This window comes from Streptomyces sp. NPDC087787 (assembly GCF_044743035.1).
GTDB lineage: Bacteria > Actinomycetota > Actinomycetes > Streptomycetales > Streptomycetaceae > Streptomyces.
This window is the reverse complement of sequence record NZ_JBIUVQ010000008.1, coordinates 57,209-219,445: the sequence shown is the minus strand read 5'-3', so window position 1 is coordinate 219,445 and position 162,237 is coordinate 57,209. Positions and strand designations below refer to the sequence as shown.

General features: G+C 71.3%; 145 protein-coding genes and 6 pseudogenes. 76 read left to right on the top strand and 75 right to left on the bottom strand.

The window, feature by feature from the left end; translation table 11 throughout:
- Positions 1 to 436 precede the first annotated feature (436 nt).
- Entirely contained in the window at positions 437 to 1,276 is an 840-nt protein-coding gene (locus ACIOWN_RS15625; RefSeq protein WP_401982469.1) for an ABC transporter ATP-binding protein, read from the bottom strand.
- Between the two features lie 262 nt (positions 1,277 to 1,538).
- Here ACIOWN_RS15625 and ACIOWN_RS15620 point away from each other — a divergent pair, with 262 nt between their 5' ends.
- A complete protein-coding gene (locus tag ACIOWN_RS15620; protein ID WP_401982468.1) occupies positions 1,539 to 1,994 on the top strand; it encodes an ATP-binding protein in 456 nt (151 codons plus the stop codon).
- A 34-nt stretch (positions 1,995 to 2,028) separates the two neighbouring features.
- Here the strand turns inward: ACIOWN_RS15620 and ACIOWN_RS15615 are convergent, their stop codons facing one another.
- Positions 2,029 to 2,760, bottom strand: coding sequence for a L,D-transpeptidase family protein (locus tag ACIOWN_RS15615; protein ID WP_362351534.1), 732 nt, complete (start codon positions 2,758 to 2,760; stop codon positions 2,029 to 2,031).
- A gap of 135 nt (positions 2,761 to 2,895) precedes the next feature.
- On the opposite strand from ACIOWN_RS15615, the gene ACIOWN_RS15610 reads away from it, so the two are divergent.
- Both ACIOWN_RS15610 and ACIOWN_RS15605 read left to right on the top strand, forming a co-directional pair.
- Positions 2,896 to 3,108, top strand: coding sequence for a hypothetical protein (locus tag ACIOWN_RS15610; protein ID WP_234375816.1), 213 nt, complete (start codon positions 2,896 to 2,898; stop codon positions 3,106 to 3,108).
- 263 nt (positions 3,109 to 3,371) lie between these two features.
- Complete coding sequence (locus tag ACIOWN_RS15605) at positions 3,372 to 4,658, top strand: FAD-dependent oxidoreductase (RefSeq protein ID WP_401982466.1); 1,287 nt, start codon at positions 3,372 to 3,374, stop codon at positions 4,656 to 4,658.
- A gap of 62 nt (positions 4,659 to 4,720) precedes the next feature.
- On the opposite strand, the gene ACIOWN_RS15600 is transcribed toward ACIOWN_RS15605, so the two are convergent.
- Positions 4,721 to 5,872, bottom strand: a complete 1,152-nt coding sequence (locus ACIOWN_RS15600; protein WP_401982465.1) for a S1 family peptidase — start codon at positions 5,870 to 5,872, stop codon at positions 4,721 to 4,723.
- 231 nt (positions 5,873 to 6,103) lie between these two features.
- Here ACIOWN_RS15600 and ACIOWN_RS15595 point away from each other — a divergent pair, with 231 nt between their 5' ends.
- A complete protein-coding gene (locus ACIOWN_RS15595; RefSeq protein WP_362351543.1) occupies positions 6,104 to 6,673 on the top strand; it encodes a TetR/AcrR family transcriptional regulator in 570 nt (189 codons plus the stop codon).
- A 734-nt stretch (positions 6,674 to 7,407) separates the two neighbouring features.
- Positions 7,408 to 10,203, top strand: coding sequence for a SpoIIE family protein phosphatase (locus tag ACIOWN_RS15590; protein WP_401982463.1), 2,796 nt, complete (start codon positions 7,408 to 7,410; stop codon positions 10,201 to 10,203).
- Between the two features lie 106 nt (positions 10,204 to 10,309).
- Here ACIOWN_RS15590 and ACIOWN_RS15585 read toward each other — a convergent pair whose 3' ends face one another.
- The 3 genes from ACIOWN_RS15585 to mdlC form a co-directional block, all read right to left on the bottom strand.
- Positions 10,310 to 11,551, bottom strand: coding sequence for an aromatic acid/H+ symport family MFS transporter (locus tag ACIOWN_RS15585; protein WP_362351549.1), 1,242 nt, complete (start codon positions 11,549 to 11,551; stop codon positions 10,310 to 10,312).
- Between the two features lie 71 nt (positions 11,552 to 11,622).
- The gene (locus ACIOWN_RS15580) at positions 11,623 to 13,077 is read right to left on the bottom strand and encodes a benzaldehyde dehydrogenase (protein WP_362351552.1); all 1,455 of its coding nucleotides are present in this window, start codon (positions 13,075 to 13,077) and stop codon (positions 11,623 to 11,625) included.
- A gap of 29 nt (positions 13,078 to 13,106) precedes the next feature.
- Positions 13,107 to 14,687, bottom strand: coding sequence for a benzoylformate decarboxylase (gene mdlC / locus ACIOWN_RS15575; protein WP_401982462.1), 1,581 nt, complete (start codon positions 14,685 to 14,687; stop codon positions 13,107 to 13,109).
- Between the two features lie 94 nt (positions 14,688 to 14,781).
- On the opposite strand from mdlC, the gene ACIOWN_RS15570 reads away from it, so the two are divergent.
- The 3 genes from ACIOWN_RS15570 to ACIOWN_RS15560 all read left to right on the top strand — a co-directional run bounded on the left by ACIOWN_RS15570 (position 14,782) and on the right by ACIOWN_RS15560 (position 17,976).
- The gene (locus tag ACIOWN_RS15570) at positions 14,782 to 15,717 is read left to right on the top strand and encodes a LysR family transcriptional regulator (RefSeq protein ID WP_362351558.1); all 936 of its coding nucleotides are present in this window, start codon (positions 14,782 to 14,784) and stop codon (positions 15,715 to 15,717) included.
- A 214-nt stretch (positions 15,718 to 15,931) separates the two neighbouring features.
- Entirely contained in the window at positions 15,932 to 17,611 is a 1,680-nt protein-coding gene (gene ctaD / locus ACIOWN_RS15565; protein WP_362351561.1) for a cytochrome c oxidase subunit I, read from the top strand.
- On the top strand, positions 17,608 to 17,976 hold the full coding sequence (locus ACIOWN_RS15560; RefSeq protein WP_362351564.1) for a cytochrome C oxidase subunit I: 369 nt from the start codon (positions 17,608 to 17,610) through the stop codon (positions 17,974 to 17,976). The genes ctaD and ACIOWN_RS15560 overlap by 4 nt, the downstream gene beginning before the upstream one ends.
- Before the next feature lie 117 nt (positions 17,977 to 18,093).
- Here the strand turns inward: ACIOWN_RS15560 and ACIOWN_RS15555 are convergent, their stop codons facing one another.
- The 3 genes from ACIOWN_RS15555 to ACIOWN_RS15545 all read right to left on the bottom strand — a co-directional run bounded on the left by ACIOWN_RS15555 (position 18,094) and on the right by ACIOWN_RS15545 (position 20,450).
- Positions 18,094 to 18,288 (bottom strand): antitoxin, encoded by a 195-nt coding sequence (locus ACIOWN_RS15555; RefSeq protein WP_100571811.1) that lies wholly within the window; start codon positions 18,286 to 18,288, stop codon positions 18,094 to 18,096.
- A 106-nt stretch (positions 18,289 to 18,394) separates the two neighbouring features.
- Positions 18,395 to 18,823 carry a hypothetical protein gene (locus ACIOWN_RS15550; protein WP_362351570.1) on the bottom strand — a complete coding sequence of 143 codons (429 nt, stop codon included), beginning with the start codon at positions 18,821 to 18,823 and terminating at the stop codon, positions 18,395 to 18,397.
- A gap of 91 nt (positions 18,824 to 18,914) precedes the next feature.
- Positions 18,915 to 20,450 carry an MFS transporter gene (locus tag ACIOWN_RS15545; protein WP_401982459.1) on the bottom strand — a complete coding sequence of 512 codons (1,536 nt, stop codon included), beginning with the start codon at positions 20,448 to 20,450 and terminating at the stop codon, positions 18,915 to 18,917.
- A gap of 270 nt (positions 20,451 to 20,720) precedes the next feature.
- Between ACIOWN_RS15545 and pgm the strand changes: the two genes are divergently transcribed.
- Together pgm and ACIOWN_RS15535 are read left to right on the top strand one after the other, a co-directional pair.
- On the top strand, positions 20,721 to 22,361 hold the full coding sequence (gene pgm / locus ACIOWN_RS15540) for a phosphoglucomutase (alpha-D-glucose-1,6-bisphosphate-dependent) (RefSeq protein ID WP_362351575.1): 1,641 nt from the start codon (positions 20,721 to 20,723) through the stop codon (positions 22,359 to 22,361).
- Between the two features lie 124 nt (positions 22,362 to 22,485).
- Positions 22,486 to 25,860 (top strand): pyruvate carboxylase, encoded by a 3,375-nt coding sequence (locus tag ACIOWN_RS15535; RefSeq protein ID WP_401982457.1) that lies wholly within the window; start codon positions 22,486 to 22,488, stop codon positions 25,858 to 25,860.
- Between the two features lie 69 nt (positions 25,861 to 25,929).
- On the opposite strand, the gene ACIOWN_RS15530 is transcribed toward ACIOWN_RS15535, so the two are convergent.
- Entirely contained in the window at positions 25,930 to 26,964 is a 1,035-nt protein-coding gene (locus ACIOWN_RS15530) for a LysR family transcriptional regulator (RefSeq protein ID WP_362351580.1), read from the bottom strand.
- A 195-nt stretch (positions 26,965 to 27,159) separates the two neighbouring features.
- Here ACIOWN_RS15530 and snpA point away from each other — a divergent pair, with 195 nt between their 5' ends.
- From snpA to ACIOWN_RS15515, 3 genes are all read left to right on the top strand, one after another.
- Positions 27,160 to 27,858, top strand: coding sequence for a snapalysin (gene snpA, locus ACIOWN_RS15525; RefSeq protein WP_401982455.1), 699 nt, complete (start codon positions 27,160 to 27,162; stop codon positions 27,856 to 27,858).
- A 310-nt stretch (positions 27,859 to 28,168) separates the two neighbouring features.
- A complete protein-coding gene (locus ACIOWN_RS15520) occupies positions 28,169 to 28,573 on the top strand; it encodes a hypothetical protein (protein ID WP_362351586.1) in 405 nt (134 codons plus the stop codon).
- A gap of 119 nt (positions 28,574 to 28,692) precedes the next feature.
- The gene (locus tag ACIOWN_RS15515; protein WP_362351588.1) at positions 28,693 to 29,073 is read left to right on the top strand and encodes a DUF2511 domain-containing protein; all 381 of its coding nucleotides are present in this window, start codon (positions 28,693 to 28,695) and stop codon (positions 29,071 to 29,073) included.
- A 105-nt stretch (positions 29,074 to 29,178) separates the two neighbouring features.
- Here ACIOWN_RS15515 and ACIOWN_RS15510 read toward each other — a convergent pair whose 3' ends face one another.
- Positions 29,179 to 29,940, bottom strand: coding sequence for a DeoR/GlpR family DNA-binding transcription regulator (locus ACIOWN_RS15510; protein ID WP_362351590.1), 762 nt, complete (start codon positions 29,938 to 29,940; stop codon positions 29,179 to 29,181).
- A 387-nt stretch (positions 29,941 to 30,327) separates the two neighbouring features.
- Between ACIOWN_RS15510 and ACIOWN_RS15505 the strand changes: the two genes are divergently transcribed.
- From ACIOWN_RS15505 to ACIOWN_RS15480, 6 genes are all read left to right on the top strand, one after another.
- Positions 30,328 to 31,860, top strand: coding sequence for an APC family permease (locus ACIOWN_RS15505; RefSeq protein WP_401982453.1), 1,533 nt, complete (start codon positions 30,328 to 30,330; stop codon positions 31,858 to 31,860).
- A complete protein-coding gene (locus tag ACIOWN_RS15500; protein WP_401982452.1) occupies positions 31,857 to 33,290 on the top strand; it encodes an FGGY family carbohydrate kinase in 1,434 nt (477 codons plus the stop codon). Before ACIOWN_RS15505 ends, ACIOWN_RS15500 begins: the two co-directional genes overlap by 4 nt.
- On the top strand, positions 33,287 to 34,723 hold the full coding sequence (locus ACIOWN_RS15495; RefSeq protein ID WP_401982450.1) for an NAD(P)/FAD-dependent oxidoreductase: 1,437 nt from the start codon (positions 33,287 to 33,289) through the stop codon (positions 34,721 to 34,723). Before ACIOWN_RS15500 ends, ACIOWN_RS15495 begins: the two co-directional genes overlap by 4 nt.
- A complete protein-coding gene (locus ACIOWN_RS15490) occupies positions 34,720 to 35,973 on the top strand; it encodes an NAD(P)/FAD-dependent oxidoreductase (protein ID WP_401982449.1) in 1,254 nt (417 codons plus the stop codon). The genes ACIOWN_RS15495 and ACIOWN_RS15490 overlap by 4 nt, the downstream gene beginning before the upstream one ends.
- A 146-nt stretch (positions 35,974 to 36,119) precedes the next feature.
- Positions 36,120 to 37,628 carry a glycine betaine/L-proline transporter ProP gene (gene proP, locus ACIOWN_RS15485; protein ID WP_362351601.1) on the top strand — a complete coding sequence of 503 codons (1,509 nt, stop codon included), beginning with the start codon at positions 36,120 to 36,122 and terminating at the stop codon, positions 37,626 to 37,628.
- 123 nt (positions 37,629 to 37,751) lie between these two features.
- The gene (locus ACIOWN_RS15480) at positions 37,752 to 38,435 is read left to right on the top strand and encodes an adenosylcobinamide amidohydrolase (RefSeq protein ID WP_362351604.1); all 684 of its coding nucleotides are present in this window, start codon (positions 37,752 to 37,754) and stop codon (positions 38,433 to 38,435) included.
- A 43-nt stretch (positions 38,436 to 38,478) separates the two neighbouring features.
- Here the strand turns inward: ACIOWN_RS15480 and ACIOWN_RS15475 are convergent, their stop codons facing one another.
- Entirely contained in the window at positions 38,479 to 39,066 is a 588-nt protein-coding gene (locus ACIOWN_RS15475; protein WP_362351607.1) for a hypothetical protein, read from the bottom strand.
- A gap of 164 nt (positions 39,067 to 39,230) precedes the next feature.
- Between ACIOWN_RS15475 and ACIOWN_RS15470 the strand changes: the two genes are divergently transcribed.
- Positions 39,231 to 40,271, top strand: a complete 1,041-nt coding sequence (locus ACIOWN_RS15470) for a helix-turn-helix domain-containing protein (protein WP_401982448.1) — start codon at positions 39,231 to 39,233, stop codon at positions 40,269 to 40,271.
- A gap of 315 nt (positions 40,272 to 40,586) precedes the next feature.
- Here the strand turns inward: ACIOWN_RS15470 and ACIOWN_RS15465 are convergent, their stop codons facing one another.
- The 11 genes from ACIOWN_RS15465 to paaN all read right to left on the bottom strand — a co-directional run bounded on the left by ACIOWN_RS15465 (position 40,587) and on the right by paaN (position 50,936).
- Positions 40,587 to 40,973, bottom strand: a complete 387-nt coding sequence (locus tag ACIOWN_RS15465; protein ID WP_362351612.1) for a hypothetical protein — start codon at positions 40,971 to 40,973, stop codon at positions 40,587 to 40,589.
- A gap of 589 nt (positions 40,974 to 41,562) precedes the next feature.
- On the bottom strand, positions 41,563 to 42,678 hold the full coding sequence (paaE, locus tag ACIOWN_RS15460; RefSeq protein WP_362351615.1) for a 1,2-phenylacetyl-CoA epoxidase subunit PaaE: 1,116 nt from the start codon (positions 42,676 to 42,678) through the stop codon (positions 41,563 to 41,565).
- A complete protein-coding gene (gene paaD, locus ACIOWN_RS15455; protein ID WP_362351618.1) occupies positions 42,678 to 43,190 on the bottom strand; it encodes a 1,2-phenylacetyl-CoA epoxidase subunit PaaD in 513 nt (170 codons plus the stop codon). The genes paaE and paaD overlap by 1 nt, the downstream gene beginning before the upstream one ends.
- A complete protein-coding gene (gene paaC, locus ACIOWN_RS15450; protein ID WP_401982445.1) occupies positions 43,184 to 44,050 on the bottom strand; it encodes a 1,2-phenylacetyl-CoA epoxidase subunit PaaC in 867 nt (288 codons plus the stop codon). The genes paaD and paaC overlap by 7 nt, the downstream gene beginning before the upstream one ends.
- A 13-nt stretch (positions 44,051 to 44,063) precedes the next feature.
- Positions 44,064 to 44,366 carry a 1,2-phenylacetyl-CoA epoxidase subunit PaaB gene (gene paaB / locus ACIOWN_RS15445; RefSeq protein ID WP_112469290.1) on the bottom strand — a complete coding sequence of 101 codons (303 nt, stop codon included), beginning with the start codon at positions 44,364 to 44,366 and terminating at the stop codon, positions 44,064 to 44,066.
- On the bottom strand, positions 44,363 to 45,376 hold the full coding sequence (gene paaA, locus ACIOWN_RS15440; protein WP_401982443.1) for a 1,2-phenylacetyl-CoA epoxidase subunit PaaA: 1,014 nt from the start codon (positions 45,374 to 45,376) through the stop codon (positions 44,363 to 44,365). The genes paaB and paaA overlap by 4 nt, the downstream gene beginning before the upstream one ends.
- A 192-nt stretch (positions 45,377 to 45,568) precedes the next feature.
- On the bottom strand, positions 45,569 to 46,408 hold the full coding sequence (locus ACIOWN_RS15435; RefSeq protein WP_362351626.1) for an enoyl-CoA hydratase-related protein: 840 nt from the start codon (positions 46,406 to 46,408) through the stop codon (positions 45,569 to 45,571).
- Positions 46,399 to 47,259, bottom strand: coding sequence for a 3-hydroxyacyl-CoA dehydrogenase family protein (locus ACIOWN_RS15430; protein ID WP_362351629.1), 861 nt, complete (start codon positions 47,257 to 47,259; stop codon positions 46,399 to 46,401). Before ACIOWN_RS15430 ends, ACIOWN_RS15435 begins: the two co-directional genes overlap by 10 nt.
- Positions 47,256 to 48,011, bottom strand: a complete 756-nt coding sequence (locus tag ACIOWN_RS15425; RefSeq protein WP_362351632.1) for an enoyl-CoA hydratase/isomerase family protein — start codon at positions 48,009 to 48,011, stop codon at positions 47,256 to 47,258. Before ACIOWN_RS15425 ends, ACIOWN_RS15430 begins: the two co-directional genes overlap by 4 nt.
- Entirely contained in the window at positions 48,008 to 49,231 is a 1,224-nt protein-coding gene (locus ACIOWN_RS15420) for a thiolase family protein (RefSeq protein ID WP_401982441.1), read from the bottom strand. The genes ACIOWN_RS15425 and ACIOWN_RS15420 overlap by 4 nt, the downstream gene beginning before the upstream one ends.
- The gene (gene paaN / locus ACIOWN_RS15415; RefSeq protein WP_401982439.1) at positions 49,224 to 50,936 is read right to left on the bottom strand and encodes a phenylacetic acid degradation protein PaaN; all 1,713 of its coding nucleotides are present in this window, start codon (positions 50,934 to 50,936) and stop codon (positions 49,224 to 49,226) included. The genes ACIOWN_RS15420 and paaN overlap by 8 nt, the downstream gene beginning before the upstream one ends.
- A gap of 95 nt (positions 50,937 to 51,031) precedes the next feature.
- Between paaN and paaI the strand changes: the two genes are divergently transcribed.
- Both paaI and paaK read left to right on the top strand, forming a co-directional pair.
- Positions 51,032 to 51,520: a hydroxyphenylacetyl-CoA thioesterase PaaI gene (gene paaI, locus ACIOWN_RS15410; RefSeq protein WP_362351641.1), complete on the top strand. Its 489-nt coding sequence runs from the start codon at positions 51,032 to 51,034 to the stop codon at positions 51,518 to 51,520.
- Positions 51,517 to 52,863, top strand: coding sequence for a phenylacetate--CoA ligase PaaK (gene paaK, locus ACIOWN_RS15405; RefSeq protein ID WP_362351644.1), 1,347 nt, complete (start codon positions 51,517 to 51,519; stop codon positions 52,861 to 52,863). Before paaI ends, paaK begins: the two co-directional genes overlap by 4 nt.
- 239 nt (positions 52,864 to 53,102) lie before the next feature.
- On the opposite strand, the gene ACIOWN_RS15400 is transcribed toward paaK, so the two are convergent.
- Positions 53,103 to 53,300 carry an antitoxin gene (locus tag ACIOWN_RS15400; RefSeq protein WP_362351647.1) on the bottom strand — a complete coding sequence of 66 codons (198 nt, stop codon included), beginning with the start codon at positions 53,298 to 53,300 and terminating at the stop codon, positions 53,103 to 53,105.
- Between the two features lie 225 nt (positions 53,301 to 53,525).
- Here ACIOWN_RS15400 and ACIOWN_RS15395 point away from each other — a divergent pair, with 225 nt between their 5' ends.
- Positions 53,526 to 54,083, top strand: coding sequence for a DoxX family protein (locus ACIOWN_RS15395; protein WP_362351650.1), 558 nt, complete (start codon positions 53,526 to 53,528; stop codon positions 54,081 to 54,083).
- A 41-nt stretch (positions 54,084 to 54,124) separates the two neighbouring features.
- Here the strand turns inward: ACIOWN_RS15395 and ACIOWN_RS15390 are convergent, their stop codons facing one another.
- Positions 54,125 to 54,697, bottom strand: coding sequence for a DUF6529 family protein (locus tag ACIOWN_RS15390; protein ID WP_401982438.1), 573 nt, complete (start codon positions 54,695 to 54,697; stop codon positions 54,125 to 54,127).
- A gap of 290 nt (positions 54,698 to 54,987) precedes the next feature.
- Here ACIOWN_RS15390 and ACIOWN_RS15385 point away from each other — a divergent pair, with 290 nt between their 5' ends.
- The 3 genes from ACIOWN_RS15385 to ACIOWN_RS15375 all read left to right on the top strand — a co-directional run bounded on the left by ACIOWN_RS15385 (position 54,988) and on the right by ACIOWN_RS15375 (position 58,426).
- Entirely contained in the window at positions 54,988 to 55,872 is an 885-nt protein-coding gene (locus ACIOWN_RS15385) for a neutral zinc metallopeptidase (RefSeq protein ID WP_362351655.1), read from the top strand.
- 188 nt (positions 55,873 to 56,060) lie between these two features.
- Positions 56,061 to 57,788: a PHP domain-containing protein gene (locus ACIOWN_RS15380; RefSeq protein ID WP_362351658.1), complete on the top strand. Its 1,728-nt coding sequence runs from the start codon at positions 56,061 to 56,063 to the stop codon at positions 57,786 to 57,788.
- Positions 57,785 to 58,426, top strand: coding sequence for a hypothetical protein (locus tag ACIOWN_RS15375; RefSeq protein WP_401982437.1), 642 nt, complete (start codon positions 57,785 to 57,787; stop codon positions 58,424 to 58,426). Before ACIOWN_RS15380 ends, ACIOWN_RS15375 begins: the two co-directional genes overlap by 4 nt.
- A gap of 850 nt (positions 58,427 to 59,276) precedes the next feature.
- Here the strand turns inward: ACIOWN_RS15375 and ACIOWN_RS15370 are convergent.
- Positions 59,277 to 60,482, bottom strand: coding sequence for a cytochrome P450 (locus tag ACIOWN_RS15370; RefSeq protein ID WP_401982436.1), 1,206 nt, complete (start codon positions 60,480 to 60,482; stop codon positions 59,277 to 59,279).
- 391 nt (positions 60,483 to 60,873) lie between these two features.
- Here ACIOWN_RS15370 and ACIOWN_RS15365 point away from each other — a divergent pair, with 391 nt between their 5' ends.
- Positions 60,874 to 61,608, top strand: coding sequence for a GntR family transcriptional regulator (locus ACIOWN_RS15365; RefSeq protein WP_362351669.1), 735 nt, complete (start codon positions 60,874 to 60,876; stop codon positions 61,606 to 61,608).
- A gap of 67 nt (positions 61,609 to 61,675) precedes the next feature.
- Positions 61,676 to 62,683: a 1-aminocyclopropane-1-carboxylate deaminase gene (locus tag ACIOWN_RS15360; RefSeq protein WP_401982434.1), complete on the top strand. Its 1,008-nt coding sequence runs from the start codon at positions 61,676 to 61,678 to the stop codon at positions 62,681 to 62,683.
- Here ACIOWN_RS15360 and ACIOWN_RS15355 read toward each other — a convergent pair.
- From ACIOWN_RS15355 to ACIOWN_RS15340, 4 genes are all read right to left on the bottom strand, one after another.
- Positions 62,655 to 62,846 carry a hypothetical protein gene (locus ACIOWN_RS15355; RefSeq protein ID WP_362351674.1) on the bottom strand — a complete coding sequence of 64 codons (192 nt, stop codon included), beginning with the start codon at positions 62,844 to 62,846 and terminating at the stop codon, positions 62,655 to 62,657. The genes ACIOWN_RS15360 and ACIOWN_RS15355 overlap by 29 nt on opposite strands.
- Positions 62,847 to 62,919: 73 nt before the next feature.
- Positions 62,920 to 64,047, bottom strand: coding sequence for a CapA family protein (locus tag ACIOWN_RS15350; RefSeq protein WP_401982433.1), 1,128 nt, complete (start codon positions 64,045 to 64,047; stop codon positions 62,920 to 62,922).
- A gap of 69 nt (positions 64,048 to 64,116) precedes the next feature.
- Complete coding sequence (locus tag ACIOWN_RS15345; protein WP_100568832.1) at positions 64,117 to 64,350, bottom strand: hypothetical protein; 234 nt, start codon at positions 64,348 to 64,350, stop codon at positions 64,117 to 64,119.
- A 183-nt stretch (positions 64,351 to 64,533) separates the two neighbouring features.
- On the bottom strand, positions 64,534 to 65,229 hold the full coding sequence (locus tag ACIOWN_RS15340) for an NAD-binding protein (RefSeq protein ID WP_362351678.1): 696 nt from the start codon (positions 65,227 to 65,229) through the stop codon (positions 64,534 to 64,536).
- A gap of 403 nt (positions 65,230 to 65,632) precedes the next feature.
- Between ACIOWN_RS15340 and ACIOWN_RS15335 the strand changes: the two genes are divergently transcribed.
- Positions 65,633 to 66,004, top strand: coding sequence for a hypothetical protein (locus ACIOWN_RS15335; protein WP_362351681.1), 372 nt, complete (start codon positions 65,633 to 65,635; stop codon positions 66,002 to 66,004).
- Between the two features lie 267 nt (positions 66,005 to 66,271).
- Here the strand turns inward: ACIOWN_RS15335 and ACIOWN_RS15330 are convergent, their stop codons facing one another.
- From ACIOWN_RS15330 to ACIOWN_RS15320, 3 genes are all read right to left on the bottom strand, one after another.
- Positions 66,272 to 68,656, bottom strand: a complete 2,385-nt coding sequence (locus ACIOWN_RS15330) for an ATP-binding cassette domain-containing protein (protein ID WP_401982432.1) — start codon at positions 68,654 to 68,656, stop codon at positions 66,272 to 66,274.
- Between the two features lie 323 nt (positions 68,657 to 68,979).
- Positions 68,980 to 69,354: a VOC family protein gene (locus ACIOWN_RS15325; protein WP_362351686.1), complete on the bottom strand. Its 375-nt coding sequence runs from the start codon at positions 69,352 to 69,354 to the stop codon at positions 68,980 to 68,982.
- A gap of 206 nt (positions 69,355 to 69,560) precedes the next feature.
- Positions 69,561 to 70,817, bottom strand: a complete 1,257-nt coding sequence (locus tag ACIOWN_RS15320; protein WP_401982431.1) for an amidohydrolase — start codon at positions 70,815 to 70,817, stop codon at positions 69,561 to 69,563.
- 206 nt (positions 70,818 to 71,023) lie between these two features.
- On the opposite strand from ACIOWN_RS15320, the gene ACIOWN_RS15315 reads away from it, so the two are divergent.
- The 7 genes from ACIOWN_RS15315 (at position 71,024) to ACIOWN_RS15285 (ending at position 77,439) form a co-directional block, all read left to right on the top strand.
- Positions 71,024 to 71,575, top strand: a complete 552-nt coding sequence (locus ACIOWN_RS15315; RefSeq protein ID WP_401982429.1) for a DoxX family protein — start codon at positions 71,024 to 71,026, stop codon at positions 71,573 to 71,575.
- A gap of 171 nt (positions 71,576 to 71,746) precedes the next feature.
- Positions 71,747 to 72,475, top strand: a complete 729-nt coding sequence (locus tag ACIOWN_RS15310; protein WP_362351695.1) for a DUF1684 domain-containing protein — start codon at positions 71,747 to 71,749, stop codon at positions 72,473 to 72,475.
- Between the two features lie 45 nt (positions 72,476 to 72,520).
- The gene (locus tag ACIOWN_RS15305; protein WP_401982428.1) at positions 72,521 to 74,041 is read left to right on the top strand and encodes an ABC transporter substrate-binding protein; all 1,521 of its coding nucleotides are present in this window, start codon (positions 72,521 to 72,523) and stop codon (positions 74,039 to 74,041) included.
- On the top strand, positions 74,041 to 75,006 hold the full coding sequence (locus tag ACIOWN_RS15300) for an ABC transporter permease (protein WP_401982427.1): 966 nt from the start codon (positions 74,041 to 74,043) through the stop codon (positions 75,004 to 75,006). The genes ACIOWN_RS15305 and ACIOWN_RS15300 overlap by 1 nt, the downstream gene beginning before the upstream one ends.
- A complete protein-coding gene (locus ACIOWN_RS15295) occupies positions 75,003 to 75,881 on the top strand; it encodes an ABC transporter permease (RefSeq protein ID WP_362351701.1) in 879 nt (292 codons plus the stop codon). Before ACIOWN_RS15300 ends, ACIOWN_RS15295 begins: the two co-directional genes overlap by 4 nt.
- Positions 75,878 to 76,678, top strand: coding sequence for an ABC transporter ATP-binding protein (locus ACIOWN_RS15290; protein ID WP_362351704.1), 801 nt, complete (start codon positions 75,878 to 75,880; stop codon positions 76,676 to 76,678). The genes ACIOWN_RS15295 and ACIOWN_RS15290 overlap by 4 nt, the downstream gene beginning before the upstream one ends.
- Positions 76,675 to 77,439 (top strand): ABC transporter ATP-binding protein, encoded by a 765-nt coding sequence (locus ACIOWN_RS15285; protein ID WP_362351706.1) that lies wholly within the window; start codon positions 76,675 to 76,677, stop codon positions 77,437 to 77,439. The genes ACIOWN_RS15290 and ACIOWN_RS15285 overlap by 4 nt, the downstream gene beginning before the upstream one ends.
- Positions 77,440 to 77,841: 402 nt before the next feature.
- Here ACIOWN_RS15285 and pepE read toward each other — a convergent pair whose 3' ends face one another.
- Together pepE and ACIOWN_RS15275 are read right to left on the bottom strand one after the other, a co-directional pair.
- Entirely contained in the window at positions 77,842 to 78,570 is a 729-nt protein-coding gene (pepE, locus tag ACIOWN_RS15280) for a dipeptidase PepE (protein ID WP_401982424.1), read from the bottom strand.
- 29 nt (positions 78,571 to 78,599) lie between these two features.
- Complete coding sequence (locus ACIOWN_RS15275; protein WP_326800827.1) at positions 78,600 to 79,439, bottom strand: IclR family transcriptional regulator; 840 nt, start codon at positions 79,437 to 79,439, stop codon at positions 78,600 to 78,602.
- Between the two features lie 145 nt (positions 79,440 to 79,584).
- On the opposite strand from ACIOWN_RS15275, the gene ACIOWN_RS15270 reads away from it, so the two are divergent.
- Genes ACIOWN_RS15270 through ACIOWN_RS15260 form a run of 3 tightly spaced genes read left to right on the top strand, consistent with a single transcriptional unit; the run spans position 79,585 to position 83,269 of the window.
- A complete protein-coding gene (locus ACIOWN_RS15270; protein WP_401982422.1) occupies positions 79,585 to 80,538 on the top strand; it encodes a DUF1177 domain-containing protein in 954 nt (317 codons plus the stop codon).
- A gap of 2 nt (positions 80,539 to 80,540) precedes the next feature.
- Positions 80,541 to 81,947: a cytosine permease gene (locus ACIOWN_RS15265; protein ID WP_401982421.1), complete on the top strand. Its 1,407-nt coding sequence runs from the start codon at positions 80,541 to 80,543 to the stop codon at positions 81,945 to 81,947.
- Positions 81,944 to 83,269, top strand: a complete 1,326-nt coding sequence (locus tag ACIOWN_RS15260; RefSeq protein ID WP_401982419.1) for a M20/M25/M40 family metallo-hydrolase — start codon at positions 81,944 to 81,946, stop codon at positions 83,267 to 83,269. The genes ACIOWN_RS15265 and ACIOWN_RS15260 overlap by 4 nt, the downstream gene beginning before the upstream one ends.
- A gap of 87 nt (positions 83,270 to 83,356) precedes the next feature.
- Here the strand turns inward: ACIOWN_RS15260 and ACIOWN_RS15255 are convergent.
- A pseudogene (locus tag ACIOWN_RS15255) lies at positions 83,357 to 84,016 on the bottom strand (TetR/AcrR family transcriptional regulator C-terminal domain-containing protein).
- Here ACIOWN_RS15255 and ACIOWN_RS15250 point away from each other — a divergent pair.
- Positions 84,003 to 84,209, top strand: a pseudogene (locus ACIOWN_RS15250) (CocE/NonD family hydrolase C-terminal non-catalytic domain-containing protein); the annotation flags it as partial. The pseudogenes ACIOWN_RS15255 and ACIOWN_RS15250 overlap by 14 nt on opposite strands.
- Before the next feature lie 99 nt (positions 84,210 to 84,308).
- On the opposite strand, the gene ACIOWN_RS15245 reads toward ACIOWN_RS15250, so the two are convergent.
- Together ACIOWN_RS15245 and ACIOWN_RS15240 are read right to left on the bottom strand one after the other, a co-directional pair.
- Positions 84,309 to 85,751 (bottom strand): MFS transporter, encoded by a 1,443-nt coding sequence (locus ACIOWN_RS15245; RefSeq protein ID WP_362351719.1) that lies wholly within the window; start codon positions 85,749 to 85,751, stop codon positions 84,309 to 84,311.
- The gene (locus ACIOWN_RS15240; protein ID WP_362351722.1) at positions 85,748 to 86,695 is read right to left on the bottom strand and encodes a nucleoside hydrolase; all 948 of its coding nucleotides are present in this window, start codon (positions 86,693 to 86,695) and stop codon (positions 85,748 to 85,750) included. Before ACIOWN_RS15240 ends, ACIOWN_RS15245 begins: the two co-directional genes overlap by 4 nt.
- Positions 86,696 to 87,026: 331 nt before the next feature.
- Here ACIOWN_RS15240 and ACIOWN_RS15235 point away from each other — a divergent pair, with 331 nt between their 5' ends.
- The 4 genes from ACIOWN_RS15235 (at position 87,027) to ACIOWN_RS15220 (ending at position 92,988) form a co-directional block, all read left to right on the top strand.
- Positions 87,027 to 88,055 (top strand): LacI family DNA-binding transcriptional regulator, encoded by a 1,029-nt coding sequence (locus ACIOWN_RS15235; RefSeq protein ID WP_401982417.1) that lies wholly within the window; start codon positions 87,027 to 87,029, stop codon positions 88,053 to 88,055.
- Positions 88,052 to 88,945, top strand: coding sequence for a ribokinase (rbsK, locus tag ACIOWN_RS15230; protein WP_362351728.1), 894 nt, complete (start codon positions 88,052 to 88,054; stop codon positions 88,943 to 88,945). The genes ACIOWN_RS15235 and rbsK overlap by 4 nt, the downstream gene beginning before the upstream one ends.
- Positions 88,946 to 89,629: 684 nt before the next feature.
- The gene (locus ACIOWN_RS15225) at positions 89,630 to 91,315 is read left to right on the top strand and encodes an IPT/TIG domain-containing protein (RefSeq protein ID WP_401982415.1); all 1,686 of its coding nucleotides are present in this window, start codon (positions 89,630 to 89,632) and stop codon (positions 91,313 to 91,315) included.
- 464 nt (positions 91,316 to 91,779) lie between these two features.
- Positions 91,780 to 92,988, top strand: coding sequence for an acyltransferase family protein (locus tag ACIOWN_RS15220; protein WP_401982414.1), 1,209 nt, complete (start codon positions 91,780 to 91,782; stop codon positions 92,986 to 92,988).
- A gap of 7 nt (positions 92,989 to 92,995) precedes the next feature.
- Here ACIOWN_RS15220 and ACIOWN_RS15215 read toward each other — a convergent pair whose 3' ends face one another.
- The 3 genes from ACIOWN_RS15215 to ACIOWN_RS15205 form a co-directional block, all read right to left on the bottom strand.
- Entirely contained in the window at positions 92,996 to 93,427 is a 432-nt protein-coding gene (locus tag ACIOWN_RS15215) for a metalloregulator ArsR/SmtB family transcription factor (protein ID WP_362351736.1), read from the bottom strand.
- A gap of 197 nt (positions 93,428 to 93,624) precedes the next feature.
- A complete protein-coding gene (locus ACIOWN_RS15210) occupies positions 93,625 to 93,999 on the bottom strand; it encodes a hypothetical protein (protein WP_100568801.1) in 375 nt (124 codons plus the stop codon).
- 193 nt (positions 94,000 to 94,192) lie between these two features.
- The gene (locus ACIOWN_RS15205; protein WP_362351739.1) at positions 94,193 to 95,485 is read right to left on the bottom strand and encodes a GAF domain-containing SpoIIE family protein phosphatase; all 1,293 of its coding nucleotides are present in this window, start codon (positions 95,483 to 95,485) and stop codon (positions 94,193 to 94,195) included.
- Between the two features lie 413 nt (positions 95,486 to 95,898).
- Between ACIOWN_RS15205 and ACIOWN_RS15200 the strand changes: the two genes are divergently transcribed.
- From ACIOWN_RS15200 to ACIOWN_RS15175, 6 genes and pseudogenes are all read left to right on the top strand, one after another.
- A complete protein-coding gene (locus ACIOWN_RS15200; protein ID WP_362351742.1) occupies positions 95,899 to 97,539 on the top strand; it encodes a cellulose binding domain-containing protein in 1,641 nt (546 codons plus the stop codon).
- 883 nt (positions 97,540 to 98,422) lie between these two features.
- Positions 98,423 to 99,169, top strand: coding sequence for an IPT/TIG domain-containing protein (locus tag ACIOWN_RS15195; RefSeq protein ID WP_362351745.1), 747 nt, complete (start codon positions 98,423 to 98,425; stop codon positions 99,167 to 99,169).
- 145 nt (positions 99,170 to 99,314) lie between these two features.
- Positions 99,315 to 100,337, top strand: coding sequence for an IPT/TIG domain-containing protein (locus tag ACIOWN_RS15190; protein ID WP_362351748.1), 1,023 nt, complete (start codon positions 99,315 to 99,317; stop codon positions 100,335 to 100,337).
- Positions 100,338 to 100,340: 3 nt separating this feature from the next.
- Positions 100,341 to 100,880, top strand: a pseudogene (locus tag ACIOWN_RS15185) (hypothetical protein); the annotation flags it as partial.
- A 561-nt stretch (positions 100,881 to 101,441) separates the two neighbouring features.
- Entirely contained in the window at positions 101,442 to 101,954 is a 513-nt protein-coding gene (locus tag ACIOWN_RS15180) for a hypothetical protein (RefSeq protein WP_401982521.1), read from the top strand.
- 213 nt (positions 101,955 to 102,167) lie between these two features.
- Positions 102,168 to 102,572: a hypothetical protein gene (locus ACIOWN_RS15175; RefSeq protein WP_362351751.1), complete on the top strand. Its 405-nt coding sequence runs from the start codon at positions 102,168 to 102,170 to the stop codon at positions 102,570 to 102,572.
- A 51-nt stretch (positions 102,573 to 102,623) separates the two neighbouring features.
- On the opposite strand, the gene helR is transcribed toward ACIOWN_RS15175, so the two are convergent.
- On the bottom strand, positions 102,624 to 104,807 hold the full coding sequence (gene helR / locus ACIOWN_RS15170; protein ID WP_362351754.1) for an RNA polymerase recycling motor ATPase HelR: 2,184 nt from the start codon (positions 104,805 to 104,807) through the stop codon (positions 102,624 to 102,626).
- Positions 104,808 to 105,283: 476 nt separating this feature from the next.
- Between helR and ACIOWN_RS15165 the strand changes: the two genes are divergently transcribed.
- Positions 105,284 to 105,559 carry a hypothetical protein gene (locus ACIOWN_RS15165; RefSeq protein WP_362351756.1) on the top strand — a complete coding sequence of 92 codons (276 nt, stop codon included), beginning with the start codon at positions 105,284 to 105,286 and terminating at the stop codon, positions 105,557 to 105,559.
- A 9-nt stretch (positions 105,560 to 105,568) separates the two neighbouring features.
- Here ACIOWN_RS15165 and ACIOWN_RS15160 read toward each other — a convergent pair whose 3' ends face one another.
- The gene (locus ACIOWN_RS15160; RefSeq protein WP_401982519.1) at positions 105,569 to 105,781 is read right to left on the bottom strand and encodes a transposase; all 213 of its coding nucleotides are present in this window, start codon (positions 105,779 to 105,781) and stop codon (positions 105,569 to 105,571) included.
- A gap of 1,012 nt (positions 105,782 to 106,793) precedes the next feature.
- Here ACIOWN_RS15160 and ACIOWN_RS15155 point away from each other — a divergent pair.
- Entirely contained in the window at positions 106,794 to 107,228 is a 435-nt protein-coding gene (locus ACIOWN_RS15155) for a VOC family protein (protein WP_362351759.1), read from the top strand.
- A gap of 605 nt (positions 107,229 to 107,833) precedes the next feature.
- On the opposite strand, the gene ACIOWN_RS15150 is transcribed toward ACIOWN_RS15155, so the two are convergent.
- The 5 genes from ACIOWN_RS15150 to ACIOWN_RS15130 all read right to left on the bottom strand — a co-directional run bounded on the left by ACIOWN_RS15150 (position 107,834) and on the right by ACIOWN_RS15130 (position 113,135).
- The gene (locus tag ACIOWN_RS15150) at positions 107,834 to 108,409 is read right to left on the bottom strand and encodes a TetR/AcrR family transcriptional regulator (protein WP_401982411.1); all 576 of its coding nucleotides are present in this window, start codon (positions 108,407 to 108,409) and stop codon (positions 107,834 to 107,836) included.
- A gap of 149 nt (positions 108,410 to 108,558) precedes the next feature.
- On the bottom strand, positions 108,559 to 109,530 hold the full coding sequence (locus ACIOWN_RS15145) for an MASE1 domain-containing protein (protein ID WP_362351765.1): 972 nt from the start codon (positions 109,528 to 109,530) through the stop codon (positions 108,559 to 108,561).
- A 201-nt stretch (positions 109,531 to 109,731) separates the two neighbouring features.
- Entirely contained in the window at positions 109,732 to 111,087 is a 1,356-nt protein-coding gene (locus ACIOWN_RS15140; protein ID WP_401982410.1) for a PP2C family protein-serine/threonine phosphatase, read from the bottom strand.
- 154 nt (positions 111,088 to 111,241) lie between these two features.
- On the bottom strand, positions 111,242 to 111,499 hold the full coding sequence (locus tag ACIOWN_RS15135) for a hypothetical protein (RefSeq protein WP_362351768.1): 258 nt from the start codon (positions 111,497 to 111,499) through the stop codon (positions 111,242 to 111,244).
- Between the two features lie 493 nt (positions 111,500 to 111,992).
- On the bottom strand, positions 111,993 to 113,135 hold the full coding sequence (locus ACIOWN_RS15130) for a glycoside hydrolase family 19 protein (protein WP_362351771.1): 1,143 nt from the start codon (positions 113,133 to 113,135) through the stop codon (positions 111,993 to 111,995).
- A 390-nt stretch (positions 113,136 to 113,525) separates the two neighbouring features.
- Here ACIOWN_RS15130 and ACIOWN_RS15125 point away from each other — a divergent pair, with 390 nt between their 5' ends.
- The 6 genes from ACIOWN_RS15125 to ACIOWN_RS15100 all read left to right on the top strand — a co-directional run bounded on the left by ACIOWN_RS15125 (position 113,526) and on the right by ACIOWN_RS15100 (position 119,993).
- Positions 113,526 to 113,873 carry a DUF1330 domain-containing protein gene (locus ACIOWN_RS15125; protein WP_362351774.1) on the top strand — a complete coding sequence of 116 codons (348 nt, stop codon included), beginning with the start codon at positions 113,526 to 113,528 and terminating at the stop codon, positions 113,871 to 113,873.
- A gap of 67 nt (positions 113,874 to 113,940) precedes the next feature.
- Positions 113,941 to 114,672 carry a FadR/GntR family transcriptional regulator gene (locus ACIOWN_RS15120; protein ID WP_362351777.1) on the top strand — a complete coding sequence of 244 codons (732 nt, stop codon included), beginning with the start codon at positions 113,941 to 113,943 and terminating at the stop codon, positions 114,670 to 114,672.
- Between the two features lie 11 nt (positions 114,673 to 114,683).
- Positions 114,684 to 115,739, top strand: coding sequence for an asparaginase (locus ACIOWN_RS15115; RefSeq protein WP_362352038.1), 1,056 nt, complete (start codon positions 114,684 to 114,686; stop codon positions 115,737 to 115,739).
- A 37-nt stretch (positions 115,740 to 115,776) separates the two neighbouring features.
- A complete protein-coding gene (aspA, locus tag ACIOWN_RS15110) occupies positions 115,777 to 117,189 on the top strand; it encodes an aspartate ammonia-lyase (protein ID WP_362351780.1) in 1,413 nt (470 codons plus the stop codon).
- A gap of 222 nt (positions 117,190 to 117,411) precedes the next feature.
- Positions 117,412 to 118,800, top strand: a complete 1,389-nt coding sequence (mptB, locus tag ACIOWN_RS15105) for a polyprenol phosphomannose-dependent alpha 1,6 mannosyltransferase MptB (RefSeq protein WP_362351783.1) — start codon at positions 117,412 to 117,414, stop codon at positions 118,798 to 118,800.
- On the top strand, positions 118,797 to 119,993 hold the full coding sequence (locus ACIOWN_RS15100; protein WP_362351786.1) for a glycosyltransferase 87 family protein: 1,197 nt from the start codon (positions 118,797 to 118,799) through the stop codon (positions 119,991 to 119,993). The genes mptB and ACIOWN_RS15100 overlap by 4 nt, the downstream gene beginning before the upstream one ends.
- A gap of 50 nt (positions 119,994 to 120,043) precedes the next feature.
- Here the strand turns inward: ACIOWN_RS15100 and ACIOWN_RS15095 are convergent, their stop codons facing one another.
- From ACIOWN_RS15095 to ACIOWN_RS15085, 3 genes are all read right to left on the bottom strand, one after another.
- Positions 120,044 to 121,186, bottom strand: coding sequence for a site-2 protease family protein (locus ACIOWN_RS15095; protein ID WP_362351789.1), 1,143 nt, complete (start codon positions 121,184 to 121,186; stop codon positions 120,044 to 120,046).
- A 137-nt stretch (positions 121,187 to 121,323) separates the two neighbouring features.
- On the bottom strand, positions 121,324 to 121,431 hold the full coding sequence (locus tag ACIOWN_RS15090; protein WP_362351792.1) for a multicopper oxidase domain-containing protein: 108 nt from the start codon (positions 121,429 to 121,431) through the stop codon (positions 121,324 to 121,326).
- 19 nt (positions 121,432 to 121,450) lie between these two features.
- Positions 121,451 to 121,924 (bottom strand): MarR family transcriptional regulator, encoded by a 474-nt coding sequence (locus tag ACIOWN_RS15085; protein WP_362351795.1) that lies wholly within the window; start codon positions 121,922 to 121,924, stop codon positions 121,451 to 121,453.
- 73 nt (positions 121,925 to 121,997) lie between these two features.
- On the opposite strand from ACIOWN_RS15085, the gene ACIOWN_RS15080 reads away from it, so the two are divergent.
- A complete protein-coding gene (locus ACIOWN_RS15080) occupies positions 121,998 to 122,372 on the top strand; it encodes a cupin domain-containing protein (RefSeq protein ID WP_362351798.1) in 375 nt (124 codons plus the stop codon).
- 4 nt (positions 122,373 to 122,376) lie between these two features.
- Here the strand turns inward: ACIOWN_RS15080 and ACIOWN_RS15075 are convergent, their stop codons facing one another.
- The 5 genes from ACIOWN_RS15075 to ACIOWN_RS15055 all read right to left on the bottom strand — a co-directional run bounded on the left by ACIOWN_RS15075 (position 122,377) and on the right by ACIOWN_RS15055 (position 127,825).
- Positions 122,377 to 123,357 (bottom strand): endonuclease/exonuclease/phosphatase family protein, encoded by a 981-nt coding sequence (locus ACIOWN_RS15075; protein WP_362352041.1) that lies wholly within the window; start codon positions 123,355 to 123,357, stop codon positions 122,377 to 122,379.
- Positions 123,358 to 123,555: 198 nt separating this feature from the next.
- A complete protein-coding gene (locus ACIOWN_RS15070) occupies positions 123,556 to 124,632 on the bottom strand; it encodes a HAMP domain-containing sensor histidine kinase (RefSeq protein WP_362351801.1) in 1,077 nt (358 codons plus the stop codon).
- Positions 124,625 to 125,320: a response regulator transcription factor gene (locus ACIOWN_RS15065; RefSeq protein WP_362351804.1), complete on the bottom strand. Its 696-nt coding sequence runs from the start codon at positions 125,318 to 125,320 to the stop codon at positions 124,625 to 124,627. Before ACIOWN_RS15065 ends, ACIOWN_RS15070 begins: the two co-directional genes overlap by 8 nt.
- A 458-nt stretch (positions 125,321 to 125,778) precedes the next feature.
- A complete protein-coding gene (locus tag ACIOWN_RS15060) occupies positions 125,779 to 126,846 on the bottom strand; it encodes a Gfo/Idh/MocA family oxidoreductase (RefSeq protein ID WP_362351807.1) in 1,068 nt (355 codons plus the stop codon).
- 1 nt (position 126,847) lies between these two features.
- Positions 126,848 to 127,825: a Gfo/Idh/MocA family oxidoreductase gene (locus ACIOWN_RS15055; protein ID WP_362351810.1), complete on the bottom strand. Its 978-nt coding sequence runs from the start codon at positions 127,823 to 127,825 to the stop codon at positions 126,848 to 126,850.
- Positions 127,826 to 128,071: 246 nt separating this feature from the next.
- Here ACIOWN_RS15055 and ACIOWN_RS15050 point away from each other — a divergent pair, with 246 nt between their 5' ends.
- Positions 128,072 to 128,728, top strand: coding sequence for a hypothetical protein (locus ACIOWN_RS15050; protein WP_401982407.1), 657 nt, complete (start codon positions 128,072 to 128,074; stop codon positions 128,726 to 128,728).
- 185 nt (positions 128,729 to 128,913) lie between these two features.
- On the opposite strand, the gene ACIOWN_RS15045 is transcribed toward ACIOWN_RS15050, so the two are convergent.
- Positions 128,914 to 129,552 (bottom strand): hypothetical protein, encoded by a 639-nt coding sequence (locus ACIOWN_RS15045; RefSeq protein ID WP_401982406.1) that lies wholly within the window; start codon positions 129,550 to 129,552, stop codon positions 128,914 to 128,916.
- A 295-nt stretch (positions 129,553 to 129,847) separates the two neighbouring features.
- On the opposite strand from ACIOWN_RS15045, the gene ACIOWN_RS15040 reads away from it, so the two are divergent.
- Together ACIOWN_RS15040 and ACIOWN_RS15035 are read left to right on the top strand one after the other, a co-directional pair.
- Entirely contained in the window at positions 129,848 to 130,735 is an 888-nt protein-coding gene (locus ACIOWN_RS15040) for an amidohydrolase family protein (RefSeq protein ID WP_362351819.1), read from the top strand.
- 139 nt (positions 130,736 to 130,874) lie between these two features.
- The gene (locus ACIOWN_RS15035) at positions 130,875 to 131,366 is read left to right on the top strand and encodes a hypothetical protein (protein ID WP_362351822.1); all 492 of its coding nucleotides are present in this window, start codon (positions 130,875 to 130,877) and stop codon (positions 131,364 to 131,366) included.
- 57 nt (positions 131,367 to 131,423) lie between these two features.
- Here ACIOWN_RS15035 and ACIOWN_RS15030 read toward each other — a convergent pair whose 3' ends face one another.
- Together ACIOWN_RS15030 and ACIOWN_RS15025 are read right to left on the bottom strand one after the other, a co-directional pair.
- Positions 131,424 to 131,777 (bottom strand): metalloregulator ArsR/SmtB family transcription factor, encoded by a 354-nt coding sequence (locus tag ACIOWN_RS15030; protein WP_361418486.1) that lies wholly within the window; start codon positions 131,775 to 131,777, stop codon positions 131,424 to 131,426.
- A 108-nt stretch (positions 131,778 to 131,885) separates the two neighbouring features.
- The gene (locus ACIOWN_RS15025; RefSeq protein ID WP_362352042.1) at positions 131,886 to 133,514 is read right to left on the bottom strand and encodes a SulP family inorganic anion transporter; all 1,629 of its coding nucleotides are present in this window, start codon (positions 133,512 to 133,514) and stop codon (positions 131,886 to 131,888) included.
- Between the two features lie 330 nt (positions 133,515 to 133,844).
- Here ACIOWN_RS15025 and ACIOWN_RS15020 point away from each other — a divergent pair, with 330 nt between their 5' ends.
- From ACIOWN_RS15020 to ACIOWN_RS15010, 3 genes are all read left to right on the top strand, one after another.
- The gene (locus ACIOWN_RS15020) at positions 133,845 to 135,062 is read left to right on the top strand and encodes an MFS transporter (protein WP_362351825.1); all 1,218 of its coding nucleotides are present in this window, start codon (positions 133,845 to 133,847) and stop codon (positions 135,060 to 135,062) included.
- A 78-nt stretch (positions 135,063 to 135,140) separates the two neighbouring features.
- On the top strand, positions 135,141 to 135,425 hold the full coding sequence (locus tag ACIOWN_RS15015) for a hypothetical protein (RefSeq protein WP_362351828.1): 285 nt from the start codon (positions 135,141 to 135,143) through the stop codon (positions 135,423 to 135,425).
- Positions 135,426 to 135,606: 181 nt separating this feature from the next.
- Complete coding sequence (locus tag ACIOWN_RS15010; protein WP_362351831.1) at positions 135,607 to 136,458, top strand: SpoIIE family protein phosphatase; 852 nt, start codon at positions 135,607 to 135,609, stop codon at positions 136,456 to 136,458.
- Between the two features lie 28 nt (positions 136,459 to 136,486).
- On the opposite strand, the gene ACIOWN_RS15005 is transcribed toward ACIOWN_RS15010, so the two are convergent.
- The 4 genes from ACIOWN_RS15005 to ACIOWN_RS14990 all read right to left on the bottom strand — a co-directional run bounded on the left by ACIOWN_RS15005 (position 136,487) and on the right by ACIOWN_RS14990 (position 140,498).
- Positions 136,487 to 137,521, bottom strand: a complete 1,035-nt coding sequence (locus tag ACIOWN_RS15005; protein WP_362351833.1) for a LacI family DNA-binding transcriptional regulator — start codon at positions 137,519 to 137,521, stop codon at positions 136,487 to 136,489.
- Between the two features lie 203 nt (positions 137,522 to 137,724).
- Positions 137,725 to 137,919 (bottom strand): ferredoxin, encoded by a 195-nt coding sequence (locus tag ACIOWN_RS15000; protein ID WP_100568766.1) that lies wholly within the window; start codon positions 137,917 to 137,919, stop codon positions 137,725 to 137,727.
- 49 nt (positions 137,920 to 137,968) lie between these two features.
- Positions 137,969 to 139,204 (bottom strand): cytochrome P450, encoded by a 1,236-nt coding sequence (locus ACIOWN_RS14995; protein ID WP_362351836.1) that lies wholly within the window; start codon positions 139,202 to 139,204, stop codon positions 137,969 to 137,971.
- Positions 139,205 to 139,292: 88 nt separating this feature from the next.
- Positions 139,293 to 140,498 (bottom strand): FAD-dependent oxidoreductase, encoded by a 1,206-nt coding sequence (locus ACIOWN_RS14990; RefSeq protein WP_362351839.1) that lies wholly within the window; start codon positions 140,496 to 140,498, stop codon positions 139,293 to 139,295.
- A gap of 295 nt (positions 140,499 to 140,793) precedes the next feature.
- Between ACIOWN_RS14990 and ACIOWN_RS14985 the strand changes: the two genes are divergently transcribed.
- Complete coding sequence (locus ACIOWN_RS14985) at positions 140,794 to 142,023, top strand: MFS transporter (protein WP_362351842.1); 1,230 nt, start codon at positions 140,794 to 140,796, stop codon at positions 142,021 to 142,023.
- Positions 142,024 to 142,280: 257 nt separating this feature from the next.
- Here the strand turns inward: ACIOWN_RS14985 and ACIOWN_RS14980 are convergent, their stop codons facing one another.
- Positions 142,281 to 143,267: an EamA family transporter gene (locus ACIOWN_RS14980; RefSeq protein WP_362351845.1), complete on the bottom strand. Its 987-nt coding sequence runs from the start codon at positions 143,265 to 143,267 to the stop codon at positions 142,281 to 142,283.
- Positions 143,268 to 143,307: 40 nt separating this feature from the next.
- On the opposite strand from ACIOWN_RS14980, the gene ACIOWN_RS14975 reads away from it, so the two are divergent.
- The 7 genes and pseudogenes from ACIOWN_RS14975 (at position 143,308) to ACIOWN_RS14945 (ending at position 148,665) form a co-directional block, all read left to right on the top strand.
- A complete protein-coding gene (locus ACIOWN_RS14975) occupies positions 143,308 to 143,835 on the top strand; it encodes a MarR family transcriptional regulator (RefSeq protein WP_362351847.1) in 528 nt (175 codons plus the stop codon).
- Positions 143,836 to 143,947: 112 nt separating this feature from the next.
- On the top strand, positions 143,948 to 144,385 hold the full coding sequence (locus ACIOWN_RS14970; RefSeq protein WP_362351850.1) for a DUF6174 domain-containing protein: 438 nt from the start codon (positions 143,948 to 143,950) through the stop codon (positions 144,383 to 144,385).
- A 253-nt stretch (positions 144,386 to 144,638) separates the two neighbouring features.
- Complete coding sequence (locus tag ACIOWN_RS14965) at positions 144,639 to 145,910, top strand: MFS transporter (RefSeq protein ID WP_362351853.1); 1,272 nt, start codon at positions 144,639 to 144,641, stop codon at positions 145,908 to 145,910.
- Between the two features lie 37 nt (positions 145,911 to 145,947).
- Positions 145,948 to 146,745: pseudogene (locus ACIOWN_RS14960) on the top strand (aldo/keto reductase); the annotation flags it as partial.
- Positions 146,746 to 146,754: 9 nt separating this feature from the next.
- Positions 146,755 to 147,186 carry an SDR family oxidoreductase gene (locus tag ACIOWN_RS14955; RefSeq protein ID WP_401982518.1) on the top strand — a complete coding sequence of 144 codons (432 nt, stop codon included), beginning with the start codon at positions 146,755 to 146,757 and terminating at the stop codon, positions 147,184 to 147,186.
- A 189-nt stretch (positions 147,187 to 147,375) separates the two neighbouring features.
- Positions 147,376 to 147,768 (top strand): hypothetical protein, encoded by a 393-nt coding sequence (locus tag ACIOWN_RS14950; RefSeq protein WP_362351856.1) that lies wholly within the window; start codon positions 147,376 to 147,378, stop codon positions 147,766 to 147,768.
- Positions 147,769 to 147,795: 27 nt separating this feature from the next.
- Positions 147,796 to 148,665 carry an alpha/beta hydrolase gene (locus ACIOWN_RS14945; protein ID WP_362351858.1) on the top strand — a complete coding sequence of 290 codons (870 nt, stop codon included), beginning with the start codon at positions 147,796 to 147,798 and terminating at the stop codon, positions 148,663 to 148,665.
- 49 nt (positions 148,666 to 148,714) lie between these two features.
- Here the strand turns inward: ACIOWN_RS14945 and ACIOWN_RS14940 are convergent, their stop codons facing one another.
- Together ACIOWN_RS14940 and ACIOWN_RS14935 are read right to left on the bottom strand one after the other, a co-directional pair.
- Positions 148,715 to 148,990, bottom strand: a complete 276-nt coding sequence (locus ACIOWN_RS14940; protein ID WP_362351861.1) for a hypothetical protein — start codon at positions 148,988 to 148,990, stop codon at positions 148,715 to 148,717.
- Positions 148,987 to 149,448, bottom strand: coding sequence for a GNAT family N-acetyltransferase (locus ACIOWN_RS14935; RefSeq protein ID WP_362352052.1), 462 nt, complete (start codon positions 149,446 to 149,448; stop codon positions 148,987 to 148,989). The genes ACIOWN_RS14940 and ACIOWN_RS14935 overlap by 4 nt, the downstream gene beginning before the upstream one ends.
- A 159-nt stretch (positions 149,449 to 149,607) precedes the next feature.
- On the opposite strand from ACIOWN_RS14935, the pseudogene ACIOWN_RS14930 reads away from it, so the two are divergent.
- Positions 149,608 to 150,090 (top strand): annotated as a pseudogene (locus ACIOWN_RS14930) (M55 family metallopeptidase); the annotation flags it as partial.
- A 44-nt stretch (positions 150,091 to 150,134) separates the two neighbouring features.
- Here ACIOWN_RS14930 and ACIOWN_RS14925 read toward each other — a convergent pair.
- From ACIOWN_RS14925 to ACIOWN_RS14895, 7 genes and pseudogenes are all read right to left on the bottom strand, one after another.
- Positions 150,135 to 150,740 carry an ATP/GTP-binding protein gene (locus ACIOWN_RS14925; RefSeq protein WP_362351864.1) on the bottom strand — a complete coding sequence of 202 codons (606 nt, stop codon included), beginning with the start codon at positions 150,738 to 150,740 and terminating at the stop codon, positions 150,135 to 150,137.
- A complete protein-coding gene (locus ACIOWN_RS14920) occupies positions 150,727 to 151,083 on the bottom strand; it encodes a DUF742 domain-containing protein (protein WP_362351867.1) in 357 nt (118 codons plus the stop codon). Before ACIOWN_RS14920 ends, ACIOWN_RS14925 begins: the two co-directional genes overlap by 14 nt.
- Before the next feature lies 1 nt (position 151,084).
- Positions 151,085 to 151,513, bottom strand: a complete 429-nt coding sequence (locus ACIOWN_RS14915; protein WP_100568747.1) for a roadblock/LC7 domain-containing protein — start codon at positions 151,511 to 151,513, stop codon at positions 151,085 to 151,087.
- Positions 151,514 to 151,524: 11 nt separating this feature from the next.
- Entirely contained in the window at positions 151,525 to 153,969 is a 2,445-nt protein-coding gene (locus ACIOWN_RS14910; RefSeq protein WP_362351870.1) for a nitrate- and nitrite sensing domain-containing protein, read from the bottom strand.
- Positions 153,970 to 154,141: 172 nt separating this feature from the next.
- Complete coding sequence (locus tag ACIOWN_RS14905; RefSeq protein WP_362351873.1) at positions 154,142 to 155,149, bottom strand: substrate-binding domain-containing protein; 1,008 nt, start codon at positions 155,147 to 155,149, stop codon at positions 154,142 to 154,144.
- Between the two features lie 903 nt (positions 155,150 to 156,052).
- Positions 156,053 to 157,621, bottom strand: coding sequence for a hypothetical protein (locus tag ACIOWN_RS14900; RefSeq protein WP_401982403.1), 1,569 nt, complete (start codon positions 157,619 to 157,621; stop codon positions 156,053 to 156,055).
- A 231-nt stretch (positions 157,622 to 157,852) separates the two neighbouring features.
- Positions 157,853 to 158,017 (bottom strand): annotated as a pseudogene (locus ACIOWN_RS14895) (DUF5713 family protein); the annotation flags it as partial.
- Between the two features lie 144 nt (positions 158,018 to 158,161).
- Between ACIOWN_RS14895 and ACIOWN_RS14890 the strand changes: the two are divergent.
- Both ACIOWN_RS14890 and ACIOWN_RS14885 read left to right on the top strand, forming a co-directional pair.
- Positions 158,162 to 158,977 (top strand): SAM-dependent methyltransferase, encoded by an 816-nt coding sequence (locus ACIOWN_RS14890; RefSeq protein WP_401982402.1) that lies wholly within the window; start codon positions 158,162 to 158,164, stop codon positions 158,975 to 158,977.
- Positions 158,978 to 159,068: 91 nt separating this feature from the next.
- Positions 159,069 to 160,040, top strand: coding sequence for a nitrilase-related carbon-nitrogen hydrolase (locus tag ACIOWN_RS14885; RefSeq protein WP_362351879.1), 972 nt, complete (start codon positions 159,069 to 159,071; stop codon positions 160,038 to 160,040).
- Between the two features lie 212 nt (positions 160,041 to 160,252).
- On the opposite strand, the gene ACIOWN_RS14880 is transcribed toward ACIOWN_RS14885, so the two are convergent.
- Entirely contained in the window at positions 160,253 to 161,128 is an 876-nt protein-coding gene (locus tag ACIOWN_RS14880) for a PhzF family phenazine biosynthesis isomerase (RefSeq protein ID WP_362351882.1), read from the bottom strand.
- Positions 161,129 to 161,173: 45 nt separating this feature from the next.
- Positions 161,174 to 162,112 (bottom strand): helix-turn-helix domain-containing protein, encoded by a 939-nt coding sequence (locus ACIOWN_RS14875; protein WP_362351885.1) that lies wholly within the window; start codon positions 162,110 to 162,112, stop codon positions 161,174 to 161,176.
- Positions 162,113 to 162,237 lie beyond the last annotated feature (125 nt).

Genomic DNA, 162,237 nt, shown 5'->3' with positions numbered 1-162,237 from the left:
GGGGGGCGGCGCGGGCGGCGGCGCGCCCCCGCCCCCGGGCGCCGCGGGGGGCGGCGCGGGGGGGGGGGGGGCGCCCGCGCCCCCCCCCCCCCCCCGCCGCCCCCTTCGGTTTCACCCGGCCGCGGTTTCACTCGGCGCGGGCGAGGCCTCTTCGGGCGTTGTTGTAGATGCGCATCAGGTGCTTGGCCACGGCGCATGGAATGGCATGCGCCTGACATTGACGGCAGGTCTGCCTGTGCTGTTCGTAGTCGGAATGCGCTTGCTGCAGAGCAGCGTCCGGAGACGGCATGGGGATCCTTCGCACGGGGGGCTCGGACAGCACGGATGCGCCCGAGGTGACTGGGGAAAAAAGCCCGGAGCCAAAGTGGATCATGTTACTTCGGGTAGAGGGAAGCGGCGCCGGACCGCTGTGTGCGGAGGATCGACGGGCCCCGCCTCACGCGCTTTTGGGGCTCCGCCGTACGGAATGGGCCCACCAGCGGCCCTCGTGCCGGCTGACCGCGATGGGGCGGCTGAAGCACGTGGTCAGCCACGGCCCGGTCAGTACGTCCTCGACGGGTCCCTGGGCCAGGATCCGGCCCTCGCGCAGCAGCAGGGCGTGGGTGACGGCGGCGGAGAGTTCCTCGAGGTGGTGGGTGACCGTCACGGTGGCGAGCCGCGGCCGTCCCTCCGCGAGCCCGTGCACGGCCTCGACCAGATCCTCGCGGGACGGCAGGTCCAGGGCGTTGAAGGGCTCGTCGAGGAGCAGCAGCGCGGGTTCGGCCATGAGGGCCCGGGCGATGAGGACGCGCGCCCGCTGCCCGCCCGAGCAGACTCCGTACGGCCGGGCGGCCAGGTCCTTGATGTCCAGCTCGGCCAGCAGTTCGTGGGCCCGCTGCCGGACCTCCTCGTCGTACATCCGCCACAGTGGCTGCACCGTGCCCGTGTGACCGGTCAGTACGACGGTGTGGGCGTCGAGTTCACCGGGAACGCGCTGCGCGGTGGTGACGTGCCCGATGCGCGCGCGCAGTTCCCGTACGTCGACGCGGCCGAGGAGTTCGCCGAGGACCTCGACGCGGCCGGTCGTGGGGTGCATCAGGGCGCCGAGCAGCCGCAGCAGTGTGGTCTTCCCGGCGCCGTTGGCACCCAGCAGTGCCCAGTGCTCTCCCGCGCGCACCGTCCAGTCGACGTCGTCGAGGATCACCTGGCCGGTCGTGCAGCGGCGGACGCCCACCTCGCGGAGGGCGACGACGGTCCCGTGTTCCCGCGTTGTCCGCTCCGCGGTGTCCTCGGCCATGCTGGACTCCCCTCGACCGTCGAGGCCGTCGCTCGACGGGCACCACGAACGGTAGATGCATCCGGCACCTTGTCGCCGTTTCGTCCGGCTCGTGGACGCGGCGAGGTCGCGGTGAGGTCGCGGTGACGGCGCCGCCGTCGCCGGCTCGGCGCCCCGCGGCGGTCGGTCGCCCGTGTGACGGAGCAGACACGGCGGCCGGAGGCGTGCCCGGCCGGAAGAGGGGTATGTGCACGCCGTGAACAGGGTGGTGAAGGCGGTTGGGATGGAATCCGTCCTCCTCGGCGGCGCGGAGCCGGCGCCGGATACCGGCGTGATACGCATGGCGGCGGCCCTCGACGGCGACGGTGCGTGCATCGCCGAGGCCCGCCATCTCGCGGCCGCGTTCCTTAGCCGGGCCAGGGCCGGCCACGGACTGACGGTGTCGGACCGGGCCATGGACCTGACGCAGCTGGTGGTCAGCGAACTGGTCACCAACGCCCGCAAGTACGCCTCCGGCCCCATCCTGATGGATCTGCGGATCGCCGGAGACGCCGTGGACATCGCGGTCTGGGACAGCGATCCGGTGCTGCCCGTGGCACGGGCAGCCGATCCTGGACGGGTGGGCCAGCACGGTCTGGAGATCGTGATGGCCGTGGTCGAGCGGTTCGAGGTGCGGCGCGAACCGGTGGGCAAGCGTGTCGTCGTCCGCATAGCGCTGCTCGACGCCGCGCGGCCATGAGGCGACTGCGGCCGGCGGCCCCCGCCGGACGGGGTCAGGCCCGGAGGTCCGCGTTGTCCCCCATGACCACGACCGGGTGCTGACGCGGGTCGAGGGAGCGCAGCAGGTACCGCATCGCCGACTCGGACAGGGTCACGCACGCGGAGGTGCCGCTGCCGTGGTCCATGTGCAGCCAGATACCGCCACCGCGTGACTGCCCTTGAGGCCGGGTGGGGTCGTCGGGCGGTGTGCCCTTGACGCGGTTGAAGTCGATGGCGATGACGTAGTCGAAGTCGTGCCAGGCGTTCTTCGTCCAGGACCGGGGCGCCCGGAAGGCGGCGGACCGGGTGTACGGCAGCTTCGCCCCGGGGTCCTCGAGCACGCCGCCGGCGTCGCTCAGCGTGAACACCCCCACAGGGGTGCGCTGGTCGCCCTCGTGATGGTCCGTCGTCCAGCCATTCCTGCCGTTGTGGGCCGGCCAGGAACCCGCCCGCTCCCAGTGCGAGCCGTGCTTGGTGAAGAACTCGACCGTCGCGGCGGGGGAGTCGGGCCCCGCTCCGCGGACGGCGACCACCTGGCGGGACTCGGACGGCACCCGATGCCACATGCGGTCACCGATGCCCGGCACCCGGCTCGGAAGGGCCCCGCGGCCCGGCGTGTGCTCCGCCGGCCCGCCGTGACCGGCCGGGCGCCGGTGGTCCGTACCGCCGCAGGCCGTCAGCGACATCGCCAGCGCCCCACCGACGGCCACCACGGCCGCTGTCCGCAGCGCTCCGCCTTTTCGCATGCGCGCCATGATGGCACCACCCGGGGCGCGTGTTTCACCTGAATGGCCGTCCGTGGCTGCGTGCAGATGGCCCACTCGGTGTCTCCTTGAGTGAGAGAGGCGTCCATCGAGGGAGTGGAGCCGATCATGTATGAGATGTGTGCAGGAGCAGAGAAGCCCGGTGGGGCTCTGGTCTGGCACGTCATGGCCAAGCACACGACCACCACCCTGTGCGGACAGAAACTGGGTCAGCACGTCGACGGCGCGAGCGCACAGCGGGCTGGACACTGTTCCACCTGCATGGCGTTGTTCGGGAAGCTGATGACCGCACCACCCGCGGTCGGCTCTCCCGCCGCCACGGACCATTAGGTCCTGGCACCCGGCTCCCGTCCTCCGCCACGAGGACGGGAGCCGGGTGTTCGCGTTCTGTCCCCCTGAGGCGCGCGGGCCCGGCCGGTCAACACTCGGACCAATTTTTGGCAAGGTGTCCCCATATCGCATTCCGGCGGCGGTCGGTGGGTAACACTGAGCGGCGGAGGGGGGAGACGTGCGGCGGCGCTAGGCCGGCGCGCACATCCCGGAGTGTCACGCCCGCCTTGGGGAAGGCGGCGAGGGGACCAGCGGGGGGATGCATGACGCAGTCGCTTCCGGGGCCGTGGCCTGCCCACGGGGGAGCGCGGCCGGGGCGCCCGGCGCTGCCGGTCGTGGTGGTCGGCGCCGGGCCGTACGGGCTGTCGGTCGCCGCGCACCTGCGCGGGGCGGGAGTTCCGGTGCGGGTCTTCGGTGAGGTCATGGGCAGTTGGCGGCACGCCATGGCGACCGGGATGTTCCTGAAGTCGACGCCGGACGCCGTCGACCTGTCGGCGCCGGAGCCGGGCGGGCGGCTGGCGGACTTCCTCCGGGTGCACGGTGAGCCGGAGCTGACCGAACTGACGCCCATCCCGTGCGAGGTGTTCGTGCGGTACGGCCAGTGGTTCCAGAAGCAGTACGTCGGCGAGGTGGAGCCGGCCCGGGTCGCGGCCGTCGACCTGGCCGCGTCCGGTGCGGGGTTCGCCGTACGGCTGGACGACGGACAGGAGCTCGCGGCCGCCGCCGTGGTCGTGGCCACCGGCCTGAACGGACTGGCCCACATCCCCGGCGAGTTGCGCGGCCTCGCGCCCGAAGGGCCGGGGCCCGGCGCGCCGGTGTCGCACACCAGTCAGCACACCGACCTGTCCCGGTACGCGGGCCGCCGGGTCGCCGTGGTCGGCGGCGGACAGTCCGCCCTGGAGAGCGCCGCGCTGCTCCACGAGTCCGGTGCCCGGGCGCAGGTGCTGGTCCGTGAGAACGGCGTGCTGTGGGGGACGACCCCGGAGCAGGCCCGGTCCTGGACGCGGCGGATCGGCAGGCCCGCCTCACCGCTGGGCACGGGCTGGATCCTGGCCGCGGTCTGCCGGGCCCCCGGCGGGGTACGGCATCTGCCGGCCGCGGCCCGACTGCTGCTGTTCCGGCGCGCGTTGCGTCCCTCGGGCGGATGGTGGCTGCGGGACCGGGTCGAGGGCGTGGTGCCGGTGCGCACCTCGTGCCGGGTCGTACGGGCCGGGACCGACGGGTCCGTCGTGCGGCTGGACCTGGCCGGGCCGGGCGGCGTGGCGGAGGCGCTCGACGTCGACCATGTGCTGGCCGCCACCGGTTACCGTCTGGACCTGGAGGCCGTTCCGTTCCTGTCACCGGCGGTGCGCGGTGCGCTCAGGCAGGTGCCGGGTTCGAGGGCGCCGCGGCTGAGCCCGGGGTTCGAGTCGTCGGTGCCGGGTCTGTACTTCACCGGGTCGCTGGCCGCCCCGATGTTCGGGCCGATGATGCGCTTCGTCGCGGGGACCGGGTACGCGGCGGCCCGGGTCGCCCGGGACAGGGTCCGCAGGACGCACGCCACCGGTTGACCACGCGAGCCGTCGAAGGGGGCCCCGGCCGAGCCTTGCCGGAGCCCCCTGGTCGGTGCGAGTCAGGCGGTGTGCAGGGTCAGTCCGTAGCGGTTGAGGATCTCGTTGACCGGCTGGAACCAGGTCTCGCCGCCGCTGGAGCAGTTGCCCCAGCCTCCGGAGGTGACGCCCTGGGCCTGGTCACCGCTGATGAAGGAGCCGCCGGAGTCGCCCGGTTCGGCGCACACGCTGGTCTTCGTCAGCTCGTGCACCGCGCCCTGGCTGTAGTTGACGGTCTCGTTGTGCGCCAGCACGGTGCCGCAGTGCCAGTGCGTCGTCGAGCCGGAGCGGCAGACCGAGGCGCCGACGGGAGCCACGGCGGAGCCGCGCACCAGCTGGTCCGGGACGGTGCCCCAGCCGAGGACGACCGGGACCGTCCACCAGCCGCTGCCGACGCTGACCCAGGCGTAGTCGTTGTCGGGGAACGAGGACCCCCGGAAGTTGCCGATGTACGAGCCGTCCCAGCCGCTCACCCCGGCGCCGGCCTGGCCGCAGTGTCCGGCGGTCACGAAGCCGCCGTACACCGAGAAGCCGATGGAGCAGCGGGCGTTGCCGGTGTAGTATGGGTCGCCGCCGACCGTGCCCGCGGCGAAGGTCTGCGGCGCCGCGGAGACCGTGCGGACGGTGACGGGACCGGCCGCGCGGGCCTGGGAGAGGAAGCGTCGGACATCGTTGTCGGAGCGCGCGGCGCCGACGACGTCCACGACCACCGTGTTGGCCTTCGGGTCCACCCGCCAGCCGCTCACGCCCTGGGGTGCGGTCGTGCTGTCGAGGCGGGCCTTGGCCGTGTCGAGCTGCCGTGCGCTGTGCTGGACGGTGCGGATCTCGGCGCCGGTGGTCCGGACGGCGCGCAGGGTCGAGTCGGAGGCGTCGGAGGTGACGGCCACGGTGAGGCGGCCCGTCCTGCCGTCGAACCAGGAGCCGCCGAAGGCGGAGCCGGCGGCCGCGCGGGCCTTCGGTTCCACGGCCGTGGCGGTGCGTTCCGCCGACAGGCGCGCCTCGGCCTGCTGCGGGGAGAGTCCCAGCTCACGCTGCATCGCCTGGAGCAGACCGGGGGAGGCGGAGGGTGCGGCGGCGGGGGTCGCCGCACCGGCCGGAGTGGTGCCTGCCACGGCCCAGCTGCCGAGCAGGACGAGCGCGGCCACTGCCACGCGGTGGAGTTTGGTGCGTCTCACAGGGGGTGCCCTTCGTCGTTCCAACGAGGTGGGGGTGGAACACGGAGTGGAACTACCGCGACCTGAGAGCGCTCTCAATCGGGTCGGGGAGCAGCTTAGCGGGACCGGCTGAGCAGGTCCATGCCAATGCTCGTATTCACCGCCGAGCCAGGCGTCCTTCCGTTGCCTAATGGACTTAGGCATATATTCAATGGCTTCAGGTTTTTGGTGGGCTCGGGTGGGAGGAGCGGCATGGCGCGTGCGGGGTTGACCACGGAACGCCTGGTCAGGGCGGGAGCGGAACTGGCGGACGAAGTCGGCTTCGAGCATGTGACCGTCTCGGCGCTTGCCCGGCGGTTCGACGTCAAGGCCGCGAGCCTGTACTCGCACCTGAAGAACTCCCAGGACCTCAAGACGCGGATCGCCCTGCTCGCCCTGGAGGAACTCGCGGACCGGGCCGCCGACGCGCTGGCCGGGCGGGCCGGGAAGGACGCCCTCGCCGCCTTCGCGAACGTCTACCGCGACTACGCCCGGGAGCACCCCGGCCGTTACGCGGCCGCGCGCCTCCGGCTGGACCCGGAGACCGCCGCGGCGAGCGCCGGGGGCAGACACGCGCAGATGACCCGCGCGATCCTGCGCGGCTACGACCTGACCGAGCCGGACGAGACCCACGCCGTCCGGCTGCTCGGCAGCGTGTTCCACGGCTACGTCAGCCTCGAACTGGCCGGCGGCTTCGCCCACAGCGCCCCGGCCCCCCAGGAAACCTGGACCTGGATCCTCGACCGCCTCGACACGATGCTGCGCACCTGGCCCGCGGCGTAGCGTCCACGCGCGTGCGCCCGCGCGTGGCAAGCACGCGTTCGCCTGCGGTGCCCCTGTGCCGGTCGTTCGTGCACGAGACCCGTGCGGGTCCGAGGCTCGCGCCCGCACGGTGGGTCACGGCGTCCGCGTGGCTGCGTATGGATGGGCGATCGGCCGGCGGCTCTCCCCTTGCGCCGCTGCGGCGCCCGCGCCCCCCGTTGTGCCTCCGGGTCGGCCATGGGTGCGTTGCGGCGGGCGCAGCCCTGCGCGCCGGGCCCGTCCATGCTGTGCGGCGGGCTGTCCGCCTGCGATGCCACGCTCGGTGCTCGCCTGTGGCCCGGACCGCAGCCGTCGGCGGGCTTGGACCGGGGCCGCGCCCACACGGCCGTCGGCCGCCCCGCGGCGCCCCCGGGGTGGTCCGTGTTCCGGTCCCGCGTCCGGCCTCCGGTCCCGGTGCGCCTCTGTCGGCGTCGGCCCGGCGGACCGCTCGCCGCCAGGCGCGGCCGGCCGCGCGGCCGGCGCCGACCCGTCGGGCGCGGCCGACTGCGTTCCGTTGTTGTCCGCGGGCGATTCGTAGTCGAGTTGCCGTGAGTCGTCGATGCTTCGCGGAAATTCTCCGCGCCGCGGGGGACAGCGCTTTCACCCGCCGGAATCTCCCGGATCCGAGGATTCCCCTGTGGCCCGGACCGGCCCCTGCCGAACGATCAATCGTGAAAGTCGTGACGATACGGGAGGGCGGATGTTACAAATGCCGGATGGCAGCCCGTTTTACCCGTCTTCGACGTATATCGCTGCGCTCGCTGCTGGGAAAGAGCCCGCGAAGCGTCGCCGGACAGGTGTTCGTTCTACAGGTGGCGCTGGTCGCGCTGCTTGTGGCCTTCGCCGTCTTCTCCCTCGTCCTCCAGTCGCAGCGCGACATCAACGCCGAGGCCAAGCGCCGTTCCGTGGCAGTGGCGCAGACCTTCGCGCACTCCCCGGGCGTCGTGAGCGCACTGCGCACGTCCGCCCCGTCGCAGGTGCTGCAACCCCTCACGGAGGCGGGACGCAGGTCGGCGGGGGTCGACTTCATCGTCGTCATGGACACGAAGGGCATCCGCTACACCCACCCACTGCCGGGCCGCATCGGTCAGCGATTCGTCGGCACCATCGGGCCGTCGCTGGCCGGGAACGTCTACACCGAGAGCGTCCACGGGCCGCTCGGCGAAGAGGTACAGGCCACCGTTCCCATCAGGGACGGCGGCCGCGTCGTGGCGCTGGTCTCCGCAGGTCTGCAGGTCGAGCACGTGACCAGCCAGGTGAACCGGCAGATCCCGATCATCCTGGGCGCCGGGGCGGCGGCGCTGGGCCTGGCCACCGGCGTGACGGCCCTCGTCGGCAGGCGGCTGCGGCGGCAGACCCACAGCCTCGCCCCGGACGAGATGACCCGCATGTACGAGCACCACGACGCGGTGCTGCACTCCGTGCGGGAAGGCGTGCTCATCATCGGTGACGACGGGCGGCTGCTGCTGGCGAACGACGAGGCCAAGCGGCTGCTGGACCTGCCGTCGGACGCCGAGGGCAGGCAGGTGACGCACCTCCGGACGCTGGAGCCCGAGACGGTCGAACTGCTCACCTCCGGCCGCAGGGCCACCGACGAGGTGTACCTCGCCGGATCCCGCCTGCTGGCCGTCAACCAGCGGCCCACCCACCGCGACGGATGCGGCCGGCGCACGGTGGTGACACTGCGCGACTCCACCGAACTCCAGGCCATCTCCGGCCGCGCCCAGGTCGCCAGGGAACGGCTCGAACTGCTCTACGACGCCGGACTGGGCATCGGCACCACCCTCGACGTGGCCCGCACGGCCGACGAACTCGCCCAGGTCGCCGTCCCCCGCTTCGCCGACTACGTCTCCGTGGACCTCGCCGAGGGCGTACTCCAGGGCGAGGAGCCCGCCCCCACCGCGACGGGCCTGCGCCGTATCGCCGTACGCGGTGTGCAGGACGACTCGCCGCTCTACGAGAAGGGCCGGCTGATCGACTTCCTGCCGTCCACGCCCCAGGCACGCAGCTACGGCACCGGCCATCTGGAACTGGTGACGGACCTGGCGTCGGCGCACGGCTGGCAGGCGCAGGACCCGGCACGCGCCGAGGCGATCGTCGACCACGGCATCAACTCGCTGATCTCGGCCCCCATCCAGGCCCGCGGTGTCGTCCTGGGCATGGCCAACTTCTGGCGCTGCAAGGAGCGCGGCCCATTCGACGAGGAGGAGCTGTCCCTGGCCGAGGAACTGGTCGCCCGGGCCGCCGTCAGTATCGACAACGCCCGCCGCTACGCCCGCGAGCACGCCCTCGCGGTCACCCTGCAGCGCAGCCTGCTGCCGCGGGCCCTGCCCGAGCTGACCGCGCTGGAGGTCGGCTACCGCTATCTGCCCGCCCAGTCGGGTGTCAGCGGTGACTGGTTCGACGTGATCCCGCTGCCCGGCGGACGGGTCGCCCTGGTCGTCGGGGACGTGGTCGGGCACGGCCTGCACGCCGCCGCCACCATGGGACGGCTGCGGACCGCGGTGCACAACTTCTCCACGCTCGACCTGCCCCCCGACGAGCTGCTGAGCCACCTCGACGACCTCGTCGGACGCATCGACCAGGACGAGGCCTCCACCGGTGCCGCCGCGGCCGTCGTCGGAGCCACCTGCCTGTACGCGATCTACGATCCCGTGACCCGCCGCTGCGCCATGGCGCGCGCCGGTCATCTCGCGCCCGCGCTGATCAGCCCGGACGGTGATGTCACCTTCCCGGACCTGCCGCACGGCCCGCCGCTCGGCCTGGGCGGCATGCCGTTCCGCACGGCCGAGCTGGAGCTCTCCGAGGGCACCCAGCTCGCCCTGTACACCGACGGGCTCGTCGAGGACCGCAGGCGGGACCTCGACGTCGGCATGGAGATGCTGCGCCAGGCCCTCGCGGGCCACCCCGACCGCTCGCCGGAGCAGAGCTGCCAGGCCGTCCTCGAGGCGCTGCTGCCCGCACGCCCCAAGGACGACGTCGCCCTGCTCATCGCCCGCACCCGGGCGCTGCCGTGCGACCGGGTCGCCGAGTGGGACGTGCCGCCCGACCCCGCCGCCGTCGCCCGGGTCCGCGTCGCGGCCGCCCGCACCCTCGACGAGTGGGGCCTGTCCGAGCTCGGCTTCGGCATGGAACTGGTGCTGAGCGAGCTCGTCACCAACGCCATCCGCTACGGAGGCGAGCCGATCCACGTCCGGCTGATCCGCGACCGCACGCTGATCTGCGAGGTGTCCGACGGCACCAGCACCTCGCCGCACCTGCGCTACGCGGCGACGACCGAGGAGGGCGGCCGGGGTCTGTTCCTGGTGTCGCAGATGACCGAGCACTGGGGCACCCGCTACTCCCCGCACGGAAAGGTGATCTGGGCGGAGTTCGCCCTGCCCGAGAGCGTCGAGCACCCGGGGACGGCCCTGTCCGGGGCGGTCGCGCCCTCCACCGACGACTGGCCCGTCGCACCACGGACACCGGTGCTCCCCGGCCAGGTGACGGCGACCGCGCCGGCTGACGGTTGACCCCGGCCATCGGTGCACAGCCCGTCGGCGGGTCTCCGAGCGGCGACGGCGCGGGACCGACCCCTGGTGGGCGGTCCCGCGCCGTCGCAGGAGACGGACGGACGCGTCAGGCGGCGGCCTCCACCTGCGGGGCGTGCCGCGGCAGCGTCAGCACGGCCAGGAAGCCGAGGACCGCGACCGCGGCGAAGAAGTAGAAGCCCCATGGATGGCCGATGCCCGCCGTGACCAGGGCCCCGGTGATCGTCGGGCCGACGATGGAGCCGATCCGGCCGATGCCGGAGGCCGAGCCGAGGGCGGTCCCGCGCACCGAGGCCGGATAGAAGTGCGTCACGTAGGCGTACACGAGCACCATGGCGGAGAAGACGAACACGCCGGTGAGGAAGACGACGACGTTGAGCAGGACGTCGCTGTTCATCCTGATGCTCAGGCAGCCGAGCATGACCACGGACACCGCGAACCAGCCGAGTATGGTCCCCTTGATGCCCCGCCGGTCGGCCACGAAGCCGCCGACGATCAGGCCGACGACTCCGCCGACGTTGAGTATGAGGAGCTGGGTGACGGCCGTGGGGACGGGGTAGCCGGCGTCGTTCATGAGCTTGGGCAGCCAGGTGTTCAGGCCGTAGACCAGCAGCAGACCCATGAACGAGGCGACCCAGATGCCGATGCCCGCGCGCAGGTAGGCCGGCTTGAGCAGCTCGGTGAGCGGAACCCGCTGCGCCCCCGTCGCCTGCTTGGCCTGCGTGAACGCCTCCGACTCCGGCAGCCGGAACCACTGGATGGCGGCGACGGCGAGGCCGGCCACGCCGAGGACGTAGAACAGGATCTGCCAGTTGTCGGTCACCTGGAGGGCCAGCAGGGATGTGATCACGGCACCGGTGTGGTAGCCGGTCATGGTCAGGGTGCTGGCCCGGGCACGACGGCTGGCCGGCATGTGCTCGGCCATCATCGTCAGCGACACCGGCATGCAGGCGCCGAGGCCCAGACCGGCGACGAGCCGGAGGACGGCGAACATCTCCACGGAGCCGGCCAGCGGCACCACGATGGTGAACACCGAGAACACCACCACCGAGGCGATGAGCAGCAGGCGGCGGCCCAGCCGGTCGGCCAGCGGGCCGACGCAGACGGCGCCGATGGCGACGCCGACGAGCGACAGCGTCGCGATCATGGTGGCGTCGCCCGCGGTCATGCCGAGGTGGCGGGTCTTGAGCAGGGTCGGGATGATGGCGCCGAGGACGACGAGGTCGTAGCCCTCGAGCATGACGGTGATCCAGCACAGGACCACCGTCCACGTGCCGCGCCCGGCGGTGCCGGACTGCACGGTCGTCTGGGACGAGACGGCGGATGTCATTGCGGACGTTCCCCCTGGGGACGGGAGCGGACGGGCGGGGACGAGCAGGGTCGGAACAGGGGCGGGCAGGGTCAGAACGGGTAGTCGGCGATGTCGGGCCGGACGGTGAGCCACTGGGTCTCGGTGAAGGCCTCGACGTTGGCGGCGGCGCCGCCGAACCGGGACCCGGTGCCCGAGGCCTTGACCCCGCCGAAGGGGGCGTTGGGCTCGTCGCTGACGGTCTGCTCGTTGATGTGGACCTTGCCGGAGTCGATCCGGTCGGCGAGCTTCATCGCCGTCCCCACGTCGCCGAGGATCCCCACGGACAGCCCGTACTCGCAGTCGTTGACGATCCGCGCCGCCTCCTCCGGCGTCGAGAAGCCGATGACGGGCGCGACGGGCCCGAAGATCTCCTCGCGCCAGGCCGGCATGTCGGTCGTCAGCCCGCTCAGCACCGTGGCCCGGTAGCCCGCGCCGACGATCTCGCCGCCCGCGGCGAGGGTCGCGCCCGCGGCGACGCTGTCGGTGACGATCCGGTGCACCCGCTCCAGCTGGCGCCGGTCGATGAGCGGGCCGAGCGCGACGTCCTCACGGGCCGGGTCGCCGACCGGCAGGGCCGCGGCCTTCGCGGCCAACGCCGCCGTGTACTCCTCCAGGAGCGACTCGTGGACGATGTGCCGGCCGGTCGTCATGCAGATCTGGCCCTGGTGCAGATAGGAGCCGAACGCGCCCGCGGAGGCAGCCTTCCGCACGTCCGCCCCCGGCAGTACGACCAGCGCGTTGTTCCCGCCCAGCTCCAGGTGGGCCCGCTTGAGCAGCCGTCCGGCCTGCTCGCCGATCGCCCGTCCGACCGGGGTCGAGCCGGTGAAGGAGACCACCCGCACCTCGGGCGCCTCGACGACCGCCCGGCCGACCGGGCCGTCGCCCGGCAGCAGGTGCAGCACGCCGTCCGGCAGCCCCGCCTCCTCGAAGACGCGCGCGATGACGACACCGCCGCTCACCGCGGTGCGCGGGTCCGGCTTGAGCAGCACCGCGTTGCCCAGGGCCAGCGCCGGCGCCACCGAGCGCAGACCCAGGACGAGAGGGAAGTTGAAGGGCGCGATGACACTGACGACACCCGCGGGACGGCGCCGGGAGAAGGACCAGCGGGCGTCCTCGGAGGTGAGCACCTCACCCTGCGGATGCGTCGGCAGGCCCGCGCACTCGAAGCACTCGCCCACGGCGAGCCGCGCCTCGAAGGCCGCCTTGGCCCGTACGGACCCGGCCTCGCGCACCAGCCAGTCCTCGATCTCGGCGGAGTGCTCGGCCAGCAGCTCACCTGCCCGGCGAAGCACGGCGGCCCGCCGCTGCGGGGAGGCCGCCGCCCAGTCGCGCTGCGCCTCCGCCGCGCGGGCGGACGCTCGCCGTACGTCCTCGGCGGTGGCCAGGCCCGCCGTCGCGAGCTGTTCACCGGTCGCGGGCTCGACGACCGGCTGCCCGGCGGACGCGTCCCTCCAGCCGTCGCTGAAGAACTTCTTGCCCCAGACGTCGCTGTCCAGGAGTGCCATCGCGTTTCCTCGCTTCTTCTCGGGGCGGATCAGGACGGGGTGGTGAGCGCCGTGTCCACCTGGATCAGGCGCGGGTGGTCCGGGCGCTCGGCGAGGGCGGCCCGCAGCTCCTCGGCGTCGCCGACGTGCCGGGCCGGGACGCCGTATCCCTCGGCGATGCGGGTGAAGTCCAGACCGGGGATGTCCAGACCGGGGGCGTCCGGCACGCCCAGCAGGCCGCCGAACCAGCGCAGTGCCCCGTACGTGCCGTTGCGCAGCAGTACGACGGTCAGCGGTACACGGTGCTGTGCGGCCGTCCACAGGGCGGTGATGCCGTAGTTGGCCGAGCCGTCCCCGATGACGCCGACCACCGGCCGGTCCGGCCGGCCCATGGCGACCCCTACCGCGCCGGGCAGCCCGAACCCGAGTCCGCCGGCCGCGGGAAAGTAGTAGGAGCCGGGCCGGCGCAGGTCCATCTGGCGCCACCAGGAGGAGTTCGTCGACGTCGACTCGACCACGTACGCGGTGTCCTCGGGCAGTTCGTCGCGCAGCGCGGCGAAGACCTGCTCCGGGTGCAGCCGGGAGCCGTCACCGTCCGGCGGCCCGGGCGCGGGACGGAAGGAGCCGGCGGGCGCCTCGGGTTCGTCGAGCAGCTTCAGGAGCAGGCCGATGACGGCTCCGGGGTCGGCGACCAGCGCCTCGCCCATCGGCGCCCGCGCGGCGGCCGAGGCGTCCTCGGTCACCTGGATCAGCCGGGTGCCCTCGGGCAGGTACCGGCCGGGCAGGTGCTCGTGGTAGCGGAACACCGGCGCGCCGAGCACCAGGACCAGGTCGTGGCCCTCGAACGCCTCGCAGACCGGCGCGATCCCGGCGGGCAGCACACCGCGGAACAGGGGGTGCCGGTTGGGGAAGGGCAGCCGGAACTGCGAGGGGGCCGCCCACACCGGGCCGCCCAGGCGCTCGGCCAGCCGGACGGCGTCGTCGAACAGTCCCGCCGAGTCGATGTCCCCGCCCAGCACCAGCGCGGGCCGCCGGGCGGAGGCGATCTGCCCGGCCAGCCGGCGGCACTGTTCCCCGTCCGGGACGGAAGCACGGGCGACCCGCCGGTCGAGGACCGCGAGGGCGTTGTCACCGGCGTCGGCCGCCCAGTCGTCGTAGGGGACGGACAGGTACGTCGGACGCCGCTGGAGCTCCGCCTCGAAGACGGCCTGAGCGAGGGCGCGCGGCACGTCCTGGGCACACGTCGGCTCGGCCGCCCAGCCGACGAGCGGCCGCATCAGCGCCGGGGCGTCCACGTTGGACAGGTTGGCCTCCGGCCCGACGGCGGAGCGCACCTGCTGGCCCGCGACCATCACGAGCGGGGTGCGGGAGGCCACGGAGTTCGTCAGCGCGCCCATCGCGTTCCCGGAGCCCGAGGCCGCGTGCAGGTTGACCAGGACGGGCCGGCCGGTCGCCTGTGCGTACCCGTCGGCCATGCCGACGACGGCACCCTCGTGCAGGCCGAGGACGTAGCGGAAGCTGTCGGGGAGCCCGGCGAGGAAGGGCAGTTCGTTGGAGCCGGGGTTGCCGAACACGGTGGTGAGGCCCTGGCGCTCCAGGAACTCGTGGCAGAGGCGGCGTACGGAAGGCACGGGCGTTCCTTTCGGAGTGACGCACGCCACGCTAGGCAAGCGCTGACATGAGCACCAATAAATCTTTTACCGTCGCGATATAGACTGCTTCGATATGAGGACCTTCGACCTCAACCTCGCCCGCGTCTTCGTACTGCTGTACGAGACCGGCAGCGTCACGGTCACCGCCGACACGCTCCACGTCACCCAGCCCACCGTCAGCTACAGCCTGGGCAAGCTGCGCCGTCACTTCGGCGACGAACTGTTCCGGCGCACGGGACGCGGACTGACGCCGACCGCGGGCGCCCGCAGGCTGTACGAGCCCTTGCAGCGCGCCCTCGCCGACATCGACGGCACGGTCCGCCAGGCCGACGTCTTCGACCCGCGGGCCATGTCCGGCCGCTTCACGGTGGCCCTGTCCGACCTGGGCGAGGTGACCCTGCTGCCGCGCCTGATGGCCGCGGCCCGCGAGCGGGCTCCCGGGGTGTCCTTCACGGTGCGGCCGCTGGACGTGGACGAGGCGGAGCACCAGCTGCGCCGCGGCGACATCGACGCGTTCGTGGCCACCCCCGTGCTGACCTCCCACCGGACCGTGCGGATTCCGCTCTTCCACGAGCGCTATGTCGGCATGGTCGCCGCCGGCCACCCCCGCGTGCGGGGCGAGTCGGTCACCCTGGCCGAGCTCGCGGCCGAGTCCCACGCCACCGTCTTCGGCCCCAGCGGCCACGTCGTCCCGCGTGCCGTGCTCGCCGCGCACGGTCTGCTCGACCGGGTGGTGGTGGACGCCACCCGTTTCTCGATGCTCCCCTACCTGCTGGAGCAGACCGACCTGATCGCCATCGTCCCCGAGTACGTCGGCGAGGTCTTCGCCTCCTCCCACCAACTGCGCCTGGTACGGCTCCCGTTCCACACCGAGCCGATCGAGGTGGCGCTGTACGCGCGCCACGAGTCCTCGCGCAGCCCGTCCCAGCGGTGGCTGGTGCGGTTCATGGCCGAGGTCCTGGGGGAGCGGGTGAGCCCGGCCCAACTGCCGCCGTCCGCCACCGGGTAGGCCCGCGCCGCGCGCCGCGGCGACCGCGCCGTGCCCGCCATGAGCGTGAGACACGTAGGCCAACCGGGTGGAATCCGCCGGGTGTTACTCCGTCCAGGCGACGGCTGCCTCCGGTTCGTCGGCGTGAGGCGGAAGGATGGAAGGCGGGCCCTGCGGGAGAACCGCGTGGACCTTCGTGTTCCCATCTCCCGAGAGAAAGCGTGTCACGGGCCGCATGACAGACGTCCAGCACACCACGCGGGAAACCGCCGCTCCCCGTCGTCACCTGAGGCCCGGCGCCGTGGTGGTGAACTGGGTGACGACGACCGATCACAAGACGATCGGCTCGCTGTATCTGATCACCTCCTTCGTGTTCTTCCTGCTCGGCGGCATCATGGCGCTGGTCATGCGCGCCGAACTGGCCCGCCCGGGTCTGCAAATGCTGTCGAACGACCAGTACAACCAGATGTTCACGATGCACGGCACGATCATGCTGCTGATGTTCGCGACGCCGCTGTTCGCGGGCTTCACGAACTGGATCATGCCGCTGCAGATCGGCGCCCCGGACGTGGCCTTCCCGCGGCTGAACATGTTCGCCTACTGGCTCTACCTGTTCGGCTCGCTGATCGCGGTGGCCGGCTTCCTCACCCCGCAGGGCGCCGCCGACTTCGGCTGGTTCGCGTACGCCCCGCTGAACGACGTCATCCACACACCGGGCCTGGGCGGGGACCTGTGGATCCTCGGCCTGGGCATGTCCGGCTTCGGCACCATCCTCGGCGCCGTCAACTTCATCACCACGATCATCTGCATGCGCGCGCCGGGCATGACCATGTTCCGCATGCCGATCTTCACCTGGAACGTGCTGCTGACCGCGGTGCTGGTCCTGCTGGCCTTCCCGGTCCTGGCGGCCGCTCTGCTCAGCCTGGAGGTGGACCGCAAGTGGGGCGCCCATGTCTTCGAGGCGGCCAACGGCGGCTCGCTGCTGTGGCAGCACCTGTTCTGGTTCTTCGGGCATCCCGAGGTGTACATCATCGCGCTGCCGTTCTTCGGCATCGTCAGTGAGATCATCCCGGTCTTCTCCCGCAAGCCGATCTTCGGCTACATGGGCCTGATCGGCGCCACCATCTCCATCGCCGGCCTGTCGGTGACGGTGTGGGCACACCACATGTTCGTCACCGGCGGTGTGCTGCTGCCGTTCTTCTCCTTCATGAGCTTCCTGATCGCGGTCCCCACCGGGGTGAAGTTCTTCAACTGGACCGGCACCATGTGGAAGGGGTCCCTGAGTTTCGAGACGCCGATGCTGTGGTCGACCGGCTTCCTGGTGACGTTCCTCTTCGGCGGTCTGACCGGAGTCCTGCTGGCCTCGCCGCCGCTGGACTTCCACGTCTCGGACTCGTACTTCGTGGTGGCGCACTTCCACTACGTCGTCTTCGGCACGGTGGTGTTCGCCATGTTCGCCGGCTTCCACTTCTGGTGGCCGAAGTGGACCGGCAAGATGCTCGACGAACGCCTGGGGAAGGTGACCTTCTGGACGCTCTTCGTCGGCTTCCACACCACGTTCCTGGTGCAGCACTGGCTGGGCGCCGAGGGCATGCCGCGCCGGTACGCCGACTACCTGGCGAGCGACGGCTTCACCACGCTCAACGAGATCTCCACCATCGGCTCGTTCCTGCTGGGGCTGTCGATGCTGCCGTTCTTCTACAACATCTGGAAGACGGCCAAGTACGGCGAGAAGGTCGACACCGACGACCCGTGGGGCTACGGCCGCTCCCTGGAGTGGGCCACCTCCTGCCCACCGCCCCGGCACAACTTCGTCACCCTGCCCGTGATCCGCAGCGAGTCCCCGGCCTTCGACCTGCACCACCCGGAGGTCTCGGTCACGGACAAGCGGGAGAATCTGGGCCTGCCAGGATGACCGACGCGGCGGAGCGCCCGGACGGGCAGCCGAGCGGGCCCACCGGACTGGTCGAGCAGGTCGAGGGCTATCTGCTCTGGCAGACCCGCGTCGCCGAGGCCGAGCAGCGGGCCCGTGCCTTCACGGAGCCCATGCAGTGGCTGACCACGGCGCAGCGCGAGGAGATCGAGGAGTGCTACGTCTCCGACTGCCTGCTGCGGGCCCGGGCGGACCTCCAGCGGATCGCCGAACGGTGCCGGGCGCTGCGCGGCGAGTACGAACAGCGCTACCGCCAGTTGCGGGCGCGGTGCTTCGCGTTCGTCCTCATGGCCCTCGCGGTGCTCGCCGGGGCGGCCGTCCTGGCGCTGGCCCTCGCGCGGCCCTGAGACCGCGGATCCGTCCCGCCCCACCTGTGCCGAACGCACTCGGGCCGCCCTCCTCGCGGGGGCGGCCCGAGCCCGTCGTACCGGCCCACCGGGCCGGCGCTCCTGATCACGGAGGTGTCACTGCGGCGGCTGGTCCTGACCCGGGTCCGGCCGGCCGAGCTGCTCCTTGAGTTTGTCCTGACCCGTGTCGACCTGGCTCCGGTACTTACCCTGAGTCCGCTCGTCGACGTAGTCACCGCCTTTGTCGATGCCCTTGCCGGCCTGCTCCTCGTGACCTTTCAGCAGTCCCTTGAGCTTGTCCAGCATGCTCATCGCATACTCCTTAACGCCGGGGTTCCTCCCAGCATGGCCGACGGCGGCAGGGGATGCATCCGCAGCCGGGAAGGCGGGGATCACCTGCGAAAACACCGGTCCGCCGTCAGGGTGCGCACAGGTTCTCGGCCGGCGGCACACCGTCGAGCAGCCGGCGGCCGTCCCGCTGGGTGATGTGCCAGGCCGTGCACACGGAGTCGACCTTCGCGGAGCGCAGCAGCAGGAAGTCGTGTCCGTCGCGGTGCTCCACCCGGGCCTGCAACGCAGGGGCGTGCTCGCCCAGCCGGTCCAGGTAGTCGGCGGCGTAGTCGTCGGAGACGGTGTCCTCGTCGAACAGCGTCTGGAGGCCGTCCGCGTCCCGGTCGGTGGCCGCCTTCTGGGCCATGTCGGCCAGCGCGGCCATGCTCGGCGCGCCGGGCGGGGCTTCTGTCGCGATCGAGTAGCACACGAAGCCCAGCCAGGTCCCCAGACCGACGATCAGCGCGATCACCGCGAGACGCGACTTGCTCGAACGCTTCGGGCGCCTTTCCGGCACTGCTCCTCCTTCCGACCTGCCCTGTGTCAGGGGACCACTCTCCCATGGCGGAGGAGCCGCACGCGCACGAGGCCGGGGCATGGACCAGTCCCTAGGCTCCCGGCGTCCAGTCGGCGGCCTTGTACAGGGCCCGCGACGTGGTGATCAGTTCCCGCCGCTCCCGCGCGGAGCCCACCATCGGCTGGGAGCCGTTGAGCGGCACCTGGGCGCTCTCCGGCAGGAACCTCACGGTCACCAGGCCGACCGCGCCGGCCAGCATGAGGTAGTAGGCGGGCATCATGTCGTTGCCCGTGACGTTGACCAGGGCCTCGGTCACCAGAGGGGTGGTGCCGCCGAACGCGGCGACGGCGAAGTCGAAGCCGATGCCCATGGCCGCGTAACGCACCGCGGTCGGGAAGAGCGCGGGCAGGGTGGCGGCGCTCGGCGCGGCGAAGCAGGCCAGCAGCGTGGACAGGATCAGCACGCCGCAGACCGGCGCCCAGGTCCCCCGCATCTTGATCAGCAGGAACGCGGGGGCCGCGAGGACGATCATCGCGGCGGCCGCGACCCCGTAGACCGGGCGCCGTCCGACGTGGTCGCTGAGCCGGCCGATGAAGGTGATCAGCAGCACGATCCACACCATGCCCAGCAGCACCAGCAGGTCGGCGGAGCCGCTGGAGCGGTGCAGGGTCTCCGTCTGGTAGGTGGGCAGGAAGCCGGTGACCATGTAGTTGGTGACGTTGTAGAGCAGCACCAGACCCATGCAGATCAGCAGGGCGCCCCAGTGGTTCCTGACGATGGACCGCAGCTCGCTGCCCGCCGACTTCTGGGCCAGGCTCCGCTCGTGCTCGTCGAGCTGCTGCTGGAAGGCGGGCGACTCCTCCAGCCGCAGCCGCATGTACAGGCCGATAACACCGAGCGGTCCGGCGATCAGGAACGGGACCCGCCAGCCCCAGGCGATCATCTGGGCGTCCGTGAGGAGCAGGTTCAGCGCGGTGACCAGGGCGGAGCCCAGCGCGTAGCCGACGAAGGTGCCGAAGTCGAGCCAGCTGGAGAGGAAGCCGCGGCGGCGGTCGGGGGAGTACTCGGCGACGAAGGTGGTGGCGCCGCCGTACTCGCCGCCCGTGGAGAAGCCCTGGACCATCCGGGCGAGCAGCAGGAGGATCGGGGCGGCGATGCCGAGGGTCGTGTAGCCGGGGATCAGGCCGATGGCGAACGTGCCCACCGCCATCATGATCATCGTGGTGGCGAGCACCTTCTGCCGGCCGATCCGGTCCCCGAGCGGGCCGAACACGAGGCCGCCGAGGGGACGCGCCACGAAGGCCGCGGCGAACGTCGCGAAGGAGGAGATCACCTGGGCGCCGGGGGAGGCGCCGGGGAAGAAGACCTTCCCGATGGTGGCGGCGAGGTAGCTGTAGACGCCGAAGTCGAACCACTCCATGCAGTTGCCGAGGGCGGAGGCGCCCACCGCGCGCCTGAGCAGCGGCGGCTCGACGATCTGCACGTCCTCCTCGCGCAGGGCGCGCCTGCTGCGCCGCAGCCGGCGGGACAGCTCCTGGCGGACCTGCCGCGGCAGTCGCGTGGCGGCCGCCGACGGCCCGGTCGCGCCGGAGGGACCGGCCTGCCCGTCGGGTGTCACGTTCACCACCACGTCACCTTGCCCTTTGGTGCTGTGCGCTCCGTGCGCCTGTGCGAGGTACTGGCATTCCGTGCGGTTCCGGCCCTCGGTGCGTGTTGGAGCGGCTGCCCAGAGCGCCGTTCTTCACGCGTGCGACGACCGGCCCGCCGACCCGGGACCGGCGCCGACGCGGCCTGCGACCGGGATCCGCACCGGCACGACTCGCTTCCCGCGCACAGGGGAAGATGAGACCGCGAGCGGACAGCGGACGCACGAGCGACGCGGAGGAGCGTGGGTGCCATGCAGCACGAGCGAGCGGGCAAGCCGGCCGGACCCGAGGACCTGATCGACGTCGCCCGCCTGGTGACGGCGTACTACGCGCTGCACCCCGACCCGGCCGAGGCCGGACAGCGCGTGGCGTTCGGGACCTCCGGACACCGCGGATCGTCCCTGACGACGGCGTTCAACGAGGACCACATCGCCGCGACCAGCCAGGCCATCTGCGAGTACCGAGCACGGCAGGGCACCGACGGCCCCCTCTTCCTGGGCGCGGACACCCACGCCCTGTCCGAACCCGCGCGGGTCACCGCGCTGGAGGTCTTCGCCGCCAACGACGTCACCGTCCTCATCGACACGGCGGACGGCTACACCCCCACCCCCGCCGTCTCCCACGCGATCCTGACCCACAACCGCTCCCGCACCTCGGGACTCGCCGACGGTGTCGTGGTGACCCCGTCGCACAACCCGCCCGGCGACGGCGGCTTCAAGTACAACCCGCCCGGCGGTGGCCCCGCGGGCTCGGAGGCGACCTCCTGGATCCAGGACCGCGCCAACGAGATCATCGCGGGCGGCCTGAAGGACGTACGGCGCCTCCCGTACCCCCGCGCGCTCACCGCGCCCCGCACCGGCCGCTACGACTTCCTCGGCGCCTACGTCACCGATCTGCCGAGCGTGCTCGACCTCGACGCGGTCCGGGACGCCGGCGTGCGGATCGGCGCCGACCCGCTGGGCGGAGCCTCCGTCGCCTACTGGGGCCGCATCGCCGAGCAGCACCGCCTCGACCTGACCGTCGTCAATCCGCTCACCGACCCCACCTGGCGCTTCATGACGCTGGACTGGGACGGCAAGATCCGTATGGACTGCTCCTCGCCGTACGCGATGGCGTCGCTCATCGGGCAGCGCGACCGCTTCCGGATCGCCACGGGAAACGACGCCGACGCCGACCGGCACGGCATCGTCACCCCGGACGCCGGACTGATGAACCCCAACCACTACCTCGCCGTGGCCATCTCCTACCTCTACGCCCATCGCACCCGATGGCCCGCCGAGGCGGGTGTGGGCAAGACCCTGGTCTCCTCCGGCATGATCGACCGGGTCGCCGCGGACCTCGGCCGCCGGCTGGTCGAAGTGCCCGTGGGCTTCAAGTGGTTCGTGGACGGACTGATCGACTCCTCGCTCGGCTTCGGCGGCGAGGAGTCCGCCGGGGCGTCGTTCCTGCGCCGGGACGGCTCGGTGTGGACCACCGACAAGGACGGCATCGTCCTGGCCCTGCTCGCCTCCGAGATCACCGCCGTCACCGACCGGACGCCGTCCCAGCACTACGCGGAGCTCACCGCCCGCTTCGGCGAACCCGCCTACGCCCGCCTCGACGCACCGGCCACCCGAGAGGAGAAGGCCCGCCTGGCGAAGCTGTCCCCGGCCCAGGTCACCGCCGACACCCTCGCCGGCGAACCCGTCACCGCCGTCCTCACCGAGGCGCCCGGCAACGGCGCGCCCATCGGCGGCATCAAGGTGACCACCGAGAACGCCTGGTTCGCGGCCCGCCCCTCGGGCACCGAGGACGTCTACAAGATCTACGCCGAGTCGTTCCGGGGCCCCGGCCACCTCTCCCAGGTCCAGGACGAGGCCGAACGCGTCGTCCACGCGGCACTCGGCGGGTGACGACGGCACCACGACAGCGGCGGAAGCGCGGGAGAGAATCGGGATGAGTGGCCCGGCTCACATGGCATGGTGAGGGCATGGCCGACACCATGGTCCTTTCACCGGCAGGCCGAAGGGATAGAGCATGTTCCGCAAGGTGCTGGTCGCCAACCGCGGCGAGATCGCGATCCGCGCGTTCCGCGCCGGCTACGAACTGGGCGCGCGAACCGTCGCCGTCTTCCCCCACGAGGACCGCAATTCGCTGCACCGGCTGAAAGCCGACGAGGCCTACCAGATCGGCCAGCCGGGCCACCCGGTCCGCGCCTATCTCTCCGTCGAGGAGATCGTCCGCGCGGCCCGCCGGGCGGGCGCGGACGCCGTCTACCCCGGCTACGGGTTCCTGTCCGAGAACCCCGAACTCGCCCGCGCCTGCCAGGAGTCGGGCATCACCTTCGTCGGACCGGACGCCCACACGCTGGAACTGACGGGGAACAAGGCCCGCGCGGTCGCGGCCGCCCGCGCGGCCGGCGTGCCCGTGCTCGGCTCCTGCGCGCCCTCCACCGACGTCGACGAACTCGTCCGCGCCGCCGAGGACATCGGCTTCCCCGTGTTCGTCAAGGCGGTCGCGGGCGGGGGCGGGCGCGGCATGCGCCGGGTGGAGGACCCCGCCGCGCTGCGGGAGTCCATCGAGGCGGCGTCCCGGGAGGCGGCGTCCGCGTTCGGCGACCCCACCGTCTTCCTGGAGAAGGCCGTCGTCGAGCCGCGCCACATCGAGGTGCAGATCCTCGCCGACGGCCAGGGTGACGTCATCCACCTGTTCGAGCGCGACTGCTCGCTCCAGCGCCGCCATCAGAAGGTCATCGAGATCGCGCCCGCGCCGAACCTCGACCCGGCGCTGCGCGAGCGGATCTGCGCCGACGCCGTGCGCTTCGCCCGGGAGATCGGCTACCGCAACGCGGGCACCGTGGAGTTCCTGCTCGACCGCGAGGGCAACCACGTCTTCATCGAGATGAACCCGCGCATCCAGGTCGAGCACACGGTCACCGAGGAGGTCACCGACGTCGACCTGGTCCAGGCCCAGATCCGCATCGCCGCCGGCGAGACCCTCGCCGACCTCGGGCTCTCCCAGGACACCGTCACCCTGCGCGGCGCCGCCCTGCAGTGCCGCATCACCACCGAGGACCCGGCCAACGGCTTCCGCCCGGACACCGGACGCATCAGCGCCTACCGCTCCCCGGGCGGCTCGGGCATCCGCCTGGACGGCGGAACCACCCACGCCGGTACCGAGATCAGCGCGCACTTCGACTCCATGCTCGTCAAACTCACCTGCCGCGGACGGGACTTCAAGGCCGCGATCGGCCGGGCCCGGCGCGCCGTGGCCGAGTTCCGCATCCGCGGCGTCGCCACGAACATCCCGTTCCTCCAGGCCGTACTCGACGACCCCGACTTCCAGGCCGGGCGGGTCACCACGTCGTTCATCGAGCAGCGCCCGCACCTGCTGACCGCGCGCTCCTCCGCCGACCGCGGCACCAAGCTGCTCACCTACCTCGCCGACGTCACCGTGAACAAGCCGCACGGAGAACGGCCCGAGGTGATCGACCCGGTCACCAAGCTGCCGCCGCTGCCCGCGGGCGAGCCGCCCGCCGGCTCCCGGCAGAAGCTCGTCGAACTCGGCCCCGACGGCTTCGCCCGCCTCCTGCGCGAGTCGCCGACCATCGGCGTCACCGACACCACGTTCCGCGACGCGCACCAGTCGCTGCTCGCCACCCGCGTGCGCACCAAGGACCTGCTCGCCGCCGCCCCGGTCGTGGCGCGCACCCTGCCCCAGCTGCTGTCCCTGGAGTGCTGGGGCGGCGCCACCTACGACGTCGCCCTGCGCTTCCTCGCCGAGGACCCCTGGGAGCGTCTGGCCGCCCTGCGCGAGGCGGTGCCCAACATCTGTCTCCAGATGCTGCTGCGCGGCCGCAACACCGTGGGCTACACGCCGTACCCGACCGAGGTGACCGACGCCTTCGTCGAGGAGGCCGCCGCCACCGGCATCGACATCTTCCGCGTCTTCGACGCCCTCAACGACGTGGGCCAGATGCGGCCGGCCATCGACGCCGTACGCGAGACCGGGACGGCGGTCGCCGAGGTCGCCCTGTGCTACACCGGGGACCTGTCCGACCCCTCCGAGCGCCTGTACACCCTGGACTACTACCTGCGCCTGGCCGAGCAGATCGTGGCCGCCGGAGCGCACGTCCTGGCCGTGAAGGACATGGCCGGGCTGCTGCGGGCGCCCGCCGCCGCGAGGCTCGTGTCCGCGCTGCGCCGCGAGTTCGACCTGCCGGTCCACCTGCACACCCACGACACCGCGGGCGGTCAGCTCGCCACCTACCTCGCCGCCGTCCAGGCGGGCGCCGACGCCGTGGACGGCGCGGTCGCCTCCATGGCCGGCACCACCTCCCAGCCGTCGCTGTCGGCGATCGTCGCCGCCACCGACCACTCCGACCGGCCCACCGGCCTCGACCTGAAGGCGGTCAGCGACCTGGAGCCGTACTGGGAGAGCGTCCGCAAGATCTACGCCCCGTTCGAGGCGGGACTGGCCTCGCCGACCGGACGCGTCTACCTCCACGAGATCCCCGGCGGTCAGCTGTCCAACCTGCGCACCCAGGCGGTCGCGCTGGGCCTCGGCGACCGCTTCGAGGACATCGAGGCGATGTACGCCGCCGCCGACCGCATCCTGGGCCGCCTGGTCAAGGTCACGCCCTCGTCCAAGGTGGTCGGCGACCTCGCCCTGCACCTGGTCGGCGCCGGTGTGGCGCCGGAGGACTTCGAGGAGGCGCCGGACCGGTTCGACATCCCCGACTCCGTGATCGGCTTCCTGCGCGGTGAGCTGGGCACGCCGCCCGGCGGCTGGCCGGAGCCGTTCCGCACCAAGGCGCTCAACGGCCGCGCGCAGGCCAAGCCGGTCACCGAGCTCACCGACGAGGACCGCTCCGGCCTGGAGAAGTCCCGCCGCTCCACCCTCAACCGGCTGCTGTTCCCCGGACCGACCCGGGAGTTCGAGGCCCACCGCCAGGCCTACGGCGACACCAGCGTGCTGGACAGCAAGGACTTCTTCTACGGGCTGCGCCCCGCCGACGAGTACGCCGTCGACCTGGAGCCCGGTGTGCGGCTCCTCATCGAACTCCAGGCCATCGGCGAGGCGGACGAACGCGGTATGCGCACCGTGATGTCCACGCTGAACGGCCAGCTCCGCCCGATCCAGGTACGCGACGCCACGGCGGCCTCCGACGTCCCCGTGACGGAGAAGGCCGACCGGGCCAACCCCGGCCATGTGGCCGCACCGTTCGCCGGCGTGGTGACCCTCGCGGTCGCCGAGGGCGACGAGGTGGCGGCCGGCGCGACCGTGGCCACCATCGAGGCCATGAAGATGGAGGCCGCCATCACCGCCCCCAGGTCCGGCCGAGTGACCAGGCTGGCCATCAACCACATCCAGCAGGTGGAGGGCGGCGACCTCCTCGTCGAGGTGAGCTGAGCCGACCCCTGCACGGCGCACCACCGGCCCGGCGGGTGGTGCGCCGTCCGCTGCCGTGGCTGACCTCGCCTACGGGCCGACCGGTATCGGGCGTCTGCGCCGGGGAGTGTCCGTGTGGGGGTCCGTATGGGACGTCTGGGCGACGCGGGCGGGGCGGGGCGCGGGGCGCGGGTGGGTGCCGGCGCGGTTCAGCCAGGTCTGGTAGGCCGGGGACTGGTGGGCCGCCTCCCAGTAGGACTCCTCCAACTCGGAGTAGGCCAGGTCGAGTTCCGACTCGGTGCGGGCCGCGAGGAGGAGTCGTACTCCGATGGGGTCGCCCTGCAAGGGGCGGATGGCGAGTTCGGCGCGGGGGCGTGCGGTGGGCTGACTGACCGTCACCACCTCGCCGGTGGCCGCCAGGGAGTACGCGGTGAGGTAGTCGCCGTGCAGCATGTCGGAGTCGAGACCCGCCTCGCGCAGCACGCGGCACAGGGCGTCCCATTCGCCGTCGACCGTGGAGTCCACCATCCAGCGGTCGCCCGCGAGGTCGGCGAGCCGCACCTCGGGCAGCGCGGCGGCCGGATGGTCGGCGGCGAGGGAGACGAACTGCGGTTCACGTTCGATCAGTACGCGCACGCAGAGCCCGGCCGGGATCCGCAGTGGGCTGCCCTCGACCTCGTGCACGAAGGCCATGTCCAGCCGCCCCGCGGCGACCAGGCGCAGCAGGCAGTTCGCCGAGGCGTCCATCTGGAGGGTGGGTTCGGTCCGCGGCACGCGGGTGCGCAGCCGGCGTAGCCAGCCCGGCAGGGCCCGGCTCGCGGTGGCGCCGATGCGCAGCCGCGTACCGCCGGCGGCCCGCGCCGCCGCCGCCCGCGCCTCGGTGACGAGGGAGGCGAGTTCGGCGACGAGGGGTCTGGCCCGGCTCAGTACCGCGTGTCCCAGCGGTGTGGGGCGGCAGCCCGTACGGGTGCGCAGGAAGAGCTGACCGCCGAGCGCGTGCTCGATACGGCGTAATTGGGTGCTCAACGAGGGCTGAGCCAAACCGAGTTGCCGAGCCGCCCGGTGCAGGCTGCCGTGGTCGGCGATGGCGCACAGCACCCGCAGGTGCCTCACCTCGAGCTCCATGGGAGGGAGCGTAGGGGCGCGTGTGACGCCGCACCAGACGTTCAAATGCCAACGGAACCAGCGGAATCGTACGAGTCGGCGCCGATAGCCCCGCGCTATCCCCGGTTGCCATCATCCGCCGGCCCGTTGGTGTGCCCGAAACTCCTGCGTGACCGGTCGTTCACCACCCCACACGAACGAGTAGGAGCCCCCCACATGAAGGCGTCCCGTACGTCCTCCACGTCCGCGAAGACCTCCCGGCGGCTGCTGGCCCTCGCGCTCGGCCTCGGCCTGGCCTCCGCCGCCCTGGGCACCGCGACTCCGGCGAGCGCCGAGACCGCCCGCTCCGCGCCGTCCGCCTCCGCCGCGTACGCCCGGTACGCCGGCTCCGCGGAGAGCGCCGCCAACAACAAGGCGTTCTTCGAAGCGGTGCTGAAGTCCGTCGCCGAGAAGCAGGCCGCCCACCCGACCCTCCAGTCGGTGACCGTCTACTACAACGCCTCCCAGGCGCCGAGCTTCGCCTCGCAGATATCCAACGCGGCCTCCATATGGAACAGCTCGGTGTCCAACGTCAAGCTTCAGGCGACCTCGGGCAGCGCCGACTTCGCGTACTACGAGGGCAACGACTCGCGGGGCTCCTACGCCTCCACGAACGGCCACGGCAAGGGCTACGTCTTCCTCGACTACGCGCAGAACCGGCAGTACGACTCGATCCGTGTCACCGCCCACGAGACCGGCCACGTGCTGGGCCTGCCGGACCACTACAGCGGCCCGTGCAGCGAGCTGATGTCGGGCGGCGGACCCGGCACTTCCTGCACCAACCGCTACCCCGACGCCAACGAGCGCGCCCGCGTCAACCAGCTGTGGGCCAACGGTCTCGCGAAGGCCCTGAAGGAGCTGGACAAGGCCAACTGACGTCCCGCCCCCCACTGGTGCGGGCCGCCCACCCCACAGGGCGGCCCGCACCGCCGCGTTCGGCGGCCCGGGGCGGGCGGACCGAGCGCACTCTCGAAACCTTTCGGTCGCAGCTGGGCTTCGACTGGCTGAAAATCGCCGCTGACCCTCCCTTTTCCGTGGAGACCCTGTGATCATCCCGCTTGATGCAGGCGCAGGAGCCGCACCAATCACCAGGGATGTATCCATGCGTAGACGCCGCCGTGACCAGCCCGGAGGCTCATCGGAGTCACCGACCGCCTCGTCTGCGATCGCCATCAGCGTTCGAGAAATGGCCACCCTCGTGGAGATTTTCGAGTACGCCCATGCTCAAATTGCCGAATTGAGCTCCGCGGACGAAAAAACAATAGCCAGTGCCAGCGGATCCGCGTTGATACCGGCACTGTACGCACGAGCCGGACTGGCCTCCAGTCAACTTCGCGACGATCTCCCCTTGCTTACCGGTGAGCTTCGCCTGCTCGAGGCCGCGGTGATCAACCTCGAATCATATGAGGGAAGCGAAGTGATGCTGTGCACCGGCTACGAACTGCTGGACAGCTTCACGCAGCGCAGGAGAAACGTCCATCCTCTGCGCCTCGTGCACGGAATCCTGTCGTTCGTTCACGAGGCACGGGGAGCCGTGGACGGGACCGGATCGACGATCCTGGGCGATGACGGCCCGGTCCCGTGCACGTAGGACGCCTCCACTGACCGTCACGATCCCATCACAGAGCCGACACAGTACCCGCCATTTTCGGTCACCGGGCAGATGATGTTGCTTTCGATCTCATCCTCATCACTTGTCCAAGGGGGATCATGCGCATCCGTGTCACCGCCGCCGCGGCCGCAGTCTTCGGTTGTCTCGCCCTGACCGGCTGCCTCGGCGGCTCCGGCACCGCCGACCGCGACAGCACCGACAACGCCGAGCCCGCCGCCACCCCGGGCGACCCCGACTCGACGGGCTACATCACCGAACGGACCACCACCCCCTGGCCGTTCACGGTCGCCTCCGGCAACCTCGCCTGCGCCGACCAGGCCGTCACCTTCATCACCGCCGAAGGTACCTACGGTCTCAACAGCCGCGCCCGGCAGAAGCACCCCGGGCCCGACCCCATCTGGGCCGGCGACCCCAACAACCCCGGCAAGAACATCTCCCTGGAGGCGGTCATCGACCGCGGCCTGGAGCTCTGCAAGTAGTCCGGCCCCGCCTCCCGCCCCGGGCGCCCCACCCCTGGCGCCCGTGGCGGTGGCCCCGGTCTCGCTCCGGCCCGCACGGTGCGGGTCGGCCGGACTCCAGGCGGATCACCCCACGACGACCGTGGCCCCGGCCCGGGTGAGCGCGGTGCGCAGGTCCGCCGGGCAGGGCTGGTCCGTGACGAGGGTGTCGAAGCCGTCCAGCTCGCACACGCGGTGGGCGGCCGTGCGGCCGAACTTGCTGGAGTCGGCCAGTACATAGCGGTGCGAGGCGCCGGCGAGCATGGCCCGCTTGGTGGCGACCTCGTCGAGATGGAAGTCGGTGAGCCCGTAGGGGGCTATCCCGCCGGACCCGAGGAAGACGGCGTCCGCGCGCAGGTTGCCGAAGAACTCCACCGCCTGGGCGTTGGAGCAGGCGAGGTCGCCCGCCCTCAGCCGTCCGCCGCTGACCAGGACCTCCACCCGGGGCCGTGTGCTGACCTCCGCGGCCACGAGCAGGGACGGGGTGGCGATGACGCCGGCGTGGTCGGCGGGCAGTGCGCGGGCCACCTCCAGGGCCGTGGTGCCCACGTCGATGACGACGGTCTGGTTCGGCTCGATCAGCGCCGCCGCCGCCCGGCCGATGGTCTCCTTCTCCGCGGCGAGGCTGCCGCTGCGTTCGCTGAAGGGCGCCTCCTCGCCCACCGGCGCCTGGGCGCTGGTGGCGCCGCCGTGCACCCGGGACAGCTCGCCGTGCCGTTCGAGCAGGGCGAGGTCCCTGCGGACCGTTTCGTGGGAGACGCCGAGCAGCGTGGTCAGGTCGTCGGTGGTGACGAACTTCAGCCGGGCGATCTCGGCGACGATTCTGCGGTGACGCTCGGCGGCGAGCACGTCCCACCTCCCTGGGTGATGACCGTTTCTGTGGATCTGTGACTGCATTCTACGGTCGGCCGGTGCCAGGCCGGACCGGCTTCCTCGCCCCAGAACCGGCGTCCTCGGTGTCGCGCACGGTGAACGACTCTTGACGGGAGACGGGCAAGGCTCCACACTTTCAGCAACGCGCGGTCAACAATCCACAGAAACGGTCAGGTGGGTGGGTTGGCGAGACCGCTTCGGCCACGGCCCTGCGCACCCTCGCAGGCCCCGCCGCACCCCTCGGCGGACAGGCCCCGGCAGACCCCGCGCGGGGCGTCCCCGCACAGCCGACCGAGTTCGGTTGCTCACGTTCACTGGCTCTCGCACTCCACGGCGGGGCACTGTTAAACAGGGAAAAGAGTCATGGCACACGCAGAATCAGCTCCCCAGAGATCAGGAACAGGCGCTCCGGGTGCGGGTGAGCCCAAGCAGATGGCGCGGGAACTCGGCTGGTACGCCTCGTTCTCCGTGGCCTTCGGGTTCGTCTCCATCGCCACCGGCATCTTCACCACCTACGGCTCGGTGCTCGCGACCTCCGGCCCGCGCGGCATCTGGGCCTGGCCGATCTCCGTGATCGGCCAGCTCTCCATCGCCCTGGTCTTCGGCGCCCTCGCCGCGCGCATCCCGATCAGCGGCTACTCGTACCAATGGGTGTCACGGATCGTGGGCCCGGTATGGGGCTGGATCATGGGATGGATCTCGTTCGCCTTCCTGGGCGTGGTCCTGATCGCCGTCGACTACACGATCGCCTCCACCATCCTTCCGGAGCTGTTCCGCTACGTCGGCACCACACAGAACGCCTGGGTGATCACCGCCGGCGTCGTACTGCTCCAGGCACTCCTCGTCGCCGCCTCCACCCGCACCACCCACCGGGTCAACAACGTGGCCGTCACCGTGCAGCTCGTCGGCATGATCGCGCTGACCGTGCTGCTGTTCGCGGTGGGCGCCTTCACCGGCAAGCTCGACTTCGGGCACCTCTTCGACACCGGGACCGTCCCCGCGAGCGGCTACTACGGCCTGGGTGGCGGCACCACGGCCGGACCGTTCGCCCTGGCGTTCCTGCTCGGCGCGTTCACCATCGTCGGCTTCGAGTCGGCGGCCAACCTGGCCGAGGAGACCAAGAACCCGGCCCGGGTCATCCCCAAGGCCATGGTCCAGGCGGTCCTCTCGCTGGGCGTGCTCGGCTTCCTGTTCCTGGTAGCGGTCACCGCGGCGGCCGGCCGGATCGACGGTGTCGCCGCCTCGGCGACTCCCGTGGCCACCGTCATCACCGCCGTGCTCGGCTCGGTCGTCGGCAAGATCCTGCTGGTCCTGGTCGTCGTGTCGATCTTCTCCTGCGGACTGGTGATCACCCTGAGCGGCACCCGCCTGGTCTACGCGATGTCCCGCGACGAGCGCTTCCCCGGCTGGCGGCTGCTCAAGCGCCTGGACCGGCGCACCGCCACGCCCCTGAACGCCTCGGTGTTCATGATGCTCATCGCGCAGATCATCCTCGCGGTCTTCTCCCGCTCCACCGACGCGCTCTTCCAGCTGTTCTCCGCCGGAACCCTGCTGCCCGCCCTCATCTACGCCGGCACCGTCGCGATGTACGCCATCAAGCGCCGCTCCCTGCCCGCGTCACAGGGCTTCTCGCTGGGCCGCTGGGAAGTGCCGGTGCTGGTCGTCGCGGGCGTCTGGCTGGTGTACGAGCTGCTGATCTTCCGGGATGCCTCCTTCCGTGCCCCGTGGACCTACGTTCTCGTGCTGTTCGCGATCGGTGCCGTCTACTTCACCGGTCTGCTGATCCGGCGCGGCAGGGACGGGCTGACCATGCCGGACATGGCCGACGTCGACCGGGCCCTGGATGCCGCCGACGGCACGTCCGCGGACACCGTCGCGGAAGGGAGCGCACGGTGACCGCGATCCTCGCCATCGACCAGGGCACCTCGGGCACGAAGGCCATCGTCGTCGACCCCGAGGAAGGCACCGTCGCCATCGCCGAGGAGACCGTCCGCCCCACCTACCTCGACGGCGGAGGGGTCGAGCAGAACCCGCACGAACTGCTCGACTCCGTCCTCGACGCCGGCCGCCGCGCGGTGAGCGCGGCCGGCCGTCCGATCGCCTGCGTGGCCCTCGCCAACCAGGGCGAGACGGTCCTGGCCTGGGACCCGGCCACCGGAACCCCCCTGACCCAGGCGCTCGTATGGCAGGACCGGCGCGCGGAAAGCGTCTGTGGCGAACTGGCCGAGCACGCCGAGAGCATTGCCCGGCGCACCGGCCTCGTCCTCGACCCGTACTTCTCCGCACCCAAGATGGCCTGGCTGCGGCGCAACCTCACCCGCGAGGGCGTGGTGACGACCACCGACACCTGGCTGGTGCACCACCTCACGGGGGAGTTCGTCACCGATGCCTCCACCGCCAGCCGCTCACTCGTCCTCGACCTGGACACCGCCGCCTGGGACCAGGAACTCCTGGACCTGTTCGGCCTCGGCGACGAGCGGCTGCCCCGCATCGCCGCCTGCGACGAGGTCGTCGGCACCACCAGGGCCTTCGGCCAGGAGATGCCGGTGGCCGGGCTGATCGTCGACCAGCAGGCGGCTCTGGTCGCGGAGCGCTGCCTGGAGCCGGGCACCGCGAAATGCACGTACGGCACCGGCGCCTTCCTGCTGGCGAACACCGGCCTCGACCCGGTGCGCTCCAGCGCCGGACTGACCACCTCGGTGGCCTGGCGGGCGGCCGGACGGACGCCGTACTGCGTGGACGGGCAGGTCTACACCGTCGCCTCGGCGGTGCGCTGGCTCCAGGACCTCGGCCTCATCCAGTCCGCGACCGACCTGGACACCCTGGCGGCGGCCGACGCCGGGAACGTGCTGTGCGTGCCCGCGTTCGCCGGCCTAGCCGCGCCCTGGTGGGCCCCGGAGGCCACCGCGTCCTTCACCGGCATGACCCTGGCCACCCGGCGCGAACACCTCGTCCTCGCCCTGCTCCAGGGCATCGCCGCGCAGGTCGCCGAGCTGGGCACCCTGGTCGCCAAGGATCTCGGCCGTCCCCTGACCCGGCTGCGCGCGGACGGCGGACTGACCAACTCCGCCGTCCTCATGCAGGCCCAGGCCGACATCGCGCAGATGCCGGTCGACATCTACCCCCACGCCCACGCCACCCCCCTGGGGGCGGCCGCCCTGGCCCGCTGCGCCCTCGATCCGGCGCTCGGGCTCGAAGAAGCCGTCGGCGACTGGCAGCCGACCACCGTCTACGAACCCCGCTGGTCCGCCGACCGGGCCGAGGAGTTCCGTACCGCATGGGCGCGGGCCGCGACGGCCCGTGCCACCGAGGGAGACCATTCATGACCGCCACCCCGCACCGCCCCCACGACGGCGTCTTCGACGTCGCGGTGATCGGCGGAGGCATCGTCGGCGCGGCGATCGCACGCGAACTGTCCGGCCACGACGTCCGTGTCGCGCTGCTCGACGCCCGCGACGACGTCGGCGACGCCACCAGCAAGGCGAACACCGCGATCCTGCACACCGGCTTCGACGCCAAGCCCGGCACGCTCGAATCCCGCCTGGTCGCCCGCGGCTACCACCTGCTGAGCGCCTACGCCGAAGCCACCGGCATCCCCGTCGAACACACCGGTGCCGTCCTGGTGGCCTGGACCGACGAGGAACTCCGGGCGCTGCCCGGCCTGAAGGAGAAGGCCGAGGCCAACGGCTACACGCACTGCCGGATCATCGACGCCGACGAGGTCCACGGACTGGTCCCCGACCTCGGTGAGGGGGCGCTGGGCGGGCTGACCGTGCCCGACGAGTCCATCATCTGCACCTGGACCACCAACCTCGCCCTGGCCACCGACGCCCGGCAGCGCGGCACCACGATCCTGCTCCAGCACGCCGTGACCGGCGTCGACGAAGGCGACGAGGTCACCACCCTGCACACGCCCGCCGGCGACGTACGGGCCCGCTGGGTGGTGAACGCCGCCGGTCTCGGCGCCGACCACATCGACCGCCTCTTCGGCCACGACCGCTTCACCGTCACCCCCCGCCGCGGCGAGCTGTTCGTCTTCGACAAGCTCGCCCGCCCCATGGTGAACAAGATCGTCCTCCCGGTACCGACCTCACGCGGCAAGGGGGTACTGATCTCCCCGACCATCTACGGCAACGTCATGCTCGGCCCCACCGCCGAGGACCTCACCGACCGCACCGACACCGCCACCTCCGAGGACGGCTTCGACTTCCTGCTCACCAAGGGCGAACGCCTCATGCCGCGCCTGCTGGCCGAAGAGGTCACCGCCAGCTACGCCGGGCTGCGCGCCGCCATCGACCACTCCGACTACCTCATCGAGGCCGCCCCGGCGCAGCGCTACCTCCTCGTCGGCGGGATCCGCTCCACCGGCCTGACCGCCGGCATCGCCATCGCCGAACACGCCCGCACCCTCCTGGAGGAGGCCGGCCTGGACCTGCGCCCGCGCGCCGAACTGCCCGAGCCGCCGCGCATGCCCAACATCGGCGAAGCCGGCACGCGCCCCTACCAGGACGCCGACCTCATCGCCCGCGACCCCGCCTACGGCACCGTCGTCTGTTTCTGCGAACGGGTCACCGAGGGCGAGATCCGCGACGCCTGCCACGCCCCGGTACCCGCCCGCAACCTGGAGGGACTGCGCCGCCGCACCCGCGCGATGAACGGCCGCTGCCAGGGCTTCTTCTGCGGCGCGGCCGTCGCCGCACTGCGCGAGAAGCACCACACCCACGACGGCTGCCGCAGCCAGCACAAGGACAACCGATGACCCACCAGCCGCCCCTGACCACGCCCGACGTCCTCATCATCGGCGGCGGCCCAGCGGGCCTGACCGCGGCGGCCGAACTGGCCGGCCGCCAGGCGGGCAGCGTCCTCGTCGTCGACCGGGAGCAGGACGCCGGCGGCATCCCCCGGCACAGCGACCACACCGGCTACGGCCTGCGCGACCTGCGCCGCGTGATGACCGGCCCCGCCTACGCCCGCCACCTCGTGCGGCAGGCCACCGGGGCCGGAGCGGAGATCCGCACCCGCACCATGGTCACCGGCTGGGCCGACGAGGACACCGTCGACGTCACCAGCCCCGACGGCCGCTACCGGATCCGGCCGCGCGCCATCGTGCTGGCCACCGGCGCCCGCGAACGGCCCCGCACGGCACGCCGCATCCCCGGCGACCGCCCCCACGGCGTCTACACCACGGGCCACTTGCAGAACCTCGTCCACCTGCACCACCAGCCCGTCGGCAAGCGGGCCGTCATCGTCGGCGGCGAACTCGTCAGCTGGTCCGCGGCCGTCACTCTGCGCGAGGCCGGCTGCACCCCCGCCCTCATGGTCAGCCAGTACCCGAAGGCGGAGTCCTACGCCGCCTTCAACGCGGCCGGACGCACCGTGCTGCGCGTCCCCGTCGCCACCCGCACCCGCGTCACCCGCGTCATCGGCAAGGGACGCTGCCAGGCCGTGGAGATCGAGCACCTCGACACCGGCCGGCGCCGCACCGTCGCCTGCGACACCGTCGTCTTCACCGGCGACTGGATCCCCGACCACGAACTCGCCCGCTCCGCCGGCATCACCCTCGACGAAGGCACCCTCGGCCCGCTCACCGACACCGCGCTGCGCACCAGCCGCCCCGGTGTCTTCGCCGCGGGAAATCTGCTGCACCCCGTCGACACCGCCGACGTCGCCGCCCTCGACGGCAGGCACGTCGCCCGGCAGGTCGTCCACCACCTCAGCGGCGAGGACCGGCCGGCCGAGGGCGTCCGCCTGATCGCCGACGCCCCCTTCCGCTGGGTCGCCCCGCAACTCCTGCGGCCGGGCGACCCCGCACCCGCCCGGGGGCGCCTGCTGCTGTGGACCGACGAGTTCGTCCGCCTCCCCAAGGTGACCGTCCGCCAGGACGGACGGACCCTCGCCCGCCGGACCCTCGCCTGGCCGGCCGCTCCCGGCCGCGTCTTCCGGGTCCCGGCCGGTCTGCTCGACGGCGTCTCGCCCGCCGGCGGCCCGGTCCGCATCGGTCTCGGCTGATCCCGGCACGGCAGGTCGCGGGCACCGAGGCGCCCGTGTGGGGAATGTCGCTCTCTCCCGGGTGAACCGTTTGCTGCTGACAAGAGTGAGCAAGCGGTCCCATGGACGTCCGCGTGCCCGGGACGCCCGGGAGAGAGGAGACCCAGATGGTGGACAAGGAAGACGGCGCCGCCCCGGCGGATGCCGATCCCGAGGCCCTCAAACGCCACCGGACGCTGTTCAGGGCCGTCAGACGGCGCCGGAACCCTCCTCTGCGGCGCACGGACATCACCGTCACCGATGAGGCGGCCGTGCAGCGGGCGGTGAAGGCCGCCTCGCTCGGCAACGCCATGGAGTGGTTCGACTTCGGTATCTACAGCTACCTGGCGGTCACCATCGGGCACGTGTTCTTCCCGTCCGGGAACGGAACCGTCCAGCTGCTGTCGTCGTTCGCGACCTTCGCGGTGTCCTTCCTCGTACGTCCCCTGGGCGGCATGGTCTTCGGCCCCATGGGGGACAAGATCGGCCGCAAGAAGGTCCTCGCCCTGACCATGATCATGATGGCGATCGGCACGTTCGCCATCGGCCTGATCCCCTCCTACGCCTCGATCGGCTTCTGGGCCCCCTTCCTGCTGATCCTCTTCCGGCTGGTGCAGGGCTTCTCCACGGGCGGTGAGTACGGAGGCGCGTCCACCTTCATCGCCGAATACGCGCCCGACCGGCGGCGAGGCTTCTTCGGCAGCTTCCTCGAACTCGGCACGCTGGCGGGCTACGTCGGCGCGGCCGGCCTGGTGACGCTCCTGACCGCGCTGCTCGGCAACGCCGGCATGGACTCCTGGGGGTGGCGCGTCCCGTTCCTCGTCGCCGGCCCGATCGGGCTGATCGGCCTGTACCTGCGGCTGCGACTGGACGAGACGCCCGCGTTCCGGAAGCTGGAGGACGACTTCGTGCACCGGGCGTCCGAGGCCGCCTCCACAGTGGAGGCGACCGCCAGGGGAGACCTGGCGAAGATCTTCCGGAACCACTGGCCGGCGCTCGTCCTGTGCGTCTGCCTGGTCGGCGCGTACAACATCACCGACTACATGCTGCTCTCGTACATGCCCACCTACCTCTCGGACCGGATGGGGTACTCCGAGACGCACGGCCTGCTGATCCTGATCGCCACCATGGTGGTGCTGATGCTGCTGATCAACCAGGTCGGCAAGCTGTCCGACCGGCTCGGCCGGAAGCCGGTCCTGATGACCGGCATGCTCGGCTTCCTGCTCCTCTCCGCCCCGGCCTTCCTGCTGGTCGAGCAGGGCAGCCTGGCCGCCGTGTCCGCGGGGATGCTGATGCTGGGACTGTCGCTGGTATGCCTGCTCGGGACGATGTCCGCGGCGCTGCCCGCCCTGTTCCCCACCCAGGTGCGCTACGGCTCCCTTTCCATCGGCTACAACCTCTCCGCCTCCCTCTTCGGCGGGACGACCCCCCTGGTGATCACCGCCCTGATCTCGGTCACCGGCAGCGACCTGATGCCCGCCTACTACGCCATGGCGGCGGCACTCGTCGGCGTGATCTCGGTGGCCTGCATGAAGGAGACGGCACGCCGGCCGCTGGAGGGCTCCCCACCGGCCGTCGCGACGCCGGAGGAGGCCGCGGAGCTGGTGGAGGGCCAGGCCCCGCTGCCCAGGTTCTGACGCTGCCCAGCTTCTGACGGGCCGTCGCGAGAGCGCGAGCGGGCGGCGGGACCCGGCCCGACGGGTCCGGGCCCCTCCACGTACGATCAGCGGGCCCGTCCCGTCGCAAGGAGCGCCCAGCCCGTGACCTCCGTCGTCGCACCGTCCACGGCTGCCGGACTGCCGGCCCCGCGGCGGCTGACCCGCACCGAGGACGGGCTGCGGCTGCCCGCGCTGGTGTGGCGCGCCGGCCCGGGATGGCGGATGGTCAGCAACGCCGTGCTCGGCGGCGGCATCGGAGAGCGAGGCTGGGTCCTCAACGCGCAGGTGGCCCACGGCTACCGGCGCACCGACCCCGAACGCCACCTCGCCGAGCTGGCCGAGGCCGCCGGCCTCGACGGCGCGGGAGTGGGCCTGATGACCGCCGCCGATGTCACGGCTCACGGCAGCGCGGAGGACGGCGGGGCCACCGCGGTCGCCACCGCCGGCGTCCGGGTGCGCGGATGGGCCGCCTCCCCTGAACCGGGGGCTGACGGCCGTGGCGCGCCCGGCACGATCAACGTCGTCGCCGCGCTCCCGGTCACCTTGTCGGACGCCGCACTGGTCAACGCCGTGGTCACCGCGACCGAGGCCAAGGTGCAGGCGCTGCTGGAGGCGGGCTACGACTGCTCAGGCACCCCCACCGACGCCGTGTGCGTGGCCGCCCGCACCCCGAGCGACGACGAAGAACTCCACACCTTCGCCGGACCGCGCTCGCTCTGGGGCGCCCGCCTGGCCCGCGCCGTTCACGGGGCGGTGCGCGCGGCCCTGCCCGTTCCCGGGGACTGAGGGACGCCCGGACGGCGCCGGTGGTCACCGAGGCGCACTGTGATCACAGTCGGTGCGACACCTCCCAGTGGGCCGCGGGAAGAACCTTGGTGTAGTACCCGTTCGGGGTGTTTCCCGTAGCGCTGCCGAGCCGCGGGTCCTTGCGGAGGATTTCGCTGTAGCCCTTGAAGACCGCCATCGACATGTGGAGGCAGTTGTTGGTGGCGACGTCGTAGCCGCGCTTCTTCACCGCGCCATACCAGGACTGGGCCCTCTTCGCGTCACCGTCCTTGGTGTTCACGCACCGATAGCGCGTGTAGTACCGCGCGTTCTCGTGGTCCTTGTCACGCACGGACGTGAAGTACGCGTGGGCCTTCTCCCACGTGCCGCCCTTGATCCAGCCGGCGACCGGTGCGTCGTTGGTGCTGCCGAACGAGCCGTAGACCCAGTGGTTCGCTTCCCCGCGAACCTTGACGGCGAAGGCGGCGTGCCCCGCTCCGTAGGCCCCCTCGGGGGCCTCGAACATGCACGCGCGCCCCAGCGGGGCGGCCTGCGCCCGCACCGGGGCGGTCACCGCGCCCACGGTCAGAAGAGTGAGCGCGCCGGCCACCGGCGCCGCGATCCGGGCCATCGACTTCCTGACGATCCTCATGTCACTGTCCTTTCGTGCAAGTGACGAACCTGTCCCCGAACGCCCTCTCGAAGCGGGCGAACGGTTCGATACCCGCACTTTTGCCGCTGGCTTGATGACCCGCCACACTTCTGCCTGCCGGTCAATGACCGGTCATCAAGAAAGCGAGATCGAGGAGCGATTGAGTGGCCAGTAACCAAGGCCGGCAGGAGAGTCCGATCGACCCCGAGGGCGGCCCCCTGGCGCTGTTCGCCCTCGAACTCCGTCAACTGCGAGAGCGGTGCGGCCGTCCGACCTACCGGCAGTTGGCGACCTGGTCGGCGAAGGTGGGCAGCCCGTACTCGGACACCACTTTCTCCACCGCGGCCAGGGGCCACACCCCTCCCTCCCGCGAGGTCGTTCTGGCGTTCGTGCGGGCATGTCTGGCCTATGCCAGGACCGGCCGGCAGCAGACGGCACGCGCGGTCGGTGAATGGACCGCGCGCTGGGAGGCATTGGAGGCCGAACTCAACGCTGGAGATGCTGCCCAGCCGTCTTCGGCCCTTTTCACCTCATCCGAGCCGGCCCCTTCGCCCGCTCCGCCGCTCAGGCCGGTGGCAAGGGAAGACCGAACGGCGGAACCGCTCGAACCGCCGTCGGCCACGCCTGCCGTCTCCCGGGCCCCGAGCCGCCGTGGGAAGCAGGTGCTGGCTACCGTCCTCGGCCTCGTGGCTCTCTGCGGGCTTGTGCTCGTCGCACGTCACATCGCCGCGCCCGGATCGGCGGTCGCGGACTCGGACTACATGGTCGAGGCATCCGTCGCCACTCCGCCGACTTCCGCCGGCCTGGGCGGCAACAACCGGTGCGGCCGGCCCCGCTACGTCGACGGTGTGGCATGGACTCCATGCACCCGTGCCGACGGCGCCAAGCTCGTCTTCGCCGTGCAGATGACCAACACCGGGCCGGACCCGGTCACCGTCAAGGCCAAGCTCGCCTACGTCCGAGCCGCGGTCGCCCACAACTGTCCGGGTGTCTGGGGCAGGGGAGTGGAACTCACCGTGGCACCTGGCAAGACAGTGACCAGTCCCCTGGCGGAGTGCACTGTGGACAAATTGCCGGCCACCGCGTTCCAGGCCAAAGCCTGGGTGATCGCGTCCAACGACTACTCCTGGGGATACCGGGAGATGTCCCAGACCGTCCATGTCCAACCAGACGGCCGGACAGTGCTCTGGGCCGACGAGTCCTGATCGCCGTGCGATCAGGACTGCGCTGCCCGAGCGGTCCGGTCTGCCCCTCTCCCTCGGCGTCTCCGCTGCGAAACCCATGACAGCCACGGACCGAAACCCCTGGTACGGGGTATCCCGCCGATCCGATCTCGCCGTGGCCCACGTCGGCGACGGCCTGCCGAGCTCCACGCCGGCAGGGGATACGGCTACGACTTCCTGCGACGGTGGCTCCGCAGCCGGAACATCGTCCCGCGCGTCGCGCGCAAGGGGATCGAGTGGGCGCTGGCCGGTCGACAGTTGGGGGGCCTCGCTGTCAGCCGGTCATCTGCACGTCCGTCAGTTACGGGTCCAGCCCCCGGGGCCGATCCAGACGGTCTGCTTGTTGCGCGTCGGGACAACGTCGTAGCGCGCCACGGCCTGGTAGTAGCCGCCGATGCGCCGCTTGCAGAGCAGGTTGCCGATGATGGTGTTCCGCTGGCCGAGCGCCACCTTCCCGTAGACCAGGTCATCACCCATGTCCCAGTTGGTGCTCCAGTAGTTCGTGTAGGCCTGGATCCCCTTGACGGTGGCGTTCGGGCAGTTACCGAGCCACTTCGGGAAGGAGATGTACACCCAGCCGTAGCTTGCTGCCTGCGCAGTTCCCTGAGTTGTGGCTACTCCGCTGATGGCCAGCCCGAGCACCGACAGCGCCACGGAGAGCTTCTTGAGCCTCGTCTTGAGCACGTACCCACCCCATCTTGTCCTTGTCCGTCATCCAGGAACCGCGAACCGGGCGGATCACGAACCCCCACGCCTGATCATGTGAGCCTGCGGGGCCGCTGAGGGAAGTACACAGTATTCAATGACTTTTCGTGACAATAAGTTCTATTTACAGTCGCATCAGCAGGTTTCTTTGGTTCTCACGTTCGCATGGGATTCGAAAGGTTCGTAGCGCAACCCACTCGGTTGGCCTTCACGACGGCTGGGTCAAGAACACCTGCTGGCCAGTGGGCAACCGCGCTGCTCCCAGCCCACGAGGGGACGAATACGTACTCCGTCTTCAACGCCCAGTACACGTACAGCATTGGCCGCAACTCTTTCTGGCTCCTGCTGGCCGTGGCCCCCACAGCTGCCATCCCGGCGCGTGCTCGTGGCACAACGGCGACGACCGCGCGAGGATCGGGACGGGCGTTCCTTCCGGCCCGATGGGCGGACCGAGGCGGGCCTTCGCCCCGAGGGCGCGTCGTACCCGTCATGCATCGCGCGCACCCGCCCGGCCAGGGCGAGAACGACTCGGTCGGCGTGGTCCGGGCAGGTCCCGCCCGGGTGGGCGTCAGCTGTCGAAGTCGACGGTCAGGGTGTCGGACACCGGGAACGTCTGGCAGGTCAGCACATAGCCGGCGTCGACCTCGGAGGGCTCCAGCGCGTAGTTGCGGCGCATGTCGGCCTCGCCGTCGGTGACCAGGGCGCGGCAGGTGCCGCATACGCCGCCCTTGCAGGCGAAGGGCATGTCCGGGCGAACCCGCGTCGCCCCGTCCAGGATCGTCGTCTCGCGGGAGAGCGGGGACGTGGTGGAGCGGCCGTCGAGGGTGATGGTGACCTGGCTGACCGGGCCGTCACCGGTGGCGTCCACGTGGCGGACCGTCCGGATCGGCTCGTCGTCGGCGAAGAACAGCTCCTGGTGGACGCGGTCCGCCGGGACACCGAGGTCCCCGAGCAGCTTCTGCGCGTCGCGGACCATGCCGTGCGGGCCGCACAGCCACCAGTGGTCCGCGCCCTTCACGTCGACGAGCCCGTCGATGAGCGCGGCCAGGCGCTCGGAGTCCAGGCGTCCCGAGAGGAGTTCGGCCTCGCGCGGTTCGCGGGACAGGACGTGCCCGAGCTGGAAGCGGGTGGGGTAGAGGTCCTTCAGGTCGGCGAGCTCGTCGGCGAACATCACCGTGTCGGTACGGCGGTTGCCGTAGAAGAGGGTGACCCGGGAGCGGGAGTCGGCGGCCAGCACGGACTCGGCGATGGACATCATCGGGGTGATGCCGGAGCCGGCGGCGATCAGGACGTGGTGGCCCGGTTCGGCGAGGTCGGGGGTGAAGGCGCCGGTGGGGGCCATCACCTCGACGGTGTCGCCGGGGCGGACGTCCTCCACCAGCCAGGAGGAGAACAGGCCGCCGGGCACCACACGTACGCCGATGCGGGGGCGGGCGCCGACGGGCGAGCAGATGGAGTACGAGCGGCGCTCGTCGCGCCCGTCGACCTCGCGGCGCAGCGTGAGCGACTGGCCGGGACGGTAGGCGAACTCCTGCGCCAGTTCCTCGGGCACGTCGAAGCTGATGGCGGCCGCGTCCGCGCACAGCGGCTGCACCGCGGCGACCCGCAGCGGGTGGAAGGCCGGACGGCGGCGCCGCGGGGGAGCGGCGGACACGTCGGTCTCCGTCGTGGTGGTCGGGGCCATCAGATCTCCTTGACGTACTCGAACGGCTCCAGACAGCTGCGGCAGCGCCACAGTGCCTTGCAGGAGGTGGCGGCGAAGCGGGACGTCTCCTCGGTGTCGGACGAACCGCAGCGCGGGCACGCCACCGCGCGCCGGGTGGCGGACAGCTCCAGCGGCACGGCTCCGCCGGTGCGCCGGGGCGCGCTGCCGGGAGGGGCGATGCCCGCCTCGGTGAGCTTGCGCCGGCCCTCCGCGGTGATCCAGTCCGTCGTCCACGGCGGGTCCAGGACGGTACGGATCTCCACCTGCGCGAAACCGGCCGAACGCAACCGCGCGGCGACGTCGGCACGCATCTCCGCCATCGCGGGACAGCCGGAGTAGGTGGGGGTCAGCCCGGCGACGACCGTGCCGTCCGGCCGCAACTCGACGGTGCGCAGCACGCCGAGGTCGGCCAGGGTGAGCATGGGCAGCTCCGGGTCCGGGACCTGCTCGGCCACGTGCCGCGCGCGCCGCTCGTCCAGTGCGCTCACCATGTCGCCTCCGGATGGGCGCGGGCCAGGCCCTGCAACTCCTCCAGCAGCGGGGCCAGATGCTCGGTGTGGTCGCCCTCCCGGCCCTGACCGGGCAGCGCCTCGGCCTCGGCCGGCTCAAGACCGGCGGCGTCGAGGACCTGCCCGAGCACGGCCGTCGTCTCCTCCCGCACCTCCGCCGGGTCGACGCCGAACCCCGGTCGCGGCGCGAAGAGTTCGTCCGTGTACGGGGCGACGGCGGTCAGGGCGGCCCGCATCCGCCGGTGGGACTCCTCCGTGCCGTCCCCCAGGCGCACCGCCCAGTCCGCCGCGAACTGCCGGTGGTAGGCGAGCTCGTTGACGCCCTTGGCGGCGATCGCCCTCAGGACCGGGTCCTGCGTGGTGGCGGCGAGCCGCTGGAAGACGGCCAGGCGCCAGCAGGACAGCACCAGCAGCCGGGTGACGGAGAACGCGAAGTCGCCGTTGGGAAGTTCGGCGAGCCGGACGTTGCGGAAGTCCGCCGCGTCCCGGAAGTAGGCGTAGGCGTCCTCGTCCCGGCCGCTGCCGTCGGCCTGGCCGGCGCGTGCGTACAGCAGCCGTGCCTGACCGAGCAGGTCGAGGCCGATGTTGGCCAGGGCGACCTCCTCCTCCAGCTCCGGGGCCCGCGTGCACCACTCGGCCAGGCGCTGCGCGCCGACCAGGGCGTCGTCCCCGAGGGCGAGGCAGTACGCGGCCAGCTCGGCGGGCTCGACCGAGTCCGGCACGGTGGTGTCGACGCCGTGCAGCGGGTCCTCGAAACCGGTGCCGAAGGCCCAGCGGGCGTCCGACTCCCCGTGGTCCGCGGCCAGGGACAGGTAGACGTGGTCGTCGGTGACGTCGCTCATGTCCGTCCTGCTCCTAGATGTGGGGGACATCGTCGGGGATGTCGTAGAAGGTGGGGTGCCGGTAGACCTTGTCGGCGCTGGGCGCGAAGAAGGGGTCCTTCTCGTCGCGGGTGGAGGCGGCTATGTGCTCCGAGCGCACCACCCAGATGCTCACGCCCTCGTTGCGCCGGGTGTACAGGTCGCGGGCGTGGCTGAGCGCCATGGCGTCGTCGGCCGCGTGCAGCGAGCCGACGTGCACGTGGTTGAGGCCGCGCTTGCCGCGGACGAACACCTCGTACAGCGGCCAGCTGTCCTTCGTGCCGTCGGTGTTGCTCATGCCGCCGTTCCTTCCTCGTTGTTCCGGGCGTCCTCGGTGGCCCCGGTCGTGGCGGCCCGCTTGGCCGCGTGGGCGGAGGCCGCCTCACGCACCCAGGCACCGTCCTCGTGCGCGGCCCTCCGCCGTGTCACGCGTTCCTCGTTGCACGGCCCGTCGCCGCTGATCACGCGCTTGAGGTCGGACCAGTCGGGGGTGCCGAAGTCGTGCCGGCCGCGCTCCTCGTTCCAGCGCAGCTCGGGGTCGGGCAGGGTGACACCCAGCTTCTCGGCCTGCGGGACGGTCATGTCGACGAATCGCTGCCGCAGTTCGTCGTTGCTGTGCCGCTTGATCTTCCAGGCCATCGAGGCGGCCGAGTTGGGGGAGTCGCCGTCGGGCGGGCCGAACATCATCAGGGACGGCCACCACCAGCGGTTCACCGCGTCCTGCACCATCTCACGCTGGGCGTCGGTGCCGCGCATCATCGTCATCAGCAGCTCGTAGCCCTGCCGCTGGTGGAACGACTCCTCCTTGCAGATCCGCACCATGGAGCGGGCGTAGGGGCCGTACGAACTGCGGCACAGCGGCACCTGGTTGCAGATCGCCGCGCCGTCGACGAACCAGCCGATCACGCCGACGTCCGCGAAGGTCGGAGTCGGGTAGTTGAAGATCGAGGAGTACTTCTGCCGGCCCTCGATGAGGCGCTCGGTGAGGTCCGCGCGGTCGGCGCCCAGGGTCTCGGCCGCCGAGTACAGGTACAGGCCGTGCCCGGCCTCGTCCTGGACCTTCGCGAAGAGGATGGCCTTGCGGCGCAGCGAGGGGGCCCGGGTGATCCATTCGCCCTCGGGCTGCATCCCGATGATCTCCGAGTGGGCGTGCTGCGCGATCTGGCGGATCAGCGTCTTCCGGTAGCCCTCGGGCATCCAGTCCCGGGGCTCGATCCGCTGGTCCTTCGCGATCGTCGCGTCGAACTGCTCCTGGAGCCGCTGCTCCGCGCTGTCGCCGCTCGACACTGCGCCGTGTGACGTGGTCATCGATACCAGCTTCCCTACCGACCATTCGTTCGGGTAATAGTCTGTCGAATTTTCCCGGCCCCGGCAACCCCTGGATCCGGGATCGCCCGGCCGCACGCGGCCGCGGGTCGGTGCGAGGGCCGCCGCCGTGTACGACGGGCGGCCCTCGCTCCGGCCTCTTTGCTCAGCGGCCCTCGGTTCGGCGGCTCTGTCTCAGCGGCCCTCGAAGGACGGCTTCTCCTTGGCGAGGAAGGCCCGCACGGCGCCGCGGTGGTCCTCGGTGGCGCCGAGCCGCTCCTGGGCCGCCGCCTCACGCTCCAGTACCGCGCTGAGCCCCGCCCCGGTCGCCACGTGCCGCAGCAACGCCTTGACCTCGCCGTACGCGGCCGTGGGACCCGCCGCCAGCCGCCGGGCCAGCGCCAGCCCCTCGGCCGCCGCCTGCCCGTCGGGCACGACCCGGTGCACCAGCCCGAGCAGCCGCGCGTCCTCCGCGTCCAGCCGGTCGCCGAGCAGCATGAGGGCGGCGGCGCGCGACGGGCCGACCGCCCGGGACAGCGAAAGACTCAGACCGCTGTCGGCGGCCAGCCCGATCCCGGTGAACGCGGTCGCGAACCGCGCGCCTTCCGACGCCACCCGCACATCGGCGCACAGCGCGAGCCCCAGCCCGGCCCCGACGCACGCGCCCTCGACCGCCGCGACCACCGGCACGGGCAGCGCGTGCAGCGCCTCCACCAGCGGGTTGTACTCGGCCCGCACCACGGCGAACGCCGACTCCGGGTCGCGCTCGAGCGCCTCGGCGTGCTCCTTGAGGTCCTGCCCGACGCAGAAGTTCCGGCCCTGGGCGGTCAGCAGCACCGCGCGCACCCGCTCGCCGTCCGCGTCACCGGCCACCCGGCGGACGGCGGCCAGCAGCCCGGACCGCAGGGCCGCGTCGAGCGCGTTTCCGGCGGAAGGCCTGCGCAGTTCGATGACCGCGACGCCGTCCTCGACGCGGTAGCCGACACCCTGCCCCGGCGCGTCGGGTGAGGTCGCCTCCGGCGGGGTCACTGCCATGTGTAGAACCCCTGTCCCGACTTGCGGCCGAGTTCGCCCCGGGCGACCTTGTCGCGGAGCAGCTGCGGCGGGGCGAACCGCTCCCCGAGCGTGGCGTGCAGGTACTCGGCGATGGCCAGGCGGACGTCGAGACCGACCAGGTCGGTCAGGCGCAGCGGGCCCATGGGGTGCTTGTAGCCGAGGCTCATCGCGTCGTCGATCGCCTCCGGCTCGGCCACGCCCTCCTCGACCATGCGGATCGCCTCCAGGCCGAGCGCCAGGCCGAGACGGCTGCTGGCGAAGCCGGGGGAGTCCTTGACGACGACGTCCTTCTTGCCCAGCGCGTGGGTCCAGCCGAGCGCCGCCTGCACGACCTCGGGCGAGGTCTCCGGCGCCACGACGATCTCGATCAGCTCGGAGGCGGGCACGGGGTTGAAGAAGTGCATGCCCAGGAAGCGGCCCGGCGCCTTGAGCGCCGAGGCCAGCTCGGTGACCGACAGGGAGCTGGTGTTGGTGGCCAGCACGGCCGTGTCGTCCACCGCCGCCTCGGCCGCGGCGAGCAGCCCGGCCTTCAGTGCCGCGTTCTCGGGCACGGCCTCGACGACCAGTTCGGTGCCCGGCGCGAGACCGTCCACGGACTCCACGGCCGTGACCCGGGCGAGCACCTGCTCCGCGGGCTCGGCCAGCCGGCCGCGCTCGGCGGCCCGGCGCAGCCCGGTGGCGACGCGCTCCACGGCGGCGGACGCGGCCTGCGCACCGCTCTCCACGACGGTCACCGACGAGCCGGCGGCCGCGAACGACTGCGCGATTCCGGCCCCCATCCGGCCACCGCCGATCACACCGACGACGGCGGGCACGGTCGGACTGCTCATGCCTTGCTCCTGTTCCTCTTCTCCAGGAAACGCGTCATGCGGTCCTGCTTGTCCTGTCCCTCGAAGAGCACCGCCTGCGCCAGGTCGTCGGCGACCGGGTGCGCGCCCGGCGCGTCGACGACGAGCTTCGTCAGCCGCAGCGCGGTGGCCGAGGACCGCGCCATGCGGTCCAGCAGCGCGTGCGCCTCGTCGAGCAGCTTCTCCGCGGGTACGACGTCGATGACCAGACCCGCGGCCAGCGCCGCCCGGGCGTCCAGGTTCCGCCCGGCGAGCAGCACCTGCTTGGCGACCGACTCGCCGACCAGCTCAGGAAGGCGCCAGCACGCCCCGGCCGCCGCCAGGATGCCTAGCCCCGGCTCCGGGTTGCCGAAGACGGCGTCGGGTCCCGCGATACGGATGTCGCAGGCGTAGGACAGCTCCGCCCCGCCGCCCAGCGCCCAGCCGTCGACGGCGGCCACGGTCGGCATGGGCAGCCTGCGCACCCGCTCGAACAGGCGGCTGTTGATCCCCTGGAGCGCCTCGTCCCGGCCCCGCCGCAGCAGTTCCGCGATGTCCGCGCCGCCCGCGAACACGTTGCCGTGGCCGGTGAGCAGCAGCAGCTTCGGGTCGTCCTCCAAGAGGTCGCACACCGCGTGCAGTTCGCGGATCATGAGCCCGCTGATCGCGTTGCGTGCCTCGGGGCGGTGCAGGGTCACCACGACCCGGTCCTCGCGCTCCTCGACCAGCAGCGTCTCGTACACGTCCCGGCTCACACGCGCTCCACCAGCATCGCCACGCCCTGGCCCACGCCCACGCACAGGGTCGCCAGGCCCCGGCGGGCTTCCTCGCGCTCCAGGCGGCCGAGCAGCGTGAGCAGGATGCGGGCGCCCGAGCAGCCCAGCGGATGGCCGAGCGCGATGGCGCCGCCGTCGGCGTTGACGCGGTCCTCGTCGAGCTTGAGCCGGCGTACGACGGCCAGCGCCTGCGCGGCGAACGCCTCGTTGAGCTCGACGGCGTCCAGGTCGGCGGTCTGCCAGCCGGCGCGGGCCAGCGCCTTCTGCGTGGCGGGAACCGGGCCGAGGCCCATGAGGTTGGGCTGCACCCCGGCCGAGGCGGAGGTGACGACGCGGGCGCGCGGGGTGAGTCCGTACCGCTCCACGGCCGCCGCGCTCGCCACGACCAGCGCCGCCGCCCCGTCGGACAGCGGGGAGGACGAGCCCGCGGTGACGATGCCGTCCTTGCGGAAGATGGTGCGCAGGGAGCCCAGCTTCTCGAGCGTCGTCGACGGGCGCGGGCCCTCGTCGCGCTCCACCAGGCCGTCCTTCACCGGGACGGGGACGATCTCGCGGTCGAAGTGCCCGGCCTCCTGCGCGGCGACGGCCCGCTGGTGGCTGCGCAGCGCGAAGGCGTCGGAGTCGGCGCGGGTGATGCCGTCGAGGGCGGCGACCTCCTCGGCCGTCTCACCCATCGACAGAGTCGTCCGCACCGTGTCCGGATCGGCCCCGGCGGGCACCGCGCGGTCGGCGGCTGCGAAGCGCGGATTGGTGAAGCGCCAGCCCAGGGACGTGTCGTGCACCTGGCCCGGCTTGGCCCACGGGGTGCCCGGCTTCTCCATCACCCACGGGGCGCGGGTCATCGACTCCACACCGCCCGCGACGACCAGGTCGGCCTCGCCGGACCGGATCGCCTGGGCCGCCGAGGCGACCGCGGTCAGGCCCGAGGCGCACAGCCGGTTGACGGTGTAGCCGGGCACGGTGTGCGGGAGCCCGGCGAGCAGCACTGCCATGCGTGCCACGTCGCGGTTGTCCTCGCCCGCCTGGTTGGCGGCGCCCAGGATCACCTCGTCCACCGCTTCGGCCGGGATCGCGGCTCGGCGCACGGCCTCACCCACCACCAGCGCCGCAAGGTCGTCGGGGCGGACGGAGGCCAGGGCTCCGCCGTAGCGGCCCTGCGGGGTACGGGCCCCGTCGATCAGGTAGACCTCGTCAGGCATGGGTGCTCTCCTCGATGGCGGCGGGGCGGCGCGACTGGAGCGTCGCGAAGCGGCCGGTGACGAACGCGGGGTCGGACAGGGTGGCGCTGGCCGCGGGGTTGGCGGCGCTGCCGTGGAAGTCGCTGAAGGCCGCGGACTGGTTGACGAAGACGCCGCCGGTGAGGTTCTCCGACAGGTGCACCCCGGCGTCCAGGGCCGCCGACTCGGCGGCGGCCAGGACCTCCTCGTTCGTGGAGTGCACGGCGGCGGTCAGCGCGCCGTGGGCGCGCACCGTCTCACGGAGGATCCGCAGGCTGTGCTCGGTGGAGTCGGTGGCGATGACGAAGGAGACGGGCCCGAACCACTCGCGGGTGTACGTCTCCTCGTCCGCCGCCGCGTTCAGGCGCGCCACCAGCGGCGTGCGGATGGTGGCTTTCGGGAACTCGGGGTGCTCCACCGGCTGCGAGGCGTGCGCCGTGGTGCCCAGCGCCGCCGCCTTCTCCAGCCGGTCGAGCACGCCGTCGTTGACGACGGCGCCGAGCGTGCCGGCCGCGCGTGCCGGGTCGCCGAGGAGCTTGTCCAGCGCCGCCCCCAGATCGGCGGCGAACTCGTCGGCGGTCCTGACGCCCTGGTCGGTGGCGATGCCGGCGCGGGGGATCAGCAGGTTCTGCGGGGTGGTGCACATCTGGCCGCTGTACAGGGACAGCGAGAAGGCGAGATTGCCCAGCAGCCCGCGGTAGTCGTCGGTGGAGTCCAGGACGACCGTGTTCAGGCCCGCCTTCTCGGTGTACACGGCGGCCTGGCGGGCGTTGGTCTCCAGCCAGTCGCCGAACTCCGTGGAGCCGGTGAAGTCGATGATGCGCACGTCCGGGTGGAGCGCGAGAGCGCCCGCGGTCCGCTCGCCGGGCTCCTCGGCGGCCAGGATCACGAGATTGGGGTCGAAGCCGGCCTCGGCCAGGACCTCGCGGGCGGTGCGCACGGTGAACGCCAGCGGCAGTACGGCGCCCGGGTGCGGCTTGATCACCACGGGGTTGCCGGTGACCAGGCTGGCGAACAGGCCCGGATAACTGTTCCAGGTGGGGAAGGTGTTGCAGGCGATCAGCAGCGAGACACCGCGTCCGACCGGCGTGAACTTCTTGTCCATCACCAGGTCCCCGCCCTTGCGCTGGGGCTTGGTCCAGCGCGCGGAGCGCGGGTGCCGCTTCTGCTCCGCCCAGGCGTAGGCGACGGCCTCCAGGCCCCGGTCCTGCGCGTGCGGGCCGCCCGCCTGGAACGCCATGACGAAGGCCTGTCCGGTGGTGTGCTGCACGGCGTGCGCGTTCTCGAAGCTGGCCGCGTTGAGCCGGGCCAGGATCTCGGCGGCGACACCGGCGCGGACATCCGGGCCCGCGTCCCGCCAGGGGCCCGTGGCGGCCTTGGCGGCGGCCACCGCCTCCTCGGGCCGGACGCGGGGGTAGCCGATGCCGAGGCCGAATCCGTAGGGGGAGGTCTCGGTGGCCCGCACGGTCCCCTCGCCGGGGTGTCCGGGCAGCGCGAACGGCTTGCCCAACTGGTCCCGGAAAGCGGCCTCACCGAGCTTCGGGGCCTCCTCGCCGTACACCGACTTGCTGGGCGACTCCGGGTACGGGGTCCAGTGGTCCCGGCTCTCGGTGGCCGCGACCGCCGTCTCCAGCAGCTCTCGGTGGCGGGCGAAGAAGTCGACGGGCTCGGGAGTGGTGTGGGGCATGCGGTCCACCTCTTGACAGGCAGCGGTGATGCTTGATTACTTGGCTTTGCCGACGCTAACCGAATGTTCGGTCGGTACACAAGGTGGTGGAAAACGTGACGCAGGCCACTGACGTCGATCCCGGACCGGTCGAGACGATGTTCGCCGCGGACCTGGCCTCCCGGAATCTCGGCATCGAGCTGACGCACCACGGCGAAGGAACCGCCGAGGTGCGGATGACCGTGACGCCGGCGATGGTCAACGGGCATGGGATCGCCCACGGCGGCTACGTCTTCCTGCTCGCCGACACCGCGTTCGCCTGCGCCTGCAACAGCCACGGGCCCGTGACGGTCGCGGCGGCGGCCGACATCGACTTCATCGCCCCGGCCCGCGAGGGCGACGTCCTCGTGGCGACGGCCTGCGAGCGCACCCGGTACGGGCGCAGCGGGATCTACGACGTGAGTGTCCGGCGTATCAACGACAGCCCGCGCGAAGCGCGGTCCGTTGAGGGTGGTGGCGGGAGACGGGCGGGCGACGAGGTGATCGCGGAGTTCCGCGGGCGCAGCCGCAGCCTGCGAAGCGAGAAGACGAAGGAGTCGCAATGAGCAGCGAAGTCACGGCCCCGGCGGATCAGGGGCCCCGGCTGGGGCAGCCCCTCCCGGACGAGCTGCTGGACAGCGGCGAGCGCCTGACCCGCGAGCAGCTCCGCGATGTGCAGCTCAGCCGGCTTCGCGCGACCCTCCGCCACGCCTACGACAATGTCGAGCTGTACCGCAGGAAGTTCGACGCGGCCGGCGTGACGCCCGACGACTGCCGCTCCCTCGAGGACCTGGCCCGCTTCCCCTTCACCACCAAGGCCGACCTGCGCGAGACGTACCCCTTCGGGATGTTCGCCGTCCCCATGTCCGAGGTCCGGCGCATCCACGCCTCCAGTGGCACCACCGGCCGCCCCACCGTGGTCGGCTACACCGAGAACGACCTGTCGACCTGGGCAGACCTCATCGCCCGCTCCATCCGCGCCGCCGGCGGCCGGCGCGGCCACAAGGTCCACATCTCCTACGGCTACGGCCTGTTCACCGGCGGCCTCGGCGCGCACTACGGGGCCGAGCGCGCCGGATGCACCGTGATCCCCGCCTCCGGCGGCATGACCGCGCGCCAGGTGCAGATCATCCGGGACTTCGAACCCGAGATCATCATGGTCACGCCCTCCTACATGCTGACCCTGCTCGACGAGTTCGAGCGGCAGGGCGTGGACCCGCGCACCAGCTCCCTGAAGGTCGGCATCTTCGGCGCCGAGCCCTGGACGGAGGCGATGCGGCGCGAGATCGAGGAGCGCATGGACATCCACGCCGTCGACATCTACGGCCTGTCGGAGGTCATGGGCCCGGGTGTGGCGCAGGAGTGCGTGGACACCAAGGACGGACTGCACATCTGGGAGGACCACTTCTGTCCCGAGGTCGTGGACCCGATCACGGGCGAGGTGCTGCCCGACGGCGAGAGCGGCGAGCTGGTGTTCACCTCGCTGACGAAGGAAGCCCTGCCGATCATCCGCTACCGCACGCGTGACCTCACCCGCCTGCTGCCGGGCACCGCGCGGCCCGCCTTCCGCCGTATGGAGAAGATCACCGGTCGCAGCGACGACATGATCATCCTGCGGGGTGTGAACGTCTTCCCGAGCCAGATCGAGGAGGTCGTGCTGCGGGTGCCCGGCGTCGCGCCGCACTTCCAGATCCAGTTGACCCAGCGCGGCCGCATGGATCACATGACGGTCCACATCGAGGCCCGCCCCGGTGTCGGCCCGGAGCAGCGCGAGACGGCGGCCAGGGTCATCACCAAGGGTGTGAAGGACTCGGTCGGCATCAGCGTCGAGGTGTGCGTGGTCGAACCGGAGACCCTGGAGCGCTCGGTGGGCAAGATCCGCCGGGTCCGGGACCTGCGCAAGGGATGAGCCCCGGCCACGGCCGGTGCGGGCCGGTGCGCGCCGGTCGTGGCGTGACGGTCGGGGCGCCGGCTTCCGTCCGAGACGGGCACCGGCCGGGGTGGCCGGCCCCAGGCCTCCCGCGCAGCCCGACGCGGCTTTGCGATGGCGAAGTCGCTGATGGGGTGGCGGTTCGGCGAGGGGGCGGAGGCGGACACGTTCCAGGACCCAGGCCCGCCTGAGGCCCGGGTCGCCCTCGGCCGGTCGGTTCAGCCCTTGTGCTTGCCCAGCTTGTCCACGGCGTCCTGGGCCTTGTCGACGACGGTGTCGATCGTGCTGCTGTGCTTGCCGCCGGTCTTGCCGTCGACGAACTCGCCGACCTTCTCCAGGCCGTCGGAGATCTTGTCGCCGTGGGCTTCGGCGATGCCCTCGACCTTGCCCTTCAGGCTCTTCAGCTGGTCGAACATGCGTGTGCCGCTCCTCTACGGGGCTGTAGTAGTCCGGGCCCTCATGATCTCATGACGCGACGAACGGACGGGCGCGGACCGGCCCGGATGCGCGACTGCGCCCGCTGCGGAAGGATCGGCACGGGGGCACGGGGAAGAGGCGCGTCGTGCGTGGCCCCGTGACCGGTGTCTCGGCGTGTCCGAGCGGGGGGCAACGCCCGTCCTGGCGTTCTCAGCGGAGCTCCCATGTTGACGAATCGCATTCTGTACCGCCCCTCCCGTGCCACGGAGCCGGTGGCACCGCACACCGGCGCGGTCACGGGGACCGCCGCCGACTGCGGTCTGCTGCTCATCAGGCTCACCTTCGGCCTGCTGATGGCCGGGCACGGGGCGCAGAAACTCTTCGGGCTCTTCGGGGGGAGCGGCCTGACCGGGACCGGTCAGGGGTTCGCCGCCCTCGGCTACCGCCCGGGAAAGCTGTTCGCCGCGATCGCCGGTCTGTCGGAGTTCCTGGGCGGTCTCGGCCTCGCCCTCGGGCTGCTGACCCCGCTCGCGGCCGCCGCCCTGATCGGCGTCATGATCAACGCGATGGTGACCGTCACCGGCGCCCACGGCCTCTGGGAGACGGACGGCGGTGTGGAATACAACGTCGGCATCGCCGTCGTCGCCCTGGGGATCGCCGCGATCGGACCGGGCCGGCTGGCCCTCGACCGGTTCTTCCGATGGGGCTTCGGCGGCTGGCGGGAGGCGGCCGTCGCCCTGGGCCTGGGCGGCGCGGGCGCCGCGGTCGCGCTCGCTCTCTAGTGCCGCGGCAGGTGACGTCTGGACGTGCAACGTCCGCACGGTCAGAAGCCGGGGGCGGAGCCGGCGAGGAACCACAAGGCGGCTGTGTACCACATCAGTGCGACAGCGGTGACCAGGACGCCGCCCGCGGCCGGAAGCGCCCAACCGGGCAGTCGGCGGCTGTGTACCACCAGCACCTTGGCGACGAACGCGCCGTACAGGACACAGCCCGTGATGGAGTGCACCGCCACCCGGCTGCTCGTGAACTTGACTCCGTAGGCGGTGATGCAGTGGTAGGCGACGGGCAGCGAGAGCAGAAAGGCGAGGAGGCCGATGAGCCGGTGTGTGGGGGGCACCCGATGCGGCGCGGCTCCCGCTCCCGGCAGGCGCCGGTACATCCACAGCCCGAGCAGCAGTTGTACGAGCGCGAGTGCCATCAGGGCGCTGCCCAGGCGCGCCTTGAGATCGTAGACACCGACGCCGTGCCGCCCGAACAGACCGCTGGTGTAGTCGGGTGTGTGCGTGCGGCCGAACGCGTACAGCCCCACCGCGACCGCGAGCGGCAGCAAAGCGGCGAGCAAGCCCGCCACCGTTCGTGCGGGACGCCGCGTCCGCGCGCCCGTCCGCTCGGTCATCAGTGACCGATCAATCGAGTTCGACCTCGCGGCACGGCGCAAACCGCCGGCACTGTCGCCGCGGCCGTTCCTTTCATGAGCGCTCCATTGGTGTCGGACGGCGCATCCGGGCCGCCGCGGGAAACGACCCCAGCGGACCTCTTCTCCCAGTTGGCCCCGGGTGGTCGGGTCCTGTCCACTCCAACTGGTCCGCCCGGGCAATCGCTGCTCCATTGCCCGCCTTCGCACGACCGGTCCACGACACCGGGCAGAATGGGGGTGATCACCAACCCCCAGGAGACGAACGACCCATGGAATTCCGCGATGACGTGGATCTTGATGCTTCTCAGGTCGATGACCTCGGCAGCAGCGGCGGTGGCATTCCCGGAGGCGGGCTCACCATCGGCGGCGGCGTCATCGGCGTCGTCGTCCTGGTCGCCGCGCTGTTCCTGGGCGTCAACCCGGCGAATCTCCTGAACGGCGGCGGCTCGAACTCCGCCGCCTCGCAGCCGGGCGAGAACCTGAAGGAGAAGTGCCGCAAGGGCAGTGACGCCAACCAGTTGGAGAAGTGCCGCGTGGTGGGCGTGGTCAACAGCATCCAGCGCTACTGGCAGGGCGCTCTTCCCGAGCACTTCCAGCAGACGTACAGCAAGGCCGGAACCACACTGGTCTCCGGCACCTGGAACACGGGGTGCGGCCGGGCCTCGTCCGCCATGGGGCCGTTCTACTGCCCGGCCGACCGCGGCGTCTACCTCGACCTCGGCTTCTTCCGTGAACTGGAGGACCGGTTCGGCGCCAAGGGCGGCCCCCTCGCGCAGGCGTACGTCATCGGCCACGAGTACGGGCACCACGTACAGAACCTGCTGGGCACCATGAACCGCGCCGGCCGGGACCGCACGGGAGCCGACAGCGGCTCGGTCCGCCTGGAGCTCCAGGCCGACTGCTACGCCGGGGCCTGGGCCAAGAACGCCGTCACCACCGGCTTCTTCGAAAAGCCGTTCACCGACTCCGAGATCCGCGAGGCCCTCGACGCCGCGGAGGCCGTCGGTGACGACCGCATCCAGGAGCGCACCCAGGGCCGCGTCGACCCGGAGGGCTGGACCCACGGCAGCTCGCAGCAGCGGGTCCACTGGTTCACCACCGGGTACACCACCGGCTCCCCGGCCCGGTGCGACACCTTCACCGGCGCCATCTGACCATATGACGAAGGCCCCGACCGGGTTTCCCGGCCGGGGCCTTCGCCGTGCCCACGGGTCTGCCGTGCGTCCGGGTGCCACCGGCCGTACCTGTCGATGTCACCGGCCGTTCCCACCGTGTTGGCGGCAGGGGCCCAGCATGGGCGCCGCTCGAACACGCTTTGCATACCGACGGCAGGAGTTGGGACATGGGCCACGGCCACAGTCACGCCCACGGGCATCACCACCACCACGACCACACGCACGGGACGGGCGGCGGATCCCTGCCGCCGGCGCTCGACCTCGACGTCCCCGACGCCGAACTGACGCCCGACCAGCTCTCCCGCCGGTCCATGCTGCGCCGCACCGGTCTGCTCGGCGCCGGACTGGCGGCGGGCAGCGTGCTCGCCGGGGCCGGACAGGCGGCCGCGTCCCAGTCCCAGGGCGACCAGGGCCAGAACCAGCGGTCCTCCCAGCCCGCCCGCTCGGGCGGCTACCTGTGGCTGGCCGGTGACCACCACATCCACACCCAGTACAGCTCCGACGGCAAGTACCGGGTCGTCGACCACGTGCGCCAGGCCAACGCGCACGGCCTGGACTGGATGGTCATCACCGACCACGGCAGCGAGCAGCACGCCAAGATCGGCGTGGAGAAGGTCAACCCGGACATCGTCGCCGCCCGCGGGAAGATCAGCGACACGCTCGTCTTCCAGGGCCTGGAGTGGAACATCCCGGCCGCCGAGCACGGCACCGTCTTCGTCCACCCCGGCAGCAACGAGGTGGCCGTGCTGAAGGAGTTCGAGAACTCCTTCGACGGGGCCGTGAAGAAGGCCACGGCCTCCACCCCCGCGAACGAGGCGCTCGCCATCGCGGGTGTCGACTTCCTCGCCGAGCAGGTCAAGCGCCGCAAGGTCAAGGACGCCCTGTTCCTGGCCAACCACCCCGCCCGCAAGGGCATCGACTCCCCGCACGAGATCCGTGCCTGGCGCGACGCGCAGCCGACGATCGCCGTCGGCATGGAGGGCGCCCCCGGTCACCAGGCCGCCGGCCTGCCCGCGCCGAACGGACCCGGCTCGGGCCGGGGCTACTACGACAACAGCCCCGGCGCAGACTCCTTCTCCGGCTACCCGCTGGAGAGCTACCGCACCTGGGGCGGCTTCGACTGGATGACCGCGACCGTCGGCGGCCTCTGGGACAGCCTGCTGGCCGAGGGCAAGCCGTGGTGGATCACCGCCAACTCCGACTCCCACAGCGTCTACGCCGACTCCTCCGTCCGCGGGCCGGGCAGCGACTTCGACGCCAGGGGCCGCTACGAGGACCCGGTCCACGGCGGCGGACTGAACCTGAGCGACGGCGACTTCTGGCCCGGCCAGTACTCCCGCACCCACGTCGGTGCCGCCTCCTTCTCCTACCAGGCGGTCATGGACGGCATCCGGGCCGGCCGCGTCTGGGTCGACCACGGCGGGCTGATCAGCGGACTCAACGCCCAGCTGCGCTCCGGCGGCAAGGCCGTCACCCTCGGCGACGCGCTGCACGTGCGCCGTGGCAGCCAGGTCGACCTGGTCGTCGAGATCAGCCTCGCGGGCGGCCCCAACTGGGCGCAGTTCGTGCCGAAGCTGGCCCGCGTCGACGTGATCCAGGGTGCCGTCACGGGCCGGGTCTCCGACAAGGACGTGTTCATCACCCCGGACACGAAGGTCGTCAAGTCCTTCGAGGTGAACAAGTCCACCGGCTCGGTGCGACTGACGTACTCCCTCGGCCGCGTGGACAAGCCGGTGTACGTACGGCTGCGCGGCACCGACGGGAACCGCTCGGCGGTCGGTCTGCGCGGTGCCGCCGTGGACCCGGCCGGACCGGCGATGGACGTGGTCGGCGACGCCGACCCATGGAAGGACCTGTGGTTCTACTCCAACCCGATGTGGGTCCTGCCCGCATGACCGGTACACCCGGCGGACCCGGCGCCCCCACCGTGATCGGTGTGGACGCCGGGTCGGCGGACCTGCGCGGCGCCGATCACCTCGCCCACCACCTGGTGACGCGGCTCGGCCTGCCGGACACCACCGTCGCGTGCACCCACCCGGTCCGAAGCGGCGACCGCCCGCACATCGCCCTCTCCCTGGCACTGCCGGACGCGGACACCGCGGCCTCGGTGTGGCACCGGCTGGTCGCCCTTCTCACGGAGACGGACGACGGCCGGCCGTCCTCTGGAGCGGCCCTCGGCGCGCTGCGGCACGGTCCGGAGTCGTACGCGGACGGCGCCGCGCTGGCGGCCGCCGAGCAGCACAGCCGCGCGCGGGGACGCGCCGTCGTCTACCCCGGTGCCGGGCGTCTCGTCGGCACGGTCCCGCTCAGCTTCCTCCTTCAGCACACCGCCATCGAACGGGTCACGGTCGTCGGAGCGCCGTCCGGCCCCGGCGGCGGCCCGGCACCGGCCACCTCGGTCACGACTCGCGATCATGTCCGTCCCCTGTGGCAGGACGGACAGCTCGTGCTGCCGCTCGTGCCCGCGGCGGGTGGCCTCCTCGCCCCCTTCGAGGTGCCCGACCCCACGCCCTGCTGCGCCGATCACGGCTGACGGCGCGCCGGCCGCGGCACCCGCCCGGAAGAAGTCCCTCCGCCCCGCGGTCCCAGCAGGTCACAAAGGGTCCGCGGGGCAGTAGGGTCCCGTCCGTCGAGCCCCGTGCCGTGGCCGCAGGAGGGGTAACCGTGGATGTCGAGACGCTCCGATCCTTCCTGGCCGTGGCCGGGCACCGCAGTATCTCCAAGGCCGCCGCCGACTCGTACTGCCGTACGCCGCCCAGCTCATGCGCGACCTGTCCAACGCCTCGGCGGTCCTGGGCAAGCAGGACCCGCCCCGGCCGCGGAGCTTCGCCGAGGTGGCCGGGCATCCGCACAAGGTCGTGTTCGGCGTGGACCAACCAGCTGGACGCCGGGCTGTTGTGCATCACCGTGGTCCCGGCCGGTGTCCTCCTCGGCGACCGGGGGCAGCGGGCGACGGACCTTCCCTCGTCCCGGCTGCCCGGACTGCTTCCGTAGATCAACATCACGGTGGGGGTCAGTGACGCGGGCCGGGGCACGGAGTGACCGAGGCGTTCACCGCGTCCGTCGCGCGGTTCCTCGACGACGACCCGCCCGGCGCCCCGGACGCCGCTCTGCCCGGACCGGGATGACCCGCGCCGACGCGCGGGTCATCCCGGTCCGGGCAGGTCATCAGCGCGCGGCGGGGCCGGGCTCCGGCTGCACGTCCGCGGCCGGTGTGACGGCGGCGTCCTCGTGACCGGTCCGTCCGGTCTTCTTCGGCGCCGTCTCCCGGAGTAAGGACGCGGCCACCACGCGCACCAGTAGTCCGCCGAGGCGTCGGGCCCCGGCGGTCCGGCCGGCCGAGGCCGTGCGGCGTCCGTGTCGCCCCTGCCGGGCCGGTGTCCCTACCAGGCCACCGGCAGCTCCAGGGGGAACCGCCTGATCGTCTGCGTGTCCCAGCGCACTTCCTCCGGCGGCACCGCGAGCCGCAGCTCCGGGAAGCGCTCCATGAGCCGTCCGATGGCCACTTCGAGTTCGGCCATGGCCAACGGCATCGCGATGCACCGGTGCCCGCCCCAGCCGAACGTCATATGAGGGGCGTTCGGCCGGTCCACGTCGATGTCGTGCGGGTCCGTGTAGCGCTCCGGGTCACGATTGGCCGTCAGGTACGACACGTGGACGTAGTCGCCCGCCCGGATCGTCACACCGCCCAGTTCCACGTCCTCCAGAGCCACCCGCGGGATGCCGACCCCCTTGCGGAAGGGGATGTGGCGGAGCAGTTCGTGCAGCACTTCGGTCAGGGTCCCGGGCCGGCTCCTGAGGCGTTCCGCCAGTTCGGGCCGGGTCAGGAGCAGGTACACGATGTCGCTGATCTCGCAGGTCGCCGTGTCCTGGCCGCTGAGCGCCAGCATGAGCGTCATGACCGCCAGTTCCCGGTCGTCGAGCTGCTCCTTGCCGTCCCGTGCCGCGGCCATCGCGCTGATGATGTCGCTGCCCGGGGACTTCCGCCGCTGTGCGACGAGCTCGCCGAAGAAGGCCGTCAGTTCCGTCTTGGCGCTCGCCGCGGCCTCCTTGCTGTCCGGTCCGACGACGAGGAGCTGGTGCACGGCCTTCTGGATCCAGGGCCACTCCTCCCGCTCGATGCCGAGGAGGTCGAGGACGGTGTGCTGGGGAAGCGGGTCGGAGAGGTGCCGGATCAGGTCCGCCGGCGGGCCCGCCTTCTCCATGGTGTCCAGCAGATCGTCCGCGAGCCGGGCGATCCGGGGGCGCATGGCCTCCACGCGCGGCTGGGTGAAGGCCTGTGACGCCAGATGGCGGACGCGGCTGCTGTACGGCGGGTCCATCACGTTGATCGACTCGGGCGACACGATGGGCTCCGGTGTCATCCGGGGGTAGTCGCGGCCGATGATGGCCGCCCGGCTGAACCGCTGGTCGGTGGTCACCTGCTTGACGCCGTCGAAGCTGGTGACCAGCCAGGCCTCCGCCTCGCCGTAGCTCAGCCGGATCCGGGTGGGGGTGTCGCGGCACATCAGCTCTTCGAGGGAGGGGTCGAACTCCAGGGTCTCGCTGAAGTCGAACGGGCAGACGGCCGTCTCGTTGTCCGTGGTCATCAGTCGGTTCCTTCGGGGCAGGGGATACGACGTCGGTGGTGTCCACGGCCCGGCGAAGGCCCCCGGCGAGCCTCACGGCGCCGCCGGCCGCCCAGTGGGTGACGAGGCGGGCCGGCCTTCGCCGGCGATCGACACCGGGCCACCGCGGCGGCCCTTCCGCCGCCGTGCGGTGGGAAGTCGACGGAGGCGGTGGCACCCGGCCCCCGAGGGACGCGCGGCCCCCGTGTCGTTCGCCTCCTTGCTGATGGAAACACGCGAGACGGTGACCCGCTCCGTCACGCACAGCCAAGTGGGTCAACAAGGCCGCGCGCGGCTCCGGCCACCGGCCGCGCGAGGGCCCGCGCGGGCGCACCCTTGACAGTTGCCTGACATGCAGCGTGCAATATATTGCATGCCAGTGCCACAGAGCAGGGGACTCGTCTCCCGGTCGCTCCTCCGGGACAACGCCTACCGGGCCATCCGGGACGCCATCGTCGACGGCACCCTCGCACCGGGGGAGCGCCTCAACGACACCGACCTGGTGAAGTGGCTGGGCGTCAGCCGCACACCGGTGCGGGAGGCCCTGGCTCGTCTGGAGCAGGCCGGCCTGGTGCGGACGAAGCCCGGCCGCTACACCATGGTCAGCCCCCTGGACGTGCGCGCCGCCCGCGCGGCCCAGTCGGTGACGGCGGCCATGCACGAACTCGCCGTCCGCGAGGCGATGCCCCACCTGACCGCCGCCGAGCCGGCCGCCATGCGTGAGGCCAACGCGCGCTTCGCCCACGCCCTGCGCCGGGGCGACGTCGACGCGGCGATCGACGCCGACGACGCCTTCCACGACGTCGCCGTCACCGCCTGCGCCAACCCGGCCGTCCGCACCGTCCTGGAGCAGTTCACGCCGGTGCTGCGGCGTGTGGAGAGGCTGCGTTTCTCCTCGCTGAGCGGCCGCGGCTCGGTCGCCCAGCACGAACGGATCATCGCGCTGTGCGAGGCCGGGGACGTCGAGGGGGCCGTGGCCGCCACCCGTGCCAACTGGCAGACGCTGCTGCCGCTGCTCGACACCGCGCTGCTCGACACCGAAGCCGACACCGACGCCGACACCGACGAGCGGGACGGCGGCCCCGGCCGAGGTGTCGCTCGGCGCTGACCCACCAGCCCCCACGCCCCACCCAGGACCCACATCCCCCGGCAGACGACCCCGCGAGGAGCCCCAGATGACCCTCGAGTCCTTCGAGCGCCACCCCCTGCTGTTCGGCCCCAGCCCCGTCCACCCGCTGGACCGGCTCAGTGACCATCTCGGCGGTGCCCGTATCTGGGCCAAGCGAGAGGACTGCAACAGCGGTCTGGCCTTCGGCGGCAACAAGACCCGGAAGCTGGAGTACCTGGTCCCCGACGCGCTCCGCAAGGGCGCCGACACCCTGGTCACCATCGGCGGCGTCCAGTCCAACCACACCCGGCAGGTGGCCGCGGTCGCCGCGAAGGCGGGGCTGAAGGCCGTACTGGTCCAGGAGAGCTGGGTCGACTGGCCGGACGCGGTCAACGACAAGGTCGGCAACATCCTGCTGTCCCGCGTCATGGGCGCCGACGTGCGCCTGGTCCGGGCGGACTTCGGCATCGGGTTCAAGGACAGCTGGCACCAGGCCCTGGAGGACGTCCGTGCCGCGGGCGGCACGCCGTACGCCATCCCCGCCGGAGCCTCCGACCACCCCCTGGGCGGCCTCGGCTTCGCCAACTGGGCCTACGAGGTCCAGCAGCAGGAACGGGAACTCGGGGTCTTCTTCGACACGATCGTGGTGTGCAGCGTCACCGGCAGCACGCACGCGGGCATGATCGCCGGCTTCGCGGGCCAGGACCGGCCCCGCCGGGTGCTCGGCATCGACGCCTCGGCCAAGATCGACGAGACCCGCGCCCAGGTGGCGAAGATCGCCCGCAACACTGCCGAACTCATAGGTTTGGGCCGGGAGTTGCGCGACGACGAGATCACCGTCCTGGAGGGCTGGGCCGGCGACCTCTACGGCGTCCCCGTTCAGTCCACCCTGGACGCCATCCGCCTCACCGGACGCCTCGAAGGCATGATCATCGACCCTGTCTACGAGGGCAAGTCCATGGCCGGCCTCATCGACCTCGTCCGGCGCGGCGACATCCCCAAGGGCTCGAACGTCCTGTACGCCCACCTGGGCGGCCAGCCCGCCCTCAACGCCTACAGCGGCGTCTTCCACTGACCGCACTGCAGGCCGGGCACAGGACCTGGGCGTTGCGCCCGTAGCGGTGGGTCAGTCCGTGGCAGCGGGGGCAGTAGCCGACCTCCTCGGGGAGGCAGCCGAGCAGGAGCGCCGCGGCGGTCCGGTCCGTCGAGGGGTCGATGCGTCGGGGCACCTCGTCCATCTTCCGAAGGTACGTCCGGCGCCCGGTCCCGGCCGCTCGGCGGGCGGGCGCCGGGAGCGCCGCCGCGGGGGCCTCACGGCTCCCGCGCGGTCGTCGCCGTACCTGCCGCGGCGAGCGTGCCGTCCGGCTCCGAGGTGATGGCCACGCCCGTGCTGATCCGGGCGAGTGTCGCCCGCAGCCATGCGCGCTCCTCCCCGGTGGCGGGCTCCAGCCGCATCCGCCGGGCCCGCAGCGCCACCATGCGCAGCTCCGCGAGCCGTCCCGTCCCGGCCGTGAGCGAGGGGAAGTAGGCGATCCGCAGGTCGTCGCGGTAACCCTCGTAGCCGGAGATGCCCTCGTAGTCGTCGATGAAGTCGCCGCAGCCGTACAGGATCAGCCGGCCGCGGTACACCTCGACGGGACGCGGGTGGTGCGAGGAGTGCCCGTGGACGACGTCGACGCCGCCGTCGACCAGCGCGTGGGCGAAGCGGATCTGCTCCCGGGGGACGTGGTAGCCCCAGTTGGACCCCCAGTGCACGGAGACGACCACGATGTCGCCCGGGGACCGCGCCCGCCGTACGCGTGCGACGACCGCCGCGGCCGCCTCCGCCGTCGCCGCGGGGACGTACGCGACACCGGCGCGGTCCGCCGTCGCCGCCCAGCTCCGCGGTATGCCGCTGGACGTCGTCCCCAGGGAGAACACCAGCACCCGCACGCCGTCCGCCACCGGCTGCGCCACGGGCGCGAACGCCTCCTCCGCGTTCCGGCCTGCGCCCGCCACCAGCAGTCCCGCACCCGTCAGGGAGTCCAGCGTCTCCAGCAGCCCCGCACGGCCGAAGTCCAGCGTGTGGTTGTTGGCCAGTACGCAGACGACGGGCCGGGCCACTTCCAGGGCGGGCAGGTTGCCCGGGGCCATCCGGTAGTGGACCTCCTTCTCCGGCGCGAACGAGCCGCTGCGTGTCACGGACGTCTCCAGATTGACGATCCGTACGTCCGGGGCGGCGGCCGCAAGCACGGGCAGCGCCTCGCCCCACGGCCACTGCGGTGGGACCGGGGCGGGGATCGGGCCGTTCGCCGCCTCCGCCAGCTCGACGTACGACCGGGCGTCGCGCACCCAGGCCTCCCGCAGGGCCGGATCGCCGGGGCACGGGAGGATCTGGTCGACGCCGCGGCCGAGCATCACGTCGCCGCACAGGAACAGCGTCACCACGCCGTCGCGCATACCCCCACCGTAGTGACCGGGACGGGTACCGAGGCGGGCGGGACGCGCCGTGTTCCTCCGGCCGAGAGGTCAGGCGTGGTCGACGAGCTGGGCGACTCCCTGCCGGCGCGCGCAGTTGGCGCAGCAGAAGAAGCGCCCGTCGGCCTGAAGACCGTGGCCGAGGATGCGGCAGTCGCAGTTGCCGCACGTCGGCGCGATCCGCTGGGCCGCGCACTCCAGGCTGTCGAAGATGTGGACCGCGTCGCCCGCGCGTACCTCGAACGACATCTCGTAGTCGTTGTTGCAGACCTCGCACACTGCCATGAGCCTTCACTCCTCGCTGTGCCGGACGGACCGGTGCCCCGGCGTCGGAACGGGTCGCGCGTCCCGAGGGCCGGGTCGCGCATCCCGAGCCGTATTCCACCAACGGCACCGGCCGGACCGGCCGCCGCGGCACAACCACTCCGACAGACCCCACGCCCCGCGGACGTGGGGCTTTCGTACGGGTCAGCGGCCCGCCCCGCTACGGGCGACCTCGGCGAGCGTGGCCCGGTCGCGCTCCGACCAGCCGACCGCGACGGCTTCGAGCAGGGCGTCCCGCACCAGGCTGCCGGTGGGCAGCGCCAGGCCGCGCCGCTGCGCCGCCGACAGGGCGAGGCCCACGTCCTTCAGCCCAAGCCGCGCGGTGAATCGGGGCGGCTCGTAACGCTGTTCGGCCATGAGCCCGCCGTACGTGCCGTAGACCGGGCCGGGGAACAGCGTGCCTCCGATCAGCTCGACGAACGCGGCGGCGTCGACGCCGTACGACTCCGCCAGCGACATCGCCTCCGCGGTGGCCTCGACCGCGGCGGCCAGCAGGAAGTTCACCGTGATCTTGACGACGTCGGCGCGTGCCGGATCGGTCCCGGGTTCCCAGATCCGCGCGGCCGGCGGTTCGAGTTCGGGCCTTGCCAGGTCCAGTGCCTCCGGGGCACCGGCGGCCAGGACATCGAGCTTCCCCGCCGCCGCCACGTCGGTCCGGCCGAGTACCGGCGCCGCCACATATCCGGTGCCCCGCTGCGTGTGCCGCTGCTCCGCCTCGGAGGCGAAGCCCGCCGACACCGTCGCGAGGTTCACGTGCACGCGGCACTCGGCGCCGTCCAGCACCGCGCTGTCCAGGATGAGCGACCGGACGGCGACGTCGTCGGACAGCACGCTCGTCACGACGGGGAGCCGGAACACCTCCGCGAGGTCCGCCGCGGCCTCCGCCCCGCACAGCTCCTCGACGGCCGGCCGCGACCCACACCACCACGCGGTGGCCGGCGGCCAGCAGCCTGCGTGCCATCGGCCGGCCCATCGTGCCGAGCCCGACGAACCCGATCCCATCCATCCCTGTTGCTCCCGTCCCGTGCCCCGGTCGCTGCGTGCGGCCCCTCGGCCGGCTGCGCCGTTCGGTGGGTGAACGAGTCGGGTCAGGGGCGCGCGCCGGGGCGGACTGGACACAACTTCGGCGTGTCGCCGCCGTGTTGTCGGTGACATGCTGGAAAATGCCGCGGGAAAGAGAGATCAACATCGCCCGAGCTGGGTAAGTGATCTTCAGTCCCAGCCTCGAGGAAGGCCACCGCTGATGCAGTCCATACCCGGCCCGGCCCACGCCGTCGTCCTGCGCCACCCCCACAGCCGTGCCGGTGCCCCCCTCAGCCCCTCAGGCGCGGAGCTGCTGCGCATCATCTCCGACCCGAGCATGCTCGTGTTCCTCACCGTGCACGCGGGCGGACGCCGCAGGTACAGCTACTGGCAGCCGTTCGAGCCCCGTACCGGCCGGGGAAGCTGCTACGTCGCGCTTCCCACCGACCTGTGCGACATGCTGCACTCCAGCGGACGGATCACACTCGGCGAGCCTCTCGTCGACTCCACCAGGACCACCTACCGCGTCGGCCCCGCGGAGACCCCGGTCGCGCCGCGCCGCTCCCTGCGGACGGGCGCCCTCGCGGCATGACCGAGGGGGCCGGCGGTCCGCACCTCCGGCCCCCTCAGCCATGCCGTCGCGCCGGACGGCGCCGTGACGCGGGCCCGGCCCGCGAGGCGGCGCGCCGGGCGGCGGCTGCCGGAGGCGACGCCGCGGCGCGGCCGCGTGAGCTGTGCGAGGAGGGGCGACGGCCATGATCGGCGATGAGCCGCACGAGCCCCAGGACCCGTCGCCGTACCGCGTCAACGGCCGAAGTGACGGGCCGCGGACGCGGTACGGAGACTTCGGGAGGCCCGGTCAGGCGCCGACGTACGTCGCGAGGTGTTGGCCGGTGAGGGTGGAACGCGCGGCGACCAGGTCGGCGGGGGTGCCCTCGAAGACGACCCGGCCGCCGTCGTGGCCGGCCCCCGGGCCGAGGTCGATGATCCAGTCGGCGTGCGCCATGACCGCCTGGTGGTGCTCGACGACGATCACCGACTTGCCTGAGTCGACGAGCCGGTCGAGCAGGCCCAGCAGGTGCTCGACATCGGCGAGGTGCAGACCCGCGGTCGGCTCGTCGAGGACGTAGACGCCGCCCTTCTCGGCCATGTGGGTCGCCAGCTTGAGCCGCTGCCGCTCGCCGCCGGACAGCGTGGTCAGCGGCTGCCCCAGGGTGAGGTAGCCGAGCCCGACGTCGGCGAGCCGCCCCAGGACCCGGTGCGCGGCCGGTGTGCGGGCTTCCCCGGCGCCGAAGAACTCCTCGGCCTCGGCCACCGGCATCGCCAGCACCTCGCTGATGTCACGGCCACCGAGGTGGTACTCAAGCACCGACGCGTCGAACCGCTTGCCCTCGCACTCCTCGCAGGTGGTGGCGACACCGGCCATCATCGCCAGGTCGGTGTAGATGACGCCGGCGCCGTTGCACGTGGGGCAGGCGCCCTCGGAGTTGGCGCTGAACAGGGCCGGCTTCACCCCGTTGGCCTTGGCGAACGCCTTGCGGATCGGTTCGAGCAGTCCGGTGTACGTCGCCGGGTTGCTGCGCCGCGAGCCGCGGATCGCGCCCTGGTCGACCGACACCACGCCCGCGCCGGCCGGGATCGACCCGTGCACCAACGAACTCTTGCCGGAACCGGCCACGCCGGTGACGACGACGAGCGTGCCGAGCGGGATGTCGACGTCGACGCCCCGCAGATTGTGCGTGTCGGCGCCACGGATCTCCAGCGTGCCGGTCGGCTTGCGCACCGCCTTCTTCACGGACGCCCGGTCGTCGAGGTGGCGGCCGGTGAGGGTGCCGCTGGCCCGCAGCCCCTCGACGGTGCCCTCGAAGCAGACGGCGCCGCCCGCCGTACCGGCGCCGGGACCGAGGTCGACGACGTGGTCGGCGATCGCGATGGTCTCCGGCTTGTGCTCCACGACGAGCACGGTGTTGCCCTTGTCCCGCAGCCGCAGCAGCAGGTCGTTCATCCGCTGGATGTCGTGCGGGTGCAGTCCGGTGGTGGGCTCGTCGAAGACGTAGGTGACGTCGGTCAGCGAGGAGCCGAGGTGGCGGATCATCTTCACTCGCTGTGCCTCGCCGCCCGACAGCGTGCCCGACGGGCGGTCGAGCGAGAGGTAGCCGAGGCCGATCTCCACGAAGGAGTCGAGGGTCTGCTGCAACGTGGCGAGCAGCGGCGCCATCGACGGCTCGTCCAGGCGGCGGACCCATTCGGCCAGATCGCTGATCTGCATCGCGCAGGCGTCGGCGATGCTGGTCCCGCCGATCCGCGACGACCGGGCCGCCTCGCTGAGCCGGGTGCCCCCGCACTCGGGGCAGTCGGTGAAGGTGATCGCCCGGTCCACGAACTCCCGGATGTGCGGCTGCATCGCCTCCCGGTCCTTGGAGAGCATCGACTTCTGGATCCTCGGGATCAGACCCTCATAGGTCATGTTGATGCCCGCGATCTTCATCCGGGTCGGCTCGCGGTGCAGGAAGTCGTGCAGCTCCTGCTCGGTGTACTTCTTGATCGGCTTGTCCGCGTCGAAGAAGCCGGACTCGCTGTAGAGCCGGTAGTTCCAGCCGCCCGGCTTGTAGCCGGGGATGGTCAGCGCGCCCTCGGTGAGCGACTTGGAGTCGTCGTAGAGCTGGGTGAGGTCGACGTCGGAGACCGTGCCACGGCCCTCGCAGCGCGGGCACATGCCGCCGGTGATGCTGAAGCTGCGCCGCTCCTTCACGGTCTTTCCGGCGCGTTCCACGGTGACCGCGCCCGCTCCGCTGATCGAGGGCACGTTGAAGGAGAACGCCTTGGGGGAGCCGATGTGCGGCTGCCCGAGCCGGCTGAAGAGGATGCGCAGCATCGCGTTGGCGTCGGTGGCGGTGCCCACCGTGGAACGCGGGTCGCCGCCCATCCGCTGCTGGTCGACGATGATCGCGGTGGTCAGCCCGTCGAGGACGTCGACCTCGGGGCGGGCCAGGGTCGGCATGAAGCCCTGCACGAAGGCGCTGTAGGTCTCGTTGATCAGCCGCTGCGACTCGGCGGCGACCGTGTCGAAGACGAGTGAGCTCTTGCCCGAGCCGGAGACACCGGTGAACACCGTCAGGCGCCGCTTCGGGATCTCGATGCTGACGTCCTTGAGGTTGTTCTCGCGCGCGCCGAGCACGCGGATCATGTCGTGGCTGTCGGCAGCGTGTGCCGCGGGCGACGGCGTGTCCGTGGCGTTGTTCATCGTGTCTCCATCTGTGAGGCTGGGCCGCCTTCGCGGCGACGGTGGGTGTCCGCCTGAGCGGCGGCGCCGGCCGGGGTGGCGCGCCGCTCGTCCGGCGGCGCTCACCGGGGCCGCGCTCCGCGCGAGAACCAGGGAATTATCCACACATTCCGACTTTGCGCACCCTTGCGCAGGTCATCGGACTGATCGCCGGACGGCTCGGCCCACGCTACCGGCGGCCCGGTTGCCGGCGCTTCTCGATTCCTGACCGGTCCGGGGCACGACCTGACGGTTCGGCCGGGCACCAGGGTGCTGGTGCCCGGCCAGGCCGGCTCCGCCCCTGTTTACAGATACGGGCGGGTGATCAGCTCGATCCCGTGACCTGCGGGGTCCCTGAGGTAGACCCCTCGACCGCCGTGCTCGTGGTTGATCTCACCGGGGCGCTGCAGGTGCGGATCGGCCCAGTGCTCGATGCCGCGGTCGCACAGCCGCTGATACGCCCGGTCGAACAGTTCGTCGTCGACCAGGAACGCGTAGTGCTGCATCTGGATCTCCACCGGCGGCTCGGCGAACTGGAGCAGCACGCCGTCGGCGAGCTGGACGTTGGTGAACGGGCCCCAGGACGGTGCTGCCCCCACTTCGAGCAGCTCCCGGAAGAAGCGGGCCGACTCCTCGCGGTCCTTGGAGGCGATGATGGTGTGGTTGAACGTGGCTGTCATTCGGCTGACCTGACTGTGATTCGGCACGGAAACGGACTCGTCGTGGTGCACGAGCACGGGAGGTCCGCGCGCCGAACCCGGGGGGTGCCTTCTCGGCACCCGCGGTGCGATCAGCCCTCCACCGGGTTGCCCGTCCGTGAGTGGCGTATCGCCGGTCCGGTGTTCACATCGAGGACCCTACTCGATCCGGCTTCCCCGCGGGTGGGTCATGCGGGACGCGGGTCGGGGCCGAGCCAGGTGAGGGCCGCGGTGGTCAGGGCCGTGACGCCGTCGGTGAGGGTGGGCCGCATGACGGGGGCGAAGAGCGGCGAGTGGTTCTGCGGGATGTCACGGCTTTTGGTGCCCGCGGCGTCCGCCTTCGCGTAGGTGCCGGGGTCGACGCCGCCGAGGAGCCAGTAGCAGACGGGCACGTTCGCGCTGGTGCCGAAGACGCCGACGTCCTCGCTGCCGGAGGAGGCTCCCGGGTCCGTCAGCCTGTCGTGGCCGATCACGTCGCCGATGGCGGCCATCGTCCGGGCGCACACCTCGTGGTCGTTGACCATCAGCGGGAAGGTGTGCAGGGTGCTGATCTCGGGATCCTGCTGCGCCCCGGCGACCGCCGCCTCGCCGCGGACGATCCGCTCCACCGCGTCCAGGACGGTCCGGCGGACCTGCGGGTCGTGGGTGCGGATGTTGAGCTGGAGCCGGGCCTCGTCCGGGATGATGTTGTCCTTGGTGCCGGCCTGCAGGGCGCCGACGGTGACCACGGCCCGGTCCCGGGAGGCGATCTCGCGGGAGACCACGGTCTGCAGCCGCATCACGGTGGAGGCCGCCATCACCACCGGGTCGATCGACGCCTCCGGCATGGACGCGTGGGCCCCGCGCCCGAACATGCGCACCTGGAGCGCGTCGGTGGCGGCGAAGGCGAGCCCGGGGTGGCAGGCGACGGTGCCGGCCGGGAGCGCCATCACGTGCTGGCCGAGGACGACGTCGGGGGTGCCGAAGCGGCCGTACAGGTCGTCGTCGACCATCGCCTGGGCGCCCTGGCCGAGCTCCTCGGCCGGCTGGAACACGGCCAGCACGGTGCCGGACCACCGCTCGCGGGCGCCGGCCAGGAGTGCCATGGTGCCGAACAGGCAGGTGACGTGCACGTCGTGGCCGCACGCGTGCATCACGCCTTCGTTGACCGAGGCGTACGGCAGCCCGGTCCGCTCGGTGACGGGCAGCGCGTCGAAGTCGGCGCGCAGGAGCACGGTCGGGCCCTCGCCGTTCACCAGCCTGGCCACGACGCCGGTCCGCCCGACGCCCTCGGTGACCTCGTATCCCAAGTCCCGTGTGCGGCGGGCGACTTCGGCGGCCGTGCGGTGCTCCTCGAAGGACAGCTCGGGATGGGCGTGCAGGTCCTGGTAGAGCGCTTCGAGGTCCTGGTTCAGGGTGGTGTCCAGGCCGGCCAGGACCTGCCGGGCGGTGTCGTGTGCGGTCATCGTGATGCCCCTTCGGCCGGTGGGCCGCTACGTCCGACGTAACCACACGCGGGGGAACGCGGCAGGCCGGCGGGCCGCCACGCCGGACTGCTTGAAAGTTGTAGCAAGAGGGCTGTCCGGTATAGCTTGAAGTTTCAAGCTAACTCGGGTCCCCACGCCCAGCGCCGCGAGACCCCGCACCCCCACCACCTGCGAGGAGCACCACCATGACCACTTCCGACGCCACCCTGACCCGACCTGTCGCCGTGCCCGGGACGGCCCCGGCGGCACCCGCCCGCGCGTACGACGCCGGCCTGCTCGTCCTGCGCCTCGTGCTCGGGCTGACCATGGCCGCGCACGGCACCCAGAAGCTGTTCGGCTGGTTCGGCGGAGGCGGTGTGGACGGCACCGGGCAGTTCTTCGCGGCCTCCGGCTACCCCTCGCCCAAGGCGTTCGCCGTCGTGGCCGGGCTCAGTGAGACCCTCGGTGGGCTCGGCCTCGTGCTCGGCCTGCTCACCCCGCTCGCCGCCGCGGCCGTCGCCGGCACGCTGGTCAACGCGATCTCCGTCAAGTGGGGCGGCGGCTTCTTCGCCCCGCAGGGCGTCGAGTACGAGCTGCTCATCGCCCTGTCCGCGGTGGCCCTCGCCCTGACCGGGCCCGGCCGGATCGCCGTGGACCGGCTGCTGCCCGTGCTGCGCTCGCACCGCGTCGCCCACGGCGTCGCCGCGATCGTGCTCGGCGCCGTCGTCGCCGGGGTCACGCTGCTGCTGCGCCACTGACGCCCTGCCTCGGACGGCGGACAGGTCGCACAGGGTCCGCCGTCCGGCCAGTGGATCTCATTTGACATTAGAGAGCCTTATAGAAGATAAAGGTGACGCTTTGGCCATCAATTCACGCGGCGTGACATCTGCGGCGTGATGCCCTCGAACGTTGCGCGAATGAGTCCTGACATGTCCCACCCCATCACCGACCAGCCCACAGCCGACCCCGCGGGGGAGTGGGACACATGGCGGTCCGAGCGCCATCGGGCCCTCACCTCGCCGACGGGCAACCTCGCCCTCGTCGAGACCCGCTGGCTGCCGGCCGGTGAGCGCCCGGACGCCGAGGCCGCTCGCGCGGGCCGGGCGCGTACGGTGACCGTCACCACGCTCCAGCGCACCGACCTCGTCACCGGCGAGCCCGAGCACGGCCTGCGCTTCTGGGACGCCGACTCGGACGCCGTCCGCAACTTCGACCGCGTCGACGTGTTCCCCTACGACCCGGCCTGGGTGCTCGAGGCGACCTACACGCCCGTACCCGGCGCCCGGCGCGTGGCCTTCGAGCACATCCGGGACAACGGCGGCACCCGCGACCTCGTCGTCCCGGGCGACATCACGCTCACCGTCGACGGCCGCGAGTACACCCTCAGTGCCTTCGACGACGACGGCACCCTGCTGCTCGTCTTCGGCGACCCCACCAACGGGGACACCACCTACGGCGCCGGCCGCTTCCTCTTCGTGCGACGCACCGAGGACGACGGCCGCGTCCTGCTCGACTTCAACCGCGCCTTCGTGCCGCCCTGCGGATTCTCCGATCAGTACAACTGTCCGATGCCGCCGCGGCAGAACCGTTTCCACCTGCCCATTCAGGCCGGTGAGAAGCTCCCCGTCTTCCGCGGCGGCTTCCCCGCGCAGCACTGATCACCCCGTAGCCTCCCGCACCTCCAGCACGAAAGCGCCACAGTCATGAGCATCAAGAAGACGTCCCTGTACGCCACCGCCACCGCTGCCACCCTCGCCGTGACCCTGAGCGCCTGCGGCGGCTCCGGCTCGGGCGGCAACGCCTCCGGCGGCACCGCGAACAAGGACGCCACCGTCAACGTCGGCTCCCTCTACGAGCCGCAGAACCTCGACAACACCGCGGGCGGCGGCCAGGGCGTCACCGAGGCACTCAACGGCAACGTCTACGAAGGGCTGTTCAAGCTCACCGACGACGGCAAGGTCGAGAAGCTGCTCGCCACGGACCACAAGGTGAGCGGTGACGGACTCACCTACACCTTCACCCTTCGTGACGGCGTGAAGTTCCACAGCGGCAAGGCCCTCACCAGCGAAGACGTCAAGTACAGCCTGGAGAAGGTCATCGCGGACGACTCCCAGTCCGCCCGCAAGAGCAACCTCCAGGTCATCAAGGACATCGCCACCCCCGACGCGCGGACCGTCAAGGTCACGCTGTCCAAGAAGTCGATCTCCTTCGTCTACAACCTCTCCTATGTCTGGATCATCAACTCCCAGGCGAAGAACCTGAAGACGACCGAGGACGGCACCGGCCCGTACCAGCTCGGCAAGTGGACCCGCGGCTCCGCGCTGAGCCTGGACCGGTTCCCCGGCTACTGGGGCAAGGCAGCCACGAACAAGAAGGCCGTCTTCCACTACTACAAGGACGCGACCGCCCTCAACAACGCGCTGCTGACGGGCGCCGTCGACGTGGTCACCAGCGAGCAGTCGCCCGACGCCCTCGACCAGTTCAAGAGCAACCCGAACTACAAGGTCAACGACGGCGACTCCACCACCAAGCTGCTGCTCGCCTTCAACGACAAGGCCAAGCCGTTCACCGACGTCAAGGTGCGCCAGGCCGTGTCCTCCGCCATCGACGACAAGAAGCTCCTCGAGTCCGTCTGGGGCGGTTACGGCAAGCTCATCGGCTCGATGGTGCCGCCCACCGACCCCTGGTACGAGGACCTCACCAAGGTCAACGCCTACGACCCGGCACGCGCCAAGAAGCTGCTCGCCGAGGCCGGCTACGCCAAGGGCTTCAGCTTCACCCTCGACACCCCCAACTACGACCCGCACCCCACCGCCGCGACCTTCATCAAGTCGGAGCTCGCCAAGGTCGGCGTCAGCGTCAAGATCAACACGATCACGCCGGACGAGTGGTACACGAAGGTCTACAAGAACCACGACTTCTCGGCCACCCTCCAGGAGCACGTCAACGACCGTGACCTCGTCTGGTACGGCAACCCCGACTTCTACTGGGGCTACGACAACAAGCAGGTCACGCAGTGGGTGGAGCAGGCCGAGCAGGCCTCCAGCACCGCCGAGCAGACCGAGCTGCTGAAGAAGGTCAACCGCAGGACCGCCGAGGACGCGGCCAGCGACTGGCTGTACCTGTACCCGCAGATCGTCGTCGCGAGCAGCAAGCTGTCCGGCTACCCGCTCAACGGCCTCAACTCGCAGTTCTACGTCTACGACATCCAGAAGAAGGGCTGATGGCCCGCTATCTCCTGCGGCGCTTCGCCTTCCTCCTGGTGTCGCTGGCCCTGGCGAGCGTGGTGCTGTTCGTCCTGCTGCGCATGCTGCCCGGCGACCCGGCCAACGCACTCACCTCGGTGGGTGCGAGCCCGGAACAGATCGCCGCGGCACGGCACTCCATCGGGTCCGACAAGCCGCTGCCCGAGCAGTTCGTCCACTGGCTCGGGCAGTTGGCGAGTGGCGACCTCGGTACCTCCTTCGTCAACTCGCTGCCCGTCGGACCCGAGGTCGCCTCCCGGATGAGCGTCACCGCGCCACTGACCCTGGCCGCGTTCACCCTCGCCGTCGTCCTCGCCGTGCCCGCCGGGTTCGTCGCCGCGCACAAACGGCACACCTGGTACGGCGCACTGCTCAGCGGCGTGTCCCAACTGGGCATCGCGGTACCGGTGTTCTGGCTCGGCATGATCCTCATCGCCGTGTTCGCGCTGAACGCCGGCTGGCTCCCGTCCGGCGGCTTCCCGCCGGACGGCTGGTCGGAGCCGGCCGAGGCGATCCGCTCCCTCGTCCTGCCGGTCGTCACCATCGCCCTGGTGATGAGTGCGTCCCTGATCCGCTACGTCCGCTCAGCCACCCTCGACGTCCTCGGCAGCGACCATTTGCGCACCGCCCGCGCCCTGGGCTCGTCCTTCGGCCGCGCGATGTGGCGGCACGGACTGCGCAACGCCTCCGTACCGGTCATCTCGATCCTCGGCATCGAACTCGCCTCGACCCTGCTCGGCGCGGTCGTCGTGGAATCGGTGTACGCGCTGCCCGGCCTCGGCTCCCTGCTCGCCACCGCCATCGCCCAGCACGACTACCCGGTCATCCAGGGCGTGCTGTTCGTCTCCACCCTCGCCGTGCTGCTCATCGGTTTCGTCGCCGACCTCGTACAGCGGATCATCGACCCGCGCCTGCGCGGCCGGCTCTCCGGAGGTGCCCGATGACCCGGGCGGACACACTGCCCACCGTCCGGCCGGAGAAGACGCCACCGGGCGGACGCGGTCCCCGGCGTTCGGCCACGCTCGTCGTCGGCTGCGTCCTCGCCGGCCTCATCGCGCTGCTCGCTCTGGTGTCCCTGTTCTGGCTGCCCTTCTCCGCCGACGACACCTCCGGCGGGCGCCTCGCCGGCCCCGGGAACGGGCATCTGCTGGGCACCGACAAGCTCGGGCGCGACCTGTTCACCCAGGTCATGACCGGCTCGCGGATCGCCGTCGAGGCGGGCCTGGGGTCGGTGCTCGTCGCCGCCGCGATCGGCGTCACCCTCGGGGTGCTCGCCGCGTTCGCGCAGGGCTGGCTCGACGACACGCTCTCGGCGTTCCTCGACATCCTCATCGCCTTCCCGACCCTGCTGCTCGCGATGCTCATCGTCGCCGCACGCTCGGCGACCCTCGGCTCGGCCGTCCTCGCGATCGGCCTGGCGCAGAGCGCGGTCGTCGCCCGGCTGGTGCGCATCCTCGTCAAACGCGTGCTCGCGCAGGACTACATCACCGCGGCCCGCACCTCCGGCACGTCCTGGCCCAGGACCGTCTTCGGCCATGTGCTGCCCAACATCTGGCCCACCCTGGTGGTCAACCTGGCCCTCCAGTTCGGGCTCGCCGTGCTCGCCGAGGCCGGACTGTCCTATCTCGGGCTCGGAGCGCCCCCGCCGAACGCCTCGTGGGGCCGGATGCTCCAGGAGGCCCAGGCCACCTTCACCACCGCCCCGGCGGGCGCGCTCGCCCCCGGCATCCTGCTCGTCCTGCTCGTCATCGGTGTCAACCTCATCGCCGACGGCCTGCGCGACACCCTCGACCCGGCCACCCGCCGGAGGCGCGCGTGAACCTCCTCGACGTACGCGGACTGACCGTCCGCACCGGCGACGGCCGCACCCTGGTCGACGACCTGTCCTTCACCGTGTCCGGCGGCGAACGCCTCGGTCTCATCGGCGAGTCCGGCTCCGGCAAGTCCCTCACCACGCTCGCCGTGCTCGGTCTGCTGCCCGACGGCATGTCCGCCACCGGCAGCGTCGAACTCGCCGGCACCCAGGTGGTCGGCGCCCCCGAGAAGCGGCTCACCTCCCTGCGCGGCCGGGACGCGGCCATCGTCTTCCAGGAGCCGCTCACCGCGCTCGACCCGCTGATGCGCGTGGGCCGCCAGATCGCCGAACCCCTGCGCAGGCGCACCGGCCTGAAGGGCAAGGACCTTCAGCAGGCGGTGGCGCGGACGCTCGTCCAGGTCCGGCTGCCCGAACCCGAGCGCATCGCCCGTGCCTTCCCGCACGAGATCTCCGGCGGACAGCGCCAGCGCGTGGCCCTCGCCATGGCCCTGGCCTGCGAACCGAAACTGCTTATCGCGGACGAGCCGACCACCGCCCTGGACGTGTCCGTCCAGGCCGAGATGCTGGAACTCGTCGACACGCTGGTCCGGGAACGGGACATGGCGGTGCTGTTCGTCAGCCACGACCTCGCCGTGGTGGCCAAGGTGACAGACCGCGCCCTGGTGCTGAAGGACGGGCGGGCGGTGGAGGAGGGCCCGGTCGGGGCCATCGTCGGCGCGCCCCGCGAGGAGTACACCAAGACCCTCGTCGCCAGTGCCCGGCGCCTGGAATCCGCCCTGGACCTGAGGAGCGCGCGATGACCCCCGTACTCGAACTGTCCGGCGTCGCGCTGCGTCACCGGGGCGCCTCCGGCAACGTGGTCGAGGACGTGTCGTTCGAGGTCGAGGCCGGGCACAGTCTCGCGCTCGTCGGCGAGTCCGGAGCCGGCAAGACCACGCTGCTGCGGCTGCTGCTGGGTCTCGCCCGGCCCACGGCCGGCCAGGTCCGCTTCGACGGCGCAGAACTGTCCCCGCGGGACCGGGAACAGATGCGCCGCTTCCGGCGCGGCGTCCAGTGCGTGTTCCAGGACCCGTACTCCTCGCTCGACCCGCGCCGCCGGATCGGCGCCACCGTGGCCGAGCCGCTGCTCTCCCTGGGCATCGACAGCCGCGCCGCGGCCCGGCCGAAGGTGGCCGCGGCCCTGGAACGGGTCGGTCTGCCGGCCGACGCGGCCGACCGCTACCCGCACGAGTTCTCCGGCGGCCAGCGTCAGCGGATCGCCATCGCCCGCGCCACCGTCTGCACTCCGCGGGTGTTGCTGGCCGACGAACCAGTGAGCGCGCTCGACGTCACCACCCGGGTCAAGGTCGTCGACCTGCTGGCCGAGCTCAAGCAGGAGCAGGGGCTGACCCTGGTGATGGTCTCCCACGACCTGTCGGTCGTCGCCTCGCTGTGCGAACGCACCGCCGTCCTGGAACGCGGCCGCGTGGTCGAACACGGCGACACCGCCCAGGTGCTGACCCGGCCCGCCCACCCGTACACCCGCCGCCTGCTCGACAGCGTGCCGCGCCTCCCGGCCTAACCGCCTCCGCGTCCTCCGGCGCGAGCCCCCGGCCGCGCCGGGCCCTGGCCTGCGCCGCCCCTGGCCCCGGCCGCTCCGGGTCGACCCGAACCCGCAACGCGCGGTCCGGTGTAAGTCCTCGGCCGTCCCGGCCGTTCCGGGCCCCGTCCGTGCGGGCCACCGGCTGTTCCGGGGCGGTCCGGCTGTCCCGGCCGGCCCGAGCCGCCGTCGCGCCGCCCGGCGCGGGCCCCCGCCCGTGCCAGGCGCCGGACCGTTCCGGACGTCCCGTCGACCCGAACCCCATCACGCCGCCCGGCGCGGGCCCCTGGCGCTACCGGGCGCGCGGGCGCCCCGGGCCCGCCGTCGTCCCGGGCCCTCGGGACGTCTTGGAGTCCCCGGCCCTCCCGGGGCTTGCTCCCCGGCCTACCGCGCCGGTGTGTCGTACTCCGGGGTGGTGGTGAGCAGTTCGGAGACGTCCGTGCCGACCGGGATCTCGCGCGGCGTGGTGCCGCGGGAGAAGAGGCGGGCGGCGCTCTCGCCGCCGATCTCGGCGTGGGTTCCCGTCACTCGCAGCCACGAGCCCTCGCGCAGGCCGAGGACCGGCACGTCGTTCTCCTCGAGGAACTCCGTCAGGCGCTCCTCGCGGGTCTCGCCCTTGTGCGTGGAGCCCGGGTCGGGGTCCAGGTAGTGCGGGTTGATCTGGAACGGGACAAGGCCCAGCGCCTCGAAGGACGGGGGCTGGACGATCGGCATGTCGTTGGTGGTGCGCAGCGTGGGCGCGGCCATGTTGGTGCCCGCGCTGGCGCCCATGTACGGCAGCCCGTCCCCGACCGCCTTGATCAGCGCGTCCCGCAGACCCGTCCGGTACAGGGCGGTCAGCAGCCGGAAGGAGTTGCCGCCGCCGACGAACGCGGCGTCCGCCTCGGCGAGCCGGCCGACCGGGTCACCGCCCTCGTGCACCCCGTGCACGTCGATGCCGGCCCCGGCGAGCGCGTCGCGCACCTTGGCCGTGTAGGCGTCGTGGTCGGCGAGCGCGTACGGCACGAACGCGAGCCGTGCCCGGTCCGGTAGGAACGCGGTCACGGTGCCGAGGGCGTGTTCCAGGTAACCACGGCCGTACTGGGTGGAGTTGGACAGGAGCAGCAGGTTCAAGGGGTGTTCCTCACCATGGGTTCGATGCTTCAGGCCGTACGGCCGCGCGGGCGGCGGTGGTGCTGGGGCGGGTGCGTCAGCCGCTGTTCCAGCAGCCGGGCCGCCTTGCGCAGCGCGTCGAGCCGGTCCTCGGGACCGTCCGGGAAGCGCTCCCCGGCGGCCCCCAGGCTGAGGCTGCCGTAGGGCTCGGCGCCGAGGAAGACGGGCACGGCGACGGTGCCGATGCCGGCGTCGTACTCGCCGACCGTCCACGCGTACCCCTGCGCCCGCACCTGACGGAACTCGCGTTCCAGCTGGTCGGGGTCGGTGACCGTGCGCTCCGTGAACCGGGCCATGGGCCGGCCGCGGAACAGCCGGTGGCGCTGCTCGTCGGGCAGGAACGCGTAGTACGACTTGCTGGTCGCCCCCGCGTGCGCCGGATACAGCTCGCCGACCAGAGGGTAGTAGCGCAGCGGCCCCTCCTCGCCCTCGACCGCCGCAACGCACCGCATGTGGAAGCTGTCGGGCAGACAGAACAGGACCGTGTCGCCGGTCGCGGCGCGCAGCTCCTGGAGGACGGGCTCCGCGAGCAGTTCCAGCGAGCCGGAGCGCTCCCAGAGGCGGCCGAGCCGCAGTGCGGCGGGACCGATCCGGTAGCGGCGGGTCGCCGGATCCGACACCAGGAAGCCGCGCCCGGCCAGCGTGGACAGCAGCCGCTGCGCGACCGAGGTGTCCCAGCCGAACTCGGTGGCCACCTCCGTCACGCCCCAGTCGGGCCGGGTGCGCTCGAAGGCCAGCAGCACCAGCAGGGCACGGTCGACGGTCTGCAGCGCCCCGGCCGGGGTCTTCCGGTCGACGGGGATGTCAGGCACGGCAACTCCTCTCCGCATGACGTCCGCATGGGACGTCCGTCCCTCCGCCCATCTCGCCATTCAGACCTGAATTGCGGATAACGGGAAACAGTTGCGAAGAAGGTTAACGGATCCCGAATCTTCTGTCAGCACCGCCTCAGGTGCGGATCAGGAGAAGCTGCCCATGTTGAAGTACGTCCTGGACATCGTGGATCTGCTGGACGATCCCGATGCCGACGGCAAGGGAGTCGCCGCCTACCTCGACTCCGTGGCGGGCCCCGCAGGCTCCGGCGCCCAGGTCACCACCGTCACCGGCGAGCGGGGCGCCACGGACTTCGCCCTCGTGCGCGTGCCGGGCCGCACCGGCCGCAGCCGCGGTGGCACCTCGCGCACCCTCGGCGTGGTCGGACGGCTCGGCGGCGTGGGCGCCCGTCCGGAGATCACCGGCCTGGTCTCCGACGCGGACGGCGCGATCGCCGCGATCGCCACCGCCGCCAAGCTGCTGGACATGCGCCGCCGCGGCGACGTGCTCGACGGCGACGTGATCGTGGCCACCCACATCTGCCCGAACGCCCCGACCGCACCGCACGACCCGGTGCCCTTCATGGACTCGCCGGTCGACATCGCCACCATGAACCGGCACGAGGTCACCGACGCGATGGAGGCGGTGCTCTCCATCGACACCACCAAGGGCAACCGGATCATCAACCACAAGGGCCTGGCCCTGTCGCCCACCGTCAAGGAGGGCTGGGTGCTCAAGGTCAGCGAGCAGCTGGGTGAGCTGCTGGCCGTGGTCACCGGTGAGCCGTTGGTCACGTACCCGGTGACCACTCAGGACATCACCCCGTACGGTAACGGTGTACACCACATCAATTCGATCCTTCAGCCGGCCACGGCGACGTCCGCCCCGGTCGTCGGCCTCGCGGTCACCTCGGCCGCGGCGGTGCCCGGCTGCCAGACGGGCGCTAGCCACGAGAGCGACATCGCGGCCGCCGCCCGGTTCGCCGTCGAGACCGCGAAGGCCTACGGCGGCGGACGCCTGGACTTCCACGACGACGTGGAGTTCGACCGGCTCGTGTCCCGTTACGGCTCGCTGGCACACCTGCAGACCCTCGGCCGCGCACCCAGGGAGTCGTGATCATGGCCGCTCACAAGAACACCGCCACCGCCCCGGACACCGCCGGCCACAGAGCTCTGGGCAGCGACGACTACGCCCTCGCCCGCGTCCCGCGCAGCGAACGGCTCGGTTTCTGGACGATGCTGCTCCAGTGGCTCGCCCAGTCCGGATCGATCTCGCAGTTCACGCTCGGCGCCACCATCGGCGTCGGGATGTCCTTCGGCAACGCGCTCCTCGCCTTCACCCTCGGCGCCGTGATCCTGGAAGTCGTGATCTTCGCGATCGGCCTGGCCGGTATGCGCGAGGGCCTCGCGACCCCGCTGCTCACCCGCTGGGTCGGCTTCGGCCGCAACGGCTCCGCGCTGGTCAGCCTCGTCATCTCCATCAGCCTCGTCGGCTGGTTCGGAGTGCAGAACACGATCTTCGGCAACAGCGTCTCCGCCCTGGTCGGCGGCCCCTCGTGGCTGTGGTGCGTCGTCGCAGGCCTGGCCATCACGGTCCTGGTGGTCTTCGGTTTCCGGTACATGGCGGTCTTCGCGAAGATCGTCACCCCGCTGTTCTTCGCGATGGTCGCCTGGTCCGTCACCGACGCCCTGACCAAGCACTCCATCTCGGACCTCGTCCACTCGCCGGCCCCCGGCCCGGCGGTCCCGCTGTCGGTCGCCGCGACCGCCATCGCGGGCGGCTTCATGACCGGCGCGATCGTCGCGCCCGAGATGACCCGCTACAACAAGAAGGGCGCCCACGTCTTCGTGCAGAGCGCCTCCTCCATGATCCTGTCCGAGTACATCGTCGGCATGACCGGTGTCCTGCTCGGTCATCTGGTGGGCAGCAACCAGGTCTCCCAGATCGTGCTCTCCACCTCCGGCGTCTTCGGTGTGGTGGTCGTCCTGATGTCCACGGCGAAGATCAACGACTGGAACCTGTACGGCTCCTCGCTCGGCGTCGTCAACTTCTTCCAGGTCGTCTTCCGCAAGCGCCTGCGCCGCGGCGCGGTCACCATCGTCCTCGGCCTCGCCGGCACCCTGCTGTCCGCGGTCGGCATCATGACCCACTTCACCGACTTCCTGTCGGTGCTCGGCGTGGCCATCCCGCCGGTCGGCGGCATCATCGTCGCCGAGTACTGGGTGGTGCGCCGCATGCGCGGACCGCTCGACGCCACCCGCGAGACGCAGACCCTGCCCGCCACCTCACCGGTCTGGGTGCCGATGTCCCTGGTCATCTGGGCCGCGGCGTTCTGCGTCGGCAAGTTCTACGACGGCGGCATCCCCGCCCTCAACTCCCTGCTGACCGCCTTCGTCCTGTACAGCGTCCTCGGACTCGCCGGCTGGATCAGGACCTACGGCACCACCACCCTCGACGACGAGCCCGCCGACGGCACCGGGCAGTCCCCGGCCGCCACCGGCACGGCCCCCGTAGGAGCGTCATGAGCACCACCCCCTCACTCGCCGCCGCCTCCGAGGAGGCACAGCGCGAGGCCATCGAACTGTGCGCGGAGCTGATCCGCTTCGACACCTCCAACCCCACCAGCGACGAGCGCGCCTGCGCCGACCGGGTCGTCGAGCTGCTGGCCGAGGCCGGCATCACCTCGGAGCTGGTGGAGAGCGCGCCGGGCCGCGCCAACGTCGTCGCCCGCATCCCCGGCCGCGACCCGGACCGCGGGGCACTGCTCGTCCACGGCCATCTGGACGTCGTACCGGCCGACCCGGACGAGTGGCGGGTGCCGCCCTTCTCCGGCGAGATCCGCGACGGCTACCTGTGGGGCCGGGGCGCCATCGACATGAAGGACACGGTGGCGGTCACGCTGGCCACCGCCCGGCACTTCGCCCGCACCGGCACCCGGCCGTCCCGCGACATCGTTCTGGCCTTCCTCGCCGACGAGGAGGCGGGCGGCAGGTACGGCGCGCACTGGATGGTCGAGCACCGGCCCGAGCTGTTCGCCGGTGTCACCGAGGCGATCGGCGAGGGCGGCGGTTTCAGCTACGCGCTCGACGACACCCGGCGGCTGTACCCGATCGAGAACGCCCAGCGCGGCATGGCCTGGATGGAACTGACGGCCACCGGCCGCGCGGGCCACGGCTCCTCGCCCAACGACGAGAACGCGGTCACCGACCTCGCCGAGTCGCTCTCCCGCATCGGCCGCCACACCTTCCCGGCCCGCCTGATCGAACCGGTGCGCGCGCTGCTCGCGGAGGCCGCCCGGCTCCAGGGCGTCGACATCGCCTTCGACGCCGAGGACCTCGACACGGAAATCGCGAAGCTCGGTCCGATCGCCGACTTCATGCAGGTGGTGCTGCGCAACTCCGCCAACCCCACGATGTTCTCGGCGGGTTACCAGACCAACGTGATCCCGGGCCGGGCCACCGCACGCGTCGACGGCCGCTTCCTGCCCGGCCATGAGCAGGAACTCGTCGACACCATCGACAAGTTGCTCCTGCCGTCGGTCAGCCGGCAGTGGGTCAACCACGACATCGCCATGGAGACCACCTTCGACGGCCCCCTCGTCGACGCGATGTGCGCGGCCGTACGCGCCGAGGACCCCCACGGCCACCCGGTGCCGTACTGCAACCCGGGCGGCACCGACGCGAAGGCCTTCACGAAGCTCGGCATCCGCTGCTTCGGCTTCAAGGGCCTGAAACTGCCCCACGACCTCGACTACGGCCGCCTCTTCCACGGCGTGGACGAACGAGTCCCCCTCGAAGGCCTCCGCTTCGGCGTCCGGGTGATGACCCGCCTGTGGCAGAGCTGCTGACCGACCCGCTCCCACCCCTGCGCCGCTCCGTGCGGCCCGGCGAGCAGACGCTCACCGAGCCGCACGGGGCTTTCGGCGTGGCTGAGGTCAGTCGGTTCCGACGCCGTCGATCAGGCGGTTGAGGAAGCGGCTGAACGTCGCTTCCGGGGTGAGGGGGGCGCCCGGGGGCGGAGAGGGCCGCGGCGAGTTCCGGGTGGTGGCCGTCCGCGGCGACGGCGGCGAGATACCGGGCTTCGGCCGCGGCTCGACCGGGCGCCTGCGAGGCTGAGGCCTGTGCGATCTCGTGGCCGACGTGCCCGACCACGAACGCGGTGAGCTGGGCGAAGACCTCCAGCCTTGCCGCACCGTCCAGCCCGGTGGGCCGCAGGGCGGCAAGCGCGCGCTCCATGAAGGCCGGCGTATGGGGGCCGGGAGTGCGGCGTGTGGACAGGGCGGCGGGCAGTCAGGGATGCCGGAGCATCAGGGCGCGCTGGAGGTGGGCGATGGCCTTGATGTCGGCGCGCCAGTCGCCGGTGGACGCGGCCGTGGCCGGCAGTTCGCCGCTGACGTGGTCGACCATCAGCTCCAGCAGCGTCTCCTTGTCGGGGGCGTAGCTGTAGAGGGACATGACGCCGGCTCCGACCCGCGCGGCGACCCGGCGCATGGTGACCGCGTCGAGCCCTTCCGCGTCCGCCCTTCCGCGTCCGCCCGGCCGACGGCTGCCGCCGTGACGGCTGGGCGGAGGTCCTCGCAGGTCAGCGTACCCATGAGCGCCACCGCCCACCGCTTTGCCGCCGGTCACCGCATACGCTGGCAGATCAGCGCGGGCGCTCATCCGCGCCATGCCCGCAATCCGGGTACCGGCGAGTCCCCCGTGGACGCCACCACCTTCACACCGGTGCGCGTCACGCTGCACGCTGACTCGGCACTGACGCTCGCCCACGGTTCCGGGCCGGCTTGACCCTTCACCCCCCGGCGGCCCGGCGGTGCTGCCGGACGACCTGCGGCACACTACGACGCGGGCCCCGCCGGGAGTTCGCTCCCGGCGGGGCCCGCGTGCTCAACGCGCCTCCGCAGCCACCGGTTTGGGGATGAGGAACGACGTCACGACGGCGACGGCCATGATGACCGCACCCGTGATCATGGCGGTCGTGTAGTCGCCGGTCGACGACGGATCCGCGGGGGCCGCCGCGGTCTTCACCGCGTACAGCACCGCGAAGCTCAGACCGGCGCCGAGGTTGAACGCGCCCGCGTTCAGACCGGGCAGGAACCCGGGGTTCTCACGCGGGGACAGCACGATGCCGAGCCCGTTGAGCACGATGTTCCCGATCCCGGCGTAGGTGATCCCCACCAGGATGGACGCCGTCAGCAGCATGGCCCGTGAATGGCCGTGCAGCGTGAGGATCATCAGGACCACGGTCGCCGCGGCTCCGACGAGCCCGATGCGCAGGATCCGGCCGTACCCGAAGGTGGCGGCCAGCCGGCCGGCGATCGGGCCCATGGCCAGTCCGGCCAGGGCGTACGGCGTGAGGGTCCACCACGCGGACTGCTGCGCGGACATGCCGAGTCCCGCCTGCGCGTCCTCGGCGAACGCCGGGATCAGCCCGTTCATGACGGCGAACACACCCGTCATGGTGAGCACCGTCGTGAGCAGGAGCGCCCACGTGGAGCGCTGCCGCAGATGGTGCGTGGCGACCAGCGGATGCCCGCTGCGGTTCTCGGTGCGCCAGAACAGCGCGAAGGCCACCGCTGAGACGACCACGAGCAGGGCGATCAGCGGCCAGTCGGCCGCGGCGAGCTTGCCGGCCTCGTTCAGCGCGATGAGCAGCGAGCCCACCGAGACCACGAGCAGCACGACGCCCGGCCAGTCCATGCGCTCGGTGGCCGGCGCCTTGGACTCGCGGCTCATCAGCGCGACCATGGCCGTGGCGACCGCCGCGACGACGGCCATCGCCCAGAAGACCGACTGGAACCCGTGGTGGTCGGCGAGGTAGCCGCCCGCGAGGGAGTCGACACCCGCGACTCCGCCGTTGAAGGCGGTGATCACACCGAGCAGGGTGCCGTAGCGCTTGGGCTCGGGCACCTCCTCCCGCAGCATGATCAGGCACAGCGGGACGACCGGGCCGCACACGCCCTGGATGATGCGCCCGGCGAACAGGACCGGGACGTTGTGCGCGAACGCGGCGACGACACATCCGACGGCCATCAGGGCCAGCATGCCGGTGAGGACCTTGCGGCGGCCGACGACATCGCCAAGTCGCGGCAGGAACAGCGAGAACAGGGCCGCGGACGTGAAGAACGCGGTCTGGGTGAGCCCGATCTCGGCCGAGGTGGCGTGGAGGGCGCCCTCCATGCTCTTCAGCGCCGGGCTGATCATGCTGGCGTTGAGCTGGAAGGCCACGCACGCGGCGAGCAGCGCGGTCAGCAGCACACCGATCCGGACGGGGGAGCCCTGCGCGGAGCCGGGTGGTCTTTCGGTGGTGGAAACACTGGGAACGGTCATGCCTGGACGTCGCCGATCCGCTCGAGTGCGTCCACGACCAGGTTCCAGAACCGCTCGTGGTCGAGCTTCACCGCGACCTGCGTGTGGCAGTCGTCCGGGGCGGGCGCCCGGAAGTCGGCCACGGTCATGCCGAGGGTCAGGGAGCCGGTGAGCTCGATGTCCACGGGGGCCTTGCGCACCGTCATGACATCGGGGTCGATGACGTAGGCGACGGCGCAGGGGTCGTGCACGGGCGGGAACTCGAAGCCCTGGGCCTGCTCGTACATCGCGCCGAAGAAGTCCAGCAGCTCCAGGACGAACTTGGCGGGCGCGGTGCCGACCGCGGCGATCTTCTCGGTGACGGCGGGCGTCGCGAGCGCCTGGTGCGTGAGGTCGAGACCGACCATGGTGACCGGCCAGCTCTCGTTGAAGACGATGTGCGCGGCCTCGGGGTCGATCTTGATGTTGAACTCGGCGACCGCGCTCCAGTTGCCCTCGTGGTAGCCGCCGCCCATCAGGACGACCTCACGGACACGGGAGGCGATGCGCGGCTCCTTGCGGACCGCCATCGCGATGTTGGTCAGTCCGGCGGTCGGCACGATGGTGATCTCGCCCGGCTCGTGCGACATGACCGTGTCGATGATCAGGTCGACCGCGTGGCGGCGGTCCAGCTCCAGGGTCGGCTCGGGCAGCACGGGTCCGTCGAGTCCGGACTCGCCGTGGATGTCCGGCGCCGTCTCGATGGCGCGCACCAGAGGCCGGGGGCAGCCGGCGGCGAAGGGCACTCCGGTGATCCCGGCGATGCGGGCCACGGACAGCGCGTTGCGGGTCACCTTCTCCAGCGTCTGGTTCCCGACCACGGTCGTGACGGCCACGAGCTCGATCTCGGGATTGCCGTGCGCCAGAAGCATGGCGATGGCGTCGTCGTGTCCCGGGTCGCAGTCGAGGATGATCTTTCTGGCCAACGGAGAGCCCCTTTGCTCACTTACCTGGGTGAAACCGATCTCCGGGGACGCCCAGGGGCGGCCACGTCCGGAGGGCGCCGAGTGGTCCGGCGCCTGGGGAGACGTTAGGGAAAACGTTCTCCCGAACATTCGCCCATTCCTCATCAATATGTCAATGGAAGTTACATCTTTCTCCCGCCCTCCCCTGCTCCACAGCAGTCCGGGGCGCAGGAGGCTGGTGATAACGTTCTCCGGCATCGGTGCTGGTCGGCGCCGGAAGACCGTGTGCCGACCAGGAAACCGAGCCGACAGAAGGGGGCGGAGTGCGGTGACCGAGGTGACATTGCGTGATGTGGCTCGCGCGTCCGGCTGCTCCGTCGCCACCGTGTCCCGTGTGCTGGCCGGCACCCGCCCGGTGGGAGCGGAGACGGCACGCCGAGTGCGGGCAGCGGCCGAGAGCCTGGGCTACCGCCCCAACCAGGTCGCCCGCGCCCTGCGCAGCCGCTCCACCGGCACCATCGGCCTGGTGCTGCCCCAGATCACCAACCCCTTCTTCCCCTCCCTCGTCCGTGAGGTCGAGCACGCCCTGCACGCCGGGGGCCGCGCCCTGCTGCTCGCCGACTGCGACGACGACCCACGGACCGAGGCGGCCAGGATCAGCACCCTGCTGGACCGGCAGGTCGACGCGCTGCTGGTCATCCCCGTCGACGAGACCCACAGCCGCGCGGCGGTCGAGCTCGCGGCGGCCCGCGTCCCGTTGGTCCTCCTCGACCGCTCCTGCGGCCCAGGCGTCGCCGACTCGGTGGCCGTCGACAACGCCGCCGGCATGGCCCTCGTCCTGGACCACCTGACCCGCACCGGGCGCCGCCGCTTCTGCTTCCTCGGCGCCGCCGGCACCGCCTCGACGGCAGTCGAACGGCGCATGGCCTACGAGGCGGGCGTCGCCGCCCTGGACCCGCTCGCCTCCGAACGCACCGAACTCGGCGACTTCTCCGTGGAATGGGGGCGGGCCGCGGTCGACCGGATCTGGCCGGCCCGCCCGGACGCCGTCGTCTGCGCCAACGACCTCATCGCGGTCGGAGCGCTGCAACGCCTCGGACAGCTCGGCGTCGACGTCCCCGGCGAGGTCGCCGTCACCGGCTTCGACGACATCCCCATGGCGAGCCTCGCCGAACCCAACCTGACCACGGTCCGCCAGCCGGCCGCCCAGGTGGCGGCCGAGGCGCTCCGGCTCCTGGCCCAGAGGCTCGACGGCGGGGGAGCCGAGGCGTACCGGTCCGTCCGCCTCTCACCCCAACTCGTCGTCCGCGCCTCCAGTGGTCCGCGCGCCGCCGCGCCCACGACCATCCCCGGCAGCAGAACCTCAGAGGAACACCAGTGATCGCAGTCGTCGGAAGCCTCAACCTCGATCTCGTCGCACCCGTTCCCCGGCATCCGGTGCCGGGGGAGACCGTGCTCGGCGGGGACATCGTCGAGCACCCCGGCGGCAAGGGGGCCAACCAGGCGGTCGCCGCGGCCCGGCTCGGCGGGCAGGTCGCCCTGATCGGCCGGGTCGGCGAGGACGACGCCGCCGATGTGATGGCCGCCGCGGCGCACGCCGAGGGCGTGGACACCGCGCACCTGACCCGCACTCCCGGAGTGCCCACCGGGCGTGCGCTGATCGCCGTCAACCCGTCGGGTGAGAACTCCATCATCGTCAGCCCCGGCGCCAACTCCCGCCTGACCGCGGCCGATTGCCGGGCCGCCGCCGACGTGCTGGGTCGGGCCGAGGTCACGGTCCTCCAGCAGGAGGTCCCCGACGAGGCCAACCACGCGGCGGCCGAGCTGGCCGGCGGCATCGTCGTGTACAACCCGGCCCCCGCCGTCGAGGGCGCCGTCCCGCCCCGCCACGTCGACGTGCTGGTCCCCAACCGCACCGAACTGGCCGCCCTCACCGGCACCCCGGTACCGGACACGGTCGACGAGGTCGCCGCGGCCGCGGGCAAACTGCGCGGAGCGGGCGCGGTCATCGTCACCCTCGGCGGTGACGGCGTACTGCTCCTGGAAGGCACCGCGCGGCTGCACGTCCCGGCCTTCACGGTCAGCCCGGTCGACACCACGGCGGCCGGCGACTGCTTCTGCGGCGCGCTCGCCGTCGCCCTCGCCGAGGGACGCACCCTGGAACAGGCCGCCCGTTGGGCCTGCGCCGCCGCGGCACTCAGCACCACCCGCCCCGGCGCCCAGCCCTCACTGCCACACCGCGACGAGGTGGAGGCGTTCCTCAAGAGCTGAAAACCCTCGCCGATCGAGGACTTGTGGTTGGGAAACGCCCGACCTCAACGCGACGGTCAGGGGTCCGGTGCGGGACATCGGCACCGCTCCGCGCCCGCTGGGCTTTGGCAGTTCCGGCGGCGTCTGGCGACTGACCACCCCGGACGGCGTCGCGGAGTCCGGAAAGAGGGGCCGCACGTCTTGGCCCCCCGCGAGAAGTCGTCCTGCCTCAACACGGCCGTGGTGCCGAACGCGTGGCGGTGGGAGAAGGCGGACCCGACGCCCCCGGCAAGGCGAGATAGCGCGACGGCATCCGACTCCTCGAAAGACGGATCGAGTCCTTTTGTCCTGGCCACACTGGCCGGGGTTTTTCACCGACCGGCCGCCAGGGACCTGGTTCAGATCCATGCTCTTGCTACTCCGCCGGACGCGGTTGCCCGGGAAGGTGCACGCCGAGTCGGCGCGGCGAACGGGACGCGGTGAAACAGGGCGAAGCCGGGCGCACAGGAGTATTTGTGATGATATCAAATGCTTCATGTCTACCTGTCGTCGAGTCCTGTCCTGCTCGTCTAATTATGCGGAGACAAGGCGATTTCGCTCCTCGCACGTGCCCGTCGGTCCTTCGCTGCACTGCTCGTTCCTCGGCTTCGACGGCGTGGCACGTCTTCCCGAAGCCCCTCCCGGGGGCTCATTACCGGTAGGTGCATGATGGACGAACCAGCAAACCCGACCGTAGAACCGCCAGTCCTGGCTGCTGTATCACCGGCTGCCGTCGTCTCCCGGGCCGTGCAAACGGTTCCGGTGGGAATCAAGCCACTGGGATTGGGGATGGGCCCCCTCGGGCTACATGCGTATGTGACCAACAGCGGATCCGGCACCACCACCGTGGTGGATATCGGACAACTCGTCGTCAGTACTGCCCTGGCCCCTTACAACGCCCCCGCCGGGGTGGGGGTCAGCCCGGACAGCAGCCTCATCTATGTGGCGGAAAACGGCGCGAACGCTCTCAGCACCGCAGAGCAGCAGACACTGACCGTCCTCTCCAAGATCGAGGTGGGAAGCGCTCCTTTCGGGATCGCCGTGAGCCCGGCCGGGATCCGCGTATACGTCGCCGACCAGGGATCGGACAGTCTCACCGTGGTAGACACGTCCAACAACTCCATCCTCACGACCATTCCGGTCGGCGCCGGCCCCACCGGGGTCGCGGTCTCCCCCACCGGGGGACAGGTGTACGTGACGAACCACGACGACAACACCCTCAGCGTGATCGACACAGCCACCTTCATCGTGGTGGCAACCATCCCCGGCCTTTCCGCGCCCGTCGGTGTAGCAGCCAGCACGGACACCCTCCACCTCTATGTTGCCAACAGCGGCGCGAACACCCTCAGCGTCATCGACACCGCCAGCCAGACGATCACCGCCACCATCCCCGTGGGCACCACTCCCTGGGGCGTGGCGATCACCCCGGACAGCAGTGAGGTGTACGTGAGCAACAATGGCTCCGACACCGTCAGCATCATCGACGCCACCACTGACACGGTCACCGACACCATTGCCGTCGGCCGCAAGCCCGCCGGAATCGCCGTCACCCCCAACGGGCTGGCCGTCTTCGTGGCCAACTCCGGATCCAACAGCGTCAGCGTCATCCAGGCCCTGTACAAAATGGCTCCCACCCTGGGCCCCCAGTCCGGCGGCACCAAGGTGACGATCACCGGCACCAACCTGTCCGGGGTCACCGCGGTGCAATTCGGCACGAGCTCCGCCGCCGTCATCGCCAACACGCCCAACAAGGTCGTCGCGTCGTCTCCACCCGGCTCCGGCATCGCTCAGGTCACCGTCACCACCTCAGGCGGCACCAGCAACCCCAAGCCCTTCCAGTACTACCCCAGCGGTAACGCCTCCTCCCTCAGCCCCGCCGCCGGTCCGACAGCAGGCAGGAACATCGTCACCATCAACGGCGCCCTCTTGGCCACCGCCACCCAAGTACTGTTCGGCACCCTGCTGGCCGTTCCCCAAGTCGTCTCCGACCAGCAGCTGACCGTCGACGTGCCACCCGCCGCCTCCCCAGGCACCGTCCCCGTCTCCGTCACCACCGCCGGCGGCCTGACCACCGGAAGGCTCAGCTACACCTATGTCGACCCACCACAGTTCGGCGGCCTGAGCGCCACCAGCGGCCCGTTAGTCGGCGGGACCGTCGTCGACCTCACCGGCAAGAACCTGACGACCGCCGCCGCCGTCTCCTTCAACGGCGTCTTCGCCCAGTTCAGCATCGGGTCCGATACAGTCCTGGCCGCCATCGTTCCCCCTGGCTCCGCCCCCGGCCCCGTCGACGTCACCGTTACCACGGCGGGCGGCTCCGCCACCCTTCCCGGCGCCTACACCTACACCTGATCATCAACTGCACAACGCACTCCCGTACCAGGGCCGCGTGGGGCACAGAAGTGGATGTCGAAACCAGTGGCGGCCGCGAGCCGCTTTTCGGTGGCCGGCTCCAGGTATCGGTCCCCGGTCGTGGTCGTCCGCGATTCAGGCAGTGCGGTTGGCCGACGACAGCGACCGGGACGTTCATCGACGTGACCTTTGTGGAGGGGCGGGCTTCGGCAGTCTCCGGCCGGGAGCATCCGGCATGAGGAGGACGCACCGGGGGTGTCGCTCCCCTGTGCGGTTCGTGTCACCCCGGCGGCCCCGTATCTCATCGAGGACTTCGGGTAGGCCCCTTCTGTGGGCCAGGGCGGTGCCGGCACTCGCCCCCGTAGCGGAATGAGTACGAACTCGGCGAAATCGTCATCCGCCCGTCGGGCGTCGATCCGGATTCCAGGGCCCTTTCGGTAAAGGACGACTCTGGAACGGGAGATATGACCCAGACGGATCGCAGGGCATCGGCCGGTACAGCCACGCGACCGCGGAACGAGGGGGCGGTCACCGACGAAGTGCTGGTGCCGCAGGCACCCCCTGCGGCACCAGTGATCGTCGCCGGGAGCGGCACCGGCGAAGACCGGCTCGCCGCACTGGACGGGCTGCGCTTCCTGGCGGCGCTGTCGGTGGTGCTCTTCCACTTCGTCGGCCAGACACCGGCGGCGATGCAGATCATCTGGGGGCGCCCGTACCAGAGCGTCTTCCCCGTGCTGCACGGCTACTTCGCCTTCGGGCGGCTCGGTGTCGACCTGTTCTTCCTGATCAGCGGCTTCGTCATCTGCATGAGCGCGTGGGGGCGCACCCCGCGTGACTTCTTCATCTCCCGCGTCACCCGCCTGTACCCGATGTACTGGATCGCCATCGTGGTGTCGGCGTGCGTCATCTACTTCGCCGACACCCCCTTCGGGCACCCCCACCCGCGCGTCCTGCTCGCGAACCTCACCATGCTCCAGACCCCGCTCGGTGTGTCCAACCTGGACCCCGTCTACTGGACCCTGTGGCCGGAGCTGTGCTTCTACCTCACCTTCGCCGTCGTGGTGTGGAAGGGCCTCAGCTACCAGCGCGTCGTGATCTTCTGCGGGCTGTGGACGGTAGCCGCCGTACTCGCGCCCGCCGCCCACATCCCGCTGCTCACGCTCGTGGTGAACCCGACCTCTGCCCCGTACTTCATCGCGGGCATGGCCTTCTACCTCATGCACCGGTACCGGCCCACACCTCTGCTGTGGGGCATCGTCGCCATGTCCTGGCTGCTGGCCCTGCACTTCCTGCTGGCACCCACCGGCGGCCGCAACAACTGGGAGACCTGGGCGCCCTGGCGCGGCTGGCTCGTCCTGGCGGTCACGCTGTTCTTCCTGATGGTCGGCGCGATCGCACTCGGCCGGACCCGCCGGCTCCGCTGGCGCGGGCTGACCGTCATGGGCACGATGACCTTTCCGCTCTACCTGCTGCACGACACGCTCGGCATGACCGTCGCGCACCACTTCGGCGACCGGTCCGATCCGCTCCTCCTGGTCGGGGTCACGGTCGTCGCCCTGGTCGTGCTGGCCCATCTCGTGCACCGGTTCGTGGAGCGCCCGATGGTGCGGGCCATGCGGCGTTGGCTGAAGAGTGCCGCGTTCGGTCCGCAGACCCCGGCACGGCGTCGTTGAGTGCCGTTCACTCCTTGTCGCGGCCCCGCGCCTCCGACGGCACGACGGTGTGCGCGAGTTGCGCCCCCACGGGCATCCGCCCGGATCCGGCGGGTACGGCGGGAGCGGCACCGTCGGTCTGCCGGAGTTCGGCGAGCAGTTCGTTCTGGCCGGCCAGGAGTTCGGTGAGGATACGGCGGGCCGCGCGCAGCAGTTCGGCGACATCGCCGCCGGCGAGGGCGTAGCGGACCGTCGATCCTTCCCGGATGGACACGACGATGCCGGAGCGTCGCAGCACGGCCAGTTGCTGCGAGAGGCTGGACGGCTCGATCTCGATGTCGGCGAGGAGATCGCGCACGGGCACGGGACCGTGCTGGAGCAGCTCCAGGACCCGGATGCGCACGGGGTGCCCGAGCATGCGGAAGAACTCCGCCTTGGCCTGGTAGAGGGGGACTTGCATGAGTGCGTGCTCCCTGCCGCATCGGGGATGGTCCAAGACGCGGTGGCGCCCCGCGGGACGCCACACGGAATGTGCTGTGCAGAGCAGATCCTTCTCGCCCCGGGCCGCGTGCAACCACGAATTGGAATCATGCTGATGTGGTGACTTGAAGAAGTTTTCACATCATGGGCGCACGTCGGCCCGGGGCACGCGAAGAGCTAGATCTCGAGCTGTTCCTCGACGCGCTTGAGCTGGTGGCGGGCCATCGCCAGATTCGAACGGGTCTTGTCCAGCACCAGGTAGAGGAACAGGCCGTTGCCGTTGCGTCCGGTGACCAGGCGGATCAGGTGGTACTGGTCGCCGAGCGTGATCAGCACGTCCTGGATCTCACTGTTCAGGCCCAACTGCTCCATGGTGCGCACCTTGGCGCGGATCACATCCGTGTTCCCCGCCGCGGCGATGGTGAGATCCAGGTCCTTGCCCCCGCCCAGGGTTCCCAGGGCCATTCCGCTGGTGTAGTCGACGACCGCCGCGCCCAGCGCCCCCTCGACGGCGGTCATCATTTCCTTCAGCGACACTTCCACACTCGCCACGGTGTCTCCCCTTGATCGTCGGCTGAGTCCGGGACGGCGCCGGCCGCCCGGTGAGCGCACCGTAGGCGCGCGTCCGGGGCGTTCGAGGGGAGGTCTTCAACACTGACATCCATTGATCGGGGAGTGTCGAATACGAACACGTTGACGACCACAACTGACCTTTCGCTTCTCTGTACCCACGCGTTTCGGGGAATCAGGGGATACGCAGGGCGAGGATGGCGATGTCGTCGTGCTGGTCGTCGCTCAACCGGGTGAGCAGTTCGTCGCGGAAGACCGTCAGCGGTTCACGGGCCAGCGCGGCCGCGTGCTGGCGCAGCCGGGTGAGGCCGCGGCCGATGTCCTCGCCGGGGCGTTCGATGAGGCCGTCGGTGTAGAAGAGCAGGGTGCCGCCGGAAGGCAGGGCGACCACGGCGGTCTCGCGCCGGAGCGCGGGGTCGACTCCCAGGACGGGGGCGTGCCCCTCCTCCAGCAGGAGAGTGCGGCCGTCGGGCTGGGCGAGCAGCGGCGGAAGGTGGCCGGCGTTGCTCATGAGCAGCCGCCACGGTCCGTCGGGCGGCGTCTCGACGCGGGCGATGACGGCTGTGACGAGTTCGATGGTGGTCAGGCCCTGCATGACCCGGTCCAGACGGTTCATCACCCCGGCCGGATCGTCCCCGCTGTCGTAGGCGAGTGCGCGCAGCATGTTGCGCAACTGACCCATGCGGACGGCGGCCGCCAGGTCGTGGCCGACCACGTCCCCGATCGCGAGGACCACCGAGCCGTCGGGGAGCGGGAAGGCGTCGTACCAGTCGCCGCCGACCTCGGCCCGCTCGCGGGCGGCCACGTAACGGGCGGCGAGCTGGAGGTGCCCGAGCCCGGTCAGATCGGGCAGAAGGGAGAGCTGGAGCTGCTCCGCGGTGTGCTGTTGCAGCGCGTACAGACGCGCGTTGTCCAGGGCGAGGCCCGCGCGGTGCCCCAGGTCGGCGGCGAGCGCCCGCTCCTGCTCGTCGAAGGGCACGGCCGGGGCACGGCGTACGAAGGTGAGCGCTCCGAGAGCCTCCCGGCGTACGCTCATGGGCACGATCAACGCGGTCTCGGCGCCCAGCGTCCGGTAAAGGGCCCACTGGGCGGAGCGCAGGGAGTCGTCCGGGTCGGGCATGTCGAAGTCGGTGACCACCGTGGGACCCGCGCCGCGCAGCACCTTCGCCAGGGCGGCGGCCGAGTCGTCCGGCCCGGGCAGGAACCCGCCGGGCAGTACCCGCAACACCCGCTCCGCGTCCCGGTCCATGACGGTGAGACGGCGCAGCCCGTTCCCCTCGACCAGGTCGACGACACAGGCGTCGGCCAGATGCGGAACCACCACCCGGGCCACGCGGCGCAGCGCCTCCTCCGCGTCGAGCCCCGACGCCAGCGCGCGGCTCGCCTCGGCGAGCAGCCGCAGCCGGGCCGCGGCGACCTCCGGCGTGGATCCCGCCCTCGGCTCCGCCGGCTGTGAATTCCGCTTCATCGTGTTCCTTCCTTACGCACCCGTTGTCACACTCTGTCATCCTTCGCCGGGGTACTGTGCCGTTCGGTGCGGTGAAGGCTCGCGCTCCGTTCGTCGCCCGTGTACGGTGCGGGGTCGAAAGTTTCGCACTACTGTACGAAACGGCCGGAACTTTCATTGCGTGGAGCCGCAGCAGCCGGGCAGATCGACGGCTTTCCACCTACCCGCCCTGCTTTGGCGGCCCTGTGGTGCGCCGATGGCAGTGTTGGAATGGCCAAACCGAGGGGTCCACCTCCCGGGTGTTGTCATGCTCAGGGCCCGATTCCTACCCTTGGGAGCGCTCCCAATAGCACTGTGCTGCGCTCATGAACCACGCAACATTCGAACCCCGGCACACCCCACAGTCGATCGCGCATCGTCCTCCGGAGGTCTCCATGCGCTTCCATCGGTCTCGATATCGGCCCAGAGTGTGGGCGGCCGCGGTCCTGGTCGCCACCGCGAGCCTCATCACTCCCTCGCTCACCGCACAGGCCGGCGCCGCCGAAGGAGCCGTCGTCGCCGCGCAGGTGCCGGCCGGCGGCGAGGACGACGGTGCGGACTGCGCGGTGCCCAACCCGGGCTCGTCGGCTGCCAGTTCCATGCTGCCGGACCCCTTCAAGAAGCTGAACGGCACGCGGATCTCGGCCAAGGGCGACTGGCGGTGCCGTCGGGCGGAGATCAGCCAGTTGGCGCAGAGGTCCGTCTATGGCCAGAAGCCCGCGAAACCCGCCGGCGTCACGGGCACGGTGTCGGCGAGCAGTGTCACCGTGAACGTGACGGACCAGGGCAAGAGCGTGAGCTTCTCGGCGAGCGTGAGCCTTCCGAGCGGTTCGGGGCCTTTCCCGGCCGTCATCGTGTTCGGCGGGCTCGGCGCGGACACGGCCACCATCAAGGCCTCCGGCGTCGCCGTCATCAACTACGACCCCTACTCGGTGGGCAAGGAGGGCACCGCGCGGAACACCAAGCAGGGTGCCTTCTACAGCGTGTACGGCTCGTCCAGCAGCACGGGCCTGCTGATGGCCTGGTCCTGGGGCGTGAGCCGCATCATCGATGTCATCGAGCAGTCGGGCGGCAACATCCTCAAGGCGAGCGCGACCGGCGTGACGGGATGCTCGCGGTTCGGCAAGGGCGCCATCGTGGCCGGCGCGTTCGACCAGCGCGTCGCCCTGACCATGCCGATCGAGTCGGGAAGCGGCGGTGTGCCCATCCTCCGCGGTATTCCGGGGGAGAGCGGTTCCCAGCCGCTGAGCAGCGCCTACTCGGAACAGCCGTGGCTGGGCGACGCGTTCAGCTCCTACACGGGCAACCCGAACTCCCTGCCGGTGGACACCCACGAGATCCTGGGCATGGTCGCGCCGCGCGGACTGTTCGTCATGGAGAACCCGTACGTCGACTGGCTGGCCGCCAGGTCCGGAAGCGTGGCGGCGCTGGGCGGGGCCGAGATCTACAAGGCGCTCGGTGCCGGCAGCAACATCACCTACTGGTCGGACGTGCAGGACGGGACCCACTGTGCCGTCAGGTCCGAGTGGAAGACACCGCTGCAGCAGAACCTCCAGAAGTTCCTGCTGGGCACGGGCAACGGCTCAGGCGTGTTCAGGATCGCTCCCAGCAAGTCCGGCAACCTGTCCTCGTGGCGTGACTGGCAGACGCCGCCCCTGACCGACGGCGGAGGCGGCAACGGAGGCGACCCGGGCGGCGGCACGGGGGGAGACCCGGGCGGCGGCGGCACGAACGGTACTTGCACCGCCGCCTACCGCAACGTCAACAGCTGGCCCGGCGGTTTCCAGGGCGAGGTGACGGTCCGCAACAACGGCACCAGCACGCTCAACGGCTGGACCGTCGGCCTGAACCTGGCCTCCGGTCAGTCCATCAGCAGCCTCTGGGACGGTGTCAACACCGGGACCAGCGGATCCGTCACGGTGCGCAACAGCCCGTACAACGGCACCCTCGCGGCCAATGGCACCGCCACCTTCGGGTTCACCGCCACCGGCAACTCCACCCCCGCACCGGGAAACCTCACCTGCAAGAGCCCCTGACCACCAGCCGGAGCGCTTGGCATCCCCCGCGCATCGGCTCCACGCATTCGGAACCCACGTGTACCACCGGGTCAGCCGGTACCTGGACGGCACCGGCTGACCCGATCCAAGTTCCTCTACCGGGGGTGCCCATCGCGGCAAGCCGGCGCGCACGCACGTCCCCCGAAGAGAAGCCGTACACGGATCGACTGCCACATCCCCCGGAGAGGACGGGCAGCCCACCGGTTGGATATTCACATCCAAGCCTTCGGATCGGCGCACCGGCAAGGGGTTTCCGGTTGCGTCACTCCATCAGGGGGGCGCGTTCAACGCGCTCGCCTTTCCCCGTACCACCTAATGGGATTGCCGAGGTGCGCGCCCCGGCATCGTCTTGACCTGTGAGACAAGGCAGTTGGCCACGAGGGCGCGGCGCGGGCCGGCAGTGCCCGGCCCGGGTGGCCCCGCATGCCCGCGCGAGGCCCCCGAGCGGGAACGCGACCGGGCCTCGGGCGAGCGCTGAATTACTCCATACGGGTGATGGCGGTGAAGGGCCTCTTGTCACCCGAGCGGAGGTGTGGGTCACTGAGAGTGTGACACCGGCGGGCTGCCCATCCCCGTGCCAGAAGGACGTTGAGACAGGCAGCTGTTGCCGGTTTTCTCCATGCCCAGGGAAGACGGCGCAGGCTGCTGGTCGCCTGGCCATGTGCGCCCGGCGACAGTCCGTTCGTTCCCTCCGGGTCCAGCAGCATTCCTGAGCCGTGTTCTTCCACGCCTGAAGCAGCCCGAACGGGCTGACGGCGCTCGTGTGCCTGCGGCGGTCCGCCTTCTCGGCGGCGACGCGGACGGTGACTGGCCATCCCGCTGGTTCCTGGCATGTCCCCAGCAGAGACGAAGGAGTGTCCCCATGCCCATCTCTCCGAACCAAGGTTCCACCGGCGGAGGCACGCTGGTGACCATCACCGGTACCAACCTCTCCAACACCAGCGCGGTGACGTTCGGCACCAAGCCCGCCACGAGCGTCACCAACGTCTCAGCGACCCAGGTCACCGCGGTCTCCCCCTCGGGGGCAGGCACGGTCGGGGTCACCGTGACAACCCCGGGCGGGACGAGCAACCCGGTGCCGTTCTTCTACGTCGGCGCCCCGTTCAAGTCCGCTCTGAGCACCAGCTCCGGGCCGCTGGCGGGTGGCAACACCATCACCATCAACGGCACCGGCCTGTCGACGGCGACCAGCGTGTCCTTCGGCACGAACACCGCCACCCCGACGGTGAACTCCGACAGTTCCATCAGCGTCGTCGTGCCCGCGGGCACCGCGGCCGGACCGGTTGGGGTGACCGTGACGACAGCGGGCGGCAGCAACAACGGCCTCTCCTACACCTACATCGACGACCCGACGATCGTGACCGTCAACCCGTCCTCGGGCCCGACCTCCGGTGGAACGGCGGTGACCATCACGGGCACCAACCTCGACAGCACCAGCTCGGTCACCTTCGGCGGCACCGCCGCGCCGTTCTCCGTCCTCAGCGCCACCACCTTGTCGGCGGTCACCCCGCCCGGCACGGCGGGCGCCGTCGACGTGGTGGTCACCAACCCTGCCGGGACCGCCACCGCCGCCGGCGGATTCACCTACGTCGCCGGCCCCGGCATCTGATCCAGCGGCCTCGTCCGGGACCACACCACACACCCGTCCGAGCGCAGACCCCCTCCGCTCGGGCGGGCGTGTCGACGCACTGGCCGTCGTCGCCCGAACCGGTGTGGCACAGACCCACCGCAGTACTGCGCGAAGGAGTACAGCCATGGCTGCCCCCACCGTCTCCTCGATCAGTCCCAGCCAGGGGCCGTCCTCCGGCGGGAACACCGTCACCGTGACGGGTACCGACTTCACCGGTGTGATAGCCGTGCAGTTCGGCGGCAGAGCCGCCATCTCGTTCACCGCCCTCAGCGGCACACAGCTCACCGCGGTCCCTCCTTCCGGCGCCGGTACGGTGAACGTGATCGTCACTACCAGCCAGGGCACCAGCACCCCGACTGTCACGTACACCTACGTATCCGCCCCCACCGTATCGGGCGTGACGCCCAGTCAGGGGCCGGTCTCCGGGGGCACCACGGTGACGCTGACGGGCACCAACCTGTCGGGGGCGACGGCCGTGCTCTTCGACGGGATCGCGGCGACGTCGTTCACCGTTCTGTCCGCCACGAGGATCGTCGCGGTGACTCCCGCTCACGCGGCCGGTGCCGCGGCGGTCACGGTGACCACCCCCGGCGGCACCAGCAACCCCGACACCCCCAGCGCGTACTTCTACTACGCCCCAGTGCCGTCGCTGACCGACATCGAACCCCCAGCCGGGCCCTCGGTCGGCGGCGCTGCGGCGACCCTGACGGGCAGCGGACTTCTCAACGCGACGGCGGTGCGCTTCGACACGGCGGCGGCTTCGTTCACCGTCGTCTCCGCCACTCAGATCACCGTGGTGACTCCTGCTCACGCGGCCGGTGCCGCGGCGGTCACGGTGACCACCCCCGGCGGCACCAGCAACCCTCTCAGCTACGTCTACCTCGACCCGCCCATCCTCATCTCCGTGACCCCCGGCCAGGGGCCGACGTACGCGGGAGCCGTCGTCACGCTGACCGGCAGCAACCTCACCACCACGACCGGCGTGGAGTTCGGCGGCGTCCCGGCGTCGTTCACCGTGCTCTCTCCGACCAGCGTCACGGCTGTCGCGCCCGCCGGTGCCGCCGGAGCGGTCACCGTCACGGTGACCACTCCCGCGGGCGTCAGCAACGGGCTCACCTACACCCGGACCGCGGGCCCCGCGATCTGACCCATGAGGTCGGCCCGACTCCGGCGCCATCCGACTGCACGTCAATTCGTCGTGACGTGCGGCTGGTTGAAAAAGCTTACTGTCCCATCGGATTTTGTTCGTGTCATAGCAGTGTTATGGCTTGAATATGCGCTTTTCTCTTCATGTCTCCCTTCATCGCAGGCGAAGAGTGAAAGGCGTGGTGTTTTGATGCGAAGGCGAAGGCTTACCTTTCTGTCGTTGGCCCTGGGAGCGGTGAGTCTCGGCCTGGCATGTGAGCTGCAAGGGCCTTTGGGGGCAGCTGCTTTGGGGCTGTCGGACACGGCGCGCTCAGGGCTCGCTGCCACACACGTGGAACGGAACGCGTTCGGGGCAGCGATTCCCGGGACAGTCACTGCCAGGACGAGCTTGAGCATCCGGGCCCAACCCACGACCAAGTCCGCAGAGCTGGGGAGCTATTCCAGCGGCGCACGGATCAGCGTCCGGTGCCAGGCGGTGGGCGAGAGCGTCGACGGCGACTCGAACTGGTACCGGCTCGCTAATCGCTCGGGCTGGGTGGCCGCCCGCTACGTCAAGGTCTCGGGCCCCGTTCCGCCCTGCGGCGAGCCCGGACCCCAGGGCCCGCAGGGCCCGCAGGGCGCGACGGGTGCCACGGGCGCGACCGGCCCTGCCGGGCCGCAGGGTGTGGGTGGTCCTGCCGGTCCTCAGGGCAATACGGGAGCGACCGGGGCTCAGGGTGCGAGCGGTCCGCAGGGTGTCAACGGCGCTGCCGGTCCGCAGGGTGTGGGTGGTCCTGCCGGTCCTCAGGGTGACACGGGCGCGACCGGTCCTCAGGGCAATACGGGTGCGACGGGTGCCACGGGCGCGACCGGCCCTGCCGGGCCGCAGGGCGTCGGTGGTCCTGCCGGTCCTCAGGGCAATGCGGGAGCGACCGGGGCTCAGGGTGCGAGCGGTCCGCAGGGCGTGACCGGTGCCGCTGGTCCCCAGGGTGACACGGGTGCGACGGGTGCCACGGGCGCGACCGGCCCTGCCGGGCCGCAGGGCGTCGGTGGTCCTGCCGGTCCTCAGGGCAACACGGGTGCCACTGGCGCTCAGGGTGCGACGGGTCCGCAGGGTGACATCGGGGTGCCCGGTCCGCAGGGCGCTACGGGTACTACGGGTGCGACCGGCCCTCAGGGCAACACGGGTGCGACCGGTCCTCAGGGCAACACGGGTGCCACCGGCGCTCAGGGTGCGACGGGTCCGCAGGGTGAGACCGGGGCGGCCGGCCCGCAGGGCGACACGGGCGGGACCGGCCCGCAGGGCACCACCGGAGCCACCGGCCCGCAGGGCACCACCGGAGCCACCGGCCCGCAGGGTGCCACCGGCCCGCAGGGCGCGTCGGCCGGCGCCAACGTCACTCAGGTCGTCGGAGGCGACGCGACGCTGGCGCCTGGCCAGACGCTGGCCTTGGTCGTCGTGTGTCCGGCCGGTCAGAAGGCGGTCAGCGGGGGCTGGGTCGGGGGCGACGAGGTCATCCCCGTGAACAGCTACCAGAGCACGAGCACGAACCCCGGCGACAGCTGGACCGTGAACTTCCACAACACCTCCGCCACCCAGAGCTACGACGTCACCCCCCTTGCCTACTGCTCGCCGTGACGGCCTGCTCCGCGGCTGAGAAGTGAGCGGAGGCGCGGGCCCCGGTCGGCCCAGCCAGGGCCCGACCGGGGCCGCCGCACGAGCGCTTCCGGGACCCGGTCGAGCCGTCGGGTTCACCGTCAGGCGGCCCCACGGCGGACGGCGCGCGAGGATGGAAGGGTGGATGGAAGAACGGACACATCCACACCGGATCACAGGAGAGGAGGAGCGGGGATGGTTACGGCAGCTGAGACCGTGCTCGAGCCCACCGAGCGTGTCCGGGCCCAGAAGAAGATGTCGGACGCTGGACTGACCACGCTCGAGCCTGCGGCACGCGTACGGGCCCAGAAGGGGCATTACACGACCCAGAGCAGGCGAGCGTTCACCAGCCGCGCGCAAGCCCAGCATGACGGGGCCGGGGAGGCCCATCCTGACGGAGGTCTCCACCTGGGCACCCGCGTGTTCCGCGCCCCGGTTCCGATCCCGCACCTCAGTCTGGAGAACGTGCCCACCCGGGACCTGGTCTTCTACGGCGGCCTGGGAGCCCTCGCCGTCGCGGGGGCCCTGGAATGGCCGGTCGCCCTGGCCGTCGGGGGAGCCGCCTGGCTCGTGCGCGGCAGGCGGAAGGAAGGGCGCTGACGTCGTGGAGTCAGAAGGGAGCGGTGCCCGGCAGCGTGAGGCTGCCGGGCGTCAAGGGCTCGTGAGGACGACGAGCTGCTGGGTTGCCCTGGTCATGGCGACATAGCGGTCGATCGCCCCTGCGACGCCCTCGCCGAACCCATCCGGGTCGACGAGGACGACCAGGTCGAATTCGAGCCCCTTCGAAAGCTCCGGGGTGAGTGACCGGACACGGGACGTGCTCCGGAACGTGGGATCGCCGATGACGCAGGCGATCCCGTCGGCATGTGCGGCCAGCCAGGTGTCGACGATCGTGCGCAGCTCCGAGGTGGATCCGCGCACGACGGGGAGGCCGCCGCTGCGGACCGAGGTCGGCACGTTGGCGTCCGGGAGCACGGCCCGGACGACCGGCTCGGCCTCCGCCATGATCTCCTGCGGCGTACGGTAGTTGATGCTCAGTGACGCCAGGTCGATCCGGTCGAGCCCGATCCGTGCGAGCCGTTCCCGCCACGACTCCGTGAACCCGCGCCTGGCCTGGGCCCGGTCCCCGACGATGGTGAAGCTCCGCGACGGGCACCGCAGCAGCAGCATCTGCCACTCCGCGTCGGTCAGCTCCTGGGCCTCGTCGACGACGATGTGCGCGAACGGGCCGGCGAGCCGGTCCGGGTCGGCGTGGGTCAGTTCGGACTCGTCGACCAGGCTGACCTCGGCGTCCGCACCGCGCAGCATCGTCACCAGGCCCTCACCGTCGTCACCGTCGGCCCCGGAGTCGGCCGCGGCGGCGATCAGGTTGTCGACGACCTGCGCCATGCGCTCCCGCTGGGCGGCGAGAACGGCCGCGTGCCGGGCCTTGCGCCGCGACGTCTCCGCGTCACCGAGCCGCTGCCGCGCCGCGTCCAGCAGGGGCAGGTCGGACACCGTCCAGGCCCGGGCGTCCGGGCGCTGGAGCTTCTCGACCTCGTCGCGGCCGAGCCAGGGGGCGCACATGCGCAGATAGGCGGGCACGGACCACAGGTCTCCGACGAGGTCGGCCGCTTCGAGCAGCGGCCAGGCGCGGTTGAGGGCGGTCAGCAGGTCCCGGTTGCGGGTCAGGGACGTGCGGAGCCGGTCGGCCGGGACGTCGCCCTCGTGCCCGTCCGCTTCGTGCTTGTCCACCAGGATCGTGACCAGCTCCTCCCGGACCTGGTCGCGCGCCTCGTTGTGCGGGGTACCGGGTTCGACCGCCTCGAACGCCACCGCCCAGTCCTCGGCGCTCAGCCGGACGTCGGACCAGGGGGTCGTGACCGTCATCCCCTCCGCGGGTGGCTCCTCGTAGAACCTGACGGCCTTCTCGATCGCCTTCACCATGTCCGCGGACGACTTCAGGAGGGCCACGTCCGGGTCGCTCTCGACCGGCGCCGCGGCCCCCTCGGCGACGAGGTCGCGCAGGGTGCAGGTCTGCACGCCCTCCTCGCCGAGGCTGGGGAGGACGTCGGCGACGTAGCCGAGGTACGGCTGGTGCGGACCGACGAACAGCAGGCCGCCGCGGCGGTGGCCGAGGCGGGGGTCGGAGTACAGAAGGTAGGCGGCGCGGTGCAGGGCGACGACGGTCTTCCCCGTACCCGGACCGCCGTCTACGACGAGAGCGCCGCGGGATCCCGCGCGGATGATGGCGTCCTGGTCGGCCTGGATGGTGCCGAGCACGTCACGCATCCGCGACGACCGGCTGCCGCCCAGGCTGGCGATGAACGCGGACTGGTCGTCGAGCGCCGCGTGCCCGGCGATGTCGTCAGCGGTGAACACCTCGTCCCAGTAGTCGGCGATCCGGCCGCGGGTCCAGCGGTACCTGCGGCGGCTCGTCAGCCCCATCGGATGGGCGTGGGTGGCTCCGAAGAACGGCTCGGCCGCGGGGGAGCGCCAGTCGAGCAGCAGCCGGCGCCCCGTGCTGTCCGTGAGGCCGAGCCGCCCGACGTACACGGGCTCGTGGTGGTCCGTGCCGACCATGCGGCCGAGGCACAGGTCCAGACCGAAGCGGCGCAGGGTGCGCAGCCGTGCGGTCAGCCGGTGGATCTCCAGATCCCGGTCCAGCGCCTGCCGGCCCGTGCCGCCGGGTGCCCTGCGCTCGGCGGCGAGGCGTTCGGACACCTCGGCGATCGACTGTTCGAGGCACTCCGCGATGGCCGCGAAGTGCTGCTCGTCGCCGGCGATCAGCGCCGGGTCGGCCTTGGGGGAGAGACGGTCGGGCAGGTCGAAAGCGCTGGTGGTGAGGGGGTTCATGATCTCTCGGGTTCCGATCTGGGTCGCTTGCGACCGTTGCGTGCGGCACAGGGATCGACGCGCCCGCGTGGCTCAGCGGGCACCGGCGGACTCTTGGTTTCCGGCTTCGGCCGGTGATTGTGCGGCACGACGGGGGCCTTGCCGCAAGCCCCCCAGTGCGCTATACGTTGAGAGTGGAAAGGAGCGGGTGACCTCCTTTTCCTTTCTTTTTGCCGTCCTCCGCCGAAGAGTGAGGCCGCCGGACAGGCGCCTCACGAAGCGGCCGCGCGCCGCGCGATGTGCCCGGCACCCTGCGCGAGCAGATGGAGCTCGGTGCCGCGATCGGCGCGCTGACGGCCGATCGCGCGCGGCAAGCCGTGTGACAGGTTGTTTCGGGGTCTGGCGCAAGTCCGTGTAGCGGTCACTGACTGTGATGTCAGCAGCATGTGATGAGATGGCCAGACCTTGTTCGCCAGCCTTGCTGGGAGATCGCCTGAATGCCCGCTGCATACCCTTCCCTGGCGCGAGCCCTGGCCGAGGCCCTCGTCGATGTCCTGTGGTTCATCGACGGCTGTGAAGACGAGCAAATGGATCCGGACGACGCCGTCAAGGTCATGGAGGGCGTCGCCCACGTTGTGGGCAAGCTGTCCGACGAGCAGCAGGGCGAGTTCCTCAGTCTGCTCGAAGTCATGGCCCGCGAGGAGACCGATCCGTCTCGGCGGGCGTTCCTGAAGGGCTTTCCAGACGGCTTCGGACTCGTGGACGCGGTCTGACCGGGATCATTAGGAGGTGAGCAGGACCCGCTTGCGCAGAAGGCCGAAGCCGGCGCGGCCGAACATCTGTCGTTTGAGCATTTTGATTTGGTTGACGGTCCCTTCGGCCGGGCCGGAGTTCCAGTCGGTGGTCAGCCTGGCGGTCACCGCCTCGAAGTCGTTGTTCAGTCCAGCGGCGAAACTGCTGATGCCGGGCAGGTTGGTGTCCGTGGCCTCGGTGATCCAGTCGGGCAGGCCGGGCAGCGGTCAAGCACGATCTTGCGGTGCGGTTTTTCCTCTTCGGTCAGGGTGGCAGGGCGCCGGGTGAGCCGGCCAGTCACCTGCCGTACCGACGGCGGTGGCGGGGCGGGCGTGAAGCCTTCCCTCTGCGGCAGGTCGCGCCGGATCCAGTCACGGATCGTGGAGTAGTGGCTGCGGAAGCCGGAAGCCCTGCGGTGATCTCCCGGTGGAGATCGAGGATGGTCACGTTCCCTTCCGCTTCGGCCCAGCTCCCGGCCAGGTAGGGCTTGAACGGGTCGAGTTTGCCGGGGAGTTGCCGCTTGCGGCCCTTGACTATGTCCTGGCAGCGGGCGGCGCGGGCGTACCGCTGGACAGTGTGCCGACCCCAGCCCAGATGGCGGGTGATGTGGCGGATGCCCATGCCTTGCGCAAGGAGTTCGTGGACGAGGGACCGCGACGCCGGGGACCGACAGCAGCTCCCGTAACCGGGACAGCACCTCGTTCACGGCCACCGAATGTCGGTCGTGCCACCCGCGCGAGGAGCAATTTCAAGGCGACTTCCGCACCGCCCGAAGGTAGATCAACAACTACAAGGCGTGACCGTCTCACGGAAATTGTGCCAGACCCTGGTTGTTGCTCCACTTCGACACTGGAAGTGGCTCCATGGGGTGTGACGGGGGCCGAGTGAGGGGCGTCAACTTGGCTCTGGCCAGTTGTTCTGGCTCCACCCCGTTCGGGTGGGTTGTCTGGCGGTGGTGGGGGCTCGACGGACCGCAGGACCTCGACCCGTGTCCGATCCGGGACTGTCGGATTCTCGGATCCGACGTGGACGACGGATGCGGGCATTGGCTCGGGCGGCGGAGAACGTCCGAGCTGAGCAAAGTGGTGGCCGACAACTCGCGCAGGGCTGTCGGCCGCAGCGCGTCTGGCAGTGTCCAACCAGTCACGGCGTATCGGCAGCCGTCTCTCCTCCGACTCAGCCGCGACGGTCAGAGGTGCGCAGTACGGTCCTGCTATGGCAGCCAGAATCGATCTGACCCTTGATTGCGCAGACGCGAAGCTCCTCGCCGAGTTTTGGAAGACGGCCTTGGGGTACGTGGACGAGCCGCCGCCCGCTCCTTTCAGAACCCGCGAGGAGTGGCTCGCGCAGTTCGACCTTCCGGAGGACGATTCCGCGGACGACGGCGCGTGGCTTTGCGACCCTGACGGCGTCGGCCCCCGGCTCTGCATCCTCAAGGTTCCCGAGCCGAAGACCGCGAAGAACCGGCTTCATATCGACGTCCGGGTGCCGGGACACGGCAGCCCCGGTGAGAAGTGGGCGCGGATGAGGGCGGAGTCCGAGCGGCTGGTTGAAGCGGGCGGGGTCGTCCTGGAGGAGTTTGAGGGTCACCATATGGTGATGGCCGACCCGGAGGGCAATGAGTTCTGCATCGGCGCCGCCTCGGCTTGACGTTGATCGGGTGCGGGATCACCCCGCTGCTGACCGGCGCGATCCGCTCATCGCCCAATAGCCGACTCGGAGCGGCTGGGCCAACCGGAAGCTGTCGGTGCCGGTCTCGATGATGTGCGCGCTGTACATGACGTCGTGCTCGCCGACCCGGAGGGCAATGAGTTCTGCATCCTCTGCTCCGAATCCGAACGAGCCGCACTGCCCTCTATGTCCTCGTAGTCCCAGCGATAGGTGATCGGGTGTCACAGCAGGGGCCAACTGATGAGGTTGCGGGGGACGATGGCCACGGCGGCGGTAGTGGCTGAGCCGGGCTCGGTGCTGGTGTCGGCGGCGCCAGCGAGACCAGTGCAGGGTGTGGCTGGTCTCGTGATCACCGGTCGCACCAACTGCGGCTGCAGTACCGACTGATACCTGCCTCCGGATTCGGCGGCTGAGCAGGCGGCGGTCGTGCAGCGGAGGCTTGGGCACCTCGACAGGACCATGACCGTGCCTTGCCGGCCGAAGAGGACCGCGGTCACAAAGCCCTGAAACCTACCGGCAGGTGACCGGCCTGAGGCCGTCCAACGGCTCGTTGACCAATCAACGATGGCCTCCGGCGTCGCCGGTCAGCCGCCGATCCCCTCGATGACCAGTTGGAGAAGCCTTTCGGGCCTTTCCTCGTCGCCGCTCTCACTCGCCGTGGCCAGGGCGCCCACCAGAGCGAGCAGATCGGGGATCCGCAGGTCTCCACGCACGCCTCCGGTCCGAACGGCCGCTTCCAGGAGGGTGCCGCCGGCCTCGGTCACCGCTGCCTGGCACACGGCGACCAGGGTGTCGTCCTCCTGTGTGCCGGTGTTCGGCGCGGAGCCCAGTCCGCGGTGAGCGCTGACGTGGTCGATGTAGGCCCGGATCCAGGTGATCAGTGCCTCGCGAGGGTTCGGCTCGGCGCACAGCCGCTCGGCCAGTTCGCACAACGTCTCGACCTCGCCGACGCACACCACCTCCAGGAGGTCGCGCCGGGTCGGGAAGTGCCGAGAGAGCGTCGCGTTGCCGACGCCGGCCCCCCCCCGCGCGATCAGATCCAGGGGGGCGTCGGGGCCTTCAGTGACGAAGACCTCCTCCGCGGCGGCGACCAGTGCCTCGTAATTCCGCCGGGCGTCGGCGCGCGCCGGCGGGCGGGCGAGTTGCCTCGGAGCGATCACGGAAAGTCCTCGCTTCCCTGATCCGCGGCGACGCGTTCAACCGCGAGGACGGGATCGACTTGGACGTGGTGAGGCTTCCGGGTGGCTCTTACCGCGTCCTGGGCAGGCGCGGTTCGGTGGGCCCGAACCTCGTCGGGCCCACCGTTTGATCACGGCGGTGGCGTCCGACCGCCGTTCTCCCCGTCGCCCTGGGTATCGGGGAGCGCCGGCGGTCCGGTGTCCGGCGCGGCTCTCGCCACCATCTCGGCAAGTCGCCTGCTGGCCTCCTGGATCTTTTCCTGGGCCTGGTTCTGCGCGGTGATGGCCGCGGAGAGCAGCAGCGCGGTCAGCGCGGCGGCGCCGTTGTAGGCCTGCAGCGAAATCATGTCGGTGAGCAGGGTGTGACCGGCGAACGGGCCTGCCTTGCGGGTGGCGGCGAGGATGGCGAAGGTGGATACGGCCAGCGCGCAGGGCGTGGCTCCGGCGCGCTGGAAGCGGAAGGCCGCCCAGGTCAGCAACGGGAAGCCGAGGAAGAGCAGCGGTGCGGGGAAGGTCTGGAGCAGACCGATACCGATGGTGGCCGCGACCAGCAGCGATCCCTCCGCCCATCTGGCTGGTGGTGCGTCCTTCGGCCAGTGCGCCGAACGGAGGGCGAGCAGCAGCGGTGTGACCAGCAGGACGCCCGTGGCGTCGCCGGTCCACCAGACCCACCATGTCAGCCAGAACCCGCCAGGGGGCAGCGCGTGAGCGAGGCTCAGGGCGCTGCTGCCCACGGTCGCGCTGATGAGCATGCCGGCGAACGCGCCGAGGAAGACGAGCGCGAGCGCGTCCTGGAAGCGGTTCATCAGAGTGCGGAACCCGGTGGCGCGAAGGAGGGCGTAGGAGCAGAGGGGCGCGAGTGTGTTGCCTGCCGTGATCGTGAGCACGGCGGGAATCGGCGGTCCCAGTGTGATGTCGATCAGGAGGGAGCCGAGCACGATCCCGGGCCAGACCCGCGGGCCCATCAGGAGCAGTGCGGCCAGGGAGATCCCGGTCGGCGGCCACAACGGCGTGACCTGCCCGCGCATGAAATGTTGGAGAAGTCCCAGCTTGCCTGAGGCGTAGTACAGCGCGGCGACGGCGATGATCTGCAGGGCCCTCATGCCACCGCTCCGGAGCTTGTCGCGGCTCGCAACGGTCATCGGGAGGTCTTCCCTCCGGCCCTGCTCCGTCGTCCACCGTTCGCCGGCTCTTCCGGGCCCACGACGCCGCCGCTCATCTGTATGACCTTTCGCAATGTGTTCTGCCGGGATTGCTTCGGGTGACCACTACGGGAGCGACGTGTGACGTGAAGGATCTGCCTCTTAGCAAGGATGGGCCTGTGCGGCCTCAGCGGGGGTGCGCAGGGCGAGGATGGCCATGTCGTCGTGCGCGTCGCTTGGGTGGTGGTCGGCGAGGGCCTGCACGAAGTCCTGCAGGGGCAGGGCCGCGTGTGCGGTGGCGAGTCCGGCCAGGTCGTCCAAGCTCTCCTCGAGGGGGTGGGCGGGGTGTTCGATGAGGCCGTCGGTGAAGAAGACCACGGTGGTGCCCGGGGGCAGGGGATGGGTGTGGTCGGGGCGGGGCTGCCCCACGTCGACGTTCAGTGGTAGTCCGGGCTCCGTGAACAGGTATTCCGTCCGGCCGCCCGGGGCGATCAGCAACGGGGGGACGTGGCCCGCGGAACTCCAGTGCAGCCTCCAGGCAGCCCCCGAGGGTTCGATGCGCGCCAGGCTGGTGGTGGTGACGGGGCTGTCGGTGATGGCTTCGAGGGTGCGATCGAGCTGGGCGAGGACAGCGCTGGGTGGAGTGAGCAGGGTGAACAGCAAAGCGCGCAGCATGTTGCGGGTGGAGGCCATGGCGGCGGCGGCGTGCAGATCGTGACCGACCACGTCGCCGATGACGACCGCCACCGCGCCGTCCGGAAGCAGGATGGCGTCGTACCAGTCGCCGCCCACATGGTGGGGTTTGGCGGCGGGCCGGTAGATGGCGGCGGCGTCGAAGGGCCGCATGTCGGGCAGCGTCGGCAGCAGACACCGCTGGAACTGTTCGGATCCGGTACGAACCTGTTCGAAGAGCCGGACGTTGTCGATCGCGATACCGGCGGCACTGGCGAGGGCGACGACGATGGTCTCGTCGTGGGCATCGAAGGGCCGTCCGTCGCGCCGCTCGGACAGGAAGAGGTCGCCGTAGATCTCGCCGCGGACGCTGACGGCGACGCCCAGCAGGGTCCGCATGGGCGGGTGGCCGGCCGGCAGGCCGACCGAGGACGGATGGGAGGAGATGTCGTCCACCCGCAAGGGCTCGGGGTGGCGGATCAGGTGCCCGAGCACGCCCAGACCGCGAGGAAACCCCGCATCGGCCAAGGCCGACCGCTCCTGCTCGGTCACGCCGACGGCGATGAACTGCTCCAGGAACTCGCCGGACTCGTCAAGAACTCCCAGTGCCCCGTAGCGGGCGCCGACCAGTTCCATGGCGGTGGTCACGATGCGGTGCAGTACCGCGGGCAGCTCCACCTCCCGGGTGATGGCCACCACCGCCTGCAGCAGGCCCTGAACCCGTTGTTTGGCGGCGGCCAGAGCGCGCAGCTGATCATCGATCCGGCCCAGCTCGGCATCCAGACCCGCAAGCAGGTCGGGGATGGGCGGCCGCTCCACCCCTTGCCTCTTCTTGCCCACCACCATCACGATCGCCTGCAGCGCGGGTACCCGCTCTCGGCGGCCTTCAACCGGCAGGAGCCAGTGGCGGGCCGGATCAGCGTGCCCTCCGCCTCACCCGGCGGCGAGGTCCTCGCCGGCACCACCCGCCCGGCCGTGGCCTCGGCGGTCCTGGTGGGGGTCATACGCTCGTGCCCTTCGTTGTCGCATGCCTTGTCACCGGTTTCAGCAGCTGCTGGTACGCGCTGATGTCCGCGGGCGCGGTCCGCACGTCCAGCGGCAGCCGCCGCGCAAGCGGGGAGATCACCTTCGCGCCGGGCGCGCCCTCGTCACGGTGGGCGTCGTCCGCCTGTCCGCCGCCTCCACCATCAAAGTCTGCCTCGCCGCTGTCGTCCGCCGCCTCCCGGTGCTCCATGGCCTTGCGGGCATCGACGGCCATCAGGCCGGTGGTGACGGAGCCCACCCTCGGCCCTGCCTGAGGGCGACATCCGCAGCGCGCCCAGCGCACACTCGTTCACCGGCTCCGACACGCGCCCCCACGGCGGAGGCTTCTTCCGCTTCAGCGGCACCGGATGCCCGAGTGCCGTGGCCGCCGTGTTCCGCGACACTCCGTACTTCCGCGCCGACGCCCGCCCCGGAATCCTCGGAGTCCGTCGCTTGTCCCAGAGGATCCGCTCATGCAGCCACTCACGCGATCTGTGCACCCACAGTCTCCTGACACGACCGTGATCAACCCGCACACAGTGGCGCGGCCAGACGGCCCAACCCGCCTATTACGCTGAAAGCGGCATGTCACACACCGTCATACAGGCCGGCCGCCGGCCTCGTTGCCGCGACAGCGGCTCCCGGGTGGCGAGAGCGCGCAAGCGGACGGGGCGTGGACCGAACTTCCTCGGCCCACGCCCCGCCTCATCGCCTCGGAACGGTGTTGCTCAGCAGTACAGGTTGTTACCGGGGCTCACGCCGAGGATGGACGCGAAGCGCTGGTAGGCGTCGACGCGGCTCTGCACCTGGGCGGGGTTCCTGCCGTCGCACTCCAGGGAGCCGTTGATCGAGCGGATGGTCTGCCCGAATCCGGCACCGTTGACCATGGCGGCGTGCGGAGTCATGGAGCCGGGACCCGACTGGGTGTTCCAGTACCACAGGCCGGTCTTCCAGGCCACGGAGGCGTCGTTCTGCACCAGCCAGGGGTTGTTGAGCAGGTCGATGCCGAGCGCGTCACCGGCTGCCTTGTAGTTGAAGTTCCAGCTGAGCTGGATGGGCCCGCGGCCGTAGTAGGCCGCCTGTCCGGCGGGGCAGCCGTACGACCGGCTCCAGTCGCAGTAGTGCGGGTAGTTGGCGGTGTTCTGCTCGACGACGTGGACCAGGCCGCCCGTCTCGTGATTGACGTTCGCCAGGAACGCGGCCGCCTCCTGCTTCTTGGTCGTGTCGCTGCCCGTACCGGCGAAGCCGGGGTAGGCACTGAGCGCGGCTTTCAGACCGCTGTAGGTGTAGAAGGAGTTCCGGTTCGGGAACATCTGGTTGAACTGGGCCTCGGAGACGACGAACCCGGACGGGTTGCCGCTGCCGCCGCTCGACGGGGCGCTCCACTTCTGGTTGCCGCCCCCGGTGCAGGTCCAGATCTGCAGACGGGTGCCGTTGGCGCTGTTGTTGTCCCGCACGTCGAGGCACTTGTTCGCGGCCGGGTTGACGATGTCGCGGGCGGCGGTGACGACCCACTGCTGGTTCGCTCCGCCGGAGCAGTCCCACAGCTGGACGGCGGCGCCGTCGGCCGTGCTGCGGTCGACGACGTCGAGGCACTTGCCGAGCGCCCGCAGGGTTCCGTCACCGGGGTTGGACCAGTTCTGGGCGTTCGTGCCGTTGCAGTCGTAGAGCTGGACGGCCGTGCCGTTGGCGTTGCTCGCGGCGGCGACGTCGACGCACTTGCCGGCGAGGCCGCTGATCTGCCCCTCCGCCGCCCAGGCGGGGGAGACGGCGAACAGGGCGGAGAGGGCGAGAGCGAGCACCGCGCTGACCGTGAGCCTGGCCAGGGGTGCGCGTCTGCGGAGGCTCAAACCGGGGTGGGGGGTGGGCATGGGGGGTGTGCTCCTGAGGAAGAGTTGGTTGAGTGACGACGTGGCCACCCGGCTCCGGTGGGGCGGGGGAGCGGTCGCGGAGGTGGGCGTACGGGTACGGTCCGGCGGGGACCGCCGGTGCGACACGGGCACTCGACCCGGCACGGTGGGGGCCTGACGGCCTGGAATCTAAAGGTCTAAACCAATACGGTCAAGAGCTGTACATGACATCTGGCCGATAATTGAGCCACCGGCGACCGCGGTCACCGCACTGCGCCCCGCGCCCCACGCCTTACATGGCGTCAGCCTGGGCGGCGCACCGGGCGCGCTTACCTGACAGGTCATCGCCCTTCGCGCAGCCGCCTGCCAAGATCGCCCGTGCAGCAGAGCCCGACCGGACGGAAGGACGACATGACCGCCTACGCCATAGCTCACTTGCAGGAGGCCGCTCCGCATCCGGAGATCGCCGAGTACATCGAGCGCATCAGCGGCACCTTCGAGCCGTACGGTGGCCGTTTCCTCGTGCATGCCACGCGGCACGAGGTGAAGGAGGGGAGCTGGCCCGGGGGTGTCGTGGTGATCGGCTTCCCCGGGATCGCCGAGGCGCGGGCCTGGTGGGACTCACCCGCGTACCAGGAGATCGCACCCCTGCGCTCGCGGCACATCGACGGCGACATCATCCTGGTGCCGGGTGTGCCCGACGGCTACGACCCGGCCGGCACCGCGAAGGCGATGCGGGAGGCGTTGCCCGCCGAATAGGGCGTGGCCTGCGCTCGGGCAAGGGCGCGCCTTGACAGTCCGGCCCCGCCACCCGCAGGATCACCCCGTGAACCTGTCAGACAGCCAGACAGGTGGTCCGGGGCCGCGGCGCGTCAGCGCCATGGAAGCGGTGCTCGGCCACCTTCGCGGTGCCATCGAGCACGGCGAATACGCCATCGGCGACAAGCTCCCCTCGGAAGCCGAGCTGTGCCGCACCCTGGAGATCAGCCGGCCCGTGCTGCGGGAGGCCCTGAGGGCCCTGCAGACGATGGGGCTCACGGTCTCCAGGACCGGCAAGGGCACCTTCGTCGTCGCCAACGCCGTCGAGGAGCCCACCTTCGGCGACTACGGGGCCGGCGACCTGCTGGAGGTGCGCCGCCACGTCGAGATCCCGGTCGCCGGATACGCGGCGGAGCGCCGTACGGCCGAGAACCTCGATCACCTGGTCCATCTCCTGGAACGGATGGAGCAGGAGACGGACACCACCGCGTGGGTCGCGATGGACACCGTCTTCCACCTGGCAGTGGCCGAAGCCGCCCAGAACCCCGTGTTCCGCCGGGTGATCGAGGAGATCCGGGACGCGCTGGCCCGCCAGTCCGCCTTCCTCAACGAGCTCGGCGGCCGGCGCGAGCAGTCCAACCGCGAGCACCGCGCGATCGTCGAGGCTCTGATCGACGGTTCCGGACACGACGCGGCGCAGGCCATGACCCACCATCTCGACCGCGTCGAGAAGACACTCACCGACATCATGCGCCCGAACCGCACGGACGCCCGCACGGAAGGCGGTTCCAAGGCGTGAACCAGGCAGTCATGTACGGAAGTCCGGCCGTGGCCGGGGCCCCCGTGGTCCGGGAGCCCCGCCACGTGCCCGTCGCTCATCTCGTCCGTGGCGGGGTCGTCGAGGGCATCCACTACGGCTCGGTCGTCGTGCTCGGCGCCGACGGAGCCGTGGAGCTGCGACTCGGCGACATCGAGGCCGCCTTCTACCCGCGTTCGGCGCTCAAGCCGATGCAGGCGGTGGCGATGCTCCGGGCCGGGCTGCCGCTCGACGGGGAACTGCTGTCGCTGACCGCCGCCAGCCACTCCGGGGAGGAACGGCACCTCGCCGGCACCCGGCGCATCCTGGAGCTGGCCGGAGTCACCGAGGACGTCCTGCGCAACGTCCCCGACCTGCCGTACGACCCGGTCGTCCGCGACGCCTGGGTGCGCGAGGGGCGCCGGCCGTCCCGGCTCGCGCAGAACTGCTCCGGAAAGCACGCGGCCATGCTCCACACCTGCCAGCTCAACGGCTGGCCGCTGGAGGACTACCTCGATCCGGGCCACCCCTTGCAGCGGGCCGTCGCCGAAACCGTCGAGGACCTCACCGGCCAGGCGATCGCCCGGGTGACCGTCGACGGCTGCGGCGCGCCCCTGTTCGCCGTCTCGCTGCACGGGCTCGCGCGCGCCGCGGCCCGGATCACCACCGCACCGGCCGGCACCCCCGAGGCGCGGGTCGCGGACGCCATGCGTGAGCACGCCGAGATGGCCTCCGGCTCCCGGCGGGACGTCGCGGCGCTCATGCGCGCCGTGCCCGGGCTGCTCGCCAAGGACGGCTTCGAGGGCGTCCAGGTCGCCGCGCTGCCGGACGGCCGGGCCGTCGCCGTGAAGATCGCCGACGGAGCGAACCGGGCGCGCGTCCCGGTCGCCGCCGCGGCCCTCGCACGGGCCGGGATCGACCCGGCCGCGCTCACCGGGTTCGCCGGCGAGCCCCTGCTCGGCGGCGGCCGACCGGTCGGCAGCGTCCGGCCCGTCCGCGCCCTCGACCCCGCCCCGGTCCCCGGGTCCCGCCCGGGCGGGGGCCACCCCCACGCCCAGACGCACGCCTGACCGGACCGCTCACCTCCGAAAGAGGACCCGCACAGCCATGACCGCCGCAGCCCACCGCAGCGAGCACGACCTGCTCGGCCACCGCGACGTACCCGCCGAGGCGTACTGGGGCATCCACTCCCTGCGCGCCAAGGAGAACTTCCCCGTCACCGGGACGCCGATCTCCGCCTACCCGCACCTGATCGACGCCCTCGCCGCCGTCAAGGAGGCCGCCGCCCTGGCCAACGAGGAACTCGGCCTGCTGGAGCCGCGCAAGGCCGCAGCCATCGTCGAGGCCTGCCGCGAGATCCGCGACGGCAAACTGCACGACGAGTTCGTCGTCGACGTCATCCAGGGAGGCGCCGGCACCTCCACCAACATGAACGCCAACGAGGTCGTCGCCAACCGCGCGCTGGAACTGCTCGGCCACGCCAAGGGCGAGTACCAGCACCTCCACCCCAACGAGGACGTCAACCTCGGCCAGTCCACCAACGACGTCTACCCGACCGCCGTCAAGATCGCGACGGTGTTCGCGGTACGCGGCCTGCTCAAGGCCATGGCCGTGCTCCAGGACGCCTTCGCCGGCAAGGCCCTCGAGTTCCGCGATGTGCTCAAGATGGGCCGCACCCAGCTCCAGGACGCCGTGCCGATGACGCTGGGGCAGGAGTTCTCCACGTTCGCGGTCATGCTCGACGAGGACCGCCTGCGGCTCGCGGAGGCCGTCGAACTGATCCACGAGATCAACCTCGGCGCCACGGCGATCGGTACCGGTCTCAACGCCCCCGCCGGATACGCCGAGTCGGCCCGCCGCCACCTCGCCGGGATCACCGGCCTGCCGCTGGTGACGGCCGCCAACCTGGTGGAGGCCACCCAGGACTGCGGTGCCTTCGTGCAGATGTCCGGCGTGCTCAAGCGGATCGCCGTCAAGCTCTCCAAGAGCTGCAACGACCTGCGCCTGCTGTCCTCCGGTCCGCGCGCGGGCCTCAACGAGATCAACCTGCCGCCGGTGCAGGCCGGTTCGAGCATCATGCCCGGCAAGGTCAACCCGGTCATCCCCGAGGTCGTCAACCAGGTCGCCTTCGAGGTGATCGGCAACGACGTGACCATCACCATGGCCGCCGAGGCCGGTCAGCTCCAGCTGAACGCGTTCGAGCCGATCATCCTGCACTCCCTGTCGGAGAGCATCACCCACCTGGAGCGCGCCTGCCTGACCCTCGCCGAGCGGTGCGTGTCCGGCATCACGGCCAACACCGAGCAGTTGCGGTCCGCGGTGGAGAACTCCATCGGTCTGGTCACCGCCCTCAATCCGCACATCGGGTACGAGGCGGCCACCGGCATCGCCAAGGAGGCCCTGGCCACCGGCCGCGGCGTCGCCGAACTCGTCCTGGAGAAGGGCCTGCTGCCGGCCGAGCGCCTTGAGGCTCTGCTGCGGCCCGAGGTGCTCGCGGGCAGCGGCTCACCGGAGCTCTGAGCCACCACCCGCCCGGCGACCGGGCCGAGACATCCACCAGGCCGGGACATCCACGTCACCGGGACACTAACGTCATGCCGGGCACGCCACGGGCACCAGCGACGCGGCGGGGAGTTCCGCCCACCGCGTCGCTCATGCAGCGGTCATGCGCACGCCGCTCCGCCGAGGGGCCTGCGTCGCCCACCGGCCACCCGGCGTTGCCACGCTTCCCGAGTGTTGGCCATGGCTTTCCCCGTCGATCTCCGCCGCTGCCAGGCCCTCGGCCTGGCCGGTACCGCCTTCCTCGCGCTGGGCGGTCAGACCGCCGGGGCCCTGCCGGTCGCGGATCTGGTCTCTCCCGAGTCCGGGCGCGCCGCGCTCGGACTCGTGGGCGTGTACTTCGGGGTCGTCCTGCTGATCGCCGCGTGGGCGCTGCTCGGCAGGGTGATCCGCGGCCCCGAGCCGCCAACGCCCCGCGCCCTGCTGCTCGCCCTGGCCGTATGGGCGGCACCGCTGCTGCTGGCGCCGCCGCTGTTCAGCCGGGACGTGTACAGCTATCTCGCGCAGGGCGCCATGGTCGACGCCCAGCTCGACGTGTACACGCACGGGCCCGCACAACTCGGCGGGCCGCTGGCGGCCGAGGTCGCGCCGGTGTGGCGGGACACCGCGGCCCCGTACGGTCCGGTCTTCCTCGCCGTCGCCTCCGCCCTGTCCGGCCTGACCCGCGGGGAACTGCCCTCGGGCCTGCTCGGCATGCGGTTGGTCGCCCTGCTCGGCGTGGCACTCATGGCCGTGGCGCTGCCGCGGCTCGCCCGCCAGTGCGGTGCCGACCCCGCCGCCGCGCTGTGGCTCGGCGCCCTCAACCCACTGGTGCTGCTGCACCTGGTCGCCGGCGCCCACAACGACGCCATCATGCTGGGACTGCTCGGCATCGGGCTGCTCGCCGCCCGCGGCCGCCTGCACGTCCTAGGGGTCGTCCTGATCACGCTCGCCGCGCTGGTGAAGGCACCGGCCGCGCTCGGCCTGCTGGCCGTGGTCGCACTGCGCCGGCACACCGGACTGGCACGCGCGATCGCGACGACCACCGCCGTCGCCCTCGCCACCACGGTCGTGGCGACCGCCCTCACCGGCACGGGATACGGCTGGATCGCGGCCCTGCGGACACCCGTCTCCCCGTACAACTGGTCGCCCACCAGCCTCCTCGGCCGGGCCACGGGCGACGTCCTCGCGCACCTGGGCAGCGGCCTCGCACCCCTCGCGACCCCCTTCTGGCACGCGGCCGGCCTGCTCGCGACCCTGGTCGTGGTGCTGTTCATATGGCTCCGGCTGCGTCCTGGACCGATCTACGCGCTCGGCCTGAGCCTCGCCGCCGTGGCCGTCCTCGGCCCGGCGATCCGGCCCTGGTACGGGCTGTGGGGCCTGTTCCTCATCGCCGCCGCGGCCCCCAGCGCCTCCGTCCGCCACCGGGTTGCCGCCGCGACCGCCGTCCTCGCGCTCGCCGTGCTGCCCAGCGGCGGCCCGCCCGACCTCGCCCAGGTGGCCCTCGCGGTCTCCGGAGGCGCGCTCGCCCTGGTCGTCCTGTGGCAGGCCCACCAGACGGCCCAGGCCCCGGTGCTCGGAGGGACGGTGTGAGACTGCCGCGTACCGAACCGGGTCGGCTCGTCCTCGTCCTGTGCCTCGCCGTCGCCGTGACAGCCTTCACCGCCACCGTGCCGCTGCTGCGCGGCTGGTTCGACCTGCGCGTCTACTACGGTGCCGTGAACGACTGGGTGCACCAGGGCGGCCGCATCTACGACTACCACCTTCCGGGGACCGGCTACGGCTTCACCTACCCGCCGTTCGCAGCGCTGAGCATGCTGCCGATGGCGCTCGTCGACCCGGACACGGCGATCGCGGGCGCGCTGCTGCTCAACCTCGTCGCCGTCGCCGTCGTGCTCCGGATCCTCGCCGGCCGGGAACTCAACCGCCACGGCTGGTTCGGCTGGGCCCTGGCGGCCTGCGCGCTGGCGCTGCTGGAACCCGTGCGGGACACCATCAGCTTCGGGCAGGTCAACCTCCTGCTGCTGGCCCTCGTACTCACCGACGGATGGCTGCTGTCCACCGGGCGCGGCCGCTGGGCCGGAGCGGGCATCGGGCTCGCCGCGGCCGTCAAGCTCACGCCCGCGGTCTTCATCGGCCTGCTGCTGCTCGCCCGGCGCCGGCGGGCCGCCGCCGTCGCGACCGCCGTCACCACCGCCGCCACGGTCCTCGCGGCCTGGGCGGCACCGGACGCCTCCCGCTTCTACTGGACGCACGCCGTCTGGGACACCACCCGCGTCGGCCGCCTCGACTACGTCTCCAACCAGTCCCTCCAGGGCGTCCTCGCCCGCCTCGCGGCACCGGGCGAACCCAGCCGCGCCGCCTGGGCCCTGGCCGTCCTCGTCGTCCTGGCGGTGTGGGCGTGGCGCACGCGCCAGGCGCTGCGCATGGACGACTGGCGGGCCGCCTTCGCCCTCACGGGGCTGGTCCCGTGCCTGATCAGCCCGATCACCTGGGTGCACCATCTCGTCTGGCTGCTGCCGTCGTTCGCGGTGCTCGCGCACGCTCGCCGCCTGTGGATCGCGGCCGTCCTGTACGGGCTGCTGTGCAGCAGCGTGGTCTGGCTGTGGTTCGACGACGCCTCCGGACTCGGCGGCTTCCTCGGCAGCAACACGTATGTGTGGATCACCCTGGGCCTGCTGCTGGCACTGCCGACCGGCCGGCCCTGCGTCACGAGCCCGTCCCTCGCCGGCGGTACCGGCGTGCCCGCACCCGGTGCCGTCGGTCGTACACCGACGGGATCCTGACCCGCGCGGAGGCGACGGCCGTTGCGGGACGAGGCTGGCCCACCGGTCCGCTACACCGGGTGCTCCCTGTGCGCCGAAGGGTCGCGGTGGCGTCGGCGGGACCGGTCGATGTCGTGCGCGGTGACGATCCCGCCGAGCCGGCCGTCGTCCATGACCAGGATGGGCAGTCCACCGCCCGCGGCGCCGAGGCGCTCCAGTACGGAGTTCAGCAGCTCGTCCGGTGCGGCGAGCGTGCACCGGGACAGCGGGGTCGCGAGGTCCCGCGCCCGCAGCCGCTCCCGCTGCCCGGGCGGTACGGCGGCCAGCCTGCGCATCTGGAGGAGGCCGCTGGGACGGCCGTCGAAGTCCAGTAGCGGCACCACCGAGTGACCCGTCCGGGTGGCCACCTCGGACAGGAAGCTGTCCACGGTCAGCCAGTCGGGCCCGGTCACCACCGGAGTGGTCATCGTCTGCCCCACCCGCACGCCACGCAGGGCGGTGACCAGCTCCGCCCACCGCCGTTCGGTCGCGGCGGTACCTGCCACGAACAGGCCGATGGCCATCAGCCACAGGCCGCCGGTGGTGCCCCTCAGGAGCACCACCCACCCGGCGGCGGCCAGCGCCATACCGATGACCTGTCCGCTGCGGCCGGCCGCCCGCTGGGCCCGCTCGCGGTCCCCCGTACGCCACCACACCGCGGCCTGGACCAGCCGGCCTCCGTCCAGGGGCGCGGCGGGCAGCAGGTTGAAGACACCCAGCAGCAGGTTCGTGCCGCCCAGCCACCCCAGCACGGCTATCGGAACCCGCCACCTCAGCGTCGCGTCAACGGCGGCCGCCAGGCCCAGCCAGACACCGCCGAGCAGCAGGCTGGCGACCGGGCCGCTGACGGCGACCCAGAACGCCGTACGCGCCGTCGTCGGCCGGTCCATCCGGGTCAGTCCACCGAGTGCCCACAGCGTGACGTCCCGTACGGAGATCCCCGCCCTGCGAGCCGTGAGCGCGTGTGCCACCTCGTGCACCACCAGGCTCACCAGCAACAGCGAAGCACCGACCACCCCACCGGCCGCGTACACCACCGGCGCCACACCGGCCGCGTACCTGGGCAGCGTCCAGACGGCCAGGCCGTAGGCGAAGAAGAGCATGACCAGTGGCACGCTCCAGTGCGCCTGGATCGCCAGTCCCCGGATGTTCCCGAGCCGGACAGAACCCTTCATTCCCATCACCGCCGAGAGGTCACGCCCTGCTTCCAGGGTCCGCCACCGGCCGATGAAAGGGAACATCGGGCTTCCGTCCGGCGAGGGGTGTGCTTCCTGTCGGACAGACGGCGCCCGGCCGCTTTGCCGCGCGGGCGCTACTCGGTGACGAAGTCGCCCATCATGGCCATGTCCTCGTGCTCCAGGTTGTGGCAGTGGAGCATGAAGGGGCCGGTGTAGTCGGTGAAGCGGACGACCACTTCCACGGCCTCGGCCGGACGCAGGTCACCAGACGGGACGCAGCGGCGGGATGGAGTCCCCGGCCAACGCCCTGATGAGGGCGGCGAGTTCGGCTCGTGGCACCTGGAGCCCGGTTTCGTGGAGCCGCCTGGCCAGCTGCGCCTCCAGATCGTGCAGGATCCGCCCGGCCACGGCCAGGTGCTCGTGGGCCCTGGTGGTCAGCACGACGAGTTTCCGCCGACCGCCGGCGGGGTGCGGTTGCCGCTGGACGTACCCCCGCTCTTCGAGGTCGTCGATGATCTGTCCGGCGGCCTGCTTGGTGACCCCGAGCTGCTCGGCCAGCTCGCTGCTCGTGGCTCCGGCGCCGCGGAGCGCCTGGAAGACCAGACCGTGCACGGGGCGCAGGTCGGTGTGTCCGGCGGCGTCCACGCGGCTCACGAACTCGGAGAGGACCAGCTGGAAGGCCAGGCCGAGCAGGAAGGTGAGCTCGGTGCGCTCAAGTGGGTCGTGGGTCTCCATCGGCTCATCTTGACACACCTGTGTAAAGCTTCTTTACTCGATGTGAGTAAAGAGGCTTTACACAGGAGGTGCCATGTACGTGATCAGTGAGACCGAGCAGCGGACGACCAGGACGCCGGCGGGATCGGTGTTCGGCCTGGCGGGTCCGAGCCAGGGCAGCAGTGAGGTCAGCACCTGGCGGGTGGAGCTGGGCGCCGACTCGGCCACACCCGTTCATGTCATCGACCGTGAGCAGGTGTGGATGCCGCTGTCCGGGGAGTTCCTGGTGGAGGCCGACGGCAGGACCGAGCGGGCCGGGGCCGGTCAGGCGGTTGTCGTCCCGGCCGGCGTGGTGCGCCGGCTCAAGGCCGTGGGCGGTCCGGCGGAGGCGCTGGTCGCCATGGTCGTCGGCGGCAAGGCGATGCTGCCGGGCAGTGCGGACAGGATCCCGCTGCCGTGGGCCGAGTGACCTCTCACCAGCTGATTCCGGCGGCCACCGGCAGGTGGTCGCTGCCGGTGGCCGGCAGTACCCAAGAGCTCTCCGGCTTCACGCCCCTGACCAGGATCTCGTCGATCCGCGCCACCGGGAACTTCGCCGGCCAGCTGAAGCCGAAACCGTCCCCGGCCGCGTCCTGGACCGACCGCAGCCGCGAGGTGATGCCGGCGAACGCACGGTCGTCCATGGTGCCGTTCAGGTCGCCGAGCAGCACCACCCGCTCACTCGGATCGGCGGCGACGGCCTCGCCGAGCGCCTGCGCGCCCCTGTCCCGTGAGACCGTCCAGAAACCTCCCCTGGGCATGACCCGTACGGACCCCAGGTGGGCCACATAGACCGTCAGGGGGCCCTGGTCCGTGGCCACCGTGGTGCGCAGCGCCCGGTTGTAGGTCATCTTGACGTCGGCCGGCTTGCTGTCCGCCAGCGGCCCGTAGTCCGTCTTGATGTCGACCGGCCGGGTGTCCGACAGCGGCAGCTTGCTCCAGAGCCCGACCGTGCCCTGCACCGTGTGGTACGGGTACGCCTTCGCCAGCCCCTTCTCGTACGCGCCCAGAGCCTGCTGGGTCAGCTCCTCCAGTGCCAGCACATCCGCGCCGGAGGCGGCCAGGTCGCGCGCGGTACCCGCCGGGTCGGGGTTGCCGGCGTCGACGTTGTGGCTGGCCAGGGTGAGGTCGCCGCCCGGGTGGGACTTGTCGGTGAGCAGCCCGCCGAAGAGGTTCAGCCATACCGTCACCGGCAGCAGCAGCGCGGCCGTCGCGGAGGCGGAGCGGCGCCACAGTGCCCCGGCCAGCAGTACCGGGATGAACAGGCCGAACCACGGCAGGAAGGTCTCCGTCAGGCTGCCGAGGTTCCCGATTAGGTTCGGGATCCGGGCGTGCAGCAGCATGAGCAGGCCCAGCAGCAGCGCCGACGCCGCGAGCAGGGGGCCGCGCCTCCACGGCCCCGGCCACGCGTCGATCCGGAGCGCCCGGCGGACGCCCGCGCGCCGGGTGCCGGGGCCGGTGTTCCGGCGGTCGGCGCCGCCCGGTCCGGTCTTAGCGGTGTCCGCGGTGTCCGCGGTGTCCGCCTTGTTCAGGGTCTCGGCGCGTTCCCCGGCTTCGAACTGCTGCCGCGCATCCGCGAATTCTTGTATGGGTTCACTCACTGACCAAATGCCCTAATCGTGAAATATCGGAAGCTGAACGGTGATACGGAGTCCGCCCGCGGAGCGCGGGGTGATGGTGAGGGATCCGTCGTGTACTTGGGTGATCCTCTTGACGATCGCCAGGCCGAGGCCGACCCCCGCGTGGTCGTCGCGTACGCGTGCGGTGCCGCGCTGAAAGGGTTCGGTGAGTGTCGGGACCAACTCGGAGGACAGCTTCTCGCCGCTGTTCTCGACAGTGAGCACCGCGGTCTCGGCGCGGACGCCGGTCGTGACCCACACGGAGCCTTGTTCGGGCAGGTTGTGCACGATGGCGTTGTGCACAAGGTTCGTCGTCATCTGGAGCAGCAGCGCCTGCGACCCGAACGCCGGGGTGATGTCACCTGAGGTGTCGAGGGTGACACCGCGCTTCTCGGCGAGCGGGAGCAGTGTCTCGGCGGCCTCCTCCATGAGCAAGGACAGGTCGACGGGCTCCCGGGTGAAGGCCCTCTGGTCGGCGCGGCTGAGTACGAGCAGCGCCTCGGTGAGGTCGATCGCCCGGGCGTTGACGGCGTGGAGGCGGTCGACGAGTTCGCCGGGGTCGTGCGGCGGATCCTCGCGGGCCACGTCGAGCAGTGCCTGCGAGATCGCGAGCGGGGTGCGCAGTTCGTGCGAGGCGTTGGCCGCGAATCTGCGCTGCTCGGCGACGTGTGCTTCGAGCCGTACGAGCATGGCGTCGAAGGCGTCGCCGAGTTCGCGGAACTCGTCCTTGCGGCCTTCCAGCCGGATCCGGTGGGAGAGCGACCCGTTCGCGGCCATGCGTGTGGCGTCCGTGATGCGGGTCAGCGGGGCGAGCATGCGGCCGGCGAGAATCCATCCTCCCAGGAGACCGAACACCAGCAGGAAGACCAGCCCCGCGCCCGCGGTCGGCGCGAAGATGCGCAGGAAGTCGGAGCGCTTCAGCGGACCGGCGGGGCTGGCTCCCATGTCGGGCATGAAACGCAGCAGGGACACCCACACGGCCACGAGCAGCAGGGCGCCGGCCAGCATGAGGAATCCGGCGTAGCTGAGCGTGAGTTTGAGGCGAACGCTCAATCCGGGCGCTCTATCCACGGTCTCCTCCCTCGGCTCCGGCCTCCGGTCGCGTGTCGATGCGGTAGCCGGCGCCCGGCACGGTGGCGATGATCCAGGGTTCGCCAAGACGCTTGCGCAGTGCCGATACGGTGATGCGCACCGCGTTGGTGAACGGGTCCGCGTTCTCGTCCCACGCGCGTTCCAGGAGTTCCTCGGCACTGACGACACCGCCCTCGGCCGCGACGAGGACTTCAAGCACCGCGAACTGCTTCCTGGTCAGCGCGACATGGCGGCCGTGGCGGTGGACCTCTCGGCGGAACGGATCCAGCCGCAGACCAGCGATCTCCCGTACGGGCGGCCTGTTGTGCGCACGTCTGCGGTCGAGCGCTCTGAGCCTGAGCACGAGTTCCCGGAGGTCGAACGGCTTCGTGAGGTAGTCGTCGGCGCCGAGCCCGAACCCGGTGGCCTTGTCGTCGAGACGGTCGGCGGCGGTGAGCATGAGGATCGGCATGCCGCTGCCGGAGGCGACGATGCCTTCGGCGATCTCGTCACCGCTGGGTCCGGGGATGTCCCGGTCGAGGACGGCGATGTCGTAGGCGTTGACGCTCAGCAGCTCCAGCGCCGTGTCGCCGTCGCCTGCGATGTCCGCCGCGATCGCTTCCAGACGCAGGCCATCGCGGATGGCCTCCGCCATATACGTTTCGTCCTCGACGATCAGCACTCGCATGCTGCGAGGCTACGAGACGGCACATATCGTCGGCGTATCGAAAACCGCGTACGTGCCGGCAGGCGCACCCTGATGTTCCTTGAGCCGGCCGGCAGGAGTGCGTCCGTGCGGGACGACCACGCTGCCGTCCAGCTCCGTGCGGCCGCGGTTGGCCCCCGCGTGGCCCGCCGCCCAGGACCGGCGGGCCGGCGCCTCGGAGGCGCCTTCGCGAGGTAAACGGAACGTACGCCTCCACCGGCCGGATCGGAAGTCCCGCGGCGGTGTGCCGCCGCTCACACGGAGGTGGCTGACTTTCGCGGACCGCACGCCGTCACGAGCGGCGGAAAGCCCATCGGGGGTCGGACGCGACCGTGCCGAGCGAGTTGAGCTCCGCGGTCGGTACGGTGCTGCGGTACTCGTCCTCCGGCATGGCGATCCGCGGCAGTGCCGCCTGCCGCGCCGCCCAGGCGGCGGGAGCGTCATGTCCCCGCTGTGCCCGCCGTGTGGACGACCGGCGCGACGGGGGCGCCGTTCTTGCGTGCGGAGGACAGCGCGGCCTCGACGACCGCGACCGCCGCGTGGATGCCGGCCGCCGTGACCAGGGGAGTCCGTCCGTAGCGGATGTCGTCGCAGAACTCGGTGAAGAGCCGGCGCAGCGCCGTCACCCCGGCGGGCCCGCCGATCTGGCGGGACACGCTGCCGCCGTCCGTCCCGCGCACGGAGACGGAGGGAGCGTCCTCGTCGGCGAGCACGTGGCCGTGCGAGCCGAGCACCCGCAGGCTCGACGAGACGGGCGCCGGGCCGACACCGGCGGGTGTACGGGCCACGGTGGCGGTCGCCACCACTCCGTTGCGCAGGCGGAGCGAGAGCACCGCCGCGTCCTCGACACCGTGGGTGCCGTGCGGTCCGTCGAAGAGGGGCGCGTGGGGCGCGGCGCTGCTGAAGGCGACGACCTCCTCCACGTCCAGTCCGGTCAGGTGCCGGATCGCCAGGGCCGGATACCAGCCGAAGTTCATGAGTTCGCCGCCGCCGGACAGGGCGGGGTCGCAGACGAGTTCGGGGCGCTCGACCGTGGTTCCGTCGAGTCCGCCGGCCGCGAGCCACTCCGCGTCGACGGCCAGGGGCAGGCCGATCGCGCCGGAGTCCACGATGCGCCGGGCGCGGACGAGTTGCGGAGAGTACAGGCGATGGACGGCGGTGAGCAGCCCGCGGGAGCGGTCGGCGGCGTCCCACAGGCGCTGCGCGCCGAGGGTGTCGGTGGCGGCGGGCTTGTCGACGATGACGTGGCGGCCGGCTTCGAGCGCTCTCAGCGCGAGTTCGACGTGGCGCGTGGGTTCGCTGCACACGAGGGCGATGTCGCAGGAGGCGAGACCCTGCTCCAGGTCGAGCAGCGCGATGCCCGTCGTCCGGGCGAGAGTGGCACTGTCCTCGGCGAAGGGGCTGTCGGCGGTGTCGGCGCAGCCGATCACTTCGATGCCGGGCAGGGACCGCAGCAGCGGCACGTAGTCACGGGCGTGCCGGACCCCGGACGCGATGAGGATCCTCATGTCAGCAGACCTCCTTGACGTCGACGGGGCGGCCCTCGTCCGCGCTGAGCTGTGCCGCCAGGGCGGCGGCCAGGGCGGCACGTATCTGGTGGGGAGCGGTCAGCGGGGCGGCCACGCCGTCGAGCACGTCGCGCAGATGCCTGGTCTGCTCCGTCATGGCGCCGTCGATCGAGGCGGGAGCGACCGGCGACGCGGAGTGTGCTCTCGGCTCGTCCTCGCTGCTGTGGTGCAGGGTGCCGGTCGTGCCGGACAGCACGAGCCGGCGGACGAACGTGCCGCGTGCCGCGAGGGCGTAGCACAGTTCCACGGTGGCGAGGGCGCCGCCGGCGAAGCGTACGAGGATCTGGAAGCTGTCGGGGGTCGGCATCCCGGGCGCCCAGGTGCGGCAGGGGCGCGCGAAGACACGGACCGGTTCGTCGTCCATGAGCCAGGTCAGCAGGTCGAGGGCGTGCACGCCGTTGTGGGCGACATGGCCTCCGGAACGGGACGGGTTCAGCTGCCAGCCCCGCCAGCCTCCGGGCCAGACGTGCCCGGTGTACCAGGTGAGGTGGGCCAGGCGCGGAGTGCCGATCGCGCCCTCGGCGACCGCCCGGGCGACTTCGAGGTGGACGGGCTGGAAGCGGGCCGTCTGGGCGACGAGCAGGTGCCGGCCCGCGGCCCTCGCGGCGGCGAGGATCCGGTCGGCGTCGGCCACGTTCAGCGCGGCGGGCTTCTCCAGGAGGACCGCGCGACCGGCTTCCAGCGCCGCCACGGAGAACTCCGCATGGGACTCGGGTGAGGTGCACACGGCGGTGACGTCGATGCCGTCCGACCACGCACTCGCCGGGTCGGTGGACCATGTGGCCCCCTCGGCGAGGGCGGCCAGCGCGGCGGCCCGCTCGGGGTGCCGGTCGACGACGTGGGCCAGCCGCATTCCCGGGACCTGTGCGAGCGCGGCGACGTGGTCACGGGCGATGGCACCGGCGCCCAGGACGGCCACGCGGTGGCCACCCGGCCGCCGGCCGGGGTCTCGCGGTTCCTTCTCTTGGGGCGGGACCTCTCCGGGAACGGGGTCAGGGCGCACGCGCGGCTCCTCACACTCGACTCTTCGGGTTTCGAGTTCAGACGTCAGACATCTTATGTCTAGCGTGGGGGTTCGCGGGAGGGGCGCCGTACGCCGGCCGTGGGTCACCCGTCAGGACCGGTCCGCGTCGCGTGCCCGACACGCAGTGCGGACGATGAGGTCATGCGCCCTCAGCCGACGGAAGACCTGTCGCCGTCCCTCCGCCGTGTCCGCCCGCACGGGCGGTACCTCGTCCCGGCCTCAGTCACTGTGACGTTCGCTCTCGCGGTCGGTGTGCTGACCGGATGCGGCCACAGCGGCGGCAGTGGTTCCAACGTCAGCCCGGGGCCGACTCCTCCCCACACTGCGTCGTTCTCGTCCCAGCCGCTGCCGTCGGCGCTGGCGTCCTCGGCTTCGGCGGCCATCTCCTCCGCCCGCGCCTCCGCGTCGGCGGCGGCCTCGTCCGCGTCCGCGCGTGCCTCGGAGTTCGAGGCGTCGGTGTCGGCCGAGACCGCCCGGCGGGCCGCGGTCGCCGAGAAGGAGCTCAAGAATGTCCCGGGGCGCGGCAACGCGTTGTCGGAGGTCGGGCTGACCGGTGTGCCCAGGGCGCAGTCCGGGGGTGTGCCTGCTTCCCTGGTCACCATCACCAACAAGACGGACCGCAAGGCGTCCTACGCCGTGCAGGTCGACTTCGTGGACGCGCGTGGGCATGTGGTCGAGACCCGCTACACCGGGGCGGAGAACCTGGAACCCGGCAAGCGTCAGCAGCCCATCGTGTTCAGCCGGAAACCAGCAGAGCCCAACCTGACCGCCCGGCTGGCCAAGGCCCAGCGCTACTGAGCGGCTCGACAAGGGCACCCGCCCGATTGACGTCGAGGAACTCCGCGATCCCGGCTGCACCACCAAGAGGATCGCCGCCCTGCTCCGCGCCTGGCGGGGGCCGCCTGAACCGCGGGGCTGCCCAGCCCGCTTCCTTGGGGCTGTCGACACCGGGTCGGGCAGCGGCGGTTCGACGTACGCCCGGTCTAGCCGGCGGCTTCGGGCTGGGCCTCGGCCTTGGGAGCCGGGGCCGCCTCGGGCTCCGGCGCGTGGGGAGCGGTGTAGAAGACGGACGTGCCCTGCTTGCTGCGCTGAGCCTGGCTCCTGGCGACAAGGTTCTCGAGGGTGGTGCGCACGACGTTGGTCTTGATGCCGCGGTCGGGGTGTGCCTCGCCGAGCGCCGTGGCGACCTCCGCGGCGGAGCGCGGTTCGTTCTGCTCGGTCAGATGACGGCGGACGAGGTCGGCCAGCGTGGGCTGCGCCTTCTTCGTGGCAACGTCCTTCCCGGCCGCGGGAGTTCTGGCGGAGCGCCCCTTGGCCTTGGCCGTGGGCTGTTCCGCAGCCGCCTTCTTCGCCTTCCCGCGGGGCTCGGCAGTCGCCTTCCCACGGGGCTCGCCGGTGGCCTTCTTCCGCGGCGACGGCACGGTGGCGCTGCCGGTGCTCGCGGGCTCAGGGGCCGCTCCCGCGACACCGAGCGCCTGCCGCATGTTCACCAGCACGGTGTGGTCGTGCTGAAGAGCGGCCAACTGCTGCTGCAACCCGGCGATCTCCGCCGTGATGCGTTCCTGCTCCTTGACGTTCTGCTCCAGGTCGCCGGTCACCTGGTTGATGTACTGCGACGTCAACTCAGTGGCGGTAGCCGTGTTGTGGGGCAATTTTCTCTCCTTGCTCCGGGCCGGTCGAAGCCTGCGTACCCCCGTGGCAGCGAGTCAGGTGGCAGATGCTCCGGCTGCGGGTGTCTGGCCCAGTGATGATACGGGTGGGTATACCTGCCTCTGGGCAACTACTTCGGTCAGTATGCGCCCAACCCGCACGGTGCGACGCCACTGCCGCACCGCCGCGCCCCGTGTGACGGATCCCGCACCGCACCGCGTGCGGAAGGGGTGGCCCCCGCCCTCGCCAGGGCCGATCGTGGAGACCATGAACGATCACCGCTTGGCATCCGGCGAGGTACGCCCGCTCTGGCGCCGGCTCGGTCTACCCGGTCTGATCGACGTCCACACGCACTTCATGCCCGAGCGTGTCCTGCACAAGGTCTGGAACTACTTCGACGCGCAGGGACCGCTGACCGGCGGGCTCGAGTGGCCGATCACCTACCGCGAGGAGGAGACGGAGCGCACGGCCGTCCTCCGGGAGTTCGGTGTCCGGGCCTTCACCGCGATGCTCTACCCGCACAAGCCCGGCATGGCCCCGTGGCTGAACGGATGGGCCGCCGACTTCGCCCGTCGCACTCCCGACTGCCTGCACAGCGCCACTCTCTACCCCGAGCCGGGCGTCGAGACGTACGTCCGCGAGGCAGTCGAAGCGGGCGCGCGCGTGTTCAAGGCCCATGTACAGGTGGGAGCGTACGACCCGGCCGACGAACTCCTCGATCGGGCCTGGGGGTTGCTGGCGGAGGCACGGATTCCCGTGGTGATCCACTGCGGCTCGGGGCCCGCACCGGGCAAACACACCGGCCCCGAGCCGGTCGCGCGGCTGCTGGCACGGCACCCGCAACTGCGCCTGATCGTGGCGCACATGGGGATGCCCGAGTACGAGGAGTTCCTGGACCTCGCCGAGCGGTACGGGCAGGTGCGGCTGGACACGACGATGGCGTTCACCGACTTCACCGAGGGATTCATGCCGTTCCCGCGCCGGGCCCTGCCCCGGCTCCAAGCACTCGGCGCCCGCGTCCTGCTCGGCTCCGACTTCCCCAACATCCCCTATCCGTACGTTCATCAGCTCCACGCCCTGGAGCGGCTGGGGCTCGGACCCAAGTGGCTGCGGGCCGTGTGCCACGACAACGCGGCAGAACTGTTCGGGCTGTGAGCCACAAGGGAGAGTGCCCCGTACCCGTGCGGTGGCCTCCGCCAGGGCCGAACAGCCTGATTTCGGGGACGTGGGACCCCTGCGCGGGCCCGCCGGACGTGACGATGATCAAGCACATGGGGAGAAGGGAAAGCCGCAAGTGATCGCTGTTGTAGGCCACGCCGATCTCACCGCGCCGACGCTGGCTCTGCTGGAGGAGGAACTGCGTTCCCGTCTCGCCGCGTTCGCCCAGGCGGGAACGTCCGGGCTGGTGCGCGCCGGGAAGGGACTGCCGGTCGTGGCCGGGCGGGCCGCCCGGAAGGCGGGACTGGCCCTCGTGACCGTCCTGCCGTCCTGCAACGGGGTACCCGCGCACGTCGCCGGGCCGGACCGGAAGGCGGCCGGAGAACTCCTGCTGCTGTCCGAGCAGGTGCGGCTGGTGGAGTACGACCCCGGTGACCGCACCTCGTGCGTGACGGCCGACGAGGGACTGCTGCGCTCGTGCGCACGGGTGCTGGCCATCTGGGACGGCTCCCCCTCCTCGGGGAGGGACGCGACGGCGCACCTGGTGGCCTATGCCCGCAGCCACGGCGTCGACGTCGAGGTGCTCTGGCCGCAGGGGGCGGAGCACGAGACCGCCCGCAGGGTGTAGCCCCGGCCGCGACGCCCTACCAGCCGCCTCCCCGGGACCGCCGCCGTCCGATGAACGTCACTGCGACGACGGCTTCCTCTCCGGCTGGTCCGCCCGCAGATCGGCGAGCAGCTCCGCCTGCCCCGCCAGCACACCCGACAGGATCGAGCGGGCCACCCGCATCAGTTCCGCCACCTCCAGGTTGGCCAGCGAGTAGTACACGTTCGACCCCTCCTTGCGGGTCCGTACCAGGTTCGCCCGCCGCAGCACCGCCAACTGCTGGGACAGGTGCGCCGGTTCGATCCCCACCTCGGGCAGCATCTCCGCGACCGCGTGCTCGCGCTCGCTCAGCAACTCCAGGACGCGGATACGGGCCGGGTGTCCGAGCGTCTTGAAGAACTCGGCCTTCAGTTGGTACAGGGGCGTACTCACCCTGCCGTCCCCTCCCCGGCACGCCACGACCGGAACGGCCGGCCCACTCGGCATCGCATCCACCTACTCGTCAAGAACATGCGCCCTATCCTCGCGTGTCCGGTCGCGTCACTGTCCAGCCGGTGCCGTCGGCTCGGCCGGCAGGACTCCGGCCAGGTGCAGGTGATCGCGGGCGGCGTGGATCGCCTCGGGCGTGTTGGCGTAGTCGCGGCCCTCGTGCTGGAGCAGTTCCAAAGCGCCGACGGAGTCGAGTACCTGCCGCTGCTCGGGACGGATTCCGGAGGCCAGGACGACGATGCCGCGCCGGTTCAGCTTCTCCACCGCGTCCTTCAGGACGAGGGCGCCGGTGGCGTCCATCGTGGACACCCGCGACATCCGCAGGACGACGACCTTCACGTCCGCCACCTCGGTCAGCTCCAGCAGGAAGCGGTGCGCGGCGGCGAAGAACAGGGGACCGTCGATGCGGTAGGCGACGATGTGCTCGGCGAGCAGCTGGTGCTCCTCGTCGGTGTGGTCACCCCGGTCGAGGGACACCTGGTCGAAGCGGGCCTGCTTCGCCACGGCCCGCAGGGCGAGGGCGCCGGCGGTCAACAGGCCGATGATCACCGCGTACACCAGGTCCAGAGCCAGCGTCGCGGCCGCTGTCAGGACGAGGATCACGGCGTCGGACCGGGTGGCCCGGGCCATCGCCTTCAGCGAGCCGACCTCGACCATGCGGATCGCGGTGGCCAGCAGCACGCCGGCCAGCGCCGCCAGCGGGATCTTCGACACCAGGGGAGCCGCCGCGAAGACGATCACCGCGAGAACGGCGGCGTGGGTGAGTGCGGCCAGCCGGGAGCGGGCACCGGTGCGGACGTTGACGGCGGTGCGTGCGATGGCTCCGGTGGCCGGGACGCCGCCGAACAGCGGGGCGGCGATGTTGGCCAGCCCCTGGCCGAGCAGCTCCCGGTCCGGGTCGTGGCGCTGCCCCACCGTCATCGCGTCGGCGGCGGCCGCGGACATCAGCGACTCCAGCGCGGCCAGTGCGGCCACCGCCACGGCCGGGGCGAGCAGTGAGCCGAGGGAGCCGGGATTGAGGAAGGAGAGGGAAGGCGCGGGCAGTCCCGCGGGCAGGTCGCCGATGGGCTTCGCGTCCAGTACGGCGACCTGGGCCACGACCGTGGCGGAGATCACGGCGACGATGGAGAACGGCACGGTGGGCCGCCACCGCGCACCGGCCAGCATGAGCAGGACCACACAGAGCGCGAGCCCCACGGCGGTCCAGTTCGGAGCCTTCACGAACTCCTCGACCGCGTGCCAGGTGATGACGAGGACCTTGTCGCCCTCGGGTTTGGGCACGCCCAGCGCGTTCGGCACCTGCTGCAACCCGATCACTCCGGCGATGCCGAGAGTGAAGCCCTCGATCACGGGTGCCGGCACGTACTGCATGTAGCGCCCGGCCCTGCACGCGGCGAGGACGACGAGCATCACGCCGGCCATCAGGCCCACCGTGAGAACGGCGGTCGGACCGTATTGACCGACGATCGGCACCAGGACCACGGTCATCGCCCCGGTCGGCCCCGACACCTGGAGATTCGACCCGCCGAACACGGCCGTCAGCGCGCCGGCGACCACCGCGGTCGCCAGACCCGCCTCGGCGCCGAGCCCGGAAGACACCCCGAAACCGAGGGCGAGCGGCAGCGCCACGATCGCCACCGTCAGCCCGGCGAGCAGGTCACGGCGCGGATCACGCCGCATCTGGGACAGATCGGAGCGGGAGGGCAACAAGGAGATGATCCGTTGGTACAGCGGAACCGACACGACCCCTCAGCTTCCCCTCGCACAGCCCCACCGGGGCGAGCCACACAGAAGCCGTGCCCCCGGCTACCTGGGGGCACAGCGAATACAGCATCTAAGCAATTGCGAAATTTAGCAATCCTGAATCCGATTTGCTCTGTTTGTGTGGATAAGGGGTCACCGCGGGTCGATGGGACACGTCAGCCCCACGCTCCGGGAGCCGAGCCGAGCAGGCGGGAGACCGCCCCGTAGGCTTCTCCCGCCCACTTGGTTCCGCGGGGAAGGGAGTCCGTGAACGTCGGCATACAGCGCGGCGCGATCGCCGCCGTACAGGTCCTCGGCCTCGCCGTCTGGTTCTCCATGTCGGCGGTGGTTCCCACACTGCGCGGCGAGTGGGGGCTCGACTCCTCGGACGCCGTATGGCTGACCGCGTCGGTCCAGCTCGGCTTCGTCACCGGCGCGCTCACATCGGCCACGCTCACCCTTGCCGACCGTCTTCCACCCCAGCGCCTTCTCGCCGGCGGCGCCGCCGCTGCCGCCGTGTGCACCGTGCTCCTGGCCGTGTCGGTCGACCGGCTTGCCACAGCCGTTCCGCTCCGCTTCGTCACCGGCGTGTGCCTGGCCGGTGTGTACCCGGTCGGCATGAAACTCATGGCTTCCTGGGCGCACGGCGCCGCCCGCGGCAGGTCCATGGGCGTGCTCATCGCCGCCCTGACGCTCGGATCGACCCTTCCGCACCTCATCGCCGGCGTCGGGTCACTGCCCTGGCGAGGCGTTCTCCTGGTCGCGTCGGCCGCCGGACTCCTGGCCTCCTGCATCGCGCTGGCCTTCATCCGCGTCGGCCCCCACGCCGCCCCGGCCGCGCCCGCCCGCAACCCCCGCTACGCCCTCACCATGTTCACCCAGCGCGGCCCCCGCTCCGCCAACCTCGGCTACTTCGGGCACATGTGGGAGCTCTACGCCCTGTGGACCTGGATCCCCGCCTTCCTCGCCGCCACGGACAGCGCCCGTCACCTTCCCGGCTCTGTCGAGGTCACCGTGTTCCTCACCATGGGGATCGGCGGCGTCGTCGGCTGTCTGCTCGGCGGCTGGGGCGCCGACCGCTACGGCCGTCCTCCTGCCGCCATCGCGGCCCTGGTCACCAGTGGTCTGTGCTGTCTGTTCTCACCACTGCTCCTCCACTCACCGCCGGCGCTCGTGATCGCGTTCTGCGTACTGTGGGGCGCCGCCGTGATCGCCGACTCCGGAGTGTTCTCCACCGCCCTCAGCGAGGTCGCCGACTCCCGCTACATCGGAACGGCCCTCACGGCCCAGACCGCGATCGGGTTCGCCCTCACGGTCGTCAGCATCCAGATGACCCCTCTCCTCGCGGACGCCGTCGGCTGGCACTACGCGTTCCTCCTCCTGGCTCCCGGTCCCTTGGCGGGTGCCCTCGCCATGCGTGCCCTGAGAACCGGAACCGGCTCCGCCGAGCGTGCGGGGCGAGGGCGTACCGCACTCCGGCACTGACCGCCCCGTCCGGGCGTCCGGGGACTTCGCGGACCTACTCCTCCAGGTTCGACGTCCGCACCGGGCGCCGGAACCTCGGTGCCGCTGCCCGCCCTGCTCAGCGGCCGTTCCCCGCTGCACACCAAGCTGGTCGAGTCGGTGTACGAACGGCAACTGGCCACGTACCGGACCGTCCTCGAACTCGGCGCCGCGGTCGGGGCGTTCAACCTCGTCCTGGACACGGCGACGGCGGCCCTGAACCTGGTGGCGCTGGAGGACGCCTACGGACTGCACATCGTGGCCGGCAACGGCCGGATCAGTGTGCAGCGCGCCGTCGAGGCCATGCTCGACGCGGCACGGGCGTTCGGCGCACCGGCCGAGTGACTGTGAGGCCGGGGCATGCCGCTTACGGAGCAATGGCCTGTCTGGCCGGTCCGGCCGTGTCAGGCTGTGATTTCTTTGATCGCGGTCGTGCCGGGCGGCCGGGTGACCAGGACGATCCCGGCCACCTGGACCTGGACAGGAAGGGCGCCAAGCCGGTGTTCAAGACCTCAACCAGGCGCTCATGACGGCCGGGCACGAGGACGAGCCGAAGCTGCCGGGAATTCCTGACCTGGGGCAGCGCCTGAACGAGGAACTGGACCAGATCGGCGAGCGGCTCCAGGCGCTGGCCGCCGCCAAGGACCGGCTTCAGGGCCTGCTCGACGCGGTACTGGCGATCAGCGGCGAGCTGGATCTGTCGTCCGTGCTGCACCGCGTCGTCACCACCGCGATGGACCTGGTCGGCGCCCGCTACGGCGCCCTCGGGGTGCTCCACGAGTCCGGCGAGTACCTGCAGGCCTTCATCACCGCCGGACTGTCCGAGGAGGAGCGTGCCGCCCTGGCCGGGGTGGAGTTCCCCCATGGCCGCGGGGTGCTCGGGCTGCTGATCCGCCACCCCGAACCGCTGCGCGTCACCGACATCGCGTCCCACCGCCAGCTCGACATCACCCTGAACGCCACCACCGAGAACCCCGTCACCACCGCCCTGCTGGCCCGCATCGCACCCGATGAGCACGGCGACTGGACTCTGCAGTGGAGTACCGCCGGCCACCTGCCCCCGCTGCTGATCACTCCCGGCCGGCATGCCGAGTACCTGAACGCCGATCCCGGCGTGCCCCTCGGTGTCAGCACCGACGAGGTCCGGCCCGACCACACCCGGACCCTGCCCGCGGGGTCCGTGCTGATCTTCTTCACCGACGGACTCGTCGAACACCCCCAACACTCCATCGACGAGGGGTTGGACGCCCTGGCCGCGCTCGCCACCGCGCACGCGGACCAGCCGCTGGAGGACCTCGTGCGGACTCTCGCGGGCGGGCACCCCAGCGACGGCCACGACGACGTGGCCATCCTCGCCCTGCGCACCCCGCTCCGATGACCTCGGCGCACCGGGACCGAGTGCCGTGTCAGCGCGGCGTGGACCGGGCTTTCGGCGCGCTGCCGGTCGACTCCCTGATCTCCAGCCGGGTCGGCAGCACCAACGGCCGCCCCGCGACCGGGTCCGGCCCGTCCATGGCCTTGCGCAGTTCCCGCGCGCCGAGGCTGCCCAGCTCGAACGAGGGAAGTTTCACCGTGGTCAGCGACGGCTGCACGATCCGGGACATCGGCTGGTCGTCGGCTCCGGCCACGGACACCTCCTCCGGAACCGGGACCCCGAGGTCGCGCAGCGCCGCCAGCGCGCCGAACGCCTGGAGGTCGGAGCCGCACACCAGCGCCGTCACTCCGGCGTCGCGCCAGGAGGACCAGTTGTCCGCCACGGTGTCGTACGCCGCCGTCACGTCGATGGGGGAGCGTGCCACCACGACCCCCACCCGCTCCGACGCCTTCCGTGCCTCGGCGGTGAACGCCTTTCGGCGCGCCTCCAGGGTCCGGGTCCGGGTGTCGATGTCGAGGTAGGCGAAGCTCCGGTGACCGTGAGCCGTCAGATGGCGGGCGAGTTCCCTGGCGCTGCCTGCGACGTCCAGATTGACGCGCGGCAGGTCCTTCTGCCGTCCGGGGGAGTCGAGGATCACCACCGGGCACGACGGGTTCAGGGACGTCACCAGGTCGCTTTCGACGGTGGAGATGATCAGGCCGTCCACGCCCAGGTCGAGCAGCCGCCGGACGCTCTCCTGACTGACCGTCTGGCCCAGGGCGGTGACCACGGTGAGGACCTGGTACTCCGGGCTCAGTTCGCTCAGCAGGCCCATCTGCACACTGCTGAAGAAGGGGGTCGCGACGTCGGGCGCGACGTAACCGACGATGCCGGTCCGGCCGGTGGCCAGGCTGCGACCCCGGCGGTCGATGCGGTATCCGAGCCGCTGCGCGGCCGCGTGGACCCTGTCCCGGGTGGCCTGGTTCGCCCTCCCGGTGTCCTTCCCGTTCAGGACCAGCGACACGATGGAGACCGACACCCCCGCTTCGGCGGCGACATCGGCGCCCGTAACCCGGCGGCGTGCCACGAGTGTCACTCCCTTCCCGCCGGAGGCCGGCGACCAGCCCCTGCGAGCGCCGCGGCCCGGTCCGACCGGGCGCGTAGGCGTCGATGATACGTTCCCGGCCCACCGTCACGGCGACCGGTGATCGTTGCCGGCCGCGCCCCGGACAGGCCCGGCGGCGGCCGTGAACGGCCGCCGCCGGGCGGGTGCGCGAACCGGGACCGCGGTCAGTCCACGATCCGCAGGGCCCGCTCCGGGCAGGCCTCGACGGAGTTGCGGGCCTCCTCCAGCAGTTCGGCCGGGATCTCGTCGACCAGGGCGACGGCGATGCCGTCGTCCCGGAGGTCGTAGATCTTCGGCCAGCCGAAGTAGCACAGACCGTGGCCCTTGCAGAGGGCTTCGTCGACCTGCAGGCGTGGCATGGGTTTCCTCCTACTTACTGCTGACGTGCTGTCGGGTTCCGGCGAGGGGTCAGCGAGCGGACACGCGGACCGACTCCATGCCCCAGATGACGAAGGCCGAGTTGCGGCGCGGCTCCTCGACGAGCCTGAGACCGGGGCACAGGTCCCGGATCGAGGTGAAGGTCTCCTCCAGCTCGATCCGGGCCAGCGGCGCGCCCAGGCAGGCGTGCACACCGCCGCCGAAGTTGACGTGGCGGGAGGCGTTCACCCGGCCGACGTCCAGCACCTCCGGGTCGGTGAACAGGCGCGGGTCGCGGTTGGCCGCGCCGTACAGCATCGCGATCTTCGAGCCGAAGGGGATCTCCTGGCCGCCGATCTCGACGTCGTCGGCCAGCACCCAGCGCTCGAACAACTGGAGCGGGGGATCCCAGCGGATGACCTCCTCCACCGCCTGCCGCGGGGCCACCTCCTGGGAGGTCACCCGCGCCCACTGGTCGGGGTGGCGCAGCAGGGCGGTCATGCCGTTGCCGGTGGTGTTGACCGTGGCCTCGTGGCCGGCGTTCAGCAGGACGATCACCGTGGACACGATCTCGTCGTCGGTGAGCTTCCTGCCCTCCTCGGTCTCGGCGTCGACCAGGGCGCTCACCAGGTCGTCGGAGGGCTGCCGGCGACGCAGCGCGATGAGCTCGCGGACGCAGGCGATGAAGGCCGCGGCCGAGTCGTTGGCCTGCTTGGCCTGCTCCTCGCTGGTGTCGAGCTCGTACATCTTCACCATCGCGTGCGCCCAGTCAAGGAACACCGGTGCCTGCTCCTGGTCGGCGCCGAGCAGTTCACAGACGATCGACACCGAGTACGGCATCGCGTAGTCGTGCAGCAGGTCGAACTCGCCCTGCTCGATGAGGTCCGAGAGCAGTTTCCGGGAGCGGGCGCGGACCGCGTCGCGCATCTGCGTCACCCGGCGCGGGGTGAACGCGGAGGAGACCAGCGAGCGGATCCGGGTGTGGTCCGGCTGCTCGATGTCCAGCAGGCTCCACTTCTCCGCCTGCCAGAAGTCGGCCCAGCGGGCGTCGCGCGGCGCGACCCCCATCTCCTCGGGGGTGTACTTGTGGCTGAAGTTCCGGGTGAGGCGGGCGTCCCGCTGGCACGCGAACACGTCCTCGTGACGGGTCACGAGCCAGAGTCCCAGCGACTCCGCCCTGACGACGGGGGTGTTCTCCCGCAGGTGGTTGAGAACCGGGTAGGGGTTCTCCAGGAACTCCGGGTCGGTCGGATCGAAAATCTGCGCGTCCTGCAGCGGACTGCCCATGGTTCTTCCTTTCAACGTCAACGCCGGCCGGTGCGGCGGTGAGCCGGCACCGGATCGTGGTTCCTCGGACGGCCTGCCGGCGGTCCGTTCAGCCGATGGGCGGCCCCAGCCGCTCGCACTCCTGCGCGATCCTTCTGCGCGAGAGCATCGCGTCCCTCGGACGGTTGACCGTCGTCGCGCCGGTCAGCCGGTCGCCCAGCCGGTGCGTGACGAACAGGGCACCGTCGCCGTCGTGTTCCACCTCGCTGTGCCCGCCCGCGAGAATCCGGCCGACGTGCTGGATCTTCATGTCCAGCTGGTCCGACCAGAAGTACGGCACATGCACGAACGGGGTCCGGGACGCGTCCTCGCCCCGCAGTTCGCCCAGCAGGTTCGCGGCCGCCGTCGCACCCTGCTCGCGGGCGGTGCTCCAGTGCTCGACACGCATCCGGGCGCCGAAGGCGGGGTTGTGCCAGCTCGCGGCGTCACCGGCGGCGTAGACCAGGTCCGCCGAGGTCCGGCAGTATGCGTCGGCCTCGATGCCGTCGGCGAGTTCCAGGCCCGATCCGGCCAGCCATCCGGTGGCCGGGCGCACCCCCACCCCGGCCACGACGATGTCCGCCTCGATCGCCCGGCCGTCGTCCAGGACGACGGTGGAGACCCGCCCGTCGCCCCGGACCTCCGCCACCGATCGCGACGTCAGCAGGGTGACCCCGCTGTCCCGGTGGGCGGCGCACACCCGCTCGGCGACGACGTCGCCGACCGCCGGGGCGAGCGGCAGCGGCAGCAGCTCGACGACGGTGACGTCGAGCCCCAGCCGGACGGCGGTCGCGGCCACCTCCAGGCCGATGAAGCCGGCGCCGACGAGCACGATCGACCGGGCGGTCTGCAGCGATCCGCGCAGTACGAGCGCGTCCTCCAGGGTGCGCAGCCGGCGCACCCTGGCCTGCTCGTCGGGGAAGGGCAGCGGCCTGGACTCCGTCCCCGGGGCCAGGACGATGCCGGACGCCCGCAGCTCGGATCCGTCGCTCAGGCGCAGCACCCGCTCCCCGGGCTCCAGCTCGGTCACCGACGTGCCCAGCGAGAGGGTGACTCCGAGCCGGGACCAGTGCGCGGTGGACTGGAACTGCAACGCCGGCAGGTCGAGCCCGCCCTGGAGGACCTGCTTGGACAGCGGCGGCCGGTCGTAGGGGAGGTGCGCCTCCGCCTCGATCAGCCGGATCTCCCCGTCATGACCCTTGGCACGCAGCGCCTGTGCGGCCGCGGTGCCGGCGACGGAGCCGCCCACGACGCATATGCCCGACCGATCGCCCACGTCTTGCTCCAACTCGCCGGCCGACAGCGCCCGACCGGTATCCCATGATCCGCTCGGCAGCGCTGGAAGGGCTCCTGAATAGTGCGTGGGGCAGGGCCGGAAGTACCCCGGCTCATGCCGCCACGGGGAACCTACGTCCGGGCGCCAAGTTCAGTCAAGCGTTTGACTTGGTCGTGAGCAGGACGCTCAGGCGCACCTCGTGTGGCCGGGCGGGGCGTGAGCCGGTCCGTACGGCGGCCCCCGGTTCCTGGGGGGAGGCAGGTGCACGGCAGTCCGAACGGCCTACCATCTCGGGATGCTGAAGCAACAAGGTGACGGTCCCGTCTGCCGGGAAGAGGTCCCGGTGTGGCGCGTGCCGGGTATGCGGCCTCTGCTGGCGTCGACCGCGCTGGGCTTCGCCGGCCTGGCGTTGCTGATGCCGGTCGCCCCCTTGTGGGCGCTCGAGGGCGGGGCGGACGAACTGGGCGCGGGCCTGGTCAACACCGTGCTGATGCTCTTCACGGTGATCGCCCAACTGCTGGTCGGCAGGATCCTCGGGCGTCTCGGCTGGCAGAGGTCTCTGGCCCTCGGCTCGTGCCTGCTCGGACTGCCCGCCCTGGGACATCTGGTCACCAGCCAGGCGGGAGCCGTCATGGCCCTCGCGGCGGTGCGGGGCCTCGGCTTCGGGATCCTCACCGTGTGCGGTGCCACCGGGGTGGCTGCGCTCGTCGAACCCGCCCGCCGCGGCCGAGCGGTCGGCGCCTACGGGCTCGCCATCGCGGCGCCTCAGTGCCTGCTCATCCCCGTCGCGCCCTGGCTGGCCCAGAGCGTCGGGTTCTGGCTGGTGTTCACGTGCGCGGCCGTTCCCTTGCTCGCCGTACCGCTGGCCCCGCGTGTGGCACGCGCCCTGCACGACAGCGGCGACGTGTCCAGCGCGCCCGCCGAAACGCGTGACACGAGCCGGCTCCGCCGCGTCCTGGTCGGCCCGATCGCCGCGCTGCTCGTCATCACCGCGGCCGGCGGCGCCATTCTCACCTTCACGCCCCGTCTGCTGTCCGACCCGGTCGCCGTCTACCTCGCGCTTTTGGCGTTCACCGCGACGGCGGCGCTGTGCCGGTGGGGGTTCGGGCACGTCGCGGACCGCAGGGGAGCAGCCCCGGCGATCGCCCCGCTGCTGTTCGCCGGCGCCGCCGGGCTGGCCGTGATCGGCGCGGGTGCGGCGGGCGGGCGCGGGCCGGTCGGGCCGGTGCTGGTGGTGGCCGGGATGCTCGTCGTGGGCGTCGCCTACGGCGGGTTGCAGAACCTGACCCTGGTGCAGGCCTTCGCCGCCGCCGGCGAGCGGGCGCGCTCCTCCGTCAGCGTCGCCTGGAACGTCGGCTTCGACGCGGGCACCGGTCTCGGGGCCTTCGCCGCGGGCGCGGTCGTCACCGTGAGTTCGTACACGGCCGCGTACGCGGTTCTCGCCGCCGTGACCGCTGTCGTGGGTGCCTGCTGGGCGGGCGCGCGGTGGCGGAACCGCGGGGCGGCGGGGCGAGCGGCGTTGTGAGGTCCTCGACGGGCGTCACGTGCCCAGGAGTCTCGTTCCCGTGAAGAACTCGACGGCTCCGGCTGACCGGGAGGTAGCCCTGCGACTGGCTCGAATCACGGCACAGTACGGCGACTGGGTTTCGGGCTACTCAGCCAAATCCCTGGTCGAGACGACGGGGTCACTGGAGGAGGCCGACGGTGTTCGACGGGTGACTTCCTCGCCGGCGTCTGCGGTGACGCCCGGATCGCGACGCATCGCCACTCTCGTGACGCCTGTCAGAGACCAGAGCGCATGCTGCGCTTCAGCGGCTGACTGCAGGGTCTCGCCCGGGCAGGGGTTTCCCTGGTCCAAGCGGTGACCCCCGCGTCGTTCCGATCGAACGGCTGGGGAGGCGCCTGACCACTGCCGTGTCGGCTCGCACGTGAGGGCCGGCCCAGGACGACTCCGGCCAGGACGAGTGCCAGCCCACACAGTTGCTGGGCCGTCAGGTTTTCCCCGGCGACCACTGTGCCGAGCAGTACGCCCGTGACGGGGTTGAGCAGTCCGACCAGCCCCACGGTCCCCGCGGGCAGGTGCCGCAAGCCGGTGAACCAGGCGGTGAAGGCCAGCGCGGTGGCGACCAGGGCGACGTAGCCGAACGCGAGGAGCGCCGGTGTGTCGAGCACGGGTGGAGGACCCTCCGCCACCGCGGCGACCGGCAGCAGGAACAGGCCTCCGGCGGTGAGCTGCCAGGCGGTCGAGGCGAGCACGTCGGCACTGGTGCTCCACCGCTTGGCCAGGATGTGGCCGAAGGCCGACACGAGCATGGCCGCGCCCGAGGCGAAGACGCCGGGCACGCTCACCCCTTCCACCCCTGTGAGCAGCATGAGACAGACCCCGCCGAGTCCGATCGCGGCGCCGGCCAGGTGTGAGATGCCGGGCCGTTCGGACAACAGGGCCCAGGCGATGAGCATCATCGCCAGCGGGGACACCGCCATGACGGTCGAGGCGATGCTCGTCGGCAGCAGCTGGGAGGCGGCATAGACGAGCACGAAGAACACACTCACGTTGAGCAGCCCGAGTACGGCGGACCGCCACCACCAGGCGCCGCGTGGCCGCTGCCGGCACAGGGCCAGCAGGACGAGGCCGGCGGGAAGCGCCCGCAGGGCGGCCCCGAAGAGCGGGCGGTCCGCCGGCAGGAACTCGTGGGTGACGAAGTAGTTGGTTCCCCAGGCCACCGGCGCGACCGCGGTCAGAGCGACCCAGCGCAGATTAGTTTCCATGGAAGGCAATATAGCTTCCGTGGAAGCTATCATGATGTCCATGGACGATCCGCAACCGTTGGACCACGTGGCCCGCATCCAGGCCGACTGGCGCCGCGAACGACCCGACGTCGACATCGCCCCGCAGGGAGTGATCGGCCGACTGCACCGCCTGGCCGGTCGGCTGACCGAAGAGCTGTGCCTCGTCTACGGCCGCTACGGTCTCGGTGAGGGAGAGTTCGACGTCCTGTGCGCACTGCGCCGCGCCGGTGAGCCCTACGAGCGGGCACCCGGCGAACTCGCCGCGTACACCATGGTCACCACCGGTGCGATCACGAAGAGGGTCGACCGTCTCGAGCAGGCCGGGCTCGTCACCCGCCGCCGTTCCGCCGACGACCAGCGCGGCCGGATCGTCGCCCTCACCCGGCCCGGACGCGAACTGATCGACCGCGCGTTCACCGACCACATGCGCAACGAACGCCGACTGCTGGATCTGCTGACACACACCGAGGCCGAGGCACTCGAAACGCTGCTCACCACCTGGCTCTCCCGCATGGACGATCCGCGCCCTTCCAGCGACGTCGAATGACCCGCCGCCCGTCGGGCCGGAGTCCCGTTCCGGGCAGGAACCGAACCAACGGCGACGCCGTCGAAGGGCCGACTACGGGGAGGCCCTTCCATGACGAGAACCCGCACCCCATGTGCTCATCGCGTCCGTCGGGCTCTTCCTCGCCGTGGTCGGCTGCGGAACAGGGCCCGCACCGACCGCCGAAGGGGCTGACCGGGTGAAGCGGGTCCGCTGGCCCGAACCGGACCGGTACTCCTTCCGGCTTCTCTCCGAGTCCGGAGAGCGGGGCGACCTCGGGGAGTACCGGATCACGGTGGAGCACGGAAAGGTCGTCAAAGCGATCGGCCTCGACGAGCCGGCCCGGCGTACCGTCGAGGACAATCCACACAGCGTCCCGACCCTGGGCGGTCTCCTCGCCAAGGTCCAGCAGGCACGCACAGGCCACGCCGATGTCGCCCACGTCGCATTCGCCGCAGACGGTCATCCCACCGCGTTTCACATCGACTTGCAGAAGAACGCCATCGACGACGAGGCCGACTACTTCGTCACCGAGTACCGCGAACTCCCCTGATCGCCCACTGCGCCTCTTCGCGGCCCACGGGCTCGACCGCCAGTGGACCTGAACGGCCGTCAGTTCATGTCGAGTCGCCCTGGGCGGGGCTAGGGCGGGGCCGACGGGGCCCGGGGTCCTTCCAAGGCGAAGGCCTCCCGCAGTGTCACGCGCATCCCCCTACCCGCGTTTGCCGTTAGTCGTCGCATGCAAGTATTGTCGACGCCCGTAAGGCGCTTGCGCAATCCGGCTTTCCATGCAAAGGACCCTCGTCATGCCGCTCGCACTGCTGGCCCTGGCCATCGGGGCCTTCGGAATCGGCACCACGGAATTCGTGATCATGGGGCTGCTGCCCCAGGTCGGCGCGGACCTCGGTGTGTCCGTGCCGACGGCCGGCTTCCTGGTCACCGGCTACGCCCTCGGCGTCGTGATCGGCGCACCGATCATGACCGTCATCGGCACCAGGATCTCCCGCAGGAACATGCTCATGCTGCTCATGGGCCTGTTCATCCTGGGCAACGTCATCTCCGCCGCCGCCCCGGTCTTCGCCGTCATGCTGATCGGCCGCGTGGTGGCCTCCCTGGCCCACGGCGCCTTCTTCGGCATCGGCTCCGTCGTCGCCGCCGAACTGGTGGCGCCGGAGAAGAAGGCCGGCGCGATCTCGATGATGTTCACCGGGCTGACCGTGGCCAACGTCGTCGGCGTGCCCCTGGGCACGTACGCGGGCCAGAACGCCGGCTGGCGTGTGACCTTCCTGCTCGTCGCCGCTCTTGGCGTACTCGGCCTGGCCGGCGTCGCCAAGCTCGTACCCGACCTGCCCAAGCCGGAGAGAGTACGGCTGCGGCACGAGGTCGCCGCCTTCAGGAACACCCAGGTCATCTTGGCCATGGCCATGACGGTCCTCGGCTTCGGCGGCGTGTTCGCCGCGATCACCTACATCGCGCCGATGACGACCGAGGTCAGTGGCTTCGCGGAGTCCTCCGTCACCTGGCTGATGGTGGTCTTCGGTCTCGGCATGGTGGCGGGCAACCTCGTCGGCGGCCGTTTCGCGGACCGCAGGCTCATGCCCATGCTCTGCACCGCCCTGGGCGGCCTGGCGCTGGTCCTGCTGCTGTTCATCTTTCTGGCCTCCAACAAGGCCGCGTCCGTCGTGGCGGTCTTCCTCATCGGCGCTCTCGGCTTCGCCACCGTCCCGCCGTTGCAGAAGCGTGTCCTGGACCACGCCCACGGCGCGCCGACGCTCGCCTCGGCGGTCAACATCGGCGCCTTCAACCTGGGCAACGCCCTGTCCGCCTGGCTGGGCGGCCTGGTGATCTCCGCCGGCTTCGGTTACACCGCGCCCAACGCCGTCGGGGCGGTGCTGGCCGCTGCCGCCCTGGTGCTGGCCGTCCTCTCGCACCAGCTCGAGTTGCGGCAAACCCGCACCACCGCGGCTTCAGCCCGGGCGAACGTCGACCCCGTCGCGGCCACGGACCACGGGGCCGCCCACCCCGCCGCGTCCGACCACGGCGCCGTTCAGGCCGCCGCGGGAGCGGTCCGCTCCTGATCCCCCGCACCAAGCAGTACCAAGGAAAGGAATCCCGATGACTTCCGTGCCGAACGTGACGCTGAACAACGGTGTGACTATGCCCCAGTTGGGCTTCGGCGTCTTCCAGGTCCCCGACGAGGAGACCACCGCCGCGGTCACCAGTGCTCTGGAGGCCGGCTACCGCAGCATCGACACCGCCGCGATCTACGGCAACGAGCGCGGTGTCGGCAGGGCCATCGCCGCCTCCGGCCTGCCCCGTGAGGAACTCTTCGTCACGACCAAGCTGTGGAACGAGGACCAGGGCCACGACCGGACCCTGGCCGCGTTCGACGCATCCCTGGACAGGCTGGGCCTCGACCACGTCGACCTCTACCTCATCCACTGGCCGACTCCGGCCCGCGAGCTGTACGTGGAGACCTACAAGGCGCTGGAGAAGATCCTCGCCGAGGGGCGTGCCCGCGCCATCGGTGTATCGAACTTCCAGGTCCCCCACCTGCGGCGGCTCCTGGAGCACACCGGCATCACCCCGGCGGTCAACCAGGTGGAGCTGCACCCCGGCCTCCAGCAGACCGCGCTGCGCGCCTTCCACTCCGAGCACGGGATCGCCACCGAGGCCTGGAGCCCCCTGGCCCAGGGCGCGGTCCTCGGGGACGAGGCGATCGTGCGCGTCGCCGAGGCGTATGGCGTAACCCCGGCGCAGGTCGTGCTGCGCTGGCACCTGCAGACCGGCAACATCGTGATCCCCAAGTCCGTCACCCCCGACCGCATCCGGCAGAACCTGGACCTCTTCGGTTTCGAACTCACCGACGCCGACATGGCCGCCCTGACGGACCTCGACCGCGGTCTGCGCACAAGGAAGCCCATGCGGCACGACGCTGCCGCCGTGGCGATCGGACGACGCGCCCTGGGATGTGCGATCCGGCGTCGGACGGCACCGCCCCCACCGCACCGGAGTGATGCGGTGGGGCATCGGACCGTCCAGGCCCGACCGGGCAGCCCGGGGCGTGAGGGACCCCGCCCCCGCGTTCCCGGACCACGGACACGATCCGTGCCGCCCGGACGCGGAGCGAAAGCGGGCGACCAGTGTGCCCACAACCGTTCGGGACACACGGCTGAGCACGTGGCGCAGCGCGAGTTCATGGTCAAGTACCGTCCCCAGTCGCTGCTGCAGCGCCTCATCGAGCCGGAGGAGATCGCCAACATGGTCGTCTACCTGGCCTCGCCCTTTGCCTCCGCCACCACCGGTGGCGCCGTGCGCGTCGACGGCGGCTACGTCGACTCCATCCTGCCCTGACCCCGGCGCCGACCATGCCGGGCCGGCACGCATGCTCCGGCTTGCGGTTCTGGACGCTGAGCGCAGGCTGAAAGATGTAGGGGTGTCGTGCGGCCGTCCGAAGTGCAGGCCCCCGGCGACGGCTGTGAAGCACCTCAGCAAAGAAGCATGCTGCCCCGATCAAGAGCCTGGACTGTCGAGGAGAGGCACATGGCGACAGCAACGACGCAGGAGCCGGTGGAGCGTTTCCGTCAGCTCAGTGACAGCGACGCGGAAATCCAGGCGCACGGCAAGTACTTCTCGTGCAGCTACCTGCTCGACATGGAGAAGCATTCCTTTCTCGTGCGCATGCACCGCGGGCGCGTCGAGGAACTGATCGTCGACCCGGAGCCGCTGGCGGCCTACGACTTCGCGATCCGTGCGACCGCCGAGACCTGGCAGGGGTTCTGCTCGCCGACGCCCGCCCCCATGTACCACGGGATCTGGGCGGCCACCTTCCGGCGGGGCATGCGGCTCGAGGGGGAGCTGCTGGTTCTCATGCAGAACCTGCGCTGCCTGACCCGGCAGCTGGAACTGCTGCGAGTCACCGGCCCGCTGGGCTGACCGGTCATCCCGCCGAAAGGGAATCCGATGAACACCAATTCCCGCATCTCCCCGGTCACGGGCCACTACGTCACCATCGACGTCGAAGGCGTCGAGTACAAGGTGTTCTACCTGGAGAACGGTGAGGGCCAGCCGCTCGTCTGCCAGCACACCGCCGGCTGCCACAACCATCAGTGGCGCGATCTCCTGGAGGACGAGGAGATCACCGGCAATTACCGCGTCATCGCCTACGACCTGGCCCGCCACGGAAAGTCCGACCCGCCGCGGAATACGGACTGGTGGAAGGAGGAGTACAAGCTCACCGCCGACCACTTCGTGGCGTTCATCACCGCATTCTGCGACGCTCTCGGCCTCGAGGACCCGATTTTCATGGGCTCCTCCTTCGGCGGCAACGTCGCCCTGCAACTGGCGCTGCGCCACCCGGACCGCTTCAAGGCCGTCATCCCGGTCGAGGGCGCCGACTACTCGCCCGGCTTCTACCTGGACTGGTGGCAGCACCCGCACGCCAACGCGGCCCAGGTGTGCGCCAGCGGCGTATGGGACCTCATGGCGCCGCAGTCCCCGGAGCGTGACCGCTGGGCCACGTGGTTCTACTACAGCCAGGGATCCGAGTCGTTCAAGGGCGACCTGTACTTCTACTCGATCGACCACGATCTGCGCGACCGTCTCGGCGACATCGACGGCGACGCGTGCCCGGTGATCATGCTCACCGGGGCGTACGACTACCTCACCACCCCCGAGGACGGCGAGCGCACCGCCAAGCAGATCCGCGGCGCGGAGTTCATCGAGATGAAGGACATCGGCCACTTCCCGATGAGCGAGAACTACCCGCGGTTCGCGCAGTACCTCAAGCGCGCACTGCAGCGCATCGAGGAACGGACCAGTCTCCCCGGCTGAGTCCTCGCCCCAGGTGCCGCACACGGCGGTGCTCTCAACGCAGCGGGTGCTAGGGCGTCAGGTCGATCCCCGGATCGGCCCGGCGGGTCAGCCGTGCCGCGACCGCACCCGCGTAGGGTCCCATCATCAGACCGGACGCTCCCAGGCCGTTGGCCACGATCAGCCCGCCGACCCGGGGGACCGCGCCGTGCAGCGGCCGGACGTCGGGGCTCCTCGGTATGAATGACTCGGCGAGCAGTACCACCTCATACGCCCCCTGACCAACAGCGACGGGAGCCTGTTCCTCTACCTCGCGCTCGACCGGACCCGCGGCAGACCACGTCACGACGCCGCCGCATAACAGTGAATGGACACGAGTTGGGACGGGCCCCATCGTTGCTCCACCGTGGCCATCAGCTGCCAGCCCAGCCGCTCGTACAGAGCCGCCGCGGAGGTGTCGGACGCCACGACGTCGAGCACCGGATGCAGGCCACGATGTCGTGCCTCCTCCACTGCCTGGCCGACCAGCAGCGCACCGATGCCATGCCCCCTGGCCTGTGGGGCGACGAACAGCCGGCTGACCACCGCCGCTCGGGCCGTGCTGGTCCCGTTCCGCTCGCTCCACAAGCCGGGGGCCAGGTCTCCTTCACCCTCGCGGGACAAGCTGACGTGGCCGACGAGCCGGCCGCCGAGTTCAGCGACCCAGACTCCCAACAGGGAAGCCTGTGACAGCCACTCATCGGCCTGGTCGGGCCAGTTCACCGGGTAGCCGTCACACTGATGGACTTCCGCGAGAACCCGCACGCACGTCTCGACATCACCGTCAGTCCTCGGCCGGATCCGGAGATCCGGCCGCTCCACACCGGCCCCGAAGCTCTTGACGTTCACTTCGGCATGGAAACATATGGAACAGACTGACGACCAACCACTTTCGACGCACATTCCGGTACCGCAACGCAGGTGGTGCGGATCTACAGCAGTGCGGACATGGAGGCCGTCACGGGGCTCGTCGACGCTGAGGATGTCCAGCCCGGCGGCCGAGACTACGAGCGTGGACGGCTGATACCACTCCCGGGCCGGGGCACTCGGTGTGCCGAGTCACAGTTTCATGGGCCACGAGATCGAGGACATGCGGCTGGACGGCCAACCCGTCGGGGAGATCGGCCTGGCCCACGCCACCGCGGCTGCCATCGGCGTCCCGGTGGCGGTCCTCACCGGTGACGACTGCGCCTGCGCGGAGATGACGGAATGGGACGCGTCGGTGAGCACCGCGGCCGTGAAGGACGCGCGGGACCGGTTCGCGGCGGATCTGCAGCCGCCGCGGCCCCGTCAACCCTCACTGTTCGCCGGCAGTCGGCCTTCGTGGCCCCGACGCTGCTGGGAATCCCAGGAGTCACCTCGGCGGACAGCCGGACCGTTCAGGCACAGGGCGCCCTGCCCGGCCTCCGGACCCGCCGGGACACCGCCTGCTGCCGCTCATCTGCCCGTCCTCACCCGGGAAGCCCGGCTGTGTCCGCCTGGGCGGCTGAGGCGATCAACTGGTCGACCAGGGCGATCAGGACGTCCCGGCACGACTCGCGGTCACGTGCGTCGCACAGCATGACCTGGGCGTGTTCGGGCAGCGCCAGGGACTCCCGGATCTCCTCCGGCGGATAGGGGTGCTCTCCGTGGAAGCCGTTGACGCCGACGACGAACGGAATGTTCCGGCTCTCGAAGAAGTCGATGGCGGCGAAGCTGGTCTCCGGCCGGCGGACGTCTATCAGGACGACGGCGCCGAGCGCGCCCACGGCCAGGTCGTTCCACATGAACCAGAAGCGCTGCTGACCGGGTGTGCCGAAGAGATACAGCACAAGGTCCGAACTCACCGTGATCCGGCCGAAGTCCAGGGCCACGGTGGTGGCTTGCTTGTGCTCGATGCCGTCGAGGTCGTCGACGCCCAGGCCCGCGGCGGTCAGCGGCTCCTCGGTGCGCAGCGGGACGATCTCGCTGACCGAGCCGACCATGGTGGTCTTGCCGACCCCGAAGCCCCCGGCGATCAGGATCTTCGCTGTGTCGGGGGCCGATGACGGCCGAACGGTGGTGTCAGAGCCGGTCAAGGCCGTCCCTCACTTTCTGCAGAAGGTCCAGGTCCAGGGCGCGGGAGACCGGGGACGGCCGGCGGACGCTGATCCGTCCGGCGTCCAGCAGATCGCAGAGCATGATCACCACCACACTGACCGGAAGATCGAGGTGGGCGGCGAGCTCCGCCACGGTGATGGACTCCGCGCACCGCTTCAGGATCCGCGCGTGTTCGGGCTGAAGCCGGGCGGCCCGCTCGGGCGGCGGATCCACCGCCGTCACCATCGTGATGAGGGTGAAGTCGGCGCGGCTTGGACGGGTGCGTCCACTGGTCAGGGTGAACGGCCGAACGAGCCGTCCCGCCGCGTCGCCTCCGCTCACCTCACTCGCCGTTGCCGGACGCGTCGGCACCCGCACGCGGGGCCGCACTCAGGTGCTCGCCGATCTTCTTCACCAGCATGTTCATCTGGTACGCCACCACACCGACGTCGGCGCCCGGGCCGGTGAGAACGACAAGGTGGGCGCCCGGGCCGGCCGAGGTGAGAATCAGATAGGTGTGGGCCAGCTCGATGAGCGCCTGCCGCACCGGGCCGCCACCGAAGTCCATGCTGACGCCCTTGCTGAGGCTCATCAGGCCGGACGAGGTCGCCGCCAGCCGCTCGGCGTCGTCGCGCGGGAATCCGGTGGACTTGCTGACGACCAGTCCGTCCTCGGAGAGCACAACGGCGTGGTTGACGTCGGCGACCCGTTCCACGAGACCGGTCAGCAGCTGGTCGAGCTGGGTGTGCGTGGCGGGTGTGGGGCGTGTCATATGGGTGTCCTTCATGTGCGGTCGGCGGGCGAAGTCGAGGGGGGATGTCCTCCGGGCCCGAACACGGTCGAGGCCTCGGGGACGGCGGTGCCTGCGGCGGGAACGTGACCGTCCGGGCCGTCCGGTGCGGCGGCCTCCTCCGGTTCCGCGTCCCGCTCAGGGGTGTCGTCGTGTTGTGCCCGGCGTGTGCCGCGCTGGAAGCCGGCCAGGGAGGAGGCGGCGTGTTCGGCGGTGAAGTCGTCGAGGGGGTCGTTCTCGACGGCGGGCGCGAACTCCCCACGCAGCTCGGCGGCCAGGCTGGTCTGCGGCACCCGGCGCGGCAGTGGCGAGATCCCCGGCTCACGTGTCCGTTTCGCCTCGCCTCCGCTTTCGCCCGCATGTGAGGCATTCTGCCCTGCGGACGGTGTCCTCCGCCGGGCAGCGGCGGCGGGGGACGGGGTCTTGACGGGCCGTTCCGGGCTCGCCGGCGAGGGCAGCCGCCCCGGCCCGGACGCCTGAGGCTGCGTCCGCGGGGAGTCGGGCGCCTCGTGCACCACGATGTCGTGCGGGACGAGGACGATCGCGCTGGTACCGCCGTAGGGCGAGGGGCGCAGGGTCACGGTGATGCCGTGCCGGGTGGCCACGCGGGCGATCACGAACATGCCGAGCCGCAGGTCGTCGGCGAGCGCCACCACGTCGAACTGGGGGGCCTCGGCCAACTGGGCGTTGAGCTGGGCGTAGTCCTCCTCGGACATCCCGAGGCCGCGGTCCTCGATCTCGATGACGAGGCCCTTGGCCACCATCGCGGCCCGCACTCCGACGGGGCTCGGCGCGGCGGAGTACGCGGTCGCGTTGTCGATGAGCTCGGCCAGTAGGTGGATCACGTCCGCCACGGCGGGCGGCGCGAGGTACACCTCCTCGTCGGTGTGCACCTCCACCCTCTGGTACTCGGCGACCTCCCCGACGGCACCGCGCAGGATGTCGATCAGCGCGACCGGTTCGCTCCAGCTGCGCCGGGGCTGCTCGCCGCTGATGATGACGAGGTTCTCCTCGTAGCGACGCAACTGGCTTGCCATTGAGTCCAGTTCGTACAGGCCCTGGAGGAACTCCGGGTCCTGGTGCCGTCTTTCCAGTGCGTCGAGCTTGCTGAGCTGGAGGTTGATCAGGTTCTGGCTCTGCCGGGCGATTCCGAGAATCACCTTCTGGAAACCGCGCCGGGTGTCGGCGAGTTCCACCGCGGTGTGCACGGCCGTACGTTGCGCGGAGTTGAACGCGTGGGCGACCTGGCCGAGTTCGTCGGTGCCGTAGTCCAGTGGTGGCGTCGCGGACTCCACGTCCACCGTCTCGCCCCGCTCCAGCCGGGCCACCACGTCGGGCAGCCGCTCCTCGGACAGGCGGAGCGTGGCGATCCTCAGCCCCAGCAGACGCCGGGAGAGGGACCGGGTGATCCGCCAGGACATTCCCACGCACACGACCAGGGCGGCCAGGCCCGCCGCGCTCAGGACGGCGGCCTTCAGCAGCAGCCCGTACGCTCGCTCGGCACTGCGGTCGAGCAGCTCGTCCGTCTGCTGCTGGATCAGTGCCGCGTACTGGACGGACAGCTTGTCGACCGCGGCGGTCCATCGCTCGCGCGCGTCCGGCAGCGCGATCCCGCGGGCGCCGGTGGCCTTGTCGCGGGCCGAGAGCACCCGGTCCTCGACGGTCTCCAGCGTCCGCCACTCCGCCGACTGCAGGATCCGTTCGGTCTGCGTCTTCGTGCTGCCCTGGAGCGAGGGGACGATCTGGTCCTCGACCAGCCAGCGGCGGGTGTGGACCAGTTGGGCGAACCTGTCCCACGCCTCCTGGTCCATGTGCTTGGACGACCACGCCAGGGTGAGCTGCGCGTTCTCCTGGGAGACCAGCTCCGCGGCGTGTTCCAGTGCCACGAGCGGGCCGGCCTGGGAGGTGAGGTCGCCGTCGTCGACCTGGGACAGTTCCTGGAAGGCGTGGATCTGGTCGTCGATGATCGCGGTGTACTGGTCCAGGGCCTGTTCGCCGGTGATGTCCGTCGGTTTGTCCACCTGGCCCCGGTAGTACTCCAGGCTGCCCACCGACGCGACGACCGAGTACATCCGGTTCTTGATGCGGGCGGGGGCCTGCCTGATCGAGTCGGCATGGCGGACCAGCTCGGCCACCGCCTTGTCCGTGGTCCTGCGCTGCGCGTCGAGAGCGGCCCGGGAGCCGTGCGGGGACGCCAGCCACGCCGCCGACAGCCCGCGCTCCTGCTGGAGGCTGAGTGCCGCGTCGGTGCCCATGGCGCCGGTCGACCTGCTCAACGCCGTCTGTGAGCGCAGCCGGAGCCCCTCGGAGAACATCTGGGTCGTGGTCACACCCCACATGGCGGCGAGCGCGACAGTGGGGACCAGGGCCAGGAGGACCAGCGAGAGCCGAATGGAACCGAGACGGCGCCGGGGACCTGTCGGTGTCTGTGGAGACATCATCGTCCTAGAGCGATCTGCGGGGAGGCAGGGGTGGGGTGACGAGAGGGCGGGGTGGTGGCGCGTCCGGGAAGGGACGGGAGGCACGGGGGACGCCGTCCGCGCGGGCGACCGGGCGGACGGAAGAAGGACGGTGTCGTCATGTCACCGGCGCCCCGTGCACGGCAGTGCCTCAGCGCGTGCCGTTGGCGGCCAGCTTGGCCACCGACGCGACGTTCGACTTGGTCACGAAGGCGGGACCGGTGAGCACCGGTTCGACGCCGCCGCCACTGATATTGCCGTTGGACTTGTAGAGCCACAGCGCGTCGACGGCGAGGTAGCCCTGCAGATAGGGCTGCTGGTCAACCGCGAACTGCACGTCTCCGGCCTGGACCGCCTTGACCAGGTCCTTGTTCAGGTCGAAGGTGGCGACGTGCGCCTTGCTGCCCGATTTGTGTACGGACTTGACTGCTGCCAGCGCGAACTGTGCGCCGTTGGTGACCACTTCGTCGATGTTGGGGTCCAACCGCAGTCGGGCGGCGATGGATTCGGTCAGCGCGTCCATGTCGGTGCCGTCGCTGTAGACCATGTCGGTCCTGCCGCCGAAGGCCTTCTTCACTCCGGCGCAGCGTGCCTCCAGGCCGACGTTGCCCCGCTCGTGGATGACGCACAGGGCGTGCTTGGCCCCCAAGTCGTCCAGCTTGTCCCCGACGGCCCGGCCCGCGACGCTGTCGTCCTGGCCGAAGTACTGCAGCGCTCCGCTGGAACGCCAGGCACTGATACCGGAGTTGATCCCGACCACGGGAATGCCCGCCGCCTTGGCCTCCGCGATCGGCCCCTTCATCGCGTCCGGCTTGGCCAGGGTCAGCGCGATACCGTCGACTCCGTCCCGGATCGCGTCCCGCACCAGCTCCGCCTGCTGTGCGGGTTCGGGGTCGCTCACGTACGTCAGCTCGATGCCGTCCTTCGCGGCGGCCACCTCGGCACCCCTGCGGACCAGTTCCCAGAAGGCGTCCCCCTCGGCCCCGTGGGTGACCATGGTGACCTTGAGCCCGGACCCGCCGGACCCCCGCGAGCCCTGCCCGGAGTCGGAGCCGTCGGAGGCGGAGCAGCCGGCCAGGAGCAGGCAGACGGCGACCGCGGCCGTCACGGCGGTGCCGGGAGCGGATCTGCGGTACGTGAGCGGGGGAGGGGTCTTCATGAGGGTGAGGTACCTCACTGTGCGGCCGAGCATGTAGCAAACGGGGGCGGAACGGGGCGGAGGGCCTGCGGACGTACGAACGGGCGGTTGGCTCTCGTTGAGCCGGAGCCAACCGTGTGCGACGTCCGGTAGTCAAGTGATCGGCGACCTATCGTGGCTTGTTGCTGCCGCATTGTGATCATCTGCCTTGCCGGCGGCACAGCCGAGTTCCGCCACGTCCGGTGCGCCGGGCGCCTGTACACGGGCGGCCGGGCCCAGTTGAGCTTGCCGGTCCTTTCGGTACGCGTCTATAGTCCGACGCGTCGGCGAGCGGCGGCCGCGGAAGGACAGGGAGCGGCGCCCCGAACTCGGCCGGAAACAAGGGCAGACCGCCTGACGCAGGCGCGCCCGAAACCAGGTCGCACCCGCTTGGGCGGACGGCTGTCGGGTGGCTTGCCGCGGGCGTACACCTGGCGCAGCGGGTCATGGCCGGACGGGCCCGCACCGTCGTTGACCTGACGAGAGTGCAGCCGGACGGTGCCGGACCGGTGCCCGTGCGCTCCCCCCTTCCGATCAACCGCCGTGCGTGTCGCTGTCGTCGGCTCCGTGGTCCGGGTCGCGCTGCGTGCCGCGGGTCAGACGGGTGGCAAGACGGTAGTTGACGAGGACGTCACGGTACTCCCGGCCCGGTGTGACCGTATCGGGGAGGTTGGTCCGCTCGCTGAGGGACGACGACTCCCGTTCGCCGGAACCGGGGAAACCGACGGCTGTTCGGGGTTCCTCCTCGAAGCGGAGGAGGTCACCGCGGACGGTCGCCTCGAACGAGATGTCCGGTTCCGAGGATTCCCTGCCGGAGCCGCGCCCGGCGGGGGAGCGACTCGTCGGCCCCGTGGCGGCGTCGCCGGCCCCTCGGCTGCCGGCCGTTCAAGGCGGCTCCTCCCGCCGCTCCGGGGCGCGGCGGCGGGTGGGCGGGGGCGGAGCAGGCTTCTCGTCATGGTCGTCGTCATCCCTGACGCCGTGGCGGGGACGGCGAGCCCGGGCGGCGCGGCCGCGCTCGGTGCCGCCGCTTGCGCCGGCGGCCCTCCGTGCGGGCCCGGCCGCCCGCCGGGCCGCGCCGCGCCCGGCCGACGCGGTACCGCGCGTGACGCTCCGCGCGGTGGCCGGGGCACCCTCCGCGGAGTCCTCGGCGGCTTCGGCGGACCGTCGCGTCGTGCCACCGGTCGTTCGGCCGGCTGCCTCGCCCGCGGTGTCGGCGGTTCGTCGCGCCGTGCCACGCGTCGCCTGGGTGGCTGCCCCGCCTGCGGTGTCGGCGGGCCGCTGTGCCGTGTCACCCGACGCATGATCGGCCGTACCACGCGTCGCCGGGTCGGCTGCCTCGCCTGCGGTGTCGGCGGTCCTGTCGACCGTCTCGCCCGCCGTGCCGACCGCGTCACCGGCGGTGGCCTCCGCCTTCGCCTCGGCGCGCCTGGCGACCCGGCCGCTCTCCCGGACCGCGCCGCCGACGTCCTCGCCGACGTCGCCCACGGCTCGCGTTGCTCGGCCCCCGACATCCTCCACGGCGCGCCCAGCCTCGCCGCCCACGTCCGCGATGGCGTCGCCCGCTCCCTGGCCGACGTCCTCCACGGCTGAGCCCGCGCCCCGGCCCACGTCCTGGACGACGTCGCCTGCTCCGCGTCCGACGTCCTGGACGGCGGACCCGGCGCCCCGGCCGACGTCCTCCACTGCCGAGCCCGCACCACGGCCTACGTGTTCAACGGCGCCGCCCGCTCCCTGGCCGACGTCCTCGACCGCCGCCCCGGCGCTCCGGCCCACGTCCTGGACGGCGGAGCCCGCTCCCTGGCCGACGTCCTCCACCGCCGCCCCGGCGCCCCGGCCCACGTCCTGGACGGCGGAGCCCGCTCCCTGGCCGACGTCCTCCACCGCCGCCCCCGCGCCCCGGCCCACGTCCTCGACGGCCCTTCCCGCGCCGCTGCCCAGTTCGCCGACGGCCTGCCTGGCGCCGCCGCCGACGTCCTGCACCGCCGACCCGACGCCCCGGGCCAGCTCCTCCAGGATCTGCGGGTTGCGGTCGAGGGTGGTGAGCACCCGGTTGATGATCATCGCGACGTTGTTGAGCCTCACCTTGAGCTGGGCCTGCGCCTCCACGCCCGAAATGGCCAGGTGCACCCGTCCGAGGGCGACGTCGGCACCCACGTTCAGCTTCAGCAGGTCCAGCACCTCGGCCTGGAGCGAGACGTGCGCCCGCAGGTTCTCCACGTCCAGGTCGATCTCGTCGACCTTCAGCAGAGGGACGTCGAGGAAGACATCGGGCGCCGAATCGGCCCCGCCACCGGGGACGAAGGCGTCCTCGTCGCCGGTGTCCTCCGCCTCATCGCCCTCGCCGTCGTCGTACAGCCCGGACTCGGTGTACTCGTCGGAGTCCTCGGCCTCCTCCTCGTCGTACACCTCGGGCTCCTCGACGGGACCCGCGTCGTTCTCGGCGTCGTCGTGCATCCCTGCACCTCCGCGAGCTCGACGGATGATTCACCCCTTACACCCCAGTATGAGGTGTCGTCGTGCGGCGAGAAGGGCAGAGGAATGCCGCCGTCGCTGCCGTAGTGGACACGCCTGGGCATGTCCCGGCGGGCCCACGGGGGTGCTCGCGGCGAGCGAGGCGGCAGCAGGCCAATGGGCCGAACGGGTGAAGCTCGCTCATCGGTCCGGCCGGCACGCCGCGTGCGTCGCTCACCAGTCCCGGGTGGCGATCAGCTCCTCCACGTCCGCGTCCGGGAAGCCGTACGCCGACGCGACGAACCAGAAGTCCTCGGCGATCTCCTCCCGCGCGACCGTCTCGATCTCACTTCCGGCTGCCTCGAACTCCGCCTCCAGCAGGCTGAACTCCTCCGCCGATCATGCATGACCCCACTGAAAAGGCTCCGTCGGCGCCGTCGCCTGCCTATGCCTGAGGCCTGCAACGACGCTCATGCGTAGGGCAGTTGTCCTGTGTCGGCTACGGTGGGCAGCCGGTTGGGCGAGTGAGGGGAGCGAGCGGGGATGGACGAGCGTTCGGCGGGTGGAATGGTGCCGGTCAACACTTCGGTGGCGCATCCCGCGCGGGTGTACAACGTCTGGCTGGGCGGCAAGGACCACTACCCGGCCGACCAGGAGGCGGCCCGACTGGCCGCCGCGGCCAACCCGAAGATCGTTCCGGCGGTCCGGGCCAACCGGGCCTTCCTGGGACGCGCGGTGCGGCAGTTGGCAGGTGAGGCGGGGATCCGGCAGTTCCTCGACATCGGCACCGGGATCCCAGCCGCCGACAACACACACGAGGTGGCGCAGCGCGTCGACCCCGGAGCCCGGGTGGTCTACGTCGACAACGATCCCATCGTCCTCGCTCATGCCCGCGCGCTGCTGGTCAGCACCGAACAAGGAGCGACGGACTACGTGGAGGCGGACCTGAGGGACGTGGACCGCATCCTGACGGCGGCGCGGGAGACGCTGGACCTGTCGCAACCCGTGGCCCTGATGCTCGTGGCGGTCCTGCAGTACGTTCCGGACGCCGACGACCCCCACGGCCTCGCCCGGCGGCTCCTCGACGCGCTCGCCCCCGGCAGTCACATCGTCCTCTCCCACCCGGCCGCGGACATCGGAGCGGAGGAGGTCGCCGCGTCGATGCGCGTGTACAACGACCGGGCCGCCGAACACGCGGGAGCCACGCCCCGCACCCATGCCGAGGTGACCCGGTTCTTCGACGGCGCGGAACTCCTGGACCCGGGCGTCGTCCAGCTGCCCGAATGGCGTCCCGACCCCGCGGGTGGCACGTCTCCCGGCGAGCTGCCGATGTGGTGCGGGGTCGGCCGCAAGCCTTGACGGCGTGGACCCGTGTCCGCCGTGAACCGGCTGGGCCAGTACGTCGCTTCGGGGGAGCGTCGCCGGATCGGCTCGTCCTAGTCTCGGTGCCATGACTTCCCTGCCCTCCGCCACCGCCGCGGCCCCCGAGTCCCGCCGTACCGTGACCGCCGCCGTCGTTCAGGCGGCCGCCCCGCTGTTCGACACCCAGGCGGCGCTGAAACGCGCCGAGGAACTCGTCCGGGAGGCCGTCGGCGACCGGGGCGCTGAGGTCGTCGTCCTGCCGGAGGCGTTCCTCGGCGGCTATCCCAAGGGCCTGGACTTCGACATCACCGTGGGCAGCCGCACCCCGGCGGGCCGCGAACTCTTCCGCCGCTGCCACGCCGCCGCCATCGACGTCCCCGGTCGCGAGACGGACACCCTGGCCGCCCTCACCCGGGAGCTCGGCTGCCACGCCGTGGTCGGCGCCGTCGAACGCCAGGGCGGCACCCTGTACTGCGTCGCCCTGTTCTTCGGTCCCGAGGGGTACCTGGGCCTGCACCGCAAGCTCATGCCGACCGCCGCCGAACGCTACCTGTGGGGCCAGGGCGACGGTTCCACCCTCCCGGTCGTCGACACCGGCACCGCCCGCCTCGGCGCCGCCATCTGCTGGGAGAACTACATGCCGCTGTTCCGTACGGCCATGTACGCCAAGGGCGTCGACCTGTGGTGCGCGCCGACCGTGGACGACCGCGACGCCTGGCAGGCGAGCATGCGGCACATCGCCCTGGAGGGCCGCTGCTTCGTCCTCAGCGCCAGCCAGTACCTGCGCCGCGAAGCCCTGCCCGCCGACCTCCACCCCGTCCAGGGCGACGCGCCCGACACCGTCCTGATCGGCGGCGGCTCCGTCATCGTCTCCCCGCTCGGAGAGATCCTCGCCGGCCCGCTGCGCGGCGGCGAGGGCATCCTGACCGCCGAACTGGACCTCGACGACCTCACACGTGCCCGCTTCGACTTCGACCCCACCGGCCACTACGCGCGCCCCGACGTGTTCACCCTCCATGTCGACGAGTCGGCCCGCCGCACCACCGTCACCAGCACCTGACAGGGGACCGCCGAGCCAGTGTTGTGACCGGGAAGGTTCACCGGCTCGCGACGCCTGGCACGGTACCTCGCCGCGTTGCCGCATCACCCGAGTACATCCAGTACGCGGGCGATGCTCCGCCTTGCGATGTTCCCCCACTGCCCGAAGGGCGTGGGAGGCGCCCCCAGCACCGGACGCCGCGAGCTTTCCGGCAGACCTCCCCGGTCACAGCACTAGCCGATGCGAACTCCCGTGCCGCCGACACGGACGCGCGGGTCACCCGCGCGCAGCGTCACCGTGAGTTCGCCGGGGCGGCCCAGGTCCTCACCCTGACGCAGGGTGAGGACGGCGTCCTCGGGTACCAGGCCGAGCTCACGGGCGTACGCGCCGAACGCGGCGGCCGCGGCGCCGGTCGCCGGGTCCTCGACGACGCCGCCGACGGGGAACGGGTCACGGACATGGAAGACGGCGGGCGACTCCCACCACACCAACTGAAGTGTGGTCAGGTCCAGGCGGTGCATCAGGGCTTCGAGCCGCTGGAAGTCGTATGCGAGATCCGCCAGGCGCGCGCGAGTCGCCGCCGCGAGCACGAGATGGCGGGCACCGGCGAAAGCGATGCGGGGCGGGAAGGCCGGGTCGAGGTCGGCGGCCGGCCAGCCGAGCGCGGCGAGCGCCTCCGCGAGGTCGGCGGGACCGATCTCGTCAATGTACGGCTCGACGCTGGTGAGTGTGGCCCTGACCGTCCCGCCCTCCTCGGCCACCTCCACCGGCACGGTGCCGGCTCGCGTCGCGAACACGAGCCGGCCGGGACCGGTCCGCTCGGCGAGCGCGACGGCGGTCGCGACGGTGGCGTGCCCGCAGAACGGCACCTCGGCCTTGGGGCTGAAGTAGCGGATGCTGTACGTCCGTCCCTCCGGCCCGTCCAGGTCCTTTGGGGGCGCGGTCAGGAAGGCGGACTCCGAGTACCCGAGGCCGGCGGCGATGGCCAGCATGTCGCTGTCGTCCAGGGCGGCGGCGTCCAGAACCACACCGGCGGGGTTTCCACCGTCGGGGTCGCCGGAGAAGGCGGTGTAGCGCAGCACCTCGGGCCGCGGCGCGTTCGTCGTCATGTGCGCGGGAACACGCGGCAGGGCCGTGGCTATTCCTGTTCGACTTCAACTGAATGTGCGGCGGTACGCCTGTGGGCTGACGCCCGTCGTCCGCTTGAAGCGGTCGCGGAACGCCGTGGGCGAGCCGAACCCGACCTGTTCCGCGATCCGCTCCACCGGATGCCGGGTGGTCTCCAGCAGGTGCTGGGCCTGCCGGACGCGCGCCCGGTGCAGCCATTGCAGCGGGCTGGTCCCGGTCTGCTCGCGGAAGCGGCGCATGAGGGTGCGGGTGCTGACGCCGGCGTGCGCGGCCATGTCGGCGAGGGTCAGGTTCCGGTCCAGGTTGTCCTGGAGCCAGGCGAGCAGCGGTTCGAAGGAGGAACCCTGCGGTGTGGGCGCGTGGTCATGGACGATGAACTGCGCCTGTCCGCCCTCCCGTTCGAGCGGCATGACGGAGAGCCGGGCGGCGTCGGCGGCCACCGCCGAACCGTAGTCGCCGCGGATCATGTGCAGGCACAGGTCGAGGCCTGCGGCGGCGCCCGCGGAGGTGAGGAGCCGGCCGTTGTCGACATACAGCACGTCGGGGTCGACCGTGACCTTCGGATGCAGCGCGGCCAGCAGGTCCGCGGCCAGCCAGTGCGTCGTGGCGCGCAGTCCGTCGAGGAGACCGGTGGCGGCCAGCGGGAAGGTGCCCGTGCAGATGGACGCGATGCGGGTGCCGTCCGCGGCGGCCGCCAGCAGCGCCTCGCGGACCTCGGGCGTGAGCGGTGCGGTGGGGGAGGCCGTGCCCGGCACGATGACCGTGTCAGCGCCCTTGAGGCCGTCGAGCGTGCGATGCGCGCGGAGGGTGAAGGTGCCGGCGTCGACCTCGGGGCGCTCGGCGCACACGCGGACCTGGTAGCCGGGGCGCCCGTCGGGGAGCCGAGTGCGGGAGAAGACCTCGATCGGCGTGGACAGGTCGAAGGGAATCACCTGATCCAGAGCCAGGACGGCGACGGTGTGCATGGCGGGAACATAACGCATCACCGCATTCCCGCCACCGCGGCATCACGCCGAGGCGCCGCCGCGTGCTGCGCGGCGGCGCCTCGAGCAGATGTCACCCGCAGGCGGGCCGGGCCGCCCAGGGCCGG

What these genes read in the sequence shown, in the direction of transcription:
- mptB (WP_362351783.1), top strand. Translation starts at nt 117,412, where the DNA reads ATGGCTTTCCCCGTCGATCTCCGCCGCTGCCAGGCCCTCGGCCTGGCC.
- ACIOWN_RS15370 (WP_401982436.1), bottom strand. Translation starts at nt 60,482, where the DNA reads ATGACCACGGACAACGAGACGGCCGTCTGCCCGTTCGACTTCAGCGAG.
- ACIOWN_RS15060 (WP_362351807.1), bottom strand. Translation starts at nt 126,846, where the DNA reads ATGAGGATCCTCATCGCGTCCGGGGTCCGGCACGCCCGTGACTACGTG.
- ACIOWN_RS15300 (WP_401982427.1), top strand. Translation starts at nt 74,041, where the DNA reads ATGGCCCGCTATCTCCTGCGGCGCTTCGCCTTCCTCCTGGTGTCGCTG.
- ACIOWN_RS15620 (WP_401982468.1), top strand. Translation starts at nt 1,539, where the DNA reads ATGGAATCCGTCCTCCTCGGCGGCGCGGAGCCGGCGCCGGATACCGGC.
- ACIOWN_RS15560 (WP_362351564.1), top strand. Translation starts at nt 17,608, where the DNA reads ATGACCGACGCGGCGGAGCGCCCGGACGGGCAGCCGAGCGGGCCCACC.
- ACIOWN_RS14975 (WP_362351847.1), top strand. Translation starts at nt 143,308, where the DNA reads ATGGACGATCCGCAACCGTTGGACCACGTGGCCCGCATCCAGGCCGAC.
- ACIOWN_RS15530 (WP_362351580.1), bottom strand. Translation starts at nt 26,964, where the DNA reads ATGGAGCTCGAGGTGAGGCACCTGCGGGTGCTGTGCGCCATCGCCGAC.
- ACIOWN_RS15200 (WP_362351742.1), top strand. Translation starts at nt 95,899, where the DNA reads ATGCGCTTCCATCGGTCTCGATATCGGCCCAGAGTGTGGGCGGCCGCG.
- ACIOWN_RS14900 (WP_401982403.1), bottom strand. Translation starts at nt 157,621, where the DNA reads ATGCACGACGACGCCGAGAACGACGCGGGTCCCGTCGAGGAGCCCGAG.
- ACIOWN_RS15310 (WP_362351695.1), top strand. Translation starts at nt 71,747, where the DNA reads ATGTCCCACCCCATCACCGACCAGCCCACAGCCGACCCCGCGGGGGAG.
- ACIOWN_RS14945 (WP_362351858.1), top strand. Translation starts at nt 147,796, where the DNA reads ATGAACACCAATTCCCGCATCTCCCCGGTCACGGGCCACTACGTCACC.
- aspA (WP_362351780.1), top strand. Translation starts at nt 115,777, where the DNA reads ATGACCGCCGCAGCCCACCGCAGCGAGCACGACCTGCTCGGCCACCGC.
- ACIOWN_RS15355 (WP_362351674.1), bottom strand. Translation starts at nt 62,846, where the DNA reads ATGGACGAGGTGCCCCGACGCATCGACCCCTCGACGGACCGGACCGCC.
- ACIOWN_RS15585 (WP_362351549.1), bottom strand. Translation starts at nt 11,551, where the DNA reads ATGACATCCGCCGTCTCGTCCCAGACGACCGTGCAGTCCGGCACCGCC.
- ACIOWN_RS15145 (WP_362351765.1), bottom strand. Translation starts at nt 109,530, where the DNA reads ATGAGGGCCCTGCAGATCATCGCCGTCGCCGCGCTGTACTACGCCTCA.
- paaA (WP_401982443.1), bottom strand. Translation starts at nt 45,376, where the DNA reads ATGACCACGTCACACGGCGCAGTGTCGAGCGGCGACAGCGCGGAGCAG.
- helR (WP_362351754.1), bottom strand. Translation starts at nt 104,807, where the DNA reads ATGAACCCCCTCACCACCAGCGCTTTCGACCTGCCCGACCGTCTCTCC.
- ACIOWN_RS15505 (WP_401982453.1), top strand. Translation starts at nt 30,328, where the DNA reads ATGGCACACGCAGAATCAGCTCCCCAGAGATCAGGAACAGGCGCTCCG.
- ACIOWN_RS15335 (WP_362351681.1), top strand. Translation starts at nt 65,633, where the DNA reads ATGCAGTCCATACCCGGCCCGGCCCACGCCGTCGTCCTGCGCCACCCC.
- ACIOWN_RS15260 (WP_401982419.1), top strand. Translation starts at nt 81,944, where the DNA reads ATGAGCACCACCCCCTCACTCGCCGCCGCCTCCGAGGAGGCACAGCGC.
- paaN (WP_401982439.1), bottom strand. Translation starts at nt 50,936, where the DNA reads ATGCCCCACACCACTCCCGAGCCCGTCGACTTCTTCGCCCGCCACCGA.
- ACIOWN_RS14965 (WP_362351853.1), top strand. Translation starts at nt 144,639, where the DNA reads ATGCCGCTCGCACTGCTGGCCCTGGCCATCGGGGCCTTCGGAATCGGC.
- ACIOWN_RS15400 (WP_362351647.1), bottom strand. Translation starts at nt 53,300, where the DNA reads ATGTTCGACCAGCTGAAGAGCCTGAAGGGCAAGGTCGAGGGCATCGCC.
- ACIOWN_RS15165 (WP_362351756.1), top strand. Translation starts at nt 105,284, where the DNA reads ATGCCCGCTGCATACCCTTCCCTGGCGCGAGCCCTGGCCGAGGCCCTC.
- ACIOWN_RS15050 (WP_401982407.1), top strand. Translation starts at nt 128,072, where the DNA reads ATGCGCCCTCAGCCGACGGAAGACCTGTCGCCGTCCCTCCGCCGTGTC.
- paaC (WP_401982445.1), bottom strand. Translation starts at nt 44,050, where the DNA reads ATGAGCGACGTCACCGACGACCACGTCTACCTGTCCCTGGCCGCGGAC.
- ACIOWN_RS15265 (WP_401982421.1), top strand. Translation starts at nt 80,541, where the DNA reads ATGGCCGCTCACAAGAACACCGCCACCGCCCCGGACACCGCCGGCCAC.
- ACIOWN_RS15420 (WP_401982441.1), bottom strand. Translation starts at nt 49,231, where the DNA reads ATGCCTGACGAGGTCTACCTGATCGACGGGGCCCGTACCCCGCAGGGC.
- ACIOWN_RS15490 (WP_401982449.1), top strand. Translation starts at nt 34,720, where the DNA reads ATGACCCACCAGCCGCCCCTGACCACGCCCGACGTCCTCATCATCGGC.
- ctaD (WP_362351561.1), top strand. Translation starts at nt 15,932, where the DNA reads ATGACAGACGTCCAGCACACCACGCGGGAAACCGCCGCTCCCCGTCGT.
- ACIOWN_RS15270 (WP_401982422.1), top strand. Translation starts at nt 79,585, where the DNA reads ATGTTGAAGTACGTCCTGGACATCGTGGATCTGCTGGACGATCCCGAT.
- ACIOWN_RS15295 (WP_362351701.1), top strand. Translation starts at nt 75,003, where the DNA reads ATGACCCGGGCGGACACACTGCCCACCGTCCGGCCGGAGAAGACGCCA.
- ACIOWN_RS15205 (WP_362351739.1), bottom strand. Translation starts at nt 95,485, where the DNA reads ATGAAGCGGAATTCACAGCCGGCGGAGCCGAGGGCGGGATCCACGCCG.
- ACIOWN_RS15190 (WP_362351748.1), top strand. Translation starts at nt 99,315, where the DNA reads ATGGCTGCCCCCACCGTCTCCTCGATCAGTCCCAGCCAGGGGCCGTCC.
- ACIOWN_RS15140 (WP_401982410.1), bottom strand. Translation starts at nt 111,087, where the DNA reads ATGGTGGTGGGCAAGAAGAGGCAAGGGGTGGAGCGGCCGCCCATCCCC.
- ACIOWN_RS15590 (WP_401982463.1), top strand. Translation starts at nt 7,408, where the DNA reads ATGGCAGCCCGTTTTACCCGTCTTCGACGTATATCGCTGCGCTCGCTG.
- ACIOWN_RS14880 (WP_362351882.1), bottom strand. Translation starts at nt 161,128, where the DNA reads ATGACGACGAACGCGCCGCGGCCCGAGGTGCTGCGCTACACCGCCTTC.
- ACIOWN_RS14905 (WP_362351873.1), bottom strand. Translation starts at nt 155,149, where the DNA reads ATGAAGACCCCTCCCCCGCTCACGTACCGCAGATCCGCTCCCGGCACC.
- paaD (WP_362351618.1), bottom strand. Translation starts at nt 43,190, where the DNA reads ATGGTGAGCGCACTGGACGAGCGGCGCGCGCGGCACGTGGCCGAGCAG.
- ACIOWN_RS15080 (WP_362351798.1), top strand. Translation starts at nt 121,998, where the DNA reads ATGTACGTGATCAGTGAGACCGAGCAGCGGACGACCAGGACGCCGGCG.
- ACIOWN_RS15535 (WP_401982457.1), top strand. Translation starts at nt 22,486, where the DNA reads ATGTTCCGCAAGGTGCTGGTCGCCAACCGCGGCGAGATCGCGATCCGC.
- ACIOWN_RS15555 (WP_100571811.1), bottom strand. Translation starts at nt 18,288, where the DNA reads ATGAGCATGCTGGACAAGCTCAAGGGACTGCTGAAAGGTCACGAGGAG.
- ACIOWN_RS14885 (WP_362351879.1), top strand. Translation starts at nt 159,069, where the DNA reads ATGACTTCCCTGCCCTCCGCCACCGCCGCGGCCCCCGAGTCCCGCCGT.
- ACIOWN_RS15275 (WP_326800827.1), bottom strand. Translation starts at nt 79,439, where the DNA reads ATGCGGAGAGGAGTTGCCGTGCCTGACATCCCCGTCGACCGGAAGACC.
- ACIOWN_RS15435 (WP_362351626.1), bottom strand. Translation starts at nt 46,408, where the DNA reads ATGGCAGTGACCCCGCCGGAGGCGACCTCACCCGACGCGCCGGGGCAG.
- paaB (WP_112469290.1), bottom strand. Translation starts at nt 44,366, where the DNA reads ATGAGCAACACCGACGGCACGAAGGACAGCTGGCCGCTGTACGAGGTG.
- ACIOWN_RS14890 (WP_401982402.1), top strand. Translation starts at nt 158,162, where the DNA reads ATGGACGAGCGTTCGGCGGGTGGAATGGTGCCGGTCAACACTTCGGTG.
- ACIOWN_RS15495 (WP_401982450.1), top strand. Translation starts at nt 33,287, where the DNA reads ATGACCGCCACCCCGCACCGCCCCCACGACGGCGTCTTCGACGTCGCG.
- ACIOWN_RS14985 (WP_362351842.1), top strand. Translation starts at nt 140,794, where the DNA reads ATGCTGAAGCAACAAGGTGACGGTCCCGTCTGCCGGGAAGAGGTCCCG.
- ACIOWN_RS15010 (WP_362351831.1), top strand. Translation starts at nt 135,607, where the DNA reads ATGACGGCCGGGCACGAGGACGAGCCGAAGCTGCCGGGAATTCCTGAC.
- ACIOWN_RS15430 (WP_362351629.1), bottom strand. Translation starts at nt 47,259, where the DNA reads ATGAGCAGTCCGACCGTGCCCGCCGTCGTCGGTGTGATCGGCGGTGGC.
- ACIOWN_RS15025 (WP_362352042.1), bottom strand. Translation starts at nt 133,514, where the DNA reads ATGCGGCGTGATCCGCGCCGTGACCTGCTCGCCGGGCTGACGGTGGCG.
- ACIOWN_RS14875 (WP_362351885.1), bottom strand. Translation starts at nt 162,112, where the DNA reads ATGCACACCGTCGCCGTCCTGGCTCTGGATCAGGTGATTCCCTTCGAC.
- ACIOWN_RS15390 (WP_401982438.1), bottom strand. Translation starts at nt 54,697, where the DNA reads ATGACCGAGCGGACGGGCGCGCGGACGCGGCGTCCCGCACGAACGGTG.
- ACIOWN_RS15155 (WP_362351759.1), top strand. Translation starts at nt 106,794, where the DNA reads ATGGCAGCCAGAATCGATCTGACCCTTGATTGCGCAGACGCGAAGCTC.
- ACIOWN_RS15220 (WP_401982414.1), top strand. Translation starts at nt 91,780, where the DNA reads ATGACCCAGACGGATCGCAGGGCATCGGCCGGTACAGCCACGCGACCG.
- ACIOWN_RS15085 (WP_362351795.1), bottom strand. Translation starts at nt 121,924, where the DNA reads ATGGAGACCCACGACCCACTTGAGCGCACCGAGCTCACCTTCCTGCTC.
- ACIOWN_RS15515 (WP_362351588.1), top strand. Translation starts at nt 28,693, where the DNA reads ATGCGCATCCGTGTCACCGCCGCCGCGGCCGCAGTCTTCGGTTGTCTC.
- ACIOWN_RS15130 (WP_362351771.1), bottom strand. Translation starts at nt 113,135, where the DNA reads ATGCCCACCCCCCACCCCGGTTTGAGCCTCCGCAGACGCGCACCCCTG.
- ACIOWN_RS15325 (WP_362351686.1), bottom strand. Translation starts at nt 69,354, where the DNA reads ATGACAGCCACGTTCAACCACACCATCATCGCCTCCAAGGACCGCGAG.
- ACIOWN_RS15195 (WP_362351745.1), top strand. Translation starts at nt 98,423, where the DNA reads ATGCCCATCTCTCCGAACCAAGGTTCCACCGGCGGAGGCACGCTGGTG.
- ACIOWN_RS14955 (WP_401982518.1), top strand. Translation starts at nt 146,755, where the DNA reads ATGCGGCACGACGCTGCCGCCGTGGCGATCGGACGACGCGCCCTGGGA.
- ACIOWN_RS15000 (WP_100568766.1), bottom strand. Translation starts at nt 137,919, where the DNA reads ATGCCACGCCTGCAGGTCGACGAAGCCCTCTGCAAGGGCCACGGTCTG.
- ACIOWN_RS15215 (WP_362351736.1), bottom strand. Translation starts at nt 93,427, where the DNA reads ATGCAAGTCCCCCTCTACCAGGCCAAGGCGGAGTTCTTCCGCATGCTC.
- ACIOWN_RS14910 (WP_362351870.1), bottom strand. Translation starts at nt 153,969, where the DNA reads ATGTCTCCACAGACACCGACAGGTCCCCGGCGCCGTCTCGGTTCCATT.
- paaK (WP_362351644.1), top strand. Translation starts at nt 51,517, where the DNA reads ATGAGCAGCGAAGTCACGGCCCCGGCGGATCAGGGGCCCCGGCTGGGG.
- pgm (WP_362351575.1), top strand. Translation starts at nt 20,721, where the DNA reads ATGCAGCACGAGCGAGCGGGCAAGCCGGCCGGACCCGAGGACCTGATC.
- ACIOWN_RS15615 (WP_362351534.1), bottom strand. Translation starts at nt 2,760, where the DNA reads ATGCGAAAAGGCGGAGCGCTGCGGACAGCGGCCGTGGTGGCCGTCGGT.
- ACIOWN_RS14915 (WP_100568747.1), bottom strand. Translation starts at nt 151,513, where the DNA reads ATGACACGCCCCACACCCGCCACGCACACCCAGCTCGACCAGCTGCTG.
- ACIOWN_RS15065 (WP_362351804.1), bottom strand. Translation starts at nt 125,320, where the DNA reads ATGCGAGTGCTGATCGTCGAGGACGAAACGTATATGGCGGAGGCCATC.
- ACIOWN_RS15595 (WP_362351543.1), top strand. Translation starts at nt 6,104, where the DNA reads ATGGCGCGTGCGGGGTTGACCACGGAACGCCTGGTCAGGGCGGGAGCG.
- ACIOWN_RS15320 (WP_401982431.1), bottom strand. Translation starts at nt 70,817, where the DNA reads ATGACCGCACACGACACCGCCCGGCAGGTCCTGGCCGGCCTGGACACC.
- ACIOWN_RS15350 (WP_401982433.1), bottom strand. Translation starts at nt 64,047, where the DNA reads ATGCGCGACGGCGTGGTGACGCTGTTCCTGTGCGGCGACGTGATGCTC.
- ACIOWN_RS15330 (WP_401982432.1), bottom strand. Translation starts at nt 68,656, where the DNA reads ATGAACAACGCCACGGACACGCCGTCGCCCGCGGCACACGCTGCCGAC.
- paaE (WP_362351615.1), bottom strand. Translation starts at nt 42,678, where the DNA reads ATGGCCCCGACCACCACGACGGAGACCGACGTGTCCGCCGCTCCCCCG.
- ACIOWN_RS15610 (WP_234375816.1), top strand. Translation starts at nt 2,896, where the DNA reads ATGTGTGCAGGAGCAGAGAAGCCCGGTGGGGCTCTGGTCTGGCACGTC.
- ACIOWN_RS15365 (WP_362351669.1), top strand. Translation starts at nt 60,874, where the DNA reads ATGCCAGTGCCACAGAGCAGGGGACTCGTCTCCCGGTCGCTCCTCCGG.
- ACIOWN_RS15360 (WP_401982434.1), top strand. Translation starts at nt 61,676, where the DNA reads ATGACCCTCGAGTCCTTCGAGCGCCACCCCCTGCTGTTCGGCCCCAGC.
- ACIOWN_RS15285 (WP_362351706.1), top strand. Translation starts at nt 76,675, where the DNA reads ATGACCCCCGTACTCGAACTGTCCGGCGTCGCGCTGCGTCACCGGGGC.
- ACIOWN_RS15375 (WP_401982437.1), top strand. Translation starts at nt 57,785, where the DNA reads ATGACCGGTACACCCGGCGGACCCGGCGCCCCCACCGTGATCGGTGTG.
- ACIOWN_RS15580 (WP_362351552.1), bottom strand. Translation starts at nt 13,077, where the DNA reads ATGGCACTCCTGGACAGCGACGTCTGGGGCAAGAAGTTCTTCAGCGAC.
- ACIOWN_RS15385 (WP_362351655.1), top strand. Translation starts at nt 54,988, where the DNA reads ATGGAATTCCGCGATGACGTGGATCTTGATGCTTCTCAGGTCGATGAC.
- ACIOWN_RS15245 (WP_362351719.1), bottom strand. Translation starts at nt 85,751, where the DNA reads ATGACCGTTCCCAGTGTTTCCACCACCGAAAGACCACCCGGCTCCGCG.
- proP (WP_362351601.1), top strand. Translation starts at nt 36,120, where the DNA reads ATGGTGGACAAGGAAGACGGCGCCGCCCCGGCGGATGCCGATCCCGAG.
- ACIOWN_RS15570 (WP_362351558.1), top strand. Translation starts at nt 14,782, where the DNA reads ATGAGGACCTTCGACCTCAACCTCGCCCGCGTCTTCGTACTGCTGTAC.
- ACIOWN_RS15115 (WP_362352038.1), top strand. Translation starts at nt 114,684, where the DNA reads ATGTACGGAAGTCCGGCCGTGGCCGGGGCCCCCGTGGTCCGGGAGCCC.
- ACIOWN_RS15395 (WP_362351650.1), top strand. Translation starts at nt 53,526, where the DNA reads ATGTTGACGAATCGCATTCTGTACCGCCCCTCCCGTGCCACGGAGCCG.
- ACIOWN_RS15305 (WP_401982428.1), top strand. Translation starts at nt 72,521, where the DNA reads ATGAGCATCAAGAAGACGTCCCTGTACGCCACCGCCACCGCTGCCACC.
- ACIOWN_RS15625 (WP_401982469.1), bottom strand. Translation starts at nt 1,276, where the DNA reads ATGGCCGAGGACACCGCGGAGCGGACAACGCGGGAACACGGGACCGTC.
- ACIOWN_RS15345 (WP_100568832.1), bottom strand. Translation starts at nt 64,350, where the DNA reads ATGGCAGTGTGCGAGGTCTGCAACAACGACTACGAGATGTCGTTCGAG.
- ACIOWN_RS15520 (WP_362351586.1), top strand. Translation starts at nt 28,169, where the DNA reads ATGGCCACCCTCGTGGAGATTTTCGAGTACGCCCATGCTCAAATTGCC.
- ACIOWN_RS15095 (WP_362351789.1), bottom strand. Translation starts at nt 121,186, where the DNA reads ATGAAGGGTTCTGTCCGGCTCGGGAACATCCGGGGACTGGCGATCCAG.
- ACIOWN_RS15380 (WP_362351658.1), top strand. Translation starts at nt 56,061, where the DNA reads ATGGGCCACGGCCACAGTCACGCCCACGGGCATCACCACCACCACGAC.
- ACIOWN_RS15605 (WP_401982466.1), top strand. Translation starts at nt 3,372, where the DNA reads ATGACGCAGTCGCTTCCGGGGCCGTGGCCTGCCCACGGGGGAGCGCGG.
- ACIOWN_RS14950 (WP_362351856.1), top strand. Translation starts at nt 147,376, where the DNA reads ATGGCGACAGCAACGACGCAGGAGCCGGTGGAGCGTTTCCGTCAGCTC.
- ACIOWN_RS15125 (WP_362351774.1), top strand. Translation starts at nt 113,526, where the DNA reads ATGACCGCCTACGCCATAGCTCACTTGCAGGAGGCCGCTCCGCATCCG.
- ACIOWN_RS14980 (WP_362351845.1), bottom strand. Translation starts at nt 143,267, where the DNA reads ATGGAAACTAATCTGCGCTGGGTCGCTCTGACCGCGGTCGCGCCGGTG.
- ACIOWN_RS15175 (WP_362351751.1), top strand. Translation starts at nt 102,168, where the DNA reads ATGGTTACGGCAGCTGAGACCGTGCTCGAGCCCACCGAGCGTGTCCGG.
- ACIOWN_RS14995 (WP_362351836.1), bottom strand. Translation starts at nt 139,204, where the DNA reads ATGGGCAGTCCGCTGCAGGACGCGCAGATTTTCGATCCGACCGACCCG.
- snpA (WP_401982455.1), top strand. Translation starts at nt 27,160, where the DNA reads ATGAAGGCGTCCCGTACGTCCTCCACGTCCGCGAAGACCTCCCGGCGG.
- ACIOWN_RS15040 (WP_362351819.1), top strand. Translation starts at nt 129,848, where the DNA reads ATGAACGATCACCGCTTGGCATCCGGCGAGGTACGCCCGCTCTGGCGC.
- ACIOWN_RS15475 (WP_362351607.1), bottom strand. Translation starts at nt 39,066, where the DNA reads ATGAGGATCGTCAGGAAGTCGATGGCCCGGATCGCGGCGCCGGTGGCC.
- ACIOWN_RS15315 (WP_401982429.1), top strand. Translation starts at nt 71,024, where the DNA reads ATGACCACTTCCGACGCCACCCTGACCCGACCTGTCGCCGTGCCCGGG.
- ACIOWN_RS15225 (WP_401982415.1), top strand. Translation starts at nt 89,630, where the DNA reads ATGATGGACGAACCAGCAAACCCGACCGTAGAACCGCCAGTCCTGGCT.
- ACIOWN_RS15135 (WP_362351768.1), bottom strand. Translation starts at nt 111,499, where the DNA reads ATGGCCGTCGATGCCCGCAAGGCCATGGAGCACCGGGAGGCGGCGGAC.